This is a genomic window from Aquirufa antheringensis, assembly GCF_004307425.1.
Classification (GTDB): domain Bacteria; phylum Bacteroidota; class Bacteroidia; order Cytophagales; family Spirosomataceae; genus Aquirufa; species Aquirufa antheringensis.
Genome location: NZ_SEWZ01000002.1, coordinates 62215 through 292900, shown reverse-complemented (window position 1 = coordinate 292900; position 230686 = coordinate 62215). Strand labels below are relative to the sequence as shown.

The window sequence follows — 230686 nt, the reverse complement described above, 5'->3', positions numbered from 1 at the left end:
CTCAGCAGTCAGCTGGGTGGAATCTAATTTGAAAAAGAATTCGTCCCCTTCTTTCAGGCTAACGGGTAAAGCGCAAGGGTTCGATAGAGCGAAGGCATTGGTATATTTTTTCCCCGTCGAGGGATTTTCCCAAGTAGTTTCAACTTTAGTAAGATCAATCGTTCCCCCTATCAATTCAATCACGTAATTATTGCAAATACCCTTCAGGGAAAGACGTCCTTTGTAGCAGTTATCGGGTAGTACTTCTTGGGATTTACAGGCCCCTAGTAGAAATAGGCAGAAGAGTAGTAGTAGTGGTTTCATTCCGCTAAAGTAATCATCGCCTTGATTACTTGTTGAGTGGGCTCGTTAATTTTTGTAAAAATACCAGGAACTTGATTTTTTGTGAAGCGATGGCTGATGAATTTTTCTGCCTGAATTTTGCCTTCGCGGAATAAATTAATGACGTATTCGAAGTCTTCCAAAGTCGCGTTTCGGCTACTCATCAGCGTCGCTTCTCTTTTGTGAAATTCCGGATGTGAAAAGGAGATCGCTTGTTTTTGTAATCCAATCAAAACGTATTTTCCGCCGTGCGCCATTTTGGCGAAACCGGATTCAATAGCGTTTAGATTTCCGGTGGCATCGATGACGGTGCTGTAGGCCGCTGAGGAAGCTTCCGAAACCCCTAAATTCTCTACGCAAAATTGCAAACGAGCCTTATTAGGTTCTGCCACTTCAACTAAAGCCCCCTGAATATTAGCGAGTAAAATCGTGAATAAACCAATAGGTCCGGCGCCCATCACGAGGACTTTTTCACCTGCTTTTAGTTCCGCGCGACGAAGTCCGTGTGCGGCAATTGAAAGCGGCTCTACTAGGGCAAGTTCGTCGGCTGAAAGACCTTTGCCTGGCAAAATGTAGCGATCTTCCACCACGATATATTCCCGCATTCCGCCGTCTGTATGTACCCCAAAAACCTGGATATTCTCACAGCAATTCGGCTTCCCGGCCACGCAAGTGCCGCAAGTAGCACAATTAAAATAGGGGATAATTGTCGCTAATTCTCCCGGCGAAAAGGTGTCCGATTCCACGATTTCTACCGCCAGTTCGTGGCCTAAAATGCGGGGATACGAAAAGAAAGGTTGGTTGCCAGCGAAGGCATGAATGTCGGTTCCGCAGATGCCGATGTTGCGTACGCGAAGGAGGGAAAATCCGGGTGTGCGCTGAGGCATTTCTGCTTCTTGAGAAACCAAAATACCAGGCTCATTACATATCCATTGTTGCATGGGGTTGAAATTAACAATTTTAATTAAATTAGGCTCGATAAAATCTAAACCTTATGAAAATCAAGTTATTAATTCTGGCACTTTGCCTTTTCGCGGGCAACGCATTCGCCCAAAAAACCTACCAAAACAATTGGGAATCCATCGACAGCCGCCCGGTACCGGGTTGGTTCGAAGATGCGAAATTTGGCATATTCATTCACTGGGGATTGTATTCTGTGCCGGCTTATAGTCCGACTGCCAGAGATAAAGTGGGCGTGTACGATCGCTATGCGGAATGGTACTGGCGTCGCTGGCAAGAGCCGAATAAGACGCAGCATTTCTTTACGGATTTTCATAACAAGGCTTTTGGGCCCAATGTCAAATACCAAGACTTCACAAATCAATTTAAAGCCGAGCTTTTTCAGCCAGATGAGTGGGCAAAATTGTTCGAAAATGCGGGCGCAAAATATGTCGTGTTGACGTCGAAACACCACGAGGGTTTTACGCTTTGGCCATCAAAACAATCGTGGAATTGGAATGCGGTGGATGTGGGTCCACACCGGGATTTATTAGGGGATTTGACCAAATCTGTCAAAAGCAAAAACATCAAAATGGGCTACTATTATTCGCTGCTCGAGTGGTACAATCCCTTGTATAAAAAGGAGACGCTGAACGAGTATATCGACCAACACATGTTCCCGCAGATGAAGGACTTGGTGAATACGTATCATCCGGATTTGGTTTGGACAGATGGCGAGTGGGATTATACGTCGGATAAGTTGCGCAGCACGGAGTTTTTGTCTTGGTTATACAACGATTCGCCAGTGCGCGAAAGTGTAGTCGTGAACGATCGCTGGGGCAAGGAAACGCGCAGTAAGCACGGTGGATTTTACACCACGGAATACGATTTAGTCCATAATGGGGATGCGAATGGTTTGGATTTTGCCAAACCTTGGGAGGAATGCCGTGGCATCGCCGGATCTTTTGGCTATAACCGAAACGAAAATCTCGAGGACTATTCCAGCTCTGAGCAGCTCGTGCACATGTTGATTAATAAGGTGGCGCGCGGAGGTAATTTATTGCTGAACATCGGGCCCACTGCGGATGGCCGGATTCCGGTGATTATGCAGCAACGTTTGACGGACATCGGGTCTTGGTTAAAGGTGAATGGCGAGGGGATTTATAGTACGCGTAAGTGGGCCAAAGCTCCTAAGGTCACGCCCGCCACCAAACAATTCTTCACTCAAAAGGGCAACGATTTATACCTGATTACGACAGAATTCCCGACGGCCGCGCTTCAAGTGGCTGGTGTGAAAAAACCGACTTCGGTTACGCTAGTAGGGTCTTCAACGCCAGTTAAGTCGACGTATAAAAATGGCGTTGTCAGCATCGTACCACCGGCGGTTACACCGGGGAATAGTCCGTGTCAGTATGCGTGGACTTTTAAGCTAGCTTCGGCGGTAGAGTAGAGATTATAGAGTATAGAGTAGAGATGGGCTATCATTTATCTATACTCTATAATCTACCATCTATTATCTATACTCTATACTCTCTTCTCTTGGCAAAATTGACATTCGTCATTTTTCAACAATCCTCTCAAAGCTACCTTTGCCCCCATGCAACCGGTAAGCCTAGATTTATTGAACAAGTACAACGTAGCGATTCCGCGCTACACGAGTTATCCGACGGTACCGTTTTGGGATGAGACGATTGACAGCGAACACTGGGAACGGATGTTTGTGCGTCGTTTCGAGGAGAGCAATGAACAGGAGGGGATTAGCGTGTACATTCACTTGCCTTTTTGCGAGAAACTCTGCACTTTTTGTGGCTGTAATAAGCGCATTACGACGAATCATTCCGTGGAGGAGGAGTACATCGATGTGCTGTTACAGGAATGGAATTTGTACCGAAAATCGATGAGCTCTAAGCCCGTTATTAGAGAATTACATATCGGAGGCGGGACGCCTACGTTCTTTTCGCCGCAGAATTTACAGCGGATGTTGCAGGGGATTTTAGGTGATTCAGTTGTGCCAAAGATCCACGAATTCGGTTTCGAGGGGCATCCAAATAACACGACACGCGAGCATTTGCAAACGCTTTTTGAGCTCGGATTTAACCGCGTGAGTTTTGGGATGCAGGACAGTAATCCGCAGGTTCAGGAGGTGATAAATCGGGTGCAGCCTTTGGAAAATGTCAGACAGGTGGTGGAATGGGCGCGGGAGATTGGGTATGAATCGGTGAACTTGGATTTAGTGTATGGCCTGCCTTTGCAGACTTTGCCGCGGATCGAAAAGACGATTCAGGATGCGATTTCGATGCGGCCGGATCGCATTGCTTTTTATTCGTATGCGCATGTGCCGTGGACGAGTAAGGCGCAGCGACTTTTTGACGAAAACGATTTGCCGGAGGCGTCTGAGAAGATGCAGTTATACCAAAAAGGAAAGGAGCTTTTCCGCGCCGCCGGTTACACGGACATCGGGATGGATCACTTCGCGCTCCCATCGGATTTAATGGTTAAAGCGCACAGCGAGGGCACCTTACACCGCAACTTTATGGGCTACACGGTGCAGCAGACGGGTTTGCTTTTAGGTTTAGGCGTCTCGAGCATCAGCGATATTTACTATGGTTTTGCCCAAAACAAAAAGACGATTCAGGAATATTACCAGCAAATCCATGCCGGCGAACTGGCCGTTTTCAAGGGCTATTTTTTAAGTCAGATGGACCAAAAAATGCGCCAATACATCCTCGACATCGCCTGCCAAGGCAAGACCCATTTCCACAAGGAAGACCTTGAAGTCCTCCGCCAATACACCTTTCACGAACTCGACGAACTTGCGATCGATGACCTCGTCACCTGGGGTGAACACGGCGTCATCGTCACAGATCTAGGCAAGCATTTCATCCGCAATATCTGCAAGGCTTTTGACCTGAAACTGCTGGCGACAGCGGAGGCCGCGCCTCAGTTTAGTAGGGGGGTGTAGAAATGAGTCGATTAATTTCGCTAATCGACTCAAAAAAGCCCGATTTATGAGGCGATTAGAAATTTTGTTTACTTAAATCAAAAAATACGCCGTTCCTCTTCCCACACCCTCTTTATAAATCACCTTTTTTTCCACTAACTCTTTTAAGTCTTTTTTGACTGTAGGAAGCGCTAAATCGAGTTTGCTTGAAATCTCTCCAGAGCTGCATCCCGGATGATTTTCAATGAAGAAAAGGATCTTGCGTTCACGTTGATTGGAAGCGAAATTGTCCGTTCTTCTTTGGTCTAATTTTAACAGCAAGTTCTCTTGAATATGACTTAAACAGCTTAAGAAAAAGCGCAGCCATTCCGTCACATTTTCACTAGGTCGGTTTCGCTGTGTGTCTATGAGAACCTTATAATAGGCTGATTTCCTGCTTTCGATTTCCTTTTCAAAACTGATATATTGAATCCAAGAATATCCGCTTTTCAATAGGAGCAAGCTGCCTAATAATCTACTTAATCTCCCATTTCCATCTTGGAAAGGATGAATACTTAAAAATTCATAAACAAAAAGTGCTGCTTTGATAAGGGGTAAGGTTTCCTTGTCAGTGCGATACCATTCGAGTAAACGAATCATATCATCTTGCGTCCGGAGTCCGGGTTCGCTCGTTTTGAAAATGATTTGCTTGCTTCCATCCGCTAAATTTGCTTCGACAGAATTACTTACCTGCTTGAATTTACCTCTGTGCCAAGCATCTTTTTCGCCGTATTTTAGTAGGAGGCTGTGCAGCCCCATGATTTGGTTTTCTGAAATTTCAATCGTGCCAAAGTGCTCAGCAATAGTATCCAATGTTTCAAAGTATCCCGCCACTTCTTGCTGATCTCTTTCTGTAAAAGAAGATATCTCAATTTTATTGATAAAAACCTTCACCTCGTCATCCGTCATTTGAGAGCCCTCAATTCTGGTGGATGCTCCCACACTTTGCACGGTGGCAATGGATTTTAATTGTTTCAACGAGTCGCCCTCCCGTTTTTCATAATTCGCCCACGCTGCATCAAATCGGTCGATTTTTGCTATTTCAGACACCAATGCCATATCTAGGTCGAGCTGTAGGTTATTTATTTTCATTCAGAAATATACGTAAATATCCGCAAATATACGATAATATATCCGCAAATACGGTTGCAACCATCCCCCCAATCCCGCAGGTTTTTCAGTAAATTTTGTGCATTTTGCGCTTTACCCAGAAGCAAAAGCTTCTAAACTGAATGCATAAGCCTCTAAACAAAATACAATGATACACACGATGCGTTGGTTCGGTCCGAACGATCCGGTTTCCTTGATGGATATTCGTCAAGCCGGATGTACAGGGGTCGTGACTGCATTGCACCAAATTCCGGTGGGGGAAGTTTGGCCTACCGAGTCCATTCAAGAGCGTATATCGATTATTGAAGCGGGGAATCAGGATTGGACACCTTTGCAATGGTCAGTCGTGGAATCGCTGCCAGTGCACGAGGGGATTAAGAAAGCCTTGTCGTCGCGCGATCAACTCATAGAAAATTACAAGATATCATTACGAAATCTCGCGGCTTGCGGGATTAAAACCGTGTGCTATAATTTTATGCCCGTGCTTGATTGGTCGCGGACAAAACTGAACTTTGAGATGCCGGATGGCGCACGCGCATTGCGTTTTGTTTGGACGGATTTTGCGGTGTTTGATTTGCATATTTTACAACGTCCCGGGGCCTCGAAAGATTACACGCCGGCGGTTCAGACTGCGGCGGCTCAGCGTTTCGCCACAATGACGAACGAAGAAAAAGCAGAGTTAAAAAACACCGCACTTTTAGGTCTTCCCGGTTCAGAGGAGGCTTTTCACTTAGAGAATTTCCAAAGTCTTTTAGACGAATACAAAGACATTTCTGCGGATCAATTGCGCGAAAACTTGCACTATTTTGTGCGATCCATCGCGCCTTTGGCACAGGAATTGGGTATTAATTTATGCATCCACCCGGATGATCCTCCTTTCCCCTTATTAGGCTTGCCGCGAGTGGTGAGTACGGAATCGGATTTGACTGCATTGATGGATGCTTCTCCAGAACGCGCGAACGGTATTACTTTTTGCACGGGTTCATTAGGAGTGAGAGCGGATAACGATTTGCCAGGGATGGTTCGTCGCTTCGCAGATCGCATTCACTTCTTGCATTTGCGGACTACATTTAGAGAACAGAATGACCCGTTGATTTTCCACGAGGCACCGCATTTAACGGGTGATGTGGATATGTTTGAAGTAGTGAAAGCGGTGGTGGAAGAAGAAAAAAGAAGAGGTGGTGAACAGATTCCGATGCGCCCAGATCATGGTCACCAAATGTTAGATGATTTGAAAAAGAAAACCTATCCAGGCTATTCGGCGATCGGACGATTGCGCGGTTTGGCGGAAATCCGCGGACTAGAACTAGCGATTCGCTCCTTTTTAGCGGTGTTTTTTGTTGTGTGTAGTTTCGCTTTGAGGGCAGATGATGGCTACCGCTTGTGGTTGAAATTTGACAAAGTCGCATCTTCGGCTCGCTATGCGCCGTATGCGAAATCGATCTCATCCGAGTTTGCCTCGACGCCCATTTTAGAGACGGCGAAGAAAGAATTAACGAATGGCTTGAAGGGTTTGACAGGGGTGGCGCCGATCAGCGCGACGTCGAAAGGAAGCATTCAATTCGTGAAAGATCCGAGTCTTAAAGAAGAAGCTTTTAGCATCGTTGCAGGCCCGCAAATTCAAATAAAAGCCAGCTCTGACCGCGGGATTTTGTACGGGGTTTTCGAATTATTAAGGATGATTCAGCAGGAGAAACCTTTGGCAAACTTCAGCTCATCGCCCAAAGTCAAATTCCGCATGTTGAACCACTGGGACAACGTGATGGGCACAATCGAGCGCGGATACGCGGGGCAATCGCTGTGGAAATGGTACGAATTGCCGGAAACGGTCGACCCGCGCTACACGGATTACGCCCGGGCAAACGCGTCCATCGGGATCAACGCGGTCTCCGTGAACAACGTAAATGCCTCGGCGCGGTTTATGACGCCGGAGTATTTAATGAAAGTAAAAGTGCTTGCCGACGTGTTCCGACCCTACGGCATCAAACTGTTTTTATCAGTGAACTTTGCCTCGCCTAAACTGGTGGGGAAATTGAAAACCTCAGATCCCTTGGATCCACAGGTTCGTGCGTTTTGGGCTTCCAAAACCAAAGAGATTTATGCACAGATTCCGGATTTCGGGGGCTTCTTAGTGAAAGCCAATTCAGAGGGCGAACCGGGGCCACAAGAATTCGGTCGGACACATGCCGACGGCGCAAATATGTTGGCGGAGGCGGTGAAACCCTTTAATGGAATTGTCATTTGGCGCGCGTTTGTATATGCGCCTAACCCGAAGGGCGACCGTTTCAAAGAAGCCTATAACGACTTCAAACCTTTGGACGGAACTTTCGCGAAAAACGTGATCGTTCAAGTGAAAAATGGCCCGATTGACTTCCAACCTCGGGAACCATTTCATCCACTTTTCGGAGCGATGCCGAAGACGCCTTTGGCATTAGAATTCCAAATCACCCAAGAATACACGGGTTTCAGCACGAACGTTTTCTACCAATCCATCCTCTTTAAGGAATGCTTGGATTCAGATACCTACCAAAACGGTAAGGGTTCCACCGTCGCGAAAGTCATCGACGGCAGCCTGGGCAACGACCAAATCACGATGATGGCGGGCGTGGCAAACACGGGTTCCGACAGAAACTGGACAGGACATTTACTGTCGCAAGCGAACTGGTATGCGTTCGGCCGATTGGCTTGGGATCACACCTTGAGCTCCGAAAAAATTGCGGACGAGTGGGTGAAGCAGACCTTGACCCACGACGAAAAAGCGGCGAAAACGGCTTCGGATATTCTGATGAAATCCCGCGACACTTATGTGAAATTTACGACGCCTCTAGGCTTGCACCACGTGATGGGCCAGGGAATTCACTGGGGCCCGGAGCCTTGGCTCGAGCGTAGTCAGCGCCCCGACTGGACGTCGATTTATTACCATCGCGCGGATTCTGTGGGCTTGGGTTTTGACCGAAAAGCGTCGGGAAGCAATGCTTTAAGTTTATACCATCCGGCGGTCGCACAACAATGGCTTGATCCTGCGAAGACGGATTTGAATTATCTATTGTGGTTTCACCATGTGGGCTGGAAAGAGAAATTGACTTCTGGGCGGACGATTTGGGATGAATTCTGCTACCGCATGAATTCCGGTTTGCAGGGAGTGAAGGATTTGCAAAAGGACTGGGATTCGCTGCAAGGCAAGGTGGATCCGGAGATTTTTGCGGATGTTCGCGGACGTTTAGCGTCGCAACAACGGGAGTCGGTATTGTGGCGCGATGCCCATTTATTGTACTTCCAAACCTATTCGAAATTACCGATAAGCTACGGGACGCCTGCGCGGACTTTGGCAGAAATAAAAGAAATTGTACGTATTTACCAACTGAAATAAGATGCAACAACCATTCTCATTGCAAGGGCGCGTGGCGCTCATCACGGGCGGCGGAACCGGAATCGGATTCGATATCGCGAAATGCTTTTTAGCGTCCGGCGCCACAGTCGTGATCACGGGTCGCCGCGAAGAGGTGCTAAAAGAGGCGGTCGCAAATCTGGGTGCTGGGGCAAATTATGCGGTGAATGATGTGTCAGACTTAAGCTTGACGGCACAGCTGGTTTCGGATCTTGTGGCGAAACATGGCGCCATCGATATCCTCGTCAACAATGCGGGCATCAACATGAAACGTCCGGCCGTAGAAGTTTCAGATGATGATTTTGCGAACATCATTAACGTGAATTTGAATGCTGTTTTCTCGCTGACGCGAGAGGTGGGGAAACATATGTTGGAACGCGGAAAAGGATCCATCATCATGATCTCTTCGATGGCGGCTTATTATGGAATCGACCGTGTCGCGGCCTATGCATCTTCTAAAACGGGTATCTATGGTTTAGTGCGGGTGCTCGCTTCTGAGTGGTCCGGCAAAGGCGTTCGCGTGAATGCGATTGCGCCAGGATTTATCGAAACGGCGATGAGTAGAACGGCGATGAATTCGGATCCGGATCGCAAACACAAGGCGATGGATCGCACGCCGATGGGCTATTTTGGGAAACCGGAAGACATCGGTTGGGCGGCGGTTTATTTAGCTTCGGATGCATCCAATTATGTAACAGGCGTCTCAATCCCGGTTGACGGCGGGAATTCAATCGGATTCTAATGAAAGGAAATTACCGCTGGGTGGTGGTCGCCCTCTTGTTTTTTGCGACCACGATTAACTATTTGGATCGCCAGGTGATTGGCTTGTTGAAGCCCACGCTGGAGAAGGAATTGAACTGGTCGGAGACGGATTACAGTTTCATCGTGATGTGTTTCACGGCGTCGTATGCGATCGGATTGTTGGCTTTTGGGAAGGTGATCGATAAGATTGGTTCCAAAATGGGTTACGCCATCTCCATCGTCATCTGGTCTTTCGCGGCGATGGCGCATGCTTTGGCGAAGACTTCGTTCGGGTTCGGCGCGGCACGCGCCGCTTTAGGAGCCGGGGAAGCGGGAAATTTTCCGGCGGCGATAAAGACGGTCGCAGAGTGGTTCCCTAAAAGAGAAAGAGCTTTAGCGACGGGCATTTTTAATTCCGGAGCAAACATAGGAGCCATGGTCGCGCCCATTATGGTGCCTTGGATTTTAGGCGCCTATGGCTGGCAAGAAGCCTTCATTATTACGGGGGCGATCGGATTTATTTGGTTGATTTTGTGGTGGGTATTTTATGAAATTCCCGCGAAACACAAATCGGTAACTACGGAAGAATTAGCGCATATACAGTCTGAGGAAGAAAAGTCCGAAGTCGCACCTATCGCCTGGTCTAAACTTTTTGGATATCGCCAAACCTGGGTCTTCATCGTGGGCAAGTTCTTCACGGATCCCATCTGGTGGTTTTTCTTGTTTTGGTTGCCGTCCTATTTCTCGACGACCTTCGCGCTTGACTTGAAAAAGCCGAGTTTGCATTTGGCGATTTTGTTCACCTGTACCTCGATCGGGAGTATTGGCGGAGGCTATATTTCGGGTTGGTTGATGAAGAAAGGCTGGCCGGTCTACAAGGCGCGGAAGTATTCGATGTTTTTCTTTGCGCTCTGTGCGGTGCCCATTATTGGGGCGCGCTGGGCAACGGATATTTGGCAGGCGGTGTTCTTAATTTCCATCGCGGCATCGGCGCACCAGGCTTGGTCGGCAAATATTTTTACGACGGTTTCGGATATGTTTCCCAAACACGCCGTTTCCTCCGTCGTGGGCATCGGTGGCTTGGCAGGTTCGCTAGGAGGCGTGATTTTCCCCTACATTATTGGAGTCATTTTAGATTCCTACAAGGCAGACCAGGCTTTGTCAGCCGGATATAATGTTATATTTGTGGCTTGTGGCTGCGCGTATTTATTTGCGTGGTTATTAATTCATTTTATTTCGCCTCAGATGAAGGCGGTTCGCCATTAATTTGCCAAATCAAATAACTTGTTCGATGAGCTTATTATTCAGAGGATTTTTTTTGAGTATTATTATTTTGTCATGCTCAAAATCGATGGAGTTGCCAGCCGCCGCAAATCCATTAAATGACCTACAAGTTATTAAAGTAACAATCAATGAAGAGGTAATTAAGTCCAAGATAACGAAAGGGGTACCCTTGAATGCCTCTATAAAGTTAGAATTTAATAGTTCTGTAGCGAATTCAAGCGTAGAGGATGCGGCATCTATTTCTAATGAAGGAGGCGTACGAATTCCTGTACAAATTTCGATTTCAGGGGAGGATCGTATTTTAGAAATTAAGCCATTGTCGGAATTTGAATCACTTAGTGCCTATCGATTACTCCTATCTTCGGGCCTAAAATCACCTTCAGGGAAACGCTTATTAACTTCTTTTCAAACGGAGTGGGTAACGGGGATAGATACTTCAAAAAAGTTTCCTCTTCTTTCAGATGAAGCATTGCTTGATACAATTCAAAAGAGTCATTTTATGTATTTTTGGGAATTTGGTCATCCGGATTCTGGTTTAGCTCGAGAAAGAACAAGTTCTGGTCAAACGGTAACTATTGGTGGATCAGGATTTGGATTAATGGCGCTACCGATTGCCATTAATAGGCAATTTATTTCAAAATCAGAGGGATTGGCAAGGGCTTTAAAAATGGTTCAATTTTTAAAATCAAAAGCACAAAGGTACCATGGAGCCTTTCCTCATTGGATCGATGGAACGACGGGTAAGGTTATACCGTTTAGTCTAAAAGATGATGGGGCTGACCTCGTGGAAACCTCGTATTTGATAGCTGGCTTATTAACGGTACGGCAATTTTTTAATTCAAACGATGAGAGGGAGCAACTCTTAAGAACAGATATAAATACACTTTGTGAAGAAGTGGAATGGAATTGGTTTAGAAATAACAACCAAAACGTTTTATATTGGCATTGGAGTCCCAATTATTCTTTTGCGATGAACCATCCTATCCGCGGTTGGAATGAATGCTTAATAACCTATATTTTAGCAGCATCCGCTTCAAAAGATCCAATCTCTGCAATGGTGTACCACGACGGTTTTGCAAAAGGATTAACGATGAAAAATGGAAATAGTTATTTTGGGCATTCTTTACCACTAGGACCAAGCTTTGGAGGCCCGTTATTTTTTTCACATTTTTCATTTTTAGGCATAAATCCTTTTGGATTAAAGGATCAATATGCGGATTACCAAGTACAAGTCGTCAATCATACAAAAATCAATTATCAATATTGTGTTTCAAATCCCAAAAACTTTCAAGGCTATAGTAAGAATTGTTGGGGATTAACCGCATCTGATATTCCAAACGGTTATGCCGCGAATGATCCGACAACGGATATAGGGGTCATTTCACCAACGGCTGCATTATCTTCAATGCCTTATACGCCCGAGGAGAGTATGAGAGCCCTTCGTTTTTATTATTATGTTCTTGGGGATAGGTTGTTTTCTAGCAATAGAGGTTTTGCAGATGCATTTAGTTTAGAGGACCGTTGGTTTAGTAACTCTCATTTAGCAATTGATCAAGGTCCAATTGTCATAATGATTGAAAATTATCGAACAGGGCTTGTTTGGAATTTACTTACATCTTGTTCTGAAATTAAAGCGGGAATGAAAAAATTAGGTTTTAGTGCCCCCTATTTATAAGTATATTTGTTTACATGTAGTAGCTAATTTAAAAAGGAGATCACAGATGAAAAAAGCACTTTTTGCCTTATTGACCATTTCAACGGGCCTATTTGCACAAGAACACCATCCTTTAGAAGGTGCTTGGGATTTAAACGTATCCATGGAAAACCGCAATGGCGGCGTTTCGACGGCGCCGTCTTGGTTAGAGGTGCGTCATTCAGGATTAAAAACATTAACGGGTCGTTTTGTGGCGGATGGCGGTTCTGCTCGTCCCATATCAGAAGTGTTTTTTAAGGATGGACACATTTCCTTTAAAATTCCCCCTCAATGGGAATTGACGGACGTTCAGATGAGTTTTGAGGGAGATTTGAAAGACGGCAAATTGTCTGGAATCATCACAAAACCAAACGGCAAAGCGATGGCTTTTACTGGAGTTCGCGCCCCCTCTTTGTGGAGAACAGCGGAACCGGTTTGGCAAAAACCGATCACCCTATTTAATGGAAAAGATTTAACAGGATGGAAAGCCTTAGGGCCTAAAAACCAATGGATCGCGGAGGATGGCGTGCTGAAAAGTCCTGCTTCTGGTGCAAATTTATGCACCGAACAAAAGTTCAACGACTTCAAATTGCACATCGAATTCCGCTTGCCGCCAGGAAGTAATAGTGGCGTGTATTTACGCGGCCGTTACGAGGTGCAGGTGGAAGATAGTTTTGGCAAAGAGCCCTACAGCATCTATTTAGGCGGTATTTATGGTTTTATCGATCCGCTTTTCCAAGCCGCAAAACCATCCGGCGAATGGCAAACTTATGACATCACGTTAGTAGGACGCAAGGTTTCAGTCATGCTAAATGGCCAAAAAGTCATCGTCGAACAAAACATCCCCGGCATCACAGGCGGCGCGATGGACAGCGACGAAGCAGCGCCAGGGCCCCTCATGTTTCAGGGCGATCATGGTCCAGTGGAATATAGAAACATCGTGTTGACTCCAGCAAAATAATGAAGAAGAACCTTTTAACTGAAGATTGGACCGTTGTCCTTTTAGGATTTATCATCATCGGCGTGGCCCTTCTTGGAGTGAAAATTCCATCTCCTTCTTTCGGCTGGGACACCACCGTTGATTTAACCGAAAAGGTTATCACGTCCGGCAATCTGTTAAAGCTGGGTCAGCTATTTATTTTCACGTATATCATCGCGATTCTCGCGGCAAGTGTTTTAGGCAAAAGTGTGTCAGGTACGGCCAAAGGTTTCCCCATTGTTTTCGTGCTTACCTCACTCGCGCTAGTGTTAGCCGGCAACGCATTCCTGAAAAATTGGAATTTAGAAGCGGTGATTTTCAGCTTAACGATCGGGTTGGTTTTGAGTAATTTCTTCACGCTTCCGGCGTGGTTAACCGAATCCCTCTCGACAGAATTGTTCGTGAAAATCGGTTTGATCTTATTAGGTACGAGCGTGATTTTCGGGGATATTTTGAAGGCCGGTTCACTCGGTTTGATTCAAGCTTTGGTGGTGGTGATTTCGGTTTGGTACTTTGCTTTTTGGGTTTCCAAAAAAATGGGCATCGACGAAGAATTCGCCATCATGATTTCCAGTGCGGTTTCTATTTGTGGTGTTTCGGCTGCGATTGCGACGTCTGGAGCCATTAAAGGAGATTCGAAGAAGCTATCATACGTTATCTCCATCGTCTTGATTACAGCGATTCCGATGATTATTTTTTTGCCATTTATTGCACAGGCTTTGGGTCTTTCGCAAGCGGTGACTGGTGCCTGGTTAGGCGGAACGATTGATACGACCGGAGCGGTGATTGCGTCTGGAACGATGGTGGGCGAGGAGGCTTTGAAGATCTCGACGATCGTTAAATTTTCCCAAAACGTTTTATTAGGTTTCGCCGCTTTCGCCATCTCTATCTATTGGACGGTGACGAACAATCAATCTGCTACAGTACAAGAAGCGAAGCCAACGGGAGCGATTATTTGGGAGCGTTTCCCTAAGTTCGTTTTGGGTTTCATCGCGGCATCGTTGCTTTTCTCATTCGTGATTTCATCCGAAACGATCGATTCAGTGAAGGGAGGATTTAAAGCCTTGCAAGGACTTTGGTTTGCCCTAGCTTTCACGAGCATCGGTTTGGAAACCAAATTCTCAGACCTATTCTCGAAAGAAGGAAAGAAGCCTTTATACGCTTTCTTAATCGCCCAGTTGTTTAATGTGTTTGTGACATTGGCGGTAGCTTATGTGCTGTTTAGTTAGTTTTTTAGGCAGAAATACATAAAGAATACTTAGTCTATCGTTTTTATAGAATATAATAGTATCTTTGCTAGATGAAGTATGTATTTTTCTTTTTGTTCCCGTTCTTCGCAGCGCAAAGCCAAGGTCTAATTGAGCATCAATCCCAAGTTTGGTACGGATATTACCTCACTCATTCTTTACATACGAAATGGTATGTCCAAGGCGAGGCACATACCCGTCATTTTATAGACCCATTAGTACACCACCAAAATGCCTTTCGAGCGCATGTGCACCTAACGATTGGGGATAATTGGGATCTTTCTGCTGGAGCGGCCCTTTTCCTAAACACCCCTAATGATCCACGAACGGCGAATAGACTAGCCATTCCGGAATACCGCCCTCATCTAGATATCGTTTACAAACACCGCGTGTCCAAGGTACGCTTAGATCATCGTTTCAGGTCGGAGATGCGCTTTAACCGAGTACCGAATACGAGTCGTACAGAACTGACGGATGCCATCAACTTCAGCAATTACCGACTTCGTTACCGAATTCAAGCCTTATTTCCCTTCATCAAGCGAATCCAAGGAAAAGTGAATACGGAAATTTTACTGAATGCGGCGCAGGAAAATCCCGCGAATGACTTAGATCAACACCGGATGTTTGCCGGTGTCAGTATTCCCTTACGAGATAATTTAACAGTTGATGTGGGTTATTTGCACGCCTTTCAGCAACGCCCTAATTTGAATTATTACGACCGCAGTATTTTGAGCATTATGGTATATCATCGTATCCCTTAAAAAGTTTTTTTATTCCAATCCCACAACACAATATTCCAGCCAATTCCACCATAATCTAAGGTATCAATTACTTGGAATCCACGTTTTTGATGCGCTTTTAGCGAACGGTGATTTGCCTGGGCGACGTCTGTTACACAATACGTGTAACGATTAGCATAATGATCTCGGAAACTTCCGTAGAGTTTTTGGACCAAATCCTGTCCTCTATACTCCTTCGAAACACAAAGCTGAGCCACAATCGCATAATTTTCAACCGGCTTACCTTTGAAAATGCAGCGTTCAATATTCTGCACCAGATCTGCTAATAAAGGGTGCTGGCGTGCCGTTTCTGGTAAGGCGACTAAACTGTATCCCACCACTTTTTCTCCATCTTTCGCAATGATACCCGGGCTTTTTTGGTTCAGTAATTCTAGAAAATCAACATCATATTCCGCCATCAAAAAACCCTGCGTCTCCGCTTCTTCCTGGGTAATGTTTTTACGCAAATTAGCTTGCTGTAAGGCTAAAACGCCTTTCATCTCCTCCTGGGATTTAACTAATTGAAGTGTGATCATGGACAATTTTAGGCTATTGTGATTACTACACGTCTATAACGGGTTAAGGCAGGAGAACCATTGTCAGTTCCCTCTACCACGACGTGAAAAGTGTCGCCTTTTTTTGCGGTCGCTGGTATTTGCACTTTTACCGTTATGTTTTCTATTTGCACTTCAGCTTTCCCGGATCCTGCCTCCGGATAAGGCCAAACCTTCAGCTTAATGGCGTGCCCATCGGGGTCTCTAGTAATCACATGAAGGTCAAGACTTGCACCTGGTTTTGCGTACACATACATGCCTTCACTGACCGTTATTTGCGGTGCATGGTTCGCATCTTTGAACGATTTCACACACCAATCTGCGCGGGCCGCGAAGTCTTCTTGCGCGGCGATTAACCAGCGGGTTTGGGAATAAGAAATATCTAATTTCCCTGTCTCCGGATTAAAATCCGCCGCTTTATCATTGTCTTCGAAGCGATACGGATTTCCCTCTGCAAGAGCGAATCGACCACCCCAACCACCGTAGGACGGGTTATTCAAGTTATTCAATCCCACATCCACCAGGTGCAAAAACGCGGGAGAATCTCCCTCGGAAATAAAATCAAAAGGTTGGAAAGATCCCCATTGCGCATCCTTCAGCTTGGTCGGATCACCGTGTATGTGCTCGTCGTCGCCGGGCTGCTTTTGGCCATCCCCGTAGGCATAATACATCTGTAAAAGAGGCCCGTGATTCTGGATGATTTTAGGCCCCATATAGGTTCCCTCAAAATAGGGTTGCGTCGCCTTAGGCATCACACGCTTCCATGGATAAGCGAAACTGGCAAACTGCTGCGCATTGTAAAACACGCGAATCTGCGGCCAATGTCCAGCGATGTAATTTTTCAGCGTCGCATCCTGATCCATCACGGTGTAGATAATGGCTTTTCGAGAGATTTTATTTTTCAATGCATCCCAGCCCGGCTTTCCCGTAAACTGCTCCTCTATCGATTTCAAAGCTCTAGCAATCGTATTTGTTCCACCCCAGGCTTGCAAGTAGATGGGCTCCGGATCGTTGTCTAACAATTTTGCTTTGATCCATTCTGATCCTTCGGTCACCTGCTCCATTTCTCCTTCGAAATCGATATTCCCCACCTTGACCAATGAGTTTAAATAGGCAGGAGATGGGTAGTTTTTGTCATGTAAAATCAGGTTCGGATGAACTTGTCCATACGCTTTCAACAAATCTTGAATCCATTGAACGCCTGGCCAACGCAGATCCGTTTTTGCGCCGTACATCTGGCGGGTCATCTCCATTTCGGAGGTGAATTTCGTCCCTTTCCCGTCGCCCTTATAATGCCACATCGAACTCGAATACACTAAGCCCTCCAGCTGGTATTCATTCGAATACAATAGCATTCGGATGAAGGTGTCCACGTCATCGATTTCGCCGTCAGTTGTCACAATCGTACGAGGATAGCGGCCTTTCGCGAAAAGCGTGGTGCTCAGTAGGAGTAGGAGTAAGATTTTTTTCATATTAGGTGATAGAGATGTCAAAGCCCTGTAATAATCCTGCCAAACCGTCCTGCGAAAACCTCGCTTTCTTGATCTGATTTATGCTGGGATGAATGATAAAATTAAACGCGCTGCGGAAGTCCGCTTTGCTTAGATTCGTCTGGTCAAAAAGTGCCCCAGCCAGATCGCAATCATCGAAAATGGCTTCCGAGAAATCGGATTCTGTGAAGTCCACTTCGTGCAAAGAACAGCCCACGAACTTCGCCTTTTTCCCCTTGATTTGGTAGAAGGAAGACAAGTTTAAAACACAGGTATCGAAACTTACTTCGAATAAAAAAGGATTGCAGGCTTCGAAGCGAAGGCCCTGCATTTTGCAGTCTTTGAAATGTACTTTTTGGAGAGAAGCGCCGCTAAGTTTAACGAGGCTCAAATTACATGATTCAAAAACACAGTCGATGAACTGGAATTGTTGAAAATCAGCCGATTCGAACAGGCAGTTCTTGAAAATGCAATGTTCGTATTCGCCGATGGCGAGTGTGCTTTCTTTCTCGAATTTTTGGTCGACGATATAAGGCTTCTCCATGCCGCAAATTACCATTTTTTTCCTATTTTGCTTCTCCTTAATCTTCACTATGAAAAAACTATTCCTCTTCCTCGCACTTAGCACCACTATTTTTGCCCAAGAAAAAATTGATTTAGGTACCCTGAAAGGGGGAGGTTATCAGATTTTGATGCCGGCTAAATGGAACAAAAAACTCGTGATGTATGCCCACGGGTACCAATTTATGGGAACCCCGGCGGCGAGTGCGAATGCGGGATTAGATAAGCGTTTACAGGTAATTTTGGATCGAGGTTTTGCGGTTGCAGCATCTGATTATCCCATTCAAGGATTTGCTTTGCCCGAGGGAGTGGATGCGACCGAAGAATTGCGCCAAGCCTTTATCAAAAAGATGGGCCAACCGGACTCGACCTTTATGATGGGGCACTCGATGGGCGGTGGAATTACGTTCGCGACTTTGGAGAATTTTGGCCAATACTATAACGGTGGATTACCTCTTTGCCCGCTATCCTCTCGCCCGTATTTACAGTGCAGAAAAGAGTACGATATGTATGCGACGATGAACGGTTTATTCCCAGGAATCGTACCTTCGTTGAAAGATATTTTTGACGTCAATAGCACTGTCGGATTTGTGTCATTTGCCACCGCAGGCAAACGAATGGGCGAGATCAAAAAGGCCTTATTGCAGAAAGACTCCGTGTTAGCCGTGGCTTTTGCGAAGCGTTTTGACTTGAAATTCGATGACCTTCCTGGCGCCTTATTTTTTAACCAAAACGTGTTACGCGACATCGCCCTCAAGCTAAAAGGCAATCCTTTTGACAATACTGAAACGCTTTACACGGGCTTCCCAGATAACTTGAAAGTAAACGCAGTAGCGGAACGCTTACCTGCCACGAAGGATCAGGCAGAGCTTTTTGCACGCTACGACCGCACCGGAAAAATTGATAAGCCAGTCGTGTTAATGCACACGATTTACGATCAATTAATTCCGGTTTCCTATGCCGTGACGAACATTGAAAATATGATTCACGCACAAGGGCGCGATCAATACTTTGCCGTTAAATACACGAACGGTCAGGCGCATTGTCAGTTCACGGATGCACAGACCGCTAAAGCATTTGATGCGATGCGCGCTTTTGTGAAGACAGGAAAGAAGCCAGCGATCGAGTTTTTGCCTTAGGCAATTTTGCCTATCATTTACCGTTTAATCTATTATTTTAGTAATTTTGCGGTATGAACAAAACCCTTCTTCTCCTACTTTTGAGCGTCTCTTTATTCGCCCAAAAATCGTTTAAGATAGCTTCGCCTACAGATCAAATTTCAATTCAAGTATCGCAAGGTGCTGATAGAGCTTTAAAATACCAGGTTTTTTATAAAGCCAAAGAGGTCATCGCACCTTCTGATCTAGGCTTGACTCTGAAGAAGCCGGCATTAGAATTACGTAAATTCCAAATCCTAGGCGTGGATTCTACTATCGTGGACGGCACCTGGAAACCGGTGTGGGGCGAGGTAAAGGAGATCCGAAATAACTACAAGGAATTGACCCTGCATTTGAAGGAATCGGGGGTATGGATGGACGTGATTTTCCGCGTTTTTGATGATGGAATCGGCTTCCGTTATTTCTTCCCGTCGCAAGACAATTTCAAACATTTTATCGTCGATAACGAGTGGTCTTCTTTCACGATGACGGGCGACCACAATGCCTTCTGGATTCCGGGAGATTACGATACGAATGAATATACCTACCAAAGAACTAAAATCTCTGAAATCGATGCCCTTGCCGCAGCGGCAAAAGAAAAAGACATCGCGGTGACGTCTTTAATGGGCAAAAACTTCGTCCAAACTCCCCTGATGTTAAAGTCAGCGGATGGCCTCTATGTGAATGTGCATGAGGCGGCATTAGTCAATTATCCGGCGATGCATTTGAAGCTAGAGGGACTCGAATTTACCTCCGCTCTAGTGCCGGATGCAGTTGGAAATAAGGCCTACGCACAGACGCCATTCAACACCCCGTGGAGAACGGTGGTGGTGTCGAATAAGGCGGAACAGATTTTGGCCTCTAAATTAATCTTGAACCTAAACGAACCCTCGAAAATCAAGGATTCCACCTGGATCAAACCCCAAAAATTCATGGGCATGTGGTGGGAAATGCACGTGGGCAAAGCGAACTGGCCTTTAGCAGGTGGAAAACACGGCGCAAATACGGAAAACGTGAAACGCTACATCGACTTCGCGGGCAAACACGGATTCGACGGCGTCTTAGTGGAAGGCTGGAACACGGGCTGGGAAGATTGGTTCGGAAACTGGAAGGAAGAAGTATTCGATTTCGTGACGCCTTACGCGGATTACCAAATAGACACCCTCACAAAATATGCCGCATCGAAAGGCTTGAAACTGATTATGCACCACGAAACTTCGAGTTCAGTCACGAATTACGAGCGCCGAATGGATGCAGCTTACCAATTTATGGTAGACAAAGGAATCAACACCATGAAGACGGGTTATGTAGGTAAAATCATCCCGCGGGGCGAGCACCACGATAGCCAATGGATGGTGAACCACTACACTCGTGTAGCAGAGAAAGCCGCGAATTACCACCTGATGGTCGATTCACACGAGTCGGTTCACCCGACGGGCTTGCATCGCACGTATCCGAACTGGATGGCCGCCGAAGCCGCCCGAGGATCGGAATTTAACAACGCGCCTACGCTTGGAATTAACGCGGAACACACGACTATTCTTCCTTTCACACGTTTGATGGGTGGCCCAATGGACTATACACCGGGACTTTTCCACATGAACTTGAATCAATTCGATTCGACGCGGACGACGAAAGTACGCTCTACTTTGGCCAAACAATTAGCCCTCTACGTCACCATCTACAGCCCCTTGCAAATGGCGGCAGATTTACCGGAAAATTACGAGCCTAAACTGGACGCTTTCCAATTCATCAAGGACGTAGCGGTGGACTGGGACGACACGAAAATCATCACCGCAGAACCGGGCGAATTCGTAACGATTGCCCGCAAGGCAAAAAACAAAGACACCTGGTTCATCGGTTCGATCACGAACGCGACGGCTCGAAATATGTCCTTCGATCTAGACTTTTTAGATCCGGATAAAACCTACGAAGCCTTACTCTACCGCGATGCGGATGATGCGGATTTTGAGAAGAATCCAGAAGCCTACGTAGTCGAAAAACGCCTCGTAACGGCGAAGTCAAAAATGACATTCCGCCTGCAACGCGGTGGCGGCTGTGCGATCAGCTTACGCCGTCTGAACTAACATGGAGCTATTCGATTTCCCTGCGGACCCTTCGGTAAACCTGCTTCCAGGCGACGGAATCGTTCATTATTACGGGAAGTTGATGTCTTCTACGGAAGCTGCCGACATGGCGCAGGCCCTACTAGAACGCATCGAATGGCGCAACGATGAGGCGGTCATTTATGGCAAACGCATCATCACGAAACGCAAAGTGGCTTGGTATGGAGACGAACCTTTTTCGTATACCTATTCGAACACGACTAAGACGGCCTTGCCTTGGACGCCTGAATTGCAAGCCTTAAAATCCCTCGCGGAAAAACACTCCGGCGAAACCTATAATTCCTGTCTTTTGAACTTGTACCACGACGGCTCCGAAGGAATGGCCTGGCACAGTGACGGCGAAAAAGACCTGAAGAAAAATGGGGCGATTGGCTCGCTGAGTTTTGGCGCAGAACGTAAATTCTGTTTCAAGCACAAACAATCTGGCGAAAAAATAGACGTCTTCCTCGAAGCCGGAAGCTTACTTGTCATGAAAGGCGAAACCCAAACGCACTGGCTACATCGTCTGCCACCCACCACGAAAGTGCATCAGCCCAGAATCAATTTGACCTTCAGAACGATCGTCACCACGAGCGCGACGTAGACGGGGAAAGTAAAAAGCAAAAGGGCGAACAAAACCGAATCATAAAAGACAGAATCCTTCGTTTTCGCCGCCGCAAAAGCCCGCACCGGAATATACAAAGGCAAGGCAAAATAGTAAAGCAATCCGCGTGGGAATCCTACGTGCTTCGGAACCTCAATCAAGCGTTCCATCTTCTCGAAAACCGCCGCGTTAAACTTGACTCGATCCGCCGCTTCCACGATAGGCGAAGTCCACGACATATTTTTGAAAGCCAGGTGAATTCCCTTCCCAAAAGCCGTAAAACTCGAATACCCAATCCCCGCAATCTGAACAATCGGGAAGATTCCCTCCGCGTGCGCACTCTCTAAAATACGACTCGCGCCCTTTTTAAACGGTTGCAACTCGTGGGTATTCAGGCAGATTCCTTCGATGAAAATCAATACAATTCCGTCGTTGCGGAGGCATTCCACTGCTTGACGGAAGGTGTTTGAATTCAGGTGCAGGTGCTCTTTCCCTTCTCGTTGGCGAAATACCGGAAGCATATTTAATTGCCTCAGCAAGAACCCGAAAACTGGATTTCTAAATACATCTCCCCGCGCTAAATAATTGATATTTCGCGGATACAAAGCGCCAATGATGATCGCATCTAAAAAAGAATCCGGGTGGTTAACGACTAATAAAACGGGGCCTTTGGTTTTCATCAGTTCCGCATTTTTTACCACGAGGGACGGGCAAAAGAGGCGAAGAGCTAAACGAACAAAGATTTTTAGGAGAAAGATCAAGTATTTCTTTAATTTTAAGCACCGCAAGGTTTAAAAATTTTCGCATGCAAGCAAGCTTTCTCTCCGTCGTTTTAATGCCCATCGCCCTCGCGATAATTATGACCGGATTAGGTTTGTCGCTCACGATGGCGGATTTCAAGCGCGTCTATGAATATCCGAAAGCGGTCATCGTAGGCCTAGGAACCCAAATGATTCTGCTGCCTATCATCTGCTTTTTCATCGCGAAAGGGCTAAACTTACCCCCTGAATTAGCCGTCGGTTTGATGCTTTTAGCTGCGGCTCCTGGCGGTCCTTCGGCGAATTTGTATTCGCATATTGCCAAAGGCGACGTCGCGCTGAATGTCACCCTCACCGCCCTCAACAGCATTTTATCGGTGGTTTCCATCGCTTTTATCGTCAATCTTTCGATGAAATTATTGATGCAGCAGGACGCCTACGTTCCTCTGCAATTTTCGAAAGTATTAGAGGTGTGTTTGATTGTTATTTTACCTGTTTCGATCGGGATGTTGGTTCGAAAAAAAGCACCCGGATTTGCACAAAAGCTCGAGTCTCCCGTGAAAATCTTATCCGCGATTTTCCTCGCCTTAATTATCGTTTTGGCCGGATGGAAAGAGCGCGATCACTTGATGCAAGATATTCAGACGGTCGGTTTGGCTTGTCTTTTATTTAATGTGGCCTGCCTTTCGATTGGGTATTTTCTGCCGCGATTGTTGAATTTGGAGAAGAAGCAGGCCATCGCGATAGGGATGGAGATCGGGATTCACAATGGGTCTTTGGCGATATTTATTGCCTTGAGCGAGATCGGGAATGGGACAATGACGATTCCGGCGGTGGTGTATAGTATTATCATGTTCATCACGGCGGCTATTTTTGGCTGGCTGGTAAATCGCGGCGAACATGTCTGATTTCATCCTAGTAGCTATTTTTCTGGTTTCAACCGCTGTGATCTGGATCACCGGAATCCACTTGACTAAGGCCATTGACCATATTACAGACCACTATGATTTAGGGGAGGCTTTTGGGGGGATGGTTTTTTTGGCCATCGTGACTAATCTGCCTGAAATCGCTATTACGGTTGTCGCGGCCTATCACCGAGATTATGATATCGCTGTCAGCAATATTTTAGGCGGCATTGCGATTCAGACGGTGGTGTTGGTGTTAATCGATGTATTTGGGGTAGGGAGATCGGCCCCCTTGACTTGGAAAGGGCATTCAAAGGTACTCGTTTTAGAGGGTGTGGCGCTTATATTTATCTTGACTTTGGTACTGATGGGGACCACATTCCCGTCCTCTTTCCTGCTATTGCGTTCGACCCCCTTCGAGTGGATGATTGCATTAATCTGGTTGGGATCGATTTTTATGATTGCCAAAGTAGGTAAATCCGAGCCGGACTACCGCAGCAAACAAGATGTGAATTACCAGCTTCGTCATCCCAATGTTCGTTTTAAGGGGACATTACGTCAAGCCTTTTTCGTCTTAGCGGGTGGCGCCGTGCTCACCTTAAGCGCTGGCTGGGCCTTAGAAGCTTCTGGAGAAACGTTGTCTGTTCGCTGGGGGATTGATGGGGTACTTTTTGGAGGAACAATACTGGCACTTTGCACCGCCTTGCCGGAGATTTCCACCGGAATTGCGTCAGCACGGATCCGGGATTATAATATGGCAGTGAGTGATATTTTTGGCGGTAATGCCTTCTTGCCGGTCTTGTTTTTAGTCGCCTCACTGATCGGTGGCGACGCGATTTTGCCGAGTATTTCTAAACCAGATATTTACCTCACGGCTTTGGGCATCTTCTTAACCGGCATTTACATGGTGGGAATGGTGATACACCCGAAAAAGCAAATTCTGCGGATGGGCTACGACTCCTTTGTGGTCCTACTCGTCTACCTGCTGGGCATTGCGGGCCTTTTTGTGCTTCTCTAGTTTTTTAATATTCCAAATATACAGCGTCTCCACCTTCGCCCTCGCCCAAGGCGTCTTGCGCAAGAATGTTAAGCTAGATTTGATACTCGGATCGCTTGCAAAGCAGTTAATGCGGATTTTGCGAGCCATCTCTTCCCAGCCTAATAAATCGACTAGATCAGTTAAAATGGCTTCGAGTGTTACGCCATGTAAGGGATCATTGCTCATTGTGTTGGATTTGAAAACCAAGACGCGTATTCTACATAATTATAGGCCGTGCGCTTGAAAACTTCAGCCGCCTCAGGGCTGACATCTTTTAAATATTTGGCCGGATTTCCCGCGTAAATACTGCCTGCCGGCACCCGAGTTCCTTGCGTCACCACGGCACCTGCTGCAACGATACTGCCTGTTTCAATGTAGGCGTTGTCCATCACGATGGCCCCCATTCCGATGAGCACATTGTCTTCGATGGTACATCCGTGAACGATCGCGTTGTGTGCGATAGAAACATAATCACCGATGGAAGTAACGGTTTTTTGGTAGGTGCAATGCACTACCGCACCGTCCTGAATGTTCGAATAATGGCCGATGCGAATGGAATTCACATCCCCGCGTACAACCGCATTGAACCAGATTGTACACTGCTTTCCAGTCTGTACATCCCCCACGATGGTGGCATTAGGTGCGACCCAGTTGTCTTCTCCTAAAACGGGTGATATCCCCTTTACTGGTAAGATTAAGCCCATTTTCCTTGGAGTTTTAATACTTTTTCAATCACATCTCTCACCGCACCGCGGCCACCATTAAAAGGAGAAACGTATTTCACGACTTGGTGCAATTCAGGAATCGCATCTGCCGGACAAGTGCTTAAAATATCTGGACGAGACAGGACTTTTAAATCCGCCATATCGTCGCCCATATATAGGATTTCATTTTCTTTGACCCCTAATTTGGGCAATAATTCGAGGTAGGTTTCTAATTTATCTTTCCCGCCTAAACCGAAATAGATGTGTTGAAACTTGAGGTTTTCTAAACGTTTTTTGACCCCTGGATGACTTCCGCCTGTGATAACGCACAGTTGAAAATCAGCCTCCCGCGCTTTTTCTAGCGCATAGCCATCGCGGATGTAGAAGGTGCGGAAATGTTCGCCTGTCTCCAGAACGTGTACATTGCCGTCCGTCATCACACCGTCGATGTCAAAAATAAAGGCTTTAATAGCTGAGAATAAGGAAAGTACGTTAGACATAGGGATTATTTTGACCCAAATATCTGAATATTTTATGTATTTTTATCCCTTTATGCAGAATACGATCACTTTCTTTCGCATCCTACTTTTCACCCTCGCCCTGAGCTTTAGCCTTTCTGCGCAAAAGATTCAGGTGGGGCCCTATTCGCTGCGCGTGAATAGCGCTCAGAAAGAGAAGAACCAGTGGGGGCCCTCGGAAATCACTTACCGCGTCGCGAATGATAGCCTCGTTTTTCAAGTGACGGAATTTTCGTGGGACGAAAAGTCGAAAACCGGCACAGCCAAAGGCGGAGAAATTCAAGGCGAAAAACTAGGTCACAAGAACGCACGTCTACAAATCGATGCGATGCAATTTCAACCGGCGAATGGAACGCTTCGATTTATTTCGGCGGACTGGATTGAGCAGGAAAAAGCGCTGAATGGCGAGGGATCACTCACCTTACGGCGCAAAGACAAATACTTTCCCTTTGAATTTAAGGGAACCGAAGCCACCGAAATGATCGGCGATGTCTGGAAAGCGGAGGGGAAACCCGTTTTCAAGGATCTGCGGAAAGGTTTAAGGGACGGGGCTTTGCATTTCCAACAGCTGGGAACGATGGCTGCGCCACTGATCTGGTTCTTGCCAGACTCGTCAATTGTCGTTCCGCAAGGTCGCTGGAGTAGTCCATTAAGCGAAAACGATTCGCTCACAAGAAGGGATTTAGCCGGTCAGTATTATCCGAAAAACCAGACCTTCCATTTTAAAAAATTAACCGGTGCCACGAATCGCGCCTTGTTCGAAGACACGTTCCACGAGATGCGGATGTCGGTGGATTTAGGGGTGTTAAGGGTGAAGGAAAAGCGCATCGATTTTTACCAAATTTCCGGACGAAACCAAGTTCCAGCCTGGCTTGAGTCGAAGGATTATTACAACGACGGCCGCATTCAGGAATTACAAGGCTTGTTGAATTATAGCCCTATGCGGATTCTGTACCGCTATGTAGTGGAGAATAAAGTAGAGGCGGCGACCATCGGCGACCTAGCTGTTTTAGTGAATCGCCGGCCGGAGCAGATTCAATCCGGTTTTCAGTCCTATGTGGATGCGGGCTATATGCAAGTGGTGGACGGGTTGTATTCTTTTACGGCTTTGGGGCGGCATTATGCACGTGTGGCGTATGAGAAAAAGGATTTTGACACCTTTTATGCGGCCTCGATGGGCGAAAATCTCGATGCGGATTCGGCCTCGATTTCCCTCGATTTAGTAGACAAGAAATTGCGCATTCGGGGCATCCAGCAGGTAATGATTTCGGACTCGCTGAAGGCGGAATTTATTCCGTATGATGAGGCGTTGACTTTCCAAAAAGGGCGCGACTTCAACTTCCTAGGCGAAATCAAGATCGGTGATTACCGTTTCCGAGGCCCAGATTTTGCCTTCAAGTTCAACGACTTTACCGCGCAATTTGCGCAGATTGATTCGATCACTTTTATCCCTAAAGGCCAATCCAAGGAGTTTGGAGGGGCTTTTCGTTACGGATCTGGTTCGCTTATTTTGAGTCCACCAGGAAATAAGTCGGGACGTTTTGGCGTAGCAGAATACCCTAAATTGATTATTCCCAAGGGAATGACCGCCCACTTCGACGAGCCCTGGCGCGCGAATGGGGTGTATGATTCGACCTACTATTTTAAGGTGCCCAGCATTGCATTAGATAGTTTGACGCAAAAGGCGCCCGTATTTGTGGGTACTTTCCATTCCAAAGGACTAGTTCCTGCTTTAAACACGCAATTGATCTTGAAGCCGGACCAAAGTTTTGGCTTTACCTATACTCAGAAAACGCCCCTTAAAATCTATCAAAACAAGGCCAACCTCAGCCTAAGCGCCCCACTGGAAATGGACAAAAAGGGCCTCCACACGGCAGGATTTTTCTCGATGGATGGGTTCCAATCCACGCTAAAAGAGGCCTTCCTGTATCCGGATTCGCTAATTAGTGTCGGCTCCGAAGGGAAACTAGGGGAGATGGCGAACAAGAAAGGCCCCATTGCGAGTCTGCCAGGACACCGATTCACCTGGTTGCCACGCGAGGATTCCCTAGCCATTTATCCGGAGAAGAATTCCTTTGCGCTCTATGCGAATCAATTGCAATTAGAGGGTCCGGTTTGGATGCACAAGAAGCAGGTTTTTGGGAAGGGCGACATTACCTTAGGTGATGGAAAACTGAAATCAGAACTGTATTATTTCCAACCTGCGACGTGGAAATCGAAGGATGCATCGCTCACCATAGGTTTGAAGAAACCGGTATTCCAGGCGGAACGGATTTCTATCGAAGCTGCACCCGGCGCGGTGAATCTGAACTTTAAAGCGGTGGAAGATGCGAAAGCTGTCTTGCCGATTCAAGGGTATTCCACGACTTACGCAGGAGCGGTTTGGGAGCAAAAAAACCAAAAGATCAAACTACAGAAGCCTGTTTTACACATCTTAGATTCCACTTCGAAAGCAGGGCCCATCACCGCGAAATTTGGGGTGCTGGATCAAGTTTCTGAGGTCATTTCGCTAGAAGGCGTGAAAGAAATCGAGATTGGGCCTGCAACCGTTTATCCAGCAAAAGGCTTACTCGCTATCGCGAAGGGTGGCCAATTTAAATCTTTAGTAGGAGCGAGGGCGACGGTGAATGGCCATGTTTTGGCAAACATCAACACCGTTACCGCTAACGCGAATCGATTTACGGGAACAGCGAATTACTTGTTGCCGGTGGAGGGAAGCGACAGCTTGATGATTCCGATGAAGAACTTCGATTTTCTGCCTGAAGGAATCCGAGCCGAGGCACGCTACATCGAGAAAACGCCTTTAAAATTAACGGCACACCAAGAATTCAAAGGCGATGTGTATTTCCTTTCTGAAAAACCGAGCTTGGAATTCAAAGGATCCATCCGGCCCTTATTAGGCACCCTGAAATTCAAAACGGCCTGGATTCCATTCGCGAATTCGAAGGGAATTGTGGTAAACGACGAGTTAAAAGACGAACTCGGTCGCTCGGTCACCGCCGGTATTTTCGTGAATGCGGCGAATAAATTATACCCCTCTTTCCTAGGTCCCATGTCGAATGAAGACGACCCAGTCTTGTTCAAAGCGGCCGGCGAAGTGACGGAAGCGTCCGAAGTGTACAGCATTAAAAATGCGGAATCGCAGATGCATTTATCGATTCCGAAAAAGCGCGTGGACACGGACGGGATGGTGCAATTATTCACGGGAAATAAGCTGGTACGGTCTTTTGGTAAGATTTCGATGTCCATCGACACGCTGATTCCGCGCATCGAATCTTGGCTCAGTTTACAGTTTCAAGTGCCGGTTCCCATTCTACAGAAAATGGGCGATCGCATTGTGAAATACAATTTAGAAGAGGGATTACTTACAGCTGCGGCGGATGAGCCGGCGGATCGAGACGAATACTTGAAGCGGGTAGAGCCGATTTTAGGCAAAAAAATTCCGGAGGCCACGAAAGCCAGAATGGATCGGGAGCATTTGGCCTTGGATAAAGTGGATCCTGAATTCGCCAGCATGATTAATTTCTCTTCTGTAAAATGGGCTTGGTCGCCTAATTTGAGTGCTTTTTATTCGATAGGGGATCTGCCTTTGATTCATGTGGGGCCGGTAGATGTGAATGCTACGGTGAAGGGGATGATGGAGGTGGTGAAGAAGCCAAACAAGGAAGAGTTTTACGCCTATTGGGAATTATCCGAAGATCTTTGGTATTATTTCGCTTATTTTGAGGGAGAGTTAGGTGTTTATTCTTCTGACAATTCCTTTTTAGCCACAGTGCGTGAGTCGATGAAGACACAGAAAAAAGGCGGAATAAAAGTAGTGGAGGCGGCTGCAGAAGAAAAAAATGCGTTTATCAAGCGCTTCACTACCTATTACAAACCATTGATTCCGGTGAAGAAAGCGCCGGCTAAGATAGAACCAACAAAAACAAAACCAGCCAAGAAAGGCAAAGAGAAGAGCGGTGGATTTTAAGAGTATAACCTTTTTACAGCATTTTTTTGATTGCTTAGACCGCTGGGGTCTGGTGCGTCGTGACCCGTTTGGGAACCCGATCGGAATGAAACGAATCATCGTGTTTATTCTAGGCTGGTTAACCTTTGCTCGCTTGAGCATTTACAATAAAACCGAGATTAAGGGGACTGAAAAAATCATCGATTTACCACACGAAGGCGTTCTGTTTTTATCGAATCACCAAACCTACTTTATGGACGTGATTTGCCTCTACCACATCTTTTTCTCCGTGAAATGGCGGGTGAATAACAGTATTCGCTTTCCTTTTTATTTACTGGCTCCGCGTTCTCGGCTTTTTTACGTGGCGGCATTAGAGACGATGAAGGAGGATGGTTTTTTACCCCGGGTATTTTCGTTAGCCGGGGCTATTTTAGTGAATCGCTCCTGGCGTGCACATGGCCAGGATGTAAAGCGGGAGGTAGATTTAGAAGCCCAAGCGAAGGTTATTAAAGGCCTAAATTTTGGCTGGGTAGTTAGTTTCCCACAAGGAACTACGCGTCCATTTGCCCCCATCAGAAAAGGAACTGCGCACCTCATTAAGGCCGCAAATCCCATCGTCGTTCCTGTCCAAATCAACGGTTTCCGCCGCGCCTTTGACAAGAAAGGCTTCTTCTTAAAGAAACGTAACACGACTTTGAGCGTGGAGTTCAAAGACCCGATTCGCTTTAAAGAATCAGATTCAATCGAAGAAATTTGCCAACGAATTTCGGAAGCTACTGGTATTCCGATGGCCGACCCAAATGCTAACTAAAACCCAAGGCATCGTCATTTCCTATATGCGGTATCGGGAAACCTCGATCTTGGTGAACGTCTACACCGCGGAAATGGGGATCAGTTCTTACATCGAAAATGGGGTGCGTTCTGCCAAAGCCAAGCATAAAATGGCCCTCTTCCAACCGCTCACCTTGCTAGACTTAGAAGTCTACCACAAGCCGGGAAAGGGGTTGCATCGGATTTCAGAGGCCAAATGTTTCTTCCCCTACCAAGCCATCCCCTTCGACATCGCGAAGTCTTCTCTTGCCTTATTCCTCTCCGAAGTATTGAGTAAAGTTTTAAAAGAAGAGGAGGCAAATCCCGCTTTATTTGAGTTCTTGAGCCATTCCATGCAGTATCTGGATCGCGCTTCAGAACATTTCGAAAATTTCCATTTGCAGTTTCTGTGGCAATTAGCGGCGTTTTTAGGTTTTGGGGCAGGCAATGCGGCAGAATTCTACCAGCAACTGAAAGCCGCCGGCTGCATCGTGCCAAATTTTACGGAATTAGACGCCTTAATTCACGCGGATTACGGGCATCCCATTGTGCTGCACCGGGCGGAACGCAAAGAATTATTGGCCGGAATGCTTAATTATTATCAATTGCACATGGAAAATTTCGGAGAGATTCGTTCCTTGCAAATCCTACAAGAAGTATTAGCCTAATGCTTAATCGCTATCACATTCAGCTGGCTGAAAAGCCGAACTATCTGGACATCACCTTTCAGTTTACCCCACGTAAACCGGGCAAACAGGTGATTCAATTACCTATTTGGCGCCCAGGCCGCTACCAGGCTCAAAACTTTGCGAAAAACATTCCGGTTTTAAAGGCTTTTAGTGGGGGTGTTTCCATACCCATCGAAAAAATCGCTTCCTCTATTTGGACCTTAGAAGCATCAGAAACCGTCGAAATTCGCTACAGCTATTATGCGAATCAACCCGATGCCGGCGGATCTGTGGCGGAGGCTGACTTGCTCTATATCAATTTCATCAATTGTCTTCTGTATGTCAAGGGCCGTGAAAACGAGCGTTGCGAAATCCAGATTGAAAAACCAGCTGGCTGGCAGAGTGTCTGTACTTTCAAAAACGGTGGAAAATACCGCGAGCTTGTGGACTCGCCTTACATCGCCGCCCCGGCCATCTTTCAACATAAATGGAAATGCAATGGCGTGAAATTTGCGATCGATGTAGTGGGATCGCGCCAGGCTTTGACGAAAAAACTGACAGACGCCTACGAAAAATTCACCCAAACCCAGCTCGACTGGATGGGCACTTTCCCCGTCAAAGAATACCACTATATGCTCTGGGTTTGTCCTACGCCCTATTACCACGGGGTGGAGCACACAAAATCTACGATGATGGTGATGGGACCGCCGGACCGCGATGCCTATGAAGACTTGATCGGCTTAGGTTCGCACGAATTATTTCACGTTTGGAACATTGCGACGATTCGCCCGAAGGAACTATTTCCTTATGCATACGACCGAGAGGTGCCGTTTTCCACCGGCTGGGTCGTGGAAGGAATTACGACCTATCTTGGGGATTGGTTTTTGTATGAGTCGGGCGTTTGGAATCGGCAAGAATACCTGGCCGGTTTATTAGGCAACTTGAAGTTACATTTTGATCGCGACGCGAATGCGCAGCAGTCGCTAGAGGAAAGTTCGATCGATTTATGGCTGGACGGTTACGGGGTGAGCTTGCCTTCTAAGCGCGCGTCCATTTATTATAAGGGAGCGGTGGTGGCTTTGGCTTTGGACCTAAAATTACAGGCAAAAAATGGCAAGTCGTTAAAAGAAGTAATGCATAAAATGAACGCGGAGTTTGGGGCATTGAAAAAAGGCTACACGAAAGCCGACTTCATCCGGATTTGCGAGGAAACGTATGGCGAATCTTTACAAGATTTTTTCCATCAATTCGTGGAAACAACAACTGACATTACCGCTGATTTACAGGGCATTCTCGAAAGCGCCGGCCTGCAATTCGCGCAGGACATTTCGAAAGGCTGGACCTTAATTGAAAAACACGCCTTTTGATTGCGCTTTTTGTCCTGAAAGTAGAAGTTTTGTCTTTTCAGTAGCTACGAATTATCCTCAGAGTTTTAGAATTTTACCGGAATGAAAGAATTTGCTACTTTAATTCGAAAAGCCCGGATAGATATAGGCTATAGCCAAGATTATGTATCCTCGGAATTAGGAATTACGGTATCTGCCTACTCTAAAATCGAACGCGGCTTGACGGATCCTTCCCTGAGTCGCATGAAGCAAATCGCAGGAATTTTAGAAGCAGATTTGTCGGTTCTTTTTAAGTCCAAAGACTATCCCCATTTCTCCGGCGTTGCCGATCCTGGTGGTTCCAATGAACCCGTTTTTCGCTATGAATTTGATGCTTGTGTAGGCTTAGTTCGCGACCTGCAAGAGCAATTGCGGAATTTGAACGATCGCCTCCTTTAATCCCCCTTTTTCATTGCGGAATCAGGGCTTATGCCTAAATTGCAGGTTCAAAATCAATTCCTATGTTGAATAGACCGCGTCGTAACCGTTCCAGTGCCGCTATCCGCACGATGGTGGAGGAAAATCGCCTTTCGGTGAAGGATTTACTTTTCCCTCTTTTTGTGATGGATGGTTCTGCTACGAAAACCGAAATCAAGTCGATGCCGGGCATTTACCGCTACACGACCGACCTTTTATTGAAAGAAATCGAGGAGTGTTTAAACCTAGGAATTACCTCTTACGCCCTTTTTCCACAGGTGGCTGAGGACCGCAAGGATTCGCTAGCGACTGAATCGCACCGCCAAGGTAGCCTGTATTTAGAAGCCATTCACGCCGTGACGAGCCGTTTTCCGGAGATTTCGATGTTAACGGATGTGGCGATGGATCCCTACAGTTCGGATGGACACGATGGGATTGTTCGCGGCGGCGAGATTTTGAATGACGAAACGTTAGAGGTGTTGGCCAAAATGGCCATAGCACAAGCCCAAGCCGGATCAAAACTGATCGGTCCATCGGATATGATGGATGGTCGCGTGGGTTATTTACGCGAATCCTTAGACGATGCCGGTTTCACGAATGTGGGTATTATGGCTTACAGTGCGAAATATGCGTCTGCTTTTTACGGACCTTTCCGCGATGCGTTAGAGTCTGCGCCTAAATTTGGCGATAAAAAGACCTACCAAATGAACCCCGCAAACAGTCGCGAAGCCCTTCGCGAGGCGGAATTAGATGAATTAGAAGGAGCAGATTTCTTGATGGTCAAACCGGCTTTGGCCTACTTAGACATCATTTCTTTACTCCGCGACAATACGAATTTACCGATCGCCGCCTACAACGTTTCAGGCGAATATGCGATGGTCAAAGCAGCCGCAGCAAACGGCTGGATCGATGGCGAAAAAGCGATGTTAGAAAGCTTGCTTTCGATGAAGCGCGCCGGAGCTCAGGTCATTTTGACCTATTTTGCGAAAGAATTTGCCCAATTAAAAATATCCTAAAACTGATCCTACGATGTCGTCAGACCGTTACATGCAACGAGGCGTTTCTGCCTCGAAAGAAGATGTTCACAAAGCCATTGCGAACTTAGACAAAGGTCTTTTCCCGCAGGCATTCTGCAAAATCTCCCCAGATATCTTGGGCGGTGATGCGGACTATTGCAACATTATGCACGCGGATGGGGCGGGGACGAAGTCTTCTTTGGCCTACTTATACTGGAAAGAAACGGGTGACATCTCCGTCTGGCGAGGCATTGCACAAGACGCCGTAGTGATGAACACGGACGATTTAATCTGCGTGGGCGCCACAGACCAAATGTTGCTTTCCAGCACCATCGGTCGCAACAAGAACTTAATTCCAGGAGAGGTCATCGCCGAAATCATCAACGGAACCGAAGAAGTTTTACAAATGTTACGCGATAACGGCATCGGCATTTACTCCACTGGCGGCGAAACGGCAGACGTGGGCGATTTAGTGCGCACGATTATCGTGGATAGCACGGTCATCGGTCGCATGAAGCGCTCAGACGTCATTTCAAACGGCAATATCCAAGCAGGCGATGTGATTATCGGTTTAGCTTCAGACGGCCAAGCGAATTACGAAAACACGTACAATGGCGGAATGGGCAGCAATGGCTTGACTTCCGCACGTCACGACGTGTTAGGAAAATACCTAGCGAACAAATACCCAGAAAGCTTTGACCCATCTGTTCCCTCGGATTTAGTGTATTCCGGCTCTCGCAACTTAACGGAAGCGGTTCCAGGAACCCCTTTAAACGTAGGTCAATTGATCCTTTCCCCTACGCGTACTTACGCGCCAGTCGTGAAAGCTTTACTAACAGAATTACGTCCTCATTTGCACGGAATGGTGCATTGTTCCGGTGGAGCGCAGACGAAAGTGATGCACTTTGTGAACAACTTGCACGTGATTAAGGATAATTTGTTCTCGATTCCTCCGCTGTTTGATTTGATCCAAAAAGAGAGCGGAACTAGCTTCAAAGAGATGTACCAAGTATTCAACATGGGCCATCGCTTAGAAGTCTATGCGAATCCAGCACACGCGGATGAAATCATCCGCATCTCCCAGTCCTTTGGTATTCCTGCCCAAATCGTGGGCCGCGTAGAAGCCTCAGCGACTAAGAAGCTGACCATCAGTAGCGAATACGGAGAATTTATTTATGAATAGTGTTTGCTATTAAGCGAATTAATTTTTAGATTTGCACCCCCATTTAAAAGGCTTTTAAAAGTTTTTCATTTGTCTTGAATCACTAGCCTCGTGGGATTGTTTCACTTAAATACAGTAAAAATGTACGCAATCGTAGAAATTGCCGGGCAGCAATTTAAAGTAGAAAAAGACCGTTCTGTATACACTCACCGTTTAGCGGGAGCAGAAGGCGCTGCACTGGTTATCGACAAGGTATTACTTGTTGACAATGACGGAAAGATTTCCGTAGGAGCTCCCACAGTAGCTGGAGCCACTGTTACAGCTAAAATTGTTGCACACGTTCGTGGCGAGAAAGTTTTAGTTTTCAAGAAAAAGCGTAGAAAGACCTACCAAAAAATGAATGGTCACCGTCAAGATTTGACGAAAGTATTGATTGAATCAATTAACCTTAAATAAGGGTAAAATAAGTCTTAAACTAAGCGATTCTTCGGAACGCATAAATAAATAATAACATGGCACATAAGAAAGGCGCCGGATCATCCAAAAACGGTCGCGAATCACATTCAAAACGATTAGGCGTTAAGTTATTTGGAGGTCAAGCAATCATTGCAGGAAATATCATCGTTCGTCAACGTGGTACTGCTCACAATCCTGGCTTAAACGTAGGAATCGGAAAAGATCACACATTATTCGCTTTAACGGATGGTGTTGTTAAGTTCCAAAAAGGTTTCAAAGGACGTTCATTCGTTCACGTTTTACCTATTTCAGCTAATGCAGCTCCTGCAGATGCACCAGCGAAAGCTCCAGCTAAGAAAGCAGCTCCAGCACCAGTAGCTGAGGCAGCAGTAGAAGCAGCTCCAGCAGCGGAGGCTCCAGCTAAGAAAGCTCCTGCGAAAAAAGCAGCAGCTCCAGCAGCAGAGAAAAAAGCACCAGCGAAAAAAGCGGCGAAAGCTGAGTAATTTTCGTTATTTGACATAGAGAACCCGGCATGAAAATGCCGGGTTTTTTTGTTTTTTGGAAACCAAATAGGCCGTACCTTTGTTCTAGATTTTAAAATACCCCTCCTTTTAAATACACTGGAATGAATACTTCGACTACTATCCACATATATACGGAATCTACCCCTAATCCACATTCCATGAAGTTCGTCTTCAATATGGAATTACTACCAGAAGGGATGTCATTCGATTACACCCAACCAGCCGACGGATTAACGAAGGAGAAAAACTCTCCACTAGCTGTCGCTCTTTTTGGCTTTGATTTCGTATCCCGCGTTTTCATCACGAACAACTTCATCACCTTAACAAAATCCGAGTCAGTGGCTTGGGAAGATGAGTTATTCGGGATCAAGACCTATTTAAAGAAATATTTCGAGGAGAAACAACCCGTTTTCTCTCTACCAGAAGCAGCGATTGCTGACGATCAGTCTAACGACACGCCAGCTATCAAACAAATCAAGCAAGCTCTAGATGAGTACGTTCGTCCAGCAGTAGAATCCGACGGTGGTGCGATCACCTTCCACTCGTTTGACGAAGCAACTGGCCAAGTAAAGGTTTTATTGCAAGGTTCTTGCTCTGGCTGCCCATCATCAACCATGACCCTAAAGCAAGGAATCGAAGCGTTATTAACGCGTATGGTTCCGGGGGTGAAGGAAGTGGTGGCGGAAGGGGTTTAGCAAATACCAAAGACCAAAGTTCAAAGTTCAGAGGCAAATACCAAAGAATAAAGTTGGAATAAAAAACGGGGCTCAGGCCCCTTTTTTATGGTTTATGAAATGCTTTAAACCATTTCACGAATGTTATCGCCGTAGGCGATGCTAACTTTGCTCTATGAACCTAGCACTTTTTAAAAATACCAGATAACTGATATTCTACGTGCATTCTTTTGATTGTAATTGTTTCTTCAATTATTAAGGGTACTTTTAATCCTGTGGTGAAACTCAATTCAGAATAGACAACCACTTATTTTACTTCGTATTGTTGAATTTTTTCTGTTTCAATAATCCTGTTCTCCCCCATCATAATTTGTTTAAATCATCCTACTGATGGATGATCTCACCATTCTCTATTTTGGCCTAGCTAAGATCGAGATAAAACATCTTTTATTATGGAAAACAAAGTACTATTAACCTTAAGTGAATTTCGAGTTATTCATTTAACCCCCGAAGGTTTTTTCAAACTGTTATTCGGATTATTCTCTCTCTTGTTGTTGAATTCATGTAGTAAGGAAGCTACATTGGATGAGGTAAGACCTTCTTCTGTTGAGACCATTTCTGAATTAAAAACGTGGGCAACAAAAAATGATAAGTTAAATCAGGCCAATTTGATTGAATGGAATAATTCTATTCCAATTATGCTGCCTGATAGTATTAAAGGATATGCTGCTCCTGTCAAGACAGCATCTGGATACAAAGAGTTTATTACTTTTGAGCTAGGAGGAAAAAGACATGGATGGTACAAGTCTTACAATAGATTAAATAGTACCGATATGCAAATCGTGATTCAGACGGCAGAGGGAAAAACGTTAAGATCTGGATTTATCCGAAAGAAAAGTGCGTCTACCCCTAAAGGAAAGGCTACACCGATGCGCGAAATGAATTTTGATACACCGATAGATTGGATGCTTATTGAAGAAATACTCGGCATTCTATTAGAAAACGTTACTATTAGTGCACCCAGATTAAACCAAGGAGGGGGTGGATTTTATTTTGGGAATACCAGATTCGACATGAATACTTTTAATTATTATTTTGAAGCGGGCTACTTTAATGCAGGAAATTATGGTGGGGGTAATTCACAATATGGTTTTGTCGATTATAATATTACCGAATTTGAAGATAAGTTTACCAATCCATGTTTTTCAAAGGTTTTGGCAGATTTGAGAGCTCACAATTTTTATGGGGAAATTGGAGACATAATTAATAAATTTATAGTTAATCCAAAAATTAAGTTAAATTTTACTCAGGAAAATAGTCTGAAAGATTTAATAACCCAGAAGCCTTTATTGGGGCTATATGACCCTAATACAAAAACTATAAAATTAAGTGAAAGTTTACTCTCAAGTTCTTCGCAAGAGTTTATAGCATCCGTACTAATTCATGAAGTTTTGCACGCTAATATTGGAAAGACGGAAGATTTAGATCACGTAACAATGTTAGAAAAATATGTAAAACCAGCAGGGGAATATTTAAATAAAATTTATAATATAGATAAAACTTCTGCTGAAAATCTATTCATTGCAGGTCTTAAAAATGCTAATAATTATGTGACAGTAACTGGTGGTTTCGTTACTAGAAGATATACAGATATAGACCTGGCAATTGATATTTATAGGTTTAATAAATCTACCCTTGGGCATTATTGTAACTAACCAAACAAAAAATGAAAAAATATATAATTACACTCTATTTTATTAGCATTGCTTTGGGAGCCTTCTCTCAAAAAATACAAATAAATTCTACTAATTTCAATGAACATGTTGAATCAGAAAAATTACGATCATTCTTGACAAAAGGGTTAATTATTGATTCTACAATAAAACTGCAATCAGCCTGGGTTGTAATTAAAGTTGAAAAAACAGGAAAAGTCACAAATCTTCATTTGGCAGGAGAACTTGAGGATAAGTTTAAGAAAATTTTAGAAGCGAATGTTCATGACGCAAAAGCTCCTTGGCTGAAAAAGAATAGAAATAAATACTTGTGGTATATACTCCCAGTGTTATTTGGCCAAATTCAACCGAATTATAAACCTAAAGAACTTGAATTGGCAATACTAACCCAAGAGCACAATTTTAATGCATTAAGAGATTTTATGATGAAATACCCTGGACATGTTGTATTGATCCGCGCATACAAAAGTCTGACTAACAAGTCGATGGAAGAAAGTTTTATGTGACTTCTGAAACAATAATGACTGTTTAATCAACTGAAAGTACAAAGAATAAAGTTGGAATAAAAAACGGGGCCGAGGCCCCATTTTTTATGTTTTATGAAATGCTTTAAAACATTTCACGAAGGTTATCGCCGCAGGCGATGCCACCTTTATTCTTTATTCTTTGTGCTTTACTTTACGATTAATTTTAAATGAAATTTAAAATTAATCGTAAAGCCTCCACCTCTCTAAAATTCTCATGCTCCACCTTGTGCGAAACCACCTCGTGAGCCCAAGTTGTATGGTAAGGTACATGAATGCCGCGTCCGCCTACTGCGAGTACCGGTAGGATATCTGATTTTAATGAATTTCCTATCATCGTGAAATGAGCGGGATCGACATCGAGGTGTTTGATCAGTTTTAAATAATCGCTTTCCTGCTTATCCGACATGATTTCGATGTGGTGGAAATATTGCTCTAAGCCGGATTTAGCTAGTTTGCGCTGTTGATCTAATAGGTCGCCTTTGGTGGCCACGACTAATCGGTATTTGCCTTGTAAGGATTGTAGAACTTCGACGACGCCGGGCAAAATTTCGATATCGCGTTCGAGTAATTCTTTGCCTAGGTTCAGAATCTTTTCGATTCCGTCTAGCCCCATCGTTCCGCCAGAAACTTGAATCGCGGTTTCGACCATGGAAAGCATAAAACCTTTGACCCCATAACCATAGAGTGCAAGATTATTCATCTCGACTTTAAACAACTCTTGACCGGTGGTGTGGACGGGTAAATAATCTTCTAAGAGCGCGCAGAATTTGTCTTCTGTCTCTCTAAAATAGGGTTCGTTCACCCAAAGGGTATCGTCTGCGTCGAATGCGATTACGTGTTCCATCTTTTCAAATATCAAAGTTCAAAGAGCAAAGTTCAGAGGCAAATTTCAAAGACCAAATATCAAAGTTCAGAGAGAAATATCAAATAGCAAAGAGCAAAGCCCAAATACTATTATCGCCACAGGTGATGCCACATTTGAACTTTGCTCTTTGAACTTTGGTCTTTGCTTCTTATGGGCAAAGCTCGGCTTTGCTAATAAGAAGTAGCAATCGTAATAAAATCAGCCGCAACCAAAGAAGCGCCACCAATTAAACCACCGTCTACGTCTGGGCAAGCGAATAATTCTTTCGCGTTTTTCGCGTTGCAGCTTCCGCCGTAAAGGATAGAGATGCTGTCGGCTACGCTTTGGCCATATTTCTTAGCGATGTGTGCACGTAAAAAGGCGTGCATTTCTTGTGCTTGATCTGAAGAAGCGGTTAAACCGGTTCCGATTGCCCAGATGGGTTCGTATGCGATGACCACTTTGCTGAATTCCTCCGCTGAAAGGTGGAATAAGCTTTCTGTTAATTGTTGTGCTACGTGGCCTAAGAAATCTGCGCCTTCGCGTGTTTCTAAGCTTTCGCCGCAGCAGAATAAAGGCGTTAAGCCGTTTGCCAAAGCTGCGTCTGTTTTAGCCGCTAATTGCTCGTTTGTTTCTGCAAAGTATTGACGACGCTCAGAGTGTCCTAAGATGACATATTGTACGCCAGCAGAAGCTAACATGGGAGCAGAAATCTCTCCTGTGTAAGCGCCAGAGGCTTTTTCGTGGCAGTTTTGGGCTGCAACGGCTAAATTTGGAATGCCCTCAATGACTTGATTTACACCTGTTAAATACAAAGCCGGTGTCGACATAATCACCTGAACATCCGCGGAAACGCTAGACTTCACTAATTCTGCTACTTCAGTAGCCAAAACGAATGCTTCTTGCGCCGTTTTGTTCATTTTCCAGTTACCTGCAACAATTTTTTTTCTCATACGTTCATCATTTAAGTTCTAAAATTACGAATGCTTTCCGTGGAATGAAAATTAGCACGAAAAATTAGGCCGGATATTTCAGAAGATTCCCACATTTAGCGTATTTTCACACCTTATATGAATGTTAACCTTGCTATGAAAAAAATCAGCACCGGATTACTGCTTTTCCTTTTAAGTTTCCAGGCCTTTTCACAGGATTTATTCCCGCATACCCAGCAAAAATGGGTGGATTCCGTTTTCAATTCCTTGAGTGTAGACGAGAAAATCGGTCAACTATTGATGCCCCGTGGAAATGTGGCGGATACCTACGACACGACGCGTTTGTATTCCATTGTGAAAGACTACCACGTGGGAGGCTTTGTGCTGTTTAAAGGACATCCGGTGAAGCAGGCGCTGTTAGTGAATGAATTACAAAATAGAACGAAGGTTCCGCTGTTTATCGGGATGGATTTAGAGTGGGGATTGGCGATGCGTTTGGATTCGACGTTCCGTTTTCCATACCAAATGACTTTAGGTGCGATGCAAGGAAATACGGCTTTGATCGAGAAAATGGGCGTCCAAATAGGGGAGCAATGCAGGAGAATGGGCGTGCACATTAATTATGCGCCAGTGGTGGATGTGAACAATAATCCGTTGAACCCGGTGATTAATTTCCGCTCGTTTGGGGAGAACCGGGAGGATGTGACGGCGAAGTCTTTGGCCTATATGAGAGGGCTCCAAAAAGCGGGGATCATTACTTCAGCGAAACATTTTCCAGGCCACGGCGATACAGGCGTGGATTCTCATTTTGATATTCCGGTCTTGAATCACTCGCGTGCGCGCTTGGATAGTTTGGAATTATACCCGTATCGAGAATTGATCTCGAATGGCTTGCAGGGCGTGATGGTGGCTCACCTGAATTTACCGGCGTTAGATACAACGAAGTCTTTAGCTTCGACGCTTTCTAAGCCGATTGTGACCGGTTTATTGCGCGATGAATTGAAATTCCAAGGCCTCGTGTTTACGGATGCGATGGATATGAAAGGGGCGACCAAAATGTTCCCAGAAGGCACAGCGAACGTGAAGGCGATCCTTGCCGGTAATGATATTTTAGAAACATTTGTGGATGTTCCGGCGGCTTTTGATGCCATTAAGAAGGCGTTAACGGACGGCGAAATCTCGCAAGAGGATATCGATCAGCGGGTTAAACGTATTTTACATGCCAAAGCCTGGGCGGGACTTGCCCACTACGAACCCATCGTCGTGGAGAACTTGTTGAAGGATTTGAATCCGATTAAGAGTGAAGTGTTGAACCGCGAATTAGCAGAGAAGTCGATTACGTTAATCAAGAATCCGGGCGAGCTAGTTCCGATTAAAGCGTTGGACAAAACACGTATCGCGACTTTAGCGATCGGGAAGCCATCTTACGGTGCTGCTTTTCCTACAGAATTCCAAAAAATGGCCAACAACTACGTCGAAATGCCTCATTTCTATGTAGACGAAACGAGTGCGGATACGACGATTACACGCATCGAAAATACCCTGAAAAACTACGATGTGGTGTTGATGGGGATTCACAGCATTTCGATTCGCCCGGCGAATAATTACAGTTTGAAGCCAGCAATCAAGGCTTTGGTGAACCGTTTTGCCACGCCTAAAACGGTGGCGATTCATTTTGCGAACGTGAATACGTTGACACAATTTGACAGTTTGAAGAACGCAGGAGCCTTGATGACAGCTTATCAGGATGGGATAACGCAGCAGGAAGCGGCGGCGGAGATTGTTTTTGGGGCGATTCCGGCGACGGGGAAATTACCGGTTAGTTTGAACGCGAGCTATAAGCAGGGAATGGGTTTGACGACGACTTCGTTAGCGCGTTTGCAATACAATTTACTTCCGGAAGCGGTGGGCATTTCGTCTGCTTATTTACATGCAAAAGTGGATTCGATGGCGAAATTAGCGATCGCGGTGAAGGGCGCTCCTGGTGTGGTGGTGTTGATTGCCAAAGAAGGGAAGGTTATTTACCACAAAGCTTTTGGCAACCAGATATACGAAACGACAGTTCCACTGAAGACCTCTGATATCTTCGATTTAGCTTCTATTACCAAGATTTCAACTTCCGTTCCGGCCTTGATGAGATGGCAGGATGAAGGTAAATTCTCTTTGAAAACGACGATGGGACAACTCGTTCCCTCTTTTGCTAAATCGAATAAATCCGGACTTTTATACGAAGATGTGTTAACGCATCAGGCTCGCTTGAAAGCTTGGATTCAGTTCTGGATGGACTATATCGATAGTACCGATATGATTTTTCACAGCAAGAAATTCCAAGCTAAATACACGCAGGACGATGTGAAGTACAAATACATCGAACGATTCTTGAGCCCAGCCTCTGGGGAAGCGCGTTTGAAGAAAAATATTACAGACCAGAAGGCCATGTGGAAAGAATTCGTAGACATCACGAAAGATGTGACACGTTGGAAGCCATTTACCTTATCTTATGCGCAATCCGAGGAATACCCTACGCAGGTGGCGCCTACTTTATGGGCACACAAGACCTTGAAAGAGCAGATTATGACGGCGATTAAGGAAAGTCCGTTGCGCGAGAAGAAGGAATATGTGTACTCGGATTTATCGTATTATTTGTTGCCAGCTGAATCGCCGCGTATGACCGGAAAGCCTTGGACGGACTTTTTAGCAGATTCGTTTTACAAACCTTTAGGTGCATCGACTTTAGTGTATCAGGCTGAAAAGCATTTTCCATTAGCACGTATCGTGCCATCGGAATATGATTCATTATTCCGCAAGACCTTGATTCACGGAAAGGTGCACGATGAGGGCGCTGCCTTATTAGACGGGATTTCAGGTCACGCGGGCTTGTTCGGGAATGCGAATGACTTAGCGAAATTGATGCAGATGTACCTCCAAAAAGGCTATTACGGTGGTCAGCAATTCATTCAAGAATCCACCATCAAACAGTGGACTTCGTATCCATTTAGTGCGGCTGAAAATGCGCGTCGCGGGGTAGGATTTGACAAAGTGGATCGCAATAAGGCGGGTATTTCGGCGGCTGCGTCGGCAAGTCCGGAGAGCTTCGGCCACTCAGGTTTTACGGGAACGTACACGTGGATTGATCCTACGCAGGATTTGGTCTACGTCTTCTTATCGAACAGGGTTTATCCGACGCGGAATAATTCCAAAATTTCGGATATGAACATTCGCACGGGAATCAATGAAGTGATTTACCAAGCGATTAAAAAAGGAAACTAATATGCGCATTCTCATCACGGGGGGTACAGGTTTTGTGGGTGGTGCTCTGAAGCAATTTTTGCTGACTCAGGGCCACGAGGTGGTGATTTTATCCCGATCTGGTGGAGACTTCCAATGGGATGTTTCCTATGGCTACATCGACCCAGCGGCTTTCGAAGGCGTAGATGCGATTGTGCATTTAGCCGGGGCGGGCATCGCGGATGAACGCTGGTCTGCCGCGCGCAAAAGAGAATTAATTAACAGCCGCGTGCGGAGCACCGCGGTTTTATACCAGGCTTTATCGACGATTCCTCATTCCATTAAGACCGTCGTTTCTGCTTCTGCCATCGGTTTTTATGGGGCTGATACGGGCGAGCAAGAATGCGTGGAAACCTCTCCTGCGGGCTTGGATTTTCTAGCGGATTGCACGAAACAATGGGAAGAGGCAGTCGACCAAATCGCCACCCTAGGTATTCGCCTGGCTAAAGTCCGCATCGGCTTAGTGATGGGAGCCAATGGTGGCATTTTCCCCGTTATTTCGAAGCCAATCAGGTATTACGTGGGGGCTAATTTAGGTTCGGGAAAGCAATGGCAATCCTGGATTCATATTAACGACCTTGTGAGAATATTTAACGAGTTATTGATAAATTCCAGCCTTTCAGGAGTCTATAATGGCGTAGCTCCAGAACCGATTCGGGCGGGCGAAATGAATAAGCAAATTGCCAAAGCATTGCACAGACCCTTCTTCTTACCTGCTATTCCAGGGTTTTTACTTCGCCTGGTGTTAGGCGAGATGGCCTGTTTAGTGCTGGGAGGTAGCCGTGTGTCTTCGGCCAAAATAGAAAAAGACGCCGCCTTTTCCTTTACCTTTGTCCGCTTCGAGGAAGCATTAAAAGAACTAGTACATGTCTAAAAAAATATTGATTTATTGTGGGTCTTCGAAAGGCCATAATCCGGTTTACGCGGAGCAAGTGGTGAAGTTAGCGCAGGCTTTACATGCACATGGTTGCCAGGTGATTTTTGGCGCTGGAAGCGTGGGGTTGATGGGCGTTTTAGCCGATGAGTTCTTGCGTTTAGGCGGTCACGCTATCGGTGTGATTCCTCAATTCATGGAACCATGGGAAGTGAAACACAAGGGTTTGCCAGAACTGCATGTGACGGATACGATGCACACGCGTAAAGCTTTGATGGCCGATATGGCGGATGGCGTCATTGCGATGCCAGGAGGCTTTGGGACTTTGGACGAATTGTTCGAAATCTTAACCTGGAAGCAATTAGACCTACATGAGATGCCGGTTTCGGTATTTAATATCAATGGCTATTTTGACCACCAATTGAAGCAAATTCAACACATGGTGGACGAAGGATTCTTGAAGCAACCGAATATGGATGCCCTGCAAGTGGAATCAGATCCAGAAAAATTAGCGGATTGGATCATGGCGTATGAGCCAGAGAAGATGGAGAAGAAGTGGATTTACGTGGGATGAGAAAGCTGTTGTTCTTCTTATTGATGTCGGGATTTCTGATGGCCCAAAAAGCCCCGGAGAACTTAGGTTCTGCCGTGAATTCAGAATTTTCAGAGCTAAATCCGGTGATCTCGCCGGATGGAAGAACGCTGTATTTTGGACGTAAAAACCACCCAGCTAATCGCTATGGAGTGAAAGGCTCCGAAACGATTTCGGGTTCCCAGGATATTTGGTTCTCTGAAAAAGTAGGGGACACCTGGAGTTCAGCCAGACGGCTTTCAGAGGTCCTAAATCGAGATCAATACAACACCATTCTATCGATTTCACCAGATGGTCAAACCATCCTTTTAAAAGGAGCCTATGTCAATGGCGCCTACGAAACTCGCGGATTTTCCATCTCAAATAAAACAACCGCCGGCTGGACCGTTCCCGTCAAAGTCGACATCCCGGGCTACGAACAAATGAGCAAAGGGAAGAATGAATACGGGTATTTGACGATGGATGGGAAGGCGATTTTACTGGCTTTTGCTCGTAAGAAGAACAGCGAAGATGACGATTTATATGTTAGCTTTTTTGAGGAGGGCCGCTGGACGCGACCACTCGAATTAGGCGAAGAAATTAATACGAAATACTCGGAGACCACCCCCTTTTTATCAGCCGATGGAAAGACACTCTATTTTTCATCCGATCGTCCGGGAGGGCAAGGAAGTCAAGATATCTACCTGACACGTCGTTTAGACGATACGTGGCAACACTGGCGCAAACCTCAAAACCTAGGTTCCCCCATCAACACCGATGAATACGATGCCTATTATTCCATCGCGGCAAAGGGCGATTATGCCTATTTTATGTCTGGTAAGGGGTCGCTAGGGAAGAAGGATATATTTCGACTTTCAGTCGAGTCGCCTGACGCCTCTGGCGTAGTCAATGAGTCGTCACAGGTCGGCGGTGCCGCCAGTGACTTAGTCAAAGGGTCGCCGGATGTCTCCGGCTCAGTCAAAGAGTCGCTGCAACGCGGCCCAGTCAATGGGTCCACCCGCTCCGTGACTTCCCAAGAGTCAGATCCAGTGGTTTTATTATCCGGGACGGTGCTAAATCAGCAAACAGGTAAAGTGCCAGAGGATGCTTCGGTGACGTATGAAGATTTATCAAACGGGAAAGTATTAGGTCAGGCTAAGCCGGATCCGACCACGGGTAAATACAAATTGGTCCTTCCTTATGGAAAGAACTATGGAATTACGGCGAAGGCTAAAGGCCTGATCCCCACTTCCACGAATCTCGATTTGACTACGATGCGAGGCCGTTATTTGGAATTAGATGACCGCGACCTGTCGATGGTACCGCTCATGAAAGGAAATACGGCGACGATTAATAACTTATTCTTTGACCTGGGTAAGGCGACTTTGAAGCCTGAATCGGAGCCAGAATTGAAGCGTATTTTGCAAGTAATGAAAGAGAATACATCTTTGGTCATCGAGATCAGTGGACACACGGATAACACGGGATCGGACGAGATCAATAATAAATTGTCATTAGAGCGGGCGAATGCGGTGAAGGAAAATTTACTGAAAGGGGGAATTGATCAAGTAAGAATTAAAACGAAAGGCTATGGTAAGTCGAAACCCAAGGCGGATAATGCCACCGAGGAAGGACGCCAAATCAACCGCCGCGTAGAAATAGAAATTTTATAAGATGGAGCCAAAAAAGAATTGGAAATACGTGCCCGCACCGCCGGCAGCGGAGGTGGAAGCGTTAGGGGAGGCTTTGGGCTTAAAGAATCCGTATTTTTTGTCCTTACTCGTTTCACGAGGGATCAAGACTTTCCAAGAAGTAAAGGACTTCATGGTTCCAGAAATTAGCCAGCTGCACGACCCTTTCCTGATGAAGGATATGGACAAAGCGGTGGAGCGCCTTGGACTTGCCCTAGAATCTGGAGAGAAAATCCTGATTTACGGTGATTATGACGTGGACGGTACGACGGCGGTAACGTTAGTCTATAGTTATCTCGCAGGTATTTTAGGCGCGGATTGCGACTACTATATTCCGGATCGCTATGCGGAAGGCTATGGCGTTTCGCAGGCCGGTATTCAATATGCGAAAGACAATGATTATACGTTAATCATCTCTCTCGATTGTGGTATCAAAGCCCACGAACGTGTGGCTTGGTGCAACGAAAACGGAATCGATTTTATCATCTGTGATCACCACTTACCAGAGGCCACGATTCCAGATGCAGTCGCGGTTTTAGATCCTAAAAGAAAAGATTGTCCTTATCCTTTCAAAGAATTAACCGGTGCTGGCGTGGGCTTTAAACTCATGATGGCTTTTGCGATAGCGAATGACTTAGAATTGGATCCTTTATGGGAATCGGTGGATCTGCTAGCCTGCAGTATCGCAGCGGACATTGTGCCGATGAATGGGGAGAACCGGGTGTTGGCCTTTTTTGGCCTGGCTAAATTAGGTTCCAATCCAAGTCCAGGACTCGCCTATCTATTGAAAAAGGCGAAGAAGAAAGCGCCAATTCAAATCTCTGATATCGTCTTTTCGATTTCACCTATCATCAACGCGGCCGGTCGAATGGACCACGCCCATGGAGCGGTAAAATTAATGTTAGCTGCGGATGATCAAGAGGCGGAGGCGCTGGCGGAGGCAGTGATTCAACAGAATCTGGATCGCCGTGTGGTGGAGAAGGAGATTGTGGGGCAGGCTTTGGCGATGTTTGAAGGGAATGATTTTCTACTCTCAGCACGTAGCACCGTATTATTTAATCCGGCCTGGCATAAAGGCGTGGTGGGTATTGTGGCCAGCAAGATCCAGGACCAGTATTTTAGACCTACGATTATTTTAACGGAATCACACGGACAATTAGTGGGTTCTGCGCGTTCTGTTCGAGGTTTTGATGTACACCACGCATTAGAGGAATGTGCGGATTTATTAGAGCAATTCGGAGGGCACACGCACGCGGCAGGTTTGCATTTGAAACCGGATAATTTGCAGGCCTTCATCGAGAAATTCGAACGAATTGCGCAGGAGGGTTTGGCGAATATCTCGCTGAAAGCGGATTTGCCGGTCGATATTCAGATTCCCTTAGAGGCCTTAAGTCTGTCCTTTTATGATAAACTCTTAGTTCGTCTATCTCCATACGGCCCAGGAAATATGTTGCCTAATTTCGTTTCAGGACCTGTTTTTGTAACGAAAAGTCCTTTTGTCATGAAGGAAGAGCATCTGAAAATTTACGTGGGTTCTACGCCAGATGAGCGGGGCCTTGAGGTAGTAGGCTTTGGAATGAAAGCGGATTTTTATGACGGATTATGTGCCGCTTATGAGCAGCGGTTACCCATTAAACTGGTCTATCATTTGGAAGTAAATGAATACCTAGGGAATCGAACCTTGCAATTACGCGCGCTAGATTTTGCATCATTCAATTAAATAATATAAATTTACTCATAACCAAAAAACATACGTATGAAAAAAGTACTCGACTTATTGCCTTCAGTTCTCGTGGGAGCCTTGTTCTTGTTCGGAGGATTGAATTTCTTCTTTAACTTCGTTGCACAGCCACCTATGACTGGAGATCCAGGTGTATTCATGGGTGTATTGTTCTCTTCAGGAATTTTGAAGGTTATCAAAGTATTAGAAGTAATCGGAGGAGCCTTGATCTTATTCCCGAGCAAGCGTGCTTTAGGACTAACGATTTTAGCCCCAATCACCGTAAATATCTTGTTATTCGAATTGTTCTTAGCACATGCACCTAGTGTAGGCGTGGCTTTAATGGTATTATCAGCGATTATCGCTTACCAAGAAAGAGAAAAATTCAAGGCTTTATTGTAATAAATAAGCCTTAAATTCAGCGAAGTCCGTCCCCATGGGGATGGACTTTTTTGTTTTATCCAAAAGCTCCGCTAAGCGAGCAGGCACCGGAACGGAAACGCCTAATGTCCCTTCCACGGTAGGTAAGAACTTCGCGTAATGGGCGGTAGACAATAGAATTCCCGTGATTTCGCCCGGATATTCAGCCGCATATTGTTGCAAACCATCGTAGGCAACAGCCGTGTGTGGACACATCACATAGCCAGTGCGTGCAAATACGTCGGCCATGATTTCCTGTGTTTTCTGATCGTCTGTATAGTAACCTTTAATAATCTCGCGCACTTGAGACCATTCGTCACCTGCCAGTAAACGCATCCGAATGAAGTTAGAAGGGCTACCCACATCCATCGCGTTCGATAAGGTTTCCACTGAGGCAACTGGATTGTATTCGCCGGTACGCAGGTAATCGGCTACCGGGTGGTTCTCATTACAAGAAGCCACGAATGCTTTTACCGGAAGACCCATTCGGTAGGCCATCAATCCAGCACTTAGGTTTCCAAAATTTCCAGATGGCACACTAAATACCACCGGGGCATTCAAACCTTTCTTTTTCGCTTGCGCATAAGCCGCGAAGTAGTAGAAGGACTGCGGAATTAAGCGAGAAATATTGATGGAATTAGCAGACGCTAAATCGAAAGCGGAGCGAAGTTCTTCGTCGAGGAAGGCTTGTTTGACTAATCTTTGGCAATCATCAAACGTGCCATCAATTTCTAATGCGGTCACATTTCCGCCCAACGTCGTTAGTTGTTTCTCCTGAATATCGGATACCTTTCCAGTAGGATATAAAATCGTCACCGAGATGCCTGGAGTGTTGAAAAAACCCTGCGCTACCGCACCACCCGTGTCACCAGAAGTGGCCACCAAAATGCGGATTTCACGTTTCGATTTCAACAAATAGTGCGACATGATCGCCGCCATGAAGCGCGCGCCAAAATCCTTAAACGCCATCGATGGCCCGTGGAATAATTCCAAAACCTCCGTGCCCGGCTCTAAGGAAACGATAGGCGCCTCGAAAGTCATCGATTGATCGATGATCTTCTTGATCTCCGCAGACGTTAGGCTATCCCCGAGCAAATTTTCACACACCGCGATTGCAATTTCTGGCAAGCTGCGGTCCTGAATCGTTTCGAAAAACGAAGCCGGCAATGGTTGGATGGAGGTAGGCATATACAAGCCATTGTCCGGGGGAAGACCACGGAAAATAGCCTCCTCTAGGCTTACATTAGGGCTTTTGTGTTCGGTGCTATATAATATCATACTAATCTTAGGGCATCTCCCTCCAATCTAGGAAGTACGGAATACCGATCAAATTCTAAACAAAACGCGATATCTTTTTCAATGCCTAAACCTAATAGGCGGTTCACGTGGGAAGAATTCTTCACCGCCGTTAATAGATCATTCGAGGCTAGGTTATATTGTTTCCAGGCCATCAAAGCAGCATCATCTGCCGCTTCGTATTCACCTGTTAAGGCATCAATTAAGGCCCCCGCAAACAAAGTGTCTTCTAAATTAGGTTTCCCTTTCCAGCCAGCACAAACGACTAAGGCGTTTCCGTTCCAATCTTTCAGTGCTGAGACCACTCGGGAAATATTCAAGAAAGCCCCCACATAGACTGCAGGTGCGCTGCTCGACCGACGAATTGCCACGGTACCGTTCGTAGTGGTGACGCAAATTTTGGCCCCTTTCACCTTCTCTACTTGATACGAAAAAGGGGAATTGTCAAAGTCAAAACCCGCAGGAGTAACCCCGTTGCGTTCCGCCGCCGTCAAATACCCTTTAGCACCATATTGCTGGCAAAGTTCGACCTCTTCCACTGGAACAATCTCCGCCGCACCGCTCGCAAAAGCAGTCACCATGCAGGACGTCGCGCGGAAAATATCCACCACAACCACCGCCACGGAGGATAAATCATATAAATGGATCAAGTCCGGCGATAAACAGACGTCGATTTTCTTCATTTTATAAGAACGGTAATTTGACGATTTCGGCTTTGATGGCTTTGTCACGGATCGAGATAAAGATTTCAGATCCCGTGTGTTTCGTGCTCACATAACCCATCCCGATACCTTTCGAAAGAGAGGGTGATTGCGTGCCTGAAGTTACTTCGCCAATCGTCTCGCCTGCCGCGTTTAAAATCGGGTAATGTTGGCGAGGAATGCCGCGCTCAATCATTTCGAAACCGACTAATTTTTTCGAAGGACCATTCGCTTTAATTGCGGCGTGGTGGTCTTTCATAATGAATTCTTTGTTGAATGAAGTAATCCAGCCTAAACCAGCCTCGATCGGCGACGTCGTGTCATCGATGTCGTGTCCATACAAGCAATAGCCTTTTTCGGTACGCAGCGTGTCGCGCGCACCTAAACCGATCGGTTTGATGTCGAATTCTGCGCCTGCTTCGAAGATCGCGTTCCACATCGCTAAGGCGTTTTCGTTTTTCACGTAAATCTCGAATCCACCTGCGCCGGTATAACCCGTGTTTGAGATGATGATGTCAGAGAAACCGGCCATTTCACCTATTTTGAAGGTATAATACGGCATGTCCGCTAAAGTAACAGCTGTTAATTTTTGTAGTGCCAAAATCGCCTTTGGCCCCTGCACCGCTAATAAACTATATTCGTTGCTGCGATTCACCATCTCTACCCCGAAGGTATTGTGTGAGGAAATCCAGTTCCAATCTTTCTCAATGTTGGATGCGTTCACGACCAAGATGTACTCGGTTTCGTTCACGCGGTAGACTAATAAGTCATCGACGATACCTCCCTCATTGTTCGGCAAACAACTGTACTGCACTTTTCCGTCCACTAATTTAGAAACGTCGTTCGAAGTCACGTATTGAAGGAAGTCCAAAACGCGATCCCCTTTCAAGAAGAATTCACCCATGTGACTCACGTCGAAAACACCTACCGAATTGCGCACAGCTAGGTGCTCTTCGATCAGGTTTGTGTACAATACGGGCATGTTAAAGCCAGCAAAGGGCACCATTTTAGCGCCTAGCGATACGTGAAGGTCATTTAAATGAACCTGTTGCAAGTTTGTTTCTTCCATGGATTATTCTCGGTATAGAACCTGTAAAAGTGTTTGGCCGACCGCTTTCAGGGTCGATTTGTCGATGTTAGCTAAATTATCTGCATGCGTGTGGTGAAAGCTTCCAAACTCGAAGCCGCCATTCGACGCGCGTAAATCGATTAAATCAATCATTTGAATTTTGGCAATTTCATTTACAGCCGTATGGTCATCTGAAATCCCGAAGGCATCCTGATCAACAAACAGATGGCTGTATCCTAAATCCGCCGCCGTCGCCCAAACCGAGCGTACAATTCCCGGCGCATATTGCATCGAAGTCCCCTCGTGCGGGAACATCGCGCCTTTTCCACCCACCATATCTAATAAGATACCATAGTAGGGGCGGTAGTTCGCTGGAACCAAATTCGCAGCCCAGTGCTGTGACCCTAAAGCCCAGCTATTCGGCTTGTGTTCGCCCGTATAATCTTCCGGTTCCCCGTGATCTTCTAAGTCAAAAAGGACGATATCAATCCCCACCGCGGGTTTCGTCTTAGCCTCGTGCAAATTGCGCGCGATTTCTAACAAGACCCCCACACCACTCGCACCATCATTTGCCGCATCGATCGGTTCGTTTTTACGCACTGAATCTTTGTCCGCAATGCTGCGCGCATCCCAATGGGACGATAACAAAATACGTTTAGCAATGGCTGGTTGGAATTGCGCGATGATATTCGTGCCTTGTAATTTCTTGCCATCGTAGCGGAAAGCCGTAAAAGGCTGCTCCGTCACGGTCCAGCCGTAGGATTTTAATTTGGCAACCAAAAACTTCAGAGTATTTTGACTCGCCTCCGAACCCGGAACACGCGGGCCAAAAGCCACCTGCTGCGCAATAAATTGATAGGCAGAATCCGCCTTGAAATCAGGCGTTTCTACAAGGTTAACTTCCGCAGCTGGCACCTCCGCCGAAGGCTTCCAAACGAAGTAAGCGCCAGTCAGGGCGAAAACAAGCAGCAAAAAGAGGGCAATGCGGGAACGGTTCATCTAAGAAAAGCGGAAAAACTAGCTCAAAGATAGCAATACAATGCCGAATTAGGAATTAAGAAATCAATAATGTGTACCTTGCAGGATAATTTGAATTGAAATACCATGCCTTCTCCTAAGGAACTGAAATTTTTGAGCGGCTTAAAAGCTGAGATATTGGAGTTTTTTGAATTGAACGACTACCGTTCGTATTCTTTGAACCAATTACACAAGGCTTTTGCCATCCGCGATCGCAAGACGAAGGAGATTTATTCTGACCTTGTCGCTAAGTTGATTGCCGAAAACCGCTTGATTAAGAATGAGGAGGGAAATATTCGTTTTGACAATGAATCTTTCCAGGTGACAGGTCGCGTGGATCACGTGAATGCGCGTTTTGCCTTTGTGATTCCGGAAGATGGGGCGAAGGATATTTGGGTGGCTACAGCGGATTTAAATAATGCCAAAGACGGGGATAAAGTCATCGTCCAAGCGCGTCGCCCATCAGAAAAAAGAAAAAATGACCGTCCGGAAGGAGAGGTCGTACAGATATTGGAACGTCGTTCCGCTGAGTTAGTAGGTGTCATCCAAGTGACTCCGCACTATTCGTTTTTAATCCCCGATTCGAAGAAAATTTACGAAGATGTCTATTTGCCTAAGTTCGAAATCAAGGACGCAAAGCACCTAGACAAAGTGATCGTAGAAGTAACTCGCTGGGGAACAGACGGTAAAAAGGCCGAAGGTCGTGTCATCAAAGTGCTCGGTAAAGCCGGAGAGAACGATACAGAAATGCACTCGATTTTAGCGGAATACGGCTTGCCATACGACTTCCCAGAAGAAGTTGAAAAGGCCGCTGCTTCGATCTTAGTGCAGATTCCTGCCACTGAAATCAAGAAGCGCAAGGACATGCGCAAGGTCTTAACTTTCACGATCGACCCGATCGATGCGAAAGATTTTGACGATGCCATCTCTTACCAAAAACTAAAGAACGGCAACACCGAAATCGGTGTTCACATCGCTGACGTTTCCCACTACGTGAAACCCGGGAGTGTACTCGATATCGAGGCCTATAAGCGTGCTACTTCGGTTTACTTAGTGGATCGTGTAGTTCCTATGTTGCCAGAAAAACTATCGAACGGACTTTGTTCCCTTCGTCCAAACGAAGATAAATTAACCTTCTCCGCCGTTTTCGAACTAGACGCGAACGACACGATTGTGAAAGAGTGGTTTGGCCGCACGGTTATTCATTCGGACCGCCGTTTCGCTTACGAGCAGGCGCAAGAATTAATCGAAAATGATTCCGATGACAGCTATGTGCCCGTTATTCGGGATTTGAATCGCATTGCGAAAAGTTACCGCGGTAGACGTTTCGAGCACGGCTCCGTGAACTTCGAAACAGCCGAAGTCCGCTTTGAATTAGACGCGGATGGCAAGCCTACCGGCGTTTTTCCACGTGAGCGGAAGGATGCGCACAAGTTGATTGAGGAATTTATGCTGTTAGCTAACAAAAGAGTCGCTGAATTCGTCTTCAACAAGAAAAAAGACGAGCCTCGCAATACCATGGTGTACCGTATCCACGAAGCACCGGATCCAGAAAAACTGCAGGTATTCTCGTCGTTTGCGAAGAAATTTGGCTACCAAGTAACGACTGATCCACAGCACGTCAGCAAATCGTTCAATGCCTTGATGGAAAACATCGAGGGCAAAGGCGAAGAACACGTATTGCAGAGTTTAGCAGTGCGTACGATGTCCAAAGCCCGTTATAGCACCGATCCTGTCGGTCACTTCGGCCTTGCGTTCCCGTTCTATTCACACTTCACCAGCCCGATTCGCCGTTACCCAGACGTCATGACGCATCGCCTGTTGCAACATTATTTAGACGGCGGCACTCCAGCGGAGCGCGCCCCTTTAGAAATCCAATGTAAGCACAGTTCAGACCGCGAAAAACTCGCTTCTGATGCAGAACGCGCTTCCATCAAGTACAAGCAAGTGGAATACATGAGCTTGCACGAACCACAAGTTTTCGACGGTATCATCACCGGTGTAACCGAGTTCGGAATTTTCGTAGAGATCGGAGAAACTTCATGCGAAGGCCTTGTGCGTATGGTCGACTTGAATGATGATTTCTACGATTTAGATAAAAACAATTACCGCATCGTGGGTAAATCGAATGGCCGTGTCTTCACCTTTGGAGATAAGGTTCAGGTAAAAGTCCGTGACACGAACCTAGCGAAACGCACGATCGACCTCGAATTAATAGGTATGCGCTCTGGCCTAGTAGGCAAATTCGCGAATAACCGTTCTCGTAAGAGAGAAGCGCCGAGGGGTGGAAGAGTGATTCCGAAGGGGAAGGAGCGTGGTAGGAGAACTGGTGGTAGAAGATAATTTTTTGTATTCGGTCTCAATTTGTGCTTTGCAATAAATTATAGACCGAATACAAAATAATTCTCTCTCTCTTTTTAAAGCATAAAGAATAAAGCACAAAGCATAGAGTAGGAATCAAAAAAGGCTTCAGAAATGAAACCTTTTTTGATGAACTCAGTAAAATCTTGAAGTTCCATTTTGGGACCTCAAGTTATATTAGGCATTTAATCTTTGGTAAACCTTTTTCAGCATATATCCTTTTACTAAGCCTCCAAAATCTTTATCATCCATCATCTTTCCAAAGATATCTTGATTTTGCTCCATTCGGCTGATTAGTTTATCCATAAACACGTCATCAAATCCGAATTTGAAGTTCTCAATAGGATTGTTTTTTGCCTGTTCTATTAGCGTTTGATCGAGGACCATATCTTCTTCAATTTGATCAAAGAATAATTTATCCGCGGTGTTAAACTCTGTTTTGAATTTCTTGTTTAGTACCTCGATGATTTCAGATAAATTTGCTTCATCTTCTTTGGATAATCGTAAACCAGCATCTCCTCCTCCTCTTAATTCATAGACATTTTGGCTTTCCATTACGATACTATGGTCAGCGATTTTTTGCAAACGGTAATATTCTAAAGATACTTCATCGCCAAGCTTAAACTTATCATTTTGAGCAGTCCGCGGTAATTTTTTATACAAAAATCTCGTGTAGGTAAATAGTTTCTCCAAGTCAACGTCAGAAAAAGGCATGATCTGAGTTAGAAAGGAATAGGTCCGATTGAAACTTTGCAGCGTGTTCTTAAAGTCCTCTTGAGTTACTTCAGTGCCTACCGTGTTTTTATCAGAATTCTCCTCTGGCAATTGCTTAAATCGTTCAACTGCTGGATCTATGTAGGCATTTAATTTTCCTTGGTCAGAAACAGTCAATGACTTAGCTGACTTAAAGTAAAGGTTGCAGAAGTTATTCACTTCTGACTCCCAAATCACTTGAGCTTTTTCGATCTCGGCTTTCAAGTCATACAAATAATTCGGATCTGAATTTTCTTGAATTGAAGTCAGTTCATAATAGGGTTGAAACGACTCTAGAATTTCATCTGTTTCATTTGCAAAGTCTAACACAAACGTGTCATTTTTTCCTGCACACATTCGATTTAATCTTGATAAAGTCTGAACCGCTTTTACACCTGATAATTTTTTATCCACGTACATCGTATGTAAAAGAGGCTGGTCAAAACCGGTTTGGTATTTGTCTGCTACCAAAAGCAATTGATACCCGTCGGAAGCAAATTTCTTAGGGAGTTCCTTTTCTGCAAATCCGTTTAATTCTACTTCTGTGACTCCTTCAGGAGCATTTGCATAAATTACTTTTCCGGAAAAAGCGACGATGGTTTTTACATCTTGGTACCCCTTTTCTTTTATATATTTATCAAACTCTTCCTTATACCTTACCGCGTGTAGTCGTGAACTTGAAACGACCATTGCCTTTGCTTTTCCACCAATTTTCTTCGCAACGATTTGACGAAAATGCTCCACCATAACTTCTGTTTTCTGCGCTAAATTATGTGGATGCAATGACATAAAACGACCAATAGCTCGAGCCGCTTTTTTTCGGTTAACCTTAGGGTCTTCTTCTATTTCCTTTGATAACTTGAAGTACGTTTTGTAGGTAGTATAGTTTTTCAAAACATCGAGAATAAAGCCTTCTTCGATCGCTTGTTTCATCGAGTATAAATGGAATGGTTGAGGCTTCCCATTTGAGCTTTTTGTTCCAAAAACTTCAATCGTTTTAGGCTTTGGCGTCGCAGTGAAAGCGAAAAAACTCAAGTTAGTTTGCTTTCCTCTCGCTAACATGGATTTTCTGATTTCATCCTCAGCATCTTCTTCTAAACCAGTATAAGCTTCGTCCTTTTCTGCATCCTCTAACGATTTTGCGGACAAGACCTCTTTCATTTTTTTAGTGGCTTCACCCCCTTGTGAGCTATGTGCTTCATCAATTATGACGGCATATTTTCTTGCTGGAATTTCACCAATCTTATCAAGAATAAAAGGGAACTTTTGAAGGGTAGTAATGATGATATTAGAACCCGTTGAAATAGCTGTTGCTAGTTGCGTCGAATCCTTGTCAATTTTTTGAACGACACCATCTTTGTGTTCAAACTGAAAAATGGTCTGTTGCAATTGAGAGTCTAAAACCTTTCGATCTGTGATGACAATTACGGAATCGAAGATTCTATTATTGGAATCGTCGTGTAAGCTCGAAAGTCGATAAGATAACCAAGCAATCGAGTTTGATTTCCCCGAACCCGCGGAATGTTGAATCAGGTAATTATGGCCAGCACCATTCAGTCTTGCGTCAGAAGTCACTTTGCGGACAACTTGCATTTGATGGAAGCGGGGGAAAATAATAGCTTCTTTCTTCTTTTTTACGCCATTTAATTCAAATTCTTCGACACTTAAATGAAGAAACTTACCAATGATATCGAGAAAGCTATCTCGGGCCCACACCTGTTCCCACAAATACGAGGTTCGGTATCCAGTAGGATTTGGAGGGTTGCCTGCACCATTTTGATAACCTAAATTGAAAGGTAAATAGCGTGTTTTTTTGCCATCTAACTTCGTCGTCATAAAGGCTTCGTCCGTATCTACTGCAAAGTGAACAAGGGCTCTTTTCTTAAATTGGAAGATGGGCTCGCCAGGCTCTCGGTCATATACGTATTGCTTTTTTGCATTTTCCACCGTTTGACCAGAAAACTGATTTTTGAGTTCAATCGTTGCGATGGGCAATCCATTTAAAGAAAGAACCATATCTAAGGAGTTCTTGCCATCACGTTCATAATAGAGCTGCCTTGTGACCGATAAGTGATTCGTCTTATATTGTTCCTCGGCTTCCGGGTTCAATGAACTTTCAGGCTTAAAATAGGCCATCTGAAATTTCACGCCATAATCTGTGAAGCCCTTGCGGATAACATCAAGTGCTCCTCGTAAATCAATTTCTTTAACAAGGCGAAGAATTACTTTTTTCTCTGCTTCGTCCTTATGAATGGATTCAATTTTTGCCCAAGCTTTCGGTTGAGAGAGCTTTAAAAAGTCAGTGATATACAAAGGGAATAATCCTTGTTTTACATCAAAATCAGAAGAATTTCCTTTCACGTAGCCACCTTGCTCCAGTAAGAATGCCTCGATTGCTTGTTCAAAAGTTAATTCAGTATGGATTCCTTTCGCCATTATTCTTTCATTAATTCATTTCGAATGTTTGCTACTATTTTACCTTTCTCTGTTGTAAAATATTTTTGACTGCTACTTGTAGGTTTATTAGGGATTGTTCTTGCTATATAGCCTTTATTTAAAAGAGGTTCTACGTGGTTTCTGAAGTTGTCTGTGTGATTTTTTAGGTTAAGCGCCTCCTCCTGTATCTCTTTGTTAGATTTAGGAAATACGCTAAACTGTAAAATTTTCCATTGCTCTTCTGTTATTGCAATGGCTGATTCTGTATATTTTTTGACCACCTCTGGGCTAGGTTTAGGGGAACCAAATTCCTGAAGCTTTTTAATACGATCTAGAAGGGCGTCGGTATGAATAATGAACGACATCTTTTTAGTCTCATCAACTTGGTCGGAGACTTGGTCGGTAGACATAGCGGGAGTTGAAATTTGTATGGGTTCAAATTCGTTTAATTTGCTGATTATTTGATAGTTAATGCCCGCTATGACTTGGTCGGTGACTTGGTCGATAGCATCCCCTTCCTCATTTACCATAAATGAAAAATGAATCGGAATTTCGATCAAAAAATGGCTTCGTTCAGGTTCATTCGTGTCAAACTTTGCAGCGGGAGAACCATTCTCATCTAATGCCTTAACAATGGTGGGGATCCCTGTTCCTCGACCCTCGGTTAATTGTAATTCTTTTAAAAACTCTCCAACTCGGCGATTTCGATAACGCCTTGCTCTAACGCGACCTGCATCAAATTCAGCTTGTTTAATAGAAGAATCAACACCGTTATAACTTATGATTTCAATAGAATGAGCCATAATTCGCACTTCAATGGAATCAAGTAACTCATAATTTCGATGATAGACCGCATTTGCCATTGCTTCTTCAATGGCAGCATAAGGATAATTCTCAAAGCGATCTGATTTTTCGCGGTCTTTATATTTGATGACCCTTGTTTTAATTACATTTGATTTGATATAGGAAAGCACGTCAATTAGCTGCTTTTGAATCGTACCTTCAAAAATCTTTTCCGTAAACGGATTTGTCAGACCTTCGGGAAATTCAACTACTTCAATAATTGCCCCTTTAAAATATTTTTGAGGATTTTTGCCAAACATTAATAATCCAATGTTTTTGGGGAACAGATGTTCTGCCGCACCTTGGACTAAATTCATTGCATTAGCCAGCTCCGATAATGACATCTCTTCGCTTTCAGCATATAGCTTACTATTGATTTCTGCCAAATGTGTACGCATAAGATGCTTGCTTAAATCCTCAATTGAAGCTGAAGTATTCACGCGATCATCGAATGGAATCTGCGCGGTTAACTGAATTAATTCTGCTTCTTGCTCTTTATTTGGGATAATAGAACTTGAACGAAATCGAATACGGTAATTCAGTGTTTTATGAGTTGCAAGAACATCATCTGGAACTTTGTATGGCCTATTTGCTCCAGCTGGGACCCACAATACTAATACATTTTTGCCATCAATTTCTTCAAGAGATGGTCTAGGGAAATAGGATGGATGAATTTGGTTACAAAACTTCACTAAATCCTGCTCCACCTTTTCTAAATGAGTAGGATCAAATCCGTCAACAGGCCGTATTGGAATGCCATTTTCTTCATCTACCCCAACAATCACATAGCCACTTCCTTCATTATCAAAATCATTCGCAAACGCGCAAATGGTTCTCATAATAGGTTTGGGGTTCCAGCCTTTTTTGAATTCCATGCGCGAGCCTTCAACAATTTTACCTGAAAGAAGAGATTCTATGTTAATGGGGATGCTCATTATTATTGTATTATGCTGTTATAAATAGCTTTTCAAGTTTTCAACATTCCAAATTGCTTTGGAAATGTCTAAATATAGCTTTTGCCGTTCTTTGATTGATTCCTTAGTAAAATCGGTATTTGGTTTAAAGTTAAGTTTATAGTTCGCTGCAAATCGTAAAAAATTGGGATTGTTTTCGTAGCAATTTTCATTTAATGATGACGCTAATAAATTTTGTCCAAAATACTTTGGTAGCTTTTTCGCATATGTCGTATCATTTAGACTCCTATTTATATCTTGTGGTAATAGTACTAAATCGCCTAGCATATTTCTGGTTCTTTGGAATTCCTCTTCTGATTCAAACTCTTCGGAATACCTTTCGTAGTGGTCTACCCAAATATGTTCTATATCATAAGGATTTTTAATGTTCCGATTTACATAAACATCAAATTTAGTATCTCTCCCGCTCTGAGATTCTACAAAATGAGTTATCCTAGCAAGTTGATGAAGCATATATCGTTTAGTCCATCCACTCAAATGAAACTGTTCAATACCGCCTAAGTTATACTCCATAATTGCTATTTCCTCAGTCAAAATCCAAACTAATTGAGTGCTATCTTTTCGTCTTATTTTCTTTGCAAGCATAAACATTGTATACGTCATCGCTGAGTAATCTAATGTTTTAAAATTGAAGATTCTAATTGAAATATATTGATCTAAAAAGCAGGAAACTATTCTAAGTTTAGCATCAATAATTTCTTTTGTATCATTTTTATCTAAGCTGGCTAATAACAACAAGGGTTGTAATGTGAAGTTCCTGTCAGCATTGTAAAAAATGTATTCAAACCCTTCTGTCAACTTTGTCGAATATTCAGATATTCTGATGTATGTATTGGAAAATAGGATGAACTCTTTTTGAACTAAGTCACTGTAATCAACAGATTTTTTTAATCCAATTGTATTAGCATTTTCCCGAAGCCATTTATGAAAAGCTGTTCCTATAATATCAAAATCGCCAGGTGTTGCGTTCTTTTTCCGTTCCCGAATTGTTTCCCCATACTGTGACCTTAACCAAGTTTTGATGCAATCACTTTCTTGTTCTTTGCCTAATGCTTTCAGGTCAAGCATTTTTGCTTTCCACAATTCATTTGCCTTTTGTCGATCCTCATTTTCCGCAATTTCTGACAATAAATAGCCCTTTAGCATCTCTGTCGCGGTAAGACTAAGACCGCGATCATTCATTGAGACAAATATTTTGTGTGCGTCTTGTTCGGTCTGTGCAACAATTTTTATAAATTGAACATTATCTATAAGCCAATCTTTAAAAAATGGTAACGCTCCTTCTGGGATGGCATCAATCATTAATTCAATTATGTCATTATATCTATGCCAAATATTTTGAACACTTTCGGGATGACCTTCTGGCTCAAAAACTTCGTCATTAATAATTGCTTCTAGGCACTTTGTCCGTTCTTCAACATTAATATTGAAAGTTGTTTTGCCATATTTTTGTGAATAAATCAAGTTTAATATTTCCGCCCTATCATTAGTGTCTTGAAGATGTTTGGTAATGAAAAGAAGAACTAAGCTTAAAGATGTAAGTCTTTGTTGTCCATCTATAATTGCATTTTCATCTTCTGTTAAAACCACTGAACCCATAAAGTAATGCCCGTACTTCTCTACTTCATTACGTTCATGTGTTTCAGAATAATATTCTAGAAATTCTCCAGTTAAATCCTCAATCAGCTCTTCAACTTGCTTTCGCTGCCATTGATATTCCCTTTGATAATAATGGATACTGTATTTAACCCCAGTAAAAAGCTCTCTTATACTTTTAGGTGCGCCGAGTATTTTTTTCATTTTAAAATTTTCTAATCCTACAGATGGAGCAAAATTTGCTCATAAATATTTGGGTTGGTTAATAAATTGGCTAAAACGTTAGATGCAATATCTGCACCAAAGGATTTTATTTTATCAAAAAATGATTTTTTCTTTTCTTCCAGAGATTCATTTGATTCTATTATAGCTTTCAATTCTTTTATTTGACTTCCCTTCAATTCATCTTTTAATATGTCAATAAGTATATCTAGATTTATTGAAATGTTCGTAGTTTGAAGTTGAGTATTTTGTTGGCTGATGTTTAAGTTTACATTCGGCGTGTTATTGTTAAAAATAATTGGTAATCCAAGGTTGTCCAGGTCCTCAATTAAACCTTTAATTAATTCAGTCGCTTCTCGTATCGCGTTTATAGTTCTGTCCGAATAGGAAAAACTATTGATATTCTTTAGGGCTGAATAGCTGTTATGATCTGCTCCATAAATATGGCCTAGGGTTTGCAATGTTTTAATTTTCCATTCATTGAACCTTTGTGCATCATGGATATTTATTAATTCATTATATCTCTTTTGTAGAGTATCAATAGCATTTTTTGCTGTAATCATCTCAATTCAAATTTTCATCTCTTACATTCACCTTACCTGTAACCACCTCACTGATTAAGGCGATTTTATATTCTTTTAACAATCCAATTTCATTTTTAGTCTTCTCAACTATTTCATTTGTTTTTTTCTCATAATCAATAATGAATTCTACAATTTCATTCTGATACTCAATACTTGGGAAAGGAATAGAAAGATTTTTTATAACACCAACTGCTAATCCTGGCTGAGCAGCCGATTGATTGTATTGATTCAAATTCATTGATTCTAGAAGTTTACCAAACCAAAGCCAATTATTATCAGGCTCCAAATAGCATACGATAGCATGTTCAGAAGCCCAAAATCGATTTCTGGCATATTTAATATTTCCGCAAAGTGCACCTTGTCTGCCAATTAATATGTAATCTCCATCATTTGTAAATTCAGAATAAAATCCTCTTAATCCATTTCCACCATAAACAGGATAATCACCTACTTCTTTGATGCTCTCTGATGTAATATTTTCACCACTCTTCAATATTGCAATAAACTTTATTTTCTTCACCTTCCAATGCTCTGGGATATCTCCTAACCATTCAATACCCGAATCCTTCATTGGAACTTTCGTATCAAGACCCTTGGTTACCGCATTGTTTACAACGACAGTTCGTTCTTCTTCTAGCAATTGAGTCAAAGCTTCTTTCTTGGCAATTAAGTTGTCAATTTGACGGGTTTTTTGATCGAGATAATTGGCGATGGTAGTTTGTTCATTTATGCTTGGTAAGGGGAACTTAAATTCATTGAATACATTTTGATATAAATGTTGAATGGTCGAACCCGATTTATTGTAATCATAAAAAGTTTTGAAAACGTCAGAATAAAGAATCCAAAACATAAATTCTGGGACATAAGAATCATCTATTGGTCTAGTAAGAAATACCCCACTATTTAATGTTGCAATTTTTGGAATATCCTTAACAACAGCTACTTTCCCTATTGTACCGTCTTTAGTGATTAATAAATCCCCATTTCGTAGTTGTATAAATGGGTCTTCTTCATAACGCTCCATCGGAACTTGATAACATGTTTCCCATTTCACTCGCCCTTTTTCAAAGTCAGTTCCTGTAACAACATAACTATCTGAAGATTGAAGAAATTCATCGGAACGCATGCCCTGCCAACCGATTCTGCCTTTTACATAGGTAGTGTGCTTAACTCGTTTAATTTGCCAATGTAATGGAATCTCCCCAATCCACTCAATCCCTGAATCCTTATAGCTATCGTATTTCTTCATTTTTTATACGATAACTTGTCTTAACAACCCATCTGTCTCTTGCTCTAATGCTAAAATATCAGCGCGAATTTCTTCCAACGAACGAAGAGGCTTATACTGATAGAAGAATTTGGTGAAGTTAATTTCATACCCTATTGCAGTTTTGCTTTCGTCAATCCAGGCATCCGGAACATGAGGTAAAACCTCCTTTTTCATATATTCTTGGATATCCATTAGCAATGAAATATTCTCAGTATCTCGTAAGGATGAATCTGGCTTCGGGGCTCCTTTTTTGTCTTTCAAAATCTCGCCTTTCTCATTTCTTTCAGGTCTCTCTACGGTTACTTTGGAATAGCCAAACGCTTTGTTCTCAAATACTTTGGAGAACTCTCCTTCGATAAATTCACCATAGATTCGGGTGATTTCTGCAATATGATCATCAGACAATTCATTTCGCTTGTCGCCTAATGATTTACTCATCTTCTTGAAGAAATCGACGCCATTAATAAGCTGAACTTTCCCTTTGCGATTCTCCGGCTTATGATTTGATATGACCCAGATATAGGTGGAAATGCCTGTATTGTAAAATAGCTGATTTGGCAAAGCAATCACAGCTTCTAATAAATCATTTTCAATGATCCATTGACGGATGCTGCTTTCATTCTTTGTTTTACTTGGGGATCCTGAAAAGAGGGGAGAACCATTAAAAACAATAGCAAGACGCGAGCCTTCTGGCTTCATCTTACTCATTAAATGCATTAAAAATAAAAAGGAGCCATCACTTACGGAGGGCAATCCTGCTCCAAATCTACCTCCATGGCCTAAGGATTCATGCTCATCTTTGACTTTCTTACCAAACTTCTCCCACTTCACACCGAATGGAGGATTTGTAATCAAGTAATCGAATTTCTCGTGGGATAACTGATCCTCTGAAATGCTATTGCCTTTCTTAATGTTGGATGCATTTTGTCCCTTGATTAATAAATCTGATTTACAAATGGCATAAGACTCAGGATTTAATTCTTGACCAAATACTTCCAAGCGGGCGTCTGGATTTAATTCGTGTAAATATTCCTCTGCAACAGAAAGCATACCACCTGTGCCAGCACAACAATCATAGATAGTTTTAGTAATTCCCTTTTTGGTTAAAATATCCCGGTCATTTAGGAACAAAATATTAACCATCAATTTTATAACCTCTCTAGGAGTAAAGTGCTCTCCGGCAGTTTCATTCGATATTTCAGCAAATTTCCGAATAAGCTCTTCAAACATGTACCCCATTTCCATGCTCGAAATCCGATCCGGATGAAGATCAACTTCTTGGAATCGTTTTACAACCATAAACAAGAGATTAGCCTCATCCATTTTATTTATTTGATTCTCAAATTCAAACTGTTCGATGATTTCCCGCGCGTCTTCTGAAAATCCATTAATGTAATTGCGAAGATTTGCGGCGATGTTATTGGGGTCTGCAATTAGCTTATCAAAATCGAAAAGACTTTTATTGTGGAATTTCAATCCGGCAGTTTTATTTAATATCGGATCAACATTTTCAACATTCGTGGTTTTGAGGTGTTCGTATTTTTTCAATACATCCTCCTTTGTGCTTTGAAGAACACAATCCAAACGTCTAATAACGGTTAATGGCAGTATGATTTTGCCGTAGTCACTTTGCTTATAATCACCACGAAGTAGATCGGCAATAGACCAAATAAAGTTGGCAGATTCTTTAACGTTTTTCATTGATTAATAATTCGGTTCTCTGGGTACAATTGAGTACAAAATAGCGAAAAAATCAACAAGAAATAGAATCCTAAAAGTAATAAAACAAGTAATTCTGTGACAAGAGTGTAGTTAATCCTTTAAATAAATATTTTGTAGGTTTCGAATCACTTTAGTATTTCCTAGATACTAAAAAAGAGGCCCCCTTTCGGAAGCCTCCGTAACAATCTTTATTCTTTGTGCTTTATGCTTTAGATCTCTACTCTCTACTCTATTATCTCTAATCTTAGTCCAACACCGACTGCGTCGGTTTACTCGTATTATACAACTCATACCAATCCTGGTGATCCATCTCAATGTCGAATGCGTCCACGATGTTTTGAATACGCTTTTCTTCCAAGGTGCCTATTAATGGCAAGGCGCCTAATTTGATTAACCAGGCCACAGCTACGGATTCGATATTACTATCGTATTTCGTAGCCATCTCGTTCAATTTCTTGCGCAATTTCAAGGCTTGCTCATCAGTGCCGTGCTCGATACGACCACCCGCTAATGGCGAAACCGCTAAAGGGCGCATGTATTTTTGCTTGATGTAATCTACGATTCCGTTATCTAATGCGCTTGTATTCAACAAGTTCAAGTCGATGTGGTTAGAAACAACGGGGATGTTCAAGAAAGAAACTAACAATTGGTGTTGGTAAACGGAGAAGTTCGAAACACCGATGTTTTTCACTTTTCCAGAGCTTTTTAATTTTTCGAGCGCCAAAGCCGTCGTTTCAATATCTGACAAAGGATCTAATTGGTCTAATAAAAAGACGTCCAAATAGTCCGTTTGCAAGTTGCGAAGCGAGTTTTCAACGGAAGCCGTGATGTGGGCTGCAGATGTATTTACGTGTGCTACACGGATGTCCGGTCGGGCAGGGGATGGGATGTTAACTCCGCATTTGGAGAACAAAACGATGTCAGAACGCTGGATGGATTTTTTAGCCAAAAGCTCGCCAAAAGTCTTCTCCGCCGTGTATTCGCCATACCGATCCGAATGATCAAAAGTATTGATGCCTTTGTCGAGACAGAAATGTACGATTTCGTCCATTTTCTTGTCTTCTTTTTCCCAACGCCAAAAGCCGTAGATGGCTGGTGAAACTTTGGGGCCTGCATCACTTAAGTATACTTTTTTCATCCTACAATTATTTTAGAAGCGGCTAATAAATCATTCACTAAATGGGTGGCTTTGGTCTCCGTTCCCGCAGGCGCTAAGCGAATGGTCCGTAAACCTGCGCGCGTTCCAGCGGTAATATCGCGTTCATGGTCGCCCACCATCCAAGAGGCATCCATATCGATGTCGTATTTCGCGGCGGCTTTCTCGATCATTAATGATCCGGGTTTGCGCGTCAGCGAATGACTGTCAAAATTCTCGTGGTAAGGGCAGAAGTAGATGTCATCTAATTTCACACCCGTTCCCTCTTGGATCGCATCGTGAATTAAGTACACGTCTTCACGTTTGTAAACGCCTTTTGCGATACCACTTTGGTTCGTAATAATAATCAACAAATACCCCGCGTCCTTCAAAGCCTGTAAGCCTTCCTTCACGCCGGGAGGGATCACAAAGTGGCCTAAATGGTACACGTAATCCACGCGATCCACATTTAGAACGCCATCGCGATCTAAGAAAATACACTTATTCATTCAATTCAATTTAGGCAAATAAAGCAGCTAAGCGGCTCCATGGGATACGGCTTAAAATCAAAACTAGACCAAGGCCGTTCAACAACCACATGTTTTTGAACTTCGCGGCATCAGTGATGGCTTTTTTATTTTTGGCATTCACCACCGTCGCTAAGACGATCGCGATAATATTAACCGTAACGTGCTCTACTAGGATCAAGCGAGTCGCTGAATCTTTCATAGCTGCTCCAAAATCAGCAAAGGCAGCCGTCGTAACCGGACTAAGCGCTACATAAAGCACTAAACCGATCAATAATTGCGTGTGCAAGGAGATCATGTAAAACAAGCCTACTTTGCGATCAGATTCTGTGAAAGTTTTGCCTGTTAATCCTTTGAAAATAGATAAAATTCCTAGGGCTAAAACCACTAGAAACAAGATCGAGTGAATGGTAACGAAAGTTGAATACATAAGAGTGTGTTTAATTTTAGCAAAGATACAAAAAGCCTCCGTAACGTGACCTTTGTTACGTTTAATCGTCTAATTTTCTTTACCTTTGGCCATATTTTACCCGATTCTATGTCAAATCCTAGTAAACTAACGGCGATGATTAACGCCCGCTGTCCTCACTGCCACGAAGGTCGTTTGTTCAAATACAAGTGGTGGAATGTCTTCAATTTCGCCCAAATGCACGAACACTGTCCATCGTGTGACGTTCGCTATGAAGTGGAGCCTGGTTTTTTCTATGGTGCGATGTACATCTCCTATGCGTTTACGGTGGGGATCATGTTAGTAGGGGGAATTTTGGTCTTTAATTTCCTAAACGATCCTCCGGCAGAGGGCTACGTGGTGCCTATCACGACCGTTTCCCTGCTGTTAGTGCCGGCTAATTTTAGGACTGCTCGTGTATTATTTATACATTGGTTCTCTGGTTTAAAATACGACCCAAGCGCTGCTGCTAAGCATGAAAATTCTTGATTATTACATTTTAAAGAAATTTCTGAAGACCTACGTTTTCGCCGTTTTCATCATCGTTTTAATCGTGATGGTGATCGACTACACGGAGAAAATCGATGATTTCATTCGCAAAGAGGCGCCTCTAAAGGAAATTCTCTTCGATTATTACCTGAATTTCATTCCCTATTGGGCCTCGTATATCAGTCCATTGATGGTCTTTATTGCGACCGTTTTCTTTACTGCAAATCTCGCGGCAAAGACGGAAATTATTGCCATTCTGAGTTCTGGAGTTAGTTTTACGCGCTTAATGCGCCCGTATTTAATCGGTTCAGGGATCTTAGCGGTGGGAACCTTTTTTATGATCGGTTGGGTAGTGCCAAACGCGAACAAGATTCGTGTTCCTTTCGAGCATAAGTACATCAATAACACCTATTATTTCGACAAACGTGACGTCCATATTAAGATAGGTCCGCAGACCTATGCGTATTTAGAGACCTACGATAATACGACGAATACGGGCTATCGCTTCAGTTTAGAGCGAATTGTGGGGACGGAAATTCAGCAGAAATTGATGTCGGATCGCATCACCTGGGACTCGACTTCGAAGAAATGGACGATTCATGATTACCGCATTCGGACGGCTGGGGCGACTTCGTTGAAGTTTGGCGCGAAGATTGATACGACGCTTAATTTGTTTCCCAAAGACTTCGAGAACAAGCACTTATTACACGAAACCTTTACCCTGCCAGAGCTAAATCGCCACATTGACTTAGTGCAATCGCGCGGTGCGGATGGAATCGAGGTCTTCCAAATCGAGAAATACCTCCGCTTCGCCAATCCCTTTTCAGTGATGATTTTGACTATTATTGGTTTCTTGGTTTCGGCTCGAAAAGCACGAGGTGGCGTTGGATTCCAGATTGCGCTGGGCTTTAGTTTGGCCTTCATCTATATCCTCTTCTTTATGATGAGCAAGGGAATTGCGGAAGGTGGGGGAATGCCTCCGTTGTTAGCGGTTTGGCTGCCTAATATCGTGTTCTCCGCCGTGGGTGTGGGACTTTATTATACGATTCCGCGCTAACGATGAGACAGGCACCTCAGCTTCTCGACTATTTTAAGATACATTTTATCGTCATTTTGTATGCGTTTACCGCTATTTTGGGGAACGCAACAGAGGCGAATGCGTTAACGATTGTGTTCTTTCGATGCGTGATTGCCGCGGCCGGATTAGGGCTGATGCTCGCAGCTTCTAAAAAGTCCTTTCAGGTCCCCGCTTCGGTTGTAAAGATTTGGCTGTTGAATGGTGCGTTTGTGGCGCTTCACTGGTTGCTGTTTTTTGGGGCTGCCAAAGTCTCTACGGTCGCCATGTGCCTCGCCGGTCTTTCTACCCAAACCTTTTGGACCTCCATTTTAGAGCCCATCGCTAAGAAAAAACCGATTGCGAAGATTGAAGTCTTTCTCGGAATCCTAGTCGTGATTGCCCTAGGTATTATTTTTTCGGTCGAACCCGGCCAATGGATTGGTTTGGTGATGGGCATTGGAGCCGGATTTTTCGGCGCACTTTTTTCTGTGATTAACGGAAATTATACCCACACCCACGACCCTAAATTGATCACTGTTTACGAGATGGTGGCGGCTGGATTTATCACCGGTGCCGTCTGGTTGAGCGGACTTCTTGGCGGTTCGCCAGGTTTCGTTCCCGTCGGCCTGGATTGGCTTTGGATTGGGATTTTGGCCGTTGTTTGCACCGTTTACGCTTATACCGAAACCATCCATTTGTACAAGGTTTTCTCCGTTTTTTCGATCAATCTCGTGATCACACTCGAGCCGGTGTATGGGATTTTGCTGGCGGTCTTTATTTTTGGCCAAAAAGAAGTCATGCAACCCGCCTTCTACTGGGGAACTAGTCTGCTGGTGCTGACGGTGATGGCGCATCCGTTTTTGTCGCGACGTCCTGCGGACTAAGTCATCGCTGCGCGATTTAGTCGGCTTCGCCTTAGTCGCTGCTTCGCAGCTTGGTCATCGCTGCGCGATTTAGTCACGACTGTGTCGTTTAGTCGCCTGCGGCTCAGTCTATGTTGTTCTTTCCGGGTAGATATCTTCAATTATTTCTTTTATATTTAGCTGTTAAAGTGTTTTGACTAAGTGACGTAGTCACGACTAAGCTGCGAAGCAGCGACTAAATCGCGCAGCGATGACCTCGCGACTTCGTCGCGAAATGACTAAATCGCGCAGCGATGACTAAGACGAAGTCGACTTTTTGACTAAGCTGCGAAGCAGCGACTAATGACTAAACCTATGAACCCAATCGCCATGAATCTGCTCGTTTACGGGCCAGATATGAATGATTCTGTATTATCAGAGCTTGCCTTTATTCAAGAGGTGGGTTATCAAGGCGTTGAAATTCCGGTATTTAATGTTGATTTAGCGCATTGGTCTGCTTGGAAAAAGGAGGTCGATCGACTGGGCTTACAACCTTTTGCCTGTGCGATTGCAGGGCCTGCGGAGAATTTGATTTCGCCAGATCCAGCGGTTAGAGCGGCGGGTATTGCGTATTTGAAAGGAGCGGTAGATGTGGCGGCTTTTTTAGGGGCGCCGTATTTGTCTGGGCCTTTTCATTCAGCGCTCGGTGTTTTTACAGGGGCCAAAGCCACCCAGCAAGAAATCGACTGGTCCATCGCCGGCATCCGTGAAGTGGCAGATCACGCGGCCACGAAGAATATTACCCTTTGTTTAGAATATTTGAACCGTTTCGAGAGTTATTTGGTCTCGTGTGCAGATGAATTATATGCCTTAGTCGAGCAGATTAATCACCCCTATGTAGAGATTATGTTTGACACGTTCCACGCGAATATCGAGGAAGTGAGTACGGCAGATGCGATTCGACGGATTGCGAAGCGGACACCGCACATTCAGTTGTCGGAGAGTACGCGGGGGATTTTGGGAGAAGGTCAGGTGAACTGGCCGTCTGTTTTGCAGGCGATTAAGGACGTAAATTATTCCGGCTGGCTCGTGGTGGAGGCCTTTAGCGAGAAATTGCCGGCGGCTCATATTTGGCGAAAAATGTTTAATTCAGAGCGAGAGCTTGTGGAAAAATCCTTTAAAATGATAAATGGTAAGTGGTGAATGGTAAATGAATGATAAATGGTAAGTGGTGAATGGTAAATGAATGGTGAATGGTAAACGAATGGTAAATGGTAAGTGGTGAATGGTAAATGAATGTTGAAATCTTTTAAACTATGAAAAAATATAACGTTGCGATTGTCGGACTAGGTTTCGGCGCAGAATTTATTCCTATTTATTTGAAGCATCCGTTGGCGAACATGTATGCGATTTGCCAAAGAAATGAAGATAAACTCAACTCCATCGGGGATGCCTATGGGATCGAGACGCGCTACACGGATTTTGAGAAGCTAATCCAAGACCCGAATGTAGATGTCGTTCACATCAATTCTCCTATTCACTTGCACGCGGAACAGACGCTAAAAGCGCTAAATGCAGGGAAACACGTGGCTTGTACGGTGCCTATGGCGACGACAGTTGAGGAGTGCAAAGCGATCGTGGAGGCGAGCAATCGTATGGGTAAGAAATATATGATGATGGAGACCGTGGTGTATGCGCGCGAGTTTTTGTACATCAAAGAATTATACGAAAAGGGTGAGCTAGGCAAGATTCAATTCTTGAAAGCATCGCACCAACAAGATATGGACGGATGGCCGGATTATTGGCCAGGCTTGCCTCCGATGCACTATGCGACACACTGCGTAGGTCCGGTGGCTGGATTGTTACGTTTAGAAGCGGAATATGTTTCTTGCTTCGGATCGGGTACGATTCGCGAAGAATTAATTCAGCATTATAACTCGCCATTTGCGGTGGAATCAGCGCACATTAAGTTCCGTGATTCGGATTTGAGCGCGATGGTATACCGTTCGCTGTTCGATGTGGCGCGTCAATACCGCGAAAGTTTTGAGGTCTATGGGTCGAAGAAATCGGTAGAATGGCCTTTAATTGAGGGAGAAGAATTAGTGGTGCATACGGCGAAAAAACCGGAGCCAGAGATTCCATCGAAAGTGCCTACGCCTGATTTTGCCCATTATTTACCCGAAGAAATTCAACGTTTCACTACGAAAGGGGTGTACGACGAGGAGGATAATACCCACCTTTCGTTTACCCAAGGGGGCGGACATGGTGGATCACACCCCCATTTGGTGAACGAGTTTTTGCAGGCTTTGGCCGCAGATCGCGATCCATTCCCGAATGCACCGCAGTCTGCTAACTGGACTTCGGTAGGTATATTAGCTCACGAATCTGCTCTTCAAGGCGGAAAAATCATTGAAATTCCTAAATTCTAAGCCATGCGTTTTCTCTTATTTGCTGCGGCACTCTTGTTTCAATTTTCGGTTTCGGCTGCTCCTGGCAGACGCCTCGAATTATTGTTTTTAGGCGATAAAGGCCACCACAAGCCCTTTGACAGGTATCCTGCATTGCAATCCGCAGTGGGAATCAAGGGGATGAATATCACCTACACGGAATCCTTGAAGGATTTGAATGAGGCTTATTTGAATAAATTCGATGCCTTGGTGATCTATGCGAACCACGATTCGATCGCAGCACCGCAGGAGAAAGCGCTCTTGAATTATGTGGCTTCGGGTCACGGTTTAGTGGCGATTCATTGTGCGTCGTTCAACTTCCGGAATTCGAAGGAATTTGTGAAGATGGTGGGCGGTCAGTTTTGGCGTCATGGGATGGATTCGATTCGCGTGAAAAACGAGGCGAACACCTTCGTGAAAATCAAGACGGTCGATGAGACGTATTTGCATAGCCAATTGCAGCCGGATAACCAGATTTGGCAATCTAGAATTCTAGGACCTGAGCAGGCCAAAGATAAGCCAGGTGCCACCACCGAACCTTATACTTGGACGCGTACCTACGGAAAAGGAAATGTGTTTTACACAGCTTATGGTCACGACGAGCGTACTTGGGAAACGGAAGGATTTCAGGATCTAGTGACACAAGGAATTTTGCATGCTGTAGGAGCAGAGAAAAGAGCCTTATTAACGGCATTGAACATCCCGGTTTTGAAATACCGCGAAGCGAAATTGCCTAACTACGAGAAACGCGAAGGCGCTCAACTACAGCAATTACCTTTAAGCCCAGAGGAATCAGTGAAGTTTATTCAGGTTCCGGTGGACTTTAATTTGCAAGTATTCGCTTCTGAACCGAACGTGATGCACCCGATTGCGATGGCTTGGGATGAGCGAGGTCGTTTGTATGTGTTGATCACGAAAGACTATCCTAACGAACGCAAAGAAACGGGTGGAAGCGATTATATCTTATTGTGCGAAGACACGAACAAAGATGGGAAGGCTGATAAATTCACGAAATGGGCGGAAGGCCTAAGCATTCCTACGGGGATGGTGTTCGCAAATGGAGGCTTGATTATTTCTCAGGCGCCTCACATGATCTTGTTGAAAGACACGAATGGCGATGATGTAGCCGATGAAAAGAAAATCTTATTCACCGGTTTTGGAACAGGGGATACACACGCTGGACCGTCGAATTTGCATTATGGATTCGATAACTGGATCTGGGGTTGTGTGGGTTATTCCGGTTATAAGGGCAAAGTGGGAGCGGATTCGCTACAATTTGCGCAGGCATTCTTCCGCTTCAAGCCAGATGGCTCGAAGATGGAGCACATGACGACGACTTCGAACAATACCTGGGGCTTCGACTTCAATGAGGCAGGTGATGTGTTCGGTTCGACGGCAAATAACGCGCATGGCTGGTATATGGCCATTCCGCACCGCAATATTTGGCATGCGCTTATGACCTTGAATGGTTCCAAAAATACGGATACGCACAAGGACATGCGGACGATCACGAAGAAAGTGCGTCAGGTCGATGTTTTTGGCGGATTTACAGCAGCAGCTGGACATAATTTCTATTCTGCACGCTCGTTCCCGAAAGAATATTGGAACCAAATCGCTTTCGTTTCAGAACCAACGGGTCACGTGATTCACCAGAATCGCCAGGTGCCGACGGGCTCTGATTTTAACGACAAAGAAGCATTCAACTTCCTAGCCGGTGCTGACGAATGGGTATCTCCAGTGTTTGCGCAGGTGGGTCCGGATGGAGCTGTTTGGGTGGCGGACTGGTATTCGTACATCATTCAGCACAACCCGGTTCCGCAAGGATTTAAAAACGGTGGAGGTAATGCCTACGACACGGATTTACGTGATTTCACCCACGGTCGTATTTACCGCGTAGGGTATAATAAAGCACCAGAATACACGCCAGTTTCCTTGAAAACGCCGGCGGAATGTGTGGCGGCTTTGAGTCATTCGAACTTGTTTTGGCGTTTACAGGCGCAGCGTTTATTAGTGGAACGCGGAAATAAAGACGTGGTTCCGGCTTTGGTAGCGCTTTTAGGTTCTGCCAAAACCGATGAAATCGGTCTCGCTCCAGGTGCCATCCACGCGCTTAGAACGTTAGAAGGTTTAGGTGTTTTACCAATGGACGCTCTAGCTCGTGCGATGAAGCATTCATCTGCAGCGGTGCGCAAGCAAGCGGTGCAGGTATTGCCTCGTACGGCGGCTTCGGCGAAATTGATTTTGGACCAAAAAATGCTGAACGACAAAGACTCCTTAGTCGTATTACATTCCATTTTAGCTTTAATCGAATCTCCGTCTTCCCCAGCGGTAGAAGCGGCGATGGCGCGTAAAATCGCGGTCTCTGCTAAAACAACGGATCGTTGGATTCCAGACGCTTTAGCGGCCTATGTAATGGCCGGTGGTCCTGCACGTCGTGCCGCATTCATCGCGAAACAAGGCGCTCAATCAAGCGCGGTGGTAGCAGAGAAATTAGCGAAAGAAGCGAAAAATCCAACGACAGCAGGGACCGAATCAGGCCTAGACCTAGTCGTGGAAGAAGTTCAAATCAAAGGCGGAAACTTCCGTTTACGTGAAGGCGCTAGTTTTGTGATCCGCGTGAAAAACAGAGGCGATAAGGCCTTGCCAAAAGGCACCCCACTTCCGTTAACCGTCAAAATCGAAGGTATGGGTCGTCGTACCGATTTGGAATCCTACACGTTCACAGATGGAGCAGCTCCAGGCGAAACGGTTTCTGTTGTGAAAAATAACAACGGTCCTTGGACAGGAAACTTAGGCTGGACGGCAGACGAAGCAGGCAATTACGTGATGGAAATTGCCTTAGATACGAAAGCCGTATTAGGCGAATCGAATCGCAACAATAATATCTTCAGACAACCCATTGTGGTTTCTTTACCAGCAGATTTAGGCTCGTACATCGTAGAGAAATCGTTCCGCGGCATGACCTCAGATGATTCAGCCAATGATATCGTCGCTTTATTACGCTCGATCAAGCAAACAGCTAGTCCTACCATGGGCGCGGCTTTGAAAGGCGCTTCAGCTACTTGGAATGCGAAACGTGTGGCAGATTTATCAACTGAAAATACGGACTTCTTAAAAGGCTTAGGCAAGCAATTACGTCCGCAGGATGTGGACGCGTATGAGCGTTTAGCGGGTCTTTGGAAAGTAGAAATTCCAACTGCTGAAGTAAAAGGTGTGGTCGTGAAACGCACGATTATGACGATCAAAGAAGCAATGAAATACAGCCCAGCGGAATTCACAGTCCCTGCAGGTGCGACGGTTGAGTTGATCTTCGAAAACGTCGATGCGATGCAACACAACTGGGTGTTAGGCGCTTTAGGTAGCCAAGAAAAAATCGGCTTAGCCGCGGACAAGATGATCACAGCTGCTGATGGTGCAGCGAAAAACTACATCCCAGCCATGCCAGAAGTGTTAGCCTACACTCCATTAGTGGAATCAGATGGCCGCGTAAAAGTGGTCTTCAAAGCACCAAGTGTTCCAGGCAATTATCCATTCTTGTGTACGTTCCCAGGGCACTGGAGGATTATGAATGGCATTATGAAAGTTAATTAAAGCAGATAATTTAAAGCACAAAGTATAAAGCACAAAGTATAAAGTTGGATGTTGCTGCGCAACGATTCGTGAAATGTTTTTGACTAAGTCCGCAGGACGACTAAGCGACAACGTCGCGACTAAACGACGTAGTCGTGACTAAGCTGCTGTGTTCAAAGCACAAAGAATAAAGCACAAAGTTGGTTGTTGCTTCGCAACGATTCGTTAAATGTTTTTTGACAAAGCTGCGCAGCAGCGACTAAGCCGCAGGCGACTAAGCCACGAAGTGGCGACCTGTTGACTAAGCTGCGCAGCAGCGACCAAGCCGCAGGCGACTAAGCCACGAAGTGGCGACCTGTTGACTAAGCTGCGCAGCAGCGACTTCAGCTGCTCACAAGAAAATTCTTTTGTACCTTTGTCTTATGAAATTCTCAATAAGCCACACGGATCCTAGCTCGAAAGCGCGCGCAGGTGAAATAACGACAGATCACGGGACGATTCAAACGCCCATTTTTATGCCTGTAGGCACTGCAGGGACCGTTAAAGGCGTTCATATTTCAGAATTAACTGATCCCATTAAGGCCCAAATTATTCTTGGGAATACCTACCATTTGTACTTGCGTCCGGGTTTAGAGGTCATCGAAAAGGCAGGGGGATTGCATAAATTCAATGGCTGGCAGGGGCCTATTTTGACGGACTCGGGAGGATATCAAGTGTATTCTTTGGCAGGAACAGGACGAAAAATTCAGGAAGAAGGGGTCAAATTCAAATCACATATAGACGGTAGTATTCACTATTTCACGCCGGAAGGGGTGATGGATATTCAGCGCACGATCGGGGCGGATATTATGATGGCTTTCGACGAATGCACGCCGTACCCATGTACCTACGAATACGCGCGCAAATCGATGGACATGACTCACCGTTGGCTTGATCGTTGCATCAAGCGTTTTGACGAAACAGATCCCAAATACGGCTATAATCAGACTTTATTCCCCATTGTTCAGGGTAGTGTTTACTCTGATTTGCGAAAGGTCTCGGCGGAGTATATTGCGTCCAAAGGGGCTTTCGGTAACGCCATCGGTGGTTTATCCGTGGGCGAGCCAGTCGAAGATATGTACGCGATGGCGGATGAGGTGACGGATATTTTGCCCAAAGACAAACCGCGCTACTTAATGGGCGTAGGAACTCCGGCCAATATTTTGGAAGGAATTGCGCTCGGAATTGATATGTTCGATTGTGTAATGCCTACGAGAAATGCCCGCAACGGGATGATTTTTACGACGCAGGGAATTATCAATATCAAGAATAAGAAATGGGAGTCCGACTTTTCGGTCATCGATCCACATTTCGTGAATGAGGTACACGGTCAATACACGAAGTCTTACCTACGACACTTGGTTAGATGTGAGGAAATGTTAGGCGCCATGATTGCGAGTGTGTGTAACTTGCGCTTCTATCTGTGGATGGTGGGCGAGGCACGCAAGGAAATTCAAGCGGGAACTTTTACGGCTTGGAAAAACCGCATGATCCCGCAATTTATGCACCGATTGTAAGGTTTCGCAATACGCGAAACGTTTGATCACGGAATAGGTAATACCTTACTTTCTTTGAATGAAGACAAGATCACCATGGTGGAAGTGGCAGCCACTTCTTCAATTTCATTGATTTTTTCGAGCATTAATTTCTGATAAGTTGAAATATCTTTCGAAATAATTTTCAACATAAAATCGCCAGAACCTGTCACGTGATGGCACTCGATTACCTCTGGAATTTGGTTGATTTGCTTCACGAATGACTCTGTCACTTGCTTCTTGTGACCCGTCAAAGTTACCGTCACAAACGTGCTCACTCCTAAGCCTACTTTTTCTCTATCCACCTGAGCGTGATAGCTTTGGATAACCCCTAAAGTTTCTAATTTCTTTACACGTTCCAAAGTAGGAGCCGGGGAAAGACCAATCTCTTTCGATAATTGGGCGTTTGTAATCTTCGCATTTTGCTGAAGAATTTCCAGTAATTTGTGATCAGTTTGGTCGAGTTTGTTGATGCTCATATTTTTTTCTAAAGTATAAATTTAGAGAATATTTTTACTAAAATTTGATTTCGACTTGCATAATTCAATAGGAGGCCGTATTTTTGCATCCACAAAACGCGAAAGTAGCTCAGCTGGTAGAGCGCGACCTTGCCAAGGTCGAGGTCGCGGGTTCGAACCCCGTCTTTCGCTCAAAACGAAAAAGCACCATCGGTGCTTTTAGTTTTACCAGGACGCTTGGGTGGTGGAACTGGTAGACACGCGGGACTTAAAATCCCGTGAGCCGTAACGCTCGTGTGGGTTCGATTCCCATCCCAAGTACAATTCAAGCGTCTGAAAAAGCCTTCCTTAACGGGAAGGCTTTTTTGTTTTCTGGCCCGGACTAAGCTGGATAACAAATTTCAAAAATTTGCTTACCTTTCCGCTAACTAATTGTTCTAATAAATATAAAGCGTGCTTCCTGCGATTTGTCTTCTCGGATTCTTAGGATCGATTCTTCTTTTGAAGTTTGCAGATAAGGTCAATCCCGCGAACCGCTATTTAGCGTATCATTTCTTTTTAAATTCCTTATTTGGCATAGCCCACTGGGCTTCGGTTGTTTCAGACTCAATCGAACTGAGAGCTCTTTTTGCCATTCATTATTTTCCACTTTATTTGTTGAATTCTCCCTTTTTGTATTTTTACGTACGGGCGGTATTGACAGAAAAGAAATTTATAAGGGGATTTGATTACATTCATTTTTTGCCAATTCTGTTGATCATAATCAATATTATTCCCTATTCTATTAATTCATGGGAATATAAGCTAAGTTTTGCAGAGAAAATTCACGCAAATTCAAAGAATATTTACCTAGTTTATTTTCCTTTAGTTTCATTTTCATCTTATTTCATTGGAAGGTCTATTATTTCCATATTTTATCTTATTCTGGCGGGAGGTATTTTAATGAAGTCCATAAGGCAGGGAAAGTTGAAATCAGCTGAGGTACTCAGGAAATGGCTGCTGGTTTATCTTACGCTAGGTTTGATTTTTAATTTGAGTATCATCTTTTTGAGTGTATACTCATTTTATAGTAATGGTTTTATGATTTTGTTGGATGAGAAAGGTCGAGGGAGGAGTTTTGTGACGATTATTATGTCATTCTTAACTATTTCTATTTATTTTTTTCCTCGAATTCTATACGGATTGAATACACAACCGGGTTCAAAGTTAACAGATGTCTTTGAGCGGAATGAAAAAATAGCTTCTGCCTCTAAGTCATTGGAGATATCGGAAGCACGGCTTTTTCAAGTGGAGGGATACTTAGTAGAGTTTTTGCAGTCTAAAAAATATCTATTACCTGGTTTTGCGCTTTCTGATTTGGTGAAGGATTTAGGTGTGCCTGAGCATATACTAACGTATTACTTTAATAATTATTTAGGAATTACGTTTTTAAAGTGGAAAAATCAGCTTCGGATTGAAGAGGCGGTCAATCTACTCAAGGCGGGCGAGGCAGAAACGAATACGTTAGAAAGTGTGGGGAAGGCCTGTGGCTATAAATCTCGCTCTAATTTCATTCAGGCTTTTAAAGCGCAAACGGGCGAGTCGCCTTCGGCTTATCTTAAAAAGCTTTTGTAAATATTTGACTCTTTTCGGGGTATCAAAACAACTCAAATTTTAATTAATCGTTTATTGATGGGTTTAAGTTCAACTTTGTGTCAGTTGTCATAGCTTAAATTGTGAGAGCTATTTTACTTTCATCCATCTGATCGATTATTATGAAAATACGCTTATTCTTTGTTCTATTATTTATTTCAGTCGTAGCGAATGCCCAAAAAGGAATCTCCTACCAAGCCGTCATCCTAGCACCAGAAAATATCGAGGTTCCCGGATCTGACATTACAGGTCAACCGCTAGTGAATGGAAATGTCTCTGTAAAATTTGTCATCATTTCCGGAACGAATATCCAATTCGAAGAGGTGCAACAAACTAAAACGGATGCCTACGGCTTAGTCAATTTGACTATTGGATCTGTAGCAAGTACCATTTTCAATTCCTTGTCTTGGGATGCGAATCAAAAAACCTTACAAGTATTTGTCAGCTTTAATGATGGAGCCTCCTTTACAAAAGTATCAGATCAAAAATTAACGTATACTCCTTATTCGCTCTATGCTGAAACGGCGGGCAAATTAGGTAGTACCTTAGCTATTGCAGGCGGCGGAACGGGTGCAACAACGGCCGTAGGAGCGAGAGCCAATTTAGGTTTAGGGAATGTGGATAATACCGCAGATGCTGATAAGCCGATTTCAACAGCCACTCAGGCGGCTTTGAACTTGAAAGCGAACGTGGCTGATGTGAATGCAGCACTAGACTTAAAAGCGAGTGCTGCGATGCTAGCGGCTCACATGGCCATAACTGTAGACACGAGTATGCTTGCGACGAAGGCAGCGCTAACGGACTTAAACAGTTATGCGCTTATTAATTCCCCGACGTTTACGGGCACCGCGAGAGCTGTGACGGCAAGCCCAAGAACGAACTCAACACAAATTGCGACGACTGCTTACGCTGATGCCGCTGTAGCAGCCGCAACAGCCTCATCTGGTGTTGCAGATAATTCAATCACAACAGTTAAAATTGCGAACAGTGCAGTGACGGATGCTAAAATCGCATCGGTAGCCGGAAATAAAATAACAGGTGTTGTTCCGATTGAAAGTGGAGGAACGGGCCAAAGATCCGTAGGAGACGTAAGAGGTGTTTTAGGTCTTTCAAGTAATAATGTCGCCATCGGCTCTCAAGCGGGAACACCTAATCAAGGTGTTAATGCAAATACGATTGCTATTGGAGGTGGTGCAGGTAGAGGAAATCAAGGCGGAGGTTCTGTCGCTATTGGTTATGTTTCAGGAGACCAAAACCAAGGGGCTAATAGCGTTTCCATCGGAAGTAACACAGCTCAATCAGCTCAAGCAAGTCAAGCTGTTGCGCTAGGTTTTGCGGCAGGTCAATATGGACAAGGCCAAAATGCCGTAGCCATTGGTTCATTTGCCGGAAACAACGCTCAAGTAGCTAATAGTATTGCATTGAACGCAACCGGAACAAGTTTAAACCCAACCAATGCGGGGTTTTATGTCAATCCCATTCGCTCCACAACAGCCACATCGAATGTTTTGTACTATAATTCATCAACGAAAGAAGTGACTTCAGGAACAGCACCCTCAGGCACATCGATTACCGCCGGAACTATTTCAACCACTTCGAATCCCAATGGGCTAAGTATTACAGACGGGGTCTTGAATTTATCTCCCGCAAATGCTACTAACGGCGGTGTTGTTACGACGGGCTCCCAAACTTTTGCAGGGGCAAAAACCTTTAGCTCAGATCTTTCTATTAGTGGTAAATTAGGTCTAGGCACTGCTACCCCTAATGCAGAATCATCGGTGGATATTGCGACCGCTTTACCCCTCATATTACCTAAAATGGATCAGTCGCAGGTTAATGCTATTGCAACACCTGTTGCTTCTATGTTACAATTTAATACCAGCTCTAAAAAGATGCAGGTATATAAGGAATCTAACGCGAGTACGTCCTCGGTTTTTGGAAATACGACACTCAGTAATGGAGCCACCTGTCTACGTGGAAGCGGGGAACTTTGGTTTCGTCCCACTATTTCAGGTACCATCACGCAAATTGAGTTAAGTGCATTTGGCGCTGGAGAAGTGGCTTCTCTCGTTATTAATTCAAACTATTCAGGGGCATCACCTTCGCCTGTTCTTTTAGGTACGTCTAACTCTCTTACAGCAGTAGATGGATGGAATACCTGGACATTTGCTACTCCAGTACCTGTTGTGGCTAATACAACGTATTTTATTACCTCGACTGATGCTAATCGCTGTCTAGGCGTAAGATGGTCTAACTCTGGAGAGGATACGACGACAGGGAATGTGAGTAATTATGGTTATGGCAATCCCTTAAATTCCTACGATCCTGCTTCTAGAATTACGGTGGTAGTTCCAGCTACAAATGGTTGGGTGAACTTGCGGGATGATGTAGCTACGACGAACCTTAGTACTGAAGTAACGAATGTGTTGCCTTTAGCTAATGGTGGAACCGGATCCTCAACTAAGAATTTTGTGGATTTAACCTCTGCACAAACCGTGGCGGGGACTAAATCATTCTCAGGAAATGTGGTAGTGGGGGCCTCTTCAGGAACAGGAACTTCCGCGGCATTGGAAGTTAAATCGACTACCCAAGGTTTATTGTTGCCTAGATTAACTACGACACAGCGCGATGCCATTGCTGCACCTTTAGCAGCTGGATTATTGATTTACAATTCTACAGCAGGTAAAGTACAAGCGTATGCCGAGGCGGAGGGAACGCCTGCTACTCTTGCAAATGTGGGATCTTCACCAGCCGGGTTTTATGTTAGTTATGATTATAATCTCTGTTTATCGTTTACGCCTACAAGTAATTGGAATGTCAGTAGTTTTTTGCTTGATGTTCAAGGGGTAACTGTGGCTGGAAATGTAACGTTAGGACTCTACAGTGGTTTGCCTGGATCAGGAACTTTATTAGGTTCTCAAACCGTGTCTACGTCTACATTTAGCGGCGGACAAATAGCCTTTAATTTTAGTACCCCTATTGCTGTACCTCAGGGAAGTTGCTACTGGAAATTAAGTGCTGATAATACGGCATATATGTACATGCCTAGGTTAGGCCAGTTTAATGATGGGGTAAATGAGGGTTTTACTGCTCTTCGAAATGACAATTCAATTATCGTGAATATCCCATCGTATAGTTTTCCGTTTTCGATGGCTTACACCCCTTTAATTGGTTCTTGGAATAACTTACACTAAAATAATTCTTCATCTACAAATCATGCGAAATCCTCTGCCTTGGCGGAGGATTTTTTGCGTCTAGAGCAAAAAATACGATTTGTTTCAATTCGGGGAATTAGGACAAGTCCTGTGTTCTAAAAATTCTTTTCCGTACTTCATTGAACTAATATTGTTCTTACAGATTTAAAATCAAGTTCTATGAAATTCATTTTTACCCTCCTCATCACCTTATTTTTCGTATCCTCGCTACAGGCCCAAACCTGGAATTTAGAAGCAGGAAACAACATCACCCGATACGTTTTTACGAATTCTTCAGGCAATAATCCTGATTTTTTGAAGTCGAGTTCTGGCCTTCATTTATCGCTCTCGCGTGAGAATAAATTATCGAAGGCGTTTGTATACGATGTGGGTTTGGCCTACAATCAATACAATAATGTGGGCGATGTACAGAACATCCCTTTTTCTTATCAAGCTGATTTTATGGGCTTGACTGGTGGCATCGGGCCCTCTTATACGGGATTACATGGTTTGACTGTTTCTGCCAAAGCTTCAGCAGCCGTCCAAACCCTAATGAACGGCACTCAGTTTCTACAAAACCGCTACCTCGATTTAGCGGATGACGATCAATTTAGCGGCCTGAAATTCTCGGTAGGTTTTACCTTATCGATCACGAAAAAAGTCAACGATCAGATTTCGGTTTACACTTCTTTTCAACACCTAGATACGAACACTTTCGGTTCATCGACACTGAATTTCGTTCCCTCTACTTTTAGTTTTGGCCTTAAAATAGCCACAAAATAATCCCTCAATCATCTGTTCTATTACTATGAAAAAATTATTACTCCTTGTTCTATTATTTATTTCAGTTGTTGCAAATGCCCAAAAAGGAATATCCTACCAAGCAGTCGTTTTAGACCCGGCCTCCATCGAGTTGCCCGGATCTGACATTACAGGTCAGCCTTTAGTCAATGGAAATGTCTCTGTGAAATTTGTCATCATTTCCGGAACGAATATCCAATTCGAAGAAGTGCAACAAACTAAAACGGATGCGTATGGTTTAGTGAACCTAACGATCGGTTCGGTAGCTAGCACAGCATTCAATGCGGTAAGCTGGGACGCGAATCAAAAATCCTTGCAAGTATTTGTTAGCTTCGATAACGGAGCCTCTTATACTAAAGTGTCTGACCAAAAATTAAGCTATTCGCCTTATGCTTTATTTGCAGAAACAGCAGGGAAATTAAGTACGACCTTAGGGATTACTGGCGGCGGAACTGGTGCAACAACGGCCGTGGGCGCAAGAGCTAATTTAGGTTTAGGGAATGTGGATAATACGGCAGATGTTGATAAACCGATTTCAACAGCTACGCAAGCAGCGCTAGATTTAAAAGCAAATGCGGTGGATGTCAATTCAGCTTTGGCATTGAAAGCAACGGTAGCAGCGCTTGAAGCTCATATGGCCATTACAGCTGATACGTCGATGCTAGCGACGAAAGCGGCTTTGACAGATTTAAATGACTATGCGCCTATTAATTCCCCTACGTTTACGGGTACCGTTTCCGGTATCACGAAGTCGATGGTGGGATTAGGTGCTGTGGATAATACCTCCGATGAGTCAAAGCCTATTTCAAGTGCTACGCAAGTAGCTTTAAGTACGAAAGCACCTCTTGCTTCGCCTACGTTTACGGGCATCGCGAGAGCTGCGACGGCAAGTCCTAGGACGAATTCAACACAAATTGCGACGACTGCTTATGCTGATGCCGCTGTAGCAGCCGCAACAGCCTCATCTGGTGTTGCAGATAATTCAATTACAACAGTTAAAATTGCGAACAGTGCAGTGACGGATGCCAAAATCGCATCGGTAGCCGGAAATAAAATTACGGGTGTTGTTCCAATAGAAAGTGGAGGAACGGGCCAAAGATCCGTAGGAGACGTAAGAGGTGTTTTAGGTCTTTCAAGTAATAATGTCGCCATCGGTTCTCAAGCGGGAACGCCTAATCAAGGTGTTAATGCAAACACGATTGCTATTGGAGGTGGTGCCGGAAGAGGGAATCAAGGCGGAGGTTCTGTCGCTATTGGTTATGTTTCAGGGGACCAAAACCAAGGGGCTAATAGCGTTTCCATTGGTAGTAACACAGCTCAATCAGCTCAAGCAAGTCAAGCTGTTGCGCTAGGTTTTGCGGCAGGTCAATATGGACAAGGCCAAAATGCCGTAGCCATTGGTTCATTTGCCGGAAACAACGCTCAAGTAGCTAATAGCATTGCATTGAACGCAACCGGGGCAAGTTTAAACCCAACCAATGCGGGTTTTTATGTCAATCCAATTCGCTCCACAACAGCCACGTCGAATGTTTTGTATTATAATTCAACAACGAAAGAGGTCACTTCGGCAGCAGGTGGCTTTGTGGATTTGACAACAAATCAAACCATAGCGGGGTCAAAGACCTTTAGTTCAAATATTTCTGCCAATGGTGTTTCTGTAGGTCGCGGAACTGGAAACAATGATGAGAGTGTTGCTATTGGACAAGGAGCAATGAGTTCTTCTAATGTAAATGGTAAACGAAATACGGCTGTTGGAGCTTTCGCGATGGCGCGATATAATGGTACCGCTTGGGATAATAATACCAGTATTGGTTACAATAACTTGCCTAGTATGACCTCCGGTTCTGGTAATACTTCGGTAGGGGCAGAGTCAATGATGTCCTTAGTAACTGGCCAAGAAAATACCTCTATCGGTAATCAATCACTTATTAATGTTACCGGAAATAATAATGTGGGTGTAGGAAAGAGATCAGGTCAGACGATTACATCCGGAGGTCAAAATACCATCATCGGAACTGATGCTGACGTTTCTTCTGCTACATTAAGTAATGCCTCTGCTCTTGGATATGGAGCACAAGTGACAGCAAGTAATAGTATTCAATTAGGAAATACATCAGTAACGAATGTGAAGACCAGTGGAACAATAACAGCCGGGGCCGTTACATATCCGAATTCGGATGGATCAGCTGGGCAGGTATTGGTAACAGATGGAAGTGGGGTACTTTCTTGGACAAATTTACCTTCAACTGGTGGTGATACTTATACTGTAGGTCTTAATGCTAGCCTTGGAGGTTATGTAATTTACGTAACTCCTGATGGGAAGCATGGAGTTGTGGCAGAAATGACTAATCAAAATGTGGGTGGCATATCGTGGTACGGTGCAAATAATGCTATAGCTGTTCCTACAAACCATAGTACAAACGGGAAGAATTTTATGGATTGGCGATTGCCATCAAAGTATGAGCTATATTTGATGTATCAAGCTAAGGTAGCTCTTCTAATGACGAATGATGACCATTGGAGTGCTGCAGAGCCATATAGTGGAGCTTTAAATGTCTTGAACTTCAATTCTGGAACTTGGATTGACAAACCAAAAGATACTCAACCACATGCTTTAGTCCGTTCAGTAAGGACTTTTTAATGTAAATCGGTAGGTAAAATTCAAGTAATTTCACCTGATATTTTTAAGGGAAGTCCAGTCGGGCTTCTCTTTTTTGTTCTAAATTAAAAAATCCCCTCTCCCCCTTTGCCCTCTGCAAAATCCTAGTACCTTTGTTCTCAACACAATACCATCAATTTATATTCGTATTGCTTCTTAACCACTAATAAGCAATCTGTACTGTTCTATTATTAGATTGCTTATGAAAAATTATTTCATACTTGCAGCCTTGCTGTGCTGTTTCTATGGTGCTCAGGCACAAACTCCTTTAAAGTCGATTAATTACCAGGCCTTGATTGTTGATCCGGCCGCCATTGAATTACCCGGTAATGGGGTTCAGGCGCAGCTGTATTTGAACAAGGATATTTGGGTGAAGTTTGGGATTTATGCGGGGAGCACTTTGCAGTTTGAGGAGTTGCACAAGACGAAGACGGATGCGTATGGGCTGATTAATTTGGAGATAGGGGCGGGGGATAATACGAGTGCAGCCGGGACTTTTGCCAGTTTAAATTGGGGCGGTCCGGTGAAGAAATTGGTGACGCAAGTGAGTTTTGATTTGGGTGCCAAATACACCGAGGTCAGCAATCGCGGCCTAAATTACTTACCCTATGCGCATTTTGCAGAGGAGGCTGGAAAGTTGAGTGGCACGTTGCCGCTTACCTCTGGCGGAACGGGTGCGACCACAGCCGTGACAGCGCGTGCGAATTTAGGACTAGGTAATGTGGACAACACGGCGGATGTGGACAAGCCGGTGTCTGGCTTGGTTTTGGCCCAATTAAACAACAAAGAATCCCTCCTAAACAAATCCACTTCGATTCTTTTAGATTCTACTTCTCAGGTAAAATATCCATCCGTAAAGGCGGTGAAAGAGTATGTAGATAGTCGTTCGGCGAATTCGAGCGTCGCAAATCAGGCGAGCTCTGCCAATTTAGCTACGAAAGCCACGGCCTTAGAAACGGCCCGTACGATTAATGGAGTTGCTTTTGATGGGTCGTCTAATATTTCTATTCCGGTGGATGCAGCGGTGTTAACGGGAATTATTCCGTTGGAAAAGGGCGGAACAGGAGCTACGAACGCGGCTGTGGCACGAACTAATTTAGGACTTCGAATCGGACTAGATGTACAGGCTCCATTAGTAGCGGGGGTGGATTATCAAAGTCCCTTACGGCCGGGAATTGATGTGCAAGTGCCCCTAGTTTCTGGGGTCGACTATCAAGTGCCATTAGTGGCGGGAGTAAACTACCAAACCCCTTTAATCGCCGGTTCAGGCATTACACTCACTGGAAACACCATCCAAGCCACCGGTTTAACCACAGCTAATCTTTCCGCCACCGCCAGCATTACGAATGGCCAATTAGCCAATAATCAAATTACCCTAGGTTCTACGAGCGCTATTTTAGGTGGAACCTATTCCAGCATGTCCGGATTCAGCTCCCTAAGCGCAACGACTTTCATAGGAGACCTAAGTGGAAATGCGAGCACCGCAACAGCGGCCTTGACCGCAAATACAGCTAACTCAGCATCGACCGCGACAAGTGCCACTTTCGCGACTGCCGCAAACACCGCCACCACTCTTTCCTCCCCCCAAACTATCTTCGGCTACCCCTTCGACGGAAGCGCCGCGATTACAGGAATTATTTCCCCCGCCTTTGGAGGAACTGGAATAAACAATGGTAGCAAAACGATCAGTTTAGCGGGCGACCTCGTGACTTCTGGGAATTATTCCACGACGATAAACATTGCGGGCGTCACGAATATTACGCTTCCCACTTCGGGTACCATGGCCACGCTAGCTGGCACGGAAACGTTGACGAACAAGACCTTTGTGAATTCGAGTTTAACCGGCACGTTAACGCTGGGAGGAACGACGTTTCCATCCAGCCCGGGTGCCATGGGTCAAGTCCTGAGTTTAACCTCCTCCGGAGTGGCAAGCTGGACAAGCGCTTTGAGAGACGGTTTTGACGAGACCACCGCCACCGGTTCCACGGGGAATTTAGTCGCGGTAACAGCTGGTCAAACGAATTTTACTTTGACGCAAACGCCTACGGCGACCACTAAGCTGAAGATGTATGTGAATGGTATTTTGATCAGCCAAAACGCTTACAGCTACAAGACCACGAGTGCGTTTACGACGACGGCTACGGCGCCTACGCCTTTTTTGGCCTATGTAACCGCAAACAATGGCTCCTATGTGATTGCCCTAGGAGATCGCATTCAATTTGTTTATTCGTACTAGGATGAAGAAGCTATTCATTCTATTCGTGTTTTTTGCACTGAACCTTCAAGCGCAAAATAGCAACCTATCCATCATCGCCGGTGCCACGAGTGGAGGAACCTGGTCGCCGCTATTATCCTCTGCCACCACCCAAACGACGTATACCTTCACCCCTAATGCAGACAATGCAACTGTCAGCACGGCAGAAATAGACGATTTAATGCGAGTGAAAATTAGCAACGTCATCATTCATACGGCTTGTGCAGGCTGTACTCAGCTGGGCCAAATCGATTTTAATACGACGCTGAGTTCCTACAACCAAAATAGCCCTACCTACAACAAAACGCTCACTTTCAGCGCGGCCTCAGACGTAACGATACTTAATGCCATTTCGATGCGCAGTACCGCCTCTAGCAATACAAACAAAGGTTCGCTAAGCTTAGTGATCAACTCATCTGGAAACATAACGGTGACAGCGGATATTTCGATGACGAATGTAAGGGAATCCTATGCTTCCGAAATTATAAACGAGGGCGGTTCTGTTACGCTCAATTCGACGGCTGGGGCAGTGAAAGTGACTGGGAATATCAATTGCAGTGGGAGCACTAATTTAACAAATCCAGGTCTCTACAATGGAACGGGTGGCTCGATCACCATCAAAGGTCCAGCTGGCGTGAGTGTTTCTGGGACCTTATTTTCGACGGGCAGGATGTATTCTGCGGGGACCATCACGATTTTAGATGGAAACACAAGTGTAACGATGGGCGGGGCGAATGATGGTATAAGCGGCCTCATAAAGGGGGGAGCTTTTAAGAAATTGGGTTCTGGAATCCTGAAGTTAAGCGCGACAAACAATGCCGTAACCTCTTCTGAGCTGGCGGATGGAACCTTGCAATTAGCCGGAGGGACGGCTTTACCGGACTATAATACGCTGACTTTTACGGGGGCAAACACGACCTTGGATTTAAACGGAGTTTCGGAAACGATTGGTTCGATTGCCAGTGTAAATGGATATGGTAAAGTGACTAGCAGCGTAGCGGGGAATATCACGTTAACGGTGGGCTCGAGTAATATGAATACGGTGTATACCGGTTTGATAGAGGATGGGCTGGGCGTTTTGTCTTTGGCCAAATACGGAGAATCTTTCTCCCTCGGAAATGCCACCCACAGCCAAGCGAACACCTACACCGGTTTGACCACGATCTACGCGGGAACCCTAGCGATTTATAACAGCCGTTCCTTAGGAAGTACGAGTGGAGGGACGATCGTCAGAGGGTCTGGAAAATTAGCCTTGTACAACAACATCCAGGTGGGGGCGGAGGATTTAGCCCTGAATGCCTCCGGTGTCACCTTATCGAACGAAAGTGGGAATAATAGCTGGGATGGCCCCGTCTCCTTAGGCCAAAACACCACCCTGAATAGCACCGCCGGTACCCTCTCTTTAACGCAGACGATGACAGGAAGCAATGTTTCCCTAGTCACGACGGGCGCTGGAGCTATGACGATCAGCGGAACCTTAACTTTAGGGACAGGTGGCATTACGAACAATATGGGCACTTTTTCCCTTTTCTCTGCCGGTATTTACAGCGGAGCAACGACCGTCTCGAGTGGCATTGTACACATTCGAAATAGCGGATCCTTAGGTTCAGGCGCGGTCACCGTGGCGCTGGGAGGAAGCCTGCAGTTGCAGGGGGGGATTGCTATACCCAATACCCTAAGTTTGAAAGGCAGAGGCCCCCTCGGGACTGGTGCACTCCAAAGCGTGGCTGGGATAAATGCCGTGAACGGTACAATTACTTTGACGGTTGACGCACGTATGAATGCGGATCTAAACAGCCAGTTAAACATAAATGCGAACCTTAGCGCAGGAGCCGCCGGCCTAACCATAGGGGGAGCTGGAAATGTCCTTTTGAATGGTAGTTTGACGGGAAGCGGGAGTCTGGTGAATACGTGGGGGACGAGTCCAATTGGACTCTATATAGCCACGAGTTTGATTAAAGATGGCACGGGATCGCTGACATTAAATAGCGTAAATAGCTATACCGGAGCAACGGTTTTAAGTGGCGGTTTTGTCCTATTAGGGGCATCCGAAGTGATTGTGAATAGCTCCGCATTTTTATTTAATGGGGGGAGTTTGCAAACGGGAGGTTTTTCAGAAACCGTGGGTACTGTTTCCGTTTTGGCCAATGGCTCCACCATCGAATTAGGGGCTAATGCCCATACGCTGCGATTTGGCCCTAGACAATATTTGGACTACAAAAACCTGATCATAAAAGGCTGGCTCGGCACAGCTGGTAGCGCCGGAACCGGTGGCCGAATTTTCATAGAGCCCAGTCCACTGCTAAAACGGTCAGAGTACGAACAAGTCAAATTTACCTATTATACCAGCCTTAAGAATTGTCAACAATTAAGCACAGGCGAATTAGTGATTAATGCAGTTACGGTAGGCAGGAATTCCAATGTTCGTTTCACGACCAGCCCTACCTCTGGGGGAACATGGAGCGATAATATATCTACTCTTTCCGGCGTTCCATATGTATATTTTACCCCTACAGCGGATAACGCGAATATAAATGTGGCAGACATTGATTTGATTATGAGAATAAAGCAAACTTCTCCTAAGATTGCAACTACCTGTCCAGACTGCACGCAGTCCGGGTTAGTCGATGTGAATACGCCTCTTAGTACCTATAATGATAGGGGTCCCAATGGAACTAATTCGCTGGAGATCAGCGCTGCTAGCGACATAAATATCGACCAGCCCATTTCTATGGGTTACCCTAGCGAGTATGCTGGAATTGCAGGATCCCTAATTTTGGTAATAGGTACGCCTGAAAATATCTATGTAAATGCGGATATTTCCATGAATGCGAATCCGGTAAATTACGCTGCGGGGATTAATTTAACTAAAGGAGGTAACGTAAATATGAGCACGTATACAGGGTCTATTTATGTAAATGGGGATATCAATGTGGGGGGAGCCATAAACATACTAAATCCAACTCAAAATTCAGGAACCGGAGGCACGATCTCATTGAGTGGCAAAGGCGGGATGAGTATTTATGGGAAATTAATGGCTGGCGGCCGATATGGAGGCGAGGGAACGGTGAACTTGACGGCAGATAATCCAGTGGTGACGTCAGGACATGGAGCAAATGATGGCGTGATGGGGGTAATTTCTGGACGATACTTCTATAAACGAGGAAATGGAACACTTTTGTTAGGTGCTGTGAATCAAATGTATACCGCTTATATATACGATGGCACTTTGCGGGCAGGTGTAGCCTCAGCGTTTCCTCCCTACTGTTATCTCTATTTAGTGGGGGGTAATTTACACGATGGGGGATTTAATACAACTTTTGAAAAACTCAACTCAGAACAAAATGCAACAATTACCCTAGGCAATACGGCTCATACGATGCGCTTTTCTTATATGGGTAATGTTTCCTCCGTAACGTTGCTGACGTTTGTGGTGAGTGATGGTACGGTAGCAGATGTAGGACTTACGGCTTATGGCGCTCACACGGCTAGTTCAACTGCATTTGTCAATGTGTTTGGTAAAAAACAGAGCGCTTTCATAGGTGGAGTAAACCGTTTTGGTACGGTATTATCAACGGTACTAGGCTCTGTAGCTAATCCTGTTCGCGTGATTATGGGTTATGATTTAGATAGTTACAAATTAGCTCGGTATCAATTCTATAATGCAAGCCTGGCGAAGTATTATACTGCCACGACAAAGCCCTATGCTGCCAATACGTGGGAATTATTACCTTTAGCCCCTAAATAAAATTAATTTCCTAATCTGAAATACTTTTGATTCGTCGCTAAAAATGGCTTCTCTGCATAGACGATGGCATCGAATAATTTGCAGTCATATCCCGCCACCTTGTTTAACACTTTCAGCTTCACGTGGTGTTTCCCGGTCGCTAATTTATACTTCCAGGTGATCTCGTGGCGTCTCGTTGTGAAGGCCACAGGGAGTTTTACTTTTTCGAAAAGCTTGCCGTCTACAAAGACTTCTAGGTCAAAAGTCCCTGCATCTAATGACGCCCATTTCGCGGTTTCGCCGCGCACCACGAAGCCATTTCCTTCGAAGTCGAAGTCATATTCGTCGGTTAAGTTTTTACCGATGTTAATCTTCTCCGTAGGGAATGAATGGTCGAAACTTTGTTCGAAAGCCACCGCTTTAGGGGCAGAGTATGGGATGCTTACGGCGTTTTCAGAAACGCTTCCGCCGTTATTTTTGATATTTTGCAAGGCGTGCTTGAACCCGATTTCATAGACGTCATTTAGCGAAGTGGAGGTGTATTTGAAGTCGATGTCTTCCGCCTCTTGTAAGCCTAATTTCCAGTAAGCCGGTATCTTATCGTATCCAATCATCGCACCTAAAATTCCAGCTGCAGATGAAGGATTGCAATCCGCATCTTGTCCACAGCGAGTGGAGATTTCAATCGTTTTGCCAAAATCTCCATTCCCATACAATAGCCCTATCACCACATACGCGGAATTCACGGTCGCGTCGATGTTAAACGGAGCGAAAACGCCGTCCGGACAACCGATGTCGTTCGCCCATTTGTTTTGGACTTCTAACCAGGTTTTTGTCCAGTCGTTCGGGTATTGTTTGTGCCATTTGATGACATCGGAGATGCATTTGTAATATTGGCTGTTCGCTGGGATGGTTTTCAAAGCTTCAGCAACGACCTTGTTAATGTCGTTGTTAATGAATGCTAACGTATAGCAGGCCCCTAAATACACCCCACCATAATAGCCATCGCCATAGTTCATGATGTGCCCGATTTTATCGGAGATTTTCGAAGCCGCATTGGGCATACCTGGCGACATTAAACCGGCAAAGTCGCATTCTATTTGGTAATCGATACAATCCGCGTGCGGATTATTTTCCCAGTATCCAGACGCTGGAGGCATCATCCCTTTCAAGATATTATAGCGACCTGCCTGATTTGCATGCCAAAGCGCATAACCCGCATTCGCATAGGCCTTCGCGTGTGATTCGATAGGCGCATTCAATCCCTCTTTCTCAAAAACCTCCACGAATGTCAAATCCATATACAAATCATCGTACAATCCCGGATTATTAATCATCGTATTTTTTAGATAGCCATCGTACCACGGAATCGGGTGGTAGGAATTGATCATTGTTCCGTTATAGCGAAACTCGACAGGTCCGCCAAAAGTCACGCCGATCGTTTGGCCAGCCCAGCCTCCCTTGATTTTATCTTTCAAAACGGCTTTGCTCATCGGGATATTTTGCGCTTGTGTCGCGAAGGCTAGCAAGCATAGGAAGGCTATTTTTTTCATAGTTTGACAGGTTAATCCCTGTAAATTACCATTTTATTTTCAAAATCTGAATACCTTTATGGTGATGAGAAAAAGGCTGATCGTCTTGCTGTGTCTTTTATCGCTTTCTTTGAAAGCGCAACAAATCTCCTTTGACCAAATCACCAATCTCCCTGTTACCGGATTAAAGAATCCGTGGGCTGGCGGAATGAATTCGGTACAGTTTTTCCTCCTCGATCTCGATGGAGACGCGCGGGAAGATCTCGTGGTTTTCGATCGCAGTGCGCAACACCTGAAGACTTTTTTACGGAATTCCTCCGGTGGTTTTACGTATTCCCCCGGCTATCAAAAACGTTTTCCACTCATCGAAAACTGGATGAATTTGTTGGATTACGATGGAGATGGGGACAAAGATCTGTTTACCTCCACTCCGGGTGGGATACAGGTATATCCGAACCTAGGTAATAACTTCCCTAAATCACTCGGTACTTTGAAATCAACCGGCCTCAATGGCCTCATCAATATCTACGTCAGTGCGACGGATATTCCTGCCATTGCGGATATCGATGGGGATGGAGATTTGGATATTTTAGCCTTTGAATCTGCGGGGCATTTTATCACGTATTATGAGAATACGGGAGACTTGAAATACGTCACCAAATCCTTGAATTGGGGTAATTTCTATCTGAATGATTGCCAAGATATCACGTTCGGGCTGGTTCCGGAATCTGTTTTAAGTACTCAGTCTACAGCGGCGGTTCAACATGCCGGAAGTACGTTAGCCCTTTGGGATCCGGATAAAAATGGCATTTATGATCTGATCATAGGGCATGTGAACTGTTCTAGCTTTCTATGGATGAAAAACGAGGGGACTCGTGCAAAACCTAAGTTCCGTTCGGCCGATTACAATTTTCCTACCGGGGCACCTCATAGCGTTCCATCTCTTGCCAGCGGATCACCTATCGATTTAGATGGCGATGGCATTCTGGATTTAATCGCGTCGTCTCATTTGCCAGATTTGAATCCGGCTTTGGAAACGGTGTCTTACTATCGGTCTGAAAATGGCGCTTTGGTGTTGAAAACCAAGGCCTTTTTACAAGAAGAAATGATCGACGTGGGAGATAATGCCTCGCCTGTGTTCTATGATGCGGATAATGATGGCGATCTGGATTTGTTGATTGGAAGCGCTAGTGTCACTTTTTATGAAAATGTGAATGGGGTACTGTCGTTTAAATCGAGGGATTTTTTAACGCTTGCCGGAGCTTCCTCGGTACAATTACAAGTAGTGAATGGTCGCCTGATGCTGTATTATGTAAAGGGTTCGTCGGTGTATTATCGGGCCTATTCAGCGGGTCAGCTGGGGGAAGAAAAGGCTTTGAATGTGGTGAGTCTCCGCGAAACGCCCCGTCTTTATGACATCAACCAGGATGGATCGCTGGAACTCGTGGTTTTGGATTATTTAGGGGGCACACGGGTGTATGATTGGTCGGATTTGGCCAAACCTTATCAGCGTCAAGAAACCTCTTTCCGAGGTATAGCCTATGCGGACATCACCGGTGACGGCAACGCAGAGCGAATCACCGTGGACTCTTCTGGTTATCTATATGTATCTGGTTTGGGATTGGAAGTGCAACGCTTGCCTTTTCAGGTAGGCCAAAATGCGCAAATCACCACCGCCGATTTCAATCGCGATGGTAAAGTGGATATCGTCGTAGGATTAGCCTCTGGCGGAGTACAATTATTCCAAAACACCTCGGACATTATCGTTCCCTCGGAGGAATTGTATGTGTGGCCTAACCCTTCCACATCGCTCATTAATATTCGAGTGAAAAATGCAGGAACTTTACAGTGGTTTGATATTTCTGGACGCGTTTTAGGCGGTGCGATTTCGGTCGATGCAGGGGAAACCTTGCGCATTCCTGCGCCGTTGCCAGGGGCAGGAAATTATTTATTGAAATATGAGTCTGCCAAAGGTTTCGTGACGCAGACGGTTTTGATTTTGCCTTAATTTGGCTAAATTCAAAAAACTAAACCTATCAAACTCGATGAATCGTCAAGAATTCTTGCAGAAATCTAGCCTATTAGCGCTAGGGTCCACTATTTTAGCCTTTAGTAGCTCATTTAAAACTCCCGATACAGGCCTCACAAACTGGGCTGGTAACCTACGTTATTCCGCTAAAAATGTCGTTTATCCGACCACAATAGAAGAATTGAGAGCCAAAGTATTGAAAATTAAAGGGGGAAAAGCGCTTGGATCACAGCACTCGTTCAATACCGTAGCTGACACCACAGAAACCTTGATTTCAACGTCAAAGCTAAACAAGGTATTGTCGATAGATAAGGATAAAATGTGGGTTTGGGTGGAAGGAGGAATCAAATACGGCACACTTGGATTATACATTGATGAGCGGGGGTATGCCATTCATAATTTAGCGTCATTGCCTCATATTTCAGTGGCAGGAGCTTGTGCTACAGCGACTCACGGCTCTGGTGGTAAGACGGGGAATCTTTCTTCGGCTGTTCGAGCAATTGAATTAATGAAGTCGGATGGAACGTTGGTTCAATTTGACCAAACTAATCCGGAGTTTTATGGGGCAGTGGTCAATATAGGAGCTCTAGGAATTGTGACAAAACTAGCCCTAGCCATTCAGCCTACTTTCCAAGTGACGCAAGAAGTATACGAAAATTTACCTATGAGCGCTTTAGAGCATCATTTTGACGAAATTTATGCTGCTGGCTATAGTGTGAGTATGTTCACCCACTGGCTCGATAAAAATATTAACCAGGTGTGGGTGAAGAAGAAAGTAGGGGATGTGGTACCTAAAACGAATTTCTACGGTGCTACCCCAGCGACGACAAATTTACACCCCATTAAGGTCAACTCCCCAGTGAATTGCACGGATCAAATGGGCGTTCCAGGGCCCTGGTACGAGCGTTTACCTCACTTTAAAATGGGTTTTACGCCGAGTAATGGAGCTGAATTACAAACTGAGTTTTTTGTACCCCGCGAAAATGCATACAAGGCTATAATGGCAGTGGAAAGCTTGCACGAGATCATTTCACCCGTTTTGTTTGTGACAGAAGTGCGCAGCATAGCGGCGGATGAGTTGTGGTTAAGTCCAGCATATAAAAAAGAGGTGATCGCGATCCACTTCACGTGGAAGCAAGAAGTGGAGAAAGTGATGAAGGTAATTCCACAGGTGGAGGCAAAATTAAGCCCATTGGGCGCGATGCCGCATTGGGGTAAAATCTTCACCATGCCGGCTGCCGAAGTGCAAAGTCGTTACCCTAAATTCAAGGATTTCTTAGCCCTAGCGAAGAAAATGGATCCACAAGGTAAATGGAAAAATGCGTTCTTGCAGCGAAACATTTATAGCTAGTTAGTGGTTACCTGCCTATGATGAAAAATGTCCTTTTATTGTTTTTGTTTTCTTTTTCGGTTTTGGCCCAAAACAACGGACGCATCTCTGGAAAAATCGTTGATCAATTAACCCAAAAACCGATTGCTGGAGTTTCTGTATCGCTCGATGGTTCAACAAAAGGCGTAAATGCAGATGATAAGGGAACGTTTCGTTTAACAGGTTTGGCATTAAAAACCTATAATATTTCCTTTTCCGCAGTAGGCTATGAGAAATACACCGCTTTTAACGTGATTGTCAATGCGGGTAATGAAAATTTCTTGAACATAGAATTACTCCCATCAAACCAACAATTAACGGAGGTCGTAGTTACCCAAAACCGCCGCACCGCTAAAGCCGCAACCCTCGAATCCCCGCTCAGCGTTCAGCGCTTAACCGCAGAGGAAATCAAAAGTAACCCAGGCGGAAACTTCGACGTCAGCAAAGTAATTCAAACCCTACCCGGCGTAGGCGGAGGCCCACAAGGCGGAGGCTTCAGAAATGATATCATCATCCGTGGCGGAGGCCCGAACGAAAACGTCTATTACCTAGACGGTATTGAAATTCCCGTATTAAATCACTTCCAAACCCAAGGCAGCAGTGGAGGCCCACAGGGAATGCTAAACGTGTCTTTCATTGAGGATGTGAAGTTGAGTTCTTCGGCCTTTGATGCGCGTTATGACAACACCCTAAGTTCTGTTTTTCAGTTCAAACAACGCACGGGGAACCCCAATAAATTCCAAGGAAATGCGCGTCTAAGTGCGACTGAATTCGCTTTAACGACAGAGGGGCCACTTTCTAAAACAGGTAAAACCACGTTTTTAGCCTCTGTTCGCCGCTCGTATTTGCAGTTCCTTTTTCAAGCTTTAGACATTCCCATTCGCCCAAATTTCTGGGACGGACAGTTTAAAATCACGAAGCAAATTAATTCAACAACCACCTTGTCGTTGATGGGATTGGGGGCGATTGATGACTTCTCTTTTGGGACACTAAAAAAAGCCACGCCAGAGAAATTATATATTTATAATTCAAATCCGCTGATCAATCAATGGAATTATACGCTGGGGATGTCGTTGAAGAAGTTATTGGATAATGGCTATGTGAATGTCGCTCTTTCAAGAAATGTGTTTGACAATAATTTCTTGCGTTATGAGGACAATTTAAAGAAAGATCCGTCGCAATTAAACTTTGATTATGCCTCACGCGAAACGGAAAATAAGTTGCGCGTGGATGTGAACAAAAATACCAATGGCTGGAAGATCAACTATGGCCTTTCTGCGCAATTCGTGGAATATGCGAATAGTACCTACCAAGTTTTGAATAATACGACGGCGAGTCCTGCGGTGCGTTTAGCTTATCCTACGACCACTATTTCATATACAAGCCCGTTGAATTCGCTCTGGAAATACGGTGCGTTTGCACAAGTTTCGAAGACCTTTTTTGACGCCAAATTAGGTCTAAGCGCTGGCCTTCGTACCGATATGAATAGCTTCACAACGACGGGAATGGACCCTTTGGAAACGATCTCTCCTCGTGTTTCAGCTAGCTATGTATTATCTGAAAAATGGACCGCAAATGCTTCCGTGGGTCGCTACTTTAAATTAGCGCCGTATACGGTTTTAGGTTATGCTACCAGACCCCCTTATTACTTGATGAGTTCTAGCTTTGCGCTTCTTCAGCCTAGCCTGGTGAATCAAGACGCGAAATACCAGCAAAGTGAACACTATGTAACTGGATTAGAATACTTACACGATGAATCTTTGCGTTTCACGGCGGAAGCCTTCGTGAAGGAATATGCGAATGTGCCTATTTCAAACGCTAAGGGGATATCTTTAGCAAATTTAGGGGGAGACTTCAACATTCTAGGTAACGAAGATGTCACGACTACGGGTAAAGGTCGTGCCTATGGTTTTGAGTTATTCGCCCAAAAGAAATTGACCGACAAATCGTTCGGAATCTTGTCTTACACCTATTACCGCAGTATGTACAGTGGTTTTGATGGCAATTTAATCGCCTCCAGCTGGGATAACCAACACTTGTTAAGTGTGACATGGGGCTATAAATTCCCGCGCAACTGGGAGTTAGGTCTTCGTTTTCGTTACCAAGGAGGCGCACCCTACACACCTTATGATGAAACCACATCTAAGTCAAGTTACCTGACTTTAGGCCAAGGAACCTTTGATTACTCGCGTCTCAATACACAACGTCTACCGAACTTCCATTCGAGTGACGTCCGTATCGACAAGAAATACAATTTGAAGAAAACGACCATCGATTTGTTCTTAGACGTGACCAACTGGTACATCGCCGTGAATCCAGGAATTCCCACGTATACTTTCAAACGTTTAGAGGATAATTCAGCCTTTGCGACGACGAATGGTTTACCTATTGCGAAAGACGGGAGCAACGCCATTCCGATCCAGTTCTTAAATGATCGGGCGCAAGTAACACCTACGATTGGATTTATTGTGGAGTTTTAAGACTTTGTATAGCGCTTCGCTTTCAGTGCTTTCGCGAACTCTAACGCATGTGGGCCGTCACCGTGGATACACCAGGTGTCGGCCTTTATTTTTTCCACCTGATCTAGCACATCTTGTATTTCTGTAAAGCAAGCCCCTGGTTGGCTGCGTGGAGTTAAGGAACCATCACTTTCATAGCGACGATCGGCAAAAGCCTCTTCTGCTGTTTGTAGACCCATTGCCTGTGCGACCTCGATCGACTGGCTGCCTTTCAGTCCGAATAAGATTAAGTCTCCACTCACATCCTTTACCGCTTTCGCAATAGCCTTTGCGACATCAGGATTTTTAGCCGAAGTATTATACAAAGCACCGTGTGGCTTCACGTGATTTAGCGTTCCACCTGCAGTTTTTACGATTTGATTCAGCGTCTCTATCTGCTTTTTCACCAGCAAATAGATCTCCTCTGGGCTCAGTTCGATTTCTTTTCGCCCAAAATTCTCTCGATCTAAATAGGACGGATGCGCCCCCATTTTCACTCCGTGGCGAATACATAATGCTACCGTTTCGCGCATCGTAAACGCATCCCCGGCATGAAATCCGCAGGCAATATTTGCTTCGTTGATGTAGGGCATGAGTGCGGCATCATTTCCAATGCCTTCGCCGAGGTCGCAGTTTAGAGTCATATTTAGTCGCTGCTTCGCAGCTTAGTCAAAGGGTCATCGCTGCGCGATTTAGTCACGACTGCGTCGTTTGGTCATCGCTGCGCGATTTAGTCACGACTGCGTCGTTTGGTCATCGCTGCGCGATTTAGTCGTTTATCAAGTTGCTGTTACAATAATAATTAAAAATCGTGTAATCTTGATGAATTATGAGAATATACCATTTTGAAGAAATTGAGGCTTGGAAAAAGTCTCAAATCGTCGCAATTGAGATTTATAAAGTACTTCAGTTAAATGTAGATTACGGATTTAAAAACCAAATCCAGCGGGCTGCAATCTCCATTTCTAATAATATAGCGGAGGGTTTTGAAAGAGGTTCAGATGCGGATTTTCGACGCTTTTTGTTTATTGCATTAGGGTCATCTAGTGAGGTAAAATCGATGCTTTATATTGCTTGCCAGTTAAACTATATAACACATGAACAGGCTAATCAATTGCAAAAAGATCTGGTTGAAATTTCTCTACTGATTAAAGGTTTCATTCGAATTCTTGATAAAAGCGGCCATCGATTGAATTGACTAAATCGCGAAGCGATGACTAAGACGGAGTCGACTAAGCTGCGAAGCAGTGACTGACGCAGTCCTGACTTAGTCCGTAGGACGACTGTCGCGAAGCGACGTAAAAAAAGCCTGCGTTTCCACAAGCTCGTTCATTTAAAATTCTGGTAGGCCTAGCCTAAAATGATGTCTTTTTTCATGAGATGGGGTTTTAATACTATTAAACCTTCGTTAAAGGTACTCATTAATTTTTCAATTGATTATATCTCCCATCCCATTTTATCAACTAATTGAAAAGCAACAAAAAAGCTCATCCGACTTTGCGAATGAGCTTTTACTTAATGACTAAATCGCGAAGCGATGACTAAGACGAAGTCGACTAAGCTGCGAAGCAGCGACTTTTTGACTAGGCTGCGAAGCAGCGACTAAACGACAAAGTCGTGACTAAGCCGCAGGCGACTTAGCTGCGGAGCAGCGCCTACTCTTCTATAAAAGGATAATTCTCTTCGACATACACATCTTTGTAAGCCTCTGATTTATCTGGGAATGGAGATGTTTCTGCGAAATCAACTGATTCTTGAACTAGAACCTTGATTTTAGCATCGATCTCGTCTAATTCTGCTTGCGTTAAGATATTGTGCTCTAAGATCGTGTACTTCACCTGTTCGATTGGGTCACGGTCTTTGTAAGCCTCTACCTCTTCTTTAGAACGGTATTTCTGTGGATCAGACATGGAGTGACCTCTGTAACGATATGTTCTGAATTCTAAGAAAGTAGGACCTTCTCCTGCACGAGCACGAGCTGCAGCACGTGAAACTGCCTCATGGACCGCTTCCACATTCATCGCGTCTACTGGCTCCGATGGCATATCATATGCCTCACCGATTTTGTATAATTCGGTTACGTTAGAGGTACGTTCTACGGAAGTACCCATCGCATAACCGTTGTTTTCAACGACGAAAATTGCCGGTAATTTCCAAAGCATCGCCATGTTAAATGCCTCGTGTAAAGCACCTTGACGAGTAGCTCCGTCACCAAAATACGTGATAGATACGTTACCTGTTTTCTTGTATTTTTCGGCGAAGGCAAGTCCAGCTCCCATCGGGATTTGGGCGCCTACGATACCGTGGCCTCCTACGAAACCTACTTCTTTATCGAAGATGTGCATTGAGCCACCTTTTCCTTTAGAAGCGCCGGTGATTTTACCGTATAATTCCGCCATAATTGCGTTAGGAGAGGTTCCTAAGGCCAAAGGGATACCGTGATCACGATACGCTGTGATGTATTTATCACCTTCAATCAGGGCAGATTTGGAACCAGAAGAACAAGCCTCTTGTCCAATATATAAGTGACAAAAGCCTTTAATTTTCTGCATTCCGTACAACTGACCGCATTTCTCTTCGAATTTGCGTTGTAATTGCATGGATTCGTACCAATACTTGTAAGTCTCTTTAGAATACTTGGGCGCGTCTGCGTTTTTCTTTGCCATCTTCTTGATAGAATATTTTTAAAGCGGTAAGCCAGCATTAATTCCAGCCTATATGCCTGCAAAATTAGTACAAAATCTTTATTTTTACACGCTTTTAATCGCATTCCTACATCCATGCACCTCAAATCTCTTCAGGTTAATCAGTTTAAATCCTATGAGGAGGCTAGATTCAGCTTTATTTCGGAGATTAATTGCATTGTGGGGGAGAACGGCATTGGTAAAACGAATCTCTTGGATGCGATTCATTTCCTTTCGATGACGAAAAGTGCGCGGGGAATTTCGGATCAGCTTTGCATCAAACATACACAAGAATTTTTTCGAGTACAGGGGGATTTTGTTGATACCCAGGATCGCGAAACCCAGATTACTTGTGTTTTTCAGAAGGGGGCCAAAAAGCAATTCCTCCGCGATGACAAACCCTATCCCCGCTTAGCGGACCACATTGGCCACTTCCCGGTGGTTTTAATGGATCCACATGATACCGATTTAGTGCGCGAGGGAAGTGAAGAGCGCCGCCGTTTCTTTGACGGCATGATGTCCCAGCTTGACCGCAACTTCCTGGATCAATTACTACGCTATAACCGTATCGTCCAGCAGCGCAACGTATTATTAAAGCAATTTGCAGAACGCGGTCAGGTCGATCGCCTCCATTTAGATAGTTACCACGCACCCTTAGTAGAACTGGGGGAATCGCTGGCAAAAGCTAGAAAGCAATTCTTGGAGGTCTTTTTGCCTAGTTTCAAGTTTCATTATTCCAAACTTTCAGACGACCGCGAGGACGTCGATATTCAGCTCGAAACCACTTTCGAAGCTGGGGGCTTTGACGCGGCGCTTCGCGCCGCGGAACCGCTGGATTTGTCCGCGCAGCGGACATCCATCGGAATTCATCGAGATGAATTTGATTTTAAAATCAATGGCTATTCCTTACGCAAATTTGGCTCCCAAGGGCAGCAAAAATCCTTCGTCGTCGCGCTAAAACTAGCGCAATTCGACTCCCTCGTAGCCGCCAAACCCCGCAAACCCCTCTTGCTCCTCGACGACATCTTCGACAAACTCGACGACCGCCGCATCCAGCGTTTGGTCCAAATGATGGCCGAAGAACACTTTGGCCAAGTCTTCATCACCGATGCCAGACCGGAAAGGACCAAGAAATTGCTGAAAGATTTGAAGGGGAATATACATTATATCTCTTTGTAGGGAGCTTTCTTAAAATGGTGAATGGTAAGTGGTGAATGGTAAATGATTCCCAATGAACTTTACTCTTTGATTCTGAACCGCAGTCGCACATTTACCATTTACCATTCACCATTTACCATTGTTCTTGCCATTCACTATCCTCCATTTACCATTCTTTCCCTATCTTTGAACAAACCTATTCAACCTCATGATATCCATTTTTGCCCAAGCTGAAAAGCACCTGGAGAAGACCGCCATAATTTCGGATGGTACAAATTATACTTATTCACAGCTTTTAGACGCCTCGAAAGCCTTCGCTTCGACCTTATTAGATAAAAATACAGACCTAAATGAAGCCCGAGTCGCCTACATGGTGAACCCTGGTTTTGATTATGTGCGGGTGCAGTGGGGGATTTGGCGTGCTGGCGGCGTGGCCGTTCCGCTTTGTTTGACCTACCCGTTGCCCTCTTTGCGCTATACGATTGAGAATTCTGGCTCGAGCATCGTGGTCGTTTCCCCGGAATTCGAAGAATTACTCAAACCATTATGCGAAGAGCTAGGATTACGTCTACTGACGACTAGTGACTCTCGACTAGCGACTAGCGACTCCCAATTGACGACCATCGACTCTCGACTAGCGACTCTCGACTATCGACTCCCGACTGTTTCTGCTTCCCGCCGCGCCATGATGCTCTACACCTCTGGTACGACGAATTTGCCCAAAGGTGTGGTGTCCACTCACGCGAATTTGAATGCGCAAATTTCGACTTTGATCGATGCTTGGCGTTGGACTTCGGCGGATTATTCGATCTGTATTTTGCCGCTGCACCACATTCACGGGGTGATTAATATCGTTTCTTGCTCGCTTTGGGCGGGGGCGACTTGCCAGTTTTTGCCTAGTTTTTCGGCGGAAGCGCTGTTTGATATCTTTAAAAAAGGTCAGTTGAACGTCTTTATGGCCGTTCCGACCATCTATTATAAGTTGATTACGCATTGGGAATCGTTGTCTGAGGTGGACCAAAAAGAGATGACCCACATTATGTCCAAATTCAGACTCATGATCTCGGGTTCTGCCGCGTTACCGGTTTCCGTGATGGAGCGCTGGAAGACGATTAGTGAACATAGCCTTTTGGAGCGTTATGGGATGACCGAAATCGGGATGGCCTTGAGTAATCCCTACGATGGCCCTCGTGTGCCGGGTCACGTGGGATATCCACTTCCGGGCGTTCAAGTGCGATTAGCGGATGAACAAGATAACGTCATTCCGGGTACAGAGATAGGGGAGATTCAGGTCAAAGGGCCAAACGTCTTCAATGAATACTGGCAAAAACCAGAGTCCACCGCGGAGTCATTTACCAAGGATGGTTTCTTCAAAACTGGGGACATCGCGACGATGGACGAGCTGGGAGGCTACCGGATTTTGGGCCGAAACTCCGTCGACATCATTAAATCTGGAGGCTATAAAATTTCCGCTTTGGAAATCGAAGAAGTTCTCCGCACCTACCCCGGAATCGAGGATTGCTGCGTCGTGGGCGTCGAAAATGACGAATGGGGCGAACTCGTAAGCGCCGCCATTGTCTGCCAAGATGATTTCGACACGAAAGCCTTAAATGCCTGGATGCGCGAACAAATGCCCGCGTATAAAACCCCTCGGGCGTACTACCGTTTGCCTGAATTACCTCGCAACGCGATGGGCAAAGTCACGAAAAAAGACGTCGTTAACCTAATCAAAAACTAACATGCTATTACGCGGAGTTGCCTTATTAGCTGCCTGTTTTGTTTCAGGCCAAATCCTGGGGGAAACCCTCGGTCGTTTTTTGGGGATCCAAGCAAACGTAGGAGGTGTCGGATTTGCGATGCTTTTCCTGATTTTATCCCAAAACGAGCTCGAAAAACGCGGCCTCTTCCACCTCGAAATGGGGGAGGGCGTACACTTTTGGTCCAAAATGTACATCCCCATCATCGTGGCCATGTCATCCGTCCAAAACGTCCGCGTCGCCTTCTCTAATGGCCTACTCGCCCTTTTGGCAGGCATCATTCCCGTCATCGCCTGCCTCGCCTTAATGCCCCTTTTATCTAAACTAGCGCCCAAAGACTAATGGAATACATCATCACCTTCCTCGACAAAAACGGCCTAGTCTTCGCTTTCCTCATCACAGGCCTCATCATGTATTTTTCGGAGAGAATCTCGAAAACCCTGACCCGCGGCAAAATCCCAGGCTCCGCCATTTCCATCTTCATGGGCTTAGTTTTGGCCTATTTCGCTGGCCTTGAAACCCTAGGCAAAAAAGGTATCGCCGACATTCCCGGTTTCTCCGGCTTCGAAATCATGGGCGGCCCCATGTTCCGCGACTTCGCCATCGTCTCTACCGCGATGGGCGCCAGCTTTGCCATTATCAAAAAGACCGGCCCCATCGGAGTCCTATCCTTATTTTTAGGTGTCATCATTTCCTTCGCAGCTGGCGTCATCATCGCCTATGCCATGGGAATCACAGACGCCGAAAGCCTCACCACCATCGGTGCCGGCGCCTGTACCTTCGTCGTAGGCCCCGTAACCGGAACAGCCTTAGGTGCAAGTTCCGATATCATTGCCATCAGTATCGCGGCTGGTGTAGTAAAATCGATTTTGGTAACGATCGGAACCCCTTTAATCGCCCCTTACATTGGATTGAAGACTCCCCAATCGGCGATGATTTTTGGTGGACTCATGGGAACCACCAGCGGAACAGCTGCCGGTCTCGCTGCCACAGATCCTAAATTAGTACCCTATGGAGCCATGACGGCTACTTTCTATACGGGATTGGGTTGTTTGATGTGCCCGTCGGTGTTGTATTTTTTGATGCGAGCGATTCTTTAAAAGAAAGCACAAAGCATAAAGCACAAATAATAAAGTTGGAGTCCCCCGCAGGGGACGAGTATAGTGATTGAATGGTAAGTGGTGAATGTCTTTTCAGGACTCTTTGACTCAGCCGTAGGCGACTAAATCGAGGAGCGATGATATAAGTAAATCTAGATCAAACTTTATTCTTTGTGCTTTTTGCTTTGCTCTTTGGAGCTGCGAAGCAGCGACTCTTGACAAAAGTTGTCAATACCCGAAAAGCCGCTTGAGTGCCTCGCGCTTATTTTCACTCAAAAATGCCCTACAGAGCAGCAAACCACATAAAATAAAAAGGGTGACAGAATCTGCCACCCTTTTTATTTCCTCCGGACTCTTTGACTAAGCCGCAGGCGACTAAGGCGCTTCGCGCCGACCAGCGACTTCGTCGCTTACAAATTCCTCTTCTTCAACTCGCTCACCGCAAAGTCAGCTGCACGAGCTGTCATCGCCATGTACGTTAACGAAGGATTCACACAAGAAGCGGAAGCCATTGCCGCACCATCCGTCATGAACACGTTTTTCACCTCGTGAACTTGGTTGTGCTTGTTAACGATTGAGTTCTTCACAGACGTACCCATACGAGCCGTACCCATTTCGTGAATACCTAAGCCGATGTGAGTATCTTGCTTGTTGTACGCGTTGATGTTTTTGAAGCCAGCCGCCTCTAACATAGTCGCTGCCTCGTTCATCATGTCCTCGCGCATTTGTAATTCGTTTTGGCCAAAGTCTGCAGAGAATTCCAATACTGGTAAGCCCCACTTATCTTTTTGTGCACTAAGAACGAAACGGTTCTCTGGGTTTGGAAGAATTTCTCCAAAACCACCAAAACCAACCGTCCATTGTCCTGGGTGTGTTAAGCTCTCTTTGAAATCTGCACCAAAGCCATCCGCTCCCACGCCACGGCCCCAACCCTCGCGGCTCGCGCCACCTTGGTATCCGAAACCACGTGAATAAGCACGCTTGTCTTTGCCCCAGTTTTGGAAACGAGGAATGTATAAACCATTTGGACGATTTCCGAACATGTAATCTTTCTCAAAACCTTCCACGGTCGCACTTGCACCTACCCCTAAGTGGTGGTCCATGATGTTACGGCCTAATTGATCCGAGTCGTTTCCTAAACCGTTTTGGTAACGATTCGATTTCGAGTTCATTAAGATCGAAGTAGACTGGATCGCACCCGCGTTCACGAAGATGATTTTAGCGAAATATTCTTTCGACTCGTTCGTGATTTGGTCAATCACGCGAACACCTTTGGCCTTCTGCGTAGCTTCGTCATAAATGATTTCAGCGGCAATCGCATTGTGAACCATCGTTAAACGACCTGTGCGCATCGCTGCAGGTAAAGTCGCTGATAAAGAGGAGAAATACGCGCCATACGGGCAACCACGCATACACTTGTTACGGTAATTACAAGACGAACGTCCTAAAGCGGTATGTTGTTTTCCTGGGTTTGTTAAGTGCGCTACGCGACCTACGGTCACGGCACGACCTAATTTCTTATTCACTGCATTTTTAAAGTGAGTCTCTGGAGCAGTCATCTGCATCGCCGGCATGAATTCAGAATCCGGTAATACGTCTAAGCCTTCAGCTTGCCCTGAAATACCTGCAAATTTCTCTACATATGAATACCAAGGCGCTAAATCATCATAGCCGATAGGCCACGGTGTACCTACACCTTCTTTTTCATTTGCTAAGAAATCCTCACGGTTCCAACGGTATGTTTGGCGACCCCATAACAACGATTTACCACCTGTGTGGTAAGCACGAGTCCAGTCGAATCCGCCTCTTTTCTCTAAATAAGGGTTTTGCTTATCGTTTTCGAATAAGTAGCGGTGCTCTTCGTTTGCCGTATAGCCTGTACGCATACCTGCCCAATACTCTTCAGCAGCCATATTCGTAGGACGACCACGGTGATCGAATTCCCACGGGTTTTTATTCGCCGTTTCGTAGCCTTCGATGTGCTTGATCTCGCGACCACGCTCTAAAACCGCTACTTTTAAGCCTTTTTCTGTTAATTCTTTTGCAGCCCAACCTCCGGAGATACCGGATCCGATGACGATTGCGTCAAACGTTTGGCCTTTAATTGCATCTATATTCAGATTCATTTTTTCTAATTTTTCAGATTAATACACGAAAGATTTTTGAGTCGGCTTCATATCCGTAATCAACTCAAATTTGCCAGGAACTGGCTCGTAAACGAAAGAAGCTTCAATGCCTTTTTCAGATGTATAGTATCCTAAAAGCGTTAATTCTTTCATTAATCTCCAGAATGGAACACCGTTAGCGCCTTCTAGTGTTTCTTTATCCACGTTATCGCCCACTTTGATTTTCTTCTGAGAATAGCTCTTCATTAAATCTTTTGTGTTTGCCTCTAGTAAAGTCAACATCGCCACTTGGCCTGCCGCAGGTTGTGCTAAGAAATTAGCTTTCGCTAAGTCGTTCACCCCTTTTAGGAAGCTGTTGTGTTCTGGTTTTTTGTAGCAATCTTTTAACATCATTTCGATGAAAGCGGGAACACCTGCATCGATAGCACCTGGCGTAGACGTTCTTGGAATAATATGTTCAGCGACAGCTGAGACGATTTGACGTTGCGCATCTGTTAGGCTAAAATCTGCTGCAACGATGGAGGTATTGCCTTTTCTCACATCCATGGCCATTAAGGTAGGAGCTGTGAAAGCACCTCCTAACAACAAGGCGATTTGAGAGATGGCATCTCTTCTTTTCATCATGAGTTTTATGTTAAATTGTTCTAGGTATTCGCCTAATATGAGGCGGAAAACAAATTTAATCACATTCTTCATTATTCAAGGGCAAAATGTGATTTTTTTGCTAATTTTCTACCATGAATAAACGCACTTTCCTTAAAGCCTGCACACTTTTGGGGGCTTCGGCGCCTTGGTTTTCGTATGCCAAAACCCAAACAGTCGAATCACTCGCTTCAGACGAAGATTTTTGGGAGGGAATCCGCGGAGGATATAAGCTAAGTCCAGACTTCATTAACCTGGAAAGTGGTTATTATAATATCACTCCGGAGTCTACTTTGGAGAAATACTTTCAGCACATCCGCAAAGTTAACGCCCAAGGAGCCTATTACATGCGGACGGTGCAATTTGAAAATAAAAAACGAATCGCAGCACGCGTTGCTCGACTTGTCGGTTGCCCGGAAGACACCCTTGTTTTAACGCGAAATACCACCGAATCCCTCGACACCATCATCAGCGGTTTTCCTTGGAAAGCGGGTGATGAGGCCATCTTTGCGATCCAGGATTATGGCGCGATGCAAGACATGTTCAAGCAGGTCGCTCGACGTCAGGGGATCGTTTTGAAAGTCATTTCATTGCCTACTAACCCTGCTTCTGATCAGGAAATTGTCGATTTATATGCCAAAGCCATCACCGACAAAACCAAGCTCATCATGGTGTGTCATATGGTCAATGTGACCGGCCAAATCAATCCCATTCGCCAAATCTGCGACATGGCACACGCCCGCGGTGTGGAAGTGATGGTCGACGGCGCACACGCCGTGGCGCAAATTCAATTCAAAATTTCAGACTTAAACTGTGACTATTATGGGGCGAGTTTGCACAAGTGGCTGGCCGTACCGTTAGGGGTAGGGATCTTGCATGTTCGAAAAGAAAAGATCTCGCAAATCTGGCCATTGTTAGCGGAGGAGGGAGTTCCTTTGACAGACATTAAACACTTAAATCACGTAGGAACGATTCCTGTTTACACGGATTTAGCCGTGGATGACGCCATCGATTTCTACGAAAAACTGGGCCCTGCTCGCAAGGAAGAGCGTTTACGTTATTTACAAAATTACTGGACCACGAAAGTGCGCGCTATTCCGCGTGTTCGATTGCACCATCCGGCAGATCCCACAAAATCTTGTGCGATTGCGAATGTGGGGATTGAGGGTATTAAGCCATCGATTTTGGCTGAGCGCTTGATGAAAGAATACAAGATCTTCACCGTAGCCATCGACGGAGGCAATATCCACGGCTGCAGAATTACCCCTAATGTTTTCACGACGCCGAAAGAACTGGACGTTTTAGTAAAGGCAATTAGCGAATTAGCAAGCTAACGGGTGATTTGACCAAAATATCTTGGTGGCTGTCTTTTAGTGATCCAGTTTTGTCGTCGAAGTGAAACACCTGCACGCGGTCTTCTTCTTGACTCGCGACTAACACAAATTTGCCCGAAGGATCGAAGGTGAAGTTGCGGGGGATTTTGGCCACGTTTTGATGGAATACCCGGGTTAATTTTCCATCTGCTTCGATCTTAAATACCACGACTTGATTGCTAGAGATGCGGTTAGAGGCCATCAACCATTTTCCGTTCGGCGAAATATGGATGTCCGCGGAGCCTTTTACTTTAGCGGCAGAAGTATCAGCTGGGATGCTTTGAATTTTATTCAATTGCGAACCTTTCACGGCGAAGACATCCACATCCGAACTCAATTCATTCAATAAATAAGCGCGATCGCCTTTCGCATTGAAACGAATGTGGCGTGGGCCGTTGCCTGGGGTGATGTTTATTTCTTGGGGACTTTCTGCTAAAAGTCCGTTTGCCAAAATGCGGTGTGCATACATCTTATCCGAGCCTAAATCCGTCACAAATAACGTATTTTGATCAGGAGAAAGAGCTACCATGTGAGCGTGGGCACTGTTTTGGCGGTCCTTGTTTATACTGGAACCTGAGTAGGCGATGTATTGGGAGAGAGGGTTCAGTCTCCCGGCCACTGTTTGGAAAACGCTCACACTTCCGCCCGAATAATTCGCGGTATAAACCGTTTGTGATTTTTCGCGGTACAGGATGAAACAGGGGTGATCACCACGACTTAATTCCGTGTTGATGGCCTCGTATTTTCCATTGCGTCTTTGGAAAGACGAGACACTTGCTTTGCCGTCGCCTTCTTCCGAAACGGAGAATAGGTAATCCCCTGAAATAGCCTGGTAGGACGCCGCAGGAGAGTTTAACGTATAGCTTTTGGAAGCTTTACCTGTCTTCGCATCCCAATTGAACACCTCGATGCCGGGGTTGCCTTTGGACGTATACGAACCAATAATCAGTTGCGGAAGCAGTAAAATCGTGCTCAAAGTCATATCGCTGGAGGGATTAATTTGTAAACTACCGGGGTCACGATGCGGGATAGGAGGGTGGAGCTAATCAGTCCACCGATCATCACGATCGCAAGCGGTGAAATAAGGGGATTTGTGGATATCGCGATGGGGATAAGGCCCCCTATCGCTGTCAAAGTTGTTAAAATTATCGGTAAAAAGCGAACTTCGCCGGCCTCGCGGATGGCTTGTTCCATCGGCATGCCCTCTGCGCGTAGCTGGTTTGTGAAATCCACCAACAAGATCGTATTTTTCACCTCTATACCCGCGAGCGCAATCAGTCCCACCGTCGCCACAAAGGAAAGCGGCGTTCCGGTAAACCATAGTGCTAAAAGTGCCCCCACGATCCCTAATGGAATCACGGAAAGTACAATTAAGGTACTCTTGAACGTTCCAAACTCGAGAATTAATACCGCGATAAAGAAGAAAATAGTCACTAAAATGATCGTCCCAAAACCACTGAAACTCTCGTTCGCGCTCTCTACTTCTCCACCCATCTCGAAATGATATCCGGCTGGAAGTGCCATCTTCTCCAGGTTTTTCTCAGTCTCCGCGATCACCTCGTTGTTCAAAAATCCTTTCTCCACAAATGAACTCACTGACACCAAACGATTCTTATTCAAGTGACTAATGCTCACAGGCGACGTTTGCAATCTGACCGAAGCCACCTGGCTCAAAGGAATCGCAGTTCCTTGCACGTTATTCACATATAGGTTATCGAATACTTCCAGACTCGGGTGTTTTGGATGTGGCTTCGAAACCACAATCGCATATTCCTTGCCTTCTTTGTCCGTCATTTTGCCCAAATCAAAACCGGCCACCACCAAGCGAATCATCCGGTCGATGCTGACCGTTGGGATGCCTAGCATGCTGGCTTTTTCCTTGTTGATATCGAATTTGATGTCCGATTTCAGGTTTTTCAACGGGTTCTTCACGTATATCGTGCCTTTCGTATTCTTCAGCATCGTTTCGACGCGGCTGGCGATTTGGCGTAGCGTATCTACGTTATCCCCTAAAATACGCACCTCCACAGGGGCCACCACCGGCGGGCCTTGCTCGAAGTTTTTCACTTCGATGGTCGCTGCTGGATAGTTCGTGTATTTCGTGCGCAATTTTTCGATGAGGTTGATTTTCTCGTCTGCACCCAGGTCATCCTGTAATTGGACGAACAAGTTGCCGTAATCAGTTCTGTCATTCAGCGGAATCGCATTATAATAGATACGTGGATTTCCTTTGCCCACGTTTGCAGAGACATATTTCACCTCGGGCAGCTTGCGCAGATCGCTTTCGATCAGTTTGGAAACCGAATCCGTGTAGGCCATATTCGACTGCAAAGGACTGAAAATATTAACCATAAACTGCGGTTTTTCAGACGCCGGAAAAAGACTAAATCCTACGACAGGGAAGAGTCGCAACGAAGCCGCAAAGATGACAAGGGCGATCAGCAAAGTCGTTTTAGGGCGAATAATAGCCCAATCTAACAAACGGGAATAAGACCCCGAGATCAGCTTTTTCAACACCCGCATGAATAAATTTCCCTCTGGATTTCCCTGGTGGGATTTCAGGATACGGCTTGATAAAAACGGTACTACCGTTAAAGACACGACTAAGGAAGCAACGATACAGAAAATCACCGCCATCGGAAGACTGCGGATGAATTCGCCAGACGCTTCTGGTAAAAAGACCAAAGGCAAAAAGGCAATAATCAAGGTCACCGTGCAACCTAAAACAGCCATCCCGATCTGATTCGTCGCCTTTAAGGTCGCGTCCAAACGGCTATGTCCCTCGCGCATCCAGCGCTCAATATTCTCCACCACCACGATACTGTCATCTACTAAAAGACCTAAAGCGACCACTAAACCCACGATACTCAGCTGGTTAAGGCTGTAGCCCATGATGTTCAAGAGGATAATTCCGATCGCTAAGGATAGCGGGATCGAAATCATCACGATGGAAGCGGCGCGTAAGCCGAGCGGCAATAAAGTTAATGCCACTAATAAAATGGCGATGATAAAGTCCTTCAATAGGCCGCTAAGGCGGGTATTGACGTTTTCGGCTTGGTCGAAATTCACGACTAAGTCGATGTTCTTCGGCAAAGTCTTCTTGAATTGGGCGATCACCGGTTCGTAAGCGGCCTGGGTTTTCGCGATGTTTTCGCCGGATTTTTGGGCGGCGGTCACGAAAAGACAGCGGTTCTGGTTCAAGCGCGTGATGTGATTTTCGGGGGCGTAGTCGAAATAGACTTTGGCCACATCCGTTAACAGTACGTTTTTCCCTTGATACGAGAAGACGATCGTATTTTTGATCTCGTCGATGTTCTGGTAATTCCCTGATGTGAGGATATTAAAAGACTTCGAATTTTCCACGATACTTCCGCCGGGAATGTTCGCGATTTCGCTTTGGATTGCTTGCAACACGCGGTCTGGCGATACCTGCATCTGCGCCATCTTTTCGATGTTCAAATCGATCTTCACCTGCGATTCTGGCAAGCCAGAAATCGTCACTTTCTTCAAGGCAGTGACTTTCTCCAGATCCTCTTGAAGACGTTCAGCCGTGATTTTCAGTTGGTCTAGAGATGCATTGTTCGAAATCAGCGCCATCTGCAACACGTTCGTGCCGGATGGAGTGGCTTTTTGAGCCTCAAGTTTGATGACCTCTTTAGGTAATTCCCCTTTGAGACTATTCAATTCGCGGACGATTTCTGAATATTTCTCGTCTACGTTTACGCCGTATTTATAATAGACTGCAAACACCGCTAGACCATCACTAATCGTCGTGTTGATCTTGCGCACGTTCTCCAGTTCGTACAATCTTTTCTCGACCGGCTTCACCACTAGTTCCTCCATGTCATCCGGACTTGTACCCGGATAAACAGCGATAATAGGGAATTGAGGGGCATTCATGTCCGGATCTTCCGCCCGGGGCATTGTCATAATCGTGACAATCCCCACGACCACGACCATTAAAAACATCGTGAGCGTAAATTGGTAATTCTTTACCGCGTAGTTAGCTATCTTCATAATTAGCGGACGATTTTAATGGCTGAACCTGCGTCTAAATAGGCATTTCCGCTGGTGATGAGTGATTTTGCTTCTTCCAAACCTGCAGAAACAAATACCTTCCCGTGGTCAATACTCGAGATCTGAATCTTCACTTTCTCCGCCGTTTTACCGTCTTTTGTGATGAACACATAACCCTCCGTCGCATTTCCATCCAAAATCGCATCGTATGGAATCACCCAGGATTTAATCTGTTTCCGCGGACGAATTTTCGCTTTCCCAAAAAGCCCCGCCGCCAGCTGCGCTGTCGGCGTACCACTGATGCGCAAACTCACCCAAAGCGTTCCCGTCACCGGATCGACTCCCTCGGATTTGGCTAAAACGGACGCGTTAAAAGTCTTCCCGTCAGCCGCATCCAGCGTAATCTCCGCTGGATCTCCTGCCTGCGTCGCCGCCCAATCACGATCGATCAAACCCACTTTTAACACCCAATTTCCTTTGTTTGCTCCATTCAACAAAACGACCGGAGTTCCGGGTCCCACGACCTGGCCATCGTTGGCTAATTTCTTCAATACGAAACCGGATTTTACGGCTCTGATTTCAGCATAGCTTTGGTTAAACGCACCCGCATTATAGGCCTGCTGTGCGATCTCTAGGCCGGTTTTGGCATTTTGAAATTGCTCCAAAGTCGCCACGCTATCGCGGTACAAGTTCTTCGCTCTCGCGTGATCGCGTTGTGCTTTTTCTAACATAATTTGCGCTTGTTGCACCTGCGCCTTGATTTCGGTCAGGTTTAGGCTGGCCAATAATTGACCCGCTTTCACGGCATCGCCTTCTTTTACGAATACGTGCTGAATCACGCCGCCTATTTTGAAACCTAAATAGGTCTCATCTTCGGTCGTGAAGACGCCAGAAGCCTGGATGGGGCGGGTGATGGTTTCTTGTTGCAAGGAAATCACGGAAACCGGGATGACTTCGCTGGCTGTGGTAGCCGCGGCTTCCTTCTTCTTCGAAGAACAAGCGGAGAATACCGCGATAAGGGAAATAAGTAGGCAGATCTTTTTCATTAGAGTGGGTAGCTGGCAGCTTCGCGCTCGTAGGCGGCAGCGGCGATTAATACGTTGAATTGTTTTAATTGGTAGTTGATTTGGGCGTTCATCCATTGATTTCTGGCGTCCACCGTTTCTAAATAGGTGCTCACGCCCTCTTTATAGCCCTTTTCGATGAGGCGTAAATAAGCGGAGGCCGCCTCGTAGGATTTCGTGGAGGCCTGAAAGCTAACGATCGAAGATTGTACGTTCTTTTGGGCGATTTCGGTAGCCATATTAAATTGCTTTGTGCTCAAATCCAACGCATTTTTCGCGGAGGCGATATCTAATTGCGTCTGTTTTACCTTGTATAGGTTTCGCTTCCCCGAAAAAATGGGAATGTCCATTTGTAGGCCAAAGAAATAGTAGCCACTCTTCGAGCTGATGTTATTTAACGTAGCCTGCGATCCCAGGTTCACGAAACCATTTAACTTAGGCAGGTAAAAGGACTCATTCATCTTCAAAACCGTCTCTTGGATGTTGATCGATTTAGAAAGTAAGGTTAATTCCTCACGAACGCCGGGAACAACCGAGTAGACTCCGGCCACCGCTTTTTCGACTTCAAAATCGATGCGAATTTCAGCGCGCAATTCGCGGTTCAATAAGAAATTGAAATAGTATTGTGCTGTCTGATTTTGTTTCACTGCATCCGCGATTTGTGCTTGAATCGTGGCGATTTCACTGTCTGAACGCAATAAATAGGCGGGTAAACCTTTGCCGTTTGCTAACAGCTTTTCGTTCACTTTCTTGCCTTCTAGCGCTAGATTGAGGCTGTTTTCGTAGACTTTCACTAAACCTAAGCTGAGCAAATAGTTATAATAAGCCGTCTTGATTTGCTTGACTAACTCGCGCTTGTACAGCGAAACGTCTTCGCGTTGCAGGCTGAGGGATTGCTCTTGGATTTGCTTGTTGTAGCTGATGTCCTTGTTATACAATGGCATCGTCGTTTGCACTTTCACATCGTAGAAGTCGCGGGGAAAGAAATTCGTCTCCACGTTCGCAATCTGTGGAAAGGCTGTGCTTTTCGTCAACGCATTCAGCGTGGAATACACCGGATTCAATAAATCTCCCACCGGGAAAGCGATGCTACGACCACCCTCACCACTTTGGTAGCCACCTTGGAAGGCGACGCTGGGTTGGTAGAGGCTTTGGGCTGTTTTCAGGGCGATCATCGCCTTTTCCACCTGGATGGATTTCTGTTGCAGCGTGATGTTTTGTTGAAAGGCCGTAGCAACATATTCGTCGAGGACGGACTTTTGGCCAAAAACAGGCAGGGCAAAAAGGAGTAATAAATATTTCATGTTAGGCTTTTTTCATCGTTTTCAATAACCAATCCAGCGACTCGTGCATCGTCTTTTCCACGTCCTCCGCTGGCACTAATTTGTCTAATCGCTGGCGAATCGCGAGGGAAACCAGGCCGTGCACCATACTCCAAACCGCCATCGCCACCGTTTCCACTTTGGCAGGGACTACTAATCCTTTGTCCATCGCATCTTGTACGATCATTTTCAAGGCCTCTAGCGCCTGATCGCCACTCGACCAACCTGCGCCCATATCGATTAAGGCGGACATGGGGGCCTCCTGAATGAACATCAAATCATAATATTCCGGATATTCTAGGCCAAAATTCAGGTAATTCACACCCATCTGGTGCAAGCGTTCGATAGGATCGCTGATTAAGGCCAAAGCGATATTTTGCTCCAACATCTTCTTAAATCCTGACTCGCAGCAGTAAAATAAGATCTCGTTTTTATCCTTAAAATACAGATATAGCGTCGTGGGGCTATATTGTATGCGTTCAGCAATCTTCCGGACGGACACTTTGCTGAAGCCCTCTTCCACGAACAATTTCATCGATTCTTCTAGAATCAAGGATCGAATCTCCTGTTTTTGTTTCTCTTTTCTCGCGACTATTCCCATTTTTTTGAAAAATTACACCGTAAAGTTAATTAACAGTGTTAAGTTTTCAAAATTTAGTATTTTGCAACAAATACCAAAAGCTATGAAAATCAACTTTATCCAAAAAATCCAACACATCGGGATTCCCGTGCATAACATGGAAATTTCCATTCCCTTCTACGAACGCCTCGGTTTCGAGAACGTGATGGAATCGCCCTTTGAGTTTGACGGTGGTTTTGGGACGTGCGTGATGATGAAAAATCAGGAGGTGATCGTGGAGTTATACCAAATGCCGGAAAAGCAATTAGCCGAAATCAAACAACGCAAAGTCGGTCACATCGACCATTTCGCGATCGACGTAGAGGATGTAGATTACGCGTTCGAAGCCTTGAAGAAGGCAGGATTTGATATTATCGAGAAAGAGCCCACTTTTTTAGCTTTTTGGAAAAACGGCACACGCTTTTTTAATGTCAAAGGCCCGAACGGCGAGATCATCGAATTCAATCAGATCCTGTAATGAAAGCGGCCGTTCTCGTAAAACCTTTGCAAATCGAACTAGGCGATCATCCTATCCCAAATCCAGGTCCCGGCCAGCTGCGTATTCGCTTGCAGGAAGTGGGCATTTGCGGATCGGATATACATTATTTTGGGGGCCATCGTCCGTTGCCTGAACCCACCATCATCGGCCATGAGGGCTGGGGCTACATCGACGCGCTAGGTGAGGGCGTGAATCGCGAACTAGGCGAAAGAGTCGTCATAGACCCTAATGCGCCTTGCGGAGAATGTAGCTATTGCGCCCGCGGACAAGCTACGGTATGCCCGAATAAACGCACCATCGGTCTAAACGCCCCCGGTTGTTTCGCGGAATACGTGCTGATTCCGGCAGATTTCGCTCACAAACTGCCAGACTCTATTACCTCGAAAGATGCTGTGACCATCGAACCCACGGCTGTTGCTTACAATGCATTAAAAAAAGCGTCGCTCACGAAAGGCGATGCCATCTACGTCCTAGGCCTTGGAGCCATTGGAATGTTAATTACACATCTCGCGGTAGAGCAAGGTTTACACGTCTTCGCGAATGATTTGAATCCCGTTTTGCAGGAGAAAGCATATGAATTCGGGGCCCTAAACGGTGATTGGAAAGCGCAAGACATTCGTGTGATTTTCGAATGTACGGGTTCAGCGGCTGCTACTACACAGCTTATTGCTGATGCTCCGCGAGGTGCCAGTGTGATTCTCTTAGGCTTATCCGAAAAGCAGGCTAGCTTTACCCCCTTGGATTTAGTTCGCCGAGGCATTTCGATCCAAGGATCTTTAATTTACGATCATCCAGAAGATTTCAAGTCTGTGATTCAGCTGATCAAAGACGGAAAAATTCAACCGCATAAAATCATTTCAAAATACATCCCTTTAGCGGAAGTTCAGGCCGGTTTACAACTGGCCACGGATGGACATCCGGGAAAAATAGTCGTTCAAATCGTATGAAAAACTCGATGTCCTGGCTCCAAATAGGCGTAGTCTCCCTCTGCTTTTTGCTCAATTTCAACGACGGAATAGACGTTTTGCTTGTCTCCTTTGCTGGCGAGCACATCATGAAAGAATGGGGATTGAACAATGCGCAGCTAGGTTACGTTTTTTCAGCTGGATTAGCGGGTATGACGGCGGGCTGTTTCTTGATTGCACCTTTGGGGGATCAGTGGGGAAGGCGTAAGGTGTTTTTAGGCTCCTTGTTATTAATTAGTGTGGGCATGTTACTCGTTTATTTTGCTCCATCATTAAATGCATTGCTGATTTTCAGATTCATCACCGGTCTAGGCATCGGCGGGATTCTTCCTAATTTAGCCACGGTTGCCTCTGAGTTTTCCACCGATAAAACCCGCGATTTCAATGTGGGGATTGTGCAAGGAGGTTGGCCTTTGGGAGCGATTTTGACTGGATTTGTGGTGGCCTGGGTGTTTCCGCTTTTAGGCTGGCGCGCGACCTTTTTGATCGCGAGTGCATTCTCGTTTGCACTTTTACTCTTAGTCTATTTCTTCCTGCCAGAATCCCCGGGATTCGTGCCGGAATCGAAACACAGTAAGACGAAGATAAAAGAACTCTTTACTCCAGAATACAGAACCTCCACGCTCTTACTTTGGACGGCCATTTTCTTCGGCTTTTTGACTTTATACACTTTGATCAGCTGGGTACCTACGCTCGCCAAACAATCCGGCATGCCCTTCGAACTCGCCACCTACGTGGGGATGACCTTGAATTTTGGGGCCTTTACAGGCGTTTTTGTGATGGGTTTAGCGATTAGTCAAATTGGCATCAAGAAAACGATGACTCTTTTCTTCATCATCGCCTTTGTGTTGATGAATTTTTATGGAAATGTGAAGCTGGATTATGTGATAAACCTGACACTGGTCTTCTTCATCGGCTTTTTAGTGCAAGGCGGATTTAATAGTTTCTATCCAGCCGCAACACGCATTTACCCAGCGGCAATCCGTTCGACGGGGGTGGGATTAGCGATGGGGGCGGGCCGTTTTGGAGCAATTTTGGGACCCACCGTCTTTGGCCTACTGACAGATTCCGGCATGTCCGTGGCAGGTCGATTCTTAATTTTCTCGCTTCCAATCCTGGTCGCCGTGTTTTTATTGCATAAAATCAAGAGCAAAGAACTCAGTTAAAAAGAAAAAGGCGAACCACTGGTCCGCCTTTTTACCCCTTAATCTTTCACTATAATTTGTTGATGTTGGGTAAATTAGTTCATCGCGACGATATCGCGCTTCACTTCCGTTTTGATCGTAAACGACTTAGAAGTGATCACGTTTTTACGCATATCTAACACGACCATACGGTAGCTTCCGTCAGATAATCCCGCTAAATTGAACAATTTTTGCGTTGTGATAGCTTCCTTGTGAATCTCGTTATTTTCTCCATCGTAGATGACGACCGTGGCTCCTGCTTTGACAGACACCATATATTTCAATTTACCTACAGATTCGATGTTCACGGGAAGCGATAATTCTGCTCCAGTAGCGGCAGAAACGACAAACAGGCTGGCTGCGAAAAATAGGGCAGCAAATGTGTACTTTTTCATAATGCTTGATTTTAATAAACTTAGGCGGAATGATTTCCGTTTGTTGACCCAAAACTAGTGCTTTCGCATTACCCGCAAATTAAATCCGTGTTAATTTTCACTTTTCTAAGAAAGCTCTTCTATAAAAAATGCAAAAACTTGAAATAGTACCATAAAACAGTGTAGAAAAGTGAAATTTTATTCGAAAAATCTCTATGTTACGGAATTATTAAGAAAGTCACTTCTATTTAACAAGTAGATAACAATAGCCTAACAATGGCTTAATCAATTCAGATTGGGTGAGATCTAATTTTGTGCCATGATTAAAACATGTCAACATTATTCGTATCACACCAATTTTATGAAACAGTCATTTAAGTGCCTCATTTTAGTTCTACTATTTCCATTTATCGCGTTTTCTCAGGTAAATGTGACCGGAGTAGTTAAATCTTCTAAAGAAACCCTAGTAGGAGTAACCGTTTGGTTGAAAAATCCATCAACAGGTAAAAATCAAGGAGCATCTACTGACATCGACGGAAAGTTTACTTTTGCTAATGTAGCCCCAGGAACTTATACCTTAAGCTCTAGTTATGTTGGTTTTAAAGAGTATGCAAATGCTGCATTTAAGGTAGCGAATGAACCGGTTTCGGTTACGATTGAGTTAGAAGAAGACAGTAAGTTATTAGCGGATGTCGTAGTGAAGACGGTGGCTAAAAAAGAAACGGCTACTGCCTTGATCAATACATTAAAATCTAGTTTCATCGTGGCGGATGGTCTTTCCATTGAGTCTATTAAGAAGACACCCGATAGAAATGTGAGTGATGCCTTGAAGCGTGTGAGTGGTGTAACCATTCAAAATGATAAATTCGTATTAGTACGTGGTTTAGCGGATCGTTATAACTCTGCTTTATTGAATAAGACACAATTGCCTTCCACAGAGCCAGATCGTCGTGCCTTTTCATTTGACATTATTCCTACTGCTTTAATTGATAACATTATTATTAACAAAGGCGCTGCAGCAAACCTTCCTGGTGATTTTGCAGGCGGTTTAGTACAAATCACGACCAAAGAAGTTTCAGGCGATTTTGCCTCTGCTTCTTTAGGTGTAAGCTATGGCTCTCTTTCTACTTTCAAGGATTTCAAATTAATTGAATCTGTTGAATTCCCTTCTACTTTCCCTTCCACAAACGCTTTCAGAATTAGTGGAAATGGTGACAAGCGAGCATATACGAAGTTGATTGCGACTCCTGGTATTACAGAGTCTTCTAGCCTTCCTAACTTCAATGGGAGTGTGGCTTTTGGTGTAAAAAGAAATAACTGGAACGTATTATTTAGCTCTACAGCGAGAAACACGTTTTCTTCCTCTACGACAGAGCGTATTGATTACTTATCTTCCACTGACTTAGCTTACAAATACAAGGATATTAACTTCTCGCAAACGAAGTCCCTAAGTGGCTTATTGAATGTGGTTTATTTGGGCCAAAACCGTTACAGCTGGAAGACTCTAGCTAACTACCAAACAGAGGATTATTTCTTGAATAGAACGGGTGAAAATTACGATAACGTACAGAACATCTACAGTAATTCATCTAATGCCATCCGTAAAATGGTGGTTAATACGCAGTTTGACGCAAAAATCAAGACTTGGGATTTTAACATCGGATATAATTTAATGCTTCGTGATCAACCTGATTACCGAGTTAATCCTACTGCTTCGTATTTAAACTCAGGCAATCCTTATTTGACTGCTTGGAGAGACACTTACCGTTTCTGGAGCGTGATGGATGAAAATGCGGGAAATGCAGCGATTAATAAATCCTTAGGGGATTTCAAAGTAGGGGTAGGATACTTGAAGAAATACAGAAACTTCAAAGCCCGTGTATTCCGTTACGAAACCATTGATATGTTAGGTGAGGTAACGAATAATACGGATCGCTATACGGCTGATTTCGACTTAGCGAATGGATTTGTGATGTATGAAAAAGAGATGGGATTATTCAAGTTGAATACGGGTCTTCGTACAGAGTATAACCTCTTTAATATCGCAACGGCTGACTTTAGTGGTCAAAAAGTGAATGTGGAAAGAGAATACTTAGATCTTTTGCCATCCTTAAACTTAACCTACTCTGCGACGGAAAAAACGAAATGGAGAACATCGCTTAGCAAAACCTTAGCGAGACCAGAGTTCCGTGAAGTTGCGAATTTTGCTTACTATGACTTCGTACGTAATGCGCAGTTATTGGGTAATAAGGATTTGGAAAAGTCAGATATCTACAACATTGATTTCAAATGGGAATTATATCCAAAAGCAGGAGAAATCTTCTCAGTGGGTGTTTTTGGTAAGAAATTCATTAAGCCTATTGAGCAAATTGTAGCGGATGGTTCTGTTCCTTCTAATCTAGCTTTAACGTATACGAATCCACCATCTGCATTAGTCTATGGCTTGGAAATGGAATTTAGAAAAGCGATTAACTCTTGGTTAGATTTATACTCTAACATGGCGTTGATTCAATCGGAGGTAGAAGTTCAAGGGGTAAAACGCCAGCTTCAAGGCCAATCTAATTATGCATTGAATGGAGGTTTGAACTTCCACAAAGGAAACAATACGATGAATTTAACCTATAACCGAGTAGGCGATCGCATCGCTTCCGTAGGTTTCCAAGGTTACCCAGATATTTTTGAAAATTCAAGAGACGTTATTGATATCGTTTTCTTACATAAGTTTTCAAAAGGAGAAATTAAGTTAGCGGTGAGCGACATCTTAGCTCAGCCTACTACTTTCTACCAAAAGCCTTCACGTGATTTAATTAAAACAAACAACGAAACATCAGTTTCACTCACCGTTAATTTCAATTTCTAACATGAAAAAATTACTAGTTATCGTAGCAGCTTTAGCAACATTTGGCTGTTCAAAGGATTTAGGTGGCGATGTAGCACCTATTAACGTACCCTCTACTACGACTTTAAGTGGAAACATTACGGCAACTACAACCTTAACTGCGGATAAGGAATGGACATTAAAAGGATACGTTTATGTAACCGATGGAGCTACCCTTATTATTCAACCGGGTACTGTTATCAAAAGTGACATCTCAGAAAAAGGCGCCTTATGTATCGAAAGAGGTGCAAAAATTCAAGCAGAGGGAACAGCTGCGAAGCCTATCGTCTTTACGTCTGGTAAGGCAGCTGGCGAGCGTGCTCCGGGAGATTGGGGTGGCATTGTCATCTTAGGAAGAGCGAAGACGAACCGTACCTCTGAGCCTACTATCGAGGGCGGTATTGGTCGTGCCTATGGTGGAACGGATAACGAAGATAACAGTGGCGTGATGAAATATGTACGTATTGAATACGCAGGTATCGCGGCATTGCCTAACTCTGAAATCAATGCCTTGACTTTCGGTGCTGTAGGTAGCAAGACGATCATCGAGAACGTGCAGACAATCTATGCGAATGATGATGCCTTTGAATTCTTCGGAGGAACGGTTTCTCCTAAGTATTTGTACGCTTTTGCGACAGCTGATGACGATTTTGACTTTGATTTTGGTTTTACAGGTAAAGTATCCTTCTCTATTTCAAGACGCGACCCAGCTTTTGTAGACACGGGTGATGCGGGTAATGGAATCGAATGTGATAATGATGGAACAGGTTCTGTCGCTACTCCATTCACACGTCCAGTTCTAGATAATATGACTTTAATTGGGCCAAACAATGCAGCAGCACTTTCTAATCATAATTTAGCGATGCGTTGGAGACGTGCTACTCAATTCGAAGTAAGCAATTCCACATTCATTGGATATATGAAAGGTGGATTCAGTTTAGAAAGTATCGAAACGGCACAAGCCTACAAGGATGGAGTTTCTACTTTCAAGAACAACAAGATTGGCACTTATACGCCTAATGCAGCTTTGAATTTTATCAGTAAGTCAGCTGTCATTACTTCTGCTGATGTAAAGACGAAGGCTTTAGCTGATGGTAATTCGGAAATCGAATCGACAGATGCCGAGATCTTGAAACTGGAAAAACCAAGCTGGACTACAGGCTGGACACGTTTCCCAGTAAAAGGTCAATAAGATAATATATTGGTGTAATACAGAAAATGCCGGTGAGATTCTCATCGGCATTTCTTGTTTTATTGATTTGATAACGTCGTGTTTACAATCTGATTATTTGTATATCTTAGCTTTGGCTTTCTAAACAAGAAATATGAACAAACTACACACTTTACTATTCCTTCTATTTGCCGTTTCTATTACGGCCTCAGCTCAAAAAGACCCAGATGCACGTGTCATCGTTATCACTACGGATGGTTATCGCTGGCAAGAATTATTCAACGGTATCGATACTTCCCTTGTGAAAATGAAGCGCTTTCACCACGGTGACTCTGCTCGGTTAATTGCCCAGTATTGGTCTCCTTCTTTACAAGAAAGACGTAAAAAATTGATGCCTTTTTTCTGGGGTAAATTAGCTGCTTCTGGCCAGTTGCATGGAAATAGAAAAGAAGGAAGTCAAGTGGATAACGCAAATCCGTATTGGTTTTCCTATCCAGGATACAGTGAAATTCTAACTGGGCAGGTGGATACGTCTGTTAATTCAAATGAGTATAAGCCTAATCCGAATACAAACTTTTTTGAGTACTTAAATTCCTTGCCAGCCTATAAAGGTAAGGTAGCTGCATTCGGTGCATGGGATGCCTTTGATCGCATTATGAATGAGAAAAGAGCTGGTTTTCCGGTGGTTAATGCCTTTGATTCGTATCCAGAATTAGAGAAAGATCCAGAGACTCAGCTGATAGCAAAGATGTTAAAAGAATCATTCAAGCCCTTTGGCATGGCTGAATCAATTGATGTATTTACGCATTTCAAGGCGATGCATTATTTAAAGAAGAACAAGCCGAAAGCACTCTACATTTCGTACGGAGAAACGGATGAATTTGCGCACGAAGGAGCCTATAATCATTACCTGGATGCAGCACATCAATTTGATGCGTGGGTAGGAGAGATTTGGGATTTTGTGAATACAGATCCAGATTACAAAGGTAAAACTACCTTGTTAATAACAACTGATCATGGTCGTGGCGATGCCATCAAGACGCAATGGACATCCCACGGGGAAAGAGTAAAAGACTGTTATCAGATTTGGTATGCGATGATAGGAGCTAATGTTCCTGCCTTTGGGGAGGTGAAAACGGCAGAAAAGGTCTATCAAAAAGACTTAATTCACAAGGCAGCCAAGGCCATCGGAGTATCTTTTAAAAGCGAGGTAAAGTAAGGGATTTAACAATTCCTTAACATAGGTATTGTAAATGAAACTTACCTTAGTAAATTGAATTTTTATTTTAAAAATAGTTTTATGTTCGGATTAGATCCTACACTGTTTTTCTTACTGTGCTTCTGTTTATTAGCCGCTTGTGCTTTTGAATTCGTTAATGGTTTTCACGACACAGCTAACGCAGTAGCCACCGTAATTTATACACATTCCTTGCGTCCTACGCAGGCAGTTGTTTGGTCTGGATTTATGAACTTTTTAGGTTTATTGACCGGTGGTGTAGGGGTTACAATGAGTATTATCGGTCTACTCCCCACGGAGTTGCTCGTCGACACGAATGTCTATCATTCGATGGCTATGGCCCTTTCCCTATTGATTTCAGCAATTTTGTGGAATCTGGGCACCTGGTATTTTGGTATTCCGGCTTCTAGTTCTCATACCTTAATTGGTTCTATTATTGGAATTGGATTAGGTCACGCCTTGTTGCCGGAGCAATCGAATAAAGGTATTTCTGCCTTGAATTGGGATAAAGTAATTGAAATTGGTCAAGCCTTGTTGTTATCGCCATTGTTTGGCTTTGCTTTGGCCATTATCCTAATGTACATCTTAAAGAAGACGGTTACCAATAAAGAGATTTTCAAAGAACCTAAGAAAAAATCGCCGCCTCCCTTGTGGATTCGCTCCCTTTTAATCGCAACTTGTACCCTTGTTTCGTTCTTTCATGGACGGAATGATGGCCAAAAAGGAATTGGATTAGTGATGGTTATCTTAATCGCTTTCTTACCAGGTTATTTTGCGATCAACACGACTCTTGATATGCAGATGGTGAAGTCAAGCTTAGCCACTGTTCAAACGATTTCCGCTAAAATTGATACCATTCCTTTGTCCGAAAAAGAACGTGAGGGGCTCGCTGCTTTAAAGAAGTCAGCTGGCGAATTAGCGGTGATCACGGCGCAAAACTTAAATCCATCGACGCTTTCAACGGATCAGAAATTTGCGATTCGAAAAGCAGCACTTACCATAAATAAATTCTCTAAAAAGTTAATTGAAAGCGAATCGGTGGCTCTATCCGAAACAGATAAATCCGTCTGGAAAAAAGCGACAGCTGGATCCAAGGCACCTTTCTTTACTTTTGGGGCTTCTTCTAGTACGGGAATGGCTGGCGTAACCGATTTTGCCCCTAACTGGGTGATGTGGATGGTGGCTCTTTCACTAGGTTTAGGAACGATGATCGGCTGGAAACGTATTGTGGTGACCATTGGAGAGAAAATTGGAAAGGATCACTTAACGTATGCACAAGGTGCTTCTGCAGAGTTAATTGCTTCACTTACGATTGGTTTAGCGACGGCTTACAAATGGCCAGTGAGTACGACTCACGTATTAAGTTCTGGTATTGCGGGAACGATGGTGGCGCAAAGAGGTATTAAAAATCTACAAGGTGGGACCGTTAAAAATATCGTTATGGCTTGGATTTTAACCTTGCCTGTAACGATTATTCTTTCTGCTGTATTGTTCTTATTCTTCCGTTGGATTACGGGATAGTTTTCCTTTAAAATAGATCCACGATGCGGCGGATAGGGCAAGTCCTGCCAATCCTAAGATCGTGATCCAAGAGAAAAAGAGTTGCGGCAGGTTCCAGTTTGGAAAAATAAAACCTGCCGCAATTAATAACACATTGTATCCTAAGTAGCCAATCGAGTCTACGATATACATCAAGAAACCGATATTCGCTTTGTGTCTGGTGATCGCGATCATGCGCTCAAACACGGACGTTGTGATGGTTAAATAGGGCAAGTATATGCCAAATCCGGTCAGTACAATCAGCCAAAAACTATTCATCGAATGCACGCCCCACAAGCCAGCAATGACCAGTAATAAATAGCCGGTTGCAATGGCGCTTAGGCTAATAAAAAACGCGAGGTAATTTCGTTTGATTAAGACTAAACTTCCGTTAATCACGAGGATTCCAATGGTGACCCAGATCTCTGTTTGGGAATATATTGAAGGCACTCCATCATACCCTAAATAATGCCAAATTTCCGGCGCAAAATCCGATCGAATGCCGCGTAACAAAGAGGCAAACAAATACAATAAGGAGATCGTTAAAATGCCCGGCCAAAGTTGCTTTACCAGCTGAATGCGGTCTTTCTGGGTCATAGGTTGACGTTCTGCTCGATCGGCCACTTCTTGCGCAGTAGGTCGCGGAATCTGCGTCAACATCCAGACAAAAAACAAAAAAGGAAGCGCGTATAGTAAGCCAGCCGCAAAGGGCATCCAGTTCTCAGCGACGCCCCAATTCAATAAGGAAACACCTACCGATTTAGATACGCCATCGGCTAGAATAAAACTGCTCCCCAAGGCAGCGATGAATAATTCGGTATTCTTTTTGCCCTCTAAAAAACCTTGGATATAACCGAAAATCATCCCGAGCGGGAGACCATTCAATAATAAAAAGATCAAATTATAGGGCTTTGGCACTAACCCAAATCCCAACAACGCTAACTCCGCTATTAGAATACTCATGATAATAGCCCTCGCTCGTTTTTCCCAGGTGATGGAGGAGACGAAGAAAATGCCGCACCATTTCGAAAGCATATAACCCGCGATTTGAGATGATATGAGAATTGATTTCCAATGGATGCCCATGAAAAATTGTTCCTCATAAGTGCCTGCTGTAAACGGCTTGCGAAATCCATAGACACAGAAATAACAACCAAAAGCGGCGATCATGGACCAGGCAGGATGCCATTTCCAATTCTTTACATCTGTCTGGATCATTTCAAGTGCTCCCGTAGCATCGAGGCGTAAAATTCTATGGGCTGAACAGGTAGGTTAGGGACTTTGGCCATATCATCATAGCGACGCAACTGAACGGCGTCCCGGTAATAGGGATTCGCCTCAAAAGCCTGGCATTCTTCCGCTGACATCGGTCCGCCTTGTAAGTGCAGGCTGATAACCGACGGCTCGCTCAATAGCGCAAAATAGTCCGGTTCCACCGCACACAAATAGCGCTTCGCAGCTACGTGCAAATGTACCGGCTCTGAAACGGCTTGCGTGAAGTATTTAATCAAAAAACGATGGCCTAATTCCTCATGTAAATCATCAATTCCCTGCTCCGGCGCGTCATCCGGAAGGGCGTGCAATAAATGGCCCACATCGTGCAACAAGGAGGCAACCACTAAACTAGTAGACGCCTGTTCTGCAAAGGCTAAATGCGCAGCCTGTAACGCATGTTCCCCCTGTGTCACCGGCTCTCCACCATATTCAGAGTCCCCTTGTTCTTGGAATAGGGTGATGATTTTATCGATGATGTCTTTAGCCATGGCTTGTCAATTATTTATGTTAAATTAGGGCTTATAAAAGGCCAATAAAAGGCGAATAAGGCTATTTAAAGGAGATTTTACCTAGGGGTAATTATTTGATAATATGGAAGAAAACTATACGATAAGAAAGGCAGAACAATCCGATGCTTCATCCGTAAAATGCTTGCTGGAGGAGTTAGAAAATCGCGAATTTGACCAAGGAATTTTCGATCGTATTTATGCGGAATACTTGCATACTCCTTTAACGCTTATGCAGGTTGCCGTCCATGGTGAGGATGAAATCGTCGGTTTCATTTCATGCAAGGGGCAATCCCTTTTACACCATGAAGGTCTCGTGTTTGAGATTCAAGAATTGATCGTGACCGCGTCGCACCAGGGTAGAGGAGTGGGTCGTCAATTAATCGCTGCATTAAAGCCTGAATTAGCGCAGCTAGGAGCTAAGTCGTTAGAAGTTACCTCGAACAAAAGGCGTAAAGAAGCCCACGCATTTTATCAATCCGTGGGCTTCCTGAATTCGCATGAAAAGTTTACGATTTACTTTTGACCTAGTTTCAAGGCTAACTTGATTTTGGTAAAAATATCGTAGTTATTGTAGATGCCTCCGAAAACTTCAGCGCCCGGACCGAAAGCAAATACCGGAATCATTTGACCCGTATGTCCTTTCGTCGTGAAGGCTCCTTTTACTTCACCTGTTTTCATATTTCCGCCCATTAAAGCGAATCCACCCGTTTCGTGATCTGCCGTAATAACGACTAAGGTTTCTTTGTCCTTTGCCGCAAAATCTAGGGCATATCCGATACTCTTATCAAAATCCACCATCTCTGTAATGATGTAGTCCGTATCGTTCGCGTGGCCACCCCAATCAATCTGGGAACCTTCGATCATGACGAAAAATCCTTTTTTGTTTTGGTGCAGAATCTCGAGTGATTTTTTAGTTGATTTCAATAAGGCATCGCCGCGACCTTCCATCACTTTGATTGGATTTTCCTCCGCGTACAGTGCGACAAGTGGGCCTCTAGTGATACCATCTACATCCAACGTCGATTGAACTTGGTAGCCTTTTTTGCGCAAGGTATCTAACAGATTCAGGCCGTCTTTTCGCTTCTCGAAATACTTTCTTCCACCACCGATGACCACATCGACCGGCGTTTTCATAAAATCCAATGCGATTTCTTCGTGCATCGAGCGTTTCAATTGATGCGCAATGAACGAGGACGGAGTGGCGTCTGTAATATCACAGGTAGAAACAAGTCCCGTTGCTAAACCTTTTTGTTCCGCCATTTCTAGTAGAGTGACAGAAGGAACTTTCAACGAATCTAATCCAATAGCCCCGTTATAAGTTTGCTTTCCTGTGGCAAAAGCTGTGGCTCCTGCGGCGGAATCAGTCACATAATTATCAGATGCTTGGTTTTTATGGAAACCGATTACCTTCACGCGTTCCAGATTGAGATGTCCTCGATTAGCGGTTAATCCCGCATAAATCTGGCTGACACCCATTCCGTCACCTATTAAAAGGATGACATTTTTAGGGGCTTTTTGGCCCATTAAACTTGCGCTTAACAAGCACAGAGCTATGATTTTTTTCATGAATATAGTTTTTGAATGTATTCTGCAGTGAAACCTGGCGAGGTGGTCATCCCTTTGCCACCAATTCCGTTGATAATATGGATCACGTCATCCACGACTTTCGTGAATACCTCTGACTGAGTTCCTTGTAAATAGAAACCAGCCCAGGTCGAATCGACGGTCCAGTTCTCAAGCGATGTGATTCGCTTCGCTTCCGCTAGCATCATCTCATTGATTTCAGAAGAGACTTCAAAACCAAAATTAGCCTGTTCTCCTGCCGGTACATATTCGTGCGAATCCCCTAAAATAATCGAGCCGTCATCTGCTTGTTTAAACAAGATGTGTATGCCTTTTGCCTGTAATTGTTTTTGCTCGGAAGACGTATAAATCTTTGAAAATGATGGGCAAGATTTGAAGCTATCGTAGCGACGAATCGTTAAGCCAGTTAGGATATTCGATTTGAGTATTTTCTTCTGAGGCGCTAATCGCAACATCTGCAATTTGCTGATTTTTAGCTCGGCTGTAGGGTAGTGTTCCGGTAATAAAAATTGGGTGTCTCTACCATTCGCCAGGATCACTTGATCTCCCCAAAACGTTTGCTTTTTCGAAGTCGTAATCATCGCAATGCCGCGCTTTTTTTCCACTGCAATGACGGGGCACAAATGATGGTAATGCAGGCCTAGATTTTTAATCATAAACTCGCGAACGCGGTGCACCATCACCAAAGGATTCAGCGAAGCTTCCTCCGGAATAAACAATCCCCCTTTCACGTACTCCTTTTTGAAATGGGGATTAATCTCTAACGTTTCTGAGGCAGTGTACAGGCGTGAGGTATAATCACGGTCTTTAAAAAGTTGCATCATTTCTTCCAGCAAGGTCATTTCTTGGTCATCCGAGGCAACGTACCAAGAACCGTTTTTTACTACGGAGATATCCACTTCTTCTTGTAGATCCTTGTAGATTTTCAAGGATTTTCTGCCGTAATCGAACCAGGAATCTAAGGCTTGACCGGAGGGAACCGCTTGCCCAAAATTACGAAAACTTGCTTCGTAAGGCTGCGCATCTTTCTCCAATAACAAGACTGATTTTCCTCTTCTAAGTGCGTGGTAGGCACAAAAAGTGCCGATGATTCCTCCGCCTACAATGACTAAATCGTATTTTCTATTTTTATACATAAGAGATGAGATCAGAAATTTTCTCTACAAGTCCATCGTTTGGATGTGCCGCTAATTGCTCCCGCGTGTGTGTCCCATTGCATACTCCTAAGGCGTAGCGAACGCCTGCATTTTTGCCAAAAAGCAAATCCACCGGTGTGTCACCCACATTAATTACTTCTTCTAGATCCGTAATACCTAGTGACTTCATGGCATAGTGTATCATCGCAGGAGAGGGTCTTCCTTCGCCATTTACCTCGTCCGGTGTCACCGAAAGATGAATGCTTGTCGAGGATTCCAAGTTAGCCACCCAGCCAAGGCGACCTAAAATAATATCCGCTACCTCGCGGTAAAAACCGGTGGTAAGCGCAATTTTAATTCCCTTCTGATGCAAGGCATCGAATAATGCCAAGCATCCTTCTGTAGGATAGACGGGTTGTGTCCGGTAATGATTTTCTAAGATGGTTTTAAAATCCGCATACGACTGCGCGGCTAGTTCGGTTATGCGTGGATCGCCTTCCCCTAATTGCTCTGTCCACAATAAAGTAAATACATACAATTTAGCATAGCCTTGTAAAGCTAGGATACGCTCGTCACTTGCATGTAGCTCGTTTTTAATGGCCGCTTGCTTAAAGCAATATTCGACTTCATGCTGGTCCATCACCGTGGTGCCGGCCATGTCTAAAACGACTAATTTGATCTTTTTCATGTACGAAATTACGACCCTTAGATTACCTAGTGGTTAAGCTCGTTTTATGAAATTGTTACGCTTTGAAATATGGTATTTTTCAAAGATTTACTAACGAAAAATTTATTTTAAAAACGTTACATAACATGTTCGTAACACATGGGGCATTTTCTTAACGATTTCTTGTTTTTTCTGATTCTTCCCCTTTAAATGAGCAGCTTACTTTTGCAGCAAATAATATTAAACAAACTCATATGAAAAACAATGTACAAATGTTTTTTGCTAAAATGAGCCCTAAATCGTTGATTTGGCTGGTTTTTGCAATGATCACTACGGTAAGTATGACTGCTTTCGGTCAGTCGCGTAGTTTGAAAGGAACGGTTACTTCTACAGAGGAGAAATCAGGTGTTCCAGGTGTTACTATCCGGGTGAAGGGTAGTTCTAAAGGTACGTTAACGGATGCACAAGGTGCTTATTCGATCTCCGTATCAGGAAATGAAGTTTTACAATTTTCCATGATTGGCTACATATCTAAAGAAGTAGCCGTTGGAAACGTTTCGGAATTAAATGTCGTATTATCTCAAGACGAAAAACAATTACAAGAAGTAGTTGTAACGGCCTTGGGTATTAAGAAAGACGTACGTAAAATAGGGGTTGCTATCCAAACGGTGGATGGAGCTAACACGATCAAAGCACGTGAGCCAAATGCGATTAACGCATTGTCAGGTCGCGTCGCTGGTTTAACGATCGGAGCTCAACCGGAATTATTACGTAAACCGAATATCTCGTTACGTGGTAGCTCGACTGTTCTTTATGTTGTAGACGGTGTGCCTATTAACTCAGATACATGGAATATCTCCCCAGATGATATCGAAACCTATTCGGTATTAAAAGGAGCATCTGCTTCTGCCTTGTATGGTTTCCGCGGTAAAAACGGTGCGATCTTAATCACGACAAGACGTGGTTCAGCTGATAAGCGCGGTTTCTCTGTGGAGGTGAACTCTTCTACGCAATTGCAATCAGGTTTCTATGCTATTCCAGAAGTGCAAGATGAATACGGTCCCGGTGATCACGGTAACTATTCTTTTGGTGATGGTAAAGGGGGTGGTTTGAACGATGGTGACTACGACGGTGGTTGGGGTCCTCGTTTTAACGGACAATTAATTTCTCAATATGATTCCCCAGTTGATCCGATTACAGGCATTCGTTCGAAGACGCCATGGGTTGCACGCGGAAAAGACAACTTGAAGCGTTTTTTAGAGACAGGTATCTTGTCTACGAATAACGTTTCAGTAGCAGCTACAGGGGAGAAATACAACTTGCGTTTCTCTACTTCTCATATCTATCAAAAAGGGATTGTTCCAAACACCCAATTGAATATGACGAACTTCAATATCACGGCTGATTATAAGTTCTCAAACAAATTGAAGTTTGAGTCGAACTTACAATACAACCGTCAATACACACCTAACATTCCAGATGTGAACTACGGTCCTAACTCAATCATTTACAACATCGTGTATTGGGCAGGTGCTGACTGGAATATTGATGATATGCGTAACTACTGGCAAAAAGGGAAAGAAGGTGTTCAACAGATTTATGCGGAATACCAACGTTACAATAACCCGTATTTCATGTCTTACGAATGGTTACGTTCTCACTACAAGACAGATGTCGTAGGTCAAGCGGCGTTGCGTTACACGTTTAACGAGAACTTGAACTTATTAGCACGTACGCAAGTAACAACTTGGGACATGGTGCGTACAGAGAAATTTCCTTACTCTGCAGGTACTTATGGTCGTGATGAGCGTCGTGGTGATTACCGGGAGGATCGCCGTTCTTTATTTGAGAACAATACGGAATTGTTATTAACATTCGATAAAGACTTGTTACCAGGCTTTAATACGAAAATTAACGCAGGTGCATCTCAACGTGTATTCCAATACAAGTCGATCTTCGCTTCTACGAATTATTTGAACGTTCCAGGTTTATACAACTTCTCGAACTCGGCTCTTCCAGTTCAGGTAGCTAACTTTGGTTCAGAAATGAATGTTCTTTCTGCTTACTACTCTGCAGACTTTTCATACAAGAAGTATTTAACGGTATTTGCTACAGGTCGTTTGGATAAATTATCTACGTTACCAGCTGGAAAGAACTCTTTCTTCTATCCTTCTTTCGGAGCTGTATCAGTGGTATCTGATTATGTGAATTTACCAGAGGTCGTTTCTTTCTTGAAATTCCGTGGATCGTATGCTAACGTAAAAGATGGTTTAACATCCTCTACGATTGATAACCGTGCAGGAACGTATTCTGGAGAAAACTATAACTCTCCTTACGATGGTCCATCTTACCAAAACAACACGGTTTACTCTACTGGTTTCTATTACAATAACCAAACAGGTGCAACGTATGGTAACGAATTGAGCAACCCGAACTTGAATCCATCTGAAACATCTCAGATTGAATTTGGTATGGACTTACGCTTGTTTAAAAACAAGATCGGAATCGATGCAGCGTACTTCATCTCGAATGATGGTCCTTCGATCTTCTCTTTACCTATCTCTTCTACTTCAGGTTATACATCAGCTTTAGTGAATGGTATCAAGACTCAGAAGAAAGGATATGAAATCTCGGTAACTGGAACTCCTGTTCAAACGGCTGACTTTAGCTGGGATGTGTTAGCAAACTACTCTACTTTTGAGCAACGTTTGACAGAAATTTATCCAGGTATTACGAGCTTAAATACCTTCTTAAAAGTGGGTGATCGTACGGATAAAATTTATGGTTCTGCTTTCGTTCGTACACCAGATGGCCAAATCATTAATACCTCAGGTGGTATTCCAGAGCGTTTAACAGGAACACAATCGCAATATTTAGGTAATGCAAACCCTGACTTCGTTTTTGGTTTGAATAACAAATTCACGTACAAGAATGTAAGCTTAAGCATCTTATTTGATGGACGTATCGGTGGTAAAATCATCAACTACACGCAACAACAAGCTTACCGTGGTGGTCGCCACATCGGTACGACACAAGGAATCTTCGCAGCAGCTCGTCCTCAAGACGCTTTAGGTGTGAAAGCATTTGTAGGTCAAGGAGTAGTCGTTTCTAACGGTGTTGCGATCAAGTACGATGCAAACGGTAAAGTAACGAACTTCTCTGAATTGCAATTCGCTCCTAACACAGTGAAAACGTTCGTACAAGATTACGTAGGTCGTTACTACAACACGAACGAAGGTAACTTAATGAGCCGTTCATTCGGAATGTTAAAAGAAGTTGTTTTAGGTGTGAAACTTCCTACTAAATGGTTTGGTAAAGCAGTTTCTGGCGCAAACGTTTCTTTCGTAGGTCGTAACTTATTGTACTTCGCTGAAGCTAAGGATACAGATTTATCTCAGTATTTGACGGACGGAGCTACAGGTACTCAAACTCCTTCTGTTAGAAGCTACGGAGTTAACTTAAACTTCACATTCTAATTTTTTTCACTCTTATAAATGAGTCAAACAATGAAAATTAAAAATATAATCTTAGGCCTGTTGAGCTTCTCGGTATTAGCTTTAACTAGCTGCGAGAAGACCTTCGATCAGTTAGAGAAAGATTCTAACCGCGCGGTGCAAGTTCCTGCTTCTTTAGTTTTGCAAGCAGTGGAATACAATGTGATGAATGATAATGGTCGTCCATTCTCTGCGGAGATGCGTTGGAACCAGTTCTATTGCTCTAACTATAACTATTATGCAAATAATGAGTATAATTTAGGCCAAATGCCTAACCAATATACGACCTTGAAAAACGTCGTAAAGATGGAGGAGGAAGCAAAGAAATTAGGTTTGCCAGACGTGAACGGTTACTCTGCTTTAGGTAAATTCTTCCGCGCCTATTTCTTTGATCAAATGTCGAAGCGCGTAGGTGACTTGCCTATGACTGATGCCTTGAAAGGAATCACGAACACAGCTCCTAAATACGATTCTCAAAAAGTGATCTACGTTCAAATCTTGAAATGGTTAGATGATGCAAACGCAGATTTAGCTACAGTAATCGCAAGAGGTGAAACAGTTTCAGGTGATTTCTATTTCGGTGGAGATTTGAAGAAATGGCAAAAAGTAGTAAACGCATACCGTTTACGTGTGTTGATCACTTTGTCTAAGAAAGATACAGATGCTGAATTAGGCGTTAAAACTAAATTTGCTGAGATGGTAGGTAATCCTACAAAGTATCCATTATTAGGGTCAAATGCAGAGTCTTTACAATTTGTTTGGAACTCATTCAACAAATATCCTTCAAACCCGGATAACTTCGGTTTCGATGCGACGCGTCAAAACATGGCTTCTACTTACGTAGGTTTCTTGTCTTCTACACAAGATCCACGTGTGATGGTTACGTGTGAGCCAGCTGGTTCAGATTTGAAAGCAGGTAAATTGCCATCTGACTTCACGGCCTACCGCGGTGCAGGTTCAGGTGATAACATTGATGACATGGCTAAGAATGCGGGTTTATCGAATGGTGCAGGTTTTGCTCCAGGTATCTATTCTTTCCAAAGCCGTTCCCGCTACTACCAAAACTACACAGGAGAAAACACGTTTCTAGTAGGGTATCCTGAGTTATGCTTTAACATCGCTGAAGGATATGCACGTGGTTGGGCTACAGGTTCTGCTGAAGATTGGTACAAGAAAGGTATCAAGGCATCGCACGCTTTCTACGGAATCGTAGAGGGAGCTAACACGTTTACGTATTCTAAAACGGGTACAAAAGACGCCGCTGACCAAACGAAGTACACAGTGAACTTCAACTTCGATACTTATTATGCACAGTCAGCTGTAGCGTATGACGCAACGAATGCGATCCAGAAAATTGTTTCTCAGAAATACGCAGCCTTCTTCATGAACTCAGGAATGGAAGCTTATTTTAACTGGAGAAGAACAGGTTTCCCAGCGTTCTCTTCAGGAGTAGGAAATGGAAACTCGAATCGCATCGCTCAGCGTTGGATCTATCCAGCAACAGAGAGAACGGCGAATGCAACGAATTACACCGCTGCAATTACTAGCCAATACGCTGGTAAGGATGACATCAACGACGTCATGTGGTTGAACAAATAGTCGATGATTCTGGTACAAAAAAAGGAGGGACATTGTCCCTCCTTTTTTTTATTATCTCAAATTACTTTTTTGCTTTTGGTGCTCTTGCTCTAGGTTTCGCTGGAGCTTTAACTACAGGTGCCTTTTTAGGCGCTGCTGGTGCATCAGGTTTTTCTTTTGCAATAAGTGCAGCAAGTAATTTTGCTTTTGCTAGTTTTTTAGCCTCCTTCTCTTTCTTTTTAGCTGCTTTTTCTGCTTTCTTTTTAGCATCTTTCTCTGCTTTATGTTTCGCTTTAGCCTTTTCTTTCTCTTGTTCTGCGATCAGTTTGCTATATTTTTTGACGACCGAAGTAATGGATTTTTCCGTCTCATTAAGGACTTTTTTGGCGTTCTTTTCAGTTAAACCTTTCAGCTTTGGAAGAATGGCTTGAACTAGTTGGTCGGTTAATTTTTTATTATCCTCACTCATTTTATTGGGATTATAGTTGTCTTCAAACTTATGTAAAGATTTCAGGAAAAGAAACTTTAATGCAGTAAGTTTTAATCAAATACAGAAAATTTAATATTGGCTTTTTGGAGTGATTAATAATTACGTAACATTCAATTAACAATTCCTTAACATTGGATTAGATGGGGTTCCTTATTTTTGCATTGCAATTAGCACCAATATTAACCTTTAAACATGTTCGGATTAGACCCAACGCTCGTATTTCTACTGTTTTTCTGCCTTTTTGCGGCCTGTGCCTTTGAATTCGTAAACGGATTCCACGATACAGCAAATGCAGTAGCCACTGTTATTTACACGCATTCTTTGCAACCTACGCAAGCTGTAGTTTGGTCTGGTTTCATGAACTTCTTAGGTCTTCTGACGGGAGGTGTAGGAGTGACCATGAGCATTATTGGGCTATTGCCCACCGAACTTCTCATGGACGCTGATGTATACCATTCCATGGCCATGGCATTAGCGTTATTGCTTTCTGCGATTCTATGGAATGTGGGAACTTGGTATTTTGGTATCCCTGCTTCAAGCTCACACACGCTCATTGGTTCAATTATTGGTATCGGAGTAGGACATGCCTTATTGCCAGAAGCTTCAAATAAAGGAATATCGTCTATTAACTGGGACAAGGCTATTGAAATTGGACAAGCACTACTTTTGTCGCCATTATTCGGTTTTGCCGCGGCTATCATTTTGATGTATATCTTAAAGAAAACTGTTAAAAACAAAGAGATCTTCAAAGAGCCTAAGAAGAAATCACCTCCACCCATGTGGATTCGTGCGATCTTAATTACGACCTGTACGTTAGTTTCGTTCTTTCATGGTCGTAATGATGGCCAAAAGGGAATCGGTTTAGTGATGGTTATTTTGATCGCTTTCTTGCCAGGCTATTTTGCTGTCAATACAAATCTTGACTTGGTTCAAGTGAAGGAAAGTTTAACCACAGTGCAAACGATCACAGCTAAAATTGATACCATCCCGTTGTCAGAAAAAGAACGGGAGAGCTACCATAAATTAGTCAAGTCTTCTACTGCATTGAGCGCGATTATCGCTACAGGAGTAACACCTAAAACATTGACTACAACTCAAAAGTTCGACATTCGTAATGCAGCTTTGACGATCAATAAACAATCAAAGAAATTACTAGAAAGCGAATCAGTGGCTTTATCCTCTGGAGATAAGAAAGCATTAAAGAAAGCTACGCAAGGTGACAAGGCTCCATTCTTTAGTTATGGAAATTCCTCTTCATCTGGAATTGCTGGAGTGACGGATTTCGCACCAGCTTGGGTGATGTGGATGGTTGCCTTATCCTTAGGTTTAGGTACAATGGTCGGCTGGAAACGTATCGTAGTAACGATAGGCGAGAAAATCGGAAAGAATCACTTAACCTTTGCGCAAGGTGCATCAGCAGAATTAATCGCTTCCTTAACGATTGGTTTAGCAACAGCTTATAAGTGGCCAGTTTCTACGACACACGTTTTGTCTTCAGGTATCGCTGGAACGATGGTAGCTTCAAAAGGTATTAAGAACTTACAAGGAGGAACTGTTAAGAGCATTGTTTTAGCTTGGGTTTTAACCTTGCCGGTAACGATTATTTTATCTGCTACCTTATTCGTTTTATTCCGCTGGATAGCCGCATAATAAAATTCAAGGGGGGATTCGAATAGGATCCCCCTCTTTTTTACAAACACCAATATATCATGAAAAAAAATCTTCTCCTAACAGGAGTCTTGGCTTGCCTTTGCCTGATTTCTGCCCAGGCACAAACTGCTCCAGCCCCTAAAAAATGGTACGATTCTTTCTCCATTCGCGGTTATGCACAAGTTCGCTACAACCGACTTTTTGAAACAAATCCGAATCTAAAATCAGAACAAGGCGATAAAAGCATTGGTGATAATGGAGGGTTTTTTGTTCGTCGTCTTCGAATCATATTTAGTGGCCAAGTAAGTGAGCGTGTATATTTCTACATCCAACCGGATTTTGCGAGTAGCGCCTCTTCTACTTCTCTTCATTTTGGACAGATTCGGGATGCTTATTTTGATCTAGGTTTAGATGCAAAAAACGAATTTCGTTTTAGAGTAGGACAAAGTAAGGTCCCTTTTGGCTTTGAAAACATGCAATCCTCTCAAAATCGTTTGCCATTGGACCGTAACGATGCCTTGAATAGTGCCGTATCTAACGAACGTGATTTAGGAGTATTCTTTTACTGGGCGCCAGCATCTGTTCGTAAATTATATTCTTCATTAGTAGCGGATGGATTAAAAGGGTCAGGTGATTATGGCGTTTTTGGTTTAGGTGCTTATAATGGCCAAACAGCGAACAAGCCTGAATTAAACGACGCGCCTCATATTGCAGCACGCCTTTCTTATCCGGTTCAGATCAAAAATCAAATCATTGAAGCGAGTATTCAAGGCTATTCTGGTCAGTGGGTAATGGCCTCTGATCAATTAAGTGCAGGGGTGAAAGCAAAGGCTGACAAATCATATTTAGATGAGCGTTATGCTGCGAGTTTTGTGCTATACCCTAAGCCCTTTGGAATTCAAGCTGAATACAATGTGGGTACAGGACCAGAATTTAACAAAGCAACTGATGCTATTGAGAATCAAAAATTATCTGGTGGCTACGTGACCGCATCCTATAAAATAGATTGGAAAAAACAGGTGATAATCCCATTCGTACGTGTTCAGCATTATGAGGGAGGGAAAAAGCACGAATTAGATGCACGTAGTTACCGCGTGGATGAAACAGAACTAGGTGTAGAATGGCAACCAAACAAAAACTTTGAGCTAGTTGCCATGTATACCATGGCGACAAAACGAGCAGAGGATTTCAAACTACAAGAAAACTTGCAATCAGGGAACATGCTCCGCTTGCAAGCTCAGGTTAACTTCTAATAGATAGAGGCCAGCGATTTCGCTGGCCTTTTTAATTTACTGTGACCAGCGGAATCTTCGTCTGCCCAGCATCCCGGATAAACCCGTTCCTTGGTTTTGGCCAAAGTTTGCCACATAAACTGGCTGAGCAATTAAATCACTTAAATGACCCGCCATTAAGCTTTGGGATTTGTCCACCCATTCTTGGTATTGATCTTTCACTGAAACGTGAGAAGGTAGGTAGTTCTTGAAAATGCTTAAATCGAAAGAAGTGGCACCAATTCCTGCGCCTGACATCTCGCCGTCAAACGCATTGATCATTTGTTCAATGTGATTAGGCACCGGAACCATCATCGCTGGTTTGCCTAGGTACATCGCCTCAGCAACGGATTCAAAACCGGCGGTAGAAATTAAGCCAGCACATTCCGTCATTTTCGCTAAATAATTCTCCGCATCAATCGGGTGGAAAGTCAAGGAGTCAGAATAGTGATACGTCTCTTTGCGCGCTGGATTATCCCAAAAGCAATCTAACTTTACCTCCGGATTCGCATTTGACCAGTTCATGATATCTTCTGATAAACGGAAGTGCGTTAAATACGCTAACCAACGCTCACCCGCTTGAGGGACAATGCTTTTTACTTGCTGACGCAACAGGGGAGGCACAACCTCAATCTTCGCGTCGTTATCGATTGGTCGGAAAGATAAGCCTAACAGCTTCTTCGAACCGATCGACGTGATCATCGTATTCATATTTAAAAGCATTCGGTCGATCTTCTTCTCTGGAATACTTTCGAAGTTCTTATTTAGTAACAAGTATTGATGCCCCACAGACATCGTTGGGATTTTGGATCCCGATTTTAATTTATATAAACCCGTGATAGACTCGTAGAAGTTTACGATTCCATCTGGTTTTAGCTCATTTATAAACGCCTCTAGTTGTGTAGCGCTTTTCCAAAAAGTCTTGAAATTCGTGAAGGCCTGCGCCGCTGTTTTAAAAAGCTGTACCGATTTCCCATTCCCAAAAATAATGGACGGGCTCTCGTATTGTAGCACCGGCGTATCTCCAATAAAGTCGAGGAAAAACGACGGGATTTTACGCCCTTGAAAAGATCCCACTGCATAACCGATCACTTCGTGACCCGCCTCGCGTGCAATTTGTGTGAAAGAGATCGCCTGCGTTAAATGTCCGCGACCCTCGCCTTGTACGGTAAATATGAACTTTCCCATCTTACACAGCGATTGCCTCGCCTAAAATTTCGTTTAACTCTGCTTTCAAATTATACAGCGGGAATTCGATGATTTGCCATTCCCCCTGGTGTGTTTCCACTAAGGCCGTCAATGATTCCACCCAATCGCCAGAATTCATGTAGGCGATTCCGTCGATCATTTTGATTTCTGCCTTGTGGATATGGCCACAGATGATGCCATCCGCGCCTTTGGCCTTCGCTAACTCCGCTAGTTTCTCCTCAAAATCCGATATGAAATTCACCGCCGCCTTCACTTTCTGCTTAATCACCTGCGATAAAGAATAGTAAGGCTTTCCTTGCCAGCTGCGGTATTGATTATACCATTTATTCAGCCACAACAAGAACGTGTAGCCGATGTCGCCTAGGTAGGCTAGCCATTTCATTTGGCTGGTAATGCTGTCGAAAATATCGCCGTGTGTAATGAAGTATTTCTTGCCAAAACTCTTCAACATATAATCCTGGCGAATCGAAAACTGCTTTCCAATCTTCAACGGAAGCACTTGCTCCAAGAAATCATCGTGATTCCCACGCAAATAAATCACCTCCGTATCCCACTTGTCCATCATCTTTAACACACAACGGAAAAAGGCCGTGTGCTTCTTCTTCCAGCTGCCTCCTTTTTTTAGTTGCCAGCCGTCGATGATATCGCCGTTTAAGATGAGTTGGTGGCACGAATGTGCGCGTAAGAATTCGTTTACCTCGGCTGCTTTAGCTCCCTTGCTACCTAAATGCAAGTCTGAGATAACGATCGTTTTGTAGGTGGGTTGAGAATGATGGCCCATGTTTGCCTATTTGGTTTACCAAAAATAGGCCATCACTTTAACCTCCCTATTAAGAGAATATTACTCTATTGTTAAATCTACCAAACCATTGGTACCTCAATCAACAACACCTTCGTGCCCGCTGTTGAAGCCTTTACTTCAATGGTTTCTGTTTCGGAAATCCCGATGGCATCCCTGCGTCCCAGTTTCTCGCCAGCCACTTCAATTCCGCCTTCAATCACAAAGACAAATGCCCCTTGCTGTGCGCCATGCAACGCATAACTCAGGCTCTCACCTTCCGAAATTTCAGTCATGTTAAAATACGTATCTTGATTTACCTGCAATGAATCAATGTCCGTGCCCAGTGGCGAAACCACCGTCTTCCATTGTCCCTTAAAATCGGCTGGATTGTACGTGCGCTGATCGTAGCGCGGAGTGATATTTTTCAGCTTAGGCATGACCCAGATTTGGAACAGTTCCAAACCTTCTGTTTGACTCGCATTAAACTCCGAATGGTAAATCCCAGAGCCTGCAGACATAATCTGCACATCCCCCGCATTAATAATGCCATTCGTTCCCATCGAATCCTCGTGCGCCACCGCGCCTTTCATCGGAATGGTTACGATCTCCATATTATCATGCGGATGTTTGCCAAAACCCATCCCCGCCGCAATAAAATCATCATTCAGTACGCGCAACGCACCGAAATGAATGCGCGCCGGATTATAATAACCAGCAAAGCTAAAACTAAAGGCGGTCTTTAACCAGCCGTGATCGGCTGTTCCGCGAGAGGAGGCAGGGTGTAGTTCGGTTTTCATAAGCAGTAGTCGGTAGTCGGTAGTCGGTAGTCGGTAGTCGGTAGTCGGTAGTCGGTAGTCGGTAGTCGGTAGTCGGTAGTCGGTAGTCGGTAGTAAAGTCTAAGCGCTAAAGTTAAGTAATTCTGGTGATTTGAATTTAATTAATACGCTATAAAACCAAAAGAGCCAGAACAAAGTTCCAGCTCATTTGACCACTGACTTAATCACTAGCGACTAGTGACTAGTGACTATCGACTATTGACTTATCACTATCGACTATTGACTTATCACTATCGACTATTGACTATCGACTATTGACTTATCACTATTGACTATCGACTATTGACTATTGACTATCGACTATAAATATTGATTCGCATTCGTCGCGTTCAAGTCTTCGAAAGCTGTTTTTAAACGAGCTACCAAAGTCTCTTCGCCCTTACGTAACCAAACACGTGGGTCATAGTATTTCTTGTTCGGAGAATCGTCACCTGTTGGGTTACCGATTTGGCCTTGTAAATAAGCCTCATTTGCTTTGTAGAATCCTAAGATACCTTCCCAGAACGCCCATTGCGTATCTGTATCGATATTCATTTTGATCGCACCATAAGATAATGCCTCACGGATTTCCTCACGAGATGAACCAGAACCACCGTGGAATACGAAGTTGATTGGTTTCTCAGCTGTTAAGCTATACTTCTCTTTGATGAATTCTTGTGAGTTCTTCAAAATTACTGGTTGCAACTTCACGTTACCCGGCTTGTAAACTCCGTGTACGTTACCGAATGCCGCAGCGATCGTGAAACGGTGAGAGATTTTGGACAATACTTCATAAGCATAAGCCACCTCTTCCGGTTGTGTATATAATTTAGATGAATCTACATCAGAGTTATCCACGCCATCTTCTTCGCCACCTGTAACACCTAATTCGATTTCTAAGGTCATGCCCATTTTAGACATACGCTCTAAATATTTAGCGCAGATTTCTAAGTTTTCTTCCAAAGGCTCTTCCGACAAATCAATCATATGAGAAGAGAACAAAGGTTGTCCTGTCTCAGCGAAGAATTTCTCACCCGCATCTAATAAACCGTCGATCCAAGGCAATAATTTTTTCGCACAGTGGTCTGTGTGTAAAACTACTTGAACACCGTATGCTTTCGCCATTTGGTGAACGTGGTAAGCGCCAGAGATCGAACCAGCGATTGCCGCTGCTTGATTCTCGTTAGAAAGCGTCTTTCCAGCGTAGAAAATACCGCCACCGTTAGAAAATTGGATGATTACCGGAGAATTCACCGCTTTCGCTGCTTCTAATACGGCATTCACCGTATCTGTACCTGTTACGTTAACCGCTGGTAAAGCGAATTGATTTTTCTTAGCGATTTCAAATAACTCTTGAACCGCATCTCCGTGCAACACTCCTGTTTGATTGGATAAACTTGACATAATGCTTTTTTTTCTTGGGAAATAAATAAAAACTGCCTGATTTTCAGCAACTAAAGCCCAAAAATACGAATTATTATTGATTTTTCGAAGGGAGGAAGGGCCAAAGTCGTCACTGCGTGACTCAGTCGTCACTGCCGCGATCTGGTCACGACTGCGTCGTTTAGTCGCCGCTTTGCGGCTTGGTCATCGCTGGCGCGATCTAGTCACGACTGCATCGTTTAGTCGCCGCTTTGCGGCTTGGTCATCGCTGGCGCGATCTAGTCACGACTTTTTGACCAAGTCACGCAGTGACGACTAGGCCGCAGGCGACCAAATCGCGAAGCGATGACTAAGACGAAGTCGACTGAGTCACGCATTGACGACTAAGCCGCAACGCGGCGACACCTAATATCATCAAATTGTAAAATCTGAATAACCCAAGACAGTATTTCACCCGCAGGAACGTATATTTATTCTTCTATAAACAACACATGAAAACAACCTTCTTATCCCTTCTTTTCTTAGGCATCAGCTGTGGAGCTTTTGCCCAGTCAGATTTGCCATCTGAATTAAAAGCGAAACAAGTCACTTTGCCTAATGGCTGGAAATTATCTCCACATGGTTCTTCAATCGCGTTAGGAGATTTGCCTTTGCACGTGGCAGTTTCACCTAACCAGAAATACCTGTTGGTAACCAATAACGGCCAAAGTGTACAAAGCTTGCAGTTAATCGATGCAGCCTCTCAGCAGGTCTTAGATTCGAAGAAACTAGAAAAGTCTTGGTATGGTTTAAAAGTGGCTGCGGATAATAAGACCGTTTATGCCTCTGGAGGAAATGATAATTGTATCTTGGTCTTTGAAATCGTTGCGGGTAAGCTCGTAGAAAAAGATAAAATAGCACTGACAACAGACAAGAAAGCGGTCATCTCTCCGGCTGGAATTGAATTAGATGACGCGCGTGGCTTGTTATATGTGGTGACAAAGGAAAACAATTCCTTGTATGTGGTGGATGCTAAAACGAAGTCAGTACTTTCTGTGCACGCTTTGCCTGCGGAGGCTTTCACGTGTTTGTTGAATAAAAAGAAAGACTTGTTGTATATCTCGGTGTGGGGAGCACGTCAGGTGTTACCTTTTCAAACGGGAACAAAACAATTTTTGCCGGCCATTGCGGTGGGCGATCATCCGAATGAATTATTGTTAACTAAGAATGGGGCAACCTTATATGTTGCGAATGGCAATGACAATTCAGTTTCAGTGGTGGATACCCGTGCAGGGAAGGAAGTGGAGGTTTTGAATGCCGCTTTAGTACCTAATGCATTGGAGGGGAGTTCGACAAATGGTTTGGCCTTGTCTGCAAACGAAGAACGTTTGTATATCTCTAACGCTGATAATAATTGCTTAGCGGTTTTTGAAGTTGAAAAGCCGGGGCAATCGAAGTCCCTAGGTTTCATTCCCGTAGGTTGGTATCCTACTTCTATTCAGGTGGTCAAAGGGAAGTTATTCGTCGCGAACGGCAAGGGTTTTTCTTCTTTTGCTAACCCGAATGGCCCTAATCCTATCGAAAAGAAACAAACGGTGACCTATCAAAAATCAGATAACAATCCCAATGTTCGCAGCGAATACATTGGAGGTTTAATGAAAGGAACGATGTCCGTTTTCAATGAGCCATCTGAAAAAGAATTAGCCATTTTATCCGCGGTGGTTTATCAAAATACGCCGTATACGAAGGAGCGTGAACTAAACGCTTTGGGGGAAAAAGGGAATCCCATTCCCATGAAAGTGGGGGACGCTTCGCCCATTAAATACGTCTTCTATATTTTGAAAGAGAATCGTACCTATGACCAAGTGTTGTCCGATGTGGCAGGAGGAAATGGGGATACAACCTTGCTTTTGTTTGGCGAAAAATACACGCCTAATCAACACAAGTTGGTAAAGGATTTCGTGCTATTAGATAATTTCTATGTGGATGGCGAAGTGAGTTCAGATGGACACAACTGGTCTACTTCTGCGCATGCGACAGATTATTTAGAAAAAACGTGGCCTACTTCTTATGGTGGACGCGGCGGTCAATACGATGGCGAAGGGAACCGCGCGATTGCGAATCCGAAGAATGGTTTTATCTGGGATTACTGCAAGCGTGCGGGTGTTTCGTACCGCACCTACGGGGAGTTTGCGGATAATTTCAAGCCCAATATTCCGGTCATTGCAGATCATTTCTGTCCTGATTTCGCTTCTTTTGACCAAAACGTCATGGACACGACGCGTTTCCACGCTTGGAAAAGAGATTTTGATCGTTTGCTTGCTTTGAACCAAGTCCCTCGCTTTAATTCCATGCACTTCCCTAATGACCACACAGAAGGGCAGCGACTAGGTAAAAAGACCCCATTTGCTTACGTGGCTGACAATGATTACGCCATCGGTTTGTTTATGGAACACTTATCGAAATCCCCTATTTGGAAAGAAACAGCGGTTTTCATCGTAGAAGATGATGCCCAAAACGGCCCAGACCACGTTGACGCTCACCGCACGACGGCTTATTTAGCAGGTGGATTTGTGAAGCGCGGATTCGTGGATCACACGCCGTATTCGACTTCGTCGATGTTGCGTACGATGGAATTAATTTTAGGCTTGCCTCCGATGAGCCAATACGATGCGGCGGCTACTCCTATGTTCCGAAGTTTTACAGCCACTCCTAATGAGACCCCATTTATCCATGAATTGCCCCGTACAAATTTGTTTGAGCTGAACGTTAAAAATACGCCCAGTGCTCAAAAAAGTGCGAAATTTGATTTCAAAAAGGAGGATTCAATTCCTGATTTAGAATTCAGTGAGGTGATTTGGAAAGCGGTGAAAGGAGAGGACTCTGTGATGCCAGCACCCCGCAGAGCGGCGATTTTAGCTACAACTGATATCGATTAATAATGAATTTATTTCTTGTAACAGTAATTGGTGTCCGATTGGCGTTTTCTAACCTTTCGGACACTTTAGTAAATGTGGTGGTCAGCGCTAGCAGGCAACCCGTGGCGACGCAGCGTTTAGCCATTCCGGTATATGCCGCGAAAGTAAAAAGCAACACTTTAATGAATACCCCTGAACTACTTTCGAGTGCGCCGGGTGTCTTTTTGCAACGTACGAACCAGGGCGGAGGCTCTGCTTTTGTCCGCGGTCTCACAGGAAATCAAACGCTCTTAGTATTAGATGGGATTCGCTTCAATAATTCCACTTTTCGCTACGGACCTAATCAATATTTAAATACGATTGATCCCTTTTCGTTGGACCAAATCGAGGTGGTTCGCGGTTCGGGTTCGGTACAATATGGATCTGATGCCTTGAGCGGAGCCGTGCATTTGATCTCTAAAAAGCCCTCCTTTGGGAAAAAGGATTGGTCAGGCCAAATCCTGGGACGAGGAATCAGCCAAGGAATGGAATTGAGTGGTTTAGCTCAAGTTAATTTTCAATCCGAGCGTAAGTCCTTTTCCATTGTAGCGGGGAAGAAAACCTTTGGCGATATTACCCGAGGCGGAGGCGGCTCTTTTCAGCGCCCTACTGGCTATGAGGAACAAAATGTGCAGCTACAATACCGCGCAAAATTAGGTAACCATTGGACGCTAGAAAACTTAGTCCAGCAAAATACACAGGATCATGTTCCAGTATACCATAAAATTCAATTGGAAAATTTCGCCTTACATGAGATGACCTTGCAGTCTTATCGCCGGGCTTTTTCACGGCTGTTGTATTTGGGTGATCAATCTTGGATGCAGTCTGCGGAGCTCACAGCCTCTTTCCAAGAGAGTCTCGAGCAGAGAGCTCTTCAGAAAAAAGGGAGTGTGACTTTGCGTAAAGAGGAGGATCAAGTACGTACTATTGGAATTATAGGCCAAATCAAAAGCGAGTTCATCCCTGGCCTTCACAGCATGACTGGCCTTGAATATTATGCAGATGGGGTAAGAAGTAGTCGTGAAGATATAGCTACAAAAACGTCTGCGTTACGTGCCTTGTATCCGGATAAATCGCAATACACTTCGCTTTCTGCCTTTAGTTTGCATGAATTCGCCTACCGCGCCTGGCAAGTGCACGCTGGATTGCGTTACCAACATACGTCTGCGTTTTTACCAGATACGACGGTGGGGAATGCCACTATTTCGCTAGGAGCGCTGGTGTATGACGGCGGTATTTCTTTCGCGATAAGTCCGCAGGTGACTGTTTTTGGCTCGGTTTCATCCGGTTTTCGGGCGCCAAATTTAGATGATTTGGGCAGTTTGGGCATCGTTGACTTTCGTTATGAGCAGCCAGCTTACCAGTTAAAGCCGGAATATTCGTTGACGAAAAACGTTGGATTTCGTGTTCAAAGTCGCCGTTACAGGGCAGAATGGACGGCATTCCATACTTCTTTAACTAATTTAATTACTCGTGTTAAAACGGCAGAAATCTTACAGGGTTATCCCGTATATCGAAAGGAAAATGTGGATCAGGCTTATTTGTATGGTTTTGAGTGGTCGCAAACGCTGACTTTAGGCGAACACTTTAGGATAGGGAATTCGATTTCTTATGTTTTGGGCCAAAACCAAACACAAAACGAACCCATGCGCCGCATTCCCCCTTTGAATGGAAATGTTTCACTGAACTACCACCTAGCCAAAGGAAACATTGCCTTACTTTGGAATTTTGCGGATCGCCAAGATCGCTTGAGCGCCGGTGACAAATCCGATAACCGGATGAATCCGGACGGAACAGCTGGCTGGGGAATTCTACAGCTGCAAGCCAATTATAAAATGACACCCCACATTCAACTAGGAATGCAGGGTGTGAATCTAGGAGATGTTCCTTATCGAATGCATGGTTCTGGAATCGATGGCATGGGAAGAAGTTTCCATTTGCAAATCGGATACCAGTGGTAATTAATGGTTTTTTCTTTGGTCCTCCTCATTATCCATCTCTACGGTCTTCTTGATTTTACGCCAATCAATCGTGCGATTGTAGCGAATCATCGTCTTGTCCGCATCGAAGATCCGTTTATCCGGGAAGCTAAATTCATAGGGCTTGAAATTAGGTGTTTCTGTAAAGAAATCATCTAATATGCTCGCCGTTTGATCGTAATGGTTTACCGCAGGAATACCTAAAAGCGTATAAATCACGCGTAGAATCGACCCAAAATTCGCGTGGCGATGCGACACATAATCCCTTTTCACATACGGTCCGGCCATCATCAAAATACTGCGGTGTGCATCGATGTGATCGACACCTCCCTGCGGATCATCTTCCGTAACAATCACCAGCATATTTTTCCAATACGGCGTATGCGATAAGAATTGTAACATGCGGCCTAGCGCTAAATCATTATCGGCCATAAAAGAGGAGCGGTACGGGAATCCAGCTGTAGAATCCAAATCCCCACCGTGGTCATTCGGCAGCTGAATAGTCACCAAAGCGGGCATTTTTTCTTTGCCGCTCAGCCACTTCTCGGTGAACTCTGTTTCGAATTGTTCTGCTCTGAATTGATCTGGAATGCTGGTGTTAAAACCCGCATAATTATGACTTGTATTTTTAAACAAAGCTTTTTGCATGGGCACCATCACGATGTGACCGGCCCCCGTTAGCGTATCTGACCATGATTCACGCACGTGCCCAGTCTCATTCGCTTCTCCAAAATTATAGAACGGGATATTCTTGCGCTCTAAAGCCTCCCAAATCCCGCCAATCTCTGCATAATCCTCCGGATCCATACTGCCCGTTGAACCTGGGAAACGACGTCCTGGCGCTTCAGAGAAGTAGTTAGCGGATTTAGAAACACTCGAATTCGTCTCCACCCATTCGTTCGGAATCACCCCCATCATCCAGTGGTGGCCATGAATGGACGCATCTGAATCACAGTAGAAGTTATCACTCATCGAGAATGCCTTGGCGATTTGGTGGTGATTAGGGGAAACGTCCACATTTTTAAAGGTTTTGCCTTTTTCATAAACCGTTCGATTAAGTCCAAAACGCGCAATCGTCGAATCCCCATTCGCCCCTTTAAACTGGCCAAAAAACTCATCATACGTTCTGTTCTCTTTCGTAATGTAAACGATGTGCTTGATGGGAGATTGACCCGGTTTCGCGATCGAGAAGGTGGCATTGCCTCTTTTCGATCCGTCCTTTACGACAAAGGTGTTGTTTTTAACTTGTGTGGTTAAAGCCGCTAAACCTGTCGCCGAAGGCATCGGAATCGCTTGGAACGTGCCTAATTGTACATCGCCTATGTAGGTTCCTTGTTTAGGCGCCTTGTATCCAGCACCGCCATTAGGCCCTGCACCATACCCACGACATGAAGTCACATATAGCATCTTTTCGTCCGCTGATAATTTCACACGTGTAGGTCCCCAACCCGTAGGAATGAATCCTTTTGTGATGGCCGATTTTACATCGATCACCGCAACTGCATTTAATCCTAATAACGTCACATACAAGGTTTTCTCATCTTTACTTAAGGTCAAACCGAACGGCAAATACCCTCTGCGCTTATCTAACAAAGTAGAAAACTGAATAGGAATGTGTGTCTTGATTTTTTTGGATTTATAATCGATTACCGCGATGTTATCGTTCGTCGCATTACTCACATAAATAAATTGGGAACCCACCGCGATGGAATTTGGACTAGAACCACCCACAACTTCCATTTCTTCTACCATCTCACCTAATTGAAAACCAGGTTTGTATATTTTCTCCGTTTGGTTCGTCTGAAGATTAATTTGAAAGACACTCATCGCCTCATCTGCTCTCGGATCGCCCAGGCCTGGAATTTTCTTACCATTTATCACGGTCCCTTCCCGCGATTCTTTCGTATCATTTCCATACGGATGGTATGGAATATACTGCGATTGAATATTTTCCGGCGTCGTTCCCTCCACAATCGGATACGCATACATGCCCACATTCGCCACGAAAGCAAACTGATGATCTGGACTTAAGGTAATGCCAAAAGGCAAGCGTCCCGTCGCCGTACTCGATTTCAATCCTCCCGTACCTAAATCAATGCGGACAATTCGGTAATTCGCCTGGTCTAACACCAGTAATTCGTTTTTTTCGGAAATGAGCGCCATATCCGATGCAAAACTATCTTTAAAGGTCTTTTCGCCTATTTTCCCATCTAGTGAAATGGTTCTAATCACCTTACCCGTTAAAATATCCACTTGATGCACATTTCCGGCATCCCCGCCGCTGAGGTAAAAGCTTTGGCTATCTGAGGCAAACACAATACCTAGAAAGGAACTCTTTCCGTATGGAGAAACTTTATCAGATGTTCCAAAATCCGGGAAACGCTTCGACGTATGATTAATCAAATCCACCCGCGTAAACGCCGCATTGTGAATCGTAACCGCCCATTTCTTGTCTGGACTAATCGATAACCCAAACGGATCATCCGTAATACGAATCGTTTTTCCCGCCGGCGTCACATAACGTCCGCTTGGAAGCACTGAATGTCCATTGGTATCAATCTTCGCAAATTCGTTTATGCCTGGCACTTCCAGAATCTGCTGCGCCTGAGCTGAAGTGATGGTGAATAATAAACTAAGTAGAAGTCCGTATTTTCTCATAAGTATAGGAAATGTTTCTGCTAAAGTAGATAAGCCAGGGGGGAAGTATGTTATGGGAGTGTCAAATTTAGTCACGACTGCGTCGTTTGGTCGCCGCTTTGCGGCTTGGTCACGACTGCGTCGTTTGGTCATCGCTTTGCGGCTTGGTCATCGCTGCGCGATTTAGTCATCGCTGCGCGATTTAGTCGCCGCTTTGCGGCTTAGTCATCGCTGCGCGATTTAGTCGCCGCTTTGCGGCTTGGTCCGGAGGGAATGAGTCCGAGGATCATTTACCATTCACTATTTACCATCTATACTCTCTACTCTATAATCTATACTCTAAAGGAGTCCGAAGGGAATGAGTCCGAAGTCCGGAGGATTTTATAATCTACTATTCACCATTCACCATTCACCATTTACCATCTTTATTCTAGTTGATTTAAAGCATAGAGCACAAAGCATAAAGAATAAAGTTGGTTAAAAACGCTAAGCGTTTTTAGGGTCTCATGAAATGCTGTAAACGCTATCTCTACTCTATACTCTATACTCTAAAGGAGTCCGAAGGGAATGAGTCCGAAGTCCGGAGGATTTTATAATCTACTATTCACCATTCACCATTCACCATTTACCATCTTTATTCTAGTTGATTTAAAGCATAGAGCACAAAGCATAAAGAATAAAGTTGGCTAAAAACGCTAAGCGTTTTTAGGGTCTCATGAAATGCTGTAAACGCTATCTCTACTCTATACTCTCTAATCTACTATCTCCTTTATGCTTTGTGCTTTATTCTTTATGCTCTTTCCCTATCCATTCCCCATTTTCACTGTCGACTCCCGACTAGTGACTAGCGACTAATCTCCTGATTCTCAAAATATTTTTACCCACCCCCTTGTTTGTATTATTTTTTTTCCTACCTTTGCACTCCCGTTCGACAAACGCAGTTTTTTATTCAGAGAGAGGTTGGCAGAACTTCCCGAATTTATTTAAAACACATAAAATGCATGTCAAACAGGTCTTAAATCGAGGAAAGCTTGATTTTTGTGTTAGAACTGGTATTGATTGATGACCGCTGAATGCCCAGCCCATTAATTAAATATTAAGCTACACAAGGTGTTTTTTCACTGTTATCCACAGTGGACTCATCTTGTCGCCTTATACCAATTCTGCTTTTTTTTATTGTTTAGATTCCTATATCACGTTCAGTTGAACGATGATTTTGAATAAAAGTCTTACAACAAGCCACGATAGCCTTGTAAGCATATTTATATTTTAAATATTAACATATTATGTCAGGAATTATTGGTAAAAAAGTCGGAATGACTAGCCTATACATGGAAGACGGTAAAGCTGTTCCATGTACGCTAATTGAAGCCGGTCCTTGTGTGGTTACACAAGTGAAAACTGTAGAGAAAGAAGGCTATAACGCTGTTCAAATCGGCTACGGTGAGAAAAAAGAAAAGCACACAACAAAATCTTTGTTGGGTCACTTCAAAAAAGCAAATACAACTCCCAAGAAGAAATTGGTAGAATTTCGCACGTTTGAGCAACCTCTTGCATTAGGGGATGTTTTAACTGTTGAGATGTTAGAGCTAGACACTTACGTTGACGTAGTGGGTACTTCTAAAGGTAAAGGTTTCCAGGGTGTTGTTAAGCGTCACGGATTTGCCGGTGTGGGTGGTCAAACTCACGGTCAGCATAACCGCGGTCGTCACCCGGGTTCAATTGGTGCGTGTTCATTCCCATCTCGTGTATTTAAAGGCTTACGCATGGCGGGTCGTACAGGTGGTAATCGTGTAAAGGTTCAAAACTTACAAGTTTTGAGAATCTATCCAGAGAAAAACTTATTAGTAGTTTCTGGATCAGTACCTGGAGCTAAGAACTCATACGTAATCATTGAAAATTAAAAATTGGGCCTAGCCTAAACAATAGACATTCTGAAACATGGAATTATCAGTATATAACATAGCAGGAAAAGATACCGGAAAGAAAATTACTCTTTCTGACGAAATCTTTGGTATCGTTCCTAACGAGCATGTGGTTTACTTAGATGTGAAGCAATATTTAGCTAACCAACGTCAAGGAACACACAAAGCGAAAGAGCGTGCAGAAGTTTCTCGCTCGACTCGCAAGATTAAGAAACAAAAAGGTACGGGTGGTGCGCGTGCAGGTTCAATGAAATCTCCTTTGATGAAAGGTGGTGGACGTATCTTCGGACCACGCCCACGTGATTACCACTTCAAGTTGAACAAGAAAGTGAAAGCATTGGCACGCCAATCAGCTTTAGCTGCTAAGGCTCAAAGTGGAGATATCGCGATCTTGGATTCAGTTTCTTTCGCAACACCACAAACGAAAGCGTATTTAGCGATGTTAAAGGCGCTTCAATTAGATAACACTAAGACATTATTGATCACTCCAGAAGTAGACAAGAATGTTGTATTATCTGGTCGTAACGTTCCTAAGACTAAGGTAACAACCGCAGGAGATGTGAACACATACGATTTAGTGAACGCAGGTAAGTTGTTAATCACGACTGCAGCGATTGAAAAAATTGAGTCATCATTCAGTAACTAATTGACAGAAGTTTTTCTGTTATAAACGAAAATAAAAATGGGCATTATTAAACGTCCGGCCTTGACTGAAAAGTCGCAAGCCATGCAAGAGAAAGGCCAATACACGTTTGTTGTTGAGTTGACAGCAAATAAGATTGAGATTGCCAAAGAGGTGAAGAAGATGTACGGTGTTGATGTTCAAGATGTGAAAACAATGCGTCAGATTGGAAAAGTAAAATCCAAGTCTACACGTACGAAAGTCACTTCTGGACGTACTTCTACGATCAAGAAAGCAATTGTAACAGTAGCTCCAGGTGAAGTAATTGACTTCTACCAAGGAATCTAATTAAAAAAACTAAGGGGGTTCATCCCGATAAATTGAACTAATTAAATGGCAGCAATTAAAAAAATTAAACCAACAACTCCAGGACAACGTCACCGCATCGCGCCGACGTTCGAGGAGATTACTACGGACAAACCGTACAAGCCTTTACTAGAGCCGATCAAAAGAACGGGTGGTAGAAATGCAGATGGTCGTCGCTCGATGCGTTATATCGGTGGTGGTCACAAGCGTCGTTACCGTGTGATTGATTTCACTCGTGCTAAAATGGACGTTCCTGCAACGGTATTAACAGTAGAATACGATCCAAACCGTACTTCTCGTATCGCTCTTATTGAGTATACAGACGGTCAAAAATCATATATCTTGGCACCAGCTGGTATCCAGGTAGGCCAAACAGTTATCTCAGGAGAGAAAGTAGCTCCAGAGGTGGGAAATACATTGCCTTTGGCAAACATCCCATTAGGTACATTAGTGCACGCAATCGAATTACAACCTGGTAAAGGAGCTGAAATGGCTCGTTCTGCTGGAACGTACGCTCAATTGTTAGCACGTGATGGAAAATATGCAACCTTGAAATTGCCTTCAGGTGAGATGCGTATGGTACTTGCTCGTTGTCTTGCGACAATCGGTACAGTATCTAACTCGGATCACATGAACGTGAACTTAGGTAAAGCAGGACGTCACCGTTGGTTAGGTCGTCGTCCACGTGTTCGTGGTGTTGTAATGAACCCAGTCGATCACCCAATGGGTGGTGGTGAGGGTCGCTCTTCAGGAGGTCACCCACGTTCTCGTAACGGTTTATTGGCTAAGGGTAAGAAAACTCGTAATCCAAAGAAAAACACAAATCGTCTTATCATCAGTAGAAGAAAAAAATAGTTAGATGGCACGTTCACTAAAAAAAGGTCCTTACATTGATTACCGCCTTGACAACAAGGTTCAGGCTATGAACGAATCCGGAAAGAAATCCGTGATTAAAACATGGTCTAGACGTTCAATGATCTCTCCAGATTTCGTAGGTCACACATTCGCAGTTCACAACGGGAATAAATTTATCCCTGTATTTGCAACAGAGAATATGGTTGGTCACAAATTAGGTGAGTTCTCTCCCACACGTAACTTCCGTGGTCACGTGGCGAAAAAAGACAAAGGTAAAAGGTAATTAGATAGACTCTCGGGTCTTAATCAATATTGAAAATGGAAGCAATTGCTAAATTAAGAAATGTTCCTACGTCGCCGCAGAAAATGCGTATTGTCGCAGACATGGTACGTGGACAGAAAGTATCCAAAGCGTTGGGTATCTTAAAATTTGAGCCCAAAGTTGGTGCTAAATCGATAGAGAAATTATTACTCTCTGCGGTTTCTAACTGGCAAAACAAGCATGTCGATGCTAAAATTGAGGAAGCTGACTTGTTTATCAAGACGATCTTCGTAGATGGAGGTGCTTCGATTAAGCGTTTACGCCCTGCTCCGCAAGGAAGAGGTCACCGCATCTTGAAGCGTTCAAATCACATCACTATTGTAGTGGCTTCTTCTGAGGCTCCCGCTTTAGTAACCAGTTCAGCAGAATAATAGACTATTAGATAAAACAAGAAATGGGACAAAAAATTAACCCTATTGGATTAAGATTAGGTATCGTGAGAGGTTGGGATTCTAATTGGTACGGAGGTAAAACTTTCGCTGATAAGCTTGTCGAAGACGAGAAAATCAGAAAGTACGTAGCCGCTCGTATTCCAAAAGGATCTATCTCAAAAGTTATTATTGAGCGTACCTTAAAGCGCATCACTTTGACAATCAACACAGCTCGTGCTGGTGTGGTTATCGGTAAGCAAGGTGCTGAGGTAGATAAAGTAAAAGAAGAGTTAAAGAAAATCACTGGTAAGGATGTTCAAATCAACATCTTTGAGATTAAGCGTCCAGAAATCGATGCGAAATTAATCGGTGAAGCTATCGCTCAACAATTACAAGCTCGTATTTCTTTCCGTCGTGCGATGAAGCAAGCAATCGCGTCAGCAATGCGTGTAGGAGCACAAGGAATTAAATTAAAATTATCAGGTCGTTTAGGTGGTGCTGAAATGGCACGTTCTGAAGGATACAAAGAAGGACGTATTCCTCTTCACACACTTCGTGCTGACGTAGATTACGCTATCTCTGAAGCTTTAACTGTTTACGGAAAGATCGGTATCAAGGTATGGGTGTTCCGTGGAGAAGTTTTCGGTAAGCCAGATTTATCTCCTAATGCAAACATGGGATTACAATCAACTGCAGCGGATTCTCGCGGTGGTGATCGTGGACCTCGTGGACGTGGTGATGACCGTGGTCGTGGCCGTCGTCCAGAAGGAGCAGATCAAGGTGGAGACCGTAACAAACCAGGTGCTGGCGGTGCGAACCGTGGCCGTGGTGGAAAGCGATAAAATATATTTGAATTAGATATTAGACTTATAAGAAGATGTTACAACCAAAAAGAACGAAATTTCGTAAGCAACAAAAAGGTCGCGTTAGAGGTGTTGCAACCCGTGGCCACGAGATTGATTTTGGATCATTCGCTATTAAATCTTTAGAGCCAGGTCGTATCACCGCTCGTCAAATTGAAGCAGCTCGTATCTCGGTAACCCGTGCTATGAAACGTGAAGGACAAGTTTGGATCCGTGTTTTCCCTGACAAACCTATCACTAAGAAGCCTGCAGAGGTTCGTATGGGTAAGGGTAAAGGTGCTCCTGAGTATTGGGTAGCTAATGTTCGCCCAGGAACTATCTTGTTTGAATCGTCAGGTGTACCTTTGGCGGTTGCTCAAGAGGCTTTACGTTTAGCAGCACAGAAGTTGCCAATGCGTACGAAGTTTGTTGTTCGTAGAGATTATTCAGAATAGGATATTAAACCCACAGTTTAATACATCCAAATAACATTGTTATGAAAAACGCAGAAATACAAAAATTAGGAGTTGAAGAATTAAAGAAGCAGATCGCTGCTGAGCAAGAGAATATCTCTCGTTTGAAATTAGCTCACGCTATTTCACCGATTGAAAATCCGATGCGTATTCGTCAAAACCGCAAATTGATCGCGAAATTAGAAACTGCTCTAAGCGCGGCAACAAAAGCATAAGTATTAATTTTAATAGGCTGATTCAACTACGCTATCGGCCAATTGTTTAACAAGTAATCCAACAACCATGGAAGAAAGAAACCTGAGAAAAGTAAGAATTGGGAAAGTGGTGAGTAACAAGATGGATAAGTCTATCACCATCACCGTTGACCGTAAGGTTAAGCACCCATTGTACGGAAAGTTCGTACAAAAGACAACAAAATTGATGGCACACGATGAGAACAACGAGTGCGGAATCGGTGACACAGTGAAAGTAATGGAGACACGTCCTCTTTCTAAAAACAAGTGTTGGAGATTATTAGAAGTAATCGCAAAAGCGAAATAATTCTAAGATTGTTATTCAAAATTTAAAATTTAAAGATCAAATATAATGTTACAGCAAGAATCAAGATTGGGTGTAGCGGATAATTCTGGAGCAAAAGAAGTTTTAGTCATTCGCGTATTAGGCGGTACTGGCAAAAGATACGCTTCTATTGGAGATAAGATTGTCGTTTCTGTGAAGTCTGCTCTTTCTTCTTCTAGTATGAAGAAAGGAACCGTTTCAAGAGCAGTAGTTGTTCGTGTGAAGAAAGAAATTCGTCGTAAAGATGGTTCTTACATTCGTTTCGAAGATAACGCAGCCGTTTTATTAAACGCAAATGATGAGCCGAAAGGAACTCGTATTTTCGGGCCAGTTGCGCGTGAATTGCGTGATGCAGGATTCATGAAAATTGTTTCCCTAGCCCCTGAAGTTTTATAATTAGATGAGATATTGGGTGTACCCAATTTAATAATCATACAATGGAAAAAAATACAAGTAAACCAGCAAAATTGCACGTTAAAAAAGGAGATACTGTTCAAGTGATCGCAGGTAACGCGAAAGGCAAGACAGGAGTTATCACACAAGTGATTGTTGAAAAATCTCGTGCAATCGTAGAAGGAGCTAACTTGCAAACGAAGCACGTTAAGCCATCTGCAGCTAATCCTCAAGGAGGAATCGAAAAGCGTGAAGGTTCAATCCACATCTCTAACTTAATGGTAGTAGAAAATGGAAAGCCTGTACGTACAGGTCGTAAATTGAACGAGAAAGGTAAATTACAACGCTATTCTAAAGCGACTGGTAAATTTATCGCATAATTAGAACTTAACCGTGGGTCGGAAATCCACAAAATATACTACAATGGCAGTACCTAGATTAAAAGAACGTTTTGTTAAGGAGGTTGTACCAAGCTTAAAAGAAAAGTTTCAGTACAAGTCTATCATGCAAGTGCCTAAGATTACTAAAATCGTAATCAACAAGGGTGTAGGAGCCGCAGTGTCGGACAAAAAATTAATCGATATCGCAATCGAAGAAATCACACAAATCGCTGGTCAAAAGGCGGTAGCTACGATCTCAAAGAAAGCTATTTCGAACTTTAAGTTACGTGAAGATATGCCTATCGGTGTGAAAGTAACGTTACGTGGAGATAAGATGTACGAATTCTTAGATCGTTTAACAACAGTTTCTTTAGCACGTGTTCGTGACTTTAAAGGAATCTCTGAAAAAGGATTTGATGGTCGTGGAAACTATACCTTAGGGGTGAAAGAGCAAATCATCTTCCCTGAGATTTCAATCGATAAAGTAAGCAAGATCTCTGGTATGGACATCACGTTTGTGACGACTGCTGGAACAGATGAAGAAGCTTATGCTTTATTAGCAGCGGTTGGAATGCCTTTTGCAAATCAAAAAAAATAAATAGCCCTTTAGGCTTTCATAAAAACCTTTAAATTTTTACAAAATGGCTAAAGAGTCAGTAAAAGCAAGAGAAAGAAAACGCGAAGCAGCAGTTGCAAAATATGCAGTGAAGCGCGCAGCTTTAAAAGCAGCTGGAGATTACGTTGGATTGGATAAACTTCCAAAAAATGCATCTCCTGTACGTTTACACAACCGTTGTAAATTAACAGGACGTCCTCGTGGATACATGCGTAAGTTCGGTATTAGCCGTGTTACGTTCCGTGAAATGGCATCCAATGGTTTGATTCCAGGTGTAACTAAATCAAGCTGGTAATATTATTTGATTAATTAAATTCATTTTTGTAATTTTGCAGGCCCATTTTAAAAGACCTGCGGCAAATTTAAAAACAATGACAGATCCAATAGCAGATTATTTAACCCGATTGAGAAATGCCTTGAAGGCACGCCATAGGGTAGTTGAAATTCCTGCTTCCAACATTAAAAAGGAAATTACGAAAGTACTTTTTGATAAAGGATACATTTCAAACTATAAATTCGATGATTCATCCGTACAGGGAACCATCAAAATTGCGTTGAAATACAACTCAGTTACGAAGCAACCTGCTATCGTTAACTTGACTCGTATCTCTAAGCCAGGTCTTCGTAAATACAATGGTGCTGAAGAGTTACCACGCGTATTAAACGGATTAGGTATCGCTATCTTGTCTACTTCTAAGGGAGTAATCACAGATAAAGAGGCTCGTACTTTACACGTAGGTGGAGAAGTACTTTGTTACGTATATTAATAATTGTTTCACGCTGAAAGGGGAGCGATCTCGAAATTTAAGCTATAATTAAAGTCTAATGTCAAGAATTGGAAAGAAAATTATCACCATCCCTGCAGGAGTAACTGTAGACGTAAGTGCTGGTAATTTAGTGACAGTAAAAGGTCCTAAAGGAACTTTGTCGCAACAAGTTGATCAAGATATGATCATTACTATCGAAGAGGGTGTTTTAACTGTGGCACGTCCTACAGAACAAAAACGTCACAAAGCGATGCACGGTTTATATCGTTCATTGATCAATAATATGGTCGTGGGTGTGAGTGAAGGTTACCAAAAAGTGTTGGAAATCATCGGGGTTGGTTACAAGGCCGCAAATCAAGGAAATATTTTAGAATTAAGCTTGGGTTACTCTCACGCGATTTTCATGGCGATTCCTACAGAAGTATCTATTGTGACAGCAATGGAGAAAGGTAAGAATCCAATGGTTACATTGAATTCGATCGATAAGCAATTAATTGGTCAAGTAGCTGCGAAGATCAAGTCGTTACGTCCAGTTGAACCTTACAAAGGTAAAGGTGTTCGTTTCCAAGGAGAGCAAGTACGTCGCAAAGCTGGTAAAGCGGGCGGTAAAAAATAAATTATAAGCGTGGGCCGGAAATCCACACAAACAAGTTAACAAATGGCAACAACCAAAAATTTACGCAGAACCCGCATTAAACGTGCGATTCGTGCTAAGATCGCAGGAACAGCGGAGCGTCCGCGTTTAACTGTATATCGTTCTAATTCTGCATTGTATGCACAATTAGTAGATGATTTAGCTGGTAAGACTTTATTCTCAGCTACATCTTATACAAAAGACAAAGTGAACAACAACATAGAAGCTGCTAAGACAGTAGGTTTAGCGATCGCTGCAAAAGCGAAAGCAGCTGGAATCGAGAAGGTAGTTTTTGACCGTAACGGTTATTTGTATCACGGAAGAATTAAATCATTAGCTGAAGGTGCTCGCGAGGGTGGCTTACAATTTTAAGAAATAGATATGTCGCATTTACAAGCAAAACCAATAAAGGTTAACGAAGGTGAGTTGAAGGAGAAAGTAGTAGCCATCAACCGTGTTGCAAAAGTAGTGAAGGGTGGTCGTCGTTTTAGTTTCTCAGCAATCGTTGTCGTAGGTGACGGTGCTGGTATCGTAGGATACGGTTTAGGAAAAGCAAACGAGGTAACTGACGCTATCACAAAAGGTATCGAAGACGCTAAGAAAAACTTATTCCAAATTCCTTTGTTGAAGAACACGGTTCCTCACGAGCAATTAGGTAAATTCTCAGGTGGTTTCGTTTTAATTAAGCCAGCTGCTCCAGGTACAGGATTGATCGCCGGTGGTGCGATGCGTGCTGTGTTAGAATCAGTAGGTGTTCATGATGTCTTAGCTAAGTCTAAAGGTTCATCTAACCCACACAACGTAGTGAAGGCAACCATCGATGCATTAGTGAAGATGAGAGCTCCACACTCAGTAGCTTTCCAACGTGGAATTTCAGTTGCTAAAGTATTTAATGGATAATCAGAGCGCGCAAGCCTCTCTAATAGAACATACAATGTCTAAAGTTAAAATTACTCAAGTTAAAAGTGCAATTAAGCGCCCTGAAGTACAAAAACGTACGATCACAGCTTTAGGATTAGGTAAAATCCGTAAGAGTGTTGAGGTAGAATTGAATCCAGCGATTGCAGGTATGATTCGTGCCGTAAACCACTTAATTGTCGTTGAAAATATTTAATTAACATGCGAGTTGCTGGCAACAGCAGCGCTAAGCCCCCAATAGAATGAAATTATCATCATTGAAGCCGGCAGAAGGTTCGGTAAAAGTTAGAAAAAGAGTAGGTCGTGGTCAAGGTTCTGGTTTAGGTGGAACTTCTGCTCGTGGTCACAAAGGTGCTCAATCACGTTCAGGTTATTCTCGTAAGAGAGGTTTTGAAGGTGGTCAGATGCCATTACAACGTCGTGTTCCTAAGTTTGGTTTTAAAAACCACAACCGTGTGGAATACAAAGCAATCAACTTAGATACTTTGCAAGCATTAGCTGACTCAATTGGAACTAAGGTGATCACGTTTGAGACACTTTATACGAATGGTTTAGTATCTAAGTCTGACTTAGTGAAAATCTTATCTCGTGGATCTGTAACCTCTGCTTTGGAAGTTACCGTGAAAGGTTTCTCAGGTGCTGCTAAAACTGCGATTGAAGCAGCTGGCGGTAAAGCAATTGTTGGTTAATCCTCTATTCTAATCGAATGAACAAGTTAATAACAACTTTCAAGCATATTTTCTCAATCGAGGAGTTAAGAAGCCGTATCATAAATACGCTTCTTTTCATTGCATTCTTCCGTTTAGGTTCTTATGTTGCTTTGCCAGGTGTAGATGCGACTAAGTTAACTCAAGCAGGAGAGGGTGGTCTTTTCGGTTTATTAAATATCTTTTCAGGCGGTGCTTTAAGTAATGCTTCGGTATTTGCTTTAGGTATCATGCCTTACATCTCTGCTTCGATTGCGATTCAGTTATTGACCATTGCCCTTCCGTATTTCCAAAAAATGCAGAAAGACGGTGAGTCAGGTCGTAAGAAGTTAAACCAAATCACGCGTATCTTAACGATTTTCGTAACAGCTGCTCAAGCGTTCACTTATTTACAAGTAACGATCCCAACTGAAGCGATTATGGTGGATCCTTGGTTCTTCCGTTTATATGGCGTGGCTATCTTAATCGGTGGTACTATGTTGTGTATGTGGTTAGGAGAGAAGATTACAGATAAAGGTATTGGTAACGGTATCTCGATGTTGATCATGATTGGTATTGTTTCTCGTTTCCCAGCGTCTATTTTACAAGAAGCAGGTTCACGTGGAATGTCAGGTGCTTTAATGTTCATCATTGAAATTATTGCCTTGTTCTTCGTTGTGATGGGAGCGATTATGGTAACTCAAGCAGTTCGCCGTATTCCAGTTCAATATGCGAAGCAAGTAGTGGGTAGCAAAGCAACTGCAGTAGGTGGTGAGCGTCAATACATTCCTTTGAAGTTAAACGCTTCAGGTGTAATGCCAATCATTTTCGCACAAGCTTTAATGTTTATCCCAGGATTAGTCGCTCAGTCATTTGCTGAAAAGTCAGAATTTGCTTCTTCGGTTGCCTCTGCTTTCGGTGATTTCACGACATGGCAGTACAACGTATTATTTGCATTCTTAATCATTGTGTTCACGTTCTTCTACACAGCGATCTCGATTAACCCGACTCAAATCTCTGATGATATGAAGCGTGGTGGAGGTTTCGTTCCAGGTGTGAAGCCGGGTGAAGAAACGGCTGGTTTTATTGCAACAATTTTAGATCGTATTACTTTACCAGGTGCTGTGATGTTATCGTTAATCGCGGTTCTTCCGGCAGTAGCTAACTTGTTTGGCGTGACGAGAGGTTTTGCTTCCTTCTTTGGAGGTACATCACTTTTAATCCTAGTAGGTGTAGTATTAGATACATTGCAACAAATTGAAAGTTATTTGTTGATGCGTAAGTACGAAGGTTTAATGCAATCAGGTCGAGTGAAAGGTCGCTCTGAATTGATTAATCGTTAAGATGATTTATTTAAAGACACCCGCTGAGTTAGCCATCATTCAACAGAATGGGGAAATCCTGGGGAAGTGTCATGCGGAAGTAGCGAAGGCGATAGTGCCGGGAGTGAGTACTTTGGCCTTAGATAAAATCGCTTACGAATTCATTAAGGATAATGCAGCGCATCCATCCTTTTTGAACTACCAAGTAGGAAGCCAGAAATATGCCTATTCTTTGTGTATTTCGGTGAATGATGTGGTAGTTCACGGTTTACCGGGAGAATTGATCCTGAAAGAGGGAGACATTATTTCGATAGATGGAGGAGTTTATAAAAATGGCTACCATGCCGATAGTGCTTATACCTATGCTATAGGGAATGTCGCTGAGGACGTAGTTCAATTGCTACAACGGACGAAAGAGTCCTTGTATTTAGGTTTGAATCAAGCTGCACCAGGCAAACGAGTAGGCGACATTGGTTTCGCCGTTCAATCTTACACGGAATCTTTTGGTTACGGAGTAGTGAGAGAGCTAGTAGGTCATGGAGTAGGTAAGAAGCTTCACGAAAGCCCTGAGGTTCCTAATTATGGACGTCGCGGGGAAGGAGCTAAGTTGAAAGAAGGAATGGTCATTGCGATCGAACCGATGATTAACTTAGGAAAGCGTCAAATCGCAGTAGACAAGGATGGTTGGACTATCCGAACACAAGATCGCAAGCCGAGTGCTCACTTTGAACACACGATTGCAGTAGGGAAAGAAGGTCCCATTATTTTAACGACCTTTGCACCCATTGAAGAAGTAATTAAAACATCAACAGTATTGTTGAATATATAAATTAATAATTATGGCCAAACAGTCCTCGATAGAAGTAGACGGAATTATTTTGGAAGCTCTTTCGAACGCGATGTTTCGGGTAGAATTGGAAAATACGCACCAAGTCATTGCACATATTTCGGGCAAGATGCGGATGCACTACATCAAAATTTTACCTGGAGATAAGGTGAAGTTAGAGATGTCTCCTTATGATTTAAGTAAGGCTAGAATTGTTTACAGATACAAGTAATTTAAGGTTTGATTATATAAATACAGTTAATATGAAAGTTAAAGCATCTATCAAGAAACGTAGTGCAGATTGCAAAGTAATCCGTCGTCACGGAAAGCTTTACGTAATCAACAAGAAGAATCCTAAGTTCAAACAAAGACAAGGATAATTCGACAGAATTTTAAATTGATTAATAACAACAATTAATTACCTATATGGCTCGTATTGCAGGGGTTGATATTCCCGACAAAAAAAGAGGAGAAATTGCGTTGACTTATATTTTCGGTATTGGTCGTAGCACTGCTCAAAAAATTTTAACGAAAGCTGCGGTTTCGTTTGACAAGAAAGCTGGTGAGTGGAACGATACGGAGGCTAGCGCTATCCGTGCGATCATCGCTGCTGAATTCAAAACGGAAGGTCAGTTGAAATCTGAGGTTCAATTGAACATCAAACGTTTGATGGACATCGGTTGCTACCGTGGATTACGTCACCGTAAAGGTCTTCCATTACGTGGTCAACGCACTAAGAACAACTCACGTACTCGTAAGGGTCGTAGAAAAACAGTTGCTAACAAGAAAAAAGTAACTAAATAATAACTAGAGGGTAACACCTCTTCGTATTTCATTTCAAATTATGGCACAAGCAAAAAGAAAAGATAAAGCGAAGAAGAGAGTAGTTGTCGTGGAACAAAACGGACAAGTACACATCAAAGCTTCCTTTAACAACATTATTATCTCCATTACTAACTCAGCAGGTCAAGTGATCTCTTGGGCTTCAGCAGGAAAGATGGGTTTCCGTGGGTCTAAGAAAAACACTCCTTACGCAGCACAGATGGCAGCATCTAACTGCGCAGCGGTAGCTGTTGAAGCAGGAATGAAGAAAGCGGAGGTTTTCGTAAAAGGACCAGGAGCTGGACGTGAGTCTGCTATCCGTACTATCCAAAACTCAGGTATTGAGGTTTCTATCATCAAAGATATTACACCAATGCCTCACAATGGATGTCGTCCTCCTAAGCGTCGTCGCGTTTAATAATTTTTATGCAGGGGTAATTAGTAATTATTTTCCCCCGCTTTTTATTCACAATTTAATTACTTCATTGGGCATAAGAGGTCCAATGACTTTTAAGAAAAATGGCTAGATATACAGGTCCCAAATCCAAGATTGCACGTCGTTTCGGTGAAGCAATTCTAGGTCCGAGCAAAGCATTAGCTCGTAAAAACTATGCTCCAGGAATGCACGGTAAAGGAAAACGTTCAAAGGTTTCTGAATACGCAGTGCAATTGAAGGAAAAGCAAAAAATGAAATACACGTATGGTATTTTAGAGCGCCAATTCGAAAACTTGTTCCACAAAGCTGCTGTAAAGGCAGGGATCACAGGTGAAAACTTGATCAAATTGTGTGAAGCACGTTTAGATAACGTCGTATACCGTTTAGGAATTGCTCCTACTCGTCGTGCAGCGCGTCAATTAGTTATTCACAAACACATCATTGTAGACGGCGAAGTAGTAAATGTGCCATCTTACTCTTTACGTCCAGGTCAATTAGTAGGTGTTCGTGCCAAATCAAAATCTCTAGAAGTAGTATCTAACTCGTTAGCAGCTCGTTCTCCTAAGAACTTCAACTGGTTAGAGTGGGATGGTGTTGAATTGGTTGGTAAATTTGTTGCTATGCCAGAAAGAGATCAGATTCCTGAAAACTTCAACGAACAAGCAATTGTCGAATTATACTCTAAGTAATCTCCTAACGAGATTGCTAGAGTTTATTAAGAGTACCAATAACGTTTTTTCAGTATCATTTTAAGCTACGAAATATGTCAATATTAGCATTCCAAATGCCCGAAAAAGTTGTGATGGAAAAAGCCACAGACTTCCACGGGTTATTTGAGTTCAAGCCACTCGAAAAAGGTTACGGTGTTACCATTGGTAACGCACTTCGTAGAATCTTACTTTCTTCTTTAGAAGGATATGCTATCACAAGCGTTAAGATTTCTGGTGTGTTACACGAATTTTCTGCCATTGAAGGCGTTCACGAAGATGTATCTGAGATCATCTTGAACTTGAAAAAAATTCGTTTCAAGAAGACACAAGAAATTTTGGATAACAAAGTTTCTATGAAAATTAAGGGACAAACGGCTATCACTGCTGGTGATATCGCTAAGTTCACTCCTTATTTTCAAATATTAAACCCTGAATTGGTTATTTGCAATTTAGATTCTTCGAAAGAAGTTGAAATTGATTTAGTAATCGAAAAAGGTCGTGGTTATGTTGCCGCTGATGAGCCTCGTGCAAACGAGTTAGCCTTCGGACACATCGCTATCGATGCGATCTATACACCGATCAAAAATGTGAAGTTCAGCATTGAGAACACACGTGTAGAGCAAAAAACGGATTATGAGAAATTAGTTTTAGATATCGAGACGGATGGTTCAATCCACCCAGAAGATGCTTTGAAAGGAGCTGCGTATATCTTGATCCAACACTTCATGTTGTTCTCAGATCAAACAATGACATTTGAAACTCCTAAAGCAGAAGAAGATAATGTGGTAGATGAGGAATTACTTCACATGCGCAAGTTATTGAAGACTTCATTAGCTGACTTAGATTTATCTGTACGTGCTTACAACTGCTTGAAATCAGCTGACGTTCGCACTTTAGGTGAATTAGCGAAATTAGAAATCTCTGATATGATGAAGTTCCGTAATTTCGGAAAGAAATCATTAACTGAATTAGAGCAATTGATCGAGGAAAAAGGCTTGACCTTTGGAATGGATGTTTCTAAATATCGTTTAGACGAAGATTAATTTATAATTTAAACAAAGTAATAGGTGGTTTGCCGCGAGGTAAACTAACCGCAGCTCGCAAGGGCTTTTAACTTACGAAATAACACAATGAGACACGGTAAAAAATTTAATCACCTAGGAAGAACAGCCTCTCACAGAGCAGCGTTGTTATCAAACATGGCTTCATCTTTGATCTTACACAAGCGTATTCAAACGACTGTTGCTAAGGCAAAGGAATTACGTAAATACGTAGAGCCTATGATCACAAAATCAAAGACAGATAGCACTAACAATCGTCGTGTGGTATTCTCTTATTTACAAAATAAGGATGCGATCAAGGAATTGTTCTCTATCGTTTCTGAGAAAGTAGCGAATCGTCCAGGTGGATATACACGTATTATCAAGTTAGGTAATCGTTTAGGTGATAACGCAGAAATCTGCTTCATTGAATTAGTTGACTTCAACGAAACAATGTTAGCTGCATCAGCGGAGAAAGCGGGTAAAACTCGTCGTAGCCGTCGTGGTGGCGCTGCAAAAGCAACTGAAGCTGCGGCTCCAGTAGCTGCTGAGGAAGCACCATCTGCAGAGGTTGTTGAAGAAGCTCCGGCAGCGGAGGTTGCAGCTGAAGAAGCAGCACCAGAAGCACCAGCAACTGAGGAGTCCACAGAAGAAAAAGGAGAAGACGCTTAATCTTTCTCTTTCTATTTTTTTAAAGGGCTTCAACTTTCCGTTGAAGCCCTTTTTTTAGGCAATGAGCATTTGACCCCTATTTTATAACAGCATTTTATGAGATTTACCGAGTCCACACCAGCGGTTTTAGTATTACAAGACGGAACCATTTTCCACGGGAAAGCACTAGGAAAAATAGGAACTCACGGCGGTGAGATCTGTTTTAACACCGGTATGACGGGTTATCAAGAAATCTACACGGATCCCTCTTATGCGGGTCAGGTAATTATTAATACGACAGCTCACATCGGAAATTACGGTGTGATGCAAGAAGCAGAAGCAGAATCGAACAAGGTCCAAATCGCAGGAATGGTTTGTAATGAATTCGCTAGCGTTCACTCACGTGAGACGGCTGATGGATCCTTACAAGATTATTTGGCTGATGCGGGTATTGTAGGGATTTCGGGTATTGATACACGCGCTTTAGTACGTCACATCCGGACGAAAGGGGTGATGAACTGCTTGATCTCTTCAGAAATTTTTGAGGAAGCAGCCTTAAAAGCTGCCCTAGCTAAAATTCCTTCGATGGAGGGATTAGAATTATCTTCCCAAGTATGTACGCAAGAAGCGTATTTCTTAGGCGATGAGAAAGCAGAGCGTAAAGTAGCGGTGCTTGATTTAGGCGTTAAGAAAAGTATTTTGACAAACATCGCAGAGCGTGGATGCTATTTAAAAGTGTTCCCAGCGAAGACTCCCTTTGCGGAAATCGCAGCATGGAATCCAGACGGATATTTCGTTTCGAATGGTCCAGGAGATCCAGCCGTGATGTCCTATGCGATTGACACCGTTTCTGAATTCTTGAAAAGCGACAAACCGGTTTTCGGAATTTGTTTAGGTCACCAAATTCTAGCACAAGTGGTAGGATTAACTACCTACAAAATGCACAATGGTCATCGCGGTTTAAATCATCCGGTGAAAAACTTGATCACAGGTCTGTCGGAAATCACCTCTCAAAACCACGGTTTTGCGGTTAAAATGGACGAGTTGAAGGCATCTGATCGAGCAGAATTGACGCACATTAACTTGAACGACCAAACGGTTGAAGGTTTACGCGTGAAAGGTCGCAAAGCCTTCTCGGTGCAACACCACCCGGAAGCGAGCCCAGGACCACACGATTCACGTTACTTATTTGATCAGTTTATCGATCTAATGAAATAAAAAAAAGCCCTGAGAGAAAATCAGGGCTTTTTTGTTAAGCTTGATAGCCAAAGAGTGCGTGCTCTTTAATGAGTTTGGCGACTGATTTGGGTACATATTGTGCCCATTCATCGGTGCCGCTTTGAATTAAGTCGAGTACCTGATCCGTTCGAATATTCATGAGTTTTTCGTCGTAATTTTTGATCTCTGCTAACTTATCGTTATCCACTAAATACTGGAATAATCCTTTCAAATGAGCTTCCGGTTCGAAATTCTTTAACTGCACGATGTCTCCATTTTCGGAGACGGTGGGGTAGAGGTATAATTTGATGTTTTGGCCAAATAAACAGCCAAAAGCACTCATAATTCCGCCGGGTACCCCCTTATAATGCTTTTCCTCGAAGATGTATTCTAAGTTTGGCATACCCATAACGAGGGCCATTTTTAACTTAGAGAACTGACTCAAAAAGTCGACTAATTTGAAGTATTCGTGGAAGTTAGATATTAATACCGTTTGGCCTAATGAACACAAGATATCCACGCGATCCAGGAAGTCTTTCTCGTCGATCTTGTGTGTCTCATTTTCTAAACTTTTCAGCGTTAATTCAGACAGGACGCAGATTTTGTCATCGTCTACATCTGGCTCTTGCTCGAACTGCGCGACGCCTTTCTTTAACATGTCCGAGAAGATATTCGTCACGGGACGGAAGCGACCACGCACGGCTACGATGTGTTTTTTCGCCAAAGCATCATAGGGCTGCATCACCTTGCCATCGGGACCAAAAACCGCCGCCTGTGTATATCCATGCTTCACTAAATAAAGTGACATCAAGCGATTGTCTACCTCTTTAAAGTCCGGTCCTTCGAAGCGAATCATGTCGATTTCGATCCGGTCTTTCGACAAATCATCTAACAGAGATAAGAGTAATTTTTCTGGATTATCGTAATAATGGTAGCACCCAAACAACAAGTTTACTCCAATCACCCCTAAGGCCTGCTGTTGTAAAATATTGTCATTGTCGAGCATATTGACGTGGATGACCACATCATTAAATCCTCCGCTTGGCGTTAATTGGAAGCGTAAACCGATCCAGCCGTGGGCGTCATTCGTCTTTTGAAAATTCAAGGCAGAGACGGTATCAGCGAAGGCAAAGAAGCGTTTCTCAGCAGCCGATTCCGTTAAACGCACATTCAATAATTTAAACTCCCGGTTTAACATCTTCATTAAACGCGGCTCGCACACATATTTTCCTGACGCCTCTTCGCCATAAATGGCATCCGAGAAAGCCATATCGTAAGCGGAGATCGTTTTAGCGATCGTGCCTGAGGCTCCGCCTGCTTTGAAGAAATTCGCAGCTACATCTTGACCTGCCCCGATTTCCGCGAAGGAACCGTAGATACTGCGGTCTAGATTGATTTGAAGTGCTTTTTGTTTAGTCCCTATGGATTTAATATGCGATGTCATAGGCAATGTGTTGTGTTTGTTGTCTTAGGCTTCTGAAGATGGTGCAATTTACGAAATTATGGCCAAAATTCCCCCTTGTGGTACAAGCAAAGTCCTGCCATCGGTCCTTCACTAATATGCCCCACATTCAATCCATGCTTCTTCAAAATTTTCTTCAGTATATCCGAATAATAAAAAGCTACTGAACCGGTAAAATGAACTACGGGCGCTTCCGTATAGCGTTTTAAATACAACGAGATAAAAGCCTCGAAGGATTGTTCAATCAAGCCATAACAATAGGCATCGCGGCGATGATCAAACAGGAATTTGGAAAAGCTCGCAAACCAGCGATTCGGAAAGGCTTGTTTATAGGCCTTGTCTAAAACGGTTAAGCGATCCAGTACGCCAAATCGTTTCTCGAAAACGGCACGAACCTCCACCGGCATTTGGCCATGTAAATAACTTAAAAGCAAAGATTTTCCTAAATGTCCACCACTGCCTTCGTCACCTAACCAAAATCCCAGTGGAGGAATTTGCGCCGAAATGCGCCCACCATCCCAAAATCCCGAATTAGAACCCGTTCCTAAAATACAGGCAATCCCTACCTCTTTCCCGCAAAGCGATCGGGCAGCGGCGATGAGGTCGTTCTGTATTTCTAAGGAACAATTACTAGGAAAATAAGGCCGAAAGGCCGCCGCAATGACCTCGCATTGCGCCTCGCCCGTAACCCCCGTTCCGTAATAATAGATGGCTTGGATAGGAAGTTCTTTAAATCCGCTTAAAACCGATTGTTGTGCTGTGGTAATCTCTTCGGTAGTTTGGTAGTAGGGATTGATACCCGCACTGCTAAAACTTTCATAAGCCGAAGCCGGATCTTTGATGAGTCTCCAGGCCGTTTTAGTCGATCCACTTTCAACAATTAATATCATACTGCTAGGATTCCGATGGGGATAAATTTCTCAAAGACTTTTTCAGAATGTGGCGCATCAGCTAGTTCAGGCGTTAAATCCTGCCCCGCCCAGTGTTCGTAATGTTTGCCATTTTTCCACAGTTTGGACTCCGTCATGTCATAAATAAGACCCTGAAAGGCAACCCAAATCTCAGGCTTGTCCTGCCCATTTCGAAGGGCTAATTGGCTGCGCGTATATGTCTTCATAATTTACACGAAGCTAAATAAAAAGGGCCAAACCCGCCTTTTTTTCAGAAAGATTTTTAATTTTACATTGCAAAACGCTCGAACATGAAACAGTTTCTACTTCTATTATTGACGATCTCAGTGCTGGCTTGTGGTGGCGGTGGAGATCCAGCACCCACACCTACACCACCTACTCCTACCGTGAGTGTGGCTACATTAGTGAAGAAAGTATGGTCTGTCAATACAGCTCAGTGGGATGGTGTCACGAAATATGATAAAGCAGGTACAGCTAATGTAGTGCAGGGTTATTCGCAATACAAACTCGATTTATCTACGGCAGGTTCGGTGACTTTAACGGAATTTGACGGAAAAATATTTACAGGAACCTATACCGTAGCGACGGATGGTTTATCCCTGACTTTAAATGGCTTAACAAGTGCAGAAGGTGCACCTACAGGAACTGGCGGTACGATTACGTATACCATCTTGTCTACACCTACGGCCACAGGCTTAAGTCTTCAACAAACGGCCGCTTATGTGAAAGCAAGTAGCGCGATCGTTAAATTAGTCCTAGTTAATCCTTAAGAAGATTTGATTTAATAGAAGCCGTCCTTGTGGCGGCTTTTTGTGTTATATGGAAAAGAGAACGGAAATTGGAGAAGTAGGGGAGTTTGGCTTAATTAACCACATTGCCTCGAAGTTTACGCAGAAACAGGATTGGACGGACTTAGGTATTGGAGACGATACCGCAGTGTTAGATCCTAAGGGGAATAAGGTAGTTACCACGACGGAATTATTCATTGAAGGGGTTCATTTTGACTTAGGGTATACACCTTTACAGCATTTGGGCTTTAAAGTGGTATCTGTGGTTCTCTCGGACATTGCTGCGATGAATGCCATTCCAGCTCAAATCACGATCGGTTTAGGCTTAAGTAATCGCTTTTCGGTGGAATCAGTGGATGCCCTATATGAGGGAATTCAACTTGCATGTGAGGAATATAAAGTGGATTTAGTGGGTGGAGACACGACTTCTAGCCCGCAAGGTTTGATTATATCGATGACGGCGACAGGAGTGGTGGAAGCCGATAAATTAGTGCAACGTGGCACCGCAAAACCGAATGACGTCTTGTGTGTAACAGGTGATTTAGGTGCGGCGCTAATGGGATTACACTCACTAGAAAGGGAAAAACAGGTGTTTTTAGCTAATCCAGACATGAAGCCAGAGTTAGAAGGTAAAAGCTATGTGGTTCTACGCCAGCTGAAACCGATGGCTCGTTTTGACATGATTCACGAATTCAGAGATGTAGGCGTGGTTCCTACGTCGATGATCGATTGCTCAGACGGATTAGCTTCTGAGATTATCCATCTGTGTAACGCCTCAGGTTTAGGTGCTCGCATTTTCGAGAAGAATATTCCGATTGATGATGAGACCTACTTAGCAGCGACGGAGTTTAACGTGAGTCCGTTGACCGCTGCCTTGAATGGGGGGGAGGATTACGAATTAGTATTTACGGTTTCTCAGGAGGATTTCCCTAAAATAGAGAAGATCGCTGATGTGACCGCGATCGGATATATGACGAACATCGGTAACGAAAGAGTGATGGTGATGAAATCGGATGCAATCGTAGATTTAACGGCGCCAGGATTCGGAAAGCAATAGTCCGTTCGTCTACTTTTTCGGCCGTTTGATAAATTTACGACCGGAATCGTTTTAAAATTGGTAATTTTGTCATTGAAATCTAACCGTGTTTAGAAGAGATAAATTATGACGAAGTCTTCCTTCATTCGGAAATACTCAAACCGCTTTCTATCCAGATGGCTGGTCTTGGTCTTTGACTCGTTAATTGTCATTTTCTCGTTTTCTATTGCGACACTTTTGCGAATGAATTTCCAGTTAATGGAAATTGATTTCTCTGTGTTCGCTTCTCAATTGATTTTTGTCTTAGGCTTACGCCTTTTAGCCTTTTTGTATTTTCAATCGTATGCGGGGATTATTCGGCACACCAGCATTGAAGATGCCATTTTAATTTTAAAAGCGGTGTTTGCAGGGTCATTTGGAGCCGTCATGGTTTCTGCCGTGATTCGAAATACGCTAGGCTTTGAACACGTCTTTAATTTATCCGCGTCCATCCTAATTATTGACTTTTTCATCTGTTTGTTCTGGATGGTTATTCTTCGCTTTTTCGTGAAGAGCTTCTACGAATCTTTTGTGAATCAGTTTAAACCCACCATTGGGGTATTGATTTATGGTGCGGGTTATACGGGAATGTTGACAAAGAATGTGTTCCAAACAGACCGGAGTACCAATTACAAGATCTTGGGTTTTATCGATGACAACGAGTCCAAAATTGGGAAGACTATCGAGGGGATCAAAGTATATAGTTTACCTGAAGTGTTGGATAAGTTTGTGGGTTCTAATGACGGAATGGAAGTCATTATGGCCATTAACAATATGTCGGCTAAATCGAAGCGTAAGATTTCGGATATTTTCTTAGATCGGGGTGTGGTGGTGAAAGCGCTCCCTCCAGTGGATAAGTGGGTGGAAGGGGAGTTTGCGATGAATCAAATTCACAACGTAAAGATCGAAGATCTATTAGGGCGCGAAGTAATTCAAATGAATAACAAGCGTATAGGGGAGGAGATTTCAGGTAAAGTAATCCTGGTGACGGGTGCCGCTGGGTCGATTGGTAGCGAAATTGTACGTCAATTGATTGCTTATTTCCCGGCTAAATTAGTCCTTGTGGATCAAGCCGAATCAGCTTTATATGATTTAGAATACGAATTAGCAGGAAAGGTTCCCACGAATGTCCAGTTAATTGTGAACGTAGCGGATGTGTCCGATACGCGTCGCGTAAGTAAAATTTTTAAGAATCACCGTCCTGATATTATTTTCCATGCGGCGGCCTACAAGCACGTGCCTTTGATGGAGAATAACCCTTATGAGGCGATTAAGACGAATGTGATCGGTACACGTATTTTAGCGGAATTAGCGGCTGAAGTAGGGGTAGAGAAATTTGTCATGGTTTCCACGGATAAGGCCGTGAATCCGACCAATGTGATGGGAGCGACGAAGCGTTTAGCCGAGATGTATACGCAGTCGATGAATCAGTTAGAAGGCGTGAAGACGAAGTTTATTGCGACGCGTTTTGGCAATGTGCTAGGGTCCAATGGATCGGTGATTCCGTTGTTCAAAAAACAAATTGAGCGTGGAGGACCGGTGACGGTGACTCATCCGGAAATTACCCGCTATTTCATGACGATTCCAGAAGCCTGCGAACTCGTATTAGAGGCGGCTACGATGGGACAAGGTGGCGAGGTGTTTGTCTTCGATATGGGTGAATCGGTGAAGATTATTGACCTAGCGAAGAAGATGATCACGTTGAGTGGTCTACGTGTCGACAAGGATATTGAGATTCGCTATACGGGTTTGCGTCCAGGTGAGAAGTTATATGAGGAGTTATTGAATAATGACGAAAATACGCTTCCTACCCACCATCCTAAAATCTTAATTGCGGAAGTTAATACGCCTTCTTACGCTTACATGGAAGTGGCGACGAACGATTTGAATCACTTATTATCGAGTGGTACGAATAATTCGATAGTGGCCAAAATCAAGGAAATTATTCCGGAGTACAAATCAAACAATTCCGTGTTTGAAACATTAGACAAGAAATAGTCTAAATAATCCCCGTCTTTTTAACGATCCAGATAGCCGCTAGCGTAAACAGCGGAGCAGCTGCCACGTCTAAGCTATAATGTACGTGTTGAATCAATAATAAGCTAACTAATAAAAGACTAAGGGTGATGGCGATGACTCTTTCTTTCGCTGTTGGTAAAAAGAAGCACACAAACACCATCGTGGCCGTGTGACCTGAAAAGAAGAGGTCCTTTGTGATGGGCATATTTTCGCCATAGATGAAAAACTCAGCAAGAGGATCGTGCAAATCGACTAAACCCATAGGTGGATTTAGGGCCACGAAATAAATCGTTAAAAAACGAAACAGCGTCTCGATATTAAATGCCCAGGCGAACCAAACGAATCTTTTAGGGTCTTGCAGTAATCGATATAACAAGTAGATGACGGATAAATAGATGATCCCAAAGATAGGGTAGGAAACATTTAGGGCCGGAAGGGCGTTAAGTAATGGATCGTTCCATTGGATGCCTTCGCGCAATTGAATCCATTGGAAATAATCATCCGCTTTAAAAGGAAAAATAAGGAACACGGCTAAGGCACTGACGAACTGTAGCGCAAAGGTGCGGTCACGAAAGGCGGCTTTCCAGGTTTGTTTCAAGTTTGAACTAAAATTAGGTAATTTAGGATGCGAAATTAGTGCTAAAAAACAATAAGATGAAAAAGATCTCGAAAATTACGGTAATTGTGTTGAGTATCATCACGAGCGCTTTTCATTTTTCGTGCGGAAGTGCCGGCGAGAAAAAGGAGGCAGGATTAAAAAAACAAACAACTAAGATGGATCAGAAATTAGACAAAATAACGTTTGGAGCAGGATGCTTTTGGTGTGTGGAGGCGGTGTTTCAACGTGTGAAAGGGGTTAAGTCCGTGACTTCGGGCTATATGGGCGGTAAGATTAAGAATCCAACCTACCGCGAGGTTTGTTCAGGACTAACGGGTCACGCAGAAGTATGCCAGTTAGCGTATGACCCGAAGGAAGTGGATGTGGCGACGTTGTTGGAGATTTTTTGGCAAACACATGATCCTACGACCTTGAATAGACAAGGGGCGGATACGGGCACGCAATACCGTAGCGCGGTGTTTTTCCATACGCCCGAACAACAGAAAGAAGCAGAGGCTTGGAAGCAAAAGTTGAATGCGCAACACGTTTTCCCTAATCCGATCGTTACGGAAATCACGCCGGCATCGGAATTTTACGTGGCGGAGGATTACCACCAGAATTATTTCAATGAGAATGGGACGGAGCCTTATTGCCAAATCGTCATCAAACCTAAGATGGATAAGTTCCTGAAAGCGTTTAAATCTAAATTAAACTAGAATCCTCCTTTGTCGTAAAAACTGCGCCTGCGAGACAGTTTTAAGTCCTGTAAGAGCGTAGATTTTACGCGAAGGTCAAAGGAATAGTTGCTCGCGCGTCCATAAAATGGGCTCGCGATAGGCGTCCAGTTGAAGTTCATTTCCCAGCAATGCAGGTCGCGGTGCACGGACATATTCGTGTAAGTCAAGCCTTTGTACTTAAAGTCAAAGCCAGATGTTACAGAGAATTTCCACTTTTCCGAAAGACTTATGTCCCCTTGGAAGCTTAAGCCACTGATGTTTTGGGGCGAGGCTAAACCCGTCCTATTCATGCTGTATTGGTAGGAGAAGGAGAAATTCCAAGGCACATTCCAGTCGACATAGTCGTCTAGGTTTCGGTTAATTTGATTCATTTGAGCCTCACTGGCGTTTTTGTTCTCTTTTGGCTTAGGCTTTCCAGCTGAGAAACGACGGCCGATGGAGAAATTGAAACCTTGTAAACGGGCTAGACCCGCTCCTTGGCTGAACATATAGTCCGGCGTTCTGCGTCCGATGTCAAAAAACAAGGGGTCGGCCACATACAAATAGGGGTCAAAACTGCCGCCCATATTGATGTCAAAATCCTTCACGCGCGAGGCCAGGTTAAAGCCGATATTCGACAGCGCATATTCTTTCGCAAGTAGATTATAGCTTCCATTAATGCCAAAGTTATCCAGGATACGCACCTTCTCCGTGAGCACGCTGGCCGTGTCTGACTTGGTTTTTAACTTCGCCTCGAGCGTATTTTGGAACCCAAAAGAAACGGCCCCAGAAGCTCCCCCATAACTCATCGTGCGCGGGTCAAAGGTGCTAATGCGGCGTATATCCCCTATCTGTTCTTTCCCCTCCGTATTGATGAATTTACGATTGTTAATCCGCACATCTTGGTAATACCCGAAACTCGGATCTGAATAATCTGGCGTATAGCTCAAACTAACCGATGGGACTAACGTATGTCTAATGGCCTCTAAACGGCCTTTTTTGAAACGCAAGGTTCCGAACAAACGCGTGTTCATACTCGCAGAAAAGGCGATCTGAGAATTGAATTTAGGCAAACCTCCCACCGTATCGATGCGCACAGTTGAATCCGCCGCCACGTAGGTGTATTTGTAGGAACGTGTGTACATATTTCCCGACCAAGAAACCCCAGGCGTCAGGTTAATGTGTTTTGTTAACTTCAAATTAGGCAAGGCTAAAGGAATACTGTAATTGAATTTTGTCTGCGCCTTTTCCCATAAAATAGGCAGGGTGCTCGCATCTACCGGAATGACCCCTGGCGGTACATCGTCGGCTCCTGTAGGAATAAAGGGCTTTTGGATGGTTCCCCGCAAGGAATTGGAAGAACGAGGATACACGTCGAATTCATATCGCGTGTACGGATCACCCACTTGATTCGTCATCGAAATACCACCCGAGAAGTCTAAACCAATCCGGAACTGATCAATGAAGCGATCCCCCAGCGAATTTTTCTTTTTGAAGGGTTGGATCTGGTTAAGGCCAAAGTTAAAATCTGTTCCCGCATCAAACACCCGAGTACTCGTGTTTTGGTTGATACGCAGGTTAATGCTGGTGCGGACGGTTTGGCCAAAATTCCGAGAGTACTGAACAGACGATCCAATCGTATTCGAAAGGTATTGCTGGGTATTAAAGGAGTTGTATTGATTATACGAGTTCGAGGCGACGTTTACCGAGGCAGAAAAGCTCGAGTTTCCTACACTTCTAGGGGCATGCGACCATTGCAAAGCGAAATCGGTTCGTTTTGTGGGGGCAAACTCATCCCCATTACTATTCCGATTAAAGGCTAAATTAAAGCTACCCGTATAGCGATAGCGTTTGTTGTATTGCGAATTAGCGCCTAAACCCCAGCCACCTTTGGAATAAATTTGGCCTGTAAAGCGAATTCCAATGTTTTCACTCGCCGCCCAATAATACCCGCCCTCTCTCAAATAGAAACCACGTCCATTGGGCTCCTCGCCATAAGTAGGCATAATAATCCCAGATTTTCCTGCCTCTTTCGGTTGCGAATAGGGGAAAAACCCAAAAGGCAAACCAATGGGTAAGGGAATGTCATTTAATTCAAAGTGAAAAGGCCCGGAGATGATCTCTTTTTTACCCACGACTTTGATTTTGCTCGCCTTGATGTGAAAGTGTGGATGCGTTAAATTACAAGTGGTGTAGATGGCATTTCGAATATACAGGTTCTCATCTTCGTCTTTTTTTACGTTTTTCCCCTGCACAAAGCCCTCGCCTTGTTGGGTTACGATGCCTTTAATGATGGCTCGTTTGGTCTTAAAATTATAGCGTATTTCGTCTGAATCGTATTTGTCGCTGCCCTGCAGAAAAACGGGCAACCCAATCATTTTCTTCGTCAGCGTATCTTGAGTTCCGATGGCGTAGACCTCGTTTTTTGCCCAGTCTAGGCGGATGTAGTTGGCTTCGAGGGAGATTTCTCCGTATTTAACTTTGGCACCCCCATACAGATTCACCACTTGCTTGTCTGCGTCTAAAATCGTAGAGTCTACGGCAGAATAGAAAACGGTCGTTTGCAAATCGGCAGCCGTGTCCTTCGGAATAGACTTTTGTAAAGTATCCGTCGAGATTACCCGCTGTGCCTTAGCCTCAGAAAGAGAAGCAAAAAGGACAAGCAGGGTAATAAAAAGGTAATATGTGGATTTCTTTACCAAATGGAATTTAAAAATTATATTTGTACTTATTAAATACAAGCCTACAAAATTACATCTTTGCTTGTTATCAACGTGTAACAATTAGAAAATAATGTTTAATCAGATAAAATCTATCGGTTTATTTTTTTCGTTGGGTTTATTGCTGACTGCTTGGACGCCTAGCGGCTTTCAGAAGGGAGACATTAAAAATCGAATAAAAATCGTTTGCCTCGATGCCGGTCATGGGGGAAAAGATCCGGGCTGTTCTGGCCCTAAAGGCTCACACGAGGGACTAGTGACCTTAAAAATCATCTTAGAAGTGGGTAAAAAGCTGAAAGCGGCTCATCCAGACCTAAAAATTATTTATACCCGCGATACCGATACATTTATCGAATTAAATGAACGGGCTAATATTGCAAACCGCAATAAAGCTGATTTATTTATCTCCGTGCATTGCAATGCGGCTGTGAATAAGAATGCTTACGGAACAGAAACCTACACGATGGGTTTGCACAAGACGGATGGTAATTTGAACGTAGCAAAGCGTGAGAACTCCGTTATCTTGCAAGAGAAGGATTACCAAAAGACCTATGATGGTTTCGATCCGAACTCCCCTCTAGCCCACATTATGATGGCGAATTACCAAAGTGCCTTCATGGCGAGCTCGGTCAAATTCGCGTCGAAGGTGGAGGAGCAGTTTTCGAAAACGTATCAAAGAAAGAGTTTTGGGGTGAAGCAAGCTGGATTTTTAGTGATCTGGCGCACGGCCATGCCCAGTGTATTAGTAGAGACGGGATTTTTAACGAACCCGGAGGAAGAGCAATATTTAGCTTCTGAAAAAGGACAAAGCGAGGTGGCAACAGCTATTGCGACAGCATTTAGAGCGTACAAAGAAGAAATCGAAAAATAGATACGATGTTCCAAAGCAATGAATTAAAAGTAGGGTTTTTGGCATTGTTAGCCTTCTTAATCCTCTATTTTGGGTTTAATTTTCTGAAAGGAAACGATGTGTTCTCGTCTTCCCGCATTTATTATGTAGAATATGAAAATGTGGATGGCCTCATGGTCTCGAACCAGGTAATGGTGAATGGAATTGAAGTGGGTAAAGTGAAGAAAGTCGAAATTCAGCCGACTAAGGCCAATAAGATTTTAGTTACACTTCGGTTTAGTCAAGATATTGTTATCCCAGATAAAACAGTTGCCGTCCTTTCTGATGGAGCCTTGTTAGGAGGAAAAATCATTCGTTTGCGTTTAGAAGGAAAGGGGAATTTAGCGGAGGAGTCCTTTTTAAAAGGGGAGACTGAAGTAGGAGTAACGGCCTTGTTAAAAGAACGGGCGATTCCCGTGATCGCTAATGCGGATTCACTTTTAGTTTCTTTCCGCCAAATTTCGAACAAATTTGATCACACCGGCACGTATTTGAATACCTTGTTGAAAACATCGAATGAGACGGTTTCTAACATCAATGGATCTGTCAATGGTATCGTGACAGATAACCGGGCGAATATTGCGCAGATTTCTGCGAATATGAAGACCTTGTCTACCGACCTGATGGAGACGGAAAAACAATTGCGTCCGTTGTTAACGAAGTTTAATACGGTGGCGGATTCCTTGAATGCCTTGAAGATAGGCAAGACGTTGAAAGAGGTGGATGCGACTGTGCATTCGTTAAAGAAGATTGTACAAGGTTTAGAACGTGGGGAAGGTACCGCAGGTAAATTGATTAAGAACGATAGCCTGTACCTAGGCTTAAATAAAACGCTCATCGATCTAGACAAGCTATTGCTTGATTTTAGATTGCAGCCGAAGCGTTATATCGGCATTTCTGTTTTCGGAAAGAAAAACACCCCTCCATCTAATTAATCTATGTCTACGATTCAAGTGAAAATTACAGCCAGTCCTGAGCTGTCTGATATTTTAGTCGCTGAGCTAGGCGAAATTCAATTCGATATTTTCGAAGATTCGGAGTCTGGGGTGATTGCCTATTGTCCGGAAGTGGATTTCTCTGCGGAGGCGTTAACGGAAATAATGTCCCGTTATGGTCTAGAGACCTACGAGACGAATCGCATCGAGAAGCAAAATTGGAATGAGGTGTGGGAGAGCAATTATGATCCCATTCGCATTGAGGATTTAGTCTTGATTCGCGCGAGTTTTCACCCCTCTGAGCCTGGATTTCAGATGGAGGTGGTGATTAATCCTAAAATGTCATTTGGCACTGGCCATCATGAAACGACTTCGCTGATGACGAAGGCTTTGTTCGACGTGGATTTGACAGATAAAAGCGTGTTAGATGCGGGTACAGGCACGGGTCTTTTGGCTTTTGTGGCCAAGAAACGAGGGGCTGGATTTGTCCGCGGATTCGATATCGACGAATGGTCAGTGGAAAATTCAATCGAGAATGCAGGATTGAATGGCTGCGAGGAGATTCCTTTTGGTTTAGGTACCATCACTGACGAAGATGAAAGGGAATACGATGTCTTATTAGCAAATATCAATCGCAATATCTTATTAGCCGAAATGGCCGATTACGCCGCGCGCATCAAGCCTGGCGGACTACTTTTCTTAAGCGGTTTCTACACGGAAGACATTCCACTTTTACTGGAATCCGCTGAAAAGCAGCAACTTAATTTTATCGCGCAAGCATCAAAAAACAACTGGGCTTGCTTGCAATTGAGAAAAAAACCTTAATTTTAAAGGTTTGACTCTTGTAATCCGAGAAATCGGGTGTTTTTAAAATGAAAATCTCTCCTAACAAACCTTTCCAGGTTGTTTATTCTTTATTGTCTCATGAATGCCTCGGATATTTATTCGACGTCTTTGTCGTGCAATTAAATGAGAAGGGTCAATTGACCTGGGAGTACCAAACGCTTACTTCCCGGAACTTCCACGAATTTGAACACGCTTTAGACGATCGCGATCGCACGGCAGTGGGTTTGATTGAGAGTATGAAGCCAGTCGCAGTTTTTGAAAAATTCAATACCTCGAAGCGTAAGACGATGGAGGAATTCTTTTTGAAGACTTGGGACGCGGAGAAAGGCGAGAAAGAAATTCAAGAGGCAGTGATGTCCGTGATTGAGAAGAAGAGAGGTCAAGTATTTGGCTTAATTTGTCCTGAAAAGACACTTTTCATCATGGGGAATGATGGCAATCCGATGCGTCAATCCGTTCAAATCGAGGCGGAGGCCGTGGATGTTTTGTTCCACTTTATGCGCAACGACGAGAATACGCATTATTTCCCTACCCTAAAATACCTAGGCAATAAACTCGAATTTCAGTACAAAGACGCGGTCGTTTTATGCGATGATCCGGCTTGGATGCTGATGAATCAAAAGCTATATCACTTTAATCCAGAACTAGAAGGCAAGAAATTGCGTCCGTTCTTGAACAAGAAGTTTGTCGCGATTCCCAAGAATATGGAGGAAGATTACTTCCGAAAATTCGTGAAGGCGATGGTGGCGCGTTACCCCGTACACGCGAAAGGATTCGAGATTACGAATACCGAAAAACCGGTTCAATTCTTACTTTCTTATGGCCCTACGGCGCCTAAAATCGAGGACGAAGAGACCCTGAAAAAGAAGGCGGCACTTGAAGCAGCAGACCGCTGGAACTTTGTACTATCCTTTCAATATGGCAATAACCGCTTCCCTTGGGACGGTTTATCGTCTGAGGCGAACGTGCTTTTCGAGAAGAAAGGCGATAGTTATGCCTTCCAGAAAATTATGCGCTCCCACGTGAAGGAAAAGCGTGCCTTCCAACAGCTGAAGACTCTAGGGTTAAAGATGGAAAACGATGGCCGCGCCTTTATGCAACGCGGGGATGCAGTTCAATGGTTAACGGCGAACAAAGAAGCGCTGGATCAAGCTGGTTTTGTCGTTCAGTTCAAAGGCGATGGACAGGCGCCACGCTATTTCTTAGGAAAGCCAGAAATTAAGATTCGCATTGGCGAAAAACTGGATTGGTTTGACATTCAGGCGGTGATTTCGTTTGGGGAGTTCCAAATCTCTTTCTTGAAAATTCGCCAACTGATCTTACAAAAGAAGAAAGAATTCCATTTGCCGGACGGTTCCATCGCGATGATTCCGGACAATTGGTTCCACGATTACCAAGACCTATTTTACTTCTCTGAGACGCGTCCAGGAGAAGAGGGCGTGTTCTTGCGTCGCCAGCATTACCAATTAGTGCAGGAATGGGAGAATCAAGATTTAGTCAAAACCGCATTAAGAGCTAAAACGATAAACGATTTAGCGCTTGAGGCGAAGGAATACCCGGTGCCCAAGAACTTCAAAGGCACCTTGCGTCCGTATCAATTAGAAGGCTACCGCTGGATGCGTACACGTCAGGCGGCAGGTCTAGGCGCTTGTTTAGCCGATGATATGGGTCTGGGTAAAACCGTACAGACGCTTTGCTTATTGCAGAGCTTGAAAGAGCAGGGCGAGACCTTGCCTACCTTGCTCGTAATGCCTACGTCCCTTTTGTATAACTGGGAGATGGAGGCGAAGAAATTTACGCCACAGTTACGTGTTTTAGTGTACAGCGGTCCGCAAAGAGAGAAATTGCAGGCACAAATCGGGAAAGTTGATTTGATTCTATGCTCCTTCGGGATGGTCCGCTCGGACATCGAATGGTTCGAAAAGCAAGCGTTCTCCTATGTGATATTAGATGAGTCGCAGGCGATTAAGAATCCTTTGGCCAATATTACCAAAGCCGTTCAAAAATTAAATGCGAAATTCCGTCTGGTGATGACAGGAACTCCGCTAGAGAATTCGACGATGGATCTTTGGTCCCAAATGAATTTCGTTAATGCTGGACTGCTAGGTTCTCAACGTTATTTCAAAGACCATTTCCAATTGCCTATCGAAAAGAAGGCAGATATGGAGAAGAAAAAACGACTTTATTTCTTAATTAAGCCCTATTTATTGCGCCGCGAGAAGCGTCAAGTAGCCGCTGATTTACCAGAAAAAATGGAGTCAGTGACCTATTGCTCGATGACCGAGGAACAAGAGCGCTTGTATGACAAGACGAAATCGTTCTACCGTGACGTGTTACTGAAGCAAATCAAGGACGAAGGCTTGCAGAAATCGCGTTTCTCTGTATTACAAGGTTTGACGAAATTACGCCAGCTCGCGAACCATCCATCGTTATGCGAGGAAGGCTATGCAGGAGATTCGGGCAAAATGGAGGCCGTGTTAGAAAAATTAGAGACCGTTTTAGAGCAGCATCACAAAGTGTTGATCTTTAGTCAATTCGTTCAGCATTTGAACTTGATTAAGACTGCCTTAGAGGAACGTGAAATTCCGTATGCCTATTTAGATGGAAGTACGGTGGACCGGAAGGGTCAAGTAGAAAGTTTCCAAAAAGAAGACGGGCAATCCGTTTTCCTTATCTCCCTAAAAGCCGGTGGGGTAGGTCTTAACCTAACTGCCGCAGATTACGTGTTCTTATTAGATCCGTGGTGGAACCCAGCGGCAGAGGCTCAGGCCATTGACCGGGCTCACCGCATCGGCCAAAAGAAAACCGTATTCACCTACAAGTTCATCTCGAAAGAAACGGTAGAAGAGAAGATCCTTGCCTTGCAGCAACGCAAAAAGGATCTAGCCTCCGAGTTAGTGACTTCTGATGAGAGTATCCTACGCGCCTTGAGCGAGGATGAAGTACTCGATTTATTAAGCTAGAATTTTAACCAGGATGTTTTTCGCCACTTCATGACTGATGAAGATGGGCGAAGCGTCGTTAATGGAAACGAAGATCGATCGATCGAATTCGTTGATCTCCTGGATGTCTAGTTTTGCTCCTAAACTCAAATTCAGTTTGGTTAGCAATTGCAAGAAGACTGCCGAATCCTGTGCCACCCCCATTAATTTGCAGGTTTTAGTAGCTTTGATATCGGAAAGATGGGAATAGGCTAATTCAGGGAGAATTCCTTCTTTATTCGGGATAGGGTCGCCGTGCGGATCGGTCTTCGGAAAACCGAGGTATTCGTCTAATTTATTGATTAATTGATCCGATTCGATGTGCTCGAGCTGTTCGGCGATTTCGTGCACCTCGTCCCAATTAAAGCCCATTTTATCCACTAAGAATACTTCCCAAAGTCGGTGCTTGCGCACAATCGACAACGCAATTTTCTCTCCCTCTACACTTAAACGAACGCCTTGGTATTTTTGGTAATTCACCCAGCCCTTTTCGGCTAATTTACGTAACATATCGGTCACCGATGCCGCTTTTGTTTGCATCAATTCCGCTACGGCGTTCGTAGAAATGTCCTCCGAAGTTGCCTCTGATAGGCGGTGGATAACCTTTAAGTAGTTTTCTTCTGTGAATGAAATGGCCATAAGGTAAAGGTAGTAAATTTATTTTTTAGGTTAATCTAAAAATTATTTTTAAATTGTACAAAATTCTTACCTATGTCGAGTCCTTGGCGTTCTAGTCCTAAAATGAAATCCCTCTCTGAAGTGTTTGGGACGATTCCTGTACCCACAGGAAATGGATTTTGGAAGAATTTACGCGCTTTTATGGGCCCTGGGTTTTTAGTGGCGGTAGGTTACATGGATCCAGGCAATTGGGCGACGGATTTAGCGGGAGGAGCCTCTTTCGGATATACCTTGTTATCGGTTATCCTCGTTTCGAGTATTTTTGCGATCATTTTACAGCATTTAGCTTTAAAGCTGGGCGTCGCTTCCGGACGGGATCTCGCGCAGGCCTGCGGGGATGCCTTTTCGAAGCCGGTCGCCATTTTCCTGTGGCTTGTCTGTGAGATTGCCATCGCCGCCTGTGATTTAGCGGAGGTGATTGGGTCAGCTTTGGCGCTTCAATTACTCTTCGGCATACCTATTTTGGCCGGGATCGTGATTACGATTTTAGATGTATTTTTGATATTATATTTCCAAAACAAAGGATTTAAAGTCATCGAATCCATCGTTTTATCCCTCTTAATCGTCATTGTTTGCTGTTTTGCTTACGAGTTATTTATCTCGCAACCTTCTATCGCAGGAATCCTAGGCGGCTTAGTTCCACAAACTTCCGTGGTGATGAATCCTAGTCAATTGTACGTGGCTATTGGTATTCTAGGGGCAACGGTGATGCCACATAATCTGTACTTGCATTCGAGTATTGTACAAACACGTGCCATCAAGGATACGGACGAAGACAAGGCTAAGGCGATTAAGTACGCCACTTGGGATTCGACGCTATCTTTAGGATTAGCCTTTTTTATTAATGCCGGGATTTTGATTTTAGCAGCGGCAGCCTTTCACGGAAATAACCTACAACACGTCGCGGATATCCGGGATGCGTATCAATTATTAGACCCCGTATTGGGCAGTCAATTAGCGAGTATTTTGTTTGCCGTTGCCTTATTAGCCTCGGGCCAAAATGCCACCTTGACAGGTACGCTAGCCGGTCAAATCGTGATGGAGGGATTCCTCGATCTGCGCATTGCCCCTTGGCTAAGACGTTTGATTACCCGTTTAATCGCCATCATTCCGGCTTTTTTTATTACCTGGATCTACGGAGAATCGAAGATAGGGGAGCTGTTAGTCTTCTCTCAAGTGGTACTTTCGATGCAGTTAAGCTTTGCCGTGATTCCGCTGGTCTTATTCACCGGGGATAAACAGAAAATGGGGAAATTCGCGAATTCATCGCTTTTGCAAGGAACTGTTTGGGTGATAACTGCGATTATTTTAGGCTTGAATATGTACTTGCTGGCGCAGGTTTTAGGATTCCTTTAAACCAAGTATCGTCACCTAAGTAATCAATAGCTCGCCATTTCACAGGCAGTTTAGGTTCAGGGATTCCTTCTTCAAGTGTTTTGGGACTTCTGATTTTCCAAACCTCATCCACCAGTCCATCCGCAAACAACATTTCCATCGTTTTCGCGCCGCCTTCCACTAGGATGGATTGAAGAGCTAAGGCAGCTACTTCTGCTGATGAACGCAAGACGATTGTTTCTCCTCCATCTGTTAAGACTTTAGCGGTGGAAGAAATTCTGCCGGAAGGATCTAACACGATTCGAACTGGGTTCGCCCCTGCTACTAAACGTGTGGTGAGTGAAGGGTCGTCATGGATGATGGTTTGGACGCCCACTAAAATTCCTTGGTGTTCAGCGCGCATTTGATGCACGCGAATCGCGGATAATTCGTTCGATAGCTGAACGGGCGCACCTGCGGCGCCAGCGATGAATCCATCGGCACTAACCGCGTATTTGAAGGTAATATAAGGCCTTTTCAGGCGGTGAAAGGTAAAGAAGTGCCGGTTAATCCATTCGCCTGTTTCAGCCAATAAACCGATGTGGCAAGTGATACCTGCAGCCTCCAGTTTCTCGACTCCTTTCCCTGCTACGAGTGGATTAGGATCTAGGTTTGCCATGTAGACAGTGGAGATGCCAGATTGAATCAGTAAATCAGCACAAGGAGGTGTTTTGCCAAAATGGGAGCAAGGCTCCAAGGTTACAAAGGCCGTCGCGCCTTCTACAGATTCCGAGCAGGAACGTATCGCATTCACCTCTGCATGAGGACCACCATACTGTTGGTGATAACCTTCGCCTAAGATGCGGTTATCTTTGACAATCACACAACCTACTAAAGGATTAGGGGCAACGCTCCCTGAGCCTAATAAGGCTAGGTCAAAGGCGCGTTGCATCCAAATTTCTTTATTCGGCATGTACTGGTTTGCGGTTACTCGATAAATAACTGTAAATCGCTGGAATGATGTACAAGGTCAGCGTAGTAGAGAATAACATACCACCCACTACGGCGATACCCATTGAAACCCTACTTTGAGATCCCGAACCTAAGGCCAAGGCGATCGGTAAAATACCTAAAATCGTACAAAGCGAAGTCATAATGATAGGACGGAAACGAGCAACTGCGGCCTCTTGTACCGCCTGTGTTTTTTCCAAACCGCTTTCCTTGCGCTGATTCGCAAACTCCACGATTAAGATACCGTTTTTCGTCACGAGGCCTATGAGGACGATGATACCGATTTGGGAGAAGATATTCAACGTTTGGCTGAAATCCCAAAGGGTTAATAACGCTCCAGCTACCGCTAGGGGCACTGTGAACAAGATGATAAATGGATCGACGAAGCTTTCAAATTGAGCTGAAAGGATCAAATAGATCAATAAAATCGCCAGAGCGAAGGCGAAGAGTAGGGAAGAGCTGGACTCTTTGAATTCCTTACTTTGGCCATCGTAAGCGGTAGAGAAGGAAACGTCGAAGGTCTCTTTCGCTAATTTATCCATTTCGTTCAATGCCTCTCCTAAAGTCACCCCTTTCGCCATCTGCGCCGTTACCGTAGCCGCTACGTAGCGGTTATAACGGAAGAGTTGGGGAGGCGTACTCTGCTCTGTAATCTTCACCAAGTTATCCAATTGAATCAAATCCCCCCGGTTGTTTTTTACGTACAGGGACTTCAAATCAGAAACGTCATTCCGCATCGGACGGTCGATCTGGCCGATGATTTGGTATTGCTTTCCGTCCATGACGAAGTAGCCAAAACGTCTGCCCGAAAGCCCTAATTGCAAGGTAGTTGCCACATCTTGTATGGAAACGCCTAGGTTTTGAGCTTTATCGCGGTTGATTTCTAAACGCAATTCAGGTTTTGTAAACTTCAAGTTCACGTCTGCCATTTCGAACTTCGAACTCTCCCTCACTTTGGCCATAAACAACGGAATATTCTTCTTCAAACTCTCGAAAGTAGAAGCTTGAATCACGAAGGCTACCGGCAAACCACCTCCACCGCGTTGTCCCGTAGACAAGGTCGGTTCTTGGATCAAGGTCGCCCGGGCACCAGTGAATTTCTTGATTTTAGGTTGAATGGCATCCGCAATTTGTTGCTGCGTTCTACGTCCTTCTGGATCCGCTAAAATAACGCGCATAGTTCCCGTATTTGAACCACCATTCCCAAAAGGAGGGGATGTAATCGAGTAAACAGCATAACGTTCGTGCGCCGGAATGTCCGTCATCAAGAACTTCGCCATTTCATCGGTGTAGTTCAACATATACTCAAAAGTCGCGCCTTCTGGGGCCGTTGCACTGACACGCAATCCCCCTCTATCCTCTAAAGGAGCTAATTCAGAGGGAATAGCTTCGAATTTAAACAGGGCGTAAATAATGCCAAATAAGGAGAACATGATCACCCAAGCCATCCAACGAATCTTAATAAAGGCCGCTAATGAGTCTTCATATCCTTTCGTTAAAGCAACAAAGAAGGGCTCCGTAACGGTGTAGAACCAAGGTTTTGTATGACTTCCTTTCAATAAACGCGAACTCAACATAGGTGTCAACGTCAACGAAACGAAGGCCGAAATAATCACGGATCCTGCCACCACAATTCCGAACTCCCGGAATAAACGTCCCGTAATTCCTTGCAAGAAAATCACCGGTAAGAATACGGCTGCGAGTGTAACGGTCGTCGAAATGACGGCAAAATAGATCTCTTTTGATCCTTCTACGGCGGCTTCCCACGGGCTGAGTCCCTCTTCGATTTTGGTGTAAATATTCTCTAAAACCACAATCGCATCATCCACCACAAGTCCGATGGAAAGCACAATACCTAATAACGTCAACACATTGATAGAGAATCCCGCTAAATACATAAAGAAGAACACCCCAATCAAGCTGACCGGAATGGCCGTTAATGGAATGATCGTCGATCTCCAATCCCGCAAGAACAAGAAGATGATAATCGTTACCAATAAAATCGCGGTGAAGATGGTTTCCTCCACCTCTTCAATCGATTTACGCACATATTTCGTGTTGTCAAAACCTTCCTTCATCTCCACATCCGCTGGCAGAGTCAAGCGAATTTGCTCCACTTTCTTGTGGATGGCATCTACGATTTGGATTTGGTTCGAACCGGGTTGTGGAATCACCGCAATGGAAATCATCGGCTTCAAATCCCGCTTAAAGAATGTTTTGTTGTTTTCTGGCGATAGTTCTGCTCTACCTACATCAGAGAATTTTACCGAACGATCACCCTCTTCTTTGATAATCAAATTATTGAAATCGTCCTCTGTGGTCATGCGACCTTGCGTTCTCACGGTTAATTCCGTATTCGTTCCTTCGATACTTCCGGAGGGTAATTCGATATTTTGTTTGGCTAAGGCATTCACGATATCAGGCGCCGTCAAACGGAAAGACGCTAAGCGTTCCGGATCAATGTGCAATCGCATCGCATATTTCTGCTCTCCCCACAATTGGACGGAACTAACGCCTGGAATCGTTTGGAATTTTTCCTTGATATTACGTGTGGCTAATTCGTTTAAGGATAATAAATTTCGAGTAGCCGAGAAAACGTTGATGTTGTAAATCGGACTTGCATCCGCATCAGCTTTCGCTACGATGGGCGGATCCACGTCTTTCGGCAATTGCCCCATCGCACGCGACACGCGATCACGCACATCGTTCGCTGCATCTTCGATATTGACCGAAAGATCAAATTCCACCGTAATACTCGAACGGCCATCGCGACTCGAACTAGATAGCGTACGAATACCGGCGATACCATTAATCGACTCCTCTAAAGGTTCCGTAATCTGGGATTCGATGATGTCCGCATTCGCCCCGGTATAGGAAGTTTGCACGTTGACCACCGGCGGATCCACCGATGGGTATTCCCGGACTCCTAAATAGGTGTATCCGATGATTCCAAATACGATAATCGTAATGGACATTACGATTGAAAGTACCGGTCTTTTAATACTAATCTCTGAGAAAGATGCCATTGTTAGCTTATTTTACGACTTCTTTAATTTCTACATCGCCATCTGGTTTCACCTGAATGATCCCGTTCGTAATCAAAGTGTCACCTATCGCTAGGCCGTCTAAGATCTCCACTGTTTTGTCACTTCGTGTACCTAAAGTCACTTTCGTAGACACAGATTTGCCATTTTTAACCACATATACTTTGTTCCCTTTTGCTTCAGGAATCACCGATTCTGTAGGGATCATAATCGCCGACCCTTTTGACTTCAGGATTAAATTTACCTTCGCGAAGGCACCAGGAACTAATTGATTTCCTGGATTAGGTGCTTGTGCACGGATCTGCAAGGTTCTTGTTTGCGGATCGATTTTAGGGTCAATGGCATAGACACGACCGATGAAGTTTTTCTCTTCATTCTCTGTCACAAACTCGATGGTGCCACCATTTTTCACTTGCGTGGCATATTTTGCAGGGATCGAGAATTCGATTTTAGCGGGGTTCGTGTTTGTTAAAGTCGCTATTTGCGTAGATGGAGAAATATAACTTCCCATACTTACGTAACGGAAACCGATTTTTCCAGCAAACGGCGCGCGCAAAGTGGTTTTTAAGATCTGCGCTTTTAAGTCTTCGATATCCGCCGAAATCGTATTGACCGAGTTCACCGCAATATCATATTCCCGTTGTGAGATGGCTTCTTTTTGAAGTAAAACTTTCTGGCGAGCCTCATTATCCTCCGCTAATTTCTTATTGAATCCTAGTTTGCGAAGACGCGCTTGTAAATCATCGTCGTTAATGCGTAGTAAAACGGTGCCTTTGGCCACCACATCCCCTTCTTTGATGTTGAGTAAAATGATACGCCCCGCAATTTCAGAACGAATTTCAACTTCTTCATTAGGCAAAATAGAACCTGTCGAACTGATCATATCATCCAAACGCGTCGATTTCACCACAGTCACAATGACTGCCGTTTTGCCTCCCTTTCCACCTGGGCCGCTTTTTTCTTTGCCTTTCTCTTTGGTTTCAGCGGAGAAAAAAGTCTTTTTGATTTTGGGATAAAAAGCCAAGCCTACAATGAAGGCGATGGTTAAAATCGACAGAAGCGTTTTTGTAATTTTATTCATAGATACTAGGTTTTCATACTAAGGTAATCAAATCCGAGGAAAGGCTTACCCTAACTTATAGGCTTATATTTTTAAAGAATTCGAAATCCAGGGCATAAAGTGCTCATTCTCTACTTCGTTCATCACGAAATGGCTTTGCGCATTGCCAATGTTTTTAATGCTGGCGAGTTTATGCAAAATAAATTCGCGGTATTCATCCATATCTGCCACCACAATTTTCAAAAGAAAATCGCTGTGTCCAGACACACAATAGCATTCTTGTACCTCCACTAACTGCATCACGTCCTGTTCGAATTGCTTCAAGTAGTCTGCCGCATGTTCTTTCAGAGAGATGTCACAGAAAACGGTTAAGGTTTTACCTAGTTTTGCTGGATTAATCATCGCTCGATAGCCCGTGATGACGCCCTCTTTTTCCATGCGCTTGATGCGTTCGTGGATAGGCGTCGCACTCATCCCTAGGCGTGTGGCCATTTCTTTGTTCGAAAGAAAGGCGTCCTCGTGCAAAAATGCGAGGATCTTTTTATCGATGTCATCTATTTTTGCCATGAGTTCCTTTTTCTAACACGAGTCCGATTGAAACCATTCCTGCTAGGGTGTCCACGCGCATAGCTTGTTCTAATTGAATTTGGTATTTACCCTGCTTAGGAAACGATAAAGCTGGATACACGAGGAATTTTTTCTCGTAAATATCGCCAAAACCGGCGCCTTTCGGCTTCCCCGTTGTAGGGTCATATAAGATGGCTTCGGCTAAACCTTTTTGAAGGGTTTTTCCTTTTGCATCTACTACACTCGGGCTAAAATAGAGGTTATAGAAGGGGTAGGCATTATTTTGTCGTACCACTACATAGACAGCATAGCTCATTGTGGAGTCCGGAACCTCTACCTCAAAGCGGATGGGTTGCTTTTGAATCCATCCCACTGCTTCAAATTTAGCCGTCTCATCTAAGGCAATTTTCGGATCACCACAAGCCGTCACCATCAGGGTGCAGAGGGCGATTATCCCGAGGCTAAGCTTCAGGGGTAGGCGCTGCACCATCTCTTGGAGGTCTTGGTTTAAACTTCTTTTTCTTCTTGAATGGTTTAGGCGTGGCTGTTCCGCCATCCGCTGCTGGAGTTACTCCCTCCGGACGTACTTGTCCTTCCGGACGAGGTGGTCTTGGCGGGCGATTTTCGCCTTCCGGTCTTGGTCCACGTTCCGGACGTGGCCCTCGGTTTTGTCCCTCTGGACGAGGTCCACGGTTTTCACCTTCCGGACGAGGTGGTCTAGGTGGGCGATTTTCCCCTTCCGGTCTTGGTCCACGATTCTGTCCCTCTGGACGAGGTCCACGATCAGGACGAGGTCCGCGATCTTGCCCTTCAGGGCGTGGTCCACGATTTCCTCCATCGCGATTTCCTCGATTGTTTCGGTTGTTGCGATTGCCGGATTTTACCCCACCGTATTTCTTGTCCATCCGCTCTAAATCAGAGTTTAGCTCAGATACCGTAGGTTTTTCTACCGCTGGAGCATCTGGATTCAGATCCTCAAACGACTCAGGAATAATCCCTTTCTTATTTAAATCAACAATTTCTGCCACGCGATCACAGCTCACCGGAATCCAGATAGCCTCTTCGCCCACAATCCCGAACCACATCATGCGCTTGAAAATGTCCGTCTTTTGCAAGATGGCCTCTCCTCGTTTTGTTTTTAAGCGGCCTTCAATGGTAGGGATGCTCTTTAAGGCATCCATATAGGTCTCTAGTTCGTAATTCAAGCAGCATTTCAAACGTCCACATTGGCCACTTAATTTGACTGGATTCAATGATAGATTTTGGTATCTAGCCGCTGAAGTAGTTACGTTCTTGAAATCAGATAACCAGGTAGAGCAGCATAATTCGCGACCACAAACCCCGATTCCGCCTAATCTACCCGCTTCTTGACGAAGAGAAATCTGCTTCATTTCGACGCGAATCTTGAATTCTGTCGCTAGAAGCTTGATTAATTCACGGAAATCGACGCGGTCTTCAGACGAATAGTAGAAGATCGCTTTGGCCCCATCGGATTGGAATTCCACATCCGAAAGTTTCATGTTTAGCTTTAGGTCGCTGATGATTTGACGACCACGGTACATCGTAGGTAAATCACGAGCCATTGCTTGCTCGTGCTTCTCGATGTCCTTTTCTGTGGCTAAACGGAAGATATTTTTGACCTTATCGTCGTCTTTGATATTCTTCTTCAACAATTGAAGACGAACGAGCTCGCCCTGTAAGGAAACCGTTCCTAATTGAGTTCCGCTGCTGGAATCGACCATGACAGCGTCACCTGTATGCAGTTCTAGTTGATCTACATTCCGGAAATACTCTTTTCTGCCTCCTTTGAATTTCACCTCCACGATGTGAAAGCGCTGAAAAGAAGGGACGTCTAAGTCTGACAACCAGTCAAAAACGTTCATTTTATTGCAACCACCTGAGCCACAACCGCCATTACTTTGACAGCCTTTTACCTCTCCGCTTGCGCTGGTAGAGCCACATGACCCACTGGAACACGATTTACATGCCATATCTTAATACATCTAATCCGATGTCTCTTCTAAAGTTTTTACCTTCGAATTGGATGGTTTGAGCGGCCTTTTGTGATTTCTGGATCGCTCTTTCCAAGGTATTCGAAGTTCCAGTCAGCGCCATAACACGGCCACCACTGGTGATAATATCGCCGTCTTTTGACGTCGTACCTGCGTGGAAAACGATGGCGTCTTCCACTTTTTCAACCCCTGTTAACACATCGCCTTTGCGGTATTCCTCTGGATATCCGCCCGCCACTAACATCGTTGTTACGGCGTATTGGTCCAAAATGGAAATCGTTTGTTCGCTCAGCGTGCCATTGGAGGCTGCAATTAGCAAAGATAGGAAATCTGATTCGATTCTAGGTAAAACCACCTCCGTTTCCGGATCTCCCATTCGTGCATTGTACTCGATGACATAGGGCTCGCCTTCGTGGTTCATTAAACCAATGAAGATGAAACCTTTATAGTCTATATTTTCTGCTTTCAAGCCTTTTACTGTCGGTTCGATGACCTTTTGCTTCACTAATTCCATGAATTTTTCATTCGCAAAGGGAACGGGTGAAACGGCGCCCATACCACCCGTGTTCAAGCCTTCGTCGTTTTCTCCGATGCGCTTGTAGTCTTTCGCCTCCGGTAAAACCACATAGTTTTCTCCATCTGTTAACACGAAAACGGATAATTCGATTCCGCGTAAGAATTGTTCGATCACCACTTTAGAACTGGCATCACCAAACTTTGCATCCAATAGCATTTCGTTCAAGGCCGTCTCAGCTTCCTCTAAAGTCAGGGCAATAATCACCCCTTTTCCAGCCGCTAAGCCGTCCGCTTTTAATACAATCGGTAAAGATTGTTGCTGTAAATAGGCTAATCCATCAGCGATCGTGTCCTTCGTGAAAGTTTGCGATGCGGCTGTTGGGATGCCGTATTTGTGCATAAAGTTCTTTGAGAAGTCTTTGCTTCCTTCGATTTGGGCACCTTCTGCGCCTGGTCCCACGATTCCTACGTGTTGCAGGTCAGCTTGTGATTCGATGAAATCACGCACCCCTTTTACTAAAGGCTCTTCTGGGCCCACGACCACTAAACCGATATCATGTGTGCGGATTGCTGTAGCGATCCCTTCAAAATCGGTTACGCCGATGGCTAAATTAGTGCCGCATTGTGCGGTTCCCGGATTACCCGGTGCAATGTATAAATTACCTAGGATAGGGCTTTGGCTAATCTTCCAAGAAAATGCGTGTTCACGGCCTCCAGCACCTAATATTAAAACGTTCATATACTTATTAATTGGCTAATTCACTTAAAAATTTAATGCGCATTAAACGAAGTTCTTCCTCCGTCACATCTTCGATATCACACGTATCCAAGGCCTCTGCGATGTCATCCGTGTCCGCAGACATGAAGTATTCGTAGATTTCCTCTTGTTTGTCTAGTTCCATCACCTGATTGATGTAATAATCCAGGTTTAGTTTCGTACCTGAGAAGCAGATGGTCTCAATCTCTTCGATCAATTCTGCCATGCTCACCTCTTTTTGCTCGGCAATCAGGTCTAAATCGATTTTGCGATCGACCTGTTGGATGATGTAAATCTTGATTTTTGACTTGTTGACCGTCGATTTCACGACTACCTCTTTCGCCGTCTCGATCTCGTTTTCTTCCACGTAGCGATTGATCACATCCAGGAATGGCTTGCCAAATTTCACGACTTTACCCATTCCCACTCCGTTGATTTGGGCCATTTCATCCTGTGTAGTCGGATAAGTGGTCGCCATTTCTTCCAAAGAAGGATCTTGGAAAATCACATACGGTGGCAAATTTTTCTCCTTCGCGATCTTCTTGCGGAGTGTTTTAAGTAGGTCAAAGAGGGCGTCATCATAGGCTTTGGCCCCTAAAGCAGCTCCTTCATCCTCATTTTCAGCGGGTTCCGCTTCTTTTTCATAATCGTGGTCTTTGTAGAACGTAATCGGGAAGGATTCCTTCAAGAAAGCCTGTCCAGCCTCACTTAAACGCAGAACACCGTAATTCTCAATGTCTTTTTCAAGCAGGCCAAAAATGGACATCTGCTTAATGAACGAGATCCAAGGGGACTTTTCATCTTCGATAGGCACCGGCTTTGATGGCGTTTTACGCATCTTCGGTTTTTTAGGCGTATCCTCGTCTCCGTCTTCATCCTCGTCCTCATCATCCTCTTCGTCTACCTCAGGAGCAATCCAAGAAACCGTTTTTCCTGCACCAAACAGCGATAATTTCTCCTGCTCGTGGCTCGCAATAAAGGAATTCGATTTACCCTCTAAGAAATCAGCGATATGCTCTGCGTCGAATTGTTCGCCAGTTTGCTGCACTGCTTTCAACACAAGGCTAACTTCCTCTTCGGCCTTAAACGTAGGGGTAGGATGCATACAATTGTCGCAGAAACCGCAGTTTTCAGCCATATGCTCCCCAAAATAGTGAAGCAATTGCTTACGACGACAAACGCCTAAATTCGTATAGTACACCATTTCAAACAAGAGAATTTTCGCATTCTCTTTCTCTGTTACGGCCTTATCTTTATTAAACTTATCTAATTTCAGGATGTCATCGTAGGTATAGAACAAGATACACGTTCCATCCAAGCCATCGCGACCCGCGCGACCTGTTTCCTGGTAATAACCCTCTAATGACTTAGGAGCGTCATAGTGAATGACAAAACGCACATCTGGTTTATCGATTCCCATTCCAAAAGCAATCGTCGCCACCATCACATCCACTTCCTCATTCAAGAAAGCTTCTTGGTTCGCCATGCGTACCTGCGGCTCTAAACCAGCGTGGTAGGGAAGCGCCTTCACGCTATTCACGTGTAATAATTCCGCAATTTCCTCGACGCGCTTTCTCGAAAGGCAATAAATAATCCCCGCTTTGCCGTTATGCGACTTAATGAAACGGATTAATTGCTTGTCGATATCTTTCTTCGAGCGGATCTCGTAGTAGAGATTTTTGCGATTGAAAGAAGATTTAAAAACGGTCGCATCTTCCAGATTTAAGGTCTTTTGGATGTCGATTTGTACCTTAGGCGTAGCCGTCGCTGTTAAAGCAATGATGGGCATTTTTTCATCGATCGTCTCGATGATGGTGCGAATCTTGCGGTATTCCGGTCTAAAATCGTGCCCCCATTCAGAGATACAGTGTGCCTCGTCGATCGCGACGAAGGAGATTTTAGCCTGTTTTAAGAAGTTCAGGTTCTCTTGTTTATTCAGTGATTCCGGGGCGATGTACAATAATTTCACGGCTCCAGAGATCACTTCGGCCTTTACCCGGTTGATTTCCGCGCGGGTTAAAGAGGAATTTAAGAATTGGGCATTGATGCCAAAAGCCAACATTTGATCTACCTGATTCTTCATCAATGCGATCAAAGGCGAGATGACAATCGCTGTTCCCTCCATTACAATCGCCGGTAATTGATAGCAAAGCGATTTGCCTGCCCCAGTAGGCATCAGAACGAAACTATTCTTTCCTTGAACGGTATTTAGAATAATGGCTTCTTGTTCACCCCGAAATTGGCTAAATCCAAAGGTTTTTTTTAGCTGTTCCTTTAAGCTATCGATCGTAATTGGATGGGGCATAATTTGATTAATGGGTTGTTTCGGCGATGATTAGATTCTGCGGGCTTCTACTTATCTTTGCCCTACAAATTCTTCTAACATTGAAATTAAGCAAAAATATCCAATCCACAGCAAAAAAAGTTTTGACACAGGAAGCAGAGGCCATTCTGCAAGTGAGCGCCGGAATTAATTCGGATTTTGAGGCTTGTGTAGAACATTTGTTGAGCATCCCGGGGCGCATTGTCTTCACGGGAATCGGTAAATCGGCCATTATTGCCCAGAAAATTGTGGCAACGATGAACTCTACCGGAACGCCTGCCCTGTTTATGCACGCGGCGGACGCGATTCACGGGGATTTAGGGATGATTCAGGACGGAGATGCGGTGATTTGTATTTCGAAGTCAGGGGATACGCCAGAAATCAAGGTGTTAGTTCCTTTGATCAAGCGTTTGCAGGTGAAATTGATTGCCATGGTTTCGAACAAGAACTCGTATTTAGGCCAGCAATCGGATTATATTTTGCACGCTTTGGCGGAGCAGGAGGCGGATTTGTTGAATCTGGCACCTACGACATCGACGACGGTGGCTTTGGCATTAGGCGATGCGTTAGCGGTTTGTTTGTTAGAATGCAAAGGATTTACGGCACAGGATTTTGCCAAATACCATCCAGGCGGCGCCCTCGGCAAACGCCTTTATTTAAAAGTGGGCGACATATATCCCACTCACGAATTCCCAGCCATCTCCCACACGTCCTCCATCCAGGAAGCGATCCACGAAATTTCCTCTAAGCGTTTAGGTGCAACGGCAGTATTGGATGCGCAAGGAGAATTAGCCGGAATCATTACGGATGGCGACGTTCGCCGTACTTTGGAAAACTCGAAAGATTGGTCTGCGATAGTGTTAGCAGACATGATGAATACCACACCGAAGACAATTGAGGCGGAGGCATTTGCGACGGAGGCTTTGGCCATCATGCAAAGCAAAAATATCACACAACTGGTGGTGACGGCAAATAAAAAGGCCGTGGGATTTGTGCATCTCCACGACCTGTTGAAAGAGGGTATCGTCTAAAACTTAGCGCATACGGTTTGACGATTGCACCAGCATCTCGTCCTTGCGGATGAGGCGGTTCGCTATCATATTAGCCAGCAGGGAAATCACTAAGGCGTAGAATCCGTAGCCATATTTTCCCTGAATTTCCGGTTCAAACGTAGGCATCGCCTCCTTGAAAATCACCCAAAAAGCATAGCCCATCGCTCCCGCTAATACCAGGGAATTGACTAAGCCTAACATCATTTGACGCATGCGGTTTTTGAAAGAGAAGATCGTTACAAGCGTAATAACCGTCGATAAAGTCACTAAAAGGGCAATCGCGATATTGCTATGCGCCGCTACTTCTTTTCCGTTTTGGAATAATTGCCATTGGTTTGAGAAAAGCTCTGCTTTTTGGCCTGATGTGCCTATTTTTTGCCAAATAGAAATGCCCGATGTCGCGATGGCATTGCCAATAATCGCCAAAGCTAAGAAAATGGTTTGTGGTCTTTGAATCATAATAGTATAGAATTGAATAGGCGAAATTACGCATTTTCTGCAAAAAGCTTCGCCGCAATTTTTGCCGAAGATAAACAAAGCGGAATTCCTCCGCCAGGATGGACGCTGCCGCCTACCCAATACAAATTTTTGATCGCCTTACGGTAATTCGGGTGGCGTAAAAAGGCCGCGAATCGGTTGTTCGATGCATTTCCGTACAAGGCTCCACCAGCGGAAGAAGTTCTCGCCTCGATGCGTCTCGGGTCTAAATAATCCTCTGCCACGATGTGTTTCTCGATGTCTACACCTAAGTTGCGTGATAACTTAGCTATGACATTTTTTCTCATTTTTGCCACTAGCGCATCCCAATCCTGTCCCTCGTTTGCCGGTACATTCATCAAGATAAACCAGTTTTCGCCACCTGCTGGAGCATCTGATTTCTCTACTTTCGAAGAGATATGTAGGTAAATGGTCGGGTCGTCGTTGATGGTTTGGTCCTCGAAGATGGCCTTGAATTCGCCCTGGTAATCGTCCGAGAAGAAGATGTTATGAACGCCTAATTCGTCGAAGCTGCGGTCCATACCCCAGTAGAAGATGATGCCGGAGCTGGATTTGGGTTGGTTTAAGAGCTTTTTCGGTTGTGGTTCCTGTGCCAGCAGTTTCGTGTAACTCGGGCGGATGTCCGCGTTGCAGGCGATGTAGTCAAAGGTGTAATTTCCTTTTTCGGTCTCCAATCCAGTCGCAGTATGGTTTTCTGTGGTGATGAGGGACACTTTCTCGTTGAAGTGAAAGTCCACACCTAGTTCTTCGGCGAGGCGGTGGAGTGCTCGAGGGATGCTGATGATGCCGCCTTTGGGGAAAAATGCACCAATGTTGTATTCTAAGTGCGGAATGATCGATAAAGTCGCTGGCGTTTGGTAAGGATCCGAGCCGTTGTAGGTGGCGTAGCGGTCAAAAAGTTGGACCGTTTTCGGGTTAGTAAAACGCTTCGCGTGGGAGCGGTGCATGGTGTTGAAAAGACCTAGGCGAGGAATATTCAGGTAGCCTTTCAGGGCTTTAGGTCCCGTCCAAGTCGACAAAGAATGCAAAGAATTGTCTAAGAAAAGCTCACTGATAATGTGGTAGTTTTCTCCGATTTCGCATAAAAAACGGGCTACGTTCTCCTCCGATTCGCCCAGTTCCGAAGCAATCGCCGCGGCTGTTTCTGCAGGCGCTGCGTTCGTTTGCAAGCGTGTGCCATCTTCCCAAAAGTAACGGCAAATCTCCGGCAATCGCTCATAGCTGAAATAGTCGCGGGGATTTTTGCCTGCCAGCGTGAACAATTCGTCCACTAAATGCGGCATCGTGAAAAGGGAGGGGCCTGCGTCGAAACGAAATCCGTTCGTTTCGATTTGGGCTAATTTGCCTCCAGGATAGGAATTCGCATCGAAAACGCTGACTTGGTGGCCCGCCACCGCGCTGCGAATAGCAAAGCCCAAACTCCCCATTCCTGATCCGACAATTCCTATTTTTGACATAATTCAAAATTAAGTAAAAAAGAATAAAGCCCTAAATGTTTTTCTCTCCCTGCGCTTTTCCGTAATTTTGCCCGAATTTTAAAATTTTCTATGCTACGTACACATACAAATGGCGAATTGCGCATCGAACACGCGGGCACCGAGGTAACTCTTTGTGGCTGGGTTCAGCGTTCACGAGATAAAGGGGGAATGATTTGGGTGGATCTTCGGGATCGTTACGGGGTCACTCAATTGATGTTAGAGGAGGGGAAATCGTCTGCGGAGGTTTTGGCATTAGCCAGAGGATTAGGCCGTGAATTCGTCGTAGAAGCGAAAGGAATCGTGGTAGAGCGTTTGTCCAAAAACGACAAAATGCCCACCGGCGACATCGAAATCAAAGTAAAAGAATTGCGCGTATTGAATCCGGCGAAATTGCCTCCGTTCTTGATCGAAGACGAGACAGATGGCGGCGATGATATCCGCATGAAATACCGTTATTTAGACTTGCGCCGTAACCCCATTCGCGAGAGTTTGCAATTGCGCCACCACGTGGGTCGCGAAGTGCGTAATTACTTAGATAAGCAAGATTTTATCGAGGTGGAAACACCCGTTTTAATTAAATCAACGCCAGAGGGTGCGCGCGATTTCGTCGTACCTTCCCGCATGAATCCAGGCGAATTTTATGCCTTACCGCAGTCTCCACAAACTTTTAAGCAATTATTGATGGTGTCCGGTTTTGACCGGTACTACCAAATTGTGAAGTGTTTCCGTGACGAAGATTTGCGTGCGGATCGCCAGCCAGAATTTACTCAAATCGACTGCGAAATGTCGTTCGTGGAGCAAGAAGATATCCTGCATATGTTTGAGGGATTGATTCGCCATTTGTTCCAAAACGTGAAAGGCCTGGACATCGGTCAAGTGCCTCGCATGACCTATGCGGATGCGATGAAATACTATGGTTCAGACAAGCCGGACATTCGTTTCGATATGAAATTCGTGGAATTGAAAGGCGAGGGCGTGGATTTGACGTCTGGCAAAGATTTCCAAGTTTTCGATGCAGCGAACACGGTAGTAGGTATTTGCGTGAAAGGCGCAGCGGAATATACCCGCAAGCAAATCGATGAATTAACTGATTTCGTTCGCCGCCCACAAATTGGTGCAAAAGGCTTAATTTACGCACGCGTTCAAGCGGACGGTGTGGTGAAATCATCCGTAGATAAATTCTACTCCGAAGCAGATTTAGCGACTTGGGCTGCGGCATTTAATGCAGAGCCAGGAGACTTAATTTTAGTGCTTTCAGGAGACGGAGATAAAGTGCGCAAGCAATTAAACGAGCTTCGCTTAGAGATGGGAACGCGCATGGGATTACGTGACCCTAATAATTATACCGTTCACTGGGTAGTGGATTTCCCACTATTAGAGTACGGCGAGGAAGAAGATCGCTGGTTTGCGATGCACCATCCGTTTACGAGCCCTAAGCCAGAGGATATTCCATTGATGTTAGCCGGAGAATTCGGTAAAGTACGCGCAAATGCCTACGATTTAGTCGTTAATGGTGTAGAAGTAGGAGGAGGTTCGATTCGTATCTTCCAAAAAGACCTGCAATCAAAAATGTTCGAAGTCCTTGGATTCACTCCAGAGGAAGCACAAGCGCAATTCGGATTCTTATTAGATGCCTTTGAATATGGGGCGCCGCCGCATGGTGGTTTGGCCTTTGGTTTTGACCGTCTTTGCTCTTTATTCGGTGGAACAGATTCGATTCGTGATTATATCGCTTTCCCTAAGAACAACGCTGGGCGCGACGTGATGATCGATTCACCATCTCCACTAGCGCAAGCGCAGTTAGATGAATTGAAGATTAAGACGACGGTTTAGTCGATTAGATAGGATAAAAAAAGGGGGCCGCGCAGCGGCCCCCTTTTTTTATGCAAACTTGTAAATTTAAAAATCGTAATGAAAAACGGGACTTGTCCATTCGCCCGCGTTGATATTAATGACTTCCTTGATTTCGCCGTGGTGGATATCAAAAACCCAGCCATGTAGATGGGGGAATTTGCGTTTCTCCCAGGCCTTTTGGACGATGGTTGTTTTGGCCAAATTCTGAATCTGCTCCGCCACATTCAATTCAACTAAGCGATTAAATCGCTCCGTTTCATCCGCAATCTCATGCAAGTCCGTATAGTGTTTCTCGTATACCTCTTTGATATTACGCAGCCACTTATTGATTAATCCAAAATCGTGGTTCGTCATCGCTGCCTTCACCCCGCCGCAGTTGTAGTGGCCGCAAACGATAATGTGCTTCACCTCTAGAACCTCCACGGCATACTGCAATACGGATAATAAATTGATGTCCGTATGCACCACCATATTCGCCACATTGCGGTGAACGAAAATGTCGCCCGGGTCTGCATGCGTGATTTCTTCTGCTGGAACTCGGCTATCTGCACAGCCAATCCAAAGGAATAATGGATTTTGGTCTTTCGATAAATTATCAAAATACGTAGGGTCTAATTCTAGCCTTTCGCTAGCCCAAGCCTTATTACTTAAAAGTAATTTTTTATATTCTTTCATGTTTATTTCTTTTTAAGGTCGACTTCTATGCCGCGTTCCTGTGCTGTGCTGACAAACTCCTGAATCAATAAGTGGATGTCATGGTCCATAAAATGCACTTTAGTGGTATCGATAAATACTTCTGCACCTTCCGGTATTTTTCGTAATGCTTCTTTCAATTGCATTTTATGCAAGAACGTTACATCTTTCTGAAATTTAATTAAAATTTCATTCCCATTTTTGAATACGGTAAATACGGAGGAATAATTCGTGATGACCACAAAGATTAATCCCACTAAAGTTCCCACAAAAATTCCCCAAAGCAAATCGACTCCCACCACCACGGCTACCGTCACTAAAAAGGGAACCCATTGCTTCCAGCCCTCGGCAAATACTTTTTTAAACTCTTTCGGGTGGGCTAATTTGTATCCGGTGTATAATAAAATACTCGCTAAACACGCTAACGGAATCTTGTTCAAATAAAGGGGTAAAAGCACTACAGCCACGATTAATAAGGCGCCATGGAAAAATCCTGACATGCGGCTTTTTCCTCCCGCATAGATATTCGTAGAGGAACGGACGATCACGGACGTAATGGGTAAGCCTCCAAGGAGTCCACTTACGACGTTTCCAGCTCCTTGCGCTAATAGTTCACGGTCTGGAGAGGAAATTCTTTTCAGAGGATCAAGTGAGTCAGTTGCCTCGAGCGATAATAGCGATTCTAAGGTAGCGACGATGGCCAAAGTCAAAGCAATGGAATAGACCTTCGGGTGGCTTAAGAAACTCCAATCAGGGGATATGATTCCTGCATAAATTTCACTACTGGAAGCGAACACGGGAAGGTTTACCATGTGGTCTTTAGAGTCACCTAAGAACCATTCTGGATTCCAAATGGCTAATCCTTCATTGATTCCCACACCGGCCAAAACCACAAATAAAGAAGCGGGTAGGGCATTCATCCAGGAGAATTTTTGGCCTAATTTTGTCCAAGAAAATAGAATGATAAGCCCCAATAGCGAAATAATAAGGGCCCCTATTTTGATGGAGGCGAGCGACTTTAAAATTTCGGTAAAGGTATTTTCACCATCTTTTTGGTCAAATTCAAACTCTCCAATAAAGTCTAAATCATCCCCGATCGCATGTGGAATTTGTTTCAAGATAATCACAATTCCAATCGCCACCAGCATGCCACGTATGACAGATGAGGGAAAAAATCCACCAATCTTCCCTAATTTCAATAGGCCTAAAGCGACCTGAATTAAGCCGGCAATGATGACGGCTACTAAAAAACCGGGAAACGAGCCTAAATCGGCAATAGCCGTGGCCACAATAATCGTTAAGCCAGCGGCCGGCCCACTAACCGATAGTTCTGATCCGGATAAGAGGGAAACGAGTGTTCCGCCTACGATACCAGCCACAAGGCCGGCTAATAAAGGGGCTCCTGAGGCTAGAGCGATGCCTAAACAGAGGGGTAATGCGACTAAAAAGACCGCGATTCCTGATTTCCAGTCCCCTTTAATGAAGGACTGAAGGTATGCTGATTGTTTCATATGTTTGTTTAATTAATGAGGTATTCGTCTAAATTAAACAGGGAAATCGGGCGGGGTTAATGGAATATTGAAGTGCCCCGCTGAAAGATCGATTCGTAAGTCAGGTACGTTTTTTAGCTCAAAACGGTAGCCAAGGACATTCCAAGAGGTATGGCGAATAATAGCTGCGTCTTCCGTCGTATCCTCATCTTCTGAATCTTCATCATCTGCGTCCATGGGTACACTCGGTAAAGGCTTGTGTTGGGAAATTGGTTCCTTTGTTTGAAAAATTACCTTCGATTGTGGGTCTCTTTCTTGGATTAATAAAGGTTCGGCGCTGTCAAATTTATCCTTCCCGAATCTCCACTCTTTTTTCAAGCGCCCACCACTCCCAAACTCATGGTATTCTCTCCAGCGGCCCACCTTTACACTATCGTCCAAGCGACCATCTTCTTTTAAACTGCCACTGGGATAGAAGGAAAAATAGGTGCCGCGAACTTTGCCATAAAGTCGTGGAATAACCTCTTTGATTTTCTTTTTCGACGCATCGTAATACGCGATATGCGATCCGGCAGTATAGCCTTTTTCGTAGTACACTTTGTTCTCTAATTCATTTTCTGGACCGTAGGTTTCCCAGCGCCCGTCTTTCGTGCCCATAAAATAGAATCCTTCTTCGATCAGTTTTTGATTGACATATTTCTTGAAGGGTCCGTGGCAAATTTGCACGTTTTTTGTGTCCTTTAAAGGGATGGATACCACGCGGGATTGGGAGGGGTCAAAGATGAAAACCTCTGTGATGTAGGGGCTCAGGGCCTCGTCTTCCACATATTTCACCACGTTCACTTCTTCCACTGTCATTCGAACGCCACTACCATAATTGCCCAGTTTGCGTTCGGTTTTTATGCCAGCGTATTCGTCTCGGGGTTGGAGTTTTTTTTTCGCGTTTGTGACGATTTTTTTACCTAAATCCTTGACGCCTAAACTCTCAATAAACGCTTTACTATCTTCTTTAAACTTCTTCGCTTCTGCCGCCTTGTTCTCTAATCCGGTTGAGAGGCGTCCGCTAAATAAACCTTTTTCGTGAACCGAGGGGTCTATGAGTGGCTTGTTTGTAGTCACAGCCCGATTCTGCGCTCGAACAGTTAAGTTCAAGCAAAGCAAAAAACAGATAAGAGTGACGCGCAAAAGCATAGAGCAGACCTAAAAATATTTCCCAAAACTACGAATTAAACTTATTACCTGACGGACTTTGTGTATTTTTGCAAGGATTTTTTGAGGCCTTATTTGATTCATTCATTGGAAAAACAAGCAAAAATATATGTAGCCGGGCACCGCGGAATGGTGGGTTCTGCTATTGTACGAAAATTACAGAAGGAAGGATACACGAATTTAGTGCTGAAAACCTCGGCGGAATTAGATTTACGAGATCAAGTGAAAGTAGCTGATTTTTTCGCTACAGAAAAGCCTGATTATGTCTTTTTAGCTGCGGCTAAAGTAGGCGGAATCGTAGCAAATAATACCTACCGCGCGGATTTCTTGTACGAGAATTTGGCCATCCAAAACAACATCATTCACTCTTCTTTCGTCAATAAGGTAAAGAAATTACAGTTCTTAGGATCTTCTTGTATTTACCCTAAATTAGCCCCTCAGCCTCTGAAAGAGTCTTATTTACTCAGTGGTTATTTAGAGGAAACGAATGAGCCTTATGCCATTGCCAAGATTGCGGGTATCAAAATGTGTGAGGCCTACCGCGCTCAATATGGCTGTGATTTCATCTCGGTAATGCCTACGAATCTGTATGGCCCGAACGATAATTACGATTTAGAAAATTCCCACGTTTTGCCGGCTATGATTCGCAAGTTTCAGGAGGCGAAAGAACGCGGAGATGCGTCGATGACGCTTTGGGGTACCGGTTCTCCCATGCGGGAATTCTTGCATGCGGACGATTTAGCGGAGGCCTGTGTTTATCTAATGGAGACCTACAGCGACTCAGAACTCGTGAATATCGGTACGGGAATCGACGTAACCATTAAAGAATTAGCGGAGACCGTGAAAGAAATAGTGGGCTTCTCCGGCAGTATTCAGTGGGATACTTCACGTCCTGACGGAACGCCACGCAAATTAATGGATGTGTCGAAGTTGCACTCGCTAGGCTGGAAACATAAAATAGCATTGAAAGAAGGGATCGCACTCGCGTACCAAGATTTCTTAACGAATGTCAGTATCAGAAAATAATGGAGGAGAAGGAATGGTTTAGTACTTGGTTTGATTCTCCGTATTACCATATTTTATACGCTAAACGAGACGAGCAGGAAGCGGCAGATTTCATTGCTTCTTTGTTACAGAAGCTTCATTTGGCTCCAGGCTCTCGTGTGCTAGACGCTGCCTGTGGAAAAGGACGTCACGCCATAACCCTTCAACAACTGGGTTTCTCTGTGGACGCGTTCGATTTATCCCCTGCTAACATCGAGGCTGCTCAAGCTTTTGAAAATAAAGATTTGCTCTTTTTTGTGCATGATCTGCGGGAGCCATTGCCCTTACAAAATAAGTACGATGCGATTTTTAATTTCTTTACCAGTTTCGGGTATTTTGATGATCAACAAGACAATCAAAAAGCCTTTAATACATTCTCCGGTGGATTAAAAGACGGAGGTTTATTGGTGTTGGATTTCTTCAATCCGACGTTTGTCTTAGCGAATTTAGTGCCTACGGAAACGGTGGAGCGCGAGGGGATAACCTTTCACATCAAGCGCTGGTCTGATGCCGGCTATTTATACAAATCCATCGATTTTAGCGATCAGGGTAAGGCATTTTCTTTCGTGGAGAAAGTCGAATTAGTGGCTAAAAATGATTTCATCTCGTATGCTGCTCAGGCAGGACTACGTTTAGTTGACTTGAAAGGCGATTATGCCCTTTCATCATTCGATGAAAAAGAGTCGCCTCGCATGATCTTCACCTGGGCTAAAAAATCGAATTAATTCTTCTGAAATTTAAGGCTCACCTGATTTTCTAAGTCTGGGAAATGTAAGATGTAATTGCCAGCCGGCAAAGCAGAGATATCCAGGCTTATTCTATTGTCTCTACTCTCTACTCTGCTATCTCTCAGCTCTTTCCCCTGCATATCACTAATGCGGACACGGATGTTAGAGGCCTGAAAAGTACTAGGGATGCCAATATGCACTACTTCGGTTGCCGGATTGGGGAAAGCATAGAACGTAGCAAACGGATTATCTGTTGCAGACGCTAAAATGGTAATCCCATAACTAGCCGTGGCTAGACAACCATTCACATCCCTTAATTTTACTTTATAAATGCCATTCGCAGTCGGTTTAAAGGTCGTAGCCGTGGCTCCAGTGATGGCGATATCATTTAAATACCATTGAATATCTGTTCCTGCAGACGTAGTCAAAATTCCTTGATTGAAGGTGACTAAGGGTTCTAGTGGGTTAGTGGCTGTCACCGTAGAAGTAGGTGAGGTCACGGGACAAATCCCATTGAAGCTCGAATTCAACGTGTAGGAACCGGAGGAATTGACCTCTAGTTTATTCGTCGTTGCCCCGGCGATGGCCGACCCATTTTTAAACCATTGGTAGGTAGGTGTTCCGGATGCAGGTGTTCCTGTTAAGGTGATTTTATCCCCCGCGCATACGGTGGTGGCGCCTGTGGGGCTCACGGCTACGACTGGACTCTCGCCAATAGTGACGCTTACTTGTACTCTAGGGCTTGGGCAAGCGTAGGATTTGAATTTCATCCCATACAAGTAATAGTAGCCAGATTGGATTTCGCCTCCATTAAAGAGTGCACTTGTAAGTTTTAAAACGCCCGGTATGGCGTAAGGGTAGCCGATGTTTGTAGGGGCATTTACGGTATCTGCGGCCGTGCGATTGCTGCGGAATATGGACGCGCCATTTGAGCAGACATGGGATAAAATGTAGGTGCCGGCCTTGGGGAAAGGGAGGTTTAAAATCACTTTTTGGCCAGGATCATTTTTGTCGTCGATTAATTGATTGTTTACCGTGGTGTTGTTTGCAGACGTCCGTGTCGCCGTTAAGTCTTTCGCCACGGAGGCGATTAATTCCCCTGTCTCTTTATCGAAAATGCCGAAAGTGACGGTTCCTGACGTCCCTATGTAGACAGTCGCAGATTCTAAAATAGTAGGCTGTGTTACCGTGAAGATGGGTTCTGGGCCAAAATTGGAGTAATAGCTTCCTCCTCCAAATTCCGCCTTCGTAGCAGGTCCCATTGTCGTATTTAAATTATCAAATGCTGCATAAAAAGTGCCCGTTGATGGAGTTTTCAGGGAAGCCCCCGCACCTAAAAGGGTGTTTCCATTATACCAAAGAGGACTGCCATTCGTCGCGGCTAAACTCAACTCAGACGCACCACTGCAAATCGTTCCCGTGACTACTGGCGCTGCAGGGCTTTCGATGGTTCCGCTGATGGTATACGTGTCGTTCAGGCTGTTTTGATCCCCTGTTAACGCCGTTTTCAATAGAAATGTATAGCTCAATCCTGCGATTAACTGGGCGCTCCCGCTCAGGCTCACATCCATTTCTCTGCCAGAAGCTAAGGTAGAAATAGTGCCAGAAGCGGTTCCCACTAGGGTAGATCCAGATTTGATTTCTAGCAAGACGGGAACATTTGTTTGGGTGAGGGAGCCTGCATTTTTTACTTTGGCCACAAAATTAGTCGCGCCTGCGCTTGCACAAAATCCAGCAGTTGTTTGAGCTACAGAGACAGCTGAAAAGTCTTTAGAGGCCTGTAAAATCTGTAAAGCGTAATCTTTTGTTTCACCCGAGGTGATGGAACCACACGAAAGGGCTGCCCCAGACCCGTTAGAAGCCACCCACCTTATTCGGTAGTAGTTGTCCTGTTTTAAGGTGCTAGGAATGTGGATGGATGTTGCGCCGGTCGACGAGCTATACAACTCTTCTCCCGCATCAGTAAAATCACCGTCTTGATTCCAGTCAGCGTAAAGGCTCGTATTTCTCGTTCCAGATCCTGCAAATTGGAAGGCAAGCGGCAAGCTAGCGCCTAATTCCGCGGTGAACGTGGGGTTTAGTCCGGTGGAATCCTTTGTTGTTCCTAAGGTAAATTTTTGAAAATCGGTGGTTACGGTGCTTGGGGCTAAGGCGCAATAGGCTGTTCCTCCTATTCCGGAGACAGCAATTCCAAAATCTTGAGTACTATTTTTTATGATCCCTTTGTGGCTCACGGTTAGGGTGAATGTTTGGCCAGGCAAGGGATTATTGACGATAATTTGCTCTACATTGTCTCGAATGTTGTCACCGGGGACAGCCAGCGCGTCTGGTGTACCTGGGTCTAAGATGAAAGGTAGATAGGTAGTGGAACCACTCGAGATCCGTATATCTAGGTCATTCACTAGACGCGGGGTTCTATCGTTTAAGGCAGCGGATGTGGTGCCTTCTGGGTCAGTCCAAGCAATGGTCGCCTTTAAAGGGCCATTTCCTGAACTAATAAGGGTATAGGTTTTCGTTTGACCTTGATTTAATTTTTCCTCTTTTAGTAAGTGCGTATTTCCCTCATTCTTGACGAGAGCAGCAGCCTTGTCCAGTTGGATAAGTCCATACCCTGTTTTGTAGTCAGGCCCTGCCACGTCCATGTCCAAGGCGCTGTGTATGGCGACCGCCTTGAGGGTGGAGGCCAGCATAAAGGTATTGCTATTTAGACGATTGTATAACTGCTGAATTAAATAAAGTGATCCTGCTGCTTGGGGAGAGGACATCGATGTGCCACTTTGGGTTGCGTAGGATTTATCGCTTGTGTTGGTGGTGGAAAATAAACTAGTCCCTACCGCCATCACGTCCGGTTTTACGCGCCCATCGTCCGTGGGACCCCAGCTAGTAAAGCTTGAAATGCTCACTTCAGAACCTTTCGTGGGAATCAGGGAAGAGAGCGTTGCGGCTCCTACGGTTAAAATATTTTTAGCGGTTCCTGAGGTCGAAATAATGTCAAATCCATCATTTTTTGCTCTTGCTTTATTCGAAGAATCACTCGTGGAGCGTAATAAATAGTACTCTCCAGCTGCGGGACCATTTTGATTTCGGCTATTGCCTGCAGACTTGACAATCAGGTAGTTAGGGGCGTTGTAGGCGACGCGATCCCAGGTTTGGGTATTCGCATCGTATAAGCCAAATTTATAGTCTTCCTCCGTACTGACCGCATCATTTCCCCACCATTGCCATTTTTTCTTCGTCTCATCATAGACCCAGCCCGCTTGGTAACCATAGGAGTGATTACTGATTAAAAGAGAAGTGGATGCCGTGCTCATTTCGGAATTATCGTTTGAATAATCCCAAAATTTCAAATCCGCCTCATAAGCCATTCCTCTAGCGGATGGGCTGATTCCGGCTGCCACTAAAATGCCCGCTACGTGCGTAGCATGGTCGTTTGTACTCGTAATCGTTTGTGCAGCCGTTGCTCTGCCCCCAAACTCTTGGTGACTGGCTAGAACTCCGCCGCCATCCCACATGCCTAATTTCCCTTTTATCGAATCCGATTTTCCTGTCAGTCCTAGGTTTAAGGAAGCTCCTGGGTACAAGAGGTTAGTCTTCGTCATTTTGGCCGCTTGCGTATTCGATTCTGTCCTCAAGTACAATGCTTCCCCTATTTCTGAAAAACCTTGGAATTGTAGTGTCTTATTTTTACCCAAGTCCACTTGCAGTGGAATGCCTCTTTTTTTGGCCAAAGCCTGCGCCCCTCGGTAAATGGAATCTTGTTGCATTCCGAAACGTAAGGCACGTTCTTTTCGCAAAGCATCTTGTGCCCAGGTGGAAAAACTTAACAAGAAAAGAAGTACTAGTTTACCCTTCATATTTACCCTTCATAGAGCGTTCAATTTACGCAATTATTTAATCTCTACCTTAAACGTTTTTCGGTGGTAATTTGTTAAACCATTTTCGAGAATGGCTTTGCGATGTTGCAAGGTGGGATAACCCGCATTTCGCTCCCAACCATAGCCGGGATGCTCCTGAGCCATTTTTTCGAGTAATTCATCCCGATAGGTTTTGGCCAAAATAGAAGCCGCCGCAATCGAGAAATATTTCGAATCCCCTTTTACGATACAGGTATGTGGTGTTAAGGGGTAGCTATAAAAGCGATTCCCGTCGACCAATAAGTGCTCCGGACGATGCGTTAATTGATCCACCGCCAGATGCATCGCTAAAATACTCGCCTTTAAAATGTTGATTTCATCAATTTTCGCCGCATCTACCTCCGCAATGGCATAGTCAATGGCATATTCCCGCACTAAACGTTTTAATTCAGTGCGTTGTCGCAACGTCATCTGTTTCGAATCTGTCAGGAACGGATGGTGAAAATCCCGGGGTAAAATCACTGCCGCCGCCACGACGGGCCCCGCTAAACAACCTCTCCCTGCTTCATCTAAGCCGGCCTCTAGCCCGAAAGGCGCATAAAAGGGGAGGAGCGCAGTCATATTACCGGTTAAATAATAAGCGTTTCCCTGTTCTACTTTCGTCAAAAGACCCCTGTGAATATGCTAAATGTCCAGAAACGAAGGTGTGTTCTACTGATGCGGATAGGGTGTGTCCCTCTAGAGGTGACCAGCCGCATTGGTATAAGATATTCTCTTTAGAAACGGTATATGGTTTGTGTAAATCCACGATCGCTAAATCCGCCCAATACCCTTCGCGGATATACCCACGCTCTTCGATTTGGAAACAATCGGCCACTGCATGCGCTGTTTTTTCAGCAATGAGCTCGAGGCTGATGTGACCTTCTTTGGCTAAATCAATCATCAATAACAGGGGATGCTGGACTAAAGGCAAGCCAGATGGAGCCTTCCAAAATCCTTGCGATTTCTCCTCCCAGGTATGTGGTGCGTGATCCGTTGCAATAATATCTAATTCTCCAGTTACTAAAGCCTTCCGCAAAGCCGTCTTGTGGCGGGCATCTTTAATGGCCGGATTGCATTTAATTTGATTTCCCAGCGTGTCGTATTGTGCCGCATCGAACCACAAGTGGTGCACGCAAACTTCTGCCGTAATTTTCTTGTCTTTCACGGCTTTCCCAGTCTCGAACAAGGCTAATTCTTCCTCTGTCGAGATATGTAAAATGTGCAAGCGCGTGTTGTTTTTTTTCGCTAAATCCACCGCCATGGACGAAGAAAGATAGCAAGCCTCTTCATTTCGTACTAAAGGGTGGATGTAGGCAGGGGCGTCTTCTGGGTATTTTTCTTTGAAAAGTTCTGTGCGCGCGCGGACAGTCGGTTCATCTTCGCAGTGCGTTGCGATGAGCATTTCGCAGCTGGAGAATAGTTTTTCTAAGGTTTGGGTGTTATCCACAAGCATGTTGCCAGTGGACGACCCCATAAATATTTTGATCCCGCACACATCGCGCGGATTCGTTTTTAATACTTCTTCTAAGTTGTCGTTTCCGGCGCCCATAAAGAAGGAGTAGTTGGCCAAAGATCCAGCCGCCGCTATCGCGTATTTATCCGCTAATAATTCCTGGGTTAACGCATTGGGAACCGTGTTCGGCATCTCCATAAAACTCGTCACACCACCTGCCACAGCCGCCCGCGCCTCGCTGGCAATCGTCGCTTTGTGGGTTAAGCCGGGCTCTCTGAAATGCACTTGATCATCGATCATTCCGGGGAAAACGTGTTTCCCTGAAAGGTCTACTACGACATCTCCAGGAGCAGGGTTAATATCTGCCGCTATTTTTGCGATTCTACCATTTTCGATGCGTAAATCAGAAGCAATAATTTGCCCCTCGTTAACAATTTGAGCGTTTTTTAAAACGTAATTAGTCATTTAGATCAGTGATTTTAAATTCAGTTCGGCGGTTTTCTTGGTGCGCTTCCTCGCTACAATCGACGCCATCAGAGCAGCCGTTGATGAGTTGCGTTTCGCCATAGCCTTTGGCCTTGATGCGCGACGCCTCGATTCCGTGCTCGATGATGTATTTTACAGCTGATTCAGCTCTTCTTTGGGATAATTTTAAGTTATAACCCGCACTGGCGCGGGCATCCGTATGCGACCCTAATTCGATCGAAATAGCTGGATTATCCTTTAAAACTTGGACGATTTTGTCTAATTCGGCCGCTGCATCCGGGCGAATATTGGACTTATCTAAATCATAATAGATCGGATTTACGTCAAATAAGGCGCTGATTTCTTCGCCCACTTCAGCAAGTCCCAGCGTAATTTTATGGTCAAAAGTCGTGTCCGTTAATTCTTTCTTCAATAATTGCTTCGGAATCTCGCGGCCATCCATCAAGAATTCACTGCGCTTGGTCAAGTACTTCTCTTTGCTGGCGTTGAAGCTGATTTGATCGGCAGGATTTAAGTCGATGATGTCCAGATAACCTTCGGCATTACTAAATAGAACCGGCTGAATTTCTCCATTACGCTTAATGCCCACTTTCGCTTTTGCGATCGGTTTATTACGCGCATTGACAATCTGCGTTCTTAAGTGATATAAGGCCACTTTCGCAGCTTCTCCGCTCTCCGAAATCATGATTTCATTGGACCACCAGCGATCCTCTGATCCAGTGGATTCGAAATAATAGATATCGTCATCGCCTTTGCCTCCCACCCGGTTCGAGCTAAAATAACCCTGTGTTGAATCTGCTAAAAACAACCCAAAATCATCGCCCACCGAGTTAATCGGAACGCCTAAATGTTCGATTTGAATTTCATCTCCACTGCGACTTGCCACAAAAAGATCTAATCCTCCTAAACTCGGATGTCCATCCGAAGAGAAGTATAATTTTCCGTCCTCAGAAACATACGGGAATAGTTCATTGCCACGCGTATTAATGGTGGAGCCTAAATTAATGGGTCTTCCAAAACGCCCCGAATTATCCATGGGTGCCCGGTACAAATCCAATCCGCCTTTCCCGCCTCTTCGATTTGAGCTAAAATAGAGTGTTTTCCCATCTCTAGAAAAGGCCGGACTCCCATCCCAACCTATCGAATCCGAAATCGCTAAACGTTCTGGGGTAGACCAGTTGCCGTCTCTTTTGGTTGAAATATACAAATCCACATCCGGCGAAGGATCCTTGCTTTTGCCTGAATTTCCGCGAGCAAAAACCATCGTATTTCCATCCTTAGAAAAGGCTGGCGTCCCTTCATTCGCATTCGCATCTAACAGGTTCGCGCTAAATAATTCTAATTTTTCAATCTCTCCCGGACTCTTCAGTCGCGCTTTGTACAAACCTAAAAAAGGCAAACCATTATTTTTATAGATCAAGGGCTTCTTCGAACTCGTTAATATCAGCTCGTCGCCTATTTTGATAGGGCCAAATTCCGCTTGATTCGTGTTTCCCACCAATCCTTGGATCTTCACCGGACTCGGCTTTTTACTGTATTCTTCTACTGCGGGCAAATTATCTAACTCGATTTCGGCTTTTACCACCAGTTCACGCGAAGGTTTCGAATCGATAAATTCTTTCAAGTATTTACGTGCATCGGCGTATTTTCCGTTCGCTTTTGCGGCGTAGGCGAGGTGTAGATTGATGTTTTTGTCGTCGTAGCCCTTTTCTTTGGCAATCAAATAATACGGCGTTGCATACTGAATGCGGTTCGAAAGGCGGTAGGATTCCGCCACGAAGTAGTTCGTTTCTTTTGCTCTGTAGTAGCGTTGGGCCAAAGGCTTTACCTCCCGAATCGTCCACTCATATTCCCCCACTTCGAAATTTTGCTTCGCCTTTTTGAACAATCGGGCATCATAATTGCAGCCGCTTAACACGCCTGTAATAACGATCAAAAAGAGGTAAATGCTTGAATTAAATGGCTTTACGAATTTCATAGTGGACTAATGTAACGTAAAAATAAATACAAACCGGATTATTTTCTGTACCTTTGCCTAAATTTCGACAATCGAAGCCAAGATGACAAACGTTCGTCCTCTTTTATTCCAGCAGTGATGTTGTACCATTATGAGAAAAAGAATTTCAAACGACGATAACCGTCGTGACAGCCGACCAACAGAAGGTCGTGCATCCACAGGAAGATCTGGAAGCAGATCAGATAGCCCTCGCGAGTTCAGAGGCCCACGCAATGACTCAGGAGCTCCACGCAACGATTCAGGTGCCCCACGTGCACCACGTTCAGAATCATCCAATCGTTTTTCAGGAGATCGCAAGCCATTCAATAGAGAAGGTGGCGAACGCAAACCGTTCAATCGCGATAACCGCGAAGGTGGCGAGCGTCGTTCATTCGGAGATCGTAAACCGTTTGATGGCGAAAGAAAACCATACCAAGGTGGTGGCGAGCGCAAGCCTTATCAAGGCGGTGAACGCAAACCGTTCAATCGTGATAACCGTGAAGGCGGAGAGCGCCGTTCATTCGGGGATCGTAAGCCGTTTGATGGAGAAAGAAAACCATACCAAGGTGGTGGCGAACGCAAGCCTTATCAAGGCGGTGAACGCAAACCATTTGGCAGAACTGAAAATCCAACACGCACACCCTATAAAGGAGATAATCGCTGGGATCGCAATGCGGCCCCTAAAGTAGAAGGTTCGGAAGAATCGACGAAACCACTTGATGAGAATCCAACAGCGCGTATTGAGCGTCGCTACGAGGAGCGTACAGAACGTTTTGCAGACCGGGAAGAGCGTCCAGAAGGGGCTCGCAATCCGCGTTATTCAGATCGGGAGACCTTTAAAAGTCGCTCGCGTTTTGATGCAGGTCCTGCCTACGAACCACAATACAAATTAGATCGCTACAAGGAGCGTGCTCCGGCGAAGATCCAGAAGAAAATCGCTCAAACCGATCGCCGTTCAGACGTTATTCGTCTAAATCGCTACATCGCTAACGCGGGAATTTGTTCTCGTCGTGACGCCGATAAATTGATCGAAGCAGGCGAAATCAAGGTAAATAACAAGGTGGTGACAGAAATGGGTTACCAAGTATATCCTACGGATATCGTGAAGTACGGTAACCGTAAATTGAACCGCGAAAAACCCGTTTATTTATTATTAAATAAGCCCAAAGACTTCTTAACAACGACCGAAGACCCGAACGATCGCAAGACCGTGATGGAATTAGTGAAGAATGCGACAGAATCGCGCATTTATCCGGTGGGACGTTTGGATAGAAACACGACTGGTTTGTTGTTGATTACGAATGATGGCGAATTAGCGGATAAATTGACGCATCCATCGAACGAAATCGAGAAGATTTACCAAGCGGAATTAGACAAGCCATTGACGGATGAAGATTTCGAGAAAATCAAAGAGGGTTTAACCTTGGAGGATGGCGAAATTAAAGTAGATGATTTGGCCAAAGTAACTCCAGACGGTTACGTCATCGGAGTGAAAATCCACTCAGGCAAAAACCGCATCGTTCGTCGTATCTTCGAACACCTTGGATACGAAGTAACTAAACTAGACCGTACGACTTTTGCCGGCTTAACGAAGAAAGACCTTCCACGCGGAAGCTGGAGATTCTTAACGGAGAGAGAGCTAGTGAAGTTGAAGTACTTACTTTAGTCGAAGCTTTGCTTCGACTAAAAGTAGCCAGTACCCAGTATCTAGTAAGTCAGTCACTGTTTACTGATTACTGGCAACTGACTACTAACAAAAAAACCCGCTGAATTCTTTCAGCGGGTTTTTTGTTAGATATTCATCAACGATTCTCTTCGTCTCATCTTTCCAGCTGGAATACCAAACATCATCTTGAAACGACGGCAGAAATACGCCGTGTCTTTGTAGCCCACTTCAGAGCCGATCGCGCGGATAGACTTCTTCGTTGTGCGAAGTAAACCTACAGCTGCTTCCATACGTTGGTATTCGATATAATCTTGTGGGTTAATACCCGTTAGCATCTTGAAATACTGACCTACGTAGTCTTCAGAAACGTTAGCGACGTTTGCCAAAACTTTATTGGATAAATCACCACCCAAATGATCCTTGATGTAGGCGAAGATATCGATTAAGCGGGGGTCTTTAAAGTAAGTCGAGTTAGTCGCTAATTGCTCTACGAATAAACGGTTTTCTATGATGTAGCGAATGACTTCGATGACGATCTCTTCCGTTTTGATCTTAATGATACGACCTTTACCAATCGCCTCAGAAAGATCCTCTTCTAAGATCTCGCGGATGGTTGCCGCTAACTTATCGTCCCGTTTGATTAAGAACGGAGGAATGTCTAAAGAGGTGAAGAAGTTGACTGAATCGAACACTTTCGCTTCGAAGGCTACCATGCCGAACGAGTTCGGCTGGGTTCCGATGAGAGAAGCGTCGGTGTTTTGGTCAAAGTACAATTCCCGATGCGTCATAAACTCTTCGTTGTTGACCGCTTTCGGTTTTTCTGCGTTTCCGTAGGTTACGCTGATCATTTTACCCCCTGGGATGAAAAGCATATCGCCTTCCTCCACCGGAGTCTCCTCCTCGCCAAAAGAAACCTCCCCTTTGTACAATATCAAGAGTGAATTTTCTACGTCGTAGAAATTCTTGATACGAATCGGTTGTAATATTCTAATGTTTCTCGCTTTGATGAATTTAACACCTAAGGACTCGATGATCTTGTTATAATCTTCCATAATTTATCACCAAACGGAGTATTTAATACGATTTTTCTACTAAACTTGGACAAAACTAATAAATCAGATAATAATTCCAAATTATTTTGTCGATTAATTTGCCCAATTTGGTCTATTTTTTTTCAGCGATTTTATTGTAATATATTAATAAGAGAGGGATTTTTTGATTTAGGTAATTCTACGCTCCTGCTTTGGCCTATTTTATAATTATTTCGTGGAAATTGTAAAATTCATTTTTTTTAAAACATTAGGGCATTTTTTATGTAAATTTGTGTTTTACTATCACAAAATCAGATGGGCTTATTTAATTTTCTTTCGAAGGATATTGCCATGGACTTAGGTACGGCAAACACCTTGATTATTCACAAAGATCAGGTCGTAGTAGACGAACCTTCGATTATCGCTTTAGATCGCAATACGAATAAGGTGTTAGCGGTGGGTCGCCAGGCGATGATGATGCACGAGAAAACGAATGACAATATTAAAACCATCCGTCCCCTAAAAGATGGGGTGATTGCTGACTTTACCGCGGCTGAATTAATGATGCGTGGTTTAATCAAAATGATGGACAAAGGAAATTCCTTCTTTTCTCCCGCCCTACGCATGGTGATTTGTATCCCTTCAGGTATTACTGAGGTGGAGAAAAGAGCCGTAAAAGACTCCGCAGAACACGCTGGAGCACGTGAAGTGTATATGGTACACGAACCGATTGCTGCGGCGATTGGTATCGGAATAGATATTGAACAACCGAACGGATCCTTAGTAGTGGATATCGGGGGTGGTACCACGGAGGTGGCGATTATTTCCTTGAGCGGAATCGTGGTTGAAAACTCGATTCGTGTTGCAGGGGATGAGTTTACTCGTGATATTAAAGATTATTTGTTACGTGAGCACAAGTTGGTTATCGGTGAGCGTTCAGCGGAGCAAATCAAAATTCAAGTAGGTTCTGCCTTGCCGGAATTAGAAAATCCACCAGCGGATTTTGAAATCCGTGGTCGTGATCAAATGACCGGTATTCCTAAAGAAATCTTGATCAATTATTCGGAAATCGCCTATGCTTTAGATAGCTCGATCACGAAAATTGAGGTGGCGATTATGGAGACTTTACAAAGAGCTCCAGCGGAATTATCTGGTGATATCTTCCACAACGGTATTCACTTAGCTGGTGGTGGTGCGATGTTGCACGGATTAGATAAGCGTATTGAGAAGAAGACTCAGTTAAAAGTACACGTGGCGGACGATCCGTTGAAAGCGGTAATCCGTGGTACAGGAGAAATCTTGAAAAACTTAGAGAAATACCGTCCGGTATTGATTACCTAGTAGGGGATGAATCAACTGTTTGAGTTCTTATTGCGTCAGCGAAACCTGTTATTGTTTGTTCTGCTGCAGTTGATCAGTCTTTGGTCTGTGTTTACGTACAATAATTACCAACATACCCTCTATTTTAACACAACGAATGCCTGGGCGGCGTCTATTTTGTCCACGCGTCAAGAAGTGGCATCCTACCATCAATTACGGGAGATTAATGGCGAATTAGCGTTAGAGAATCAAAAGCTGCATCAGCAAGTATTTCAATTGCAGGCACAGGTTCAACAGAAAGCGGATTTGCCGGTATTTTTCAGCAAGGCATCCCTTGATCGTTACAAGCCTATCGCGTGTAAAGTGATTGATCAAAGTACGAGGAATTCGCAAAATTATTTAACGATTGAAAAAGGCTATTTAGATGGTATCAAACCAGGCATGGCCGTTATTTCTTCCACGGGAGTGGTAGGGAAAGTTATCTCTTGTCAAGCAAATTTGTCCTTAATCGTTTCTGTTTTGCATACGAGTAATACGGTTTCTGCCAAAATCAAATCTTCCGGCGAGCTGGGTTACATCAAATGGCCTGGCTATCAGCCCGAAGTGGCGGAGTTGATGGACGTTTCGAAATACAAAAAAGTAGTAAAAGGAGATACCATCGTTACGTCTGATTATAATGCGGTGTATCCGCCTAATGTTCCCATTGGTATTGTAGCAAAGGTAGGATTGCAAGACGATGGAACGTTTCACGATATCAAAGTGATGTTATTGACCCATTTTTCCACCCTTCGTTATGTGTATGTGATTGAAAACAAGTTTGCGGGTCAACAGTCTAAATTAGAACAGGCAAAACCTAAAATCGACTAAGATGAACACTACTTTTCAATACAAATGGTGGATTGCAGTCTTTTTGACGATCGTCGTGCAACTTTTGTTTTTGCGCGATTTGGCCCTGTTTTATTACGGATTTTGCTTCATTTATTTGTGGGCTATTATTAAAGCGCCCATCGAAACTCCGCCTGTTTACCTGATTTTAGGCGCTTTTGCACTGGGGTGGTTGTTAGATACTTTTTATAATACCCATGGGATGCATGCGTTCTCAACTGTTTTAATTGCTTGGCTACGTCCTACTTTTTTCAATATCTTGACGCCTGCGAACGGATACGATGAGCGTTCATCGATCAGTCTGGCGGAGATGAAGTGGATGTGGTTTTTCCCTTATTTGGGATTGATGCTCATCACGCATCACCTGGTGCTATTTTTACTGGAGGCGAGTGATTGGAGTCTCTTTGGCCTGAGTCTATGGAAAGCCTTTCTTAGCACCCTTTTAGGGATCGCCGTTTTTTCTTTGTTAGAATTGTTTAACCAAGGGAAATAAGTCTTTTTGTCACCTTTTCTTTTTGGCGTTTAAATTGTAGGCATGCTAGTATCTTATTGATAAACCGCCATGAGTACAGAAACGAGTTCAGCCGTTGCGCTGACTGAATCGCAAGCCAGAGCACTCTTCGAAAAGGAGTTTGTGCCGCATATGGATGCGATGTATAATTTTGCCCTTCGACTGACGAATGACGAGGACGATGCAAACGATTTAGTGCAGGACACCTGTATGCGTGCTTTTCGATTTATCGGGTCATTTGAGCCTGGGACTTATGCCAAAGCCTGGTTGTTCCGTATTCTCAAGAATAATTTCATCAACGATTACCGCAAGAAATCCCGTGGCCCGTCCAAGGTAGAATTCGAATGGGTGGAGCAATCCTTTGCCGGAGACGACGATCCAGAACCAGCTTTTCAAGCTGATTTGCAGGCGGAAACGGTGAATGAGATGCTGGGGGATGAAATTACCTCCGCGATTCAAGCTTTGCCGGTTGATTTTAGAATGATTATCATTCTATGTGATTTAGAGGAGTTTAGCTACGAAGAGATGGCTAAAATTTTGAACATCCCAATCGGAACCGTGCGTTCACGACTTCACCGTGCGCGAACCTTATTGAAAGAAACCTTGGCTTCTTATGCCGCTAAGAAAGGCTATAAAACTGACATGTTGTCAGCCTAGCCCGGAACTTTTTTTTTGCCATCGATGTTAAAAAAATTATGAAGACGCATTGTTCCCATCAACCCGATTGCCTGCATTTGATCCAGCGCATCCTAGATAAGGAAGCGACGGCGGAGGAGGAAGCCCGTTTTTTAGCCAATAAAGACCAATGTTTGCCTTGTCAGGAGGGACATGAACTAGAAGTAGCACTTCGGAAAGCCTTAAAATCGAAATGCACCTCTACTTGCCCGTCCACTTTACTCGAAAGCATTCGTTTAAAAATATCGTCGATTGTACTCCTTATATTGCTCTTAATTCCCTTATTTTGTTGGTTCATTTAATCATCGAAATTTTTGGAAGGCAAACTCATCATATTTTCGGCCCCATCGGGCTCTGGTAAAACCACCATCGTTAAAGAATTATTGGCGCGCAATGCAAATTTGGGCTTCTCGATCTCAGCTTGTACCCGCGATAAGCGAGGCCGCCATGAGGAGCACGGGAAAGATTATTACTTTTTAACGCCAGATGATTTTCGGGCTAGAATCGCAAATGATGAATTTGTAGAATGGGAAGAGGTATATGCTGGGGCTTATTATGGAACCTTAAAGTCGGAGATTGAGCGGATTTGGGCTTCTGGGAAACATGTGATTTTTGACGTGGATGTGCGCGGAGGTTTGGCCTTAAAGAAGTATTATGGGGATCGCGCCCTTGCGGTTTTTGTGAAAGTGCCTACGTTGGAAATTCTCGAGGAGCGTTTGCGTTCACGGGGTACGGAAGATGAGGAGGCTTTGTCTAAGCGTATTTTCAAGATGAAATTTGAATGGTCTTTCCAGGAACAATTTGATGTGATTTTAGTAAATGATAAGCTCGAAGATGCAGTGGCGGAAGCACAAGCCTTGTTTGATAAATTAACGAAATAATGAAGGTAGGCCTGTTTTTTGGTTCGTTTAACCCGATACATCAGGGTCATTTGATCATTGCGCAGGCGGTGTTGAATCAAACGGAGGTAGACCAAATCTGGTTCGTCGTTTCTCCTCAAAATCCCCACAAGAAAAGTAAATCTTTATTGCATGAATTTGATCGTTTGGATCTCGTAGATCGGGCTATCGCAGATAATTATTCGTTTAAATCATCGGATATCGAGTTTAATTTACCTCGCCCTTCCTATACGATTGATACGCTCGTGCATTTAGCAGAGCGTCATCCCGAAACAGAATTCAAACTGATCATAGGTGGGGATAATTTAGAGCAGTTCAAGAGTTGGAAAAACTATCACCAAATACTTGATTATTATGGTCTCTACGTGTATCCGCGGGGCGAAGAACCGGCATCGGATTTATGGGCACATAAGAACGTTCAACGCATTGAAGCACCTATTTTACACATTTCAGCGACTTATATCAGGGCCTGTATCCAACAAGGTCAGTCGGTAAAATATCTAGTTCCTGATGAGGTGGAGGCCTTAATCTCCTCCAAAAAATTCTACCTTTAGGCCTTTCCGCCTAATCGATGATCTCCTATTTTTCTCGTTTTCCTTTTGTCCGAATTTTGCTGTTTTGGATGCTAGGTATTCTGCTTTCGGGATTTGCTTATTGGCCTCTTTTAGGTGTTTTGGGTTTTCTTTTGCCGGGGAGAGTTAGTAGAAGTGCCGGTATCTCCTCCTTGATTGTTGTTTTTGCGATGGCCTGGACTGCTTACTTGATGCCCGTTTTGCCAGTGCTACCGCGCGATGGATTTGTGGTTCGAGTAGAGGGATCTGTAGAGGAGAAGCCGAAATCTTGGTCTGTCTTAGCACGATGTATGGGCTCACGAGATTCCGCACAGGTATGGTCTTCTTCCTCTGGATTATACAGGCTTTATCTCGCTAAAACATTGCCCAAACCCCAGGCTGCCGATGTGTATGCCGTGCGTCAAGCCGTCAAGCCCTTCCCATTGCCTCTTTTTCCTTTTGAAAAAGATTGGGGTGCCTATTTTTTCCAAAAGGGAATAGGCGGATCTGCCTTTGTTTCGCTCGATCGAATTCGGCTCATTGAAAAAGGAGGTGTAGATCGGACTTTTTTTGAAAAGGCTCAGGCGCATTTTGTGGGCTTACTTGAACGGGCTTTCGAGCCGGGGCGAGATCGTGATGTGGCCGAAGCAATGCTGTTAGGAGTGAAGACGAAGATTGATTTCGAAACTTTATCTGCTTACTCGGCTTTAGGAGCTATTCACATTTTGTCTGTTTCGGGTCTTCATGTCGGGCTATTGTATATGGGATTAAGCCTTATATTGGGTTTTTTACTTAAACGTCGGCCAGCTGGGCCCTATGTTTTTTTCGGATTGATGATGGCCTTGCTATGGTGCTATGCCGGGATTAGCGGTTTTTCTTTGCCGGTGCTGAGGTCCGCCTGGATGTTTTCGGTGATACTGTTTGCTAAAACTTTTCTTCATAGTCAGCAGAGCTTGAATACCTTGGCTTTTAGCGCCTTCGTCTTGTTGTTTCTGCATCCGGCGTCCTTATTTGATGCGGGGTTTCAGTTATCTTATTTGGCCGTTTGGGGATTAATGGTGTTTCAACAGCGCTGGGCATCTGTTTTTCAGTTTAGAGGTTGGCTTCGTTGGCCGTTGACCCAAATTTGGGAATTAACCTGTGTCGCCTTAGCAGCTCAAGTACTCACTTGGCCCTTGATCGTCTATTATTTTCATCAATTGCCACATCCACTTTCGTTCTTTCTATTGAATCCTTTTTTGATTTTATTCTCCTCCATCGCCTTATTTCTAGGTTTTTTACTGTTAGCGATTGGTTCCTTTTTACCCGAATGGGCTTTTCAGCCATTGGCTTATTTATTGAAAACAAGCTTTCAACTGCTGCATGGTCTGATGTTTAGCTGGGTGGAACGCGTCACCTCGGTAATCCCCTTTTTGCAGATTACGATACTTGAAATGTCTATTTATTTCTTTGCGATTGCCTTACTGGTTTGGGCACCGCGTCGATGGAAAATGGGGGCATGCCTCTTGTTATTGTTTTGGCAAAGTCCGGAAACAAAACCTCAGGCCTATTTGAGTGCTTTTAAAGGAGAAGCCGTTTGGGTGGAGAATGAAGGGGAGAAATCAATCGCTTCATTGCCTGCGAGTGCGGATCCGGCTTGGATTCAGGCGCACCTTAGTCCCATGTGGGCGAATTGTGGGGTGAAGGATACGCTGACGCGTAGGTGGCCTGTGAAGGGTAATTTACAATGGAAATACCGAAGTGAAACGTATGCTTATGTGCGCATCCCCACGGTAGCTCGGGGGCAGCAGCATTTGATTTTAGGGAAAGACGTAAAATACCGCGATAAAGAATGGCTGAAAAGCTGGCAAGAGGCCACGTGGTATTTTCTGAAGCGACCATCGGCCTATTGGATGGGTGAGCTGAAGCCTTACTTGCCTTCGCGGTATTATTTTTTAGATGAGCAACCCGCGATTAGACCATAAAAAAAGGCTGCCGGTGAGGGCAGCCTTTTCAGGATTAGCTTGGCTTCTTTTCGTTACGCTTACGCTCACTTGGATCTAACCAAATTTTACGCATACGTAAAGACTTAGGAGTGATTTCTAAGTATTCATCCTTTTGGATAAATTCCATACACTCTTCTAATGAGAAGTTTAATTTAGGAGCAATTTTGGTATTCGAATCCGTACCTGACGCACGCATATTCGTTAATTGCTTCGCAGCTTGAAGGTTCACTTCGATGTCGTTTTGGCGATTGTGCTCTCCTACTACCATCCCTGTGTATACTTCTTCACCTGGATCGATGAAGAACACCCCTCTATCTTGTAATTTATCAATCGCGTAAGGAATCGCAGGACCTGTGTTCATTGAGATCAATGATCCGTTGATACGGCCAGGAATCGCTCCTTTGAATGGTTCGTAAGCGATGAAACGGTGAGCCATAATTGCCTCTCCGAAAGTTGCAGTCAATACTTTAGAACGTAAACCAATCAAACCACGAGATGGAATGTTGAATTCTAAGTGTTGTAAGTCACCTTTAGGTTCCATAATCAACAACTCCCCTTTACCTTGAGTCGCTAATTCGATTACTTTACCTGCTACTTCTGCTGGAACGTCTACTACTAATGATTCTACTGGTTCTAAACGCTCGCCGTTTTCTCCTTCTTTGAAGATAACCTGAGGTTGACCTACTTGTAACTCATAACCCTCACGACGCATCGTTTCGATCAATACTGACAAGTGAAGTATACCACGACCAAATACTAAGAATTTATCTTCACTTTCCGTTGTAACTACTTTCAAGGCTAAGTTTTTCTCTGTCTCTTTGAAAAGACGATCACGTAAGTGACGAGACGTAACTAATTTACCTTCTTTTCCAAAGAATGGGGAGTTGTTAATCGTGAATAACATATTCATCGTAGGCTCATCAATCGCGATACGCGCTAATGCCTCTGGATTTTCTGCATCTGCAATCGTGTCACCGATTTCGAAATCTTCGATACCTGTTACCGCGCAAATCTCACCACACTCTACTTTCTCTACTTTTACTTTTCCTAGACCTTCGAAAACCTGAAGTTCTTTGATACGCATTTTCTTTGTTGTACCATCCGCTTTGCAAAGGGAGATTTGCATCCCTTCTGTCAAAGTACCACGCTCTAAACGTCCAATCGCGATACGACCTACGAAAGAAGAGTAGTCTAATGACGTGATCTGCATTTGGGGAGTACCCTCTTGTACTTTAGAAGCTGGAATGTGCTCGATGATCGCATCTAACAAGGGAATGATGTTATCCGTAGGTTGTTTCCAATCCGTACTCATCCATCCTTGCTTAGATGAACCATAGATGCAAGGGAAGTCTAATTGATCTTCAGTTGCTTCTAAGTTAAACATCAAGTCGAAAACACTTTCGTGTACTTCGTCTGGACGACAGTTCTCTTTATCTACTTTGTTTACAATAACGATAGGCTTTAATCCTAACGCAATCGCTTTTGAAAGTACGAAACGTGTTTGAGGCATCGGGCCTTCAAAAGCATCCACTAACAAGATAACGCCATCCGCCATACGTAGAACGCGTTCTACCTCACCGCCAAAGTCGGCGTGACCAGGTGTATCGATAATGTTGATTTTTACTCCGTTGTAACGAACAGATACGTTTTTAGACGTAATCGTAATTCCTCTTTCTCTCTCTAAGTCGTTATTATCAAGGATCAAATCTCCAAATTCTTGATTTTCTCTAAAAATCTTGGATGCATGAATGATTTTGTCAACTAGGGTCGTTTTACCGTGGTCAACGTGGGCAATAATGGCAATGTTGCGAATGCTTTGCATAAAAATGTATTCGTTGAATGAAACGAAATTCCTTTAATTGGGAAATTCAAGGTGCAAAGGTAGGGATTATTTCTTTGAAAAGTACTATTAACGCATTAAGAAACAAGCGCTTTCGGATTATTTTTCGCCGTTTGCGATGATACGTTCACTTGGATTTTTGCTAAAATGCCGTTTGCGTCGATTCCGCATAGGGCATACAATTCTTTTTGCTCTCCGTGCTCGACGATTTCATCTGCAATTCCAAGGCGAATAAGTTGTGAAGTGTAGTGGTTATCTACCATAAATTCCGCAATCGCAGATCCAAATCCACCTTGAATCGCTGCGTCTTCTACCGTGATCACCTTCTTGAATTGCGTAAAAACGCGGTGCAATAATTCCTCGTCTAATGGCTTCACAAAACGCATATCGAATAAGGCTGGTTTCAGTCCCTGTTCACGCGCCATTTCGCAGGCTGCTATCGCTTCATTACCGATGTGTCCAATAGATAAAATCGCGATTTCTTCGCCCTCTACCAATTGAACTCCTTTCCCGATTTCGATTTCTTCAAAGTTCGTTCTCCACGCCGGCATCACACCCTCACCACGCGGATAGCGAATAGTCATCGCTTTTTCGTGGTTTTTGAAAGAGTCTAAAGACGCCGTGTACATGATGTTTCGCAGTTCTTGTTCATTGCGAGGAGCGGCTACAATCATGTTTGGCACACAACGCATGAACGCTAAATCTAGTAATCCATGGTGTGTAGGGCCATCAGCTCCCGCTAAACCAGCGCGGTCTAAACAGAAA

General features: G+C 44.2%; 194 protein-coding genes, 2 tRNA genes and 1 pseudogene (2 of these 197 running past the window's edge). 123 read left to right on the top strand and 74 right to left on the bottom strand.

Going from position 1 to position 230686, the window contains the following annotated elements; all coding sequences use genetic code 11:
- Positions 1 to 303: the 5' portion of a hypothetical protein gene (locus EWU21_RS04205; protein ID WP_130895559.1), read on the bottom strand. 66 nt of this gene lie to the left of the window's left edge; 303 of the gene's 369 nt are visible here — the first part of the coding sequence; it begins with the start codon at positions 301 to 303; the stop codon falls past the left edge of the window.
- Positions 300 to 1262: a zinc-binding alcohol dehydrogenase family protein gene (locus tag EWU21_RS04200; protein ID WP_130895558.1), complete on the bottom strand. Its 963-nt coding sequence runs from the start codon at positions 1260 to 1262 to the stop codon at positions 300 to 302. The genes EWU21_RS04205 and EWU21_RS04200 overlap by 4 nt, the downstream gene beginning before the upstream one ends.
- Before the next feature lie 53 nt (positions 1263 to 1315).
- Here EWU21_RS04200 and EWU21_RS04195 point away from each other — a divergent pair, with 53 nt between their 5' ends.
- A complete protein-coding gene (locus EWU21_RS04195; RefSeq protein WP_130895557.1) occupies positions 1316 to 2710 on the top strand; it encodes an alpha-L-fucosidase in 1395 nt (464 codons plus the stop codon).
- 147 nt (positions 2711 to 2857) lie between these two features.
- A complete protein-coding gene (gene hemN / locus EWU21_RS04190) occupies positions 2858 to 4222 on the top strand; it encodes an oxygen-independent coproporphyrinogen III oxidase (protein ID WP_130895556.1) in 1365 nt (454 codons plus the stop codon).
- A gap of 72 nt (positions 4223 to 4294) precedes the next feature.
- Here hemN and EWU21_RS04185 read toward each other — a convergent pair whose 3' ends face one another.
- On the bottom strand, positions 4295 to 5332 hold the full coding sequence (locus EWU21_RS04185) for a Fic family protein (protein WP_130895555.1): 1038 nt from the start codon (positions 5330 to 5332) through the stop codon (positions 4295 to 4297).
- Between the two features lie 166 nt (positions 5333 to 5498).
- Here EWU21_RS04185 and uxuA point away from each other — a divergent pair, with 166 nt between their 5' ends.
- From uxuA to EWU21_RS04150, 7 genes are all read left to right on the top strand, one after another.
- The gene (gene uxuA, locus EWU21_RS11420; protein WP_317127217.1) at positions 5499 to 8720 is read left to right on the top strand and encodes a mannonate dehydratase; all 3222 of its coding nucleotides are present in this window, start codon (positions 5499 to 5501) and stop codon (positions 8718 to 8720) included.
- 1 nt (position 8721) lies between these two features.
- Complete coding sequence (locus tag EWU21_RS04175) at positions 8722 to 9480, top strand: SDR family NAD(P)-dependent oxidoreductase (RefSeq protein ID WP_130895554.1); 759 nt, start codon at positions 8722 to 8724, stop codon at positions 9478 to 9480.
- Entirely contained in the window at positions 9480 to 10745 is a 1266-nt protein-coding gene (locus tag EWU21_RS04170; RefSeq protein WP_130895553.1) for an MFS transporter, read from the top strand. The genes EWU21_RS04175 and EWU21_RS04170 overlap by 1 nt, the downstream gene beginning before the upstream one ends.
- 25 nt (positions 10746 to 10770) lie before the next feature.
- Complete coding sequence (locus EWU21_RS04165) at positions 10771 to 12438, top strand: glucoamylase family protein (protein ID WP_201738088.1); 1668 nt, start codon at positions 10771 to 10773, stop codon at positions 12436 to 12438.
- 46 nt (positions 12439 to 12484) lie between these two features.
- Positions 12485 to 13417 carry a 3-keto-disaccharide hydrolase gene (locus EWU21_RS04160; RefSeq protein WP_130895551.1) on the top strand — a complete coding sequence of 311 codons (933 nt, stop codon included), beginning with the start codon at positions 12485 to 12487 and terminating at the stop codon, positions 13415 to 13417.
- Positions 13417 to 14664: a YeiH family protein gene (locus EWU21_RS04155; RefSeq protein ID WP_130895550.1), complete on the top strand. Its 1248-nt coding sequence runs from the start codon at positions 13417 to 13419 to the stop codon at positions 14662 to 14664. The genes EWU21_RS04160 and EWU21_RS04155 overlap by 1 nt, the downstream gene beginning before the upstream one ends.
- A gap of 71 nt (positions 14665 to 14735) precedes the next feature.
- On the top strand, positions 14736 to 15443 hold the full coding sequence (locus EWU21_RS04150; RefSeq protein ID WP_130895549.1) for a DUF2490 domain-containing protein: 708 nt from the start codon (positions 14736 to 14738) through the stop codon (positions 15441 to 15443).
- Here the strand turns inward: EWU21_RS04150 and EWU21_RS04145 are convergent.
- From EWU21_RS04145 to EWU21_RS04135, 3 genes are read right to left on the bottom strand one after another with little or no spacing between them, the layout of a single operon-like run.
- Positions 15440 to 15997 (bottom strand): GNAT family N-acetyltransferase, encoded by a 558-nt coding sequence (locus tag EWU21_RS04145; RefSeq protein ID WP_130895548.1) that lies wholly within the window; start codon positions 15995 to 15997, stop codon positions 15440 to 15442. The genes EWU21_RS04150 and EWU21_RS04145 overlap by 4 nt on opposite strands.
- Positions 15998 to 16005: 8 nt before the next feature.
- The gene (locus EWU21_RS04140) at positions 16006 to 17487 is read right to left on the bottom strand and encodes a DUF1593 domain-containing protein (protein WP_130895547.1); all 1482 of its coding nucleotides are present in this window, start codon (positions 17485 to 17487) and stop codon (positions 16006 to 16008) included.
- Between the two features lies 1 nt (position 17488).
- On the bottom strand, positions 17489 to 18049 hold the full coding sequence (locus tag EWU21_RS04135; protein ID WP_130895546.1) for a pentapeptide repeat-containing protein: 561 nt from the start codon (positions 18047 to 18049) through the stop codon (positions 17489 to 17491).
- 49 nt (positions 18050 to 18098) lie between these two features.
- Between EWU21_RS04135 and EWU21_RS04130 the strand changes: the two genes are divergently transcribed.
- Genes EWU21_RS04130 through EWU21_RS04120 form a run of 3 tightly spaced genes read left to right on the top strand, consistent with a single transcriptional unit; the run spans position 18099 to position 21932 of the window.
- On the top strand, positions 18099 to 19205 hold the full coding sequence (locus EWU21_RS04130; protein ID WP_130895545.1) for an alpha/beta hydrolase family protein: 1107 nt from the start codon (positions 18099 to 18101) through the stop codon (positions 19203 to 19205).
- Positions 19206 to 19258: 53 nt separating this feature from the next.
- The gene (locus EWU21_RS04125) at positions 19259 to 21310 is read left to right on the top strand and encodes a glycoside hydrolase family 97 protein (RefSeq protein ID WP_130895544.1); all 2052 of its coding nucleotides are present in this window, start codon (positions 19259 to 19261) and stop codon (positions 21308 to 21310) included.
- 1 nt (position 21311) lies between these two features.
- A complete protein-coding gene (locus EWU21_RS04120; protein ID WP_130895543.1) occupies positions 21312 to 21932 on the top strand; it encodes an alpha-ketoglutarate-dependent dioxygenase AlkB family protein in 621 nt (206 codons plus the stop codon).
- Here EWU21_RS04120 and EWU21_RS04115 read toward each other — a convergent pair.
- A complete protein-coding gene (locus EWU21_RS04115) occupies positions 21878 to 22633 on the bottom strand; it encodes a 1-acyl-sn-glycerol-3-phosphate acyltransferase (RefSeq protein ID WP_262707893.1) in 756 nt (251 codons plus the stop codon). The genes EWU21_RS04120 and EWU21_RS04115 overlap by 55 nt on opposite strands.
- Here EWU21_RS04115 and EWU21_RS04110 point away from each other — a divergent pair.
- Together EWU21_RS04110 and EWU21_RS04105 are read left to right on the top strand one after the other, a co-directional pair.
- Complete coding sequence (locus tag EWU21_RS04110; protein ID WP_317127222.1) at positions 22588 to 23598, top strand: bile acid:sodium symporter family protein; 1011 nt, start codon at positions 22588 to 22590, stop codon at positions 23596 to 23598. The two genes, EWU21_RS04115 and EWU21_RS04110, sit on opposite strands and share 46 nt — an antisense overlap.
- On the top strand, positions 23591 to 24613 hold the full coding sequence (locus EWU21_RS04105) for a sodium:calcium antiporter (RefSeq protein WP_130895540.1): 1023 nt from the start codon (positions 23591 to 23593) through the stop codon (positions 24611 to 24613). Before EWU21_RS04110 ends, EWU21_RS04105 begins: the two co-directional genes overlap by 8 nt.
- Here EWU21_RS04105 and EWU21_RS04100 read toward each other — a convergent pair.
- The 3 genes from EWU21_RS04100 to EWU21_RS04090 are packed head-to-tail and all read right to left on the bottom strand — an operon-like array spanning position 24566 to position 25838.
- Positions 24566 to 24820: a VF530 family protein gene (locus EWU21_RS04100; protein WP_130895539.1), complete on the bottom strand. Its 255-nt coding sequence runs from the start codon at positions 24818 to 24820 to the stop codon at positions 24566 to 24568. The two genes, EWU21_RS04105 and EWU21_RS04100, sit on opposite strands and share 48 nt — an antisense overlap.
- On the bottom strand, positions 24817 to 25338 hold the full coding sequence (locus tag EWU21_RS04095; protein ID WP_130895538.1) for a gamma carbonic anhydrase family protein: 522 nt from the start codon (positions 25336 to 25338) through the stop codon (positions 24817 to 24819). Before EWU21_RS04095 ends, EWU21_RS04100 begins: the two co-directional genes overlap by 4 nt.
- A complete protein-coding gene (locus EWU21_RS04090; RefSeq protein ID WP_130895537.1) occupies positions 25329 to 25838 on the bottom strand; it encodes a KdsC family phosphatase in 510 nt (169 codons plus the stop codon). Before EWU21_RS04090 ends, EWU21_RS04095 begins: the two co-directional genes overlap by 10 nt.
- Before the next feature lie 52 nt (positions 25839 to 25890).
- On the opposite strand from EWU21_RS04090, the gene EWU21_RS04085 reads away from it, so the two are divergent.
- From EWU21_RS04085 to EWU21_RS04030, 12 genes and pseudogenes are all read left to right on the top strand, one after another.
- Positions 25891 to 29826, top strand: coding sequence for a hypothetical protein (locus EWU21_RS04085; protein WP_130895536.1), 3936 nt, complete (start codon positions 25891 to 25893; stop codon positions 29824 to 29826).
- A gap of 85 nt (positions 29827 to 29911) precedes the next feature.
- Positions 29912 to 30616, top strand: a complete 705-nt coding sequence (locus EWU21_RS04080; RefSeq protein WP_130895535.1) for a lysophospholipid acyltransferase family protein — start codon at positions 29912 to 29914, stop codon at positions 30614 to 30616.
- Positions 30606 to 31283: a DNA repair protein RecO gene (recO, locus tag EWU21_RS04075; RefSeq protein WP_130895534.1), complete on the top strand. Its 678-nt coding sequence runs from the start codon at positions 30606 to 30608 to the stop codon at positions 31281 to 31283. The genes EWU21_RS04080 and recO overlap by 11 nt, the downstream gene beginning before the upstream one ends.
- Positions 31283 to 32650: a M61 family metallopeptidase gene (locus EWU21_RS04070; protein ID WP_130895533.1), complete on the top strand. Its 1368-nt coding sequence runs from the start codon at positions 31283 to 31285 to the stop codon at positions 32648 to 32650. Before recO ends, EWU21_RS04070 begins: the two co-directional genes overlap by 1 nt.
- Before the next feature lie 81 nt (positions 32651 to 32731).
- On the top strand, positions 32732 to 33067 hold the full coding sequence (locus tag EWU21_RS04065; protein WP_130895532.1) for a helix-turn-helix domain-containing protein: 336 nt from the start codon (positions 32732 to 32734) through the stop codon (positions 33065 to 33067).
- Positions 33068 to 33129: 62 nt separating this feature from the next.
- Entirely contained in the window at positions 33130 to 34101 is a 972-nt protein-coding gene (hemB, locus tag EWU21_RS04060; protein ID WP_201738087.1) for a porphobilinogen synthase, read from the top strand.
- A 13-nt stretch (positions 34102 to 34114) separates the two neighbouring features.
- On the top strand, positions 34115 to 35284 hold the full coding sequence (locus EWU21_RS04055) for an AIR synthase related protein (protein ID WP_130895530.1): 1170 nt from the start codon (positions 34115 to 34117) through the stop codon (positions 35282 to 35284).
- A 120-nt stretch (positions 35285 to 35404) separates the two neighbouring features.
- On the top strand, positions 35405 to 35719 hold the full coding sequence (gene rplU, locus EWU21_RS04050; protein WP_130895529.1) for a 50S ribosomal protein L21: 315 nt from the start codon (positions 35405 to 35407) through the stop codon (positions 35717 to 35719).
- A 56-nt stretch (positions 35720 to 35775) separates the two neighbouring features.
- Positions 35776 to 36033, top strand: a pseudogene (gene rpmA / locus EWU21_RS11340) (50S ribosomal protein L27); the annotation flags it as partial.
- A 311-nt stretch (positions 36034 to 36344) separates the two neighbouring features.
- On the top strand, positions 36345 to 36938 hold the full coding sequence (locus EWU21_RS04040; RefSeq protein WP_130895527.1) for a NifU family protein: 594 nt from the start codon (positions 36345 to 36347) through the stop codon (positions 36936 to 36938).
- 431 nt (positions 36939 to 37369) lie between these two features.
- Positions 37370 to 38632: a hypothetical protein gene (locus EWU21_RS04035; RefSeq protein ID WP_130895526.1), complete on the top strand. Its 1263-nt coding sequence runs from the start codon at positions 37370 to 37372 to the stop codon at positions 38630 to 38632.
- 11 nt (positions 38633 to 38643) lie between these two features.
- A complete protein-coding gene (locus tag EWU21_RS04030; protein ID WP_130895525.1) occupies positions 38644 to 39156 on the top strand; it encodes a hypothetical protein in 513 nt (170 codons plus the stop codon).
- A 184-nt stretch (positions 39157 to 39340) separates the two neighbouring features.
- Here EWU21_RS04030 and EWU21_RS04025 read toward each other — a convergent pair whose 3' ends face one another.
- Complete coding sequence (locus tag EWU21_RS04025) at positions 39341 to 40021, bottom strand: HAD family hydrolase (RefSeq protein WP_130895524.1); 681 nt, start codon at positions 40019 to 40021, stop codon at positions 39341 to 39343.
- A 191-nt stretch (positions 40022 to 40212) separates the two neighbouring features.
- Positions 40213 to 40974 carry a triose-phosphate isomerase gene (tpiA, locus tag EWU21_RS04020; protein WP_130895523.1) on the bottom strand — a complete coding sequence of 254 codons (762 nt, stop codon included), beginning with the start codon at positions 40972 to 40974 and terminating at the stop codon, positions 40213 to 40215.
- 135 nt (positions 40975 to 41109) lie between these two features.
- Between tpiA and EWU21_RS04015 the strand changes: the two genes are divergently transcribed.
- From EWU21_RS04015 to EWU21_RS03990, 6 genes are read left to right on the top strand one after another with little or no spacing between them, the layout of a single operon-like run.
- On the top strand, positions 41110 to 44223 hold the full coding sequence (locus EWU21_RS04015; RefSeq protein WP_161566470.1) for a glycoside hydrolase family 3 N-terminal domain-containing protein: 3114 nt from the start codon (positions 41110 to 41112) through the stop codon (positions 44221 to 44223).
- 1 nt (position 44224) lies between these two features.
- Complete coding sequence (locus EWU21_RS04010) at positions 44225 to 45115, top strand: TIGR01777 family oxidoreductase (RefSeq protein WP_130895521.1); 891 nt, start codon at positions 44225 to 44227, stop codon at positions 45113 to 45115.
- Positions 45108 to 45689: an LOG family protein gene (locus EWU21_RS04005; protein ID WP_130895520.1), complete on the top strand. Its 582-nt coding sequence runs from the start codon at positions 45108 to 45110 to the stop codon at positions 45687 to 45689. The genes EWU21_RS04010 and EWU21_RS04005 overlap by 8 nt, the downstream gene beginning before the upstream one ends.
- Complete coding sequence (locus EWU21_RS04000) at positions 45686 to 47359, top strand: OmpA family protein (protein ID WP_130895519.1); 1674 nt, start codon at positions 45686 to 45688, stop codon at positions 47357 to 47359. Before EWU21_RS04005 ends, EWU21_RS04000 begins: the two co-directional genes overlap by 4 nt.
- Position 47360: 1 nt before the next feature.
- Positions 47361 to 49097: a single-stranded-DNA-specific exonuclease RecJ gene (recJ, locus tag EWU21_RS03995; RefSeq protein ID WP_130895518.1), complete on the top strand. Its 1737-nt coding sequence runs from the start codon at positions 47361 to 47363 to the stop codon at positions 49095 to 49097.
- Between the two features lie 36 nt (positions 49098 to 49133).
- Entirely contained in the window at positions 49134 to 49499 is a 366-nt protein-coding gene (locus tag EWU21_RS03990; protein ID WP_130895517.1) for a hypothetical protein, read from the top strand.
- Here EWU21_RS03990 and thrC read toward each other — a convergent pair.
- The 4 genes from thrC to EWU21_RS03970 are packed head-to-tail and all read right to left on the bottom strand — an operon-like array spanning position 49491 to position 53582.
- Complete coding sequence (thrC, locus tag EWU21_RS03985) at positions 49491 to 50795, bottom strand: threonine synthase (protein WP_130895516.1); 1305 nt, start codon at positions 50793 to 50795, stop codon at positions 49491 to 49493. The genes EWU21_RS03990 and thrC overlap by 9 nt on opposite strands.
- Positions 50792 to 51496: a 2-phosphosulfolactate phosphatase gene (locus tag EWU21_RS03980; protein ID WP_130895515.1), complete on the bottom strand. Its 705-nt coding sequence runs from the start codon at positions 51494 to 51496 to the stop codon at positions 50792 to 50794. The genes thrC and EWU21_RS03980 overlap by 4 nt, the downstream gene beginning before the upstream one ends.
- Position 51497: 1 nt before the next feature.
- Positions 51498 to 52583 (bottom strand): glycine cleavage system aminomethyltransferase GcvT, encoded by a 1086-nt coding sequence (gcvT, locus tag EWU21_RS03975; RefSeq protein WP_130895514.1) that lies wholly within the window; start codon positions 52581 to 52583, stop codon positions 51498 to 51500.
- A gap of 3 nt (positions 52584 to 52586) precedes the next feature.
- A complete protein-coding gene (locus tag EWU21_RS03970) occupies positions 52587 to 53582 on the bottom strand; it encodes a M28 family peptidase (protein ID WP_130895513.1) in 996 nt (331 codons plus the stop codon).
- Between the two features lie 105 nt (positions 53583 to 53687).
- Between EWU21_RS03970 and rnr the strand changes: the two genes are divergently transcribed.
- Positions 53688 to 55943, top strand: a complete 2256-nt coding sequence (gene rnr, locus EWU21_RS03965) for a ribonuclease R (RefSeq protein WP_130895512.1) — start codon at positions 53688 to 53690, stop codon at positions 55941 to 55943.
- A gap of 195 nt (positions 55944 to 56138) precedes the next feature.
- Here the strand turns inward: rnr and EWU21_RS03960 are convergent, their stop codons facing one another.
- From EWU21_RS03960 to EWU21_RS03920, 9 genes are all read right to left on the bottom strand, one after another.
- Positions 56139 to 59150 carry a type I restriction endonuclease subunit R gene (locus EWU21_RS03960; RefSeq protein WP_130895511.1) on the bottom strand — a complete coding sequence of 1004 codons (3012 nt, stop codon included), beginning with the start codon at positions 59148 to 59150 and terminating at the stop codon, positions 56139 to 56141.
- Entirely contained in the window at positions 59150 to 60928 is a 1779-nt protein-coding gene (locus EWU21_RS03955; RefSeq protein WP_130895510.1) for an AlbA family DNA-binding domain-containing protein, read from the bottom strand. The genes EWU21_RS03960 and EWU21_RS03955 overlap by 1 nt, the downstream gene beginning before the upstream one ends.
- Before the next feature lie 18 nt (positions 60929 to 60946).
- On the bottom strand, positions 60947 to 62767 hold the full coding sequence (locus tag EWU21_RS03950; RefSeq protein WP_130895509.1) for a DUF262 domain-containing protein: 1821 nt from the start codon (positions 62765 to 62767) through the stop codon (positions 60947 to 60949).
- A 17-nt stretch (positions 62768 to 62784) separates the two neighbouring features.
- Positions 62785 to 63348: a hypothetical protein gene (locus EWU21_RS03945; RefSeq protein ID WP_130895508.1), complete on the bottom strand. Its 564-nt coding sequence runs from the start codon at positions 63346 to 63348 to the stop codon at positions 62785 to 62787.
- A 1-nt stretch (position 63349) separates the two neighbouring features.
- A complete protein-coding gene (locus tag EWU21_RS03940; protein WP_130895507.1) occupies positions 63350 to 64618 on the bottom strand; it encodes a restriction endonuclease subunit S in 1269 nt (422 codons plus the stop codon).
- A 3-nt stretch (positions 64619 to 64621) separates the two neighbouring features.
- Positions 64622 to 66340: a type I restriction-modification system subunit M gene (locus EWU21_RS03935; protein WP_130895506.1), complete on the bottom strand. Its 1719-nt coding sequence runs from the start codon at positions 66338 to 66340 to the stop codon at positions 64622 to 64624.
- Between the two features lie 265 nt (positions 66341 to 66605).
- Positions 66606 to 67499 (bottom strand): aldo/keto reductase, encoded by an 894-nt coding sequence (locus EWU21_RS03930; RefSeq protein ID WP_130895505.1) that lies wholly within the window; start codon positions 67497 to 67499, stop codon positions 66606 to 66608.
- On the bottom strand, positions 67496 to 68005 hold the full coding sequence (locus EWU21_RS03925; protein ID WP_130895504.1) for a D-glycero-alpha-D-manno-heptose-1,7-bisphosphate 7-phosphatase: 510 nt from the start codon (positions 68003 to 68005) through the stop codon (positions 67496 to 67498). Before EWU21_RS03925 ends, EWU21_RS03930 begins: the two co-directional genes overlap by 4 nt.
- 10 nt (positions 68006 to 68015) lie before the next feature.
- Positions 68016 to 68453: a hypothetical protein gene (locus EWU21_RS03920; protein WP_130895503.1), complete on the bottom strand. Its 438-nt coding sequence runs from the start codon at positions 68451 to 68453 to the stop codon at positions 68016 to 68018.
- 108 nt (positions 68454 to 68561) lie between these two features.
- Here EWU21_RS03920 and EWU21_RS03915 point away from each other — a divergent pair, with 108 nt between their 5' ends.
- The 7 genes from EWU21_RS03915 (at position 68562) to tgt (ending at position 78432) form a co-directional block, all read left to right on the top strand.
- A complete protein-coding gene (locus EWU21_RS03915) occupies positions 68562 to 68960 on the top strand; it encodes a DUF983 domain-containing protein (RefSeq protein WP_236633167.1) in 399 nt (132 codons plus the stop codon).
- Positions 68947 to 70017: an LptF/LptG family permease gene (locus tag EWU21_RS03910; RefSeq protein ID WP_130895502.1), complete on the top strand. Its 1071-nt coding sequence runs from the start codon at positions 68947 to 68949 to the stop codon at positions 70015 to 70017. Before EWU21_RS03915 ends, EWU21_RS03910 begins: the two co-directional genes overlap by 14 nt.
- A 2-nt stretch (positions 70018 to 70019) precedes the next feature.
- Positions 70020 to 70901, top strand: coding sequence for a DMT family transporter (locus tag EWU21_RS03905; protein WP_130895501.1), 882 nt, complete (start codon positions 70020 to 70022; stop codon positions 70899 to 70901).
- A 333-nt stretch (positions 70902 to 71234) separates the two neighbouring features.
- Positions 71235 to 72062 carry a sugar phosphate isomerase/epimerase family protein gene (locus EWU21_RS03900; protein ID WP_236633166.1) on the top strand — a complete coding sequence of 276 codons (828 nt, stop codon included), beginning with the start codon at positions 71235 to 71237 and terminating at the stop codon, positions 72060 to 72062.
- Between the two features lie 113 nt (positions 72063 to 72175).
- Positions 72176 to 73288: a Gfo/Idh/MocA family protein gene (locus tag EWU21_RS03895; RefSeq protein WP_130895500.1), complete on the top strand. Its 1113-nt coding sequence runs from the start codon at positions 72176 to 72178 to the stop codon at positions 73286 to 73288.
- A 3-nt stretch (positions 73289 to 73291) separates the two neighbouring features.
- Positions 73292 to 76897, top strand: a complete 3606-nt coding sequence (locus EWU21_RS03890) for a PVC-type heme-binding CxxCH protein (protein WP_130895499.1) — start codon at positions 73292 to 73294, stop codon at positions 76895 to 76897.
- 401 nt (positions 76898 to 77298) lie between these two features.
- Complete coding sequence (gene tgt, locus EWU21_RS03885) at positions 77299 to 78432, top strand: tRNA guanosine(34) transglycosylase Tgt (RefSeq protein ID WP_130895498.1); 1134 nt, start codon at positions 77299 to 77301, stop codon at positions 78430 to 78432.
- A gap of 26 nt (positions 78433 to 78458) precedes the next feature.
- Here tgt and EWU21_RS03880 read toward each other — a convergent pair whose 3' ends face one another.
- Positions 78459 to 78929 carry an Lrp/AsnC family transcriptional regulator gene (locus EWU21_RS03880; RefSeq protein WP_130895497.1) on the bottom strand — a complete coding sequence of 157 codons (471 nt, stop codon included), beginning with the start codon at positions 78927 to 78929 and terminating at the stop codon, positions 78459 to 78461.
- Positions 78930 to 79027: 98 nt separating this feature from the next.
- On the opposite strand from EWU21_RS03880, the gene EWU21_RS03875 reads away from it, so the two are divergent.
- The 8 genes from EWU21_RS03875 (at position 79028) to EWU21_RS03840 (ending at position 93196) form a co-directional block, all read left to right on the top strand.
- Positions 79028 to 79100 (top strand) — tRNA-Gly (locus tag EWU21_RS03875).
- A 43-nt stretch (positions 79101 to 79143) separates the two neighbouring features.
- Positions 79144 to 79229 (top strand) — tRNA-Leu (locus EWU21_RS03870).
- 351 nt (positions 79230 to 79580) lie between these two features.
- Entirely contained in the window at positions 79581 to 80522 is a 942-nt protein-coding gene (locus EWU21_RS03865) for a helix-turn-helix domain-containing protein (protein ID WP_130895496.1), read from the top strand.
- Positions 80523 to 80662: 140 nt separating this feature from the next.
- Positions 80663 to 83734 (top strand): beta strand repeat-containing protein, encoded by a 3072-nt coding sequence (locus EWU21_RS03860; RefSeq protein WP_130895495.1) that lies wholly within the window; start codon positions 80663 to 80665, stop codon positions 83732 to 83734.
- Positions 83735 to 83914: 180 nt separating this feature from the next.
- Entirely contained in the window at positions 83915 to 84517 is a 603-nt protein-coding gene (locus EWU21_RS03855) for a hypothetical protein (RefSeq protein ID WP_130895494.1), read from the top strand.
- Positions 84518 to 84542: 25 nt separating this feature from the next.
- On the top strand, positions 84543 to 87176 hold the full coding sequence (locus tag EWU21_RS03850; protein ID WP_130895493.1) for a beta strand repeat-containing protein: 2634 nt from the start codon (positions 84543 to 84545) through the stop codon (positions 87174 to 87176).
- Between the two features lie 220 nt (positions 87177 to 87396).
- Positions 87397 to 89430, top strand: a complete 2034-nt coding sequence (locus EWU21_RS03845; RefSeq protein ID WP_130895492.1) for a hypothetical protein — start codon at positions 87397 to 87399, stop codon at positions 89428 to 89430.
- 1 nt (position 89431) lies between these two features.
- The gene (locus tag EWU21_RS03840) at positions 89432 to 93196 is read left to right on the top strand and encodes a beta strand repeat-containing protein (RefSeq protein ID WP_130895491.1); all 3765 of its coding nucleotides are present in this window, start codon (positions 89432 to 89434) and stop codon (positions 93194 to 93196) included.
- A gap of 2 nt (positions 93197 to 93198) precedes the next feature.
- Here EWU21_RS03840 and EWU21_RS03835 read toward each other — a convergent pair whose 3' ends face one another.
- Positions 93199 to 94728, bottom strand: coding sequence for an ADP-ribosylglycohydrolase family protein (locus tag EWU21_RS03835; RefSeq protein WP_130895490.1), 1530 nt, complete (start codon positions 94726 to 94728; stop codon positions 93199 to 93201).
- A gap of 64 nt (positions 94729 to 94792) precedes the next feature.
- On the opposite strand from EWU21_RS03835, the gene EWU21_RS03830 reads away from it, so the two are divergent.
- The 3 genes from EWU21_RS03830 to EWU21_RS03820 are packed head-to-tail and all read left to right on the top strand — an operon-like array spanning position 94793 to position 100585.
- The gene (locus EWU21_RS03830) at positions 94793 to 96715 is read left to right on the top strand and encodes an FG-GAP-like repeat-containing protein (RefSeq protein ID WP_161566469.1); all 1923 of its coding nucleotides are present in this window, start codon (positions 94793 to 94795) and stop codon (positions 96713 to 96715) included.
- Positions 96716 to 96752: 37 nt separating this feature from the next.
- A complete protein-coding gene (locus EWU21_RS03825) occupies positions 96753 to 98087 on the top strand; it encodes an FAD-binding protein (protein ID WP_130895488.1) in 1335 nt (444 codons plus the stop codon).
- Between the two features lie 20 nt (positions 98088 to 98107).
- Positions 98108 to 100585, top strand: a complete 2478-nt coding sequence (locus tag EWU21_RS03820) for a TonB-dependent receptor (protein WP_130895487.1) — start codon at positions 98108 to 98110, stop codon at positions 100583 to 100585.
- Here the strand turns inward: EWU21_RS03820 and EWU21_RS03815 are convergent.
- Positions 100582 to 101247 (bottom strand): 5-oxoprolinase subunit PxpA, encoded by a 666-nt coding sequence (locus EWU21_RS03815; RefSeq protein ID WP_130895486.1) that lies wholly within the window; start codon positions 101245 to 101247, stop codon positions 100582 to 100584. The genes EWU21_RS03820 and EWU21_RS03815 overlap by 4 nt on opposite strands.
- Positions 101248 to 101432: 185 nt before the next feature.
- On the opposite strand from EWU21_RS03815, the gene EWU21_RS03810 reads away from it, so the two are divergent.
- Positions 101433 to 101801 carry a four helix bundle protein gene (locus EWU21_RS03810; RefSeq protein ID WP_130895485.1) on the top strand — a complete coding sequence of 123 codons (369 nt, stop codon included), beginning with the start codon at positions 101433 to 101435 and terminating at the stop codon, positions 101799 to 101801.
- Positions 101802 to 102258: 457 nt separating this feature from the next.
- Here EWU21_RS03810 and pdhA read toward each other — a convergent pair whose 3' ends face one another.
- Complete coding sequence (gene pdhA / locus EWU21_RS03805) at positions 102259 to 103269, bottom strand: pyruvate dehydrogenase (acetyl-transferring) E1 component subunit alpha (protein ID WP_130895484.1); 1011 nt, start codon at positions 103267 to 103269, stop codon at positions 102259 to 102261.
- Between the two features lie 114 nt (positions 103270 to 103383).
- On the opposite strand from pdhA, the gene recF reads away from it, so the two are divergent.
- The 4 genes from recF (at position 103384) to madM (ending at position 107302) form a co-directional block, all read left to right on the top strand.
- Positions 103384 to 104466 carry a DNA replication/repair protein RecF gene (gene recF, locus EWU21_RS03800; protein ID WP_130895483.1) on the top strand — a complete coding sequence of 361 codons (1083 nt, stop codon included), beginning with the start codon at positions 103384 to 103386 and terminating at the stop codon, positions 104464 to 104466.
- A gap of 187 nt (positions 104467 to 104653) precedes the next feature.
- Entirely contained in the window at positions 104654 to 106183 is a 1530-nt protein-coding gene (locus tag EWU21_RS03795) for an acyl-CoA synthetase (RefSeq protein ID WP_130895482.1), read from the top strand.
- A 1-nt stretch (position 106184) separates the two neighbouring features.
- Positions 106185 to 106544 (top strand): malonate transporter subunit MadL, encoded by a 360-nt coding sequence (gene madL, locus EWU21_RS03790; protein WP_130895481.1) that lies wholly within the window; start codon positions 106185 to 106187, stop codon positions 106542 to 106544.
- Positions 106544 to 107302 carry a malonate transporter subunit MadM gene (gene madM / locus EWU21_RS03785; RefSeq protein ID WP_130895480.1) on the top strand — a complete coding sequence of 253 codons (759 nt, stop codon included), beginning with the start codon at positions 106544 to 106546 and terminating at the stop codon, positions 107300 to 107302. The genes madL and madM overlap by 1 nt, the downstream gene beginning before the upstream one ends.
- A 410-nt stretch (positions 107303 to 107712) precedes the next feature.
- Here the strand turns inward: madM and EWU21_RS03780 are convergent, their stop codons facing one another.
- Entirely contained in the window at positions 107713 to 109428 is a 1716-nt protein-coding gene (locus EWU21_RS03780; RefSeq protein ID WP_130895479.1) for a GMC oxidoreductase, read from the bottom strand.
- Between the two features lie 18 nt (positions 109429 to 109446).
- On the bottom strand, positions 109447 to 110049 hold the full coding sequence (locus EWU21_RS03775; RefSeq protein WP_130895478.1) for a gluconate 2-dehydrogenase subunit 3 family protein: 603 nt from the start codon (positions 110047 to 110049) through the stop codon (positions 109447 to 109449).
- Positions 110050 to 110165: 116 nt separating this feature from the next.
- On the opposite strand from EWU21_RS03775, the gene EWU21_RS03770 reads away from it, so the two are divergent.
- Entirely contained in the window at positions 110166 to 111404 is a 1239-nt protein-coding gene (locus EWU21_RS03770; RefSeq protein WP_130895477.1) for an aminotransferase class V-fold PLP-dependent enzyme, read from the top strand.
- Here EWU21_RS03770 and EWU21_RS03765 read toward each other — a convergent pair.
- Genes EWU21_RS03765 through EWU21_RS03745 form a run of 5 tightly spaced genes read right to left on the bottom strand, consistent with a single transcriptional unit; the run spans position 111385 to position 118447 of the window.
- Positions 111385 to 112425, bottom strand: coding sequence for a lactonase family protein (locus EWU21_RS03765; protein ID WP_130895476.1), 1041 nt, complete (start codon positions 112423 to 112425; stop codon positions 111385 to 111387). The genes EWU21_RS03770 and EWU21_RS03765 overlap by 20 nt on opposite strands.
- Complete coding sequence (locus EWU21_RS03760; protein ID WP_130895475.1) at positions 112422 to 115460, bottom strand: efflux RND transporter permease subunit; 3039 nt, start codon at positions 115458 to 115460, stop codon at positions 112422 to 112424. The genes EWU21_RS03765 and EWU21_RS03760 overlap by 4 nt, the downstream gene beginning before the upstream one ends.
- Before the next feature lie 2 nt (positions 115461 to 115462).
- Positions 115463 to 116506: an efflux RND transporter periplasmic adaptor subunit gene (locus EWU21_RS03755; RefSeq protein WP_130895474.1), complete on the bottom strand. Its 1044-nt coding sequence runs from the start codon at positions 116504 to 116506 to the stop codon at positions 115463 to 115465.
- Entirely contained in the window at positions 116506 to 117828 is a 1323-nt protein-coding gene (locus tag EWU21_RS03750; RefSeq protein ID WP_130895473.1) for a TolC family protein, read from the bottom strand. The genes EWU21_RS03755 and EWU21_RS03750 overlap by 1 nt, the downstream gene beginning before the upstream one ends.
- 1 nt (position 117829) lies before the next feature.
- Positions 117830 to 118447: a TetR/AcrR family transcriptional regulator gene (locus EWU21_RS03745; RefSeq protein ID WP_130895472.1), complete on the bottom strand. Its 618-nt coding sequence runs from the start codon at positions 118445 to 118447 to the stop codon at positions 117830 to 117832.
- An 82-nt stretch (positions 118448 to 118529) separates the two neighbouring features.
- On the opposite strand from EWU21_RS03745, the gene EWU21_RS03740 reads away from it, so the two are divergent.
- The 3 genes from EWU21_RS03740 to EWU21_RS03730 are packed head-to-tail and all read left to right on the top strand — an operon-like array spanning position 118530 to position 121095.
- A complete protein-coding gene (locus tag EWU21_RS03740) occupies positions 118530 to 118943 on the top strand; it encodes a VOC family protein (RefSeq protein ID WP_130895471.1) in 414 nt (137 codons plus the stop codon).
- Positions 118943 to 119911, top strand: coding sequence for a zinc-dependent alcohol dehydrogenase (locus tag EWU21_RS03735; protein ID WP_130895470.1), 969 nt, complete (start codon positions 118943 to 118945; stop codon positions 119909 to 119911). Before EWU21_RS03740 ends, EWU21_RS03735 begins: the two co-directional genes overlap by 1 nt.
- Positions 119908 to 121095, top strand: coding sequence for an MFS transporter (locus tag EWU21_RS03730; protein WP_130895469.1), 1188 nt, complete (start codon positions 119908 to 119910; stop codon positions 121093 to 121095). Before EWU21_RS03735 ends, EWU21_RS03730 begins: the two co-directional genes overlap by 4 nt.
- 74 nt (positions 121096 to 121169) lie before the next feature.
- On the opposite strand, the gene EWU21_RS03725 is transcribed toward EWU21_RS03730, so the two are convergent.
- On the bottom strand, positions 121170 to 121508 hold the full coding sequence (locus EWU21_RS03725; RefSeq protein WP_130895468.1) for a hypothetical protein: 339 nt from the start codon (positions 121506 to 121508) through the stop codon (positions 121170 to 121172).
- A 340-nt stretch (positions 121509 to 121848) separates the two neighbouring features.
- On the opposite strand from EWU21_RS03725, the gene EWU21_RS03720 reads away from it, so the two are divergent.
- From EWU21_RS03720 to EWU21_RS03705, 4 genes are all read left to right on the top strand, one after another.
- Positions 121849 to 124347, top strand: coding sequence for an outer membrane beta-barrel protein (locus tag EWU21_RS03720; RefSeq protein ID WP_161566468.1), 2499 nt, complete (start codon positions 121849 to 121851; stop codon positions 124345 to 124347).
- A 1-nt stretch (position 124348) separates the two neighbouring features.
- Positions 124349 to 125557 carry a T9SS C-terminal target domain-containing protein gene (locus EWU21_RS03715; RefSeq protein ID WP_130895466.1) on the top strand — a complete coding sequence of 403 codons (1209 nt, stop codon included), beginning with the start codon at positions 124349 to 124351 and terminating at the stop codon, positions 125555 to 125557.
- A gap of 133 nt (positions 125558 to 125690) precedes the next feature.
- Positions 125691 to 126755 (top strand): phosphoglyceromutase, encoded by a 1065-nt coding sequence (locus EWU21_RS03710; RefSeq protein WP_130895465.1) that lies wholly within the window; start codon positions 125691 to 125693, stop codon positions 126753 to 126755.
- Between the two features lie 81 nt (positions 126756 to 126836).
- Entirely contained in the window at positions 126837 to 128294 is a 1458-nt protein-coding gene (locus EWU21_RS03705; protein WP_130895464.1) for an inorganic phosphate transporter, read from the top strand.
- On the opposite strand, the gene EWU21_RS03700 is transcribed toward EWU21_RS03705, so the two are convergent.
- Together EWU21_RS03700 and EWU21_RS03695 are read right to left on the bottom strand one after the other, a co-directional pair.
- Positions 128268 to 129530 carry a DUF5690 family protein gene (locus EWU21_RS03700; protein WP_130895463.1) on the bottom strand — a complete coding sequence of 421 codons (1263 nt, stop codon included), beginning with the start codon at positions 129528 to 129530 and terminating at the stop codon, positions 128268 to 128270. The two genes, EWU21_RS03705 and EWU21_RS03700, sit on opposite strands and share 27 nt — an antisense overlap.
- A complete protein-coding gene (locus EWU21_RS03695) occupies positions 129527 to 130075 on the bottom strand; it encodes a phosphonate degradation HD-domain oxygenase (protein WP_130895462.1) in 549 nt (182 codons plus the stop codon). Before EWU21_RS03695 ends, EWU21_RS03700 begins: the two co-directional genes overlap by 4 nt.
- A gap of 103 nt (positions 130076 to 130178) precedes the next feature.
- On the opposite strand from EWU21_RS03695, the gene EWU21_RS03690 reads away from it, so the two are divergent.
- Positions 130179 to 130619, top strand: a complete 441-nt coding sequence (locus EWU21_RS03690) for a GNAT family N-acetyltransferase (protein WP_130895461.1) — start codon at positions 130179 to 130181, stop codon at positions 130617 to 130619.
- On the opposite strand, the gene EWU21_RS03685 is transcribed toward EWU21_RS03690, so the two are convergent.
- Genes EWU21_RS03685 through EWU21_RS03675 form a run of 3 tightly spaced genes read right to left on the bottom strand, consistent with a single transcriptional unit; the run spans position 130610 to position 133504 of the window.
- A complete protein-coding gene (locus EWU21_RS03685) occupies positions 130610 to 131662 on the bottom strand; it encodes an alkaline phosphatase (RefSeq protein WP_130895460.1) in 1053 nt (350 codons plus the stop codon). The two genes, EWU21_RS03690 and EWU21_RS03685, sit on opposite strands and share 10 nt — an antisense overlap.
- Entirely contained in the window at positions 131659 to 132816 is a 1158-nt protein-coding gene (locus EWU21_RS03680; RefSeq protein WP_130895459.1) for a TIGR03364 family FAD-dependent oxidoreductase, read from the bottom strand. The genes EWU21_RS03685 and EWU21_RS03680 overlap by 4 nt, the downstream gene beginning before the upstream one ends.
- Positions 132809 to 133504 carry an HAD family hydrolase gene (locus EWU21_RS03675; RefSeq protein WP_130895458.1) on the bottom strand — a complete coding sequence of 232 codons (696 nt, stop codon included), beginning with the start codon at positions 133502 to 133504 and terminating at the stop codon, positions 132809 to 132811. The genes EWU21_RS03680 and EWU21_RS03675 overlap by 8 nt, the downstream gene beginning before the upstream one ends.
- A gap of 233 nt (positions 133505 to 133737) precedes the next feature.
- Between EWU21_RS03675 and EWU21_RS03670 the strand changes: the two genes are divergently transcribed.
- Complete coding sequence (locus EWU21_RS03670; RefSeq protein WP_236633165.1) at positions 133738 to 136959, top strand: SusC/RagA family TonB-linked outer membrane protein; 3222 nt, start codon at positions 133738 to 133740, stop codon at positions 136957 to 136959.
- Positions 136960 to 136989: 30 nt separating this feature from the next.
- On the top strand, positions 136990 to 138576 hold the full coding sequence (locus EWU21_RS03665) for a SusD/RagB family nutrient-binding outer membrane lipoprotein (protein WP_130895457.1): 1587 nt from the start codon (positions 136990 to 136992) through the stop codon (positions 138574 to 138576).
- A 61-nt stretch (positions 138577 to 138637) separates the two neighbouring features.
- Here EWU21_RS03665 and EWU21_RS03660 read toward each other — a convergent pair whose 3' ends face one another.
- Entirely contained in the window at positions 138638 to 139024 is a 387-nt protein-coding gene (locus EWU21_RS03660) for a hypothetical protein (RefSeq protein WP_130895456.1), read from the bottom strand.
- 213 nt (positions 139025 to 139237) lie between these two features.
- Here EWU21_RS03660 and EWU21_RS03655 point away from each other — a divergent pair, with 213 nt between their 5' ends.
- Together EWU21_RS03655 and EWU21_RS03650 are read left to right on the top strand one after the other, a co-directional pair.
- Positions 139238 to 140695, top strand: coding sequence for an inorganic phosphate transporter (locus tag EWU21_RS03655; RefSeq protein ID WP_130895455.1), 1458 nt, complete (start codon positions 139238 to 139240; stop codon positions 140693 to 140695).
- Positions 140696 to 140754: 59 nt separating this feature from the next.
- Complete coding sequence (locus tag EWU21_RS03650) at positions 140755 to 141948, top strand: porin (RefSeq protein ID WP_130895454.1); 1194 nt, start codon at positions 140755 to 140757, stop codon at positions 141946 to 141948.
- A gap of 36 nt (positions 141949 to 141984) precedes the next feature.
- Here EWU21_RS03650 and EWU21_RS03645 read toward each other — a convergent pair whose 3' ends face one another.
- The 4 genes from EWU21_RS03645 to fbaA form a co-directional block, all read right to left on the bottom strand.
- Positions 141985 to 143154 (bottom strand): glycosyltransferase family protein, encoded by a 1170-nt coding sequence (locus EWU21_RS03645; RefSeq protein ID WP_130895453.1) that lies wholly within the window; start codon positions 143152 to 143154, stop codon positions 141985 to 141987.
- A gap of 1 nt (position 143155) precedes the next feature.
- Positions 143156 to 143956, bottom strand: a complete 801-nt coding sequence (locus tag EWU21_RS03640; protein ID WP_130895452.1) for a UDP-2,3-diacylglucosamine diphosphatase — start codon at positions 143954 to 143956, stop codon at positions 143156 to 143158.
- Positions 143957 to 144033: 77 nt separating this feature from the next.
- On the bottom strand, positions 144034 to 144753 hold the full coding sequence (locus tag EWU21_RS03635) for a pirin family protein (protein ID WP_130895451.1): 720 nt from the start codon (positions 144751 to 144753) through the stop codon (positions 144034 to 144036).
- A 339-nt stretch (positions 144754 to 145092) separates the two neighbouring features.
- Positions 145093 to 146175 carry a class II fructose-bisphosphate aldolase gene (gene fbaA, locus EWU21_RS03630; protein ID WP_130895450.1) on the bottom strand — a complete coding sequence of 361 codons (1083 nt, stop codon included), beginning with the start codon at positions 146173 to 146175 and terminating at the stop codon, positions 145093 to 145095.
- Positions 146176 to 146645: 470 nt separating this feature from the next.
- Between fbaA and EWU21_RS03625 the strand changes: the two genes are divergently transcribed.
- Together EWU21_RS03625 and EWU21_RS03620 are read left to right on the top strand one after the other, a co-directional pair.
- Positions 146646 to 149072 (top strand): bifunctional YncE family protein/alkaline phosphatase family protein, encoded by a 2427-nt coding sequence (locus tag EWU21_RS03625; protein ID WP_130895449.1) that lies wholly within the window; start codon positions 146646 to 146648, stop codon positions 149070 to 149072.
- Between the two features lie 2 nt (positions 149073 to 149074).
- Positions 149075 to 151051, top strand: a complete 1977-nt coding sequence (locus EWU21_RS03620; RefSeq protein ID WP_130895448.1) for a TonB-dependent receptor plug domain-containing protein — start codon at positions 149075 to 149077, stop codon at positions 151049 to 151051.
- Here EWU21_RS03620 and EWU21_RS03615 read toward each other — a convergent pair whose 3' ends face one another.
- Entirely contained in the window at positions 151052 to 153727 is a 2676-nt protein-coding gene (locus EWU21_RS03615; RefSeq protein WP_130895447.1) for a bifunctional YncE family protein/alkaline phosphatase family protein, read from the bottom strand. It lies immediately after the preceding gene.
- A 1265-nt stretch (positions 153728 to 154992) separates the two neighbouring features.
- Between EWU21_RS03615 and rplC the strand changes: the two genes are divergently transcribed.
- The 30 genes from rplC (at position 154993) to carA (ending at position 171459) form a co-directional block, all read left to right on the top strand.
- Positions 154993 to 155610: a 50S ribosomal protein L3 gene (gene rplC / locus EWU21_RS03610; protein WP_130895446.1), complete on the top strand. Its 618-nt coding sequence runs from the start codon at positions 154993 to 154995 to the stop codon at positions 155608 to 155610.
- A 37-nt stretch (positions 155611 to 155647) separates the two neighbouring features.
- Positions 155648 to 156277 carry a 50S ribosomal protein L4 gene (rplD, locus tag EWU21_RS03605; RefSeq protein WP_130895445.1) on the top strand — a complete coding sequence of 210 codons (630 nt, stop codon included), beginning with the start codon at positions 155648 to 155650 and terminating at the stop codon, positions 156275 to 156277.
- 36 nt (positions 156278 to 156313) lie between these two features.
- A complete protein-coding gene (rplW, locus tag EWU21_RS03600; RefSeq protein WP_130895444.1) occupies positions 156314 to 156601 on the top strand; it encodes a 50S ribosomal protein L23 in 288 nt (95 codons plus the stop codon).
- A 45-nt stretch (positions 156602 to 156646) separates the two neighbouring features.
- Positions 156647 to 157474, top strand: coding sequence for a 50S ribosomal protein L2 (gene rplB, locus EWU21_RS03595; protein WP_130895443.1), 828 nt, complete (start codon positions 156647 to 156649; stop codon positions 157472 to 157474).
- Positions 157475 to 157478: 4 nt separating this feature from the next.
- On the top strand, positions 157479 to 157757 hold the full coding sequence (gene rpsS, locus EWU21_RS03590) for a 30S ribosomal protein S19 (RefSeq protein ID WP_130895442.1): 279 nt from the start codon (positions 157479 to 157481) through the stop codon (positions 157755 to 157757).
- A 35-nt stretch (positions 157758 to 157792) separates the two neighbouring features.
- Positions 157793 to 158167: a 50S ribosomal protein L22 gene (rplV, locus tag EWU21_RS03585; RefSeq protein WP_130895441.1), complete on the top strand. Its 375-nt coding sequence runs from the start codon at positions 157793 to 157795 to the stop codon at positions 158165 to 158167.
- Positions 158168 to 158190: 23 nt separating this feature from the next.
- Positions 158191 to 159009, top strand: coding sequence for a 30S ribosomal protein S3 (gene rpsC / locus EWU21_RS03580; protein ID WP_130895440.1), 819 nt, complete (start codon positions 158191 to 158193; stop codon positions 159007 to 159009).
- A 35-nt stretch (positions 159010 to 159044) separates the two neighbouring features.
- The gene (gene rplP / locus EWU21_RS03575; protein WP_130895439.1) at positions 159045 to 159464 is read left to right on the top strand and encodes a 50S ribosomal protein L16; all 420 of its coding nucleotides are present in this window, start codon (positions 159045 to 159047) and stop codon (positions 159462 to 159464) included.
- Between the two features lie 41 nt (positions 159465 to 159505).
- The gene (gene rpmC / locus EWU21_RS03570; RefSeq protein WP_130895438.1) at positions 159506 to 159697 is read left to right on the top strand and encodes a 50S ribosomal protein L29; all 192 of its coding nucleotides are present in this window, start codon (positions 159506 to 159508) and stop codon (positions 159695 to 159697) included.
- 67 nt (positions 159698 to 159764) lie between these two features.
- The gene (gene rpsQ / locus EWU21_RS03565; protein ID WP_130895437.1) at positions 159765 to 160022 is read left to right on the top strand and encodes a 30S ribosomal protein S17; all 258 of its coding nucleotides are present in this window, start codon (positions 159765 to 159767) and stop codon (positions 160020 to 160022) included.
- Positions 160023 to 160067: 45 nt separating this feature from the next.
- The gene (rplN, locus tag EWU21_RS03560; protein ID WP_130895436.1) at positions 160068 to 160436 is read left to right on the top strand and encodes a 50S ribosomal protein L14; all 369 of its coding nucleotides are present in this window, start codon (positions 160068 to 160070) and stop codon (positions 160434 to 160436) included.
- A gap of 41 nt (positions 160437 to 160477) precedes the next feature.
- A complete protein-coding gene (rplX, locus tag EWU21_RS03555) occupies positions 160478 to 160813 on the top strand; it encodes a 50S ribosomal protein L24 (protein WP_130895435.1) in 336 nt (111 codons plus the stop codon).
- A gap of 43 nt (positions 160814 to 160856) precedes the next feature.
- Positions 160857 to 161411 (top strand): 50S ribosomal protein L5, encoded by a 555-nt coding sequence (rplE, locus tag EWU21_RS03550; protein WP_130895434.1) that lies wholly within the window; start codon positions 160857 to 160859, stop codon positions 161409 to 161411.
- 43 nt (positions 161412 to 161454) lie between these two features.
- Positions 161455 to 161724: a 30S ribosomal protein S14 gene (rpsN, locus tag EWU21_RS03545; RefSeq protein ID WP_130895433.1), complete on the top strand. Its 270-nt coding sequence runs from the start codon at positions 161455 to 161457 to the stop codon at positions 161722 to 161724.
- 76 nt (positions 161725 to 161800) lie between these two features.
- The gene (rpsH, locus tag EWU21_RS03540; RefSeq protein WP_130895432.1) at positions 161801 to 162196 is read left to right on the top strand and encodes a 30S ribosomal protein S8; all 396 of its coding nucleotides are present in this window, start codon (positions 161801 to 161803) and stop codon (positions 162194 to 162196) included.
- A 58-nt stretch (positions 162197 to 162254) separates the two neighbouring features.
- The gene (gene rplF, locus EWU21_RS03535) at positions 162255 to 162812 is read left to right on the top strand and encodes a 50S ribosomal protein L6 (RefSeq protein WP_130895431.1); all 558 of its coding nucleotides are present in this window, start codon (positions 162255 to 162257) and stop codon (positions 162810 to 162812) included.
- 42 nt (positions 162813 to 162854) lie between these two features.
- Positions 162855 to 163202 carry a 50S ribosomal protein L18 gene (gene rplR, locus EWU21_RS03530; RefSeq protein ID WP_130895430.1) on the top strand — a complete coding sequence of 116 codons (348 nt, stop codon included), beginning with the start codon at positions 162855 to 162857 and terminating at the stop codon, positions 163200 to 163202.
- A gap of 9 nt (positions 163203 to 163211) precedes the next feature.
- A complete protein-coding gene (gene rpsE, locus EWU21_RS03525) occupies positions 163212 to 163730 on the top strand; it encodes a 30S ribosomal protein S5 (RefSeq protein ID WP_130895429.1) in 519 nt (172 codons plus the stop codon).
- A 34-nt stretch (positions 163731 to 163764) separates the two neighbouring features.
- Positions 163765 to 163944, top strand: coding sequence for a 50S ribosomal protein L30 (rpmD, locus tag EWU21_RS03520; protein WP_236633164.1), 180 nt, complete (start codon positions 163765 to 163767; stop codon positions 163942 to 163944).
- Between the two features lie 46 nt (positions 163945 to 163990).
- Positions 163991 to 164437, top strand: a complete 447-nt coding sequence (rplO, locus tag EWU21_RS03515) for a 50S ribosomal protein L15 (RefSeq protein WP_130895427.1) — start codon at positions 163991 to 163993, stop codon at positions 164435 to 164437.
- 17 nt (positions 164438 to 164454) lie between these two features.
- On the top strand, positions 164455 to 165777 hold the full coding sequence (secY, locus tag EWU21_RS03510) for a preprotein translocase subunit SecY (RefSeq protein WP_130895426.1): 1323 nt from the start codon (positions 164455 to 164457) through the stop codon (positions 165775 to 165777).
- Between the two features lies 1 nt (position 165778).
- Complete coding sequence (gene map, locus EWU21_RS03505; protein ID WP_130895425.1) at positions 165779 to 166585, top strand: type I methionyl aminopeptidase; 807 nt, start codon at positions 165779 to 165781, stop codon at positions 166583 to 166585.
- Between the two features lie 10 nt (positions 166586 to 166595).
- The gene (infA, locus tag EWU21_RS03500) at positions 166596 to 166814 is read left to right on the top strand and encodes a translation initiation factor IF-1 (protein WP_127803117.1); all 219 of its coding nucleotides are present in this window, start codon (positions 166596 to 166598) and stop codon (positions 166812 to 166814) included.
- Between the two features lie 31 nt (positions 166815 to 166845).
- Positions 166846 to 166962, top strand: coding sequence for a type B 50S ribosomal protein L36 (gene ykgO / locus EWU21_RS03495; RefSeq protein ID WP_130895424.1), 117 nt, complete (start codon positions 166846 to 166848; stop codon positions 166960 to 166962).
- 46 nt (positions 166963 to 167008) lie between these two features.
- Positions 167009 to 167386, top strand: coding sequence for a 30S ribosomal protein S13 (gene rpsM / locus EWU21_RS03490; protein ID WP_130895423.1), 378 nt, complete (start codon positions 167009 to 167011; stop codon positions 167384 to 167386).
- Between the two features lie 40 nt (positions 167387 to 167426).
- Positions 167427 to 167822 carry a 30S ribosomal protein S11 gene (gene rpsK, locus EWU21_RS03485; protein ID WP_130895422.1) on the top strand — a complete coding sequence of 132 codons (396 nt, stop codon included), beginning with the start codon at positions 167427 to 167429 and terminating at the stop codon, positions 167820 to 167822.
- A 101-nt stretch (positions 167823 to 167923) separates the two neighbouring features.
- Positions 167924 to 168529 (top strand): 30S ribosomal protein S4, encoded by a 606-nt coding sequence (rpsD, locus tag EWU21_RS03480; RefSeq protein WP_130895421.1) that lies wholly within the window; start codon positions 167924 to 167926, stop codon positions 168527 to 168529.
- Positions 168530 to 168603: 74 nt separating this feature from the next.
- Positions 168604 to 169593: a DNA-directed RNA polymerase subunit alpha gene (locus tag EWU21_RS03475; RefSeq protein ID WP_130895420.1), complete on the top strand. Its 990-nt coding sequence runs from the start codon at positions 168604 to 168606 to the stop codon at positions 169591 to 169593.
- Positions 169594 to 169680: 87 nt separating this feature from the next.
- A complete protein-coding gene (gene rplQ / locus EWU21_RS03470) occupies positions 169681 to 170262 on the top strand; it encodes a 50S ribosomal protein L17 (protein WP_130895419.1) in 582 nt (193 codons plus the stop codon).
- A gap of 96 nt (positions 170263 to 170358) precedes the next feature.
- Positions 170359 to 171459, top strand: coding sequence for a glutamine-hydrolyzing carbamoyl-phosphate synthase small subunit (gene carA, locus EWU21_RS03465; protein WP_130895418.1), 1101 nt, complete (start codon positions 170359 to 170361; stop codon positions 171457 to 171459).
- A gap of 34 nt (positions 171460 to 171493) precedes the next feature.
- Here carA and EWU21_RS03460 read toward each other — a convergent pair whose 3' ends face one another.
- The 3 genes from EWU21_RS03460 to EWU21_RS03450 are packed head-to-tail and all read right to left on the bottom strand — an operon-like array spanning position 171494 to position 174038.
- Entirely contained in the window at positions 171494 to 172903 is a 1410-nt protein-coding gene (locus EWU21_RS03460) for a TonB-dependent receptor (protein ID WP_130895417.1), read from the bottom strand.
- 56 nt (positions 172904 to 172959) lie between these two features.
- Positions 172960 to 173811, bottom strand: coding sequence for an N-acetylglucosamine kinase (locus tag EWU21_RS03455; protein ID WP_130895416.1), 852 nt, complete (start codon positions 173809 to 173811; stop codon positions 172960 to 172962).
- Positions 173808 to 174038, bottom strand: a complete 231-nt coding sequence (locus EWU21_RS03450; RefSeq protein ID WP_130895415.1) for a cytochrome b5 domain-containing protein — start codon at positions 174036 to 174038, stop codon at positions 173808 to 173810. The genes EWU21_RS03455 and EWU21_RS03450 overlap by 4 nt, the downstream gene beginning before the upstream one ends.
- A gap of 84 nt (positions 174039 to 174122) precedes the next feature.
- Here EWU21_RS03450 and EWU21_RS03445 point away from each other — a divergent pair, with 84 nt between their 5' ends.
- From EWU21_RS03445 to EWU21_RS03435, 3 genes are all read left to right on the top strand, one after another.
- Positions 174123 to 174602, top strand: a complete 480-nt coding sequence (locus tag EWU21_RS03445) for a hypothetical protein (RefSeq protein WP_130895414.1) — start codon at positions 174123 to 174125, stop codon at positions 174600 to 174602.
- Between the two features lie 49 nt (positions 174603 to 174651).
- Entirely contained in the window at positions 174652 to 175677 is a 1026-nt protein-coding gene (gene thiL / locus EWU21_RS03440) for a thiamine-phosphate kinase (RefSeq protein WP_130895413.1), read from the top strand.
- Positions 175678 to 175782: 105 nt separating this feature from the next.
- Complete coding sequence (locus EWU21_RS03435) at positions 175783 to 177693, top strand: polysaccharide biosynthesis protein (RefSeq protein ID WP_130895412.1); 1911 nt, start codon at positions 175783 to 175785, stop codon at positions 177691 to 177693.
- Between the two features lies 1 nt (position 177694).
- Here the strand turns inward: EWU21_RS03435 and EWU21_RS03430 are convergent, their stop codons facing one another.
- On the bottom strand, positions 177695 to 178312 hold the full coding sequence (locus tag EWU21_RS03430) for a phosphatase PAP2-related protein (RefSeq protein ID WP_130895411.1): 618 nt from the start codon (positions 178310 to 178312) through the stop codon (positions 177695 to 177697).
- Between the two features lie 56 nt (positions 178313 to 178368).
- Between EWU21_RS03430 and msrA the strand changes: the two genes are divergently transcribed.
- Entirely contained in the window at positions 178369 to 179028 is a 660-nt protein-coding gene (gene msrA, locus EWU21_RS03425; protein ID WP_130895410.1) for a peptide-methionine (S)-S-oxide reductase MsrA, read from the top strand.
- On the opposite strand, the gene EWU21_RS03420 is transcribed toward msrA, so the two are convergent.
- On the bottom strand, positions 179025 to 181730 hold the full coding sequence (locus EWU21_RS03420) for a putative LPS assembly protein LptD (protein ID WP_130895409.1): 2706 nt from the start codon (positions 181728 to 181730) through the stop codon (positions 179025 to 179027). The genes msrA and EWU21_RS03420 overlap by 4 nt on opposite strands.
- A 91-nt stretch (positions 181731 to 181821) precedes the next feature.
- Between EWU21_RS03420 and EWU21_RS03415 the strand changes: the two genes are divergently transcribed.
- From EWU21_RS03415 to EWU21_RS03400, 4 genes are read left to right on the top strand one after another with little or no spacing between them, the layout of a single operon-like run.
- Positions 181822 to 182619, top strand: coding sequence for an N-acetylmuramoyl-L-alanine amidase family protein (locus tag EWU21_RS03415; RefSeq protein ID WP_130895408.1), 798 nt, complete (start codon positions 181822 to 181824; stop codon positions 182617 to 182619).
- A gap of 5 nt (positions 182620 to 182624) precedes the next feature.
- Entirely contained in the window at positions 182625 to 183572 is a 948-nt protein-coding gene (locus EWU21_RS03410) for an MlaD family protein (protein ID WP_130895407.1), read from the top strand.
- A 3-nt stretch (positions 183573 to 183575) separates the two neighbouring features.
- Positions 183576 to 184397 carry a 50S ribosomal protein L11 methyltransferase gene (gene prmA / locus EWU21_RS03405; RefSeq protein WP_130895406.1) on the top strand — a complete coding sequence of 274 codons (822 nt, stop codon included), beginning with the start codon at positions 183576 to 183578 and terminating at the stop codon, positions 184395 to 184397.
- Between the two features lie 47 nt (positions 184398 to 184444).
- Positions 184445 to 187381 carry a DEAD/DEAH box helicase gene (locus tag EWU21_RS03400; protein ID WP_130895405.1) on the top strand — a complete coding sequence of 979 codons (2937 nt, stop codon included), beginning with the start codon at positions 184445 to 184447 and terminating at the stop codon, positions 187379 to 187381.
- On the opposite strand, the gene EWU21_RS03395 is transcribed toward EWU21_RS03400, so the two are convergent.
- On the bottom strand, positions 187373 to 188038 hold the full coding sequence (locus tag EWU21_RS03395; RefSeq protein WP_130895404.1) for a metal-dependent transcriptional regulator: 666 nt from the start codon (positions 188036 to 188038) through the stop codon (positions 187373 to 187375). The genes EWU21_RS03400 and EWU21_RS03395 overlap by 9 nt on opposite strands.
- A gap of 72 nt (positions 188039 to 188110) precedes the next feature.
- On the opposite strand from EWU21_RS03395, the gene EWU21_RS03390 reads away from it, so the two are divergent.
- Positions 188111 to 189433 (top strand): Nramp family divalent metal transporter, encoded by a 1323-nt coding sequence (locus EWU21_RS03390; protein WP_130895403.1) that lies wholly within the window; start codon positions 188111 to 188113, stop codon positions 189431 to 189433.
- Here EWU21_RS03390 and ribD read toward each other — a convergent pair.
- The 8 genes from ribD to EWU21_RS03350 form a co-directional block, all read right to left on the bottom strand.
- Positions 189381 to 190364 (bottom strand): bifunctional diaminohydroxyphosphoribosylaminopyrimidine deaminase/5-amino-6-(5-phosphoribosylamino)uracil reductase RibD, encoded by a 984-nt coding sequence (gene ribD, locus EWU21_RS03385; RefSeq protein ID WP_130895402.1) that lies wholly within the window; start codon positions 190362 to 190364, stop codon positions 189381 to 189383. The two genes, EWU21_RS03390 and ribD, sit on opposite strands and share 53 nt — an antisense overlap.
- Entirely contained in the window at positions 190354 to 193428 is a 3075-nt protein-coding gene (locus EWU21_RS03380) for an efflux RND transporter permease subunit (protein ID WP_130895401.1), read from the bottom strand. Before EWU21_RS03380 ends, ribD begins: the two co-directional genes overlap by 11 nt.
- A gap of 7 nt (positions 193429 to 193435) precedes the next feature.
- Positions 193436 to 194527: an efflux RND transporter periplasmic adaptor subunit gene (locus tag EWU21_RS03375; RefSeq protein ID WP_130895400.1), complete on the bottom strand. Its 1092-nt coding sequence runs from the start codon at positions 194525 to 194527 to the stop codon at positions 193436 to 193438.
- Between the two features lie 63 nt (positions 194528 to 194590).
- A complete protein-coding gene (locus EWU21_RS03370; RefSeq protein ID WP_130895399.1) occupies positions 194591 to 195073 on the bottom strand; it encodes an Lrp/AsnC family transcriptional regulator in 483 nt (160 codons plus the stop codon).
- Positions 195057 to 195563, bottom strand: a complete 507-nt coding sequence (locus tag EWU21_RS03365; protein WP_161566467.1) for a gliding motility lipoprotein GldH — start codon at positions 195561 to 195563, stop codon at positions 195057 to 195059. The genes EWU21_RS03370 and EWU21_RS03365 overlap by 17 nt, the downstream gene beginning before the upstream one ends.
- The gene (gene ricT, locus EWU21_RS03360; protein WP_130895397.1) at positions 195535 to 197064 is read right to left on the bottom strand and encodes a PSP1 domain-containing protein; all 1530 of its coding nucleotides are present in this window, start codon (positions 197062 to 197064) and stop codon (positions 195535 to 195537) included. Before ricT ends, EWU21_RS03365 begins: the two co-directional genes overlap by 29 nt.
- Positions 197054 to 198340 (bottom strand): phosphoribosylamine--glycine ligase, encoded by a 1287-nt coding sequence (gene purD, locus EWU21_RS03355; RefSeq protein ID WP_130895396.1) that lies wholly within the window; start codon positions 198338 to 198340, stop codon positions 197054 to 197056. Before purD ends, ricT begins: the two co-directional genes overlap by 11 nt.
- 7 nt (positions 198341 to 198347) lie before the next feature.
- A complete protein-coding gene (locus EWU21_RS03350) occupies positions 198348 to 200663 on the bottom strand; it encodes a RecQ family ATP-dependent DNA helicase (protein WP_130895395.1) in 2316 nt (771 codons plus the stop codon).
- Between the two features lie 80 nt (positions 200664 to 200743).
- Here EWU21_RS03350 and EWU21_RS03345 point away from each other — a divergent pair, with 80 nt between their 5' ends.
- The gene (locus EWU21_RS03345; protein WP_130895394.1) at positions 200744 to 201712 is read left to right on the top strand and encodes a KpsF/GutQ family sugar-phosphate isomerase; all 969 of its coding nucleotides are present in this window, start codon (positions 200744 to 200746) and stop codon (positions 201710 to 201712) included.
- 3 nt (positions 201713 to 201715) lie between these two features.
- Here EWU21_RS03345 and EWU21_RS03340 read toward each other — a convergent pair whose 3' ends face one another.
- Entirely contained in the window at positions 201716 to 202192 is a 477-nt protein-coding gene (locus EWU21_RS03340) for a DUF4293 domain-containing protein (protein WP_130895393.1), read from the bottom strand.
- A gap of 26 nt (positions 202193 to 202218) precedes the next feature.
- A complete protein-coding gene (crtD, locus tag EWU21_RS03335; protein WP_130895392.1) occupies positions 202219 to 203688 on the bottom strand; it encodes a 1-hydroxycarotenoid 3,4-desaturase CrtD in 1470 nt (489 codons plus the stop codon).
- Between the two features lie 90 nt (positions 203689 to 203778).
- Between crtD and aspS the strand changes: the two genes are divergently transcribed.
- Positions 203779 to 205542 carry an aspartate--tRNA ligase gene (aspS, locus tag EWU21_RS03330; RefSeq protein ID WP_130895391.1) on the top strand — a complete coding sequence of 588 codons (1764 nt, stop codon included), beginning with the start codon at positions 203779 to 203781 and terminating at the stop codon, positions 205540 to 205542.
- 66 nt (positions 205543 to 205608) lie between these two features.
- On the opposite strand, the gene EWU21_RS03325 is transcribed toward aspS, so the two are convergent.
- The 3 genes from EWU21_RS03325 to EWU21_RS03315 are packed head-to-tail and all read right to left on the bottom strand — an operon-like array spanning position 205609 to position 208865.
- On the bottom strand, positions 205609 to 206238 hold the full coding sequence (locus EWU21_RS03325) for a carbonic anhydrase (protein ID WP_130895390.1): 630 nt from the start codon (positions 206236 to 206238) through the stop codon (positions 205609 to 205611).
- Between the two features lie 2 nt (positions 206239 to 206240).
- Positions 206241 to 207767, bottom strand: a complete 1527-nt coding sequence (locus EWU21_RS03320; protein ID WP_130895389.1) for a SulP family inorganic anion transporter — start codon at positions 207765 to 207767, stop codon at positions 206241 to 206243.
- Positions 207768 to 207800: 33 nt separating this feature from the next.
- Positions 207801 to 208865 carry a toxin-antitoxin system YwqK family antitoxin gene (locus tag EWU21_RS03315; protein ID WP_130895388.1) on the bottom strand — a complete coding sequence of 355 codons (1065 nt, stop codon included), beginning with the start codon at positions 208863 to 208865 and terminating at the stop codon, positions 207801 to 207803.
- 177 nt (positions 208866 to 209042) lie between these two features.
- On the opposite strand from EWU21_RS03315, the gene fcl reads away from it, so the two are divergent.
- Both fcl and EWU21_RS03305 read left to right on the top strand, forming a co-directional pair.
- Positions 209043 to 209981, top strand: a complete 939-nt coding sequence (gene fcl, locus EWU21_RS03310) for a GDP-L-fucose synthase (protein WP_130895387.1) — start codon at positions 209043 to 209045, stop codon at positions 209979 to 209981.
- Complete coding sequence (locus tag EWU21_RS03305; RefSeq protein ID WP_130895386.1) at positions 209981 to 210724, top strand: class I SAM-dependent methyltransferase; 744 nt, start codon at positions 209981 to 209983, stop codon at positions 210722 to 210724. The genes fcl and EWU21_RS03305 overlap by 1 nt, the downstream gene beginning before the upstream one ends.
- Here the strand turns inward: EWU21_RS03305 and EWU21_RS03300 are convergent.
- The 4 genes from EWU21_RS03300 to EWU21_RS03285 are packed head-to-tail and all read right to left on the bottom strand — an operon-like array spanning position 210721 to position 218540.
- The gene (locus EWU21_RS03300) at positions 210721 to 214581 is read right to left on the bottom strand and encodes a S8 family serine peptidase (protein WP_130895385.1); all 3861 of its coding nucleotides are present in this window, start codon (positions 214579 to 214581) and stop codon (positions 210721 to 210723) included. The two genes, EWU21_RS03305 and EWU21_RS03300, sit on opposite strands and share 4 nt — an antisense overlap.
- Before the next feature lie 33 nt (positions 214582 to 214614).
- Entirely contained in the window at positions 214615 to 215202 is a 588-nt protein-coding gene (locus EWU21_RS03295; RefSeq protein WP_130895384.1) for a ribonuclease HII, read from the bottom strand.
- 1 nt (position 215203) lies between these two features.
- Entirely contained in the window at positions 215204 to 216541 is a 1338-nt protein-coding gene (locus tag EWU21_RS03290) for a dihydroorotase (RefSeq protein ID WP_130895383.1), read from the bottom strand.
- Positions 216534 to 218540 (bottom strand): OmpA family protein, encoded by a 2007-nt coding sequence (locus tag EWU21_RS03285; RefSeq protein WP_236633163.1) that lies wholly within the window; start codon positions 218538 to 218540, stop codon positions 216534 to 216536. Before EWU21_RS03285 ends, EWU21_RS03290 begins: the two co-directional genes overlap by 8 nt.
- Before the next feature lie 130 nt (positions 218541 to 218670).
- Between EWU21_RS03285 and EWU21_RS03280 the strand changes: the two genes are divergently transcribed.
- Positions 218671 to 220224 carry a pseudouridine synthase gene (locus tag EWU21_RS03280; RefSeq protein ID WP_130895382.1) on the top strand — a complete coding sequence of 518 codons (1554 nt, stop codon included), beginning with the start codon at positions 218671 to 218673 and terminating at the stop codon, positions 220222 to 220224.
- Between the two features lie 125 nt (positions 220225 to 220349).
- On the opposite strand, the gene EWU21_RS03275 is transcribed toward EWU21_RS03280, so the two are convergent.
- Complete coding sequence (locus EWU21_RS03275) at positions 220350 to 221276, bottom strand: helix-turn-helix domain-containing protein (protein WP_130895381.1); 927 nt, start codon at positions 221274 to 221276, stop codon at positions 220350 to 220352.
- A 294-nt stretch (positions 221277 to 221570) separates the two neighbouring features.
- Between EWU21_RS03275 and EWU21_RS03270 the strand changes: the two genes are divergently transcribed.
- The 8 genes from EWU21_RS03270 (at position 221571) to EWU21_RS03235 (ending at position 228060) form a co-directional block, all read left to right on the top strand.
- Positions 221571 to 222596, top strand: a complete 1026-nt coding sequence (locus EWU21_RS03270; RefSeq protein ID WP_130895380.1) for a rod shape-determining protein — start codon at positions 221571 to 221573, stop codon at positions 222594 to 222596.
- Between the two features lie 6 nt (positions 222597 to 222602).
- Positions 222603 to 223442: a rod shape-determining protein MreC gene (gene mreC, locus EWU21_RS03265; RefSeq protein ID WP_130895379.1), complete on the top strand. Its 840-nt coding sequence runs from the start codon at positions 222603 to 222605 to the stop codon at positions 223440 to 223442.
- A 1-nt stretch (position 223443) separates the two neighbouring features.
- Positions 223444 to 223953 carry a hypothetical protein gene (locus tag EWU21_RS03260; RefSeq protein WP_130895378.1) on the top strand — a complete coding sequence of 170 codons (510 nt, stop codon included), beginning with the start codon at positions 223444 to 223446 and terminating at the stop codon, positions 223951 to 223953.
- A 69-nt stretch (positions 223954 to 224022) separates the two neighbouring features.
- A complete protein-coding gene (locus EWU21_RS03255; protein WP_130895377.1) occupies positions 224023 to 224628 on the top strand; it encodes a sigma-70 family RNA polymerase sigma factor in 606 nt (201 codons plus the stop codon).
- 38 nt (positions 224629 to 224666) lie between these two features.
- Entirely contained in the window at positions 224667 to 224948 is a 282-nt protein-coding gene (locus EWU21_RS03250; protein WP_130895376.1) for a hypothetical protein, read from the top strand.
- Positions 224949 to 224960: 12 nt separating this feature from the next.
- Positions 224961 to 225527 carry a guanylate kinase gene (gene gmk / locus EWU21_RS03245; protein WP_130895375.1) on the top strand — a complete coding sequence of 189 codons (567 nt, stop codon included), beginning with the start codon at positions 224961 to 224963 and terminating at the stop codon, positions 225525 to 225527.
- The gene (gene nadD / locus EWU21_RS03240) at positions 225527 to 226099 is read left to right on the top strand and encodes a nicotinate (nicotinamide) nucleotide adenylyltransferase (RefSeq protein WP_130895374.1); all 573 of its coding nucleotides are present in this window, start codon (positions 225527 to 225529) and stop codon (positions 226097 to 226099) included. The genes gmk and nadD overlap by 1 nt, the downstream gene beginning before the upstream one ends.
- A gap of 17 nt (positions 226100 to 226116) precedes the next feature.
- Positions 226117 to 228060 (top strand): ComEC/Rec2 family competence protein, encoded by a 1944-nt coding sequence (locus EWU21_RS03235; protein ID WP_130895373.1) that lies wholly within the window; start codon positions 226117 to 226119, stop codon positions 228058 to 228060.
- A 34-nt stretch (positions 228061 to 228094) separates the two neighbouring features.
- Here the strand turns inward: EWU21_RS03235 and typA are convergent, their stop codons facing one another.
- Positions 228095 to 229903 carry a translational GTPase TypA gene (gene typA / locus EWU21_RS03230; RefSeq protein ID WP_130895372.1) on the bottom strand — a complete coding sequence of 603 codons (1809 nt, stop codon included), beginning with the start codon at positions 229901 to 229903 and terminating at the stop codon, positions 228095 to 228097.
- 95 nt (positions 229904 to 229998) lie between these two features.
- Positions 229999 to 230686 carry the end of a 1-deoxy-D-xylulose-5-phosphate synthase gene (dxs, locus tag EWU21_RS03225; RefSeq protein ID WP_130895371.1) on the bottom strand. 1265 nt of this gene lie beyond the right edge of the window, so the window shows 688 of its 1953 coding nt (coding positions 1266–1953); the start codon falls outside the window, past its right edge — the gene reads right to left on this strand; it ends in the stop codon at positions 229999 to 230001.

What these genes read in the sequence shown, in the direction of transcription:
- EWU21_RS04200 (WP_130895558.1), bottom strand. Translation starts at nt 1,262, where the DNA reads ATGCAACAATGGATATGTAATGAGCCTGGTATTTTGGTTTCTCAAGAA.
- EWU21_RS04195 (WP_130895557.1), top strand. Translation starts at nt 1,316, where the DNA reads ATGAAAATCAAGTTATTAATTCTGGCACTTTGCCTTTTCGCGGGCAAC.
- hemN (WP_130895556.1), top strand. Translation starts at nt 2,858, where the DNA reads ATGCAACCGGTAAGCCTAGATTTATTGAACAAGTACAACGTAGCGATT.
- EWU21_RS04185 (WP_130895555.1), bottom strand. Translation starts at nt 5,332, where the DNA reads ATGAAAATAAATAACCTACAGCTCGACCTAGATATGGCATTGGTGTCT.
- uxuA (WP_317127217.1), top strand. Translation starts at nt 5,499, where the DNA reads ATGATACACACGATGCGTTGGTTCGGTCCGAACGATCCGGTTTCCTTG.
- EWU21_RS04175 (WP_130895554.1), top strand. Translation starts at nt 8,722, where the DNA reads ATGCAACAACCATTCTCATTGCAAGGGCGCGTGGCGCTCATCACGGGC.
- EWU21_RS04170 (WP_130895553.1), top strand. Translation starts at nt 9,480, where the DNA reads ATGAAAGGAAATTACCGCTGGGTGGTGGTCGCCCTCTTGTTTTTTGCG.
- EWU21_RS04165 (WP_201738088.1), top strand. Translation starts at nt 10,771, where the DNA reads ATGAGCTTATTATTCAGAGGATTTTTTTTGAGTATTATTATTTTGTCA.
- EWU21_RS04160 (WP_130895551.1), top strand. Translation starts at nt 12,485, where the DNA reads ATGAAAAAAGCACTTTTTGCCTTATTGACCATTTCAACGGGCCTATTT.
- EWU21_RS04155 (WP_130895550.1), top strand. Translation starts at nt 13,417, where the DNA reads ATGAAGAAGAACCTTTTAACTGAAGATTGGACCGTTGTCCTTTTAGGA.
- EWU21_RS04150 (WP_130895549.1), top strand. Translation starts at nt 14,736, where the DNA reads ATGAAGTATGTATTTTTCTTTTTGTTCCCGTTCTTCGCAGCGCAAAGC.
- EWU21_RS04145 (WP_130895548.1), bottom strand. Translation starts at nt 15,997, where the DNA reads ATGATCACACTTCAATTAGTTAAATCCCAGGAGGAGATGAAAGGCGTT.
- EWU21_RS04140 (WP_130895547.1), bottom strand. Translation starts at nt 17,487, where the DNA reads ATGAAAAAAATCTTACTCCTACTCCTACTGAGCACCACGCTTTTCGCG.
- EWU21_RS04135 (WP_130895546.1), bottom strand. Translation starts at nt 18,049, where the DNA reads ATGGAGAAGCCTTATATCGTCGACCAAAAATTCGAGAAAGAAAGCACA.
- EWU21_RS04130 (WP_130895545.1), top strand. Translation starts at nt 18,099, where the DNA reads ATGAAAAAACTATTCCTCTTCCTCGCACTTAGCACCACTATTTTTGCC.
- EWU21_RS04125 (WP_130895544.1), top strand. Translation starts at nt 19,259, where the DNA reads ATGAACAAAACCCTTCTTCTCCTACTTTTGAGCGTCTCTTTATTCGCC.
- EWU21_RS04120 (WP_130895543.1), top strand. Translation starts at nt 21,312, where the DNA reads ATGGAGCTATTCGATTTCCCTGCGGACCCTTCGGTAAACCTGCTTCCA.
- EWU21_RS04105 (WP_130895540.1), top strand. Translation starts at nt 23,591, where the DNA reads ATGTCTGATTTCATCCTAGTAGCTATTTTTCTGGTTTCAACCGCTGTG.
- EWU21_RS04100 (WP_130895539.1), bottom strand. Translation starts at nt 24,820, where the DNA reads ATGAGCAATGATCCCTTACATGGCGTAACACTCGAAGCCATTTTAACT.
- EWU21_RS04095 (WP_130895538.1), bottom strand. Translation starts at nt 25,338, where the DNA reads ATGGGCTTAATCTTACCAGTAAAGGGGATATCACCCGTTTTAGGAGAA.
- EWU21_RS04090 (WP_130895537.1), bottom strand. Translation starts at nt 25,838, where the DNA reads ATGTCTAACGTACTTTCCTTATTCTCAGCTATTAAAGCCTTTATTTTT.
- EWU21_RS04085 (WP_130895536.1), top strand. Translation starts at nt 25,891, where the DNA reads ATGCAGAATACGATCACTTTCTTTCGCATCCTACTTTTCACCCTCGCC.
- EWU21_RS04080 (WP_130895535.1), top strand. Translation starts at nt 29,912, where the DNA reads ATGAAACGAATCATCGTGTTTATTCTAGGCTGGTTAACCTTTGCTCGC.
- recO (WP_130895534.1), top strand. Translation starts at nt 30,606, where the DNA reads ATGCTAACTAAAACCCAAGGCATCGTCATTTCCTATATGCGGTATCGG.
- EWU21_RS04070 (WP_130895533.1), top strand. Translation starts at nt 31,283, where the DNA reads ATGCTTAATCGCTATCACATTCAGCTGGCTGAAAAGCCGAACTATCTG.
- EWU21_RS04065 (WP_130895532.1), top strand. Translation starts at nt 32,732, where the DNA reads ATGAAAGAATTTGCTACTTTAATTCGAAAAGCCCGGATAGATATAGGC.
- hemB (WP_201738087.1), top strand. Translation starts at nt 33,130, where the DNA reads ATGTTGAATAGACCGCGTCGTAACCGTTCCAGTGCCGCTATCCGCACG.
- EWU21_RS04055 (WP_130895530.1), top strand. Translation starts at nt 34,115, where the DNA reads ATGTCGTCAGACCGTTACATGCAACGAGGCGTTTCTGCCTCGAAAGAA.
- rplU (WP_130895529.1), top strand. Translation starts at nt 35,405, where the DNA reads ATGTACGCAATCGTAGAAATTGCCGGGCAGCAATTTAAAGTAGAAAAA.
- EWU21_RS04040 (WP_130895527.1), top strand. Translation starts at nt 36,345, where the DNA reads ATGAATACTTCGACTACTATCCACATATATACGGAATCTACCCCTAAT.
- EWU21_RS04035 (WP_130895526.1), top strand. Translation starts at nt 37,370, where the DNA reads ATGGAAAACAAAGTACTATTAACCTTAAGTGAATTTCGAGTTATTCAT.
- EWU21_RS04030 (WP_130895525.1), top strand. Translation starts at nt 38,644, where the DNA reads ATGAAAAAATATATAATTACACTCTATTTTATTAGCATTGCTTTGGGA.
- EWU21_RS04025 (WP_130895524.1), bottom strand. Translation starts at nt 40,021, where the DNA reads ATGGAACACGTAATCGCATTCGACGCAGACGATACCCTTTGGGTGAAC.
- tpiA (WP_130895523.1), bottom strand. Translation starts at nt 40,974, where the DNA reads ATGAGAAAAAAAATTGTTGCAGGTAACTGGAAAATGAACAAAACGGCG.
- EWU21_RS04015 (WP_161566470.1), top strand. Translation starts at nt 41,110, where the DNA reads ATGAAAAAAATCAGCACCGGATTACTGCTTTTCCTTTTAAGTTTCCAG.
- EWU21_RS04010 (WP_130895521.1), top strand. Translation starts at nt 44,225, where the DNA reads ATGCGCATTCTCATCACGGGGGGTACAGGTTTTGTGGGTGGTGCTCTG.
- EWU21_RS04005 (WP_130895520.1), top strand. Translation starts at nt 45,108, where the DNA reads ATGTCTAAAAAAATATTGATTTATTGTGGGTCTTCGAAAGGCCATAAT.
- EWU21_RS04000 (WP_130895519.1), top strand. Translation starts at nt 45,686, where the DNA reads ATGAGAAAGCTGTTGTTCTTCTTATTGATGTCGGGATTTCTGATGGCC.
- recJ (WP_130895518.1), top strand. Translation starts at nt 47,361, where the DNA reads ATGGAGCCAAAAAAGAATTGGAAATACGTGCCCGCACCGCCGGCAGCG.
- EWU21_RS03990 (WP_130895517.1), top strand. Translation starts at nt 49,134, where the DNA reads ATGAAAAAAGTACTCGACTTATTGCCTTCAGTTCTCGTGGGAGCCTTG.
- thrC (WP_130895516.1), bottom strand. Translation starts at nt 50,795, where the DNA reads ATGATATTATATAGCACCGAACACAAAAGCCCTAATGTAAGCCTAGAG.
- EWU21_RS03980 (WP_130895515.1), bottom strand. Translation starts at nt 51,496, where the DNA reads ATGAAGAAAATCGACGTCTGTTTATCGCCGGACTTGATCCATTTATAT.
- gcvT (WP_130895514.1), bottom strand. Translation starts at nt 52,583, where the DNA reads ATGGAAGAAACAAACTTGCAACAGGTTCATTTAAATGACCTTCACGTA.
- EWU21_RS03970 (WP_130895513.1), bottom strand. Translation starts at nt 53,582, where the DNA reads ATGAACCGTTCCCGCATTGCCCTCTTTTTGCTGCTTGTTTTCGCCCTG.
- rnr (WP_130895512.1), top strand. Translation starts at nt 53,688, where the DNA reads ATGCCTTCTCCTAAGGAACTGAAATTTTTGAGCGGCTTAAAAGCTGAG.
- EWU21_RS03960 (WP_130895511.1), bottom strand. Translation starts at nt 59,150, where the DNA reads ATGGCGAAAGGAATCCATACTGAATTAACTTTTGAACAAGCAATCGAG.
- EWU21_RS03955 (WP_130895510.1), bottom strand. Translation starts at nt 60,928, where the DNA reads ATGAGCATCCCCATTAACATAGAATCTCTTCTTTCAGGTAAAATTGTT.
- EWU21_RS03950 (WP_130895509.1), bottom strand. Translation starts at nt 62,767, where the DNA reads ATGAAAAAAATACTCGGCGCACCTAAAAGTATAAGAGAGCTTTTTACT.
- EWU21_RS03945 (WP_130895508.1), bottom strand. Translation starts at nt 63,348, where the DNA reads ATGATTACAGCAAAAAATGCTATTGATACTCTACAAAAGAGATATAAT.
- EWU21_RS03940 (WP_130895507.1), bottom strand. Translation starts at nt 64,618, where the DNA reads ATGAAGAAATACGATAGCTATAAGGATTCAGGGATTGAGTGGATTGGG.
- EWU21_RS03935 (WP_130895506.1), bottom strand. Translation starts at nt 66,340, where the DNA reads ATGAAAAACGTTAAAGAATCTGCCAACTTTATTTGGTCTATTGCCGAT.
- EWU21_RS03930 (WP_130895505.1), bottom strand. Translation starts at nt 67,499, where the DNA reads ATGAAAAAAGTATACTTAAGTGATGCAGGCCCCAAAGTTTCACCAGCC.
- EWU21_RS03925 (WP_130895504.1), bottom strand. Translation starts at nt 68,005, where the DNA reads ATGAATAAGTGTATTTTCTTAGATCGCGATGGCGTTCTAAATGTGGAT.
- EWU21_RS03920 (WP_130895503.1), bottom strand. Translation starts at nt 68,453, where the DNA reads ATGTATTCAACTTTCGTTACCATTCACTCGATCTTGTTTCTAGTGGTT.
- EWU21_RS03915 (WP_236633167.1), top strand. Translation starts at nt 68,562, where the DNA reads ATGTCAAATCCTAGTAAACTAACGGCGATGATTAACGCCCGCTGTCCT.
- EWU21_RS03910 (WP_130895502.1), top strand. Translation starts at nt 68,947, where the DNA reads ATGAAAATTCTTGATTATTACATTTTAAAGAAATTTCTGAAGACCTAC.
- EWU21_RS03905 (WP_130895501.1), top strand. Translation starts at nt 70,020, where the DNA reads ATGAGACAGGCACCTCAGCTTCTCGACTATTTTAAGATACATTTTATC.
- EWU21_RS03900 (WP_236633166.1), top strand. Translation starts at nt 71,235, where the DNA reads ATGAACCCAATCGCCATGAATCTGCTCGTTTACGGGCCAGATATGAAT.
- EWU21_RS03895 (WP_130895500.1), top strand. Translation starts at nt 72,176, where the DNA reads ATGAAAAAATATAACGTTGCGATTGTCGGACTAGGTTTCGGCGCAGAA.
- EWU21_RS03890 (WP_130895499.1), top strand. Translation starts at nt 73,292, where the DNA reads ATGCGTTTTCTCTTATTTGCTGCGGCACTCTTGTTTCAATTTTCGGTT.
- tgt (WP_130895498.1), top strand. Translation starts at nt 77,299, where the DNA reads ATGAAATTCTCAATAAGCCACACGGATCCTAGCTCGAAAGCGCGCGCA.
- EWU21_RS03880 (WP_130895497.1), bottom strand. Translation starts at nt 78,929, where the DNA reads ATGAGCATCAACAAACTCGACCAAACTGATCACAAATTACTGGAAATT.
- EWU21_RS03860 (WP_130895495.1), top strand. Translation starts at nt 80,663, where the DNA reads ATGAAAATACGCTTATTCTTTGTTCTATTATTTATTTCAGTCGTAGCG.
- EWU21_RS03855 (WP_130895494.1), top strand. Translation starts at nt 83,915, where the DNA reads ATGAAATTCATTTTTACCCTCCTCATCACCTTATTTTTCGTATCCTCG.
- EWU21_RS03850 (WP_130895493.1), top strand. Translation starts at nt 84,543, where the DNA reads ATGAAAAAATTATTACTCCTTGTTCTATTATTTATTTCAGTTGTTGCA.
- EWU21_RS03845 (WP_130895492.1), top strand. Translation starts at nt 87,397, where the DNA reads ATGAAAAATTATTTCATACTTGCAGCCTTGCTGTGCTGTTTCTATGGT.
- EWU21_RS03840 (WP_130895491.1), top strand. Translation starts at nt 89,432, where the DNA reads ATGAAGAAGCTATTCATTCTATTCGTGTTTTTTGCACTGAACCTTCAA.
- EWU21_RS03835 (WP_130895490.1), bottom strand. Translation starts at nt 94,728, where the DNA reads ATGAAAAAAATAGCCTTCCTATGCTTGCTAGCCTTCGCGACACAAGCG.
- EWU21_RS03830 (WP_161566469.1), top strand. Translation starts at nt 94,793, where the DNA reads ATGAGAAAAAGGCTGATCGTCTTGCTGTGTCTTTTATCGCTTTCTTTG.
- EWU21_RS03825 (WP_130895488.1), top strand. Translation starts at nt 96,753, where the DNA reads ATGAATCGTCAAGAATTCTTGCAGAAATCTAGCCTATTAGCGCTAGGG.
- EWU21_RS03820 (WP_130895487.1), top strand. Translation starts at nt 98,108, where the DNA reads ATGAAAAATGTCCTTTTATTGTTTTTGTTTTCTTTTTCGGTTTTGGCC.
- EWU21_RS03815 (WP_130895486.1), bottom strand. Translation starts at nt 101,247, where the DNA reads ATGACTCTAAACTGCGACCTCGGCGAAGGCATTGGAAATGATGCCGCA.
- EWU21_RS03810 (WP_130895485.1), top strand. Translation starts at nt 101,433, where the DNA reads ATGAGAATATACCATTTTGAAGAAATTGAGGCTTGGAAAAAGTCTCAA.
- pdhA (WP_130895484.1), bottom strand. Translation starts at nt 103,269, where the DNA reads ATGGCAAAGAAAAACGCAGACGCGCCCAAGTATTCTAAAGAGACTTAC.
- recF (WP_130895483.1), top strand. Translation starts at nt 103,384, where the DNA reads ATGCACCTCAAATCTCTTCAGGTTAATCAGTTTAAATCCTATGAGGAG.
- EWU21_RS03795 (WP_130895482.1), top strand. Translation starts at nt 104,654, where the DNA reads ATGATATCCATTTTTGCCCAAGCTGAAAAGCACCTGGAGAAGACCGCC.
- madL (WP_130895481.1), top strand. Translation starts at nt 106,185, where the DNA reads ATGCTATTACGCGGAGTTGCCTTATTAGCTGCCTGTTTTGTTTCAGGC.
- madM (WP_130895480.1), top strand. Translation starts at nt 106,544, where the DNA reads ATGGAATACATCATCACCTTCCTCGACAAAAACGGCCTAGTCTTCGCT.
- EWU21_RS03780 (WP_130895479.1), bottom strand. Translation starts at nt 109,428, where the DNA reads ATGAATCTGAATATAGATGCAATTAAAGGCCAAACGTTTGACGCAATC.
- EWU21_RS03775 (WP_130895478.1), bottom strand. Translation starts at nt 110,049, where the DNA reads ATGAAAAGAAGAGATGCCATCTCTCAAATCGCCTTGTTGTTAGGAGGT.
- EWU21_RS03770 (WP_130895477.1), top strand. Translation starts at nt 110,166, where the DNA reads ATGAATAAACGCACTTTCCTTAAAGCCTGCACACTTTTGGGGGCTTCG.
- EWU21_RS03765 (WP_130895476.1), bottom strand. Translation starts at nt 112,425, where the DNA reads ATGACTTTGAGCACGATTTTACTGCTTCCGCAACTGATTATTGGTTCG.
- EWU21_RS03760 (WP_130895475.1), bottom strand. Translation starts at nt 115,460, where the DNA reads ATGAAGATAGCTAACTACGCGGTAAAGAATTACCAATTTACGCTCACG.
- EWU21_RS03755 (WP_130895474.1), bottom strand. Translation starts at nt 116,506, where the DNA reads ATGAAAAAGATCTGCCTACTTATTTCCCTTATCGCGGTATTCTCCGCT.
- EWU21_RS03750 (WP_130895473.1), bottom strand. Translation starts at nt 117,828, where the DNA reads ATGAAATATTTATTACTCCTTTTTGCCCTGCCTGTTTTTGGCCAAAAG.
- EWU21_RS03745 (WP_130895472.1), bottom strand. Translation starts at nt 118,447, where the DNA reads ATGGGAATAGTCGCGAGAAAAGAGAAACAAAAACAGGAGATTCGATCC.
- EWU21_RS03740 (WP_130895471.1), top strand. Translation starts at nt 118,530, where the DNA reads ATGAAAATCAACTTTATCCAAAAAATCCAACACATCGGGATTCCCGTG.
- EWU21_RS03735 (WP_130895470.1), top strand. Translation starts at nt 118,943, where the DNA reads ATGAAAGCGGCCGTTCTCGTAAAACCTTTGCAAATCGAACTAGGCGAT.
- EWU21_RS03730 (WP_130895469.1), top strand. Translation starts at nt 119,908, where the DNA reads ATGAAAAACTCGATGTCCTGGCTCCAAATAGGCGTAGTCTCCCTCTGC.
- EWU21_RS03725 (WP_130895468.1), bottom strand. Translation starts at nt 121,508, where the DNA reads ATGAAAAAGTACACATTTGCTGCCCTATTTTTCGCAGCCAGCCTGTTT.
- EWU21_RS03720 (WP_161566468.1), top strand. Translation starts at nt 121,849, where the DNA reads ATGAAACAGTCATTTAAGTGCCTCATTTTAGTTCTACTATTTCCATTT.
- EWU21_RS03715 (WP_130895466.1), top strand. Translation starts at nt 124,349, where the DNA reads ATGAAAAAATTACTAGTTATCGTAGCAGCTTTAGCAACATTTGGCTGT.
- EWU21_RS03710 (WP_130895465.1), top strand. Translation starts at nt 125,691, where the DNA reads ATGAACAAACTACACACTTTACTATTCCTTCTATTTGCCGTTTCTATT.
- EWU21_RS03705 (WP_130895464.1), top strand. Translation starts at nt 126,837, where the DNA reads ATGTTCGGATTAGATCCTACACTGTTTTTCTTACTGTGCTTCTGTTTA.
- EWU21_RS03700 (WP_130895463.1), bottom strand. Translation starts at nt 129,530, where the DNA reads ATGATCCAGACAGATGTAAAGAATTGGAAATGGCATCCTGCCTGGTCC.
- EWU21_RS03695 (WP_130895462.1), bottom strand. Translation starts at nt 130,075, where the DNA reads ATGGCTAAAGACATCATCGATAAAATCATCACCCTATTCCAAGAACAA.
- EWU21_RS03690 (WP_130895461.1), top strand. Translation starts at nt 130,179, where the DNA reads ATGGAAGAAAACTATACGATAAGAAAGGCAGAACAATCCGATGCTTCA.
- EWU21_RS03685 (WP_130895460.1), bottom strand. Translation starts at nt 131,662, where the DNA reads ATGAAAAAAATCATAGCTCTGTGCTTGTTAAGCGCAAGTTTAATGGGC.
- EWU21_RS03680 (WP_130895459.1), bottom strand. Translation starts at nt 132,816, where the DNA reads ATGTATAAAAATAGAAAATACGATTTAGTCATTGTAGGCGGAGGAATC.
- EWU21_RS03675 (WP_130895458.1), bottom strand. Translation starts at nt 133,504, where the DNA reads ATGAAAAAGATCAAATTAGTCGTTTTAGACATGGCCGGCACCACGGTG.
- EWU21_RS03670 (WP_236633165.1), top strand. Translation starts at nt 133,738, where the DNA reads ATGAAAAACAATGTACAAATGTTTTTTGCTAAAATGAGCCCTAAATCG.
- EWU21_RS03665 (WP_130895457.1), top strand. Translation starts at nt 136,990, where the DNA reads ATGAAAATTAAAAATATAATCTTAGGCCTGTTGAGCTTCTCGGTATTA.
- EWU21_RS03660 (WP_130895456.1), bottom strand. Translation starts at nt 139,024, where the DNA reads ATGAGTGAGGATAATAAAAAATTAACCGACCAACTAGTTCAAGCCATT.
- EWU21_RS03655 (WP_130895455.1), top strand. Translation starts at nt 139,238, where the DNA reads ATGTTCGGATTAGACCCAACGCTCGTATTTCTACTGTTTTTCTGCCTT.
- EWU21_RS03650 (WP_130895454.1), top strand. Translation starts at nt 140,755, where the DNA reads ATGAAAAAAAATCTTCTCCTAACAGGAGTCTTGGCTTGCCTTTGCCTG.
- EWU21_RS03645 (WP_130895453.1), bottom strand. Translation starts at nt 143,154, where the DNA reads ATGGGAAAGTTCATATTTACCGTACAAGGCGAGGGTCGCGGACATTTA.
- EWU21_RS03640 (WP_130895452.1), bottom strand. Translation starts at nt 143,956, where the DNA reads ATGGGCCATCATTCTCAACCCACCTACAAAACGATCGTTATCTCAGAC.
- EWU21_RS03635 (WP_130895451.1), bottom strand. Translation starts at nt 144,753, where the DNA reads ATGAAAACCGAACTACACCCTGCCTCCTCTCGCGGAACAGCCGATCAC.
- fbaA (WP_130895450.1), bottom strand. Translation starts at nt 146,175, where the DNA reads ATGTCAAGTTTATCCAATCAAACAGGAGTGTTGCACGGAGATGCGGTT.
- EWU21_RS03625 (WP_130895449.1), top strand. Translation starts at nt 146,646, where the DNA reads ATGAAAACAACCTTCTTATCCCTTCTTTTCTTAGGCATCAGCTGTGGA.
- EWU21_RS03620 (WP_130895448.1), top strand. Translation starts at nt 149,075, where the DNA reads ATGAATTTATTTCTTGTAACAGTAATTGGTGTCCGATTGGCGTTTTCT.
- EWU21_RS03615 (WP_130895447.1), bottom strand. Translation starts at nt 153,727, where the DNA reads ATGAGAAAATACGGACTTCTACTTAGTTTATTATTCACCATCACTTCA.
- rplC (WP_130895446.1), top strand. Translation starts at nt 154,993, where the DNA reads ATGTCAGGAATTATTGGTAAAAAAGTCGGAATGACTAGCCTATACATG.
- rplD (WP_130895445.1), top strand. Translation starts at nt 155,648, where the DNA reads ATGGAATTATCAGTATATAACATAGCAGGAAAAGATACCGGAAAGAAA.
- rplW (WP_130895444.1), top strand. Translation starts at nt 156,314, where the DNA reads ATGGGCATTATTAAACGTCCGGCCTTGACTGAAAAGTCGCAAGCCATG.
- rplB (WP_130895443.1), top strand. Translation starts at nt 156,647, where the DNA reads ATGGCAGCAATTAAAAAAATTAAACCAACAACTCCAGGACAACGTCAC.
- rpsS (WP_130895442.1), top strand. Translation starts at nt 157,479, where the DNA reads ATGGCACGTTCACTAAAAAAAGGTCCTTACATTGATTACCGCCTTGAC.
- rplV (WP_130895441.1), top strand. Translation starts at nt 157,793, where the DNA reads ATGGAAGCAATTGCTAAATTAAGAAATGTTCCTACGTCGCCGCAGAAA.
- rpsC (WP_130895440.1), top strand. Translation starts at nt 158,191, where the DNA reads ATGGGACAAAAAATTAACCCTATTGGATTAAGATTAGGTATCGTGAGA.
- rplP (WP_130895439.1), top strand. Translation starts at nt 159,045, where the DNA reads ATGTTACAACCAAAAAGAACGAAATTTCGTAAGCAACAAAAAGGTCGC.
- rpmC (WP_130895438.1), top strand. Translation starts at nt 159,506, where the DNA reads ATGAAAAACGCAGAAATACAAAAATTAGGAGTTGAAGAATTAAAGAAG.
- rpsQ (WP_130895437.1), top strand. Translation starts at nt 159,765, where the DNA reads ATGGAAGAAAGAAACCTGAGAAAAGTAAGAATTGGGAAAGTGGTGAGT.
- rplN (WP_130895436.1), top strand. Translation starts at nt 160,068, where the DNA reads ATGTTACAGCAAGAATCAAGATTGGGTGTAGCGGATAATTCTGGAGCA.
- rplX (WP_130895435.1), top strand. Translation starts at nt 160,478, where the DNA reads ATGGAAAAAAATACAAGTAAACCAGCAAAATTGCACGTTAAAAAAGGA.
- rplE (WP_130895434.1), top strand. Translation starts at nt 160,857, where the DNA reads ATGGCAGTACCTAGATTAAAAGAACGTTTTGTTAAGGAGGTTGTACCA.
- rpsN (WP_130895433.1), top strand. Translation starts at nt 161,455, where the DNA reads ATGGCTAAAGAGTCAGTAAAAGCAAGAGAAAGAAAACGCGAAGCAGCA.
- rpsH (WP_130895432.1), top strand. Translation starts at nt 161,801, where the DNA reads ATGACAGATCCAATAGCAGATTATTTAACCCGATTGAGAAATGCCTTG.
- rplF (WP_130895431.1), top strand. Translation starts at nt 162,255, where the DNA reads ATGTCAAGAATTGGAAAGAAAATTATCACCATCCCTGCAGGAGTAACT.
- rplR (WP_130895430.1), top strand. Translation starts at nt 162,855, where the DNA reads ATGGCAACAACCAAAAATTTACGCAGAACCCGCATTAAACGTGCGATT.
- rpsE (WP_130895429.1), top strand. Translation starts at nt 163,212, where the DNA reads ATGTCGCATTTACAAGCAAAACCAATAAAGGTTAACGAAGGTGAGTTG.
- rpmD (WP_236633164.1), top strand. Translation starts at nt 163,765, where the DNA reads ATGTCTAAAGTTAAAATTACTCAAGTTAAAAGTGCAATTAAGCGCCCT.
- rplO (WP_130895427.1), top strand. Translation starts at nt 163,991, where the DNA reads ATGAAATTATCATCATTGAAGCCGGCAGAAGGTTCGGTAAAAGTTAGA.
- secY (WP_130895426.1), top strand. Translation starts at nt 164,455, where the DNA reads ATGAACAAGTTAATAACAACTTTCAAGCATATTTTCTCAATCGAGGAG.
- map (WP_130895425.1), top strand. Translation starts at nt 165,779, where the DNA reads ATGATTTATTTAAAGACACCCGCTGAGTTAGCCATCATTCAACAGAAT.
- infA (WP_127803117.1), top strand. Translation starts at nt 166,596, where the DNA reads ATGGCCAAACAGTCCTCGATAGAAGTAGACGGAATTATTTTGGAAGCT.
- ykgO (WP_130895424.1), top strand. Translation starts at nt 166,846, where the DNA reads ATGAAAGTTAAAGCATCTATCAAGAAACGTAGTGCAGATTGCAAAGTA.
- rpsM (WP_130895423.1), top strand. Translation starts at nt 167,009, where the DNA reads ATGGCTCGTATTGCAGGGGTTGATATTCCCGACAAAAAAAGAGGAGAA.
- rpsK (WP_130895422.1), top strand. Translation starts at nt 167,427, where the DNA reads ATGGCACAAGCAAAAAGAAAAGATAAAGCGAAGAAGAGAGTAGTTGTC.
- rpsD (WP_130895421.1), top strand. Translation starts at nt 167,924, where the DNA reads ATGGCTAGATATACAGGTCCCAAATCCAAGATTGCACGTCGTTTCGGT.
- EWU21_RS03475 (WP_130895420.1), top strand. Translation starts at nt 168,604, where the DNA reads ATGTCAATATTAGCATTCCAAATGCCCGAAAAAGTTGTGATGGAAAAA.
- rplQ (WP_130895419.1), top strand. Translation starts at nt 169,681, where the DNA reads ATGAGACACGGTAAAAAATTTAATCACCTAGGAAGAACAGCCTCTCAC.
- carA (WP_130895418.1), top strand. Translation starts at nt 170,359, where the DNA reads ATGAGATTTACCGAGTCCACACCAGCGGTTTTAGTATTACAAGACGGA.
- EWU21_RS03460 (WP_130895417.1), bottom strand. Translation starts at nt 172,903, where the DNA reads ATGACATCGCATATTAAATCCATAGGGACTAAACAAAAAGCACTTCAA.
- EWU21_RS03455 (WP_130895416.1), bottom strand. Translation starts at nt 173,811, where the DNA reads ATGATATTAATTGTTGAAAGTGGATCGACTAAAACGGCCTGGAGACTC.
- EWU21_RS03450 (WP_130895415.1), bottom strand. Translation starts at nt 174,038, where the DNA reads ATGAAGACATATACGCGCAGCCAATTAGCCCTTCGAAATGGGCAGGAC.
- EWU21_RS03445 (WP_130895414.1), top strand. Translation starts at nt 174,123, where the DNA reads ATGAAACAGTTTCTACTTCTATTATTGACGATCTCAGTGCTGGCTTGT.
- thiL (WP_130895413.1), top strand. Translation starts at nt 174,652, where the DNA reads ATGGAAAAGAGAACGGAAATTGGAGAAGTAGGGGAGTTTGGCTTAATT.
- EWU21_RS03435 (WP_130895412.1), top strand. Translation starts at nt 175,783, where the DNA reads ATGACGAAGTCTTCCTTCATTCGGAAATACTCAAACCGCTTTCTATCC.
- msrA (WP_130895410.1), top strand. Translation starts at nt 178,369, where the DNA reads ATGAAAAAGATCTCGAAAATTACGGTAATTGTGTTGAGTATCATCACG.
- EWU21_RS03415 (WP_130895408.1), top strand. Translation starts at nt 181,822, where the DNA reads ATGTTTAATCAGATAAAATCTATCGGTTTATTTTTTTCGTTGGGTTTA.
- EWU21_RS03410 (WP_130895407.1), top strand. Translation starts at nt 182,625, where the DNA reads ATGTTCCAAAGCAATGAATTAAAAGTAGGGTTTTTGGCATTGTTAGCC.
- prmA (WP_130895406.1), top strand. Translation starts at nt 183,576, where the DNA reads ATGTCTACGATTCAAGTGAAAATTACAGCCAGTCCTGAGCTGTCTGAT.
- EWU21_RS03400 (WP_130895405.1), top strand. Translation starts at nt 184,445, where the DNA reads ATGAAAATCTCTCCTAACAAACCTTTCCAGGTTGTTTATTCTTTATTG.
- EWU21_RS03395 (WP_130895404.1), bottom strand. Translation starts at nt 188,038, where the DNA reads ATGGCCATTTCATTCACAGAAGAAAACTACTTAAAGGTTATCCACCGC.
- EWU21_RS03390 (WP_130895403.1), top strand. Translation starts at nt 188,111, where the DNA reads ATGTCGAGTCCTTGGCGTTCTAGTCCTAAAATGAAATCCCTCTCTGAA.
- ribD (WP_130895402.1), bottom strand. Translation starts at nt 190,364, where the DNA reads ATGCCGAATAAAGAAATTTGGATGCAACGCGCCTTTGACCTAGCCTTA.
- EWU21_RS03380 (WP_130895401.1), bottom strand. Translation starts at nt 193,428, where the DNA reads ATGGCATCTTTCTCAGAGATTAGTATTAAAAGACCGGTACTTTCAATC.
- EWU21_RS03375 (WP_130895400.1), bottom strand. Translation starts at nt 194,527, where the DNA reads ATGAATAAAATTACAAAAACGCTTCTGTCGATTTTAACCATCGCCTTC.
- EWU21_RS03370 (WP_130895399.1), bottom strand. Translation starts at nt 195,073, where the DNA reads ATGGCAAAAATAGATGACATCGATAAAAAGATCCTCGCATTTTTGCAC.
- EWU21_RS03365 (WP_161566467.1), bottom strand. Translation starts at nt 195,563, where the DNA reads ATGGTGCAGCGCCTACCCCTGAAGCTTAGCCTCGGGATAATCGCCCTC.
- ricT (WP_130895397.1), bottom strand. Translation starts at nt 197,064, where the DNA reads ATGGCATGTAAATCGTGTTCCAGTGGGTCATGTGGCTCTACCAGCGCA.
- purD (WP_130895396.1), bottom strand. Translation starts at nt 198,340, where the DNA reads ATGAACGTTTTAATATTAGGTGCTGGAGGCCGTGAACACGCATTTTCT.
- EWU21_RS03350 (WP_130895395.1), bottom strand. Translation starts at nt 200,663, where the DNA reads ATGCCCCATCCAATTACGATCGATAGCTTAAAGGAACAGCTAAAAAAA.
- EWU21_RS03340 (WP_130895393.1), bottom strand. Translation starts at nt 202,192, where the DNA reads ATGATTCAAAGACCACAAACCATTTTCTTAGCTTTGGCGATTATTGGC.
- crtD (WP_130895392.1), bottom strand. Translation starts at nt 203,688, where the DNA reads ATGTCAAAAATAGGAATTGTCGGATCAGGAATGGGGAGTTTGGGCTTT.
- aspS (WP_130895391.1), top strand. Translation starts at nt 203,779, where the DNA reads ATGCTACGTACACATACAAATGGCGAATTGCGCATCGAACACGCGGGC.
- EWU21_RS03325 (WP_130895390.1), bottom strand. Translation starts at nt 206,238, where the DNA reads ATGAAAGAATATAAAAAATTACTTTTAAGTAATAAGGCTTGGGCTAGC.
- EWU21_RS03320 (WP_130895389.1), bottom strand. Translation starts at nt 207,767, where the DNA reads ATGAAACAATCAGCATACCTTCAGTCCTTCATTAAAGGGGACTGGAAA.
- EWU21_RS03305 (WP_130895386.1), top strand. Translation starts at nt 209,981, where the DNA reads ATGGAGGAGAAGGAATGGTTTAGTACTTGGTTTGATTCTCCGTATTAC.
- EWU21_RS03300 (WP_130895385.1), bottom strand. Translation starts at nt 214,581, where the DNA reads ATGAAGGGTAAACTAGTACTTCTTTTCTTGTTAAGTTTTTCCACCTGG.
- EWU21_RS03295 (WP_130895384.1), bottom strand. Translation starts at nt 215,202, where the DNA reads ATGACTGCGCTCCTCCCCTTTTATGCGCCTTTCGGGCTAGAGGCCGGC.
- EWU21_RS03290 (WP_130895383.1), bottom strand. Translation starts at nt 216,541, where the DNA reads ATGACTAATTACGTTTTAAAAAACGCTCAAATTGTTAACGAGGGGCAA.
- EWU21_RS03285 (WP_236633163.1), bottom strand. Translation starts at nt 218,540, where the DNA reads ATGAAATTCGTAAAGCCATTTAATTCAAGCATTTACCTCTTTTTGATC.
- EWU21_RS03280 (WP_130895382.1), top strand. Translation starts at nt 218,671, where the DNA reads ATGAGAAAAAGAATTTCAAACGACGATAACCGTCGTGACAGCCGACCA.
- EWU21_RS03275 (WP_130895381.1), bottom strand. Translation starts at nt 221,276, where the DNA reads ATGGAAGATTATAACAAGATCATCGAGTCCTTAGGTGTTAAATTCATC.
- EWU21_RS03270 (WP_130895380.1), top strand. Translation starts at nt 221,571, where the DNA reads ATGGGCTTATTTAATTTTCTTTCGAAGGATATTGCCATGGACTTAGGT.
- mreC (WP_130895379.1), top strand. Translation starts at nt 222,603, where the DNA reads ATGAATCAACTGTTTGAGTTCTTATTGCGTCAGCGAAACCTGTTATTG.
- EWU21_RS03260 (WP_130895378.1), top strand. Translation starts at nt 223,444, where the DNA reads ATGAACACTACTTTTCAATACAAATGGTGGATTGCAGTCTTTTTGACG.
- EWU21_RS03255 (WP_130895377.1), top strand. Translation starts at nt 224,023, where the DNA reads ATGAGTACAGAAACGAGTTCAGCCGTTGCGCTGACTGAATCGCAAGCC.
- EWU21_RS03250 (WP_130895376.1), top strand. Translation starts at nt 224,667, where the DNA reads ATGAAGACGCATTGTTCCCATCAACCCGATTGCCTGCATTTGATCCAG.
- nadD (WP_130895374.1), top strand. Translation starts at nt 225,527, where the DNA reads ATGAAGGTAGGCCTGTTTTTTGGTTCGTTTAACCCGATACATCAGGGT.
- EWU21_RS03235 (WP_130895373.1), top strand. Translation starts at nt 226,117, where the DNA reads ATGATCTCCTATTTTTCTCGTTTTCCTTTTGTCCGAATTTTGCTGTTT.
- typA (WP_130895372.1), bottom strand. Translation starts at nt 229,903, where the DNA reads ATGCAAAGCATTCGCAACATTGCCATTATTGCCCACGTTGACCACGGT.